Annotated in this window: 197 protein-coding genes, 1 other RNA gene and 4 pseudogenes (1 of these 202 cut by a window edge); 103 read left to right on the top strand and 99 right to left on the bottom strand. The window is 58.9% G+C overall.

From position 1 onward, the window contains the following. Positions 1-183: the 5' end (the start) of a diguanylate cyclase domain-containing protein gene (locus tag ACM6IR_RS25020; protein ID WP_414910155.1), read on the bottom strand. It extends 924 nt beyond the left edge of the window; 183 of the gene's 1,107 nt are visible here — the first part of the coding sequence; its start codon is at positions 181-183; its stop codon lies beyond the left edge, outside the window. A 525-nt stretch (positions 184-708) separates the two neighbouring features. Here ACM6IR_RS25020 and ACM6IR_RS25015 point away from each other — a divergent pair. The 4 genes from ACM6IR_RS25015 (at position 709) to ACM6IR_RS25000 (ending at position 7,177) form a co-directional block, all read left to right on the top strand. Then, a complete protein-coding gene (locus ACM6IR_RS25015) occupies positions 709-2,232 on the top strand; it encodes a fumarate hydratase (RefSeq protein WP_057960547.1) in 1,524 nt (507 codons plus the stop codon). A gap of 252 nt (positions 2,233-2,484) precedes the next feature. Further along, the gene (locus ACM6IR_RS25010; protein WP_414910154.1) at positions 2,485-4,251 is read left to right on the top strand and encodes a sensor histidine kinase; all 1,767 of its coding nucleotides are present in this window, start codon (positions 2,485-2,487) and stop codon (positions 4,249-4,251) included. Then, positions 4,245-5,570 carry a sigma-54-dependent transcriptional regulator gene (locus tag ACM6IR_RS25005; protein ID WP_414910153.1) on the top strand — a complete coding sequence of 442 codons (1,326 nt, stop codon included), beginning with the start codon at positions 4,245-4,247 and terminating at the stop codon, positions 5,568-5,570. The genes ACM6IR_RS25010 and ACM6IR_RS25005 overlap by 7 nt, the downstream gene beginning before the upstream one ends. A 287-nt stretch (positions 5,571-5,857) precedes the next feature. Beyond that, complete coding sequence (locus tag ACM6IR_RS25000; RefSeq protein WP_414910152.1) at positions 5,858-7,177, top strand: MFS transporter; 1,320 nt, start codon at positions 5,858-5,860, stop codon at positions 7,175-7,177. Between the two features lie 111 nt (positions 7,178-7,288). Here the strand turns inward: ACM6IR_RS25000 and ACM6IR_RS24995 are convergent, their stop codons facing one another. Continuing rightward, positions 7,289-8,044 carry a hypothetical protein gene (locus ACM6IR_RS24995; RefSeq protein WP_414910151.1) on the bottom strand — a complete coding sequence of 252 codons (756 nt, stop codon included), beginning with the start codon at positions 8,042-8,044 and terminating at the stop codon, positions 7,289-7,291. 210 nt (positions 8,045-8,254) lie between these two features. Here ACM6IR_RS24995 and ACM6IR_RS24990 point away from each other — a divergent pair, with 210 nt between their 5' ends. After that, a complete protein-coding gene (locus tag ACM6IR_RS24990; protein ID WP_414910150.1) occupies positions 8,255-8,884 on the top strand; it encodes a flavin reductase family protein in 630 nt (209 codons plus the stop codon). A 1-nt stretch (position 8,885) separates the two neighbouring features. On the opposite strand, the gene ACM6IR_RS24985 is transcribed toward ACM6IR_RS24990, so the two are convergent. After that, entirely contained in the window at positions 8,886-9,116 is a 231-nt protein-coding gene (locus ACM6IR_RS24985) for a hypothetical protein (RefSeq protein ID WP_414910149.1), read from the bottom strand. Between the two features lie 41 nt (positions 9,117-9,157). Beyond that, positions 9,158-9,511, bottom strand: coding sequence for a putative quinol monooxygenase (locus ACM6IR_RS24980; RefSeq protein WP_414910148.1), 354 nt, complete (start codon positions 9,509-9,511; stop codon positions 9,158-9,160). 333 nt (positions 9,512-9,844) lie between these two features. Here ACM6IR_RS24980 and ACM6IR_RS24975 point away from each other — a divergent pair, with 333 nt between their 5' ends. Beyond that, positions 9,845-10,774, top strand: a complete 930-nt coding sequence (locus ACM6IR_RS24975) for an AraC family transcriptional regulator (protein ID WP_414910147.1) — start codon at positions 9,845-9,847, stop codon at positions 10,772-10,774. A gap of 137 nt (positions 10,775-10,911) precedes the next feature. Here the strand turns inward: ACM6IR_RS24975 and ACM6IR_RS24970 are convergent, their stop codons facing one another. The 6 genes from ACM6IR_RS24970 to ACM6IR_RS24945 all read right to left on the bottom strand — a co-directional run bounded on the left by ACM6IR_RS24970 (position 10,912) and on the right by ACM6IR_RS24945 (position 18,475). After that, positions 10,912-11,967, bottom strand: a complete 1,056-nt coding sequence (locus tag ACM6IR_RS24970) for an ABC transporter ATP-binding protein (protein WP_414910146.1) — start codon at positions 11,965-11,967, stop codon at positions 10,912-10,914. Positions 11,968-12,122: 155 nt separating this feature from the next. After that, positions 12,123-12,971 carry an ABC transporter permease gene (locus tag ACM6IR_RS24965; RefSeq protein WP_414910145.1) on the bottom strand — a complete coding sequence of 283 codons (849 nt, stop codon included), beginning with the start codon at positions 12,969-12,971 and terminating at the stop codon, positions 12,123-12,125. Further along, on the bottom strand, positions 12,968-13,876 hold the full coding sequence (locus ACM6IR_RS24960) for an ABC transporter permease (RefSeq protein WP_414910144.1): 909 nt from the start codon (positions 13,874-13,876) through the stop codon (positions 12,968-12,970). The genes ACM6IR_RS24965 and ACM6IR_RS24960 overlap by 4 nt, the downstream gene beginning before the upstream one ends. A 194-nt stretch (positions 13,877-14,070) precedes the next feature. Next, positions 14,071-15,174 (bottom strand): extracellular solute-binding protein, encoded by a 1,104-nt coding sequence (locus tag ACM6IR_RS24955; RefSeq protein WP_414910143.1) that lies wholly within the window; start codon positions 15,172-15,174, stop codon positions 14,071-14,073. 218 nt (positions 15,175-15,392) lie between these two features. Beyond that, positions 15,393-16,841 (bottom strand): aldehyde dehydrogenase family protein, encoded by a 1,449-nt coding sequence (locus ACM6IR_RS24950; protein WP_414910142.1) that lies wholly within the window; start codon positions 16,839-16,841, stop codon positions 15,393-15,395. Further along, on the bottom strand, positions 16,838-18,475 hold the full coding sequence (locus ACM6IR_RS24945) for a 5-guanidino-2-oxopentanoate decarboxylase (RefSeq protein WP_414910141.1): 1,638 nt from the start codon (positions 18,473-18,475) through the stop codon (positions 16,838-16,840). Before ACM6IR_RS24945 ends, ACM6IR_RS24950 begins: the two co-directional genes overlap by 4 nt. Before the next feature lie 158 nt (positions 18,476-18,633). Here ACM6IR_RS24945 and ACM6IR_RS24940 point away from each other — a divergent pair, with 158 nt between their 5' ends. Further along, positions 18,634-19,515, top strand: coding sequence for a LysR substrate-binding domain-containing protein (locus ACM6IR_RS24940; RefSeq protein ID WP_414910140.1), 882 nt, complete (start codon positions 18,634-18,636; stop codon positions 19,513-19,515). A gap of 60 nt (positions 19,516-19,575) precedes the next feature. Here the strand turns inward: ACM6IR_RS24940 and ACM6IR_RS24935 are convergent, their stop codons facing one another. Both ACM6IR_RS24935 and ACM6IR_RS24930 read right to left on the bottom strand, forming a co-directional pair. Beyond that, complete coding sequence (locus ACM6IR_RS24935) at positions 19,576-20,190, bottom strand: NAD(P)-dependent oxidoreductase (RefSeq protein WP_414910139.1); 615 nt, start codon at positions 20,188-20,190, stop codon at positions 19,576-19,578. A gap of 55 nt (positions 20,191-20,245) precedes the next feature. Beyond that, complete coding sequence (locus tag ACM6IR_RS24930; protein WP_414910138.1) at positions 20,246-21,127, bottom strand: MBL fold metallo-hydrolase; 882 nt, start codon at positions 21,125-21,127, stop codon at positions 20,246-20,248. Between the two features lie 211 nt (positions 21,128-21,338). Here ACM6IR_RS24930 and ACM6IR_RS24925 point away from each other — a divergent pair, with 211 nt between their 5' ends. Then, positions 21,339-22,244: a LysR family transcriptional regulator gene (locus tag ACM6IR_RS24925; protein WP_414910137.1), complete on the top strand. Its 906-nt coding sequence runs from the start codon at positions 21,339-21,341 to the stop codon at positions 22,242-22,244. 188 nt (positions 22,245-22,432) lie between these two features. After that, positions 22,433-22,609: a hypothetical protein gene (locus ACM6IR_RS24920; RefSeq protein ID WP_191635231.1), complete on the top strand. Its 177-nt coding sequence runs from the start codon at positions 22,433-22,435 to the stop codon at positions 22,607-22,609. Positions 22,610-22,624: 15 nt separating this feature from the next. Here ACM6IR_RS24920 and ACM6IR_RS24915 read toward each other — a convergent pair whose 3' ends face one another. Then, positions 22,625-23,521 carry a helix-turn-helix domain-containing protein gene (locus tag ACM6IR_RS24915; RefSeq protein ID WP_414910136.1) on the bottom strand — a complete coding sequence of 299 codons (897 nt, stop codon included), beginning with the start codon at positions 23,519-23,521 and terminating at the stop codon, positions 22,625-22,627. 189 nt (positions 23,522-23,710) lie between these two features. Here ACM6IR_RS24915 and pobA point away from each other — a divergent pair, with 189 nt between their 5' ends. Further along, the gene (gene pobA, locus ACM6IR_RS24910; protein WP_414910176.1) at positions 23,711-24,895 is read left to right on the top strand and encodes a 4-hydroxybenzoate 3-monooxygenase; all 1,185 of its coding nucleotides are present in this window, start codon (positions 23,711-23,713) and stop codon (positions 24,893-24,895) included. Between the two features lie 80 nt (positions 24,896-24,975). Beyond that, entirely contained in the window at positions 24,976-26,493 is a 1,518-nt protein-coding gene (locus ACM6IR_RS24905) for an MDR family MFS transporter (RefSeq protein WP_414910135.1), read from the top strand. A gap of 185 nt (positions 26,494-26,678) precedes the next feature. On the opposite strand, the gene ACM6IR_RS24900 is transcribed toward ACM6IR_RS24905, so the two are convergent. From ACM6IR_RS24900 to ACM6IR_RS24890, 3 genes are all read right to left on the bottom strand, one after another. Continuing rightward, positions 26,679-27,551 carry an ATPase gene (locus ACM6IR_RS24900; protein WP_414910134.1) on the bottom strand — a complete coding sequence of 291 codons (873 nt, stop codon included), beginning with the start codon at positions 27,549-27,551 and terminating at the stop codon, positions 26,679-26,681. Between the two features lie 121 nt (positions 27,552-27,672). Next, positions 27,673-28,665 (bottom strand): NAD-dependent epimerase/dehydratase family protein, encoded by a 993-nt coding sequence (locus tag ACM6IR_RS24895; protein ID WP_414910133.1) that lies wholly within the window; start codon positions 28,663-28,665, stop codon positions 27,673-27,675. 102 nt (positions 28,666-28,767) lie between these two features. Continuing rightward, positions 28,768-29,667: a LysR family transcriptional regulator ArgP gene (locus ACM6IR_RS24890; protein WP_414910132.1), complete on the bottom strand. Its 900-nt coding sequence runs from the start codon at positions 29,665-29,667 to the stop codon at positions 28,768-28,770. A gap of 96 nt (positions 29,668-29,763) precedes the next feature. Here ACM6IR_RS24890 and ACM6IR_RS24885 point away from each other — a divergent pair, with 96 nt between their 5' ends. The 3 genes from ACM6IR_RS24885 (at position 29,764) to ACM6IR_RS24875 (ending at position 31,548) form a co-directional block, all read left to right on the top strand. After that, a complete protein-coding gene (locus ACM6IR_RS24885; protein WP_414910131.1) occupies positions 29,764-30,165 on the top strand; it encodes an ACT domain-containing protein in 402 nt (133 codons plus the stop codon). A 7-nt stretch (positions 30,166-30,172) separates the two neighbouring features. Beyond that, positions 30,173-30,775: a LysE/ArgO family amino acid transporter gene (locus tag ACM6IR_RS24880; RefSeq protein ID WP_414910130.1), complete on the top strand. Its 603-nt coding sequence runs from the start codon at positions 30,173-30,175 to the stop codon at positions 30,773-30,775. A gap of 176 nt (positions 30,776-30,951) precedes the next feature. After that, a complete protein-coding gene (locus ACM6IR_RS24875) occupies positions 30,952-31,548 on the top strand; it encodes a superoxide dismutase (protein ID WP_414910129.1) in 597 nt (198 codons plus the stop codon). A 261-nt stretch (positions 31,549-31,809) separates the two neighbouring features. Here the strand turns inward: ACM6IR_RS24875 and ACM6IR_RS24870 are convergent, their stop codons facing one another. Both ACM6IR_RS24870 and purL read right to left on the bottom strand, forming a co-directional pair. Then, positions 31,810-32,121, bottom strand: a complete 312-nt coding sequence (locus tag ACM6IR_RS24870; protein ID WP_414910128.1) for an NGG1p interacting factor NIF3 — start codon at positions 32,119-32,121, stop codon at positions 31,810-31,812. A 20-nt stretch (positions 32,122-32,141) separates the two neighbouring features. Further along, positions 32,142-36,038 (bottom strand): phosphoribosylformylglycinamidine synthase, encoded by a 3,897-nt coding sequence (gene purL, locus ACM6IR_RS24865; RefSeq protein ID WP_414910127.1) that lies wholly within the window; start codon positions 36,036-36,038, stop codon positions 32,142-32,144. A 274-nt stretch (positions 36,039-36,312) separates the two neighbouring features. Between purL and mltF the strand changes: the two genes are divergently transcribed. Next, positions 36,313-37,773 (top strand): membrane-bound lytic murein transglycosylase MltF, encoded by a 1,461-nt coding sequence (gene mltF / locus ACM6IR_RS24860; protein ID WP_414910126.1) that lies wholly within the window; start codon positions 36,313-36,315, stop codon positions 37,771-37,773. A gap of 128 nt (positions 37,774-37,901) precedes the next feature. On the opposite strand, the gene pdxJ is transcribed toward mltF, so the two are convergent. The 8 genes from pdxJ to lptF all read right to left on the bottom strand — a co-directional run bounded on the left by pdxJ (position 37,902) and on the right by lptF (position 46,341). Then, a complete protein-coding gene (gene pdxJ, locus ACM6IR_RS24855; protein WP_414910125.1) occupies positions 37,902-38,648 on the bottom strand; it encodes a pyridoxine 5'-phosphate synthase in 747 nt (248 codons plus the stop codon). 66 nt (positions 38,649-38,714) lie between these two features. Further along, on the bottom strand, positions 38,715-39,401 hold the full coding sequence (recO, locus tag ACM6IR_RS24850; protein ID WP_414910124.1) for a DNA repair protein RecO: 687 nt from the start codon (positions 39,399-39,401) through the stop codon (positions 38,715-38,717). Positions 39,402-39,568: 167 nt separating this feature from the next. Next, positions 39,569-40,471, bottom strand: a complete 903-nt coding sequence (era, locus tag ACM6IR_RS24845) for a GTPase Era (RefSeq protein ID WP_008151577.1) — start codon at positions 40,469-40,471, stop codon at positions 39,569-39,571. Next, the gene (gene rnc / locus ACM6IR_RS24840; protein WP_033053426.1) at positions 40,464-41,153 is read right to left on the bottom strand and encodes a ribonuclease III; all 690 of its coding nucleotides are present in this window, start codon (positions 41,151-41,153) and stop codon (positions 40,464-40,466) included. Before rnc ends, era begins: the two co-directional genes overlap by 8 nt. Before the next feature lie 184 nt (positions 41,154-41,337). Continuing rightward, positions 41,338-42,192 (bottom strand): signal peptidase I, encoded by an 855-nt coding sequence (gene lepB, locus ACM6IR_RS24835; protein WP_414910123.1) that lies wholly within the window; start codon positions 42,190-42,192, stop codon positions 41,338-41,340. 5 nt (positions 42,193-42,197) lie between these two features. After that, positions 42,198-43,997 carry a translation elongation factor 4 gene (gene lepA, locus ACM6IR_RS24830; protein ID WP_414910122.1) on the bottom strand — a complete coding sequence of 600 codons (1,800 nt, stop codon included), beginning with the start codon at positions 43,995-43,997 and terminating at the stop codon, positions 42,198-42,200. A gap of 171 nt (positions 43,998-44,168) precedes the next feature. Continuing rightward, a complete protein-coding gene (gene lptG, locus ACM6IR_RS24825; protein WP_414910121.1) occupies positions 44,169-45,230 on the bottom strand; it encodes an LPS export ABC transporter permease LptG in 1,062 nt (353 codons plus the stop codon). Next, the gene (gene lptF, locus ACM6IR_RS24820) at positions 45,223-46,341 is read right to left on the bottom strand and encodes an LPS export ABC transporter permease LptF (RefSeq protein WP_414910120.1); all 1,119 of its coding nucleotides are present in this window, start codon (positions 46,339-46,341) and stop codon (positions 45,223-45,225) included. Before lptF ends, lptG begins: the two co-directional genes overlap by 8 nt. A gap of 392 nt (positions 46,342-46,733) precedes the next feature. On the opposite strand from lptF, the gene ACM6IR_RS24815 reads away from it, so the two are divergent. The 5 genes from ACM6IR_RS24815 (at position 46,734) to rlmF (ending at position 53,436) form a co-directional block, all read left to right on the top strand. Then, a complete protein-coding gene (locus ACM6IR_RS24815) occupies positions 46,734-48,224 on the top strand; it encodes a leucyl aminopeptidase (RefSeq protein WP_414910119.1) in 1,491 nt (496 codons plus the stop codon). 59 nt (positions 48,225-48,283) lie between these two features. Continuing rightward, the gene (locus tag ACM6IR_RS24810; RefSeq protein ID WP_414910118.1) at positions 48,284-48,712 is read left to right on the top strand and encodes a DNA polymerase III subunit chi; all 429 of its coding nucleotides are present in this window, start codon (positions 48,284-48,286) and stop codon (positions 48,710-48,712) included. Positions 48,713-48,720: 8 nt separating this feature from the next. Further along, a complete protein-coding gene (locus tag ACM6IR_RS24805; RefSeq protein ID WP_414910117.1) occupies positions 48,721-49,101 on the top strand; it encodes a DNA polymerase III subunit chi in 381 nt (126 codons plus the stop codon). A gap of 217 nt (positions 49,102-49,318) precedes the next feature. After that, the gene (locus tag ACM6IR_RS24800; RefSeq protein ID WP_414910116.1) at positions 49,319-52,165 is read left to right on the top strand and encodes a valine--tRNA ligase; all 2,847 of its coding nucleotides are present in this window, start codon (positions 49,319-49,321) and stop codon (positions 52,163-52,165) included. 248 nt (positions 52,166-52,413) lie between these two features. Beyond that, positions 52,414-53,436 (top strand): 23S rRNA (adenine(1618)-N(6))-methyltransferase RlmF, encoded by a 1,023-nt coding sequence (rlmF, locus tag ACM6IR_RS24795; protein ID WP_033056419.1) that lies wholly within the window; start codon positions 52,414-52,416, stop codon positions 53,434-53,436. A gap of 146 nt (positions 53,437-53,582) precedes the next feature. Here rlmF and ACM6IR_RS24790 read toward each other — a convergent pair whose 3' ends face one another. Then, complete coding sequence (locus ACM6IR_RS24790; RefSeq protein ID WP_007905514.1) at positions 53,583-53,864, bottom strand: HU family DNA-binding protein; 282 nt, start codon at positions 53,862-53,864, stop codon at positions 53,583-53,585. 394 nt (positions 53,865-54,258) lie between these two features. Between ACM6IR_RS24790 and yejK the strand changes: the two genes are divergently transcribed. Both yejK and ACM6IR_RS24780 read left to right on the top strand, forming a co-directional pair. Continuing rightward, positions 54,259-55,263, top strand: a complete 1,005-nt coding sequence (gene yejK / locus ACM6IR_RS24785) for a nucleoid-associated protein YejK (RefSeq protein WP_414910115.1) — start codon at positions 54,259-54,261, stop codon at positions 55,261-55,263. Then, positions 55,263-55,613 carry a glutaredoxin family protein gene (locus tag ACM6IR_RS24780; RefSeq protein ID WP_414910114.1) on the top strand — a complete coding sequence of 117 codons (351 nt, stop codon included), beginning with the start codon at positions 55,263-55,265 and terminating at the stop codon, positions 55,611-55,613. Before yejK ends, ACM6IR_RS24780 begins: the two co-directional genes overlap by 1 nt. Before the next feature lie 117 nt (positions 55,614-55,730). Here the strand turns inward: ACM6IR_RS24780 and ACM6IR_RS24775 are convergent, their stop codons facing one another. From ACM6IR_RS24775 to ACM6IR_RS24740, 8 genes are all read right to left on the bottom strand, one after another. After that, positions 55,731-56,666: a glutathione S-transferase family protein gene (locus ACM6IR_RS24775; RefSeq protein ID WP_414910113.1), complete on the bottom strand. Its 936-nt coding sequence runs from the start codon at positions 56,664-56,666 to the stop codon at positions 55,731-55,733. A 196-nt stretch (positions 56,667-56,862) separates the two neighbouring features. Next, positions 56,863-57,171, bottom strand: coding sequence for a GIY-YIG nuclease family protein (locus ACM6IR_RS24770; protein WP_414910112.1), 309 nt, complete (start codon positions 57,169-57,171; stop codon positions 56,863-56,865). 40 nt (positions 57,172-57,211) lie between these two features. Then, positions 57,212-57,682 carry a nuclear transport factor 2 family protein gene (locus ACM6IR_RS24765; RefSeq protein WP_414910111.1) on the bottom strand — a complete coding sequence of 157 codons (471 nt, stop codon included), beginning with the start codon at positions 57,680-57,682 and terminating at the stop codon, positions 57,212-57,214. A gap of 113 nt (positions 57,683-57,795) precedes the next feature. Then, positions 57,796-59,109 carry a CynX/NimT family MFS transporter gene (locus ACM6IR_RS24760; RefSeq protein ID WP_414910110.1) on the bottom strand — a complete coding sequence of 438 codons (1,314 nt, stop codon included), beginning with the start codon at positions 59,107-59,109 and terminating at the stop codon, positions 57,796-57,798. Then, positions 59,099-59,758, bottom strand: coding sequence for a FadR/GntR family transcriptional regulator (locus tag ACM6IR_RS24755; RefSeq protein ID WP_414910109.1), 660 nt, complete (start codon positions 59,756-59,758; stop codon positions 59,099-59,101). Before ACM6IR_RS24755 ends, ACM6IR_RS24760 begins: the two co-directional genes overlap by 11 nt. A gap of 263 nt (positions 59,759-60,021) precedes the next feature. Further along, positions 60,022-60,363, bottom strand: a complete 342-nt coding sequence (gene grxD / locus ACM6IR_RS24750) for a Grx4 family monothiol glutaredoxin (RefSeq protein ID WP_201120411.1) — start codon at positions 60,361-60,363, stop codon at positions 60,022-60,024. 97 nt (positions 60,364-60,460) lie between these two features. Beyond that, positions 60,461-62,566 (bottom strand): molybdopterin oxidoreductase family protein, encoded by a 2,106-nt coding sequence (locus ACM6IR_RS24745; protein ID WP_414910108.1) that lies wholly within the window; start codon positions 62,564-62,566, stop codon positions 60,461-60,463. Positions 62,567-62,692: 126 nt separating this feature from the next. Next, positions 62,693-62,836 (bottom strand): hypothetical protein, encoded by a 144-nt coding sequence (locus ACM6IR_RS24740; RefSeq protein ID WP_414910177.1) that lies wholly within the window; start codon positions 62,834-62,836, stop codon positions 62,693-62,695. A gap of 403 nt (positions 62,837-63,239) precedes the next feature. Here ACM6IR_RS24740 and argF point away from each other — a divergent pair, with 403 nt between their 5' ends. Beyond that, positions 63,240-64,160 carry an ornithine carbamoyltransferase gene (gene argF, locus ACM6IR_RS24735; protein WP_414910107.1) on the top strand — a complete coding sequence of 307 codons (921 nt, stop codon included), beginning with the start codon at positions 63,240-63,242 and terminating at the stop codon, positions 64,158-64,160. Beyond that, positions 64,157-65,266, top strand: a complete 1,110-nt coding sequence (locus tag ACM6IR_RS24730) for an ABC transporter ATP-binding protein (protein WP_414910106.1) — start codon at positions 64,157-64,159, stop codon at positions 65,264-65,266. Before argF ends, ACM6IR_RS24730 begins: the two co-directional genes overlap by 4 nt. 112 nt (positions 65,267-65,378) lie before the next feature. On the opposite strand, the gene ACM6IR_RS24725 is transcribed toward ACM6IR_RS24730, so the two are convergent. Continuing rightward, positions 65,379-66,161, bottom strand: a complete 783-nt coding sequence (locus ACM6IR_RS24725; protein WP_414910105.1) for a PhzF family phenazine biosynthesis protein — start codon at positions 66,159-66,161, stop codon at positions 65,379-65,381. A 106-nt stretch (positions 66,162-66,267) separates the two neighbouring features. Further along, positions 66,268-66,738, bottom strand: a complete 471-nt coding sequence (gene ybaK / locus ACM6IR_RS24720; protein WP_414910104.1) for a Cys-tRNA(Pro) deacylase — start codon at positions 66,736-66,738, stop codon at positions 66,268-66,270. Between the two features lie 370 nt (positions 66,739-67,108). Here ybaK and ACM6IR_RS24715 point away from each other — a divergent pair, with 370 nt between their 5' ends. The 13 genes from ACM6IR_RS24715 to ACM6IR_RS24655 all read left to right on the top strand — a co-directional run bounded on the left by ACM6IR_RS24715 (position 67,109) and on the right by ACM6IR_RS24655 (position 80,720). Next, positions 67,109-67,960 (top strand): MIP/aquaporin family protein, encoded by an 852-nt coding sequence (locus ACM6IR_RS24715; protein ID WP_414910103.1) that lies wholly within the window; start codon positions 67,109-67,111, stop codon positions 67,958-67,960. A gap of 75 nt (positions 67,961-68,035) precedes the next feature. Beyond that, complete coding sequence (gene glpK / locus ACM6IR_RS24710) at positions 68,036-69,541, top strand: glycerol kinase GlpK (protein WP_414910102.1); 1,506 nt, start codon at positions 68,036-68,038, stop codon at positions 69,539-69,541. A gap of 95 nt (positions 69,542-69,636) precedes the next feature. After that, the gene (locus ACM6IR_RS24705) at positions 69,637-70,392 is read left to right on the top strand and encodes a DeoR/GlpR family transcriptional regulator (RefSeq protein ID WP_414910101.1); all 756 of its coding nucleotides are present in this window, start codon (positions 69,637-69,639) and stop codon (positions 70,390-70,392) included. A gap of 293 nt (positions 70,393-70,685) precedes the next feature. Next, on the top strand, positions 70,686-72,224 hold the full coding sequence (glpD, locus tag ACM6IR_RS24700; protein ID WP_414910100.1) for a glycerol-3-phosphate dehydrogenase: 1,539 nt from the start codon (positions 70,686-70,688) through the stop codon (positions 72,222-72,224). Between the two features lie 452 nt (positions 72,225-72,676). Further along, positions 72,677-73,591, top strand: a complete 915-nt coding sequence (locus ACM6IR_RS24695) for a glutamate/aspartate ABC transporter substrate-binding protein (RefSeq protein WP_414910099.1) — start codon at positions 72,677-72,679, stop codon at positions 73,589-73,591. Between the two features lie 191 nt (positions 73,592-73,782). Continuing rightward, positions 73,783-74,529, top strand: a complete 747-nt coding sequence (locus ACM6IR_RS24690) for an amino acid ABC transporter permease (protein ID WP_201120422.1) — start codon at positions 73,783-73,785, stop codon at positions 74,527-74,529. After that, a complete protein-coding gene (locus ACM6IR_RS24685; RefSeq protein WP_414910175.1) occupies positions 74,529-75,200 on the top strand; it encodes an amino acid ABC transporter permease in 672 nt (223 codons plus the stop codon). Before ACM6IR_RS24690 ends, ACM6IR_RS24685 begins: the two co-directional genes overlap by 1 nt. After that, positions 75,197-75,931: an amino acid ABC transporter ATP-binding protein gene (locus tag ACM6IR_RS24680; RefSeq protein WP_414910098.1), complete on the top strand. Its 735-nt coding sequence runs from the start codon at positions 75,197-75,199 to the stop codon at positions 75,929-75,931. Before ACM6IR_RS24685 ends, ACM6IR_RS24680 begins: the two co-directional genes overlap by 4 nt. A 164-nt stretch (positions 75,932-76,095) precedes the next feature. Next, positions 76,096-77,997, top strand: a complete 1,902-nt coding sequence (locus ACM6IR_RS24675; RefSeq protein WP_414910097.1) for a sensor histidine kinase — start codon at positions 76,096-76,098, stop codon at positions 77,995-77,997. Then, on the top strand, positions 77,994-79,322 hold the full coding sequence (locus ACM6IR_RS24670) for a sigma-54-dependent transcriptional regulator (protein ID WP_414910096.1): 1,329 nt from the start codon (positions 77,994-77,996) through the stop codon (positions 79,320-79,322). The genes ACM6IR_RS24675 and ACM6IR_RS24670 overlap by 4 nt, the downstream gene beginning before the upstream one ends. A gap of 8 nt (positions 79,323-79,330) precedes the next feature. Next, a complete protein-coding gene (locus ACM6IR_RS24665; protein WP_414910174.1) occupies positions 79,331-79,660 on the top strand; it encodes a GlpM family protein in 330 nt (109 codons plus the stop codon). A gap of 276 nt (positions 79,661-79,936) precedes the next feature. After that, the gene (locus tag ACM6IR_RS24660; protein WP_414910095.1) at positions 79,937-80,311 is read left to right on the top strand and encodes an EamA family transporter; all 375 of its coding nucleotides are present in this window, start codon (positions 79,937-79,939) and stop codon (positions 80,309-80,311) included. A gap of 10 nt (positions 80,312-80,321) precedes the next feature. After that, complete coding sequence (locus tag ACM6IR_RS24655) at positions 80,322-80,720, top strand: transporter (RefSeq protein ID WP_414910094.1); 399 nt, start codon at positions 80,322-80,324, stop codon at positions 80,718-80,720. A gap of 133 nt (positions 80,721-80,853) precedes the next feature. Here the strand turns inward: ACM6IR_RS24655 and ACM6IR_RS24650 are convergent, their stop codons facing one another. Beyond that, complete coding sequence (locus ACM6IR_RS24650; protein WP_414910093.1) at positions 80,854-81,615, bottom strand: MipA/OmpV family protein; 762 nt, start codon at positions 81,613-81,615, stop codon at positions 80,854-80,856. 219 nt (positions 81,616-81,834) lie between these two features. On the opposite strand from ACM6IR_RS24650, the gene ACM6IR_RS24645 reads away from it, so the two are divergent. The 11 genes from ACM6IR_RS24645 to ACM6IR_RS24595 all read left to right on the top strand — a co-directional run bounded on the left by ACM6IR_RS24645 (position 81,835) and on the right by ACM6IR_RS24595 (position 96,074). Then, the gene (locus ACM6IR_RS24645; protein WP_414910092.1) at positions 81,835-82,533 is read left to right on the top strand and encodes an HAD-IB family phosphatase; all 699 of its coding nucleotides are present in this window, start codon (positions 81,835-81,837) and stop codon (positions 82,531-82,533) included. Then, entirely contained in the window at positions 82,526-83,920 is a 1,395-nt protein-coding gene (locus ACM6IR_RS24640; RefSeq protein ID WP_414910091.1) for an aspartate aminotransferase family protein, read from the top strand. The genes ACM6IR_RS24645 and ACM6IR_RS24640 overlap by 8 nt, the downstream gene beginning before the upstream one ends. Continuing rightward, positions 83,917-84,795 (top strand): alpha/beta hydrolase, encoded by an 879-nt coding sequence (locus ACM6IR_RS24635; protein ID WP_414910090.1) that lies wholly within the window; start codon positions 83,917-83,919, stop codon positions 84,793-84,795. Before ACM6IR_RS24640 ends, ACM6IR_RS24635 begins: the two co-directional genes overlap by 4 nt. Before the next feature lie 93 nt (positions 84,796-84,888). Further along, entirely contained in the window at positions 84,889-86,013 is a 1,125-nt protein-coding gene (locus ACM6IR_RS24630) for a GNAT family N-acetyltransferase (RefSeq protein WP_414910089.1), read from the top strand. Next, complete coding sequence (locus tag ACM6IR_RS24625) at positions 86,013-87,785, top strand: ATP-binding protein (protein WP_414910173.1); 1,773 nt, start codon at positions 86,013-86,015, stop codon at positions 87,783-87,785. The genes ACM6IR_RS24630 and ACM6IR_RS24625 overlap by 1 nt, the downstream gene beginning before the upstream one ends. Continuing rightward, the gene (locus tag ACM6IR_RS24620; protein ID WP_414910088.1) at positions 87,775-89,163 is read left to right on the top strand and encodes a sigma-54-dependent transcriptional regulator; all 1,389 of its coding nucleotides are present in this window, start codon (positions 87,775-87,777) and stop codon (positions 89,161-89,163) included. The genes ACM6IR_RS24625 and ACM6IR_RS24620 overlap by 11 nt, the downstream gene beginning before the upstream one ends. Before the next feature lie 479 nt (positions 89,164-89,642). After that, on the top strand, positions 89,643-90,008 hold the full coding sequence (locus ACM6IR_RS24615; RefSeq protein ID WP_414910087.1) for a DUF6124 family protein: 366 nt from the start codon (positions 89,643-89,645) through the stop codon (positions 90,006-90,008). Positions 90,009-90,190: 182 nt separating this feature from the next. Beyond that, positions 90,191-92,257, top strand: coding sequence for a type VI secretion system tip protein VgrG (locus ACM6IR_RS24610; RefSeq protein WP_414910086.1), 2,067 nt, complete (start codon positions 90,191-90,193; stop codon positions 92,255-92,257). After that, complete coding sequence (locus ACM6IR_RS24605; RefSeq protein ID WP_414910085.1) at positions 92,254-93,108, top strand: DUF4123 domain-containing protein; 855 nt, start codon at positions 92,254-92,256, stop codon at positions 93,106-93,108. The genes ACM6IR_RS24610 and ACM6IR_RS24605 overlap by 4 nt, the downstream gene beginning before the upstream one ends. Then, on the top strand, positions 93,105-93,878 hold the full coding sequence (locus ACM6IR_RS24600) for a hypothetical protein (RefSeq protein ID WP_414910084.1): 774 nt from the start codon (positions 93,105-93,107) through the stop codon (positions 93,876-93,878). Before ACM6IR_RS24605 ends, ACM6IR_RS24600 begins: the two co-directional genes overlap by 4 nt. A 12-nt stretch (positions 93,879-93,890) precedes the next feature. Continuing rightward, positions 93,891-96,074 (top strand): lipase family protein, encoded by a 2,184-nt coding sequence (locus tag ACM6IR_RS24595; protein WP_414910083.1) that lies wholly within the window; start codon positions 93,891-93,893, stop codon positions 96,072-96,074. Positions 96,075-96,213: 139 nt separating this feature from the next. Here ACM6IR_RS24595 and ACM6IR_RS24590 read toward each other — a convergent pair whose 3' ends face one another. The 3 genes and pseudogenes from ACM6IR_RS24590 to ACM6IR_RS24580 form a co-directional block, all read right to left on the bottom strand. After that, positions 96,214-96,879 (bottom strand): DsbA family oxidoreductase, encoded by a 666-nt coding sequence (locus ACM6IR_RS24590; RefSeq protein WP_414910082.1) that lies wholly within the window; start codon positions 96,877-96,879, stop codon positions 96,214-96,216. Positions 96,880-97,061: 182 nt separating this feature from the next. Continuing rightward, the gene (locus tag ACM6IR_RS24585) at positions 97,062-98,096 is read right to left on the bottom strand and encodes an alpha/beta fold hydrolase (RefSeq protein ID WP_414910081.1); all 1,035 of its coding nucleotides are present in this window, start codon (positions 98,094-98,096) and stop codon (positions 97,062-97,064) included. Positions 98,097-98,267: 171 nt separating this feature from the next. Then, positions 98,268-98,951 (bottom strand): annotated as a pseudogene (locus ACM6IR_RS24580) (5-methyltetrahydropteroyltriglutamate--homocysteine S-methyltransferase); the annotation flags it as partial. Between the two features lie 173 nt (positions 98,952-99,124). Here ACM6IR_RS24580 and metR point away from each other — a divergent pair. Next, a complete protein-coding gene (gene metR, locus ACM6IR_RS24575) occupies positions 99,125-100,042 on the top strand; it encodes a transcriptional regulator MetR (RefSeq protein ID WP_414910080.1) in 918 nt (305 codons plus the stop codon). 67 nt (positions 100,043-100,109) lie between these two features. Here the strand turns inward: metR and ACM6IR_RS24570 are convergent, their stop codons facing one another. From ACM6IR_RS24570 to ACM6IR_RS24555, 4 genes are all read right to left on the bottom strand, one after another. Next, entirely contained in the window at positions 100,110-100,613 is a 504-nt protein-coding gene (locus tag ACM6IR_RS24570) for a GNAT family N-acetyltransferase (RefSeq protein WP_414910079.1), read from the bottom strand. Between the two features lie 2 nt (positions 100,614-100,615). Further along, positions 100,616-101,254, bottom strand: a complete 639-nt coding sequence (locus tag ACM6IR_RS24565) for a LysE family translocator (RefSeq protein WP_414910078.1) — start codon at positions 101,252-101,254, stop codon at positions 100,616-100,618. A 25-nt stretch (positions 101,255-101,279) separates the two neighbouring features. Then, on the bottom strand, positions 101,280-101,714 hold the full coding sequence (locus ACM6IR_RS24560; protein WP_414910077.1) for an NUDIX hydrolase: 435 nt from the start codon (positions 101,712-101,714) through the stop codon (positions 101,280-101,282). A 209-nt stretch (positions 101,715-101,923) separates the two neighbouring features. Beyond that, positions 101,924-103,282: an HD domain-containing phosphohydrolase gene (locus ACM6IR_RS24555; protein ID WP_414910076.1), complete on the bottom strand. Its 1,359-nt coding sequence runs from the start codon at positions 103,280-103,282 to the stop codon at positions 101,924-101,926. A gap of 254 nt (positions 103,283-103,536) precedes the next feature. Between ACM6IR_RS24555 and ACM6IR_RS24550 the strand changes: the two genes are divergently transcribed. From ACM6IR_RS24550 to ACM6IR_RS24530, 5 genes are read left to right on the top strand one after another with little or no spacing between them, the layout of a single operon-like run. Further along, positions 103,537-105,843, top strand: coding sequence for an EAL domain-containing protein (locus ACM6IR_RS24550; RefSeq protein WP_414910075.1), 2,307 nt, complete (start codon positions 103,537-103,539; stop codon positions 105,841-105,843). Then, positions 105,840-107,714, top strand: coding sequence for a putative bifunctional diguanylate cyclase/phosphodiesterase (locus ACM6IR_RS24545; RefSeq protein WP_414910074.1), 1,875 nt, complete (start codon positions 105,840-105,842; stop codon positions 107,712-107,714). Before ACM6IR_RS24550 ends, ACM6IR_RS24545 begins: the two co-directional genes overlap by 4 nt. Before the next feature lie 44 nt (positions 107,715-107,758). After that, positions 107,759-108,718, top strand: coding sequence for a cytochrome-c peroxidase (locus tag ACM6IR_RS24540; RefSeq protein ID WP_414910073.1), 960 nt, complete (start codon positions 107,759-107,761; stop codon positions 108,716-108,718). Further along, a complete protein-coding gene (locus tag ACM6IR_RS24535; protein WP_414910072.1) occupies positions 108,715-110,526 on the top strand; it encodes a DAHL domain-containing protein in 1,812 nt (603 codons plus the stop codon). The genes ACM6IR_RS24540 and ACM6IR_RS24535 overlap by 4 nt, the downstream gene beginning before the upstream one ends. After that, complete coding sequence (locus tag ACM6IR_RS24530) at positions 110,523-111,929, top strand: ATP-binding protein (protein ID WP_414910071.1); 1,407 nt, start codon at positions 110,523-110,525, stop codon at positions 111,927-111,929. Before ACM6IR_RS24535 ends, ACM6IR_RS24530 begins: the two co-directional genes overlap by 4 nt. Before the next feature lie 201 nt (positions 111,930-112,130). Here ACM6IR_RS24530 and ACM6IR_RS24525 read toward each other — a convergent pair whose 3' ends face one another. Continuing rightward, positions 112,131-112,952: a carbon-nitrogen hydrolase family protein gene (locus ACM6IR_RS24525; RefSeq protein ID WP_414910070.1), complete on the bottom strand. Its 822-nt coding sequence runs from the start codon at positions 112,950-112,952 to the stop codon at positions 112,131-112,133. Positions 112,953-113,076: 124 nt separating this feature from the next. Here ACM6IR_RS24525 and ACM6IR_RS24520 point away from each other — a divergent pair, with 124 nt between their 5' ends. Together ACM6IR_RS24520 and ACM6IR_RS24515 are read left to right on the top strand one after the other, a co-directional pair. After that, positions 113,077-113,877 (top strand): response regulator transcription factor, encoded by an 801-nt coding sequence (locus ACM6IR_RS24520; protein ID WP_414910069.1) that lies wholly within the window; start codon positions 113,077-113,079, stop codon positions 113,875-113,877. A 152-nt stretch (positions 113,878-114,029) separates the two neighbouring features. Then, the gene (locus ACM6IR_RS24515) at positions 114,030-115,649 is read left to right on the top strand and encodes an FMN-binding glutamate synthase family protein (RefSeq protein ID WP_414910068.1); all 1,620 of its coding nucleotides are present in this window, start codon (positions 114,030-114,032) and stop codon (positions 115,647-115,649) included. A 25-nt stretch (positions 115,650-115,674) separates the two neighbouring features. Here ACM6IR_RS24515 and ACM6IR_RS24510 read toward each other — a convergent pair whose 3' ends face one another. From ACM6IR_RS24510 to ACM6IR_RS24500, 3 genes are read right to left on the bottom strand one after another with little or no spacing between them, the layout of a single operon-like run. Beyond that, on the bottom strand, positions 115,675-117,183 hold the full coding sequence (locus tag ACM6IR_RS24510; RefSeq protein WP_414910067.1) for a glucosyltransferase domain-containing protein: 1,509 nt from the start codon (positions 117,181-117,183) through the stop codon (positions 115,675-115,677). Position 117,184: 1 nt separating this feature from the next. Beyond that, complete coding sequence (locus ACM6IR_RS24505; RefSeq protein WP_414910066.1) at positions 117,185-118,126, bottom strand: glycosyltransferase family 2 protein; 942 nt, start codon at positions 118,124-118,126, stop codon at positions 117,185-117,187. Continuing rightward, entirely contained in the window at positions 118,123-118,497 is a 375-nt protein-coding gene (locus tag ACM6IR_RS24500; protein ID WP_414910065.1) for a GtrA family protein, read from the bottom strand. The genes ACM6IR_RS24505 and ACM6IR_RS24500 overlap by 4 nt, the downstream gene beginning before the upstream one ends. Positions 118,498-118,751: 254 nt before the next feature. Between ACM6IR_RS24500 and ACM6IR_RS24495 the strand changes: the two genes are divergently transcribed. Then, positions 118,752-119,876 (top strand): OpgC family protein, encoded by a 1,125-nt coding sequence (locus ACM6IR_RS24495; RefSeq protein ID WP_414910064.1) that lies wholly within the window; start codon positions 118,752-118,754, stop codon positions 119,874-119,876. Positions 119,877-119,945: 69 nt separating this feature from the next. Here ACM6IR_RS24495 and ACM6IR_RS24490 read toward each other — a convergent pair whose 3' ends face one another. Beyond that, the gene (locus ACM6IR_RS24490) at positions 119,946-121,367 is read right to left on the bottom strand and encodes an amino acid permease (protein ID WP_414910063.1); all 1,422 of its coding nucleotides are present in this window, start codon (positions 121,365-121,367) and stop codon (positions 119,946-119,948) included. Between the two features lie 589 nt (positions 121,368-121,956). Here ACM6IR_RS24490 and ACM6IR_RS24485 point away from each other — a divergent pair. Both ACM6IR_RS24485 and ACM6IR_RS24480 read left to right on the top strand, forming a co-directional pair. Next, positions 121,957-125,076 carry a transglycosylase domain-containing protein gene (locus ACM6IR_RS24485; protein ID WP_414910062.1) on the top strand — a complete coding sequence of 1,040 codons (3,120 nt, stop codon included), beginning with the start codon at positions 121,957-121,959 and terminating at the stop codon, positions 125,074-125,076. Between the two features lie 150 nt (positions 125,077-125,226). After that, on the top strand, positions 125,227-130,266 hold the full coding sequence (locus tag ACM6IR_RS24480) for an NEL-type E3 ubiquitin ligase domain-containing protein (RefSeq protein ID WP_414910061.1): 5,040 nt from the start codon (positions 125,227-125,229) through the stop codon (positions 130,264-130,266). A 242-nt stretch (positions 130,267-130,508) separates the two neighbouring features. Here the strand turns inward: ACM6IR_RS24480 and ACM6IR_RS24475 are convergent, their stop codons facing one another. The 6 genes from ACM6IR_RS24475 to ACM6IR_RS24450 form a co-directional block, all read right to left on the bottom strand. Then, positions 130,509-131,774: a hypothetical protein gene (locus ACM6IR_RS24475; RefSeq protein WP_414910060.1), complete on the bottom strand. Its 1,266-nt coding sequence runs from the start codon at positions 131,772-131,774 to the stop codon at positions 130,509-130,511. Between the two features lie 41 nt (positions 131,775-131,815). Continuing rightward, positions 131,816-133,063 carry a hypothetical protein gene (locus ACM6IR_RS24470; protein WP_414910059.1) on the bottom strand — a complete coding sequence of 416 codons (1,248 nt, stop codon included), beginning with the start codon at positions 133,061-133,063 and terminating at the stop codon, positions 131,816-131,818. Between the two features lie 24 nt (positions 133,064-133,087). Next, entirely contained in the window at positions 133,088-133,588 is a 501-nt protein-coding gene (locus ACM6IR_RS24465) for a CS1 type fimbrial major subunit (protein WP_414910172.1), read from the bottom strand. Positions 133,589-133,603: 15 nt separating this feature from the next. Next, positions 133,604-134,344 carry a molecular chaperone gene (locus tag ACM6IR_RS24460; RefSeq protein WP_414910058.1) on the bottom strand — a complete coding sequence of 247 codons (741 nt, stop codon included), beginning with the start codon at positions 134,342-134,344 and terminating at the stop codon, positions 133,604-133,606. 40 nt (positions 134,345-134,384) lie between these two features. Beyond that, positions 134,385-136,907, bottom strand: a complete 2,523-nt coding sequence (locus ACM6IR_RS24455; RefSeq protein WP_414910057.1) for a CS1-pili formation C-terminal domain-containing protein — start codon at positions 136,905-136,907, stop codon at positions 134,385-134,387. Positions 136,908-137,016: 109 nt separating this feature from the next. Further along, positions 137,017-137,514 carry a CS1 type fimbrial major subunit gene (locus ACM6IR_RS24450; RefSeq protein WP_414910056.1) on the bottom strand — a complete coding sequence of 166 codons (498 nt, stop codon included), beginning with the start codon at positions 137,512-137,514 and terminating at the stop codon, positions 137,017-137,019. A 491-nt stretch (positions 137,515-138,005) separates the two neighbouring features. Between ACM6IR_RS24450 and ACM6IR_RS24445 the strand changes: the two genes are divergently transcribed. Together ACM6IR_RS24445 and ACM6IR_RS24440 are read left to right on the top strand one after the other, a co-directional pair. Then, positions 138,006-138,581: a PadR family transcriptional regulator gene (locus tag ACM6IR_RS24445; RefSeq protein ID WP_414910055.1), complete on the top strand. Its 576-nt coding sequence runs from the start codon at positions 138,006-138,008 to the stop codon at positions 138,579-138,581. Beyond that, entirely contained in the window at positions 138,578-139,363 is a 786-nt protein-coding gene (locus tag ACM6IR_RS24440; protein WP_414910054.1) for a siderophore-interacting protein, read from the top strand. The genes ACM6IR_RS24445 and ACM6IR_RS24440 overlap by 4 nt, the downstream gene beginning before the upstream one ends. A 117-nt stretch (positions 139,364-139,480) precedes the next feature. Here the strand turns inward: ACM6IR_RS24440 and ACM6IR_RS24435 are convergent, their stop codons facing one another. Beyond that, positions 139,481-140,152, bottom strand: a complete 672-nt coding sequence (locus tag ACM6IR_RS24435) for a Pr6Pr family membrane protein (RefSeq protein ID WP_414910053.1) — start codon at positions 140,150-140,152, stop codon at positions 139,481-139,483. A gap of 2 nt (positions 140,153-140,154) precedes the next feature. Continuing rightward, positions 140,155-140,385, bottom strand: a complete 231-nt coding sequence (locus ACM6IR_RS24430; RefSeq protein WP_059406114.1) for a VF530 family DNA-binding protein — start codon at positions 140,383-140,385, stop codon at positions 140,155-140,157. Between the two features lie 374 nt (positions 140,386-140,759). On the opposite strand from ACM6IR_RS24430, the gene ACM6IR_RS24425 reads away from it, so the two are divergent. From ACM6IR_RS24425 to ACM6IR_RS24385, 9 genes are all read left to right on the top strand, one after another. Then, the gene (locus ACM6IR_RS24425; RefSeq protein ID WP_414910052.1) at positions 140,760-142,142 is read left to right on the top strand and encodes a carbohydrate porin; all 1,383 of its coding nucleotides are present in this window, start codon (positions 140,760-140,762) and stop codon (positions 142,140-142,142) included. 243 nt (positions 142,143-142,385) lie between these two features. Then, the gene (locus ACM6IR_RS24420) at positions 142,386-144,794 is read left to right on the top strand and encodes a glucose/quinate/shikimate family membrane-bound PQQ-dependent dehydrogenase (protein WP_414910051.1); all 2,409 of its coding nucleotides are present in this window, start codon (positions 142,386-142,388) and stop codon (positions 144,792-144,794) included. Between the two features lie 385 nt (positions 144,795-145,179). After that, on the top strand, positions 145,180-147,231 hold the full coding sequence (locus tag ACM6IR_RS24415; protein ID WP_414910050.1) for a putative bifunctional diguanylate cyclase/phosphodiesterase: 2,052 nt from the start codon (positions 145,180-145,182) through the stop codon (positions 147,229-147,231). Positions 147,232-147,493: 262 nt separating this feature from the next. Continuing rightward, on the top strand, positions 147,494-148,840 hold the full coding sequence (locus ACM6IR_RS24410; RefSeq protein WP_414910049.1) for an imelysin family protein: 1,347 nt from the start codon (positions 147,494-147,496) through the stop codon (positions 148,838-148,840). 412 nt (positions 148,841-149,252) lie between these two features. Then, positions 149,253-150,680, top strand: coding sequence for a di-heme oxidoredictase family protein (locus ACM6IR_RS24405; protein WP_414910048.1), 1,428 nt, complete (start codon positions 149,253-149,255; stop codon positions 150,678-150,680). Between the two features lie 24 nt (positions 150,681-150,704). Further along, positions 150,705-151,769: an imelysin family protein gene (locus ACM6IR_RS24400; RefSeq protein ID WP_414910047.1), complete on the top strand. Its 1,065-nt coding sequence runs from the start codon at positions 150,705-150,707 to the stop codon at positions 151,767-151,769. Positions 151,770-151,783: 14 nt separating this feature from the next. Beyond that, entirely contained in the window at positions 151,784-152,881 is a 1,098-nt protein-coding gene (locus tag ACM6IR_RS24395; protein ID WP_414910046.1) for a DUF1513 domain-containing protein, read from the top strand. A gap of 203 nt (positions 152,882-153,084) precedes the next feature. Continuing rightward, a complete protein-coding gene (locus ACM6IR_RS24390) occupies positions 153,085-154,233 on the top strand; it encodes an efflux RND transporter periplasmic adaptor subunit (protein ID WP_414910045.1) in 1,149 nt (382 codons plus the stop codon). A gap of 13 nt (positions 154,234-154,246) precedes the next feature. Next, positions 154,247-157,285: a multidrug efflux RND transporter permease subunit gene (locus ACM6IR_RS24385; protein WP_414910044.1), complete on the top strand. Its 3,039-nt coding sequence runs from the start codon at positions 154,247-154,249 to the stop codon at positions 157,283-157,285. 162 nt (positions 157,286-157,447) lie between these two features. On the opposite strand, the gene ACM6IR_RS24380 is transcribed toward ACM6IR_RS24385, so the two are convergent. The 5 genes and pseudogenes from ACM6IR_RS24380 to colR all read right to left on the bottom strand — a co-directional run bounded on the left by ACM6IR_RS24380 (position 157,448) and on the right by colR (position 160,595). After that, positions 157,448-157,675: a hypothetical protein gene (locus ACM6IR_RS24380; RefSeq protein WP_414910043.1), complete on the bottom strand. Its 228-nt coding sequence runs from the start codon at positions 157,673-157,675 to the stop codon at positions 157,448-157,450. A gap of 2 nt (positions 157,676-157,677) precedes the next feature. Then, a pseudogene (locus ACM6IR_RS24375) lies at positions 157,678-157,809 on the bottom strand (InaA protein); the annotation flags it as partial. A gap of 24 nt (positions 157,810-157,833) precedes the next feature. Beyond that, the gene (locus ACM6IR_RS24370) at positions 157,834-158,502 is read right to left on the bottom strand and encodes a class I SAM-dependent methyltransferase (protein ID WP_414910171.1); all 669 of its coding nucleotides are present in this window, start codon (positions 158,500-158,502) and stop codon (positions 157,834-157,836) included. A 130-nt stretch (positions 158,503-158,632) separates the two neighbouring features. After that, positions 158,633-159,922, bottom strand: coding sequence for a sensor histidine kinase (locus ACM6IR_RS24365; protein ID WP_414910042.1), 1,290 nt, complete (start codon positions 159,920-159,922; stop codon positions 158,633-158,635). Then, positions 159,912-160,595, bottom strand: coding sequence for a two-component system response regulator ColR (gene colR / locus ACM6IR_RS24360; RefSeq protein ID WP_414910041.1), 684 nt, complete (start codon positions 160,593-160,595; stop codon positions 159,912-159,914). The genes ACM6IR_RS24365 and colR overlap by 11 nt, the downstream gene beginning before the upstream one ends. 107 nt (positions 160,596-160,702) lie before the next feature. On the opposite strand from colR, the pseudogene ACM6IR_RS24355 reads away from it, so the two are divergent. Both ACM6IR_RS24355 and ACM6IR_RS24350 read left to right on the top strand, forming a co-directional pair. Beyond that, a pseudogene (locus tag ACM6IR_RS24355) lies at positions 160,703-160,915 on the top strand (sulfatase-like hydrolase/transferase); the annotation flags it as partial. Positions 160,916-160,942: 27 nt separating this feature from the next. Beyond that, positions 160,943-161,686 carry a phosphatase PAP2 family protein gene (locus ACM6IR_RS24350; protein WP_414910170.1) on the top strand — a complete coding sequence of 248 codons (744 nt, stop codon included), beginning with the start codon at positions 160,943-160,945 and terminating at the stop codon, positions 161,684-161,686. A 214-nt stretch (positions 161,687-161,900) separates the two neighbouring features. Here ACM6IR_RS24350 and groL read toward each other — a convergent pair whose 3' ends face one another. The 4 genes from groL to ACM6IR_RS24330 all read right to left on the bottom strand — a co-directional run bounded on the left by groL (position 161,901) and on the right by ACM6IR_RS24330 (position 165,408). Next, entirely contained in the window at positions 161,901-163,544 is a 1,644-nt protein-coding gene (groL, locus tag ACM6IR_RS24345) for a chaperonin GroEL (protein WP_414910040.1), read from the bottom strand. A gap of 48 nt (positions 163,545-163,592) precedes the next feature. Beyond that, positions 163,593-163,886, bottom strand: coding sequence for a co-chaperone GroES (locus ACM6IR_RS24340; RefSeq protein ID WP_414910039.1), 294 nt, complete (start codon positions 163,884-163,886; stop codon positions 163,593-163,595). 247 nt (positions 163,887-164,133) lie between these two features. Then, positions 164,134-164,610 (bottom strand): FxsA family protein, encoded by a 477-nt coding sequence (locus tag ACM6IR_RS24335; protein ID WP_414910038.1) that lies wholly within the window; start codon positions 164,608-164,610, stop codon positions 164,134-164,136. Between the two features lie 66 nt (positions 164,611-164,676). Further along, entirely contained in the window at positions 164,677-165,408 is a 732-nt protein-coding gene (locus ACM6IR_RS24330; protein ID WP_414910037.1) for a HugZ family protein, read from the bottom strand. Between the two features lie 164 nt (positions 165,409-165,572). Here ACM6IR_RS24330 and ACM6IR_RS24325 point away from each other — a divergent pair, with 164 nt between their 5' ends. Beyond that, positions 165,573-166,331, top strand: a complete 759-nt coding sequence (locus tag ACM6IR_RS24325) for an SDR family oxidoreductase (protein WP_414910036.1) — start codon at positions 165,573-165,575, stop codon at positions 166,329-166,331. A gap of 116 nt (positions 166,332-166,447) precedes the next feature. Here ACM6IR_RS24325 and apbC read toward each other — a convergent pair whose 3' ends face one another. After that, entirely contained in the window at positions 166,448-167,542 is a 1,095-nt protein-coding gene (gene apbC / locus ACM6IR_RS24320; RefSeq protein WP_414910035.1) for an iron-sulfur cluster carrier protein ApbC, read from the bottom strand. A gap of 330 nt (positions 167,543-167,872) precedes the next feature. Here apbC and metG point away from each other — a divergent pair, with 330 nt between their 5' ends. From metG to ACM6IR_RS24280, 8 genes are all read left to right on the top strand, one after another. Next, complete coding sequence (metG, locus tag ACM6IR_RS24315; protein ID WP_414910034.1) at positions 167,873-169,924, top strand: methionine--tRNA ligase; 2,052 nt, start codon at positions 167,873-167,875, stop codon at positions 169,922-169,924. 132 nt (positions 169,925-170,056) lie between these two features. Next, positions 170,057-170,626 (top strand): electron transport complex protein RnfA, encoded by a 570-nt coding sequence (locus ACM6IR_RS24310; protein WP_414910033.1) that lies wholly within the window; start codon positions 170,057-170,059, stop codon positions 170,624-170,626. Further along, positions 170,623-171,636, top strand: a complete 1,014-nt coding sequence (gene rsxB / locus ACM6IR_RS24305; RefSeq protein ID WP_414910032.1) for an electron transport complex subunit RsxB — start codon at positions 170,623-170,625, stop codon at positions 171,634-171,636. Before ACM6IR_RS24310 ends, rsxB begins: the two co-directional genes overlap by 4 nt. Then, positions 171,623-172,615 (top strand): RnfABCDGE type electron transport complex subunit D, encoded by a 993-nt coding sequence (locus ACM6IR_RS24300; protein WP_414910031.1) that lies wholly within the window; start codon positions 171,623-171,625, stop codon positions 172,613-172,615. Before rsxB ends, ACM6IR_RS24300 begins: the two co-directional genes overlap by 14 nt. Continuing rightward, positions 172,612-173,223 carry an RnfABCDGE type electron transport complex subunit G gene (locus tag ACM6IR_RS24295; protein WP_414910030.1) on the top strand — a complete coding sequence of 204 codons (612 nt, stop codon included), beginning with the start codon at positions 172,612-172,614 and terminating at the stop codon, positions 173,221-173,223. The genes ACM6IR_RS24300 and ACM6IR_RS24295 overlap by 4 nt, the downstream gene beginning before the upstream one ends. Then, a complete protein-coding gene (locus ACM6IR_RS24290; protein ID WP_414910029.1) occupies positions 173,216-173,725 on the top strand; it encodes an Rnf-Nqr domain containing protein in 510 nt (169 codons plus the stop codon). The genes ACM6IR_RS24295 and ACM6IR_RS24290 overlap by 8 nt, the downstream gene beginning before the upstream one ends. 25 nt (positions 173,726-173,750) lie before the next feature. After that, a complete protein-coding gene (gene nth, locus ACM6IR_RS24285) occupies positions 173,751-174,389 on the top strand; it encodes an endonuclease III (protein WP_414910028.1) in 639 nt (212 codons plus the stop codon). 106 nt (positions 174,390-174,495) lie between these two features. After that, the gene (locus ACM6IR_RS24280; RefSeq protein WP_414910027.1) at positions 174,496-174,675 is read left to right on the top strand and encodes a PA3496 family putative envelope integrity protein; all 180 of its coding nucleotides are present in this window, start codon (positions 174,496-174,498) and stop codon (positions 174,673-174,675) included. 56 nt (positions 174,676-174,731) lie between these two features. On the opposite strand, the gene ACM6IR_RS24275 is transcribed toward ACM6IR_RS24280, so the two are convergent. Continuing rightward, on the bottom strand, positions 174,732-175,358 hold the full coding sequence (locus ACM6IR_RS24275) for a response regulator transcription factor (RefSeq protein WP_201120491.1): 627 nt from the start codon (positions 175,356-175,358) through the stop codon (positions 174,732-174,734). A 548-nt stretch (positions 175,359-175,906) separates the two neighbouring features. Here ACM6IR_RS24275 and ACM6IR_RS24270 point away from each other — a divergent pair. Next, positions 175,907-176,179, top strand: a pseudogene (locus ACM6IR_RS24270) (hypothetical protein); the annotation flags it as partial. A gap of 219 nt (positions 176,180-176,398) precedes the next feature. Here ACM6IR_RS24270 and ACM6IR_RS24265 read toward each other — a convergent pair. Both ACM6IR_RS24265 and ACM6IR_RS24260 read right to left on the bottom strand, forming a co-directional pair. Further along, positions 176,399-177,616, bottom strand: coding sequence for an argininosuccinate synthase (locus ACM6IR_RS24265; RefSeq protein WP_059406294.1), 1,218 nt, complete (start codon positions 177,614-177,616; stop codon positions 176,399-176,401). A 129-nt stretch (positions 177,617-177,745) separates the two neighbouring features. After that, positions 177,746-178,654 carry a flagellar protein MotY gene (locus tag ACM6IR_RS24260; RefSeq protein WP_414910026.1) on the bottom strand — a complete coding sequence of 303 codons (909 nt, stop codon included), beginning with the start codon at positions 178,652-178,654 and terminating at the stop codon, positions 177,746-177,748. Positions 178,655-178,813: 159 nt separating this feature from the next. Between ACM6IR_RS24260 and pyrC the strand changes: the two genes are divergently transcribed. Continuing rightward, on the top strand, positions 178,814-179,860 hold the full coding sequence (gene pyrC / locus ACM6IR_RS24255; protein WP_414910025.1) for a dihydroorotase: 1,047 nt from the start codon (positions 178,814-178,816) through the stop codon (positions 179,858-179,860). Next, a complete protein-coding gene (gene rnt, locus ACM6IR_RS24250) occupies positions 179,857-180,534 on the top strand; it encodes a ribonuclease T (RefSeq protein ID WP_201120607.1) in 678 nt (225 codons plus the stop codon). Before pyrC ends, rnt begins: the two co-directional genes overlap by 4 nt. A 177-nt stretch (positions 180,535-180,711) precedes the next feature. Here the strand turns inward: rnt and ACM6IR_RS24245 are convergent, their stop codons facing one another. Further along, positions 180,712-181,314 (bottom strand): peroxiredoxin, encoded by a 603-nt coding sequence (locus ACM6IR_RS24245; RefSeq protein ID WP_414910024.1) that lies wholly within the window; start codon positions 181,312-181,314, stop codon positions 180,712-180,714. Between the two features lie 291 nt (positions 181,315-181,605). Between ACM6IR_RS24245 and ACM6IR_RS24240 the strand changes: the two genes are divergently transcribed. From ACM6IR_RS24240 to ACM6IR_RS24225, 4 genes are all read left to right on the top strand, one after another. Next, on the top strand, positions 181,606-181,824 hold the full coding sequence (locus tag ACM6IR_RS24240; RefSeq protein ID WP_414910023.1) for a bacterioferritin-associated ferredoxin: 219 nt from the start codon (positions 181,606-181,608) through the stop codon (positions 181,822-181,824). Positions 181,825-182,023: 199 nt separating this feature from the next. Beyond that, positions 182,024-182,497 (top strand): bacterioferritin, encoded by a 474-nt coding sequence (gene bfr, locus ACM6IR_RS24235; RefSeq protein ID WP_414910022.1) that lies wholly within the window; start codon positions 182,024-182,026, stop codon positions 182,495-182,497. A 185-nt stretch (positions 182,498-182,682) separates the two neighbouring features. After that, positions 182,683-183,585 (top strand): chemotaxis protein CheV, encoded by a 903-nt coding sequence (locus ACM6IR_RS24230; RefSeq protein ID WP_414910021.1) that lies wholly within the window; start codon positions 182,683-182,685, stop codon positions 183,583-183,585. A 27-nt stretch (positions 183,586-183,612) separates the two neighbouring features. Next, positions 183,613-184,071, top strand: coding sequence for a GNAT family N-acetyltransferase (locus tag ACM6IR_RS24225; RefSeq protein ID WP_414910169.1), 459 nt, complete (start codon positions 183,613-183,615; stop codon positions 184,069-184,071). Positions 184,072-184,259: 188 nt separating this feature from the next. Here the strand turns inward: ACM6IR_RS24225 and ACM6IR_RS24220 are convergent, their stop codons facing one another. Beyond that, positions 184,260-184,586: a type 1 fimbrial protein gene (locus ACM6IR_RS24220; protein WP_414910020.1), complete on the bottom strand. Its 327-nt coding sequence runs from the start codon at positions 184,584-184,586 to the stop codon at positions 184,260-184,262. 266 nt (positions 184,587-184,852) lie between these two features. Between ACM6IR_RS24220 and ACM6IR_RS24215 the strand changes: the two genes are divergently transcribed. From ACM6IR_RS24215 to ACM6IR_RS24195, 5 genes are all read left to right on the top strand, one after another. Then, entirely contained in the window at positions 184,853-186,013 is a 1,161-nt protein-coding gene (locus ACM6IR_RS24215) for an efflux RND transporter periplasmic adaptor subunit (RefSeq protein WP_414910019.1), read from the top strand. After that, the gene (locus ACM6IR_RS24210; protein ID WP_414910018.1) at positions 186,010-189,111 is read left to right on the top strand and encodes a multidrug efflux RND transporter permease subunit; all 3,102 of its coding nucleotides are present in this window, start codon (positions 186,010-186,012) and stop codon (positions 189,109-189,111) included. Before ACM6IR_RS24215 ends, ACM6IR_RS24210 begins: the two co-directional genes overlap by 4 nt. A gap of 9 nt (positions 189,112-189,120) precedes the next feature. Beyond that, positions 189,121-189,798 (top strand): heavy metal response regulator transcription factor, encoded by a 678-nt coding sequence (locus ACM6IR_RS24205; protein WP_414910017.1) that lies wholly within the window; start codon positions 189,121-189,123, stop codon positions 189,796-189,798. Then, the gene (locus ACM6IR_RS24200; RefSeq protein ID WP_414910016.1) at positions 189,788-191,152 is read left to right on the top strand and encodes a heavy metal sensor histidine kinase; all 1,365 of its coding nucleotides are present in this window, start codon (positions 189,788-189,790) and stop codon (positions 191,150-191,152) included. The genes ACM6IR_RS24205 and ACM6IR_RS24200 overlap by 11 nt, the downstream gene beginning before the upstream one ends. Positions 191,153-191,659: 507 nt before the next feature. Continuing rightward, entirely contained in the window at positions 191,660-193,162 is a 1,503-nt protein-coding gene (locus ACM6IR_RS24195) for a sensor domain-containing diguanylate cyclase (RefSeq protein ID WP_414910015.1), read from the top strand. Positions 193,163-193,332: 170 nt separating this feature from the next. On the opposite strand, the gene lpxC is transcribed toward ACM6IR_RS24195, so the two are convergent. From lpxC to rsmI, 18 genes are all read right to left on the bottom strand, one after another. Further along, the gene (gene lpxC / locus ACM6IR_RS24190; protein ID WP_414910014.1) at positions 193,333-194,244 is read right to left on the bottom strand and encodes a UDP-3-O-acyl-N-acetylglucosamine deacetylase; all 912 of its coding nucleotides are present in this window, start codon (positions 194,242-194,244) and stop codon (positions 193,333-193,335) included. A gap of 112 nt (positions 194,245-194,356) precedes the next feature. Continuing rightward, on the bottom strand, positions 194,357-195,550 hold the full coding sequence (gene ftsZ / locus ACM6IR_RS24185; RefSeq protein ID WP_414910013.1) for a cell division protein FtsZ: 1,194 nt from the start codon (positions 195,548-195,550) through the stop codon (positions 194,357-194,359). 70 nt (positions 195,551-195,620) lie between these two features. After that, complete coding sequence (gene ftsA, locus ACM6IR_RS24180) at positions 195,621-196,880, bottom strand: cell division protein FtsA (protein WP_414910012.1); 1,260 nt, start codon at positions 196,878-196,880, stop codon at positions 195,621-195,623. Positions 196,881-196,895: 15 nt separating this feature from the next. After that, a complete protein-coding gene (locus ACM6IR_RS24175; protein ID WP_414910011.1) occupies positions 196,896-197,765 on the bottom strand; it encodes a cell division protein FtsQ/DivIB in 870 nt (289 codons plus the stop codon). 4 nt (positions 197,766-197,769) lie between these two features. Next, the gene (locus tag ACM6IR_RS24170) at positions 197,770-198,738 is read right to left on the bottom strand and encodes a D-alanine--D-alanine ligase (RefSeq protein WP_414910010.1); all 969 of its coding nucleotides are present in this window, start codon (positions 198,736-198,738) and stop codon (positions 197,770-197,772) included. Next, positions 198,735-200,195: a UDP-N-acetylmuramate--L-alanine ligase gene (gene murC, locus ACM6IR_RS24165; protein ID WP_414910009.1), complete on the bottom strand. Its 1,461-nt coding sequence runs from the start codon at positions 200,193-200,195 to the stop codon at positions 198,735-198,737. The genes ACM6IR_RS24170 and murC overlap by 4 nt, the downstream gene beginning before the upstream one ends. Then, complete coding sequence (gene murG, locus ACM6IR_RS24160) at positions 200,188-201,258, bottom strand: undecaprenyldiphospho-muramoylpentapeptide beta-N-acetylglucosaminyltransferase (RefSeq protein ID WP_414910008.1); 1,071 nt, start codon at positions 201,256-201,258, stop codon at positions 200,188-200,190. Before murG ends, murC begins: the two co-directional genes overlap by 8 nt. Further along, positions 201,248-202,465 (bottom strand): putative lipid II flippase FtsW, encoded by a 1,218-nt coding sequence (gene ftsW, locus ACM6IR_RS24155; RefSeq protein WP_414910007.1) that lies wholly within the window; start codon positions 202,463-202,465, stop codon positions 201,248-201,250. The genes murG and ftsW overlap by 11 nt, the downstream gene beginning before the upstream one ends. Next, on the bottom strand, positions 202,462-203,808 hold the full coding sequence (murD, locus tag ACM6IR_RS24150) for a UDP-N-acetylmuramoyl-L-alanine--D-glutamate ligase (RefSeq protein WP_414910006.1): 1,347 nt from the start codon (positions 203,806-203,808) through the stop codon (positions 202,462-202,464). Before murD ends, ftsW begins: the two co-directional genes overlap by 4 nt. Before the next feature lie 5 nt (positions 203,809-203,813). Further along, positions 203,814-204,896 (bottom strand): phospho-N-acetylmuramoyl-pentapeptide-transferase, encoded by a 1,083-nt coding sequence (gene mraY, locus ACM6IR_RS24145; RefSeq protein ID WP_007939841.1) that lies wholly within the window; start codon positions 204,894-204,896, stop codon positions 203,814-203,816. Further along, complete coding sequence (locus ACM6IR_RS24140) at positions 204,896-206,263, bottom strand: UDP-N-acetylmuramoyl-tripeptide--D-alanyl-D-alanine ligase (protein ID WP_414910005.1); 1,368 nt, start codon at positions 206,261-206,263, stop codon at positions 204,896-204,898. The genes mraY and ACM6IR_RS24140 overlap by 1 nt, the downstream gene beginning before the upstream one ends. Then, complete coding sequence (locus ACM6IR_RS24135; protein ID WP_414910004.1) at positions 206,256-207,719, bottom strand: UDP-N-acetylmuramoyl-L-alanyl-D-glutamate--2,6-diaminopimelate ligase; 1,464 nt, start codon at positions 207,717-207,719, stop codon at positions 206,256-206,258. The genes ACM6IR_RS24140 and ACM6IR_RS24135 overlap by 8 nt, the downstream gene beginning before the upstream one ends. After that, the gene (locus ACM6IR_RS24130; protein ID WP_414910168.1) at positions 207,719-209,458 is read right to left on the bottom strand and encodes a peptidoglycan D,D-transpeptidase FtsI family protein; all 1,740 of its coding nucleotides are present in this window, start codon (positions 209,456-209,458) and stop codon (positions 207,719-207,721) included. The genes ACM6IR_RS24135 and ACM6IR_RS24130 overlap by 1 nt, the downstream gene beginning before the upstream one ends. Continuing rightward, positions 209,458-209,751: a cell division protein FtsL gene (ftsL, locus tag ACM6IR_RS24125; protein ID WP_123410156.1), complete on the bottom strand. Its 294-nt coding sequence runs from the start codon at positions 209,749-209,751 to the stop codon at positions 209,458-209,460. The genes ACM6IR_RS24130 and ftsL overlap by 1 nt, the downstream gene beginning before the upstream one ends. Further along, the gene (gene rsmH / locus ACM6IR_RS24120) at positions 209,748-210,695 is read right to left on the bottom strand and encodes a 16S rRNA (cytosine(1402)-N(4))-methyltransferase RsmH (RefSeq protein WP_414910003.1); all 948 of its coding nucleotides are present in this window, start codon (positions 210,693-210,695) and stop codon (positions 209,748-209,750) included. Before rsmH ends, ftsL begins: the two co-directional genes overlap by 4 nt. Further along, positions 210,692-211,147, bottom strand: a complete 456-nt coding sequence (gene mraZ / locus ACM6IR_RS24115) for a division/cell wall cluster transcriptional repressor MraZ (protein WP_008147486.1) — start codon at positions 211,145-211,147, stop codon at positions 210,692-210,694. Before mraZ ends, rsmH begins: the two co-directional genes overlap by 4 nt. A gap of 355 nt (positions 211,148-211,502) precedes the next feature. Then, positions 211,503-211,856, bottom strand: an RNA gene (gene rnpB, locus ACM6IR_RS24110) — RNase P RNA component class A. Between the two features lie 75 nt (positions 211,857-211,931). Beyond that, on the bottom strand, positions 211,932-212,837 hold the full coding sequence (gene rsmI / locus ACM6IR_RS24105; protein ID WP_414910002.1) for a 16S rRNA (cytidine(1402)-2'-O)-methyltransferase: 906 nt from the start codon (positions 212,835-212,837) through the stop codon (positions 211,932-211,934). A 177-nt stretch (positions 212,838-213,014) separates the two neighbouring features. On the opposite strand from rsmI, the gene ACM6IR_RS24100 reads away from it, so the two are divergent. From ACM6IR_RS24100 to ACM6IR_RS24085, 4 genes are all read left to right on the top strand, one after another. Continuing rightward, entirely contained in the window at positions 213,015-214,826 is a 1,812-nt protein-coding gene (locus ACM6IR_RS24100; RefSeq protein ID WP_414910001.1) for a penicillin-binding protein activator, read from the top strand. Next, positions 214,826-215,188, top strand: coding sequence for a YraN family protein (locus ACM6IR_RS24095; protein ID WP_414910000.1), 363 nt, complete (start codon positions 214,826-214,828; stop codon positions 215,186-215,188). Before ACM6IR_RS24100 ends, ACM6IR_RS24095 begins: the two co-directional genes overlap by 1 nt. 104 nt (positions 215,189-215,292) lie before the next feature. Then, on the top strand, positions 215,293-215,886 hold the full coding sequence (locus ACM6IR_RS24090; RefSeq protein ID WP_201120583.1) for a phosphoheptose isomerase: 594 nt from the start codon (positions 215,293-215,295) through the stop codon (positions 215,884-215,886). After that, positions 215,883-216,461, top strand: coding sequence for a BON domain-containing protein (locus ACM6IR_RS24085; RefSeq protein ID WP_414909999.1), 579 nt, complete (start codon positions 215,883-215,885; stop codon positions 216,459-216,461). The genes ACM6IR_RS24090 and ACM6IR_RS24085 overlap by 4 nt, the downstream gene beginning before the upstream one ends. A gap of 116 nt (positions 216,462-216,577) precedes the next feature. Here ACM6IR_RS24085 and ACM6IR_RS24080 read toward each other — a convergent pair whose 3' ends face one another. From ACM6IR_RS24080 to rplM, 7 genes are all read right to left on the bottom strand, one after another. After that, positions 216,578-216,991: a ClpXP protease specificity-enhancing factor gene (locus tag ACM6IR_RS24080; protein WP_008037283.1), complete on the bottom strand. Its 414-nt coding sequence runs from the start codon at positions 216,989-216,991 to the stop codon at positions 216,578-216,580. 16 nt (positions 216,992-217,007) lie between these two features. Continuing rightward, on the bottom strand, positions 217,008-217,625 hold the full coding sequence (locus tag ACM6IR_RS24075) for a glutathione S-transferase N-terminal domain-containing protein (RefSeq protein WP_007905304.1): 618 nt from the start codon (positions 217,623-217,625) through the stop codon (positions 217,008-217,010). A gap of 150 nt (positions 217,626-217,775) precedes the next feature. Beyond that, positions 217,776-218,558 carry a cytochrome c1 gene (locus ACM6IR_RS24070; RefSeq protein ID WP_414909998.1) on the bottom strand — a complete coding sequence of 261 codons (783 nt, stop codon included), beginning with the start codon at positions 218,556-218,558 and terminating at the stop codon, positions 217,776-217,778. Further along, complete coding sequence (locus tag ACM6IR_RS24065) at positions 218,558-219,769, bottom strand: cytochrome b (protein ID WP_157714550.1); 1,212 nt, start codon at positions 219,767-219,769, stop codon at positions 218,558-218,560. The genes ACM6IR_RS24070 and ACM6IR_RS24065 overlap by 1 nt, the downstream gene beginning before the upstream one ends. After that, the gene (gene petA, locus ACM6IR_RS24060) at positions 219,769-220,362 is read right to left on the bottom strand and encodes a ubiquinol-cytochrome c reductase iron-sulfur subunit (RefSeq protein ID WP_201120578.1); all 594 of its coding nucleotides are present in this window, start codon (positions 220,360-220,362) and stop codon (positions 219,769-219,771) included. The genes ACM6IR_RS24065 and petA overlap by 1 nt, the downstream gene beginning before the upstream one ends. Positions 220,363-220,629: 267 nt before the next feature. Then, positions 220,630-221,022, bottom strand: a complete 393-nt coding sequence (gene rpsI / locus ACM6IR_RS24055) for a 30S ribosomal protein S9 (RefSeq protein WP_002555064.1) — start codon at positions 221,020-221,022, stop codon at positions 220,630-220,632. A 14-nt stretch (positions 221,023-221,036) separates the two neighbouring features. Next, on the bottom strand, positions 221,037-221,465 hold the full coding sequence (gene rplM / locus ACM6IR_RS24050; protein WP_007905295.1) for a 50S ribosomal protein L13: 429 nt from the start codon (positions 221,463-221,465) through the stop codon (positions 221,037-221,039). Between the two features lie 245 nt (positions 221,466-221,710). On the opposite strand from rplM, the gene ACM6IR_RS24045 reads away from it, so the two are divergent. Continuing rightward, positions 221,711-222,751 carry an NADP(H)-dependent aldo-keto reductase gene (locus ACM6IR_RS24045; protein ID WP_414909997.1) on the top strand — a complete coding sequence of 347 codons (1,041 nt, stop codon included), beginning with the start codon at positions 221,711-221,713 and terminating at the stop codon, positions 222,749-222,751. Between the two features lie 103 nt (positions 222,752-222,854). On the opposite strand, the gene ACM6IR_RS24040 is transcribed toward ACM6IR_RS24045, so the two are convergent. Continuing rightward, positions 222,855-223,991 carry an acyl-CoA dehydrogenase family protein gene (locus tag ACM6IR_RS24040; protein WP_414909996.1) on the bottom strand — a complete coding sequence of 379 codons (1,137 nt, stop codon included), beginning with the start codon at positions 223,989-223,991 and terminating at the stop codon, positions 222,855-222,857. A 241-nt stretch (positions 223,992-224,232) separates the two neighbouring features. Here ACM6IR_RS24040 and ACM6IR_RS24035 point away from each other — a divergent pair, with 241 nt between their 5' ends. The 5 genes from ACM6IR_RS24035 to ACM6IR_RS24015 all read left to right on the top strand — a co-directional run bounded on the left by ACM6IR_RS24035 (position 224,233) and on the right by ACM6IR_RS24015 (position 230,630). Continuing rightward, entirely contained in the window at positions 224,233-225,129 is an 897-nt protein-coding gene (locus ACM6IR_RS24035) for a GlxA family transcriptional regulator (protein WP_201120614.1), read from the top strand. Positions 225,130-225,298: 169 nt separating this feature from the next. Further along, positions 225,299-227,245, top strand: a complete 1,947-nt coding sequence (locus tag ACM6IR_RS24030; RefSeq protein WP_414909995.1) for a flavin monoamine oxidase family protein — start codon at positions 225,299-225,301, stop codon at positions 227,243-227,245. Between the two features lie 207 nt (positions 227,246-227,452). Continuing rightward, positions 227,453-228,340, top strand: a complete 888-nt coding sequence (locus tag ACM6IR_RS24025; RefSeq protein ID WP_414910167.1) for a nitrilase family protein — start codon at positions 227,453-227,455, stop codon at positions 228,338-228,340. A gap of 18 nt (positions 228,341-228,358) precedes the next feature. Beyond that, positions 228,359-229,579 carry a hypothetical protein gene (locus ACM6IR_RS24020; protein ID WP_414909994.1) on the top strand — a complete coding sequence of 407 codons (1,221 nt, stop codon included), beginning with the start codon at positions 228,359-228,361 and terminating at the stop codon, positions 229,577-229,579. A gap of 67 nt (positions 229,580-229,646) precedes the next feature. Next, complete coding sequence (locus ACM6IR_RS24015; RefSeq protein ID WP_414909993.1) at positions 229,647-230,630, top strand: asparaginase; 984 nt, start codon at positions 229,647-229,649, stop codon at positions 230,628-230,630. Positions 230,631-230,686: the final 56 nt, after the last annotated feature.

Genomic DNA, 230,686 nt, shown 5'->3' with positions numbered 1-230,686 from the left:
CACCGCGAAAAGCGCCGCCTGGCTGATGACGACAAGCGCACTGCCGACGGCCACGCTGGCTAACGGCTCATCGTAGTGGCCAGTGAAGAATGCCAGCCACAGCAAGACCAGAGCCAGGGCGTAAGTGCCGGCTGCGAGGGCAAAGCGTTTGAGCAAAAGGCGCTGGAGGGCGTTATGGGTCAATCGTGACTCACCGTGCAAAAGGAGGCTGCTGGAGTTTCTACTCTACAGGCCGAATGCCACTTTAGTGGCGTGTCTGATAAATGACCATTCAAATTTAGGGGAGAAAAAACTGGCGTCAAAGCCATGGCCCGAATTCCTGATACTTTGCCGTATCCCCTGTAGCAGCTGGCGAAGCCTGCGTTCGGCTGCGAAGCAGTCGTACAACCATGCACCTCGGTGTGTCAGTCAGACCTCAAACGCAAGATTTGCGACTGCTTCGCAGCCGAACGCAGGCTTCGCCAGCGGCTGCAGGATTGTATTGAGCGATAAAGTCGTGTTTCAGGTCGGTTCGCAACGGGGCAATGTATACGACCAATGTTTGACCGTCGGCGCGTGTGCCCACTCGCGAGGCGCGGTATACTGCCGCGCCTTTTTAGCGTCGCGCCAGCACCCCGGCGTGCCTTGTAAAGGTGCTTGCAACCGACCGATGCACCCAAGCTGCAAGCACCTTATTGAATGTTCCCGTCTTTTAGAGGAGCGCGACTCATGACCGTGATCAAGCAAGACGACCTGATTCAGAGCGTTGCCGACGCCCTGCAATTCATTTCCTATTACCACCCCGTTGACTTCATCCAGGCGATGCACGAGGCCTACCTGCGTGAAGAATCGCCGGCAGCGCGCGATTCGATGGCGCAAATCCTGATCAACTCGCGTATGTGCGCCACCGGCCACCGCCCGATTTGCCAGGACACCGGCATCGTCACCGTCTTCGTCCGCGTAGGTATGGACGTACGTTGGGATGGCGCCACCATGGGCCTGGACGACATGATCAACGAAGGCGTGCGCCGGGCTTACAACCTGCCGGAAAACGTCCTGCGTGCCTCGATCCTCGCCGACCCGGCGGGCGCTCGTAAAAACACCAAGGACAATACCCCGGCCGTTATCCACTACTCCATCGTTCCGGGTAACACCGTGGAAGTGGACGTGGCGGCCAAGGGCGGCGGTTCCGAGAACAAGTCGAAAATGGCCATGCTCAACCCGTCCGACTCGATCGTCGACTGGGTACTGAAGACCGTTCCGACCATGGGCGCCGGCTGGTGCCCACCGGGCATGCTGGGCATCGGCATCGGCGGCACCGCCGAGAAAGCCGCGGTGATGGCCAAGGAAGTGTTGATGGAATCCATCGACATTCACGAGCTGAAAAAGCGCGGTCCGTCCAACCGTATCGAAGAAATGCGTCTGGAGCTGTTCGAGAAGGTCAACCAACTGGGCATCGGCGCCCAGGGCCTGGGTGGCCTGACCACCGTGCTCGACGTGAAGATCATGGACTACCCGACTCACGCCGCTTCGTTGCCGGTGTGCATGATCCCCAACTGCGCCGCCACCCGTCACGCCCACTTCGTGCTCGACGGTTCCGGCCCTGCTTCCCTGGAAGCACCACCGCTGGACGCCTACCCGGAAATCGTCTGGGAAGCCGGTCCGTCGGCCCGTCGCGTCAACCTCGACACCCTGACCCCGGAAGACGTGCAGAGCTGGAAGCCGGGCGAAACCGTCCTGCTCAACGGCAAGATGCTCACCGGTCGCGACGCGGCGCACAAGCGCATGGTCGAGATGCTGAACAAGGGGGAAACCTTGCCGGTGGACCTCAAAGGTCGCTTCATCTATTACGTCGGCCCGGTCGATCCGGTGCGCGAAGAAGTAGTAGGCCCTGCCGGTCCGACCACCGCAACGCGGATGGACAAGTTCACCCGTCAGATCCTCGAGCAAACCGGCCTGCTGGGCATGATCGGCAAATCCGAGCGCGGCCCGACCGCAATCGAAGCGATCAAGGACCACAAAGCCGTATACCTGATGGCAGTTGGCGGCGCGGCTTACCTGGTGGCGCAAGCCATCAAGAAATCCCGCGTGGTGGCATTCGCCGAACTGGGCATGGAAGCGATCTACGAGTTCGACGTCAAAGACATGCCAGTGACCGTCGCCGTCGACAGCAAGGGTGAGTCGGTACACATCACCGGTCCTGCCATCTGGCAGAAAAAGATCAGTGAGAGCCTGGCGGTAGAAGTGCAGTAAGCGCTTCGACTGACACAGCAAAGGCGACAGGGGGTTCCTCCTGTCGCTTTTTTTATTGCCCACAGTTTTTCTTGTAGGAGCGAGCTCGCTCGCGAAGGACTGAGAGCAACGCGTTTATTCAGGAAGAGCGCGTTATCGTTAACGTCCATCGTCGGAACGCCGCCCGGAGCAAGCTCGCTCCTACACAGTGGGATGACAGGGCAAGCCCATGGTATGGTGCGGCCCCTCCTGAATACGTGTGTAATGCCCCGCATGTCCGAGTTTTCGCGCCCTCTGCGCCTGACGTTGTACACCGTTGCGATCCTCGCCGGCGCCGCCCTCGCAGCCACCCTGGCCATGCGTCACGCCGAGCGCCAGGCCCTGGTGGAAGACGCTGCCCGCGCCAATCAGCAGCTGGCGCTGTACGCCACGTCCCTGCACACCCTGATCGAACGTTACCGCGCCCTGCCCGCCGTGCTGGCACTGGACCCGCAATTGCGTTCGGCGCTCAAGGGTGCAGTGAGCCCCGAGCAACAGGACACGCTGAACCGCAAGCTGGAAAAGATCAACGGGGCTGCCGAGTCCTCGACCCTCGAACTGCTCGATCACACCGGCCTGGCCGTGGCGGCGAGCAACTGGCGCTTGCCCAGCAGTTACGTCGGCCACAACTACGGCTTTCGCCCCTACTTCAGCCAGACCCGCACCCAGGGCACCGGGCGTTTTTATGCGGTGGGCGTGACCAGCGGGATTCCGGGTTACTTCCTGTCCAGTGCCGTCACTGATGACGACGGCGAGTTTCTCGGCGCGATGGTGGTGAAACTCGAATTTCCGGAACTGGAGCGCGAATGGAGCCAGGGCAGCGACACGCTATTGGTCAGCGATGCACGCGGGATCATTTTCATCGCCAACCAGCCGGGCTGGCGCTATCGCTTGTTAAAACCGTTGAATGACAGTGATCACGCCGAACTCAAGGCCACCCGCCAATATGACAAGCAGCCGCTGACGCTGCTTGACGCTCAATCGCTGCGGCGCTTCGACGTCAACAGTGAACTGGCGCGGGTCGATGGCCCCGACGGTCAAAAGGACTACCTGTGGGAATCCCTGCCGCTGGCCACAGAAGGCTGGACCCTGCACCTGTTGCGTCGCCCGCAAGTCGCCTTCGAAGACAGTCGCAACGCCGCGCTCGCCGCGGCCGGGTTGTGGCTAACGCTGGTGTTCCTGCTGCTGTTTCTCAACCAGCGCTGGCGCCTGGCGAAAATGCGTCAGCGCAGTCGCGAAGAGCTCGAACAACTGGTGGAAGAACGCACCCGCGACTTGCGCACTGCGCAGGATGGGCTGGTGCAATCAGCCAAACTCGCCGCTCTCGGCCAGATGTCGGCCGCGCTGGCCCATGAGATCAACCAGCCGCTGACCGCACAGCGCATGCAACTCGCGACACTGCGCCTGCTGCTCGATCACGGCCGGGTCGACGATGCCTACAAGGCGCTCAAGCCGGTGGACGACATGCTGACGCGCATGGCCGCCCTCACCGGCCACCTGAAAACCTTCGCCCGCAAAAGTCCCAGCGGCTTGCGCGAACGTCTTGATCTTGCCGCCGTGGTCGACCAATCGTTGCACCTGCTCGACACCAGGTTGCGCGACGAACAGGTCAGCACGGTCTTGCACCTGACGCGCCCGGCCTGGGTACGCGGTGATGCGATTCGTCTGGAACAGGTGTTGATCAATCTGCTGCGCAACGCCCTGGATGCGATGCAGGATAAACCCTGCAAGCGCCTGGAAATCCGCCTCGAAGCCAACGAACAACTCTGGCGCCTGACCGTGGCCGACAACGGTGGCGGCATCGCCGAAGAACATCTGCCGAAAGTATTCGATCCGTTTTTCACCACCAAAGCGGTGGGCGATGGCCTGGGCATTGGCTTGGCGGTATCGTTCGCCATCGTTCACGAATCGGGCGGCCGCCTGAGTGCGGGCAATCAGGGCAACGGGGCCGTGTTCACCCTGACGCTGCCAATCGATCTGGAGGTGCCTGGCACATGCTGAATTCAGTGATGGTGGTCGACGATGAAAGCAGCATCCGCAGTGCCGTCGAGCAGTGGCTGAGCCTGTCGGGGTTCGAGGTGCAGCTGTTCAGCCGCGCCGATGAATGCCTGGCGCAGTTGCCCGAGCACTTCCCCGGCGTGATCCTCAGCGACGTGCGCATGCCCGGCATGACCGGTCTGCAATTGCTGGCCGAAGTGCAGCGCCGTGATGCCGACTTGCCGGTGATTCTGCTGACCGGCCACGGCGATGTGCCGATGGCCGTCGATGCGATGCGCGATGGCGCCTACGACTTTCTGGAAAAACCCTTCAGCCCCGAAACCCTGCTCGGCAGCTTGCGCCGCGCGCTGGACAAGCGCCGGCTGGTGCTGGAAAACCGCGCCTTGCACCAGCAAGCGGACAACCGCGCAAAACTCGATGCAACCTTGCTCGGGGTATCCCGTGGCTTGCAGACCTTGCGTCGGCAGGTGCTGGACTTGGCGGCATTGCCGGTCAACGTGTTGATCCGCGGAGAAACCGGCAGCGGCAAGGAATTGGTTGCCCGCTGCCTGCATGACTTCGGTCCGCGTGCCAGCCAGCCATTTGTGGCCCTCAATTGTGCGGCGATTCCGGAGCAGTTGTTCGAAGCCGAGCTGTTCGGGCACGAGAGCGGCGCCTTCACCGGCGCCCAGGGCAAACGCATCGGCAAGCTCGAATACGCCGATGGCGGCACGCTGTTTCTCGATGAAATCGAAAGCATGCCGCTGGCCCAGCAAGTGAAATTGCTGCGGGTATTGCAGGAGCAAAAGCTGGAGCGCTTGGGGTCGAACCAGAGCATTCGCGTGGACTTGCGGATCATTGCCGCGACCAAACCCGACCTGTTGGATGAGGCGCGCGCCGGACGCTTTCGCGAAGATCTGGCCTATCGATTGAACGTGGCCGAGTTGCGTCTGCCGCCGTTGCGCGAACGTCGGGAAGACATTCCGTTGCTGTTCGAATCGTTTGCGCAACATGCCGCCGAGCGCTTGGGCCGCAGCTTTGCACCGTTGACCGGTCCGCAGTTGAGCCATCTGCTGAGCCACGACTGGCCGGGCAATGTGCGCGAACTGGCGAACGTCGCCGAACGCCAGGTGTTGGGGCTCGGCGAGCCTACGCCTGCGAGCATCGATCCGGGGCAATCGCTGGCAGCGCAGCAGGAAGCGTTCGAAGCGCATTGCTTGCGGGCGGCGTTGACCCGGCATAAGGGGGATGTGAAAGCGGTGCTTGAAGAGCTGCAACTGCCGCGCCGCACCTTCAATGAAAAGATGCAGCGGCATGGGTTGAGCAGAGAGATGTTCATCTAACCGATCACATAAAACCTGTAGGAGCGAGGCTTGCCCGCGAAGCAGTCACCGCGATGCATCTGACAAGCCGCGTTATCGTTCTTCGCGGGCAAGCCTCGCGCCTACAGGAACGTGGACATGCGCAAAAATCCGCTTATCGCCCTCCGACCTCTAAGCGGATTTCCGCTCACAAAATCCGCTTACCCCCTCTAAACCGGCCCTCTTTGAGATGGCACATCTCCTGCTATAGCTCTCGCAGGCTGCGTTTAATCGCGCTCCACAAAAACAATTAAATGAAGGATCCTTCAATGGATAACTCCAACGCCCTGCCCCTTGGGTCGGCTGCCGTGCCCGCCAAAGAACGAACCACGTCCAGCCGCATCAAATCGATCTTCAGCGGCTCGGTCGGCAACATGGTCGAGTGGTACGACTGGTACGTCTACGCCGCCTTCTCCCTGTACTTCGCCAAAGCCTTTTTCCCCAAAGGCGACACCACCGCACAACTGCTGAACACCGCCGCGATTTTCGCCGTGGGCTTCCTCATGCGCCCGATCGGTGGCTGGCTCATGGGCCTTTACGCAGACAAGGTCGGTCGTAAAGCCGCGCTGATGGCCTCGGTCTATCTGATGTGCTTCGGTTCCCTGCTGATCGCCCTGAGCCCGGGTTACGAAACCATCGGCATTGGCGCGCCGATCCTGCTGGTGTTCGCACGCTTGCTGCAAGGCCTGTCGGTCGGTGGCGAGTACGGCACCTCGGCGACTTACCTCAGCGAGATGGCGACCAAGGAACGTCGCGGCTTCTACTCCAGCTTCCAGTACGTGACCCTGATCTCCGGTCAGCTCATCGCCCTGGCGGTGTTGATCGTGCTGCAACAGACCCTGACCACCGAGCAACTGTACGATTGGGGCTGGCGCATCCCGTTCGCCATCGGCGCGCTGTGTGCCGTGGTCGCGCTCTACCTGCGTCGTGGCATGGAAGAAACCGAGTCGTTCACCAAGAAAGAGAAGGCCAAGGAAAGCGCGATGCGCACCTTGCTGCGCCATCCGAAGGAATTGATGACCGTGGTCGGCCTGACCATGGGCGGCACCCTGGCGTTCTACACCTACACCACGTACATGCAGAAATACCTGGTGAACACGGTTGGCATGAGCATCTCAGACTCCACTACGATTTCGGCGGCCACGCTGTTCCTGTTCATGTGTTTGCAACCGCTGGTGGGCGGATTGTCGGATAAGGTCGGTCGCCGGCCGATCCTGATTGCCTTCGGCATTCTGGGCACGCTGTTCACCGTGCCGATCCTGACCACGCTGCACACCGTGCAGTCCTGGTGGGGCGCGTTCTTCCTGATCATGGCTGCACTGATCATCGTCAGCGGCTACACCTCGATCAACGCAGTGGTCAAAGCCGAACTGTTCCCGACCGAGATTCGTGCGCTGGGCGTTGGTTTGCCCTACGCGCTGACCGTGTCGATCTTCGGCGGCACCGCTGAATACATCGCACTGTGGTTCAAGAGCATTGGTATGGAAACCGGTTACTACTGGTATGTGACGGCGTGCATTGCGGTGTCGTTGCTGGTCTACGTGACCATGAAAGACACCCGCAAGCATTCGCGGATCGAGACGGACTAATCCAGATCGTCTGTGCCGGCCTCTTCGCGAGCAGGCTCGCTCCCACAGGGTTTGGAGTGTATCCAGATCCAGTGTGGGAGCGAGCCTGCTCGCGATGGGGACGACTCGGTATCAGGTCAACTCGGCAACCGCCCGCTTCCCATACACGTTCTGCGCATACGAAGCCCCCGCAATCATCACCACCAGAATCCCCGCCAATACCAGCGACGAACCAATAGTGCCGAAATCCAGACCACCCTTTTCATGCGGCTTGGTCAGGAAATCACCCAACGTTGCGCCGAAGGGTCGGGTCAATACAAACGCCACCCAGAACAGCAGCACCGACGAAATCCGGGTGAAGTACTTCAACAGCACCACCACCGCAATGGTCGAGCCGATCAACAACGCACCGCCGGCAAAGCCCAGACCCGAATCGTCGGCCAGGTAATCGCCGAGCGCCGTGCCCAGGGTGTTGGAAAACAGAATCGCCATCCAATAGAACATCTCGCCGCGAAAGGTCTGGACCTTGGTCACGTTCAGCGAATCACCGCTCAGGCGCCACGCCGCAAAAATGCCCATCAGAATTGCAATCAGGATCATTGAACCGGTGGCATAGCCCAGTTCGAGGGTGCGGTCCATGAAATCGGACATCGTGGTGCCGGCCGTGCTGGTCGACAAAATCACGATCCAGTACAGCACCGGCTTGTAGGTTTTTGCCATCAACTGCGTGATGAGCGTCAGCACAAATACACTGATCAAAATCAGCGAGCTGACGGCGTAACCGACGTTAAGGGTCATCGACAGCAAATCCCCCGCGGTTTCCCCCAGGGTCGTCGCGCAGATTTTCATCACCCAGAACGCCAAGGTGATTTGAGGCAGTTTGTTCATCAAGGGTAAAGCTCCAATAGTCAGGGCAGCCGATTTCTCAGGCTTTGGACGTCGCGCAGACTGAAGGTGAGGCCGTGAAAATTAGGTAGGTGCTTTATGAAAAAAAAGTCACACGAGCCAATGCGCCGCAATGGCCACACTGGAAATTGCCCGCCGCCGCTTGCACTATGGCCCCCCTTCGCTACGAACCAAATTCAGGAAACCCGTGCAATGGCTGACGACATCCACTTCTACGAACCGGCCAACGGCCACGGCCTGCCCCACGATCCGTTCAATTCCATTGTCGGCCCGCGTCCCATCGGCTGGATTTCCTCTCAGGACGCCAACGGCCGCCTGAACCTGGCGCCCTACAGCTTCTTCAATGCCTTCAACTACATTCCACCGATCATTGGTTTTTCCAGCGTCGGGCGCAAAGACAGCCTGAACAACATCGAACAGACCGGCGAATTCGCCTGGAACCTGGCGACCCGGCCACTGGCCGAGCAGATGAACCAGAGCAGCGCCATGGTCGGGCCTGAGGTCGATGAGTTCGAACTGTCGGGGCTGACGCCCGCCGCGTCGAAAATCATTCAGGTGCCACGGGTTGCTGAAAGTCCGGTGTCCTTCGAGTGCAAGGTCACACAGATCATTCAGTTGCAGCGCGCCGATGGAAACGTGGTGCCGAGCTGGCTGATTCTGGGTGAAGTGGTCGCCGTGCATATCGCCAAGTGGCTGTTGAAAAATGGGGTGTACGACACCGCCGCGGCAGAACCGATTCTGCGCGGCGGCGGGCCAGCGGATTATTTCCAGCCAGGGCCAGAGGCACTGTTCAGGATGTATCGCCCGGGGGCGAAAAGGTAAATTACCAAAGCAGGTCGGTTTCTTCTTTGACGTCTTTGAGGCGGGTCAGCTCTTTGGCGGCAGCTTCATCGGCATCGTGCGCGGTCTTGAATACCTCTCCTTCGAGGACTTTGTGAAAGCGCGGCGCGCCTGCTCCCCCCAGGGCTTTGACGGCGATCGCGGCGTGGTAACCGCCCTCGCACGGTATTACGGCGGAAACGGCTTCGAAGTGTTCAAAGGCTTTGCGTGCCATGTCGCGGATCCTGGCTAATTGAAAGTGGAGCCATTAAACCCTCAACCCGCCATTTTGTGTACCCACGACCGGGACTGACCGAGCGCCTGGACGGCCGACACGTCCTTGAAGGTATGAAAATCCAGGCTATTGACCACCAGCTCCTGCACCAGCTCGGCAAAAATCTCCATGGCCGGTGTATTGAAGTACGCGGTCATGGCCTGTTGATGGGTCCAGAAGCCGGACACCAGCCACAACTGCGGATCACATTGCGAGTGTTGCAAGGTAAAGCTCAGGCAGCCCGGTGCGCTGCGGGACGGTTCGATCAGGGCACTGAGGCGCGCACCGAGTTCGGCTGAACGCCCGGTGCGGGCGCGGACAAAGGCCATATGACTGACGGGAATCTGCGTAGACATGTTCAACCCTCCCAGGTACTCGAGTGGCAGCCGTGGGACGGGCTGCGACAGGATCAAAGGTTAAACGCCCGCACGCCGCCCCGTTAGTCGATTCCTGCCGGCTTGTTGCACAATCCTGCGAGGCTGAATGCCGCCGTTGTAAAAACTGTAAATCCTGTCACGGGACTGAAACACGACTTTCAAGCAAGTTTTGCCCGCCACGGGCTGTCATGGCAGCGCCGTCCTCCAACCCCGTGCAGAATCAGGCAAGCTTTTGGCAGGATGTGTCTATCGCTGTTCCTTGCACAAACTTAAGCTCGGCTCATTACCCACGTCTCACCGAGGATGCCTTGCATGTCGTCGCTCGATCATTTCCAAGCCCCGCTGGATGCCGACATGGAGAAACAGCGCGCGGAACTGGCCGCCATCATCCGCAGCAACACGGCGGAGGATGGCACTTATGCCACGGCCGTCGGCTCGCTGTTCATGTCGCGTCACAGCCAGTCCCACGAGTTCGCCCCGGTGTTGGCGCAACCCGCGCTGTGCATCATGGCCCAGGGTCGCAAGGAAGTTCGCCTCGCCGACGAGCTATTCAATTACGACCCATTGAATTACCTGGTGGTCTCGGTCTCGATGCCCTTGAGCGGACGGGTGGTCAATGTTTCGCCGCAGGAACCGATCCTGGCCCTGCGACTGGACATCGACCCGGCAGAAATTACCGCGCTGATTGCTGACGCCGGCCCCCTCGGTGTGCCCGCACGGCCAACCGGGCGCGGCCTGTACGTCGAACGGATCGACACCGCCATGCTCGACGCGGTACTGCGCCTGGCCCGCTTGCTGCAGACGCCGAAAGACATCGCCATGCTGGCGCCGCTGATTCGCCGGGAGATTCTCTATCGACTGTTGCGCAGCCAGCAAGGCCATCGGCTGTACGAAATTGCCATCGCCAACAGCCAAAGCCACCGCATCAGCCAGGCCATCAAATGGCTCAACGGCAACTATGAGCAGCCGCTGCGTATCGATGATCTGGCGAAGGAAGTGAACCTGAGCGTGTCGACACTGCATCACCGGTTCAAGGCGATGACGGCCATGAGTCCGTTGCAATATCAGAAGCAGCTGCGTTTGCAGGAAGCACGGCGGTTGATGCTGGCGGAGGGGCTGGAAGCTTCGGCGGCGGGGTATCGCGTGGGGTATGAAAGTCCCTCGCAGTTCAGCCGGGAGTACAGCCGATTGTTCGGGGCGCCCCCGTTGCGGGATTTGGCGCGGTTGCGGTTGTCGGTTTAGTTCTTCGCGGGCAAGGGTGTACACCAGACCCTGTAGGAGCGAGGCTTGCCCGCGAAGAACTCACCGCGGTCTATCTGAATGACCGCGTTATCGTTCTTCGCGGGCGAGCCTCGCTCCTACGGGGACGGTGGTGTTTTTCAGGCACTGAGTACGCGGCACGCTTCTGCCGGTAACGTCACCGACACCGGATTGCCAATGCTCAACCCAAACCCCTGGCACGGCGTACTCAACGCCGTAAACGAAACACCGGAGCATTCCACCGTGGTTTCAATCGTCGCGCCGATATCGCGCACGAACGTCACTTTGCCCAGCAACCGGTTCCCCGCCGTGGCCTGCGGATGCGACAGTTGCAGGTCCTCAGGGCGAATCAGCATCTTCACTTTCTCGCCGACCACAATGCTGCTGCAGATCGGCACTTCCAGTGCATCGCCACCCGGCAAACCGACCTTGCCGTTACCCAGCGCCGTGGCCGGGAAAATGTTGCCCGAACCGATAAAGTCCGCGACGAACTCATTGGCCGGGTGCCGGTAAATTTCGATCGGCGTGCCCACCTGTTGCACCCGATGCTCACCCAGCACCACGACGATGTCAGCCATGGTCATGGCTTCACGCTGATCGTGGGTCACCATGATGGTGGTGATGTTCAAGCGCTGTTGCAGCTGACGGATTTCCACCTGCATCGACTCACGCAGCTTGGCATCCAGCGCCGACAAGGGTTCGTCGAGCAGGAGGATTTTCGGGCGCGAGGCAATTGCCCGGGCAATCGCCACACGCTGACGCTGCCCGCCGGAGAGTTTCGCCACCGGGCGATCAATCATTTCCTGCAGCTGAATCAGTTCCAGCAACTCCACCACACGCGCCTGCTGATCAGCCTTGCTGACCCCACGCAGTTTCAGCGGATACGCAATGTTCTCCCCCACCGTCATGTGCGGGAACAGTGCCAGGGATTGAAACACCATGCCGAAATTGCGCTCGTGCGCCGGGGTGTGGCCAATGTCTGCACCGTCCAGGCGAATCTCGCCGCCGGACAGGGTTTCGAGCCCTGCGATCATTCGCAGCAAGGTGGTTTTACCGCAGCCAGAAGGGCCGAGGAAACACACCAGTTTGCCTTCCGGCAAATGCAGGTTTACATCTTTTACCGCGCAGGCCGAGCCGTAGCGTTTCTCGACGTTTTCAAGAATAAGACCAGTCATGTTGCACCTCAAAAATAAGGTTCGGGCTGGAGGTCGCCGAGCGAAGATCAGGCAAGGCAAAAGTCTGCGAAGAAGCGGAGTTGACTTTAGTCAATGAGCATTCTGAGTGGACTTTTAACGCAGCATGATCGAGTGCAGGCACCTCCAGGCAGAAGCTAGAACGAAACGCCACCTTCACCGACTAGCTTCTCCAACGCCCAGATCAGGACGAAGTCGATCAGCACGATCAGCACGGCAAACGAGAAAACGGTTGGGTCGAGCGAAGACACGGTGCGGCTGTACATCCAGATCGGCACAGTCATGACGTCGATGGTGTAGAGGAAGTAGGTCACGGTGAATTCGTTGAAGGAAACGATGAACGCCAGCAGCATGCCCGCCAGGATCCCCGACTTCATCAGCGGCACCACCACATCGACAATCGCCCGCGTCGGCGAAGCGCCGAGCATTTGCGCGGCCTCTTCGACTTCGCTACCGATGGAGAGCATCGCTGCGGTGCAGTTCTTCACCACGAAGGGCAGCGCCAGAATCACGTGGGCAATCACCAGGCGCGAGGTGGTCATCTGGAACGGCAGGCTGTCGAACACCAGCAGCAACGCCAGCCCCAGTACCACCATCGGAAACACCAACGGCAGCGACATCAGTTGCAGCGCCACGGCTTTGCCGCGGAACTCGCAACGGGTCAGCGCATAGGCCGCCGGCACCGCGATGATCGTGGCGAAGACCATGGTCAGGCACGCCACCATCAGGCTGGTGATCATGGCTTTGCCGAGGCTCAGCACATCGCTGGAATCCGGCGACGCGAAGGTGTGCCAGGCGGCCTTGTACCATTGCAGGCTGTAGCTGCTCGGCGGGAAGTCGAGGTTCGACGAACCACTGAACGACATCACGATCATGGTCAGGATCGGCAACACCGCCAACAGCAGGATGAAGCCCGACAACACACCGGCGAAATTGCCGGTTTCGCCCGGCAGCAGCGAGTGACGCTTTTTGATCAGGGTGCTCATTGGGAAGCCTCCAGCATGCGCCGACGACGGCCAGTGATGTATTCGGACAAAGTCATGATCGCAAGGGTGGTGACAATCAGCACCACACCGGCAGCGGACGCGGCGGGCCAGTTCATCAGCGGCGCGATCTGGTCATGGACCATCACCGCCAGCATCGGCACGCGACGGCCACCGAGCAGCAAAGGCACCACGAAGCTGCTGGCGTTGTAAGCGAATACCAACGTCGCACCGGTGATGATCCCCGGAAAACTCATCGGCAGAACCACCTGGCGGAACACTTGAAAGCGACTGGCGCCCAGGGTGGCAGCGGCTTCTTCGTAGGTACGGGCGACGCCGCGCATAGCGCTGGCAATCGGCAACACGGCCAACGGAAACGCGGTTTGCACCAGGCCCATCAAGACGCCGTTCTGGTTGTACAGCAGCATGATCGGTCGCTTGATCAGGCCCAGGCCCATCAGCGCCTGATTGAGCATCCCGCCCGGGCCGAGAATCACCAGCCAGCCGTAGCTTTGCAGCAACAGGTTGACCAATAACGGCAACAGCACCGCCGCGAGGAAGATCCGTCGCACAAACGGCGAGGTCAGCCGCGACATGGTGTAGGCCACCGGGATCGCCAACACAACGGCGATCACTGCGCTGATCAAGGCCAGGCGCAGGGTCAGCAGCAAGGATTTGAGGTAATACGGTTCCAGCAGTTGCGCGTAACTGGCCAGGCTGAAGCCGGTCCATTCCGCACCTTTGGTGCCGACGCTCATGCGCAGTACCAGAAGGCTGGCGGCAATCAGCACGCCGAGAAACAACATCGACGGCGAGAGGAAAAGCCAGGCGCGCGCCGTTGGCGAAACACCCCGGTTGGCGCGCGCGGGTACGGCGGCGACGGCGTGAATCAGAGGTTGGTGTTCCATAGCAAGGGTCTCGTCAATGGAAAGCAGCTGTCAAACACAAGACTTGAAACCACATCGGCCCCTTGTGGGAGCGAGCCTGCTCGCGAAAGCGATCTGTCAGTCGACATCAATGCTGAATGTCAGTCCGCAATCGCGAGCAGGCTCGCTCCCACAGGGGATCTTCAGTGGATGAAGATCCTGTGTCCGTCACTCAATCAGGAAGAAAAGATTTCCGTGTAGCGACGAATCCATTGGTCATGCACGGTAGCCAGGAAGGCGTTGTCGTGCATGATCGCCTTCTCGGCAATCTGCTCAGGCGTGAGGATGTACGGGCTCTTGCGTGCTTCGGCAGAGATGATCGCCTTGGCATTGACCGGACCGTTGTAGATATCCTCAGCCATCTTGCCCTGAACCACCGGGTCCAGAGAGTGGTTGATGAAGGCGTACGCCATGTCGGTGTCGCCCGGACGGTTCTTCGGCATTACCGATTGCATCAAGTCGGTGTAGAAACCTTCCTTCATGCCAAAGGTTGCACTCAGACCGTAGGCCGGATCGCGGATCTGTTTCGGGAAGAACGCAGGTGCGTACAGGCCGCCCATGTCCAGGGAACCGGTGCGGAACAGTTCGGCGATCTGGTTCGGGTTTTCACCCAGGGTCACCACACGACTTTTCAGCTCGGCGAGTTTCTTGAAGCCAGGCTCAATGTTGTGTTCGTCACCACCGGCCAGTTTGGCGGCGATGATGATCAGGTCCATGGCCTCGGTCCAGTTCGGCGGCGGCAGGAAGATGTTTGGCGCCGCGTCAGCGTCCCACAGCGAGGCGTAACTGGCCGGGGCTTCTTTTTGGGTGCGAGTGCTGTAGACGAGGCTGTTGCACCAAAGCAGATAGCCGATACCGTGGCCATTGGCGCCAGTGCGGTATTTCTCCGGTACATCCACCAGGTTGGGGATGCGGTTGAGGTCGGGCTTTTCCAGCAGCCCGGCGGCGGCCAGACCTTCAGCGCCAACACCGGCCAGGGTAATGACGTCGTACTGCGGACGATCACCGCCAGCCTTGAGTTTGGCGACCATTTCCGAAGTACTGCCGGTGCGGTCAGCGATGACCTTGCAGCCGTACTTCTCTTCGAAGGTGGCCGCGATGTTGCGCAGCGCTGCCAGGCCAGTGTCATCGGACCAGGTCAGCAAACGCAGGGTCTTGCCCGCAAAACGTGTGTCGCTTGCATTGGCTTTCATGAACGGCATGCTCATGGCCGCTGCTGCCACCGAGGCTACGCCCACGGTTTTGATAAATTGACGTCTGTTCAGATCATGATCGCCCATGAAGGACTCCCTTTGTTTTTGTAAGTATGAGGTTGGTCGCAACCATTGCATCCGCGCGGCCGTTTCGGCTTCAAACCCCCGGTTTCAAAGGGTAAGAACAACGCCTACGGGTTCATCCTGAGGTTGTGTAAAACACCTGACTATCGATAAAAACTCATTGAAGCCATGACCTCAGTGCATGCCTCGTTTCGAGGCATGCACTGACCTTTTTCGGGCCTTCAGACGGCACGAATCACATGTTTGATTTCCTGGAAAGCCTGCAAGCCCCACGGCCCCAATTCACGGCCGATGCTGCTCTGTTTGTAGCCACCCCAAGCGGTCTGCGGGAAGATCACTTGCGGCGCATTGATCCACACAAGCCCCGCCTGCAAAGCGTTGGCGACCCGGTCGGCCGCTTCGGCGTCACGCGTGACCACGCTGGCCACCAGGCCGAACTGACTGTCGTTGGCCAGGGCAATCGCCTCGGCTTCAGAGGCAAAACTGCGCACGCAGATCACCGGGCCGAAAATCTCTTCACACCACAACGCACTGTCCAGGGGCACGTCGGTGAAAATCGTCGGCTGCAAAAAATAGCCGCGCGGCAGGTCCGCCGGACGATTACCGCCGCAAACCAGCTTGGCACCGGCACTCAACCCGCGATCGATGTGGCCCAGCACGCGCTGGAATTGCGCCTGATTGACCAGCGCGCCCATTTCCACGTTCGGGTCGAACGGGTCAGCCACACGAATGGCTTCGGCGCGGGCCTTCAAACGCAGGAGGAATTCATCGGCCAGTTCATTGGCGACCAGCACGCGGCTGGTGGCAGAACACATCTGCCCGGCGTTAAAGAAACCACCGCCGCAGGCCACTTCCACCGCCAGCTCGATGTCGGCATCCGCCAGCACCAGCAGCGAGGATTTGCCGCCCAACTCCAGGCTCACCCCTTTGACGGTTTCAGCGGCGCGCTGCATGACCTGCACGCCCACTGCGTTGCTGCCGGTGAAGGAAATCTTGGCGATACGCGGGTCAGCCGACATCGGCGCGCCGACCGCCAGGCCGGTGCCGCAGACCAGGTTGAACACACCCTTGGGCAGACCGGCGTCGGCGATGATCGCCGCCAGCTCCAGCTCCGGCAATGGCGTGACTTCCGAAGGTTTGAGCACTACGCAGCAACCGGCGGCCAGGGCCGGGGCCAGTTTCCAGGCCGTGGTGACCATCGGGAAGTTCCACGGCACGATCAGGCCGACCACGCCGCACGGCTCACGGCGCACGCGGGCGCTGAAGTCATCGGTTGGCAGCTCGACGTTGCTGTCCTGTTTCGCGTCCAGGCCTTCGGCCAGACCGGCGTAGTACTCGAACGTGGCGATGACGTCATCGACATCGATGGCCGCTTCGAACAACGGTTTGCCGTTGTTGCTCGACTGCACGTGCATCAACTGCTCGCGACGGGCCTGCACGCCGGCGGCGATGTTGCGCAGGATCGCACCGCGCTCGGCGCCGGTGGTTTGCGACCAGCCCTTGAAGGCTTCGGTCGCTGCATTCGCGGCTTGATCGACGGCGTGTGCATCGCCGCCGTTAACGGTGGTCAACAAGGCTTCGGTCGCCGGGTTGATCACGCGCAAGTGTTCGTTGCCCGCCGACCATTGGCCGTCGATATACAGGCCGTCCAGTGTGGTTGGGAAACTCATTTGGATACCGCCTTCATCCACTGGGTCTGATCGATTTCAATCAGGGTCGGGCCTTGACGATCGGCAGCGGCACGCAGGGCGATGCGCAATTGCTCGACACCGTTGACGGCCTCGGCTTCGCAGCCCAGAGCCTTGGCGACGCCGATGAAGTCCGGGGTGTAGATGTCCACGCCGACCGGCTCGATAGCGCGGTTGACCATGTACTTTTTGATCTCTTCGTAGCCCTGGTTATTCCACAGCAGGACGATAACGGGGGTGCGCGCTTCAACGGCGCTGGCCAGTTCCGGCAGGGTGAATTGCAGGCCGCCGTCGCCGATCAGGCATACCACGGGTGGGCGTGCCCCCTCTTCGACGCTGCCGCCGAGCCAGGCGCCGATTGCCGCCGGCAACGCGTAGCCGAGGGTGCCGTAACCGGTCGACGAGTTGAACCAGCGACGCGGGCGTTCCGGGTTGAACGTCAGGTTGCCGGTGTACACCGGTTGAGTCGAATCGCCGACGAACACGGCGTCCGGCAATTCGTGCAGAACGGTTTCAAGGAAACAGGTCTGGGCCAGCGTCGGAGCGTCCCAAGTGGCGGCCAGCTCTTCGCGCAAACGTGCGGCGCGGACCTGACCCCAATCGCTGCCGCGCTTGGCCAGCGAGTGAAGGGACAACTCGTTCAGCAACGCTTGAGCGGCGTTGCGCGAGTCAGCCACCAGCGCGACCTTCGGCGGGTAGTTGCGCACGGTCTGGTCTGGATCGATGTCCACACGCAGCAGCACGCCGGGAATCTCGAAACCACCGGCGAAGGTGATGTCGTAGTCGGTCTCGGCCAGTTCGGTACCGATGGCCAACACCACGTCAGCCTCGGCCACCAGGGCGCGGGTAGCGACCAGGCTCTGCGTCGAGCCGATCAGCAATGGGTGGGCGGATCCCAGCATGCCTTTGGCATTGATGGTCAGGGCCACCGGCGCGTCCAGCAACTCGGCCAGCTCAGTCAGTTGCGCCGCCGCATCAATGGCGCCGCCACCGGCAAGAATCAGCGGGCGCTTGGCACCGGCCAGCAACTCGGACATGCGGCTGATCGCGCTCGGCGATGCACCGGCGCGGTCGATGGTGACCGGCAGGCTGGCGAGCAGGTCATCGGCTTCTTCCACCAGCACATCCAGCGGAATTTCGATGTGCACCGGACGTGGACGGCCTGCCTGGAACAGCGCGAAAGCACGGGCCAAAACGCCTGGCAATTCAGACGCCGACATCAAGGTGTGGGAGAACGCCGCCACGCCGCCGACCAATGCGCTCTGGTTCGGCAGCTCGTGGAGCTTGCCGCGACCACCGCCCAACTGGCTGCGGGTCTGTACGCTGGAGATCACCAGCATCGGGATCGAATCGGCATACGCCTGACCCATCGCGGTGGTGATGTTGGTCATGCCAGGGCCGGTGATGATGAAGCAGACACCCGGCTTGCCGCTGGTGCGAGCATAACCGTCGGCCATGAAACCGGCGCCTTGTTCGTGACGCGGAGTGACGTGGTTGATGCTCGAACGGGCCAGCCCGCGGTACAGCTCCACGGTGTGAACCCCAGGGATGCCGAACACCTGCTCAACCCCGTAATCTTCGAGTAACTTGACCAATACTTCGCCACATGTCGCCATTTCATTGCCCTTCTTGTTCGTTTGAGACGCCGGCCTGCACAGTGTTTATGATGGATTGGCAGGTCCAGGGATGGCCTCATTGGAACGGGCGACAGGTAGCCGCAACAATGGATAAAAAGTCATACTAGCCATGTCCTTACGTCATACCTTGGATCCCAATGAAACGATTGCCTCCCCTGCCGACACTGCACACCTTTCTGATTACCGCGCAGTGCTGCAACTTCACCCGAGCAGCCGAGCAACTGCATATCACCCAGGGCGCGGTGAGTCGGCAGATTGCCGGGCTGGAAGATCATCTGGGTTATGAGTTGTTTGTTCGTCAGGCCCGAGGCCTTGACCTGACCGCCGAAGGACGGGAATGGCTGCCACGGATTCAGCAGATTTTCGAGCTGATCGACGATGCTGTAGATCAGATCGGCGCAAAGCGCGAAACCCTGCAACTCAAGGCTCCGACCTGTGTCATGCGCTGGCTGTTGCCGCGCCTGTTGCAGTGGCAAAGGGAGCGCCCGGACGTGCCGGTGGAGTTGACCACCACGGTCAAGCACGGCGTGGATTTTCATCGTGAACAATTCGATGCGGCGGTGATGTACAGTGCGCCACCGGACCGTTCATTGGAGTCTCAACATCTGTTCGATGAACAACTGACCCCAGTCTGTTCCCAACCTCTGCTCGAAGGACCGGCGCCGCTGTTGACGCCAAAGGACCTGGAGCAGCACATGCTGCTGCACCCGACCCGGGATGAACGGGACTGGAAGACATGGCTGGCTTCAGCGGGTGTTCGTTTGTGCAATGTCAGCAAAGGTCAGCATTTCGAAACACTGGACCTGGCGATGTCGATGGCCTCACAAGGGACAGGCGTGGCGATTGGGGATTGGTCGCTGATTGGCGATGACCTGAGCGCCGGGCGGCTGGTGATGCCGTTTGAATTGAAGGTAAAAACAGGAAAGGGGTATTACCTGGTTTTGCCGCAGAAGTCAGCACCTTCGCCGAAGTTGAATGAGTTGTTGGGGTGGTTGGTGCAGCAGGCTCAATCGCGCTGAACCGAAAAACCTGTAGCAGCTGGCGAAGCCTGCTGCTACAGGTTTGTGGTGTTGCCGGGATCAGTACCCGACTGTGAACCGTTGCCGTGAATGCCTCGGTGCTTCCACTTCGTCGATCATTGCTATCGCATAATCAGCGAACGTCATCCAGCTCCGCCCTGCACTGCTCACCAGCAAATCGTCTTTGCCGATCCGGAACTTGCCGGTGCGTTCGCCTTCGACAAACTCCGCCGACGGCGACAGGAAGGACCAGTCCAGATCCTTTTCCTGACGCAGGCTTTCAAGAAATACAGCGCCAGCACCCGCCTCAGCCTTGTACGCCTCAGGGAAATCCTTGCTGTCAATAACGCGGGTTCCGTCCGGCAGCAGCAACGAGCCGGCGCCGCCCACCACCAGCAGACGTTTGACCCCCGCCGCTTTCACGGGCCCGATCACGGCGCTGGCCGCAAGCGTCGAAAAATGCGCCGCGCTGATCACCACATCATTGCCCGCGATTGCCGCTTGCAACGCGCCAGCGTCGAGGGCGTCGATATTCTTGCAGACCACACCCGCACGTTCGCCGATTTTCGACGTGTCGCGGGCAATGGCAGTGACGCTGTGACCACGACGCAGGGCCTCTTCCAATAGTTGGCTACCAGCGCGACCGGTGGCACCGATGATTGCGATTTTGCTCATGACATTCTCCAGTTGGCTTAGGTAAATCAGCAAATTTGGGTGGTGGCAGGGCGAGTTACCACTTCATCTCGCCCTTGGCGACTTTGGCGCTCAGGGCCAGCGAGCTCTCTTCGCCCAGTGTCGGGTAACGTTTCTGCATCGCAGCGATCAGCGCGGCAGAGTCCTTGGCCTTGGCAGTTTCTTCGTCGAAGGCCTTGATGTAATCGGCGGTGAACTGCACAGCGGCCAGCGAGCGGGCACTGTCACTGAGGTAATGACCCGGCACGATGGTTTTCGGTTTCAAGGTCTCGATTGAGTGCAGCGTAGCCAACCAGTCGGTGTGGGACTGCGCCGTTTGGGTGTCGGCCATCCAGACGTGGATGTTTTCAGCGACGACTACGCCACCGACCACGGCCTTGATCGACGGAATCCATACGAACGTGCGATCCGGCTGCTTGCCTTCAAGTCCCACCACCTGCAATTTCTGCCCTTCGAGGATCAGGCTGTCGCCTTTAAGGACATCCGGGACGATGGTTTTGGCCGGCACGTCAGCCCCCATTTTCGGCCCCCAGAACGCCAGTTTGCCGTCGACGGTTTGTTTGATGTGATCAACCGTCGGCTGCGAGGCCAGCACCTTGGCTTGCGGGAATGCGCGGGTCAGGGTGTCCAGGCCGAAGTAGTAATCCGGGTCGCCGTGGCTGATGTAAATGGTGGTCAGTTGCTTGCCACTGCCACGGATCTTCTCCACCAGTTGCTCGGCCTGGGATTTGCCGAATTGCGCGTCGACCAGGATCGCGTCCTTCTCGCCGCTGACCAATACCGAAGTCACGGGAAAGATCGCTTTCTCGCCCGGGTTGTACACGTCCAGCGTCAGCGTCGATGCCGCCGCTGCGTGGGCCGCGAAGCCGAGGGTGACGGTGGCCAGCAACAGGCGCTTGAGAGAGGTGAAGCCGATCATGTATTGCTCCGTAGGTTGGTGAGTGCCCTTTGTAGGAGCGAGCTTGCTCGCGATGGTCGCAAGAGCACCGCATTTACCCGGCTAAGCACGCGTAATCGTTAACGACCATCGCGAGCAAGCTCGCTCCTACAAGGGAACAGAGCTTAGTTGCCTGACTCAGTACAAAAAATGCGAAGCTGCAACATAGTTTGTTTCTAAAAGTGGGCAAATCATGGATCGTCTACAAGCAATGCGCGTGTTCGTCACGGTCGTTGACCTCGGCAGCCAGTCGGCCGCCGCCGATCATCTGGACCTGTCACGCCCGGTGGTGTCCCGGTATCTGGCGGAGCTGGAGGACTGGATCGGCGCACGCCTGATGCACCGCACCACCCGCAAATTGAGCCTGACCGCCGCCGGCAACGAAATCCTGCCCCGTTGCCGACAGATGCTCGACTTATCCACAGACATGCAAGCCGCCGTCAGTGAACCGGATGATGCCCCACGTGGCTTGCTGCGCGTCAGCGTCAGCACTTCGTTCGGCCAGGCGCAACTGGCGGACGCCATCGCGGCTTACGTCAAGCGCTACCCTGGCGTCAGCATCGACATGCAGATGCTCGACCGCACGGTGAACCTGGTGGATGAGCGTATCGACCTGGCGATTCGCACCAGCAACGACCTCGACCCGAACCTGATCGCCCGGCGACTGACGGTCTGCCGCTCGGTGATCTGCGCCTCCCCCGCTTACCTGCACGAACACCCGGCACCGCAACGGGTCGAGGATTTGAGCCTGCACAATTGCCTGACCCACTCCTACTTCGGCAAAAGCCTCTGGCATTTCGAGCAAGACGGCGAACCGGTCTCGGTGCCGGTGCAGGGCAACATCAGCGCCAACGAGGCCAGCACCCTGCTGCGCGCGGCAATGGCCGGTGCCGGCGTGGCCATGCTCCCCAGTTATCAGGCCGGCGTGCATATCCACAGCGGCGAACTGATCCGCCTGCTGCCCCTGGCCGAACCGCGACAGATGAACGTGTACGCCGTGTACGCCTCACGCAAACACATGCCGGCGGCACTGCGCAGCCTGCTGGATTTTCTGGTGTTGAGGTTCCCGGAAGAACCCGCGTGGGATGTCGGTCTGTAATCGAAACCCTTGTGGGAGCGAGCCTGCTCGCGAATGCGGTGGGTCAGCCAACTTCATTGTTGAATGATCGACTGCATTCGCGAGCAGGCTCGCTCCCACAAATGCGAAAACCAGCCTCACTGGCAACTAACAGGCGCTGACCTATGCTGAAAGTAATACCCAAGGGTATTCGTTCAGAGGTTAGCGCCATGAACATCAAAACCAGAAGATACCTCGCGATTTTTGTCACCTGCGCGGTCACGCTCGGGCTGTATGGCGCTGCTGCCTGGCGCGTCGAACAGCTACGCAACTTGCCCCGTGACTACGCGAGCTGCAACTTTGAACGCTGCATCCCCCACAACGCGACCCTCAACGCCCTCCGATAACGCAGGGGATCAGGGTCAGGCCTCGTGGTCCTGATCGGCCTTCAAACGGTCGCGAAAAGCCTTGGGCGAGATCCCTACCCGGCGTCGGAAAAGACGCGTGAAGTTGGTCGGATCAGAGAACCCCAACACGTCGGACATTTCGTAAATGGTCATGCTGGTGTAGGTCAGTAAACGCTTGGCCTCCAGCAATTGACGTTCGTGCATGATCTGCAACGCCGGTTGTCCCGCCAATTCACGGCACGTGCCGTTGAGGTGAGACACGGAAATCCCCAATCGATGGGCCAGGTCCTCGACCTTGACGTGCTGGCGATAAGTCTCTTCCACCAATTGAATAAAACCGTTGAGGTATTCCCGGGCACGCTGCGGACGCTGAGTGGCCGAGCGGCGCTGAAGCACCTGGCGACTGACCCACACCATGATCACGCTGACCAGCGAATGCATGAGCATTTCCCGTGCGGGTTGATGGCCGGTGTATTCGCTTTGCAGCGCCGAAAACAGACTATTCAGGTAGTCGCTGTCCTTGCCTGCCGGATAACTTTCGGCCTGGGCCAGGGCATTCACCGAGTGCCCCAGTTGCGCTTGAAGATGTGCAATCAGCGGCGCCGCCAGGGTAACGACAAACCCTTCGACATCTTCGGAAAAACGATAGCCATGCACCGATAACGGCGGCAAAACCAGGATCGCCGGTTCGCTCAGTTGCGTGCGTTCGCCTTCGATTTCAAGCTCTGCCTGACCTTTGAAAACGAAGAGCAGTTGACATAAATCGGCGTGGCGATGGGGTTTGATTTCCCATTGATGTTCACGGCTGCGTTTGGAAATGGTTTCACAGTGCAGCAAGTCCGGGGTCGGCCAGTCCAGGCTTTCACCATAGAGCTTGAACACCGGAATCGAAGGCAGGGCAGGCTTGTTCATCACTTCAATCCAGGCCTCGGGGATGTGACGGGCGATAATCGCACCGATTGGCAGAATGTCCAGGTATCGGCTCAGTTTTCACCTTCAATTGACAGACTCGCAAGTGAAAAATGCAAGCACTCGATCCATAAAAATCATTCACCGGCCTTGGTCGCGTGGAACTTGCGAGTCATAAAAACAATGAAAGCCCTGAAAACCCAAGTTGCCATTATCGGTGCTGGCCCCTCCGGCTTGTTGCTCGGCCAATTGCTGCACAACGCCGGTATCGACACCCTCATCCTCGAACGCCAAACACCGGATTATGTGCTCGGTCGAATCCGTGCCGGTGTTCTCGAACAAGGCATGGTAGAGCTGCTGCGTCAGGCTGGTGTGGGACAGCGCATGGACGCCGAAGGGCTGGTCCATGGCGGGTTCGAACTGGCCCTCGACGGGCGTCTGGTGCACATCGATCTGCATGCCCTGACCGGTGGCAAAACGGTGATGATCTACGGCCAGACCGAAGTCACTCGCGACCTGATGGCCGCTCGTCAGATCGCTGGTGCAACGACGATCTACGAGGCGCACAACGTCGTGCCTCACGGTATGAAAACCGCTGAAGCGTTCGTTACCTTCGAAAAGGACGGTGAGACGTTTCGGCTCGATTGTGACTATATCGCCGGTTGCGACGGCTTCCATGGTGTGGCTCGGCAGTCGATTCCCGCCGAGAGCCTGAAGGTCTTCGAGCGGGTCTACCCGTTTGGCTGGCTCGGGATTCTCGCCGACACCCCGCCGGTGCATGACGAGTTGGTCTACGCCAGCCACAAACGCGGCTTTGCCCTGTGCAGCATGCGTTCGGCAACGCGCACGCGCTATTACCTGCAGGTGCCGGCCGATGAGCAGGTGCAGAACTGGTCCGATCAGCGCTTCTGGGATGAACTCAAATCCCGTCTGCCTGGCGCGTTGGCCGAGTCGTTGGTGACCGGGCCGTCCATCGAAAAAAGCATCGCGCCGCTGCGCAGTTTTGTGGTCGAGCCCATGCAATACGGGCGAATGTTCCTGGTCGGTGACGCCGCACACATCGTCCCGCCGACCGGTGCCAAGGGCCTTAACCTGGCAGCCAGCGACGTCAGTACGCTGTTCAATATCCTGCTGAAGGTTTACCGCGAAGGCCGAGTCGATTTGCTCGAGAAATACTCTGAGGTATGCCTGCGCCGGGTGTGGAAAGCCGAGCGCTTTTCGTGGTGGATGACCTCGATGCTGCATCGCTTCGACGATCACGACGGCTTCAGTCAGCGGATTGCCGAGTCGGAGCTGGCGTATTTTGTCGACTCCGAGGCGGGTCGAAAGACCATTGCAGAGAATTATGTCGGGCTTCCATATGAGGCTATCGAATAGCCTGCTACCGACTTACACTGGCGAGCATCCCCGCTCGCCTTGCTCCTTGCGGGACAATCACTGCCCGCAGGTTTTAACCCGTGACCAATCTCCACCAGCCTCAAACGCCCAAACCGGCCATTCGCAGTGTATTAATCGCGCTGATGCTGGCGATCTTTCTCGCCGCGCTGGACCAGACCATCGTCGCCGTGTCGATGCCGGCCATTTCCGCGCAATTCAAGGACGTCAATCTGCTGGCCTGGGTGATTTCCGGCTACATGGTGGCGATGACGGTGGCCGTGCCGATCTACGGCAAACTCGGCGATCTGTACGGCCGGCGCAAGTTGATGCTGTTTGGCATGGGCGTGTTCACGCTCGCGTCGTTGTTCTGTGGCATGGCCCAGAGCATGGAGCAACTGGTGCTGGCGCGGATTATCCAGGGCATTGGCGCCGGCGGGATGGTTTCGGTGAGTCAGGCGATCATCGGCGACATCGTGCCGCCTCGGGAACGCGGCCGCTATCAAGGTTACTTCAGCAGCATGTACGCCGTCGCCAGTGTGGCCGGCCCGGTGCTGGGCGGTTACATGACCGAATACCTGTCCTGGCGCTGGGTGTTCCTGATCAATCTGCCGCTGGGCCTGGGGGCCTGGCTGGTAGCTAATCGCACGTTGGTGGGACTGCCGATACCGCAACGCAAACCGGTCATCGATTACCTCGGCACCCTGCTGATGATCATCGGTTTGACGGCCTTGTTGCTCGGCATCACCCAGTTCGGTCAGGGCCATTCGTGGCGCAGTGCCGAAGTATTGGGCTTGCTGGTCTGCGCCCTGGTCGGGCTGGCGTCGTTCGTCTGGTACGAACGCCGGGCACAGGAGCCGTTGCTGCCGATGCACCTGTTCGCCAATCGCAATGCGGTCCTGTGCTGGTGCACGATTTTCTTCACCAGTTTCCAGGCAATCTCGTTAATAGTACTGATGCCGCTACGCTTCCAGAGCGTCACTGGCGCCGGGGCGGACAGCGCCGCCCTGCACCTGCTGCCGCTGGCCATGGGGCTGCCCATTGGCGCGTACTTCGCCGGTCGTCGAACCTCGGTGACCGGGCGCTACAAACCGATGATCCTGACCGGCGCCCTGCTCATGCCGCTCTCGATTCTCGGCATGGCGTTCAGCCCGCCCCAAGCGGTGCTGCTCAGCAGCGTGTTCATGCTGCTGAGCGGGATTGCCTCGGGCATGCAGTTCCCGACTTCATTGGTCGGCACGCAGAATTCGGTGGCACAGCGAGACATCGGTGTCGCCACCAGCACCACCAACCTGTTTCGCTCGCTGGGCGGCGCAGTGGGCGTGGCGTTGATGTCGGCGCTGCTGTTGGCGTTGTTGCAGGACTCGAGCTTCGCCCACCTGGCCGGTTCGTCGATGATGGCCGAGGGCGGTTCGGGGAGTGTCTTGCTGGACGGCTTGAACGCCGCGCCAGGGGATGCGCAGAACGCCTTGCGCGCCGAGTTGCTGCTGACCTTCCGGCATTTGCTGATGGTCAGCGCAGCGGTTTCGTTGTTGGGATTGGCAGCGGCGATTGCCATGCCGGACATGTTGTTGCGTGGGCGTGAGGACAAGGCTCGATAGGAAGACCGCGTTGCGGCCTTCGCGAGCAGGCTCGCTCTCACAGTGATTGGTGTCGTACACAAAATGTGTGGCCGCTGGAGATCCAATGTGGGAGCGAGCTTGCTCGCGATGGAGTGTCAGTCGAAATCGATGTCGCTGACACACCATCGCGAGCAAGCTCGCTCCTACAGGAGGGGGCGGTCCAGTTATTGTGGCCGGGCGCGGAGTTGTTGCTGCAGGTTCTGGATCTGCGCTTGAAGGGTGTTGATGGTGCGGGTGACCTGAGCGCGGAAAGAGTCGAACTCGGCAATGTTCGTCGCGCCTTGAGGGCGATTGTCCTGCTGGCTTTTCAACACAATCATTTCTTGTTCCAGACGCTCGATGGCTGCGCTCGAGTTCCCTTGCTTCCTCAGTGCGGCGATGTCGGCGTTGAGACTTTTAAGTTCCGCATCGACTTTGCCGGTATCCGCCGGGGCGCTTTTCAACGCGGCCAGGTCACTGCTCAAGGCTTTGACCTGCGCCTGCAATTGCGTGTTGGCGGTCTGGAACTCTGTGTTCTGAGCGGTTGCCTGCGCCAGGCGCTTATCCAGATCAGTGGTTTGCGCCGTCATTTGCGCCAGACGCTTGTCCAGCTCCGAGGTCTGGCCGGCAACGCCTTGCTGCTGCTGACTCTGATCCAGGAGTTTGCTTTCCAGTTGTTTGATTTGCAGTTTCAGCGCTTCGCTGTCGCTGGTGACGTTGCTCTGGCTGGCCACCACCTTGCCGGAAATGTCCTGCAAGCGCCCCGCCGCATCCTCACTGATGCGCGCGAAACTTTCCTGGGTCGCCACTAACTGCTGCTCCATCAGCGAGAGCTGCTGAAAGCTCCACCAGGCAAGGCCGGCGAACGCAATGAACAAGGCGCCGACCAGTGCCCACAACGGCCCGGTGCTCGGCCCTTTGACCTTGACTACCGGTGCGGGCCGCGAGTGTACGGAGGTGCGAGCACTGGGGACAAAATCATCGTCGTCGTCGAGGCTGTCGGCGCGCAGGCTGGGTACATTGTCAAAATCGTCGTTGGCATCGTTACGCATGGACATTGAGTCAACCTTTGTGGAACGCGGTGATGGCTTGATGCGGCGCAGTATAACCCCCACTGCCGCATCGATTGACCCTCAACCCCGAACTCGGTTCAGTGTCAGGAGGCGGGTTGGCGCAAACTCAGTGAATGTCCTGGGCCTTCCACCAGCCACAGAATTCATCCAGGGCCGTCCAGAGACTGACCTTCGGATCGTAATCCAGATAATGCCGGGCGCGGCTGATGTCCAGGGTGAAATTTTTGTTCATGACTTGCATGCCCAGTCGCGACATCGTCGGCTCGGGACGACCGGGCCACAGCTTGCACACGCCCTCATTGAGCGCCGCGACGGTGTAGGCCAAACCGTAGGAACGATAGCGGGTTACTTGTGGGACTTCCATTTTGCGCATGACGTAATTGACCACATCCCATAACGGAATCGGCGTTCCGTTGCTGATGTTGTACGCCTTGCCCAATGCCGAGCCGCTGGCCAGCAAACTGCTGAGCAACGCTTCATTGAGGTTTTGCACGCTGGTGAAGTCGACCTTGTTCAGGCCATTGCCGACAATCGCCAGGCGCCCCTTGCGCTGCATCTTCAGCAGCCGCGGAAAGATGCTCATGTCACCGGCGCCGGTCACGAAGCGCGGGCGCAGGGCCAGGGTTTCGAGCCCGAACTCCTGGGCACCGAAGACTTTTTGCTCGGCCAGGTACTTGGTGGCGGCGTAGGGATGCTTGAAGCGCTTGGGGACTTGTTCTTCAGTCAACCCAAGATGATCGCGACCATCGAAATAGATCGAGGGCGACGACAAGTGCACCAGGCGTCGCACCCGCTGTTTCAGGCAGGCCTCGACCACGTTTTCGGTGACTTGCACGTTGCCTAGATGGAAGTCCTGATAACGCCCCCACACGCCCACCGCGCCGGCGCAATGCACCACGGCTTCGACGTCTGAGCACAGCTCACGCGCCAGTTCCGGATCGCTCAAGTCGCCCTGAATGAACTCGGCGCCACGGCGCACCAGGTGTTCGACGCTTTCGGCCCGGCGACCATTGACCCGCACATCCAGGCCCTGCTCCAGGGCAAAACGCGCAAAGCGCCCGCCGATGAAGCCGCTTGCGCCGGTAACCAGAATTTTCATGTAGAGCTCCATAGGGGCAGCAGCGAGCGTCAAGCTTCAAGCTTCAAGCTGCAAGTTAAAAACGATCCGCAAGCGCTTCACTTGCAGCTTGCAGCTTGACGCTTACAGCTGCTCCCAAGGCACCAGCCATTGCTTCGACGAGCGCACCAATTGGTCGGTCAGCAATCCCAATAACTGACCGCCATTGCGCCAATGATGCCAGTACAACGGCACATCGATGGGCTTATCTGGCAAAAGCTCCACCAACAGGCCCCGTTCCAGTTGGTCGCGCACCTGTAATTCAGGCACCAGCCCCCAGCCAAGCCCCGCTTCTGTGAGACGAATAAAACCTTCGGACGACGGGCATAAATGGTGTTCGAAACCGCCATCCACGCCGAGGGACGCAAGGTAGCGATGCTGCAGGAAGTCGTCGGGACCGAAGACCAGCGCCGGGGTTTTCGACAACTGATCGGCGCGCACACCTTGCGGAAAATGCCGGGCTATAAAGGCGGGACTGGCCAGCGCTCGATAGCGCATCGCACCCAGCAACACGCTGCGCGCGCCGGCCACCGGACGTTCGCTGGCACAGACGCAAGCCGCCACTTCGCCGGCGCGCATGCGTTTGAGGCCGACGGTCTGATCCTCCACCACCAGATCGAGCAACAGGTGTTGCTCCGCGCAAAAGCCCCCCACCGCCTCCGCCCACCAGGTGGCGAGGCTGTCGGCGTTCAGGGCGATACGCAGACGTTCCGGCAGCCCTTCTTCGTCGAGCGCCGGCACCAGCGTTTGCAAATCGCGCTCGAGCAAACGCACCTGCTGCACATGGTTGAGCAGCCGACGGCCAATGTCCGTCGGGGCGGGCGGTGTGACCCGCACCAGCACCGGTTGACCGACCCGCGCCTCAAGCAATTTGATGCGCTGGGAGATTGCCGATTGTGACAAGCCGAGCACCTGCGCGGCACGTTCGAAACCGGCCTGCTCGACGACGGCAGCCAAGGCAGACAGCAATTTATAGTCGAACATCAGTTTTCCTAATGAGCGATCAGCAAGATTGGTTTTTCTTATACAGGTTAGCAGCGGAGAATGCCCGACAAGAACTTTTGAACAAGGAATACCGACATGGCTGGCGAAACGTCATTGGCCACTCTTTTGCGCAGCATGAGCCCGCAACTCAACGCTGGCGATTACGTATTCTGCACCCTGCGCGAGGGCACGCTGCCGGCGGACCTTGAAATCCTCGGCAGCTTTCGCGAACAGGAAGGTCTGACGGTGATTCTCGAACGCTCCCACGCCGAAAAGGCCGGTTTCAGTTTCGATTACATCGCCGCGTGGATCACCTTGAACGTGCATTCGGCCCTCGAAGCCGTCGGCCTGACCGCCGCCTTCGCGACAGCACTGGGCAACGCCGGCATCAGCTGCAATGTGATCGCCGGTTACTACCACGACCACCTGTTCGTCGGTCAATCCCACGCCCAACGCGCGATGCAAGTGTTGCGCGATCTGGCAGCCAACGCGGAGTAAACAGCTTATGTGGCAAAGTTATGTAAATGGCCTGTTAGTGGCCGCCGGGCTGATCATGGCGATCGGTACTCAAAACGCATTTGTGCTCGCTCAAAGCCTTCGGCGCGAACATCACCTGCCGGTGGCAGCGCTCTGTGTGACGTGCGATGCGTTATTGGTCGCCGCCGGCGTATTTGGCCTGGCGACGGTGCTGGCGCAAAACCCGACCTTGTTGGCCGTTGCCCGTTGGGGGGGCGCCGTCTTTCTGATTTGGTATGGCAGTCAGGCGCTGCGTCGGGCCTGTTCGAAGCAAAGTTTGCAGCAGGGTGAGAACCAGACTGTACGCTCACTGCGAGCGGTGATGCTCAGCGCCCTGGCCGTGACACTGCTCAACCCGCACGTCTATCTGGACACGGTGCTGCTGATCGGCTCCCTCGGCGCCCAACAGACTGAGCCCGGCGCCTATGTCGTCGGCGCGGCCAGCGCATCGTTGCTGTGGTTTTTCACCCTGGCGCTGGGCGCTGCCTGGTTGGCGCCATGGCTGGCGCGGCCGAGTACCTGGCGAATCCTCGATTTGCTGGTGGCAGTAATGATGTTCACCGTGGCCTTTCAATTAATCACCACGCCCTGATTATTCCAAAAGGCTCTGGAACCTCTATTCCACACAGTTGTTGCGTGGTTATGCCGCCACCCCGGTGCTATGATCCGGTTCGATGCGCCGCAAAGAGTACAAACTCCCCGGCGCTTGTCTGGCCGCCCGTGATCGGCCTTGCGCTCACCGCAACTGACCTGATTAGGAGAATCATCATGGCTTTCGAATTGCCGCCGCTGCCTTACGCACACGATGCCCTGCAGCCGCACATTTCCAGGGAAACTCTGGAATACCACCACGACAAGCACCACAACACCTACGTCGTGAACCTGAACAACCTGGTGCCAGGCACCGAGTTCGAAGGCAAGACCCTGGAACAAATCGTCAAGACTTCCTCGGGTGGCATCTTCAACAACGCCGCTCAAGTCTGGAACCACACGTTCTACTGGAACTGCCTGGCGCCAAACGCCGGCGGTCAACCAACCGGCGCGCTTGGCGACGCCATCAACGCAACGTTCGGTTCGTTCGACAAGTTCAAGGAAGAGTTCAGCAAGACGTCCATCGGCACCTTCGGTTCCGGTTGGGGCTGGCTGGTGAAAAAGGCTGACGGTTCCCTGGCCCTGGCCAGCACCATCGGCGCCGGCAACCCGCTGACCAACGGCGACACCCCGCTGCTGACCTGCGACGTATGGGAACACGCTTACTACATCGACTACCGTAACCTTCGTCCAAAGTATGTCGAAGCGTTCTGGAACCTGGTCAACTGGAAATTCGTGGCTGAGCAGTTCGAAGGCAAAACCTTCACCGCTTAAGATCGACGCCACACAAAAAACCCGGCTTTTGCCGTGATGTCGAATTGTAGGAGCGAGCTTGCTCGCGATGGTCGTTAACGATAACGCGTGTTTACTGGCTAAACGCAGCGTTCTTGAGTCCATCGCGAGCAAGCTCGCTCCCACATAGAGCATCACAGCTTTAGCCGGGTTTTTTATCGCGTCGAGAAAGTGCCTGTGCATTTCAGCAGCCAATAAAAAACCCGCTGACGAATCAGCGGGTTTTTCATGACAGCAGCAGGATCAGAAATCCTCCAACCGCCACACCTCGTAAGCCGGTGTCTCGTAGGGATGACTCGCTTTCAGAACCATCACCACCGAACGAATCAACTCATCCGCCACCACCAGCTCAACTTTCCATTCCTCAACCTGCTCGACCTGCCCCGCTTCGCCAATGAACGGCTGACTGCCGTCCAATGGCCGAAACTGGCCTTGGCCAAGCACCTGCCATGCGCAGTGATCATAAGCCCCGATTCGCCCACCACCGGCAGCGAACACGGCACTTTTGACCACCTCTACATGACTGTCCGGAACAAAAAAGGAAAGCTTATACATGGTCCTCAGTTCACCCCCTCTTAATTAACCCAGAGGCGAGCATTACGGAACATACGCATCCAAGGTGCGTCTTCGTTCCAGTCTTCCGAACGCCACGAGTTCTGTACCGCGCGGAACACACGCTCCGGGTGCGGCATCATGATGGTCACGCGACCGTCACGACTGGTCAGCCCGGTGATCCCGCGTGGCGAGCCGTTCGGGTTGGCCGGGTATTGCTCGGTGACCTTGCCATGGTTGTCGACGAAACGCATTGCCACGCAACCCGACAGGTCGGCTTCCAGCAACGCTTCTTCGCTGGCGAACTCGGCATGACCTTCGCCGTGAGCGATGGCGATCGGCATGCGCGAACCGGCCATGCCCTGCAGGAAGATCGAGTTCGACTCCTGGACCTGAACCATCGCCACGCGCGCTTCGAACTGTTCGGAACGGTTACGCACAAAGTGTGGCCAGAGTTCGCTGCCCGGGATCAGCTCGTGCAGGTTGGACATCATCTGGCAACCGTTGCACACACCGAGGGTGAAGCTGTCGTTACGTTCAAAGAAGCCCTGGAACGCATCGCGAGCGCGGCTGTTGAACAGCGCGGACTTGGCCCAGCCTTCACCGGCACCCAAGACGTCGCCGTAGGAGAAACCGCCGCATGCCACCAGGCCTTTGAACTCGTTCAGGTCGACACGGCCGGCCAGAATGTCGCTCATGTGCACGTCGATCGCGTTGAAACCGGCACGGTCGAACGCGGCTGCCATTTCCACCTGACCGTTGACGCCCTGCTCACGCAGCACGGCAACTTGTGGGCGGATGCCTTTCTTGATGTAAGGCGCGGCGACGTCCTGGTTGACGTCGAAGCTCAGCTTGACGCTCAAGCCCGGGTTGTCTTCTTCCAGCAGCACGTCGAACTCTTGCTCGGCGCAGTCGGCGTTATCACGCAGACGCTGGATCTGGTAGCTGGTCTCGGCCCACTGGCGTTGCAGCAGACGGCGCTGACCTTCGAACACGGTTTCGCCGTTGAAGGTGATGTTGATCTGGCCATTGTTCATCGGTTGACCGATCACCGACACACAGTCGCCCAGACCGGCGGCGCTGAACTGCGCGAGGATGTCGGGTGTGGAGTCCTGACGAACCTGAATCACCGCACCCAGTTCTTCGTTGAACAGGATTGCAGCGATGTCGGCGGATGTTTCCGCCAGACCGTCGAGGTTCAGGCTCAGACCGCAGTGGCCGGCGAACGCCATTTCCACCACGCTGGTCAGCAGACCGCCGTCGGAACGGTCGTGGTAAGCCAGCAGGTGACCATCGGCGTTGAGGCCCTGGATCACCGCGAAGAAGGCTTTCAGGTCTTCGGCATCATCGACGTCCGGCGCTTGCGAACCCAGCTTGCCGTGAACCTGAGCGAGAATCGAGGCGCCCATGCGGTTCTGGCCACGGCCCAGATCGATCAGGATCAGGTCAGTGGTGCCTTTGTTCATGCGCAGTTCTGGCGTCAGGGTCTGACGGATGTCAGCCACGGGTGCAAAACCGGTCACGATCAGGGACATCGGCGACGTCACGGTCTTGTCGACGCCTTCGTCATTCCAGCGCGTGGCCATGGACATCGAGTCCTTGCCCACTGGAATGGTGATGCCCAGGTCAGGACACAGCTCCATGCCGACCGCTTTCACGGTGTCGTACAAACGCGCGTCTTCACCCGGGTGGCCGGCAGCGGACATCCAGTTGGCCGACAGTTTGATGTCGGAGATCTTGTTGATACGCGAAGCGGCGATGTTGGTCAGGGTTTCGCCGATGGCCATGCGGCCCGACGCCGGAGCGTCCAGCAGTGCCAGCGGAGTCCGCTCGCCCATGGCCATGGCTTCACCGGTGTAAACGTCGAAGCTGGTGGCGGTAACGGCAACGTCAGCCACCGGAACCTGCCACGGGCCGACCATTTGGTCACGGGCCACGAGGCCGGTGATGGTGCGGTCGCCGATGGTGATCAGGAAGCTTTTGCTGGCCACGGCCGGGTGATGCAGGACGCGCTCGACGCAGTCGGCAATGTCCAGCGTGCTCGGATCGAAGTCATCGCCCAGTTCGTTTTCACGAACGGCCGAACGGTGCATGCGTGGCGCTTTGCCCAGCAGCACTTCGAGTGGCATGTCCACCGGGCTGTTGCCGAAGTGGCTGTCGGTGACGGTCAGCTGCGGCTCGGCAGTGGCTTCACCGACGACAGCAAACGGGCAACGCTCACGTTCGCAGATCGCCTGGAAGCGGTCGAAGTCGGCCGGACCCACTGCCAGAACGTAACGTTCCTGGGATTCGTTACTCCAGATTTCGTGCGGGGCCATGCCCGGCTCGTCGTTTGGAATGTTGCGCAGCTCGAAGCGACCGCCACGGTTGCCGTCGTTGACCAGCTCAGGGAAGGCGTTGGACAGACCGCCCGCGCCCACGTCGTGGATGAAGCTGATCGGGTTGTGTTCACCCAACTGCCAGCAACGGTCGATGACTTCCTGGCAGCGACGCTCCATCTCAGGGTTTTCGCGCTGTACCGATGCGAAGTCCAGGTCCGCCGAGCTGGTGCCGGTGGCCATGGAGGAAGCCGCGCCGCCACCCAGACCGATCAGCATTGCCGGGCCGCCGAGTACGATCAGCTTGGAGCCAACGGTGATCTCGCCTTTCTGTACGTGTTCGGCACGGATGTTACCCATGCCGCCGGCCAGCATGATCGGCTTGTGGTAACCGCGAACTTCGTCGCCACGCGGGGTGGTGATCGACTGTTCGAAGGTACGGAAATAACCGGTCAGGGCCGGACGACCAAATTCATTGTTGAACGCGGCGCCACCCAGTGGGCCTTCGATCATGATGTCCAGCGCGGTGACGATGCGCTCCGGCTTGCCGTACGGCACTTCCCACGGCTGTTCGAAGCCCGGGATTTGCAGGTTGGACACGGTGAAACCGGTCAGGCCAGCCTTCGGCTTGGCGCCACGGCCGGTAGCGCCTTCGTCGCGAATTTCGCCACCGGAACCGGTGGATGCACCCGGGAACGGGGCAATCGCGGTCGGGTGGTTGTGCGTTTCGACTTTCATCAGGATGTGCACCGGTTCCTGCACCGCGCCGTACTGGCGGGTTTCAGGGTCCGGGAAGAAACGACCGGCAACGTTGCCGACGATCACCGAGGCGTTGTCCTTGTAAGCCGACAGAACGCCCTCGCTGTGCATCACGTAGGTGTTCTTGATCATGCCGAACAGGCTTTTTTCCTGGCTCTGGCCATCAATATCCCAACTGGCGTTGAAGATCTTGTGACGGCAGTGCTCGGAGTTCGCCTGGGCGAACATCATCAGTTCGATGTCATGCGGGTTGCGTTTCAAGCCGACGAAGGCATTGACCAGATAGTCGATTTCGTCTTCGGCCAGGGCCAGGCCCAGTTCGGTATTGGCTTTTTCCAGTGCGGCGCGGCCGCCACCCAGCACGTCGATCGCGGTCAGCGGCTTGGGTTCGGCGTGGCTGAACAGGCCGGCAGCCTGTTCAAGGTTGCCGAGGACGATCTGGGTCATGCGGTCGTGCAAGGCGTCCGCGATCAACTGCGCTTGAGCGTCGCTGAACTGGCCGGCAACGTAGAACGCGATACCGCGCTCCAGGCGCAGGATTTTCGCCAGGCCGCAATTGCGAGCGATGTCGCTGGCCTTGCTCGACCATGGCGAGATGGTGCCAAAACGTGGCAACACCAGGAACAGACGACCGGTCGGCTCTTGAACTGGAACACTTGGGCCGTACTTCAGAAGGCGCGCAAGCACCTGCTGTTCGTCGCCGGTCAGGACGCCGGTAACTTCGGCGAAGTGAGCGAATTCAGCATACAAGCCGCTGACAGCCGGGACCTTCTGGCTCAGTTGCTCAAGGAGTTTGCTGTGGCGAAAGGCAGAAAGGGCAGGAGCGCCGCGCAGGATCAACATCTTCGGGACAGCCTCGGGAAGGGGTGTGCTTTGAGGCCGTGCATTCTAGCCTAAACCGCCCGCGACAGCACCCGAAACGGTAAGCGCGACTATCCCCGAACGTCGGGCCGGGGTTTTGGGCGCCAATCAACGGTTCTCCGGGGGTTATTTTTACGCTCATGAATTGCCGTTCGAGCCCATTCCTGTGGGCTCCAAGCGTGTTTTGCGCTCTCTAGCAGACAACCCCTTCGCTGTCGAGATATGGCGCTCGTGGTCCTTTGCGTATACTGCGCAGATGTTTTCCCCAACGGCTTTGCGTCCACGGTTCGCCAAATGGCTGATCGCAACCGGACTCTTCCTGATGCTCAGTGGCTGTGTTGATAAACCCAACACGCTGGAGCGCGTAAAGGAGGATGGCGTGCTGCGGGTGGTTACCCGTAACAGCCCCGCCACCTACTTTCAGGATCGTAACGGTGAAACCGGCTTCGAATACGAGCTGGTGAAGCGCTTCGCCGAAGATCTGGGGGTCGAACTCAAAATCGAAACCGCCGACAACCTCGACGACCTGTTCAGCCAGGTAGGCAAACCCAACGGCCCGGTACTGGCGGCCGCCGGCCTGGTCAGCAGCGAAGAACGCAAAAAACAGGTACGGTTTTCCCACTCCTACCTGGAAGTCACCCCGCAGATCATCTACCGCAACGGCCAGTCACGGCCCACCGACGCGGGTGATCTGGTTGGCAAAAAGATCATGGTTCTCAAGGGCAGCACCCACGCCGAGCAACTGGCGCAGCTGAAAAAGAAATACCCTGGCATTGAATACGAAGAGTCCGACGCGGTGGAAGTCGTCGACCTGCTGCGCATGGTCGATGAAGGCCAGATCGATCTGACGCTGGTCGACTCCAACGAAGTCGCGATGAACCAGGTCTACTTCACCAACATACGGGTTGCCTTTGACCTCGGTGACGCCAGCAATCAGAGCTGGGCCGTGGCAGCCGGTGATGACAACAGCCTGCTCAACGAGATCAACGCCTACCTCGACAAGGTGAAGAGCAACGGCACCCTGCAACGCTTGAAGGACCGCTATTACGGCCACGTCGATGTGCTCGGTTACATGGGTGCAACCACCTTCGCCCAGCACTTGCAGCAACGGCTGCCCAAGTACGAACAGCACTTCAAGGCCTACGCCAAGATAGAACAGGTCGACTGGCGACTGCTGGCGGCGATCGGTTATCAGGAATCACTGTGGCAGCCGGCCGTCACGTCGAAGACCGGCGTGCGCGGCTTGATGATGCTGACCCAGAACACCGCGCAGGCCATGGGCGTATCCAATCGACTCGACCCGAAGCAAAGCATTATGGGTGGCGCCAAGTACCTGGTTTATATGAAGGATCAGCTCGATGAGTCGATCCAGGAGCCGGATCGCACCTGGTTTGCACTGGCGGCCTACAACGTCGGCAGCGGTCACCTGGATGACGCGCGCAAACTGGCGGCGAAGGAAGGGCTGAACCCGGACAAGTGGCTGGACGTGAAGAAAATCCTGCCACGCTTGTCCGAGAAAAAGTGGTACAGCAAGACGCGCTATGGCTACGCCCGAGGCGGCGAGCCGGTGCATTTTGTGGCGAACATCCGTCGCTACTACGACATCCTGACGTGGGTGACGCAGCCACAGCTTGAAGGCAATCAGGTGGCTGAAGGCAACCTGCATGTGCCCGGGATCGACAAGTCCAAGCCGGCTCAGGAAACCCCGCCGCTTTAAGCCTTCGCCGCCTTCAAAGACGCCTTCGCGGGCAAGCCTCGCTCCTACAGATTTGTATCGAACACACCATTGCGTATCGACACGGACCTGTAGGAGCGAGGCTTGCCCGCGAAGGTAGCGCCGCCGATCTAGCCTTTCAACGCAGCTGCCAGAATCAGCGCTTTCATCTCCGACACCGCCGACTTGAAGCCCACGAACAACGCATGGGCCACCAACGCATGGCCGATGTTCAATTCGTTGATACCCTTGATTGCGGCGACCGCTTCGACGTTGTGGTAATGCAAACCGTGACCGGCGTTGACGATCAAGCCTTGGGCCAAACCAAACGCCACGCCATCGGCCACACGTTTCAACTCTTCTGCCACTTCTGTCGGTGTCTCGGCATCGGCGTAACGACCGGTGTGCAGCTCGATGGCGGGTGCACCAACGCGCTTGGAGGCTGCAATCTGCCGTTCGTCGGCATCGATGAACAGCGACACTTCACAGCCGATTTTCGCCAGCCGGTCCACCGCCGCTTTGATCCGCGCTTCCTGTCCCGCGACATCCAGGCCGCCTTCGGTGGTCAGTTCTTGACGGGTTTCCGGGACCAGACAAATGTGTGCCGGGCGGATACGCTCGGCGAACGCCATCATTTCTTCGGTGACGCCCATTTCGAAGTTCATGCGGGTTTGCAGCACGTCCTTGAGCAGCAACACGTCGCGCTCCTGGATATGCCGACGGTCTTCGCGCAGATGCACGGTGATGCCGTCAGCGCCCGCCTCTTCCGCGTCCAGTGCTGCCTTGACCGGATCCGGATAGCGAGTGCCCCGGGCCTGACGCAGGGTGGCGACGTGGTCGATGTTCACGCCAAGAAGAATGCGATTGCTGGTGCTCACGGAAGCGCTCCTGAAGAGGGGAAAGTTCGGTGCACAGCATACACAAGGAGATAGGGTCTGTTGATCCTATGGCTTTCGAAACAACTCTCGGGAAACCAGCGGACGACCGCCCAAATGAACGGCCAGTGCCTGACGCATCAAGCGCTTGGCGGCGGACAGCGCACCAGGGGCGGACCAGTCGGCCTCGGCCATGGCCAGCAGTTCGGTGCCGTTGAACAGACCGGGTTGCAGCAGATAGACCCGCTCCAGACCCGCGTCCACTTGCAAACGATAAAGACCGTCCGGCGCGATCGGCTCGCCGTGGATGTCGGCGTTCAGCGCGAAGCCGTACCCGAGATCATCCAGCAGGCGCCATTCGAACGAGCGCAGCAACGGCTCAAGCGCACGACCCTCGGCCAGGGCGAGCAAGGTCGCGGCGTAGTGATCGAATACACCCGGATGAGGGTCTTCGGAGGGCAGCAGGCGAATCAACAGTTCATTGAGGTAGAGGCCGCTGAACAGTGCCTCACCGATGAGCCAGGTCGAAACGCCGGCGCTTTCCATGCGCCCGACGTTCTTCAACTCTCCCCGCCCGCGGAACTCGACTTCCAGCGGCACGAATGGCCGCGCCAGCGTCCCGGCCTTGCCCCGCGCACTGCGCAACACCGCCCGCAGCCGACCTTGTGGCGTGAGGAAATCCACCAGCGCGCTGTTTTCGCGGTAGGCGCGGGAGTGCAGGACATAGGCGGGTTGGCCGAGGGGGGCTTGAGACATGGAAGTCAGGGTTCTCAATGACGGAGCGTAGTTTTACAAACACCCCAAAAACAATGTGGGAGCGAGCCTGCTCGCGAAAGCGGTGTGACAGTCAACATCAATGCTGAATGTTACATCCTCTTCGCGAGCAGGCTCGCTCCCACAATGGATCTATGTGCTGCCAGACTTTACAGGTCGCCGTAACCCAACGAACGCAGGGCGCGTTCGTCGTCAGACCAGCCGCCCTTAACCTTGACCCACAGGTTAAGCATGATCTTGGAGTCGAACAGCAACTCCATATCCTTGCGCGCCTCGGTGCCGATGCGCTTGATGCGCTCGCCCTTGTCACCAATGATGATTTTCTTCTGGCCGTCACGTTCGACGAGGATCAAGGCATGGATATGCAGGGTTTTGCCCTGCTGCTTGAACTCTTCGATTTCCACGGTGATCTGGTACGGTAGCTCAGCCCCCATCTGACGCATGATTTTCTCACGCACCAGCTCAGCGGCGAGGAAGCGGCTGCTGCGGTCGGTGATCTGGTCTTCGGGGAAGAAGTGATCGTTTTCCGGCAGGTAACCGGCAATCACGCGCTCCAGCGTTTCGAGGTTGTGCCCGTGCTGGGCCGAGATCGGCATGATCTGCGCGTTCGGCAGCTGTTCCTGCAACCACGTCAGGTGCGGCATCAATTCGGCTTTGTCTTCGATGCGGTCAGTCTTGTTCAACGCCACGATCAACGGGCCGGTCACGTATTGAACGCGCTCGAGGACCATCTGGTCTTCGTCGGTCCACTTGGTGCGGTCAACCACGAAGATCACCACGTCGACGTCTTTCAACGCTGCCGAAGCGGTCTTGTTCATGTAGCGGTTCAACGCCTTTTCGCCGCCCTTGTGCATGCCCGGGGTGTCGACGTAGATCGCCTGCACGGCGCCTTCGGTCTTGATACCCAGCATATTGTGGCGAGTGGTCTGAGGCTTGCGCGAGGTGATCGCGAGCTTCTGACCGAGGATGTGGTTCAGCAGCGTGGACTTGCCCACGTTTGGACGGCCGACGATGGCGACATAGCCACAGCGAGTTGCAGTTGAATCAGTCATGGCCATTCTCCACGCCCAGGGCAATCAGTGCTGCGGCGGCCGCTACCTGTTCGGCAATACGACGACTCACACCCTGACCTCGGCTTTTTTCATTCAGTAAGGTGATTTCACATTCGACGAAGAACGTCCGGCAATGCGGCTCACCCTGGATATCCACCACTTCGTAACGCGGCAGCTCGCAACCCCGGGACTGCAGGAATTCCTGCAGGCGGGTTTTTGGATCTTTGTTGGTGTCGACCAGCGTCAGCCCTTCGAACTCACCGGCCAGCCAGGCCAGCACACGTTCGCGCGCCATGTCCATGCCGGCGTCCAGGTAGATCGCACCAATCAGTGCTTCCAGGGCATCGGCCAGAATTGACTCGCGACGGAAACCGCCGCTTTTCAATTCGCCGGAACCCAGGCGCAGGTATTCGCCCAGATCGAAACCCCGGGCCAGTACGGCCAGGGTCTCGCCTTTTACCAGACGTGCGCGCAAACGCGACAGCTGCCCTTCGCGCGCCAGCGGGAAGCGGTCGAAAAGCGCCTCGCCAGCGACGAAGTTGAGGATGGCGTCGCCGAGGAATTCCAGGCGTTCGTTGTTGCGCCCGGCAAAACTGCGGTGCGTCAGGGCCAGGACCATCAGCTCCTGATCCTTGAAGGTGTAGCCGAGCTGACGCTCTAGACGGCTTAAGGAGACGCTCACGGTTTACCCACGCTGAGTTCGTGGCTGGATTCCACCGCCATCGCCGTGATGCGGCGCAGGCTTGGGACAATTAACGCTGTGTTCAAAAATAACGTCCTGAATATCATTGGCTTCATGCTTTGGGTGCCGAATGTGTCGACTCCAGAAAAGCATTCGGCGCTGTGTTCAACAGCGCCGTGGGTGATTACTTGATCAGGCCAACCCGCGAGAAATTCGGCAGGTGACTGAGTTTAGGTTCCGGCCAGCTCATCCAGACTGCGAAGGCCTTGCCGACGATATTCTTGTCGGGAACCATGCCCAGCAGATCCTTGGGAATACTCGGATCATCCCAATAGCGACTGTCGTTCGAGTTGTCGCGGTTGTCGCCCATCATGAAGTAGTGCCCGGCGGGCACGGTCCACGAATGATCCGGTGTCGCGCGATAGCGGCTCATTTCCTTGCGGATAAGATGCTCGGCGGCACCGAGTTTTTCCTTGTAGAGCTCAGCGCTGCCCAACGTGCCCGGCTCGGAGCCGATCATTTGTTCGGCAATCGATTCACCGTTGACGAACAGACGCTTGTCGGCGGTGTAACGAATCTGGTCACCCGGCAGGCCCACCACACGCTTGATGTAGTTGACGTTCGGATCGCTCGGGTAGCGGAACACCATCACATCGCCGCGCTGTGGCTCACCGACTCCGATGACTTTCTTGTCGATCACCGGCAAGCGAATCCCGTAGGAAAACTTGCTCACCAAAATGAAGTCGCCGACTTCCAGGGTCGGTTTCATCGAGCCGGATGGAATCTGGAACGGTTCCACCAGGAACGAACGCAGTACCAGCACGATGAACAGCACCGGAAAGAACGACTTGCCGTATTCGACCAGTAGCGGCTCTTTGTTCAGTTTCTCGACCACCACCACATCAGGCTGGCTGACGCTGCCTTGATAGGAGGTAATGGCCGCACGCCGACGCGGCGCCAGGAAAAGCAGATCGAGCAACGCCAACAGGCCGCAGACGAACACGGCGATGACCAGCAACAGCGGGAAATTTAGTGACATAGGACCTAACTATCCAACCTGAGCACTGCAAGGAAGGCTTCTTGTGGAATTTCCACGTTACCGACTTGCTTCATGCGTTTTTTACCGGCCTTTTGCTTTTCCAACAGCTTGCGCTTACGGCTAACGTCACCGCCGTAGCATTTGGCCAATACGTTCTTTCTGAGTGCCTTGACGGAAGTCCGCGCAATGATCTGCCCGCCAATGGCGGCCTGGATCGCAACGTCGAACATCTGCCGTGGAATCAGTTCTTTCATCTTCTCGGTCAACTGGCGACCTTTGTAGTGCGCGTTGTCACGATGCACGATCAACGCCAAGGCGTCGACTTTGTCACCGTTGATCAGTACATCCAGTTTCACCAGATTAGCCGATTGATAACGGTCGAAATGGTAATCCAGCGAAGCATAGCCACGGCTGGTGGATTTCAGACGGTCGAAGAAGTCCAAAACCACTTCGTTCATCGGCAAATCATAGGTCACCTGGACCTGAGTGCCGAGGAACAGCATGTCGTGCTGCACGCCACGCTTTTCGATACACAGGGTAATGACGTTACCCAGGTGCTCTTGCGGCACAAGAATATTGGCCCGCACGATCGGTTCGCGCATGTCTTCGATCGAAGACAGGTCTGGAAGCTTCGACGGGTTGTCGACGTAAATCGTTTCACCGGTTTTCAGCAACAGCTCGAAAATAACGGTCGGCGCCGTGGTAATCAGGTCCAGGTCGTACTCGCGCTCCAGGCGCTCCTGGATGATTTCCATGTGCAGCATGCCGAGGAACCCGCAACGGAAGCCGAAGCCCAGGGCGTCAGAACTTTCCGGGGTGTACTGCAGGGACGAGTCGTTGAGCGTGAGCTTTTGCAGCGCTTCACGGAAATCTTCGAAGTCATCGGAGCTGACCGGGAACAGACCAGCGTAAACCTGTGGCTGAATGCGTTTGAAGCCTGGCAGTACGTCAACGTCCGGCGTGGAGCTCAAGGTCAGGGTGTCACCCACCGGCGCACCGTGAATGTCCTTGATGCCGGCGATGATGAAGCCCACCTCGCCCGCCTTCAGGTCAACGGTAGCGGTGTGTTTCGGGTTGAATACACCGACGCTGTCCACCAGGTGGATCTTGCCGGTGGATTTGACCAGGATCTTGTCGCCCTTCTTCACACAACCGTGGCGCACGCGTACCAGGGAAACAACGCCCAGGTAGTTGTCGAACCAGGAGTCGATGATCAACGCTTGCAGCGGATCTTCGATGTTGCCGGTCGGTGCAGGAATGGTGGTAACCAGACGCTCGAGCACTTCGTCGACGCCCAGACCGGTCTTGGCACTGCACTCGACCGCATCGGTGGCATCGATACCGATGATTTTTTCGATTTCTTCTTTAACGCGCTCTGGATCGGCCTGTGGCAAGTCGATCTTGTTCAGGACCGGCATGACTTCCAGGCCCTGCTCGATGGCGGTGTAGCAGTTGGCAACCGACTGCGCTTCAACGCCCTGGCCGGCATCGACCACCAGCAACGCACCTTCACAGGCCGCCAGCGACCGGCTGACTTCATAGGTGAAGTCGACGTGGCCCGGGGTGTCAATGAAGTTCAGTTGGTACTTGATGCCATCGCGAGCGGTGTAATACAGGGTGACGCTGTGGGCCTTGATGGTGATCCCGCGTTCACGCTCCAGGTCCATGGAGTCCAGAACCTGGGCTTCCATTTCGCGCTCGGCAAGGCCGCCGCACATCTGGATGAAGCGATCGGCCAGCGTCGACTTGCCATGGTCAATGTGGGCGATGATGGAGAAATTGCGGATATGACTCAAATCACTCACGGATCAACACTCAAAAAGGCTGCAGGCATAGCCCGCCGAAAAATAGCCGGGAATTGTACCTGATCCACGGCGCAAGCGTCACGTTCGCAGGTCAGACGGCACGTACAAAAACGCCCCGGTCTCTCGACAGGGGCGTTTTTCATGACCAGCCAGGTCGGGAATTACCCGCGATCAACCGGCTCGGCGTAACAACCAAACCCCGACCACGGCGCAAACACCCGCCGGAACCAGCACCGCAAATAGCGGCGAGAAACCGAACACCAGGCTTGAAGGCCCCAGCAGATCCTGAACGATGCGGAAGGTGAAACCCACCAGCACGCCGGTGAACACCCGCTGCCCCAGGGTCACCGAGCGCAGCGGTCCGAAGATGAAGGAAATAGCCATCAGCACCAGGGCGGCCGTGACCAATGGTTGCAACACCTTGACCCAAAATGCCAGCCAGTAGCGACCATTGTTCAGCCCCTGATCAGCCAGGTAGTGGATGTAACCCCACAGACCGGTGATCGACAACGCGTCGGGGGTCATCACCACCGTGTCCAGGAGTTCCGGGCTCAGCGATACGTTCCAGCGCTCGACCGGCGCAGTGACCACTTCAGTGCTCTTGTCATGGAACAGCGTGGTGGTCACGTCGCTCAACTGCCAGTGATCCTTATCGTAGTCCGCTCGCTTGGCAAAGCTGGAAGTCAGCATATGGCGCTGATCGTCGAAACTGTAACGGGTTACGCCATACAGCACGCCATTAGGCTGCACGGCGTTGATGTGAATGAACTCGCCTCCCTGCCGATGCCATACACCATGCTTGGAACTTTGCGCTTCACCACTGCCCTGAGCCAGCGATCGGTTGGCCTGAGCGGTGCTTTCGGCCGCTGGCGCCACGTACTCGCCAATCAACACACCCACGGCCATCAGGATCAGCATTGGCTTCATGACCGCCCAGACAATTCGACCGACCGACACGCCCGCAGCGCGCATGATGGTCAGCTCGCTGTGACTGGCCAGGCCGCCGAGGCCGATCAGGCAACCGATCAGCGCAGCCATCGGCAACATGTCGTAAAGACGACGCGGCGCCGTCAGGAGCACGAAACTCAGGACGTCTACCATGGTGTAGGTATCGCTGACCTCACCCATTTCGTCGATAAAGGCAAACAGCGTAGCCAGACCGAGAATGATCCCCAGTACCGCCAGGATCGCAATGAACACACTGCTACCGATGTATCGGTCGAGTTTAACCACGAGCCACCTCCAGCGCGCTGCGGCGACTCGCCCGCTTCAACTGCAGGGGTTCCCAATAGAGCAGGCCCAGACCGATGGCCAGGAATATCGCATGCACCCACCACAAGCCCAGCACGGGCGGAATCTTGCCCTTATCAAGGGCGCCACGAGCGGCAATCAGGATAGCCAGGTAAGCCATATAAAGAAGAATCGCCGGTAAAAGCTTCAGGAAACGACCCTGGCGCGGATTGACCCGCGACAGCGGCACTGCCATCAAGGTCACGATGAAGACCAACAGCGGCAAGGACAGACGCCATTCCAGCTCGGCGCGCAAACGCAAGTCGTCGCTGCCAAGCAATGCACCGGTGCTCATTGCATCGCGGTCGGTGACTTCGTCGCTGACATCCGGTTTTGGCAACAAGACGCCGTACTCGTCGTACTTGATCGCACGGTAGTCGGCCTGCCCCGGATTGCCGTCGTAGCGATAGCCATTGTCGAGAATCAGGTAGCGATTACCGTCAGGGCGAATTTCCTGACGGCCTTTTTCGGCCACCAACACCGAAATGCCGCGATCTTTATTCTCGGACGAGACGTTCTTCTGCGAAATAAATACACCGCCAAGGTTGACGCGGTTATCCGACAGCGTTTCGGTGTAAGTCACACGGGTGCCGTCACGCAGGGCCTGGAAGCGACCCGGCTCCAGGGTATCGAACTCGGTCAGCGCATCCTGCTTGTTCAGCAACAGCTGGAACTGATTGGCCCCTTGTGGCGCCAGACCCAGGCTCAGCCAGGCCACGACCAGCGCAACCAGAGTGGCCGGAAACAGGGTGATGACAAACAGGCGCTGCTGACTCATGCCGGTGGCCGACAGCACGGTCATCTCGCTTTCCAGGTACAGACGACCGTAGGCCAGCAGGATGCCGAGAAACAGCCCCAGCGGCAGGATCAGTTGCAGAAAACCCGGCAGGCGAAAGCCCATGATCAGAAACAGGGAGCCTGGATCCAGAAGGCCGGCAGCCGCCTGGGCGAGGTACTTGATGAAGCGTCCGCTCATGATGATGACCAGCAGCACGGCGCTGACGGCGCTCAAGGTCAACAGGACTTCGCGGGATAGATAACGGAAGACAATCAAACCAGACACTCCAGGGTTGTCAGGCTAAGGCGGCCAAACAAGCAAACGTATCGGGCAGCCCACAGGGCAGAGCCGCCGAAAAAGATGGCGCATTATCCTGTGATTGGGTGTGCCTGTCACTGCGCAATGCATTGGCGTGTGCAGGAGCGAGCTTGCTCGCGAAGGTCGTCAACGATAAAGCGGGTAGTCTGACACCCCGCGCCGGTCTCGGTTTTTTTCGCGAGCAAGCTCGCTCCTACATTCGTATAACCGAGGGTTGTCAGCGTCGGGGCACGAGGTTCAAACTGCGGCCTTTGTCGCAGGCCGTGACTTGCGTCTTTCTATATATAAGCAAGCGACACACGCCCAGTGTCGAGCGCTTGCGCGTTGACCATTAATTCAGGGACCCGGACATGGAACTGGTTGTAAAGAGCGTTAGCCCAGAAACGTTGAAAACCGCCACTCTGGTGGTCGCCGTCGGCGAAGGCCGCAAGCTCGGCGCCGTCGCCAAACAACTCGACGAACTGAGCGGTGGCGCTATCAGCGCTGTGCTCAAGCGCGGCGACCTGGCCGGAAAAGTCGGTCAGAGCCTGCTGCTGCACAGCCTGCCGAACCTCAAGGCCGAACGCGTTTTACTGGTCGGTGTGGGCAAGGATGAAGAGCTGGGCGATCGCCCGTTCCGTAAAATCATCGCCGGCATCCTCAATACCCTGAAAGGCCTGGGCGGCAGCGATGCCGTACTGGCCCTGGATGAAGTGGTCGTCAAAGGCCGCGACAGCTACGGCAAAACCCGCCTGCTGGCTGAAACCCTGGTGGACGGCGAATACCAGTTCGAAGAGTTCAAAAGCCAGAAAGCCGAGCCTCGTGCACTGAAGAAAGTCACTCTGGTGACCATCAAGGCTGCACACGCTGAAGTCGAGCGCGCCGTGGCCCACGCCACTGCGATCGCCAACGGCATGGCGTTTACCCGCAACCTGGGCAACCTGCCACCGAACATCTGCCACCCGACGTTCCTCGGCGAACAAGCCAAGAACCTGGGTAAAGAATTCAAAAGCCTGAAAGTCGAAGTCCTTGACGAGAAGAAGATCAGGGACCTGGGCATGGGCTCGTTCTACGCCGTCGGCCAGGGCAGCGCCCAGCCACCGCGCCTGATCGTCATGCAATACAACGGCGGCAAGAAATCCGAGAAGCCGTACGCACTGGTCGGTAAAGGCATCACCTTCGACACCGGCGGCATCAGCCTGAAGCCAGGTGCCGGCATGGACGAAATGAAGTACGACATGGGCGGTGCTGCCAGCGTGTTCGGCACATTGCGCGCCGTGCTCGAATTGAAGCTGCCGATCAACCTGGTGTGCATCCTGGCCTGCGCCGAGAACATGCCGAGCGGCAACGCTTCACGCCCGGGTGACATCGTTACCACCATGAGCGGCCAGACCGTGGAAATCCTCAACACTGACGCCGAAGGCCGCCTGGTGCTGTGCGACGCCCTCACCTACTCCGAGCGTTTCAAGCCGCAAGCCGTCATCGACATCGCGACCCTGACCGGTGCTTGCGTCGTCGCGCTGGGCTCCCACACCTCGGGCCTGCTAGGCAACAACGACGAACTGATCGGCCAACTGCTGAGCGCCGGCCAGGCCGCCGACGACCGCGCCTGGCAATTGCCGCTGTTCGATGAGTATCAAGAGCAGCTGGACAGCCCGTTCGCCGACATCGCCAACATTGGCGGCCCCAAAGCCGGCACCATCACCGCCGCCTGCTTCCTGTCGCGCTTCACCAAGAACCTCAACTGGGCGCACCTGGACATCGCCGGTACCGCCTGGACCAGCGGCGGCAAGGACAAGGGCGCCACTGGCCGCCCAGTTCCCCTGTTGACCCAATACCTGCTGGACCGCGCCAAAGCCTGAAACCGATGAACAGGGCGGCGCTGCTTTCCGGCAGCGCCGCTCATGGTCAAGGAACCGCAATGACCAAAGTCGACTTCTATATCCTGCCCAGCGCCGATCCTTCGGCGCGACTGGATTTCGCCTGCAAGCTCACCGAAAAAGCCTGGCGCATGGGCCACCGCATCTACCTGCATTGCAGCGATGCTGCCCAGCGCGATGATCTCGATGCGCGTTTGTGGGCGTTCAAGGGCGAAAGCTTCGTGCCCCACGGCCCCGCCGAAAGCGAGCCGGAGGGTTTGATTGTCCTGGGGATTGGCGATGACTGCGGTCAGCATCAAGACTTGCTGGTCAATCTCGACCTGAAAGTCCCGGCCTTTGCCCCCCGCTTCGCCCGCGTGGCGGAAGTGGTGGTGGAAGAAACGACGATTCGCACCGCTGCGCGGGAGAGTTTCCGTTTCTACCGCGAACAGGGCTATCCTCTGCAAGATCACCGTTTACAGCGACTCTGAGCACTCCGATGGACACTCCAAAACCGCTGCAAAAGTCCGCGCACTTGCTGGACGACCTTGAGTCGATCCGCCAACTGCTCGGCGATGACAACCTGCAACCGCCGCTGCTGACCGATACGGTCAATGATGATGACGATGACCAGGAACAAATTCCGATGCTGTTCGAGGCCGTCGACAACCCGTCGCCCGCCACCGAACCGAGCCCTGCCCCGGTAGCACCCACCGCCGAAAAAGGCCCTGATGCCTTGCTGCATCTGGATGGCGAACTGCGTGCTGCCGCCATGTTGATCATGCAAGACGTGATCGATGACTTCGCTCCGCACATCGAAACCGAAATCAAACGCCGCCTCGCTGCCCGGATGGAACGGCTCCTCAGCCAATACGAATAACCCCAATCCCTGTGGGAGCGAGCCTGCTCGCGAAAGCTATCTAACAGTCAATATTGATGTGACTGAATAAATCGCTTTCGCGAGCAGGCGCGCTCTCTCATTGGGATTTGCAGCAATCCTGACACTGCGCGCTGTCTGCACTCACTCGCCCTTCGCCCCATGCCCCGCTATACTCGTCGGCTTTTCCTGAATTAATGCCAATAGGGTCCCGCCGCGCATGGATAAGACCTACCAGCCGCACGCCATTGAAACTTCCTGGTACAACACCTGGGAGTCAGAGAATTACTTCGCCCCGCAAGGCGCGGGCGAGTCCTACACCATCATGATCCCGCCGCCGAACGTCACCGGCAGCCTGCACATGGGTCACGGCTTCAACAACGCGATCATGGACGCCCTGATCCGTTTCCGCCGCATGCAGGGTCGCAACACCCTGTGGCAGCCGGGCACCGACCACGCCGGTATCGCCACGCAAATGCTGGTGGAACGTCAACTAGAAGCCCAAGGCCAGAATCGCCACGACCTCGGTCGTGAGAAATTCCTCGAGAAAGTCTGGGAATGGAAGGATCAGTCCGGCGGCAACATCAGCCGTCAGATCCGCCGCCTCGGCTCGTCCGTGGACTGGGGCCGTGAGCGCTTCACCATGGATGACGGCCTCTCGGAAGCGGTTAAAGAAGCGTTCGTTCGCTTGCATGAAGACGGGCTGATCTACCGCGGCAAGCGCCTGGTCAACTGGGACACCAAGCTGCACACGGCGATTTCCGACCTCGAAGTGGAAAACCACGACGAGAAAGGTTTCCTGTGGAACCTGAAGTACCCGCTGGCCGACGGCGCCAAGACCGCTGAAGGCGATGATTTCCTGATCGTCGCGACCACTCGCCCGGAAACCATGCTCGGCGACGCCGCCGTTGCCGTGAACCCGAACGATGAACGCTACAAAGCCCTGATCGGCAAATTTGTCGAGCTGCCGCTGGTTGGCCGCCGCATTCCGATCATCGCCGACGATTACTGCGACCCTGAATTCGGCACCGGCTGCGTAAAAATCACCCCCGCCCACGATTTCAACGACTACGAAGTCGGCAAACGCCACAACTTGCCACTGCTGAACATCTTCGACAAGAACGCCGCCGTACTGCCGGCCTGTCAGGTGTTCAACCTCGACGGCACGTTGAACGAAAGCATCGATGGCAAGATCCCGGCCGAATACGTCGGTCTCGACCGCTTCGAAGCGCGCAAGCAAATCGTTGCGGCATTCGATGCCGCTGGCCTGCTGGTCAGCGTCAACGATCACGCACTGAAAGTGCCGAAAGGCGACCGTTCAGGGACCATCATCGAGCCGTGGCTGACCGACCAGTGGTACGTGTCGACCAAGCCACTGGCCGAGCCTGCGATTGCTGCCGTTGAAGACGGCCGTATCCAGTTCGTACCCAAACAATACGAAAACATGTACTTCTCGTGGATGCGCGACATCCAGGATTGGTGCATCAGCCGTCAGCTGTGGTGGGGCCACCGGATTCCGGCCTGGTACGACGAGTCGGGCAAGGTCTATGTCGGTCGCGACGAAGCCGAAGTACGTGCCAAGCACAACCTCGGCCCGGACGTTGCGCTGCAACAGGACAATGACGTTCTCGACACCTGGTTCAGCTCGGGCCTGTGGACATTCTCCACCCTCGGCTGGCCTGAACAGACCGAATTCCTGAAGAAATTCCACTCCACCGACGTGCTGGTAACCGGCTTCGACATCATTTTCTTCTGGGTTGCCCGGATGATCATGCTCACCATGCACTTGGTGAAGAACGAAGACGGCACGCCGCAGGTTCCGTTCAAGACCGTTTACGTGCATGGCCTGGTGCGAGATGGCCAGGGCCAGAAGATGTCCAAGTCCAAGGGCAACGTTCTTGACCCGCTGGACATCATCGACGGCATCGAACTGGAAGAGCTTGTTCAAAAGCGCACCTCCGGCATGATGCAGCCGAAACTGGCGAAGAAGATCGAGAAGCAGACCCGCGACGAATTCGCCGACGGCATTGCCAGCTACGGCACCGACGCCTTGCGTTTCACCTTCTGCTCGCTGGCGTCCACCGGTCGCGACATCAAGTTCGACATGGGCCGCGTCGAAGGCTATCGCAACTTCTGCAACAAGATCTGGAACGCCGCACGTTATGTTCTGGACAAGGGCGAAGACTGCGGCCAGAACGGCGAAGCTTTCGAGCTGTCACTGGCGGATCGCTGGATCATCTCGCAGCTACAGCGCACTGAAGCCGAAGTGACCCGTCAACTCGACCAGTTCCGCTTCGACCTGGCCGCACAAGCCTTGTACGAGTTCATCTGGAACCAGTATTGCGACTGGTACCTGGAACTCTCCAAGCCTGTGCTGTGGGACGAAAACGCGCCGGTCGAACGTCAGCGCGGTACCCGTCGCACGCTGGTTCGCGTGCTGGAAGTCGCGCTGCGCCTGGCGCACCCGTTCATGCCGTTCATCACCGAAGAAATCTGGCAGCGCATCGCGCCGCTGGCCGGTATCGAGGGCAAGACGATCATGCTGCAACCTTGGCCAGTGGCCAATGAGGAGCGCATCGATCAAGGCGCCGAAGACGACATCGAATGGCTCAAGGGCCTGATGCTGGGCACACGTAACATTCGTGGCGAAATGAACATTGGCCCGGGCAAGCCGCTGAACCTGTTCCTGAAAAACGTCAGTGCCGAAGATCAGCGACGTCTCACCGAGAACGAAGCCCTGCTGAAGAAACTGGCGCGTCTGGAATCGATCACCGTATTGGCTGCCGGCGAAGAAGCACCGCTGTCCGCCACCGCGCTGGTCGGTGAGATGGAAGTGCTGGTGCCGATGGCGGGCCTGATCGACAAGAACGCCGAACTGGCGCGCCTGGACAAGGAAATCCTGCGTTTGCAGGGCGAAGTCCAGCGCGTGGGCGGCAAACTGTCCAACGCAGGCTTCGTCGACAAGGCCCCTAGCGACGTCATCGACAAGGAGCGCGCCAAACTGGCTGAAGCCGAACAGGCTCTGGGCAAACTGGCCGAGCAGCATGCGCGGATTGCCAGCCTGTAACGGCACATCGCAATAAGAAGGGAGGCCCGCGTGGTCTCCCTTTTTTATGCCGGCTGCTTTCCCCCAAACACCAAAACTCTCTTTCTGTAGGAGCGAGGCTTGCCCGCGAAGAACGATAACGCGGTGCAACAGATACATCGCGTTATCGCTCTTCGCGGGCAAGCCTCGCTCCTACGGGATCCACCGCGCTGCCATTGTCTGTGGGACAATACCCGCCACTTTCAGCCATACCCGAATCGACCACGCCCATGAACGCCCCCCGCACACCTAGACCTGCGCGCAAGAAGCCTGACTCCGCCACCCCGGCCAAAGCCGTGGAACCGCGTGAAAAGGCCAGCCTGCACCCGCGCAACCGCCATCAGGGTCGCTACGACTTCCCGGCGCTGATCAAGACCACGCCGGAACTGGCAAAGTTCGTGATCATTAACCCGTACGGCAAGGAAAGCATCGACTTCGCCAGCCCCGACGCGGTGCGGGTGTTCAACCGGGCGCTGCTCAAGTCGTTCTACGGTGTGGCCCACTGGGACATCCCGGCCGACTACCTGTGCCCGCCGGTTCCGGGCCGTGCCGATTACGTGCATTTCCTGGCCGACCTGTTGGCCAGCGTCAACGATGGCGAAATCCCTCGCGGCGCACCGGTCAAGGTGCTCGATATCGGCATGGGCGCCAACTGCGTCTATCCGCTGATCGGCTACAGCGACTACCGCTGGCACTTTCTCGGTTCGGAAATCGACCCGACAGCCGTGGCCGCCGCCAAAGCCATTGTGCAGTCGAACGGGTTGAACAAAGCCATCCAGTTGCGCCAGCAAAGCAATCCCAAGCACATCCTGCTGGGCCTGCTCGAGCCCGGCGAACGCTTTGACCTGACCATGTGCAACCCACCGTTCCACGCCTCGATGGACGAAGCGACCAAGGGCAGCGAGCGCAAATGGCGCGCACTGGGCCGTGCCGACCCGAAACGTAAACTGCCGGTGCTGAACTTTGGCGGTCAGTCGGCAGAACTATGGTGTGAAGGTGGCGAAGCACGTTTTGTGACGCAACTGATCGCCGAGAGTGCGCACTTCCAACACAAAGTGCTCTGGTTCAGCACCCTGGTCTCGAAAGCCTCCAACCTGCCTGCGATCCAGACGGCGCTGAAAAAGGCCGGCGTATTGGAAAGCCAGGTCGTGGAAATGTCCCAGGGGCAGAAGCAAAGCCGCTTCGTCGCCTGGACCTTCCAGACCAAGTCCGAGCAGCAGGTCTGGCGTGAACGCTGGGTTAAAAAAAGCTGAGTAACTGACCGACGCAGATCAACTGTGGGAGCGAGCCTGCTCGCTCCCACAGGGGGCTAGTGGTTTTTTCGGGGCGATCGCTGAATCGCAGACACAAAAAAGCCGTGCCCGGATCACTCCGGAGCACGGCTTTTTTTTACTGCGTCTTACTTGTTAACAGCGTCGGTCAGGCCTTTGGCCACAACCAGCTTGATAACTTTCTTGGCAGCGATTTCGATGGCAGCGCCAGTCGAAGGGTTGCGGCCGGTACGGGCAGGACGCTCAGTCACTTTCAGTTTGCCGATACCTGGCAGAGTGATTTCGCCGCCGTTTTCCAGCTGATCGGCAACGATTTGGCCCAGTTGGTCCAGAGCGTTACGCGCGGTGGTTTTTGGCGCGTCGATAGCTTCAGCGATGTCGGCGATCAGTTGGTCTTTAGTAAGAGCCATGTAGTGTTCCTTCCCTATCAAATTCATATGGTTTGCAGTGTGCAGTGTCAGCCATCGAGCCCGATCGTCTGGATCCGGCACCCTCGGCCAATAACAACGGGATCGGGGTTATAGATACCGAAATCCGGGTTTGGTTCGACCTGACAAATGCTGAATGCACGCTTAACGCAGTGACTTCGCGTAAGACGGGGCAAAACTAGCACAGAGACGGGGAAATATCCGCCTCTAGCTACCCATTTGGTCAGCTTTATTGCTCTAAACCGGGAAAAAACTGCATAAGCACCGGTGGTCGGGGGCGAATTGCCCTTCACACCGCGCCAAAACCAATGATTGCGGTACACTTGGCACTTTTTGAGGGAGCACGCCCTCCTCTCTTCAATCAGCCGAGAAGCCCATGCCGATCCGCCATTGCATCGTCCACCTGATCGACAAAAAACCCGACGGCACGCCCGCAGTTCTACACGCCCGCGAATCCGAATTGGCCGAGTCGAGCGCCATCGAGAACATGCTTGCCGACCTCAACGAAAGTTATAACGCCAAACAAGGCAAGGCCTGGGGTTTCTTCCATGCCGAGTCCGGCGCGCACCCGTTCAGCGGCTGGCTGAAGGAATATTTCGACGGCGGCAAGGATTTCACCGCATTTAGCCGAGTGGCGGTGGAACATCTGCAAAAGCTGATGGAAGAGTCGAACCTCTCGGTGGGCGGCCACGTGCTGTTCGCGCATTATCAGCAAGGCATGACCGATTACCTGGCAATCGCCCTGCTGCACCACAGCGAAGGCGTTGCCGTGACCGATCAACTGGACGTGACGCCGTCCCGGCACCTGGACCTGGGCCAATTGCACCTGGCCGCGCGGATCAACGTTTCAGAGTGGCAGAACAACAAACAATCCAAGCAGTACATTTCGTTCATCAAAGGCAAGAACGGGAAAAAGGTTTCAGAGTATTTCCGCGACTTCATCGGCTGCCAGGAAGGCGTCGACGGTCCCGGCGAAACCCGCACCTTGCTCAAGGCCTTCAGCGACTTCGTCGAAAGCGAAGACCTGCCGGAAGAGTCCGCCCGCGAGAAAACCAAAACCCTGGTGGATTACGCCAGCAGCCAGGCAAAAATGGGCGAACCCATGGGCCTGGAAGAACTCTCGGAGCTGATCGACGAAGAACGCCCGAAAGCGTTCTACGACCATATCCGAAACAAGGATTACGGCCTGTCGCCAGAGATCCCGGCGGATAAACGCACCTTGAACCAGTTCCGCCGCTTCACCGGCCGCGCCGAAGGCCTGTCCATCAGTTTCGAGGCGCACCTGCTGGGCTCGAAGATCGAATACGACGAAGAAGCCGGCACGTTGATCATCAAAGGCCTGCCGACCCAGCTGACCGACCAGCTCAAGCGACGCAACTGATGCTGGGCGGCGTACTGAAGAAATTCCTGCTGATCCTGCTGGTGGTCGTGGTTTACCAGAACTGGGGCAAGATCGAGCGGGTGTTCAATCCCGCGCAGGTGGTTTCCGAGCAGACCCAGGCCAAGGCCAATGTCGTGCTCTATGCCACCGACTGGTGCGGCTACTGCAAACTCACCCGACGCTTTCTCGATCAGAAAGGTATTCCGTACAAGGAATTCGACATTGAAAAAGATGCCGAAGCGCGCAAGGCCTATGAGGCATTGGGTGGTAGCGGGATTCCAATCATCGATGTGAATGGCACGTTGATTCGCGGGTATGACCCGGATGGGATTCTTACGGCGCTGAAATAACCGCTGGGAATCATACAATCCTGTGGCGAGGGAGCTTGCTCCCGCTGGGCTGCGAAGCGGCCCCAAAAGAGGGACTGCTACGCAGTCCAGCGGGAGCAAGCGCCACAGGTGTATGTATCAGCAAGCCTCGATGCGGAATCCCAACCGCGGAAAGTGCACATGCACCACGCCGCCACGTTCGTCTTCACGACGCAGAATCAACTCTTCACGGCCCGCAAACAGCAACTCACCCACTACCGGATCGACGCCATAGTCAGTGGCCGCGATGAATACCTGTTGGCCCAGCTCAAACCCGTTCGGTTCGTCAAACTGCTCATCCGGCAAGGCCGCCGGCGTGGTATTGCGCGCCACCTCCAGCGCCTCTTCGGAGGTCATCTCGCTGGACGCGCCATGACCGAAGCCCATCACCCGAGCGAACCATGCCGACACTGCCGGATAGGCATCGACCAGCGGTGAAGTCACAGGTGTCGCTTTGAGGAACCACATGGGATGGGCCAGGGCAAAGTCGGCAATCGACGGCTCGCCAAGCAGGAAATCACCTTGCTCGCGTTCAAGCTGCTGCTCCAGACGCGCCATGATGGTTGGCCATTGATGCCGAGCCTGCTCAGCCGATAACCGTGTGGCGCTGCCACCGCTGAACAATCCCGCGCGATCGGCAACAAACGCCTTGATCGCTTCCGGCGATAAATGGCCGAAGCGCACCGCAATCGATTCCGGTTGAAACACCAGGCTGACCGCGTGCTGGAACACCACCGAATCTGCCCAGGCGGCGAAGGTCGCGGCGATCATTTCCTGACCTTCCGGGAAGAACGCCGGCAAGGCTTTTTCTTGCTCCAGGCGACGGGCGATCAGCGAAGTGTCGCAATAAATATCCGCGCCAACCTGCAACACCGGTGTCTTGCGGTACCCGCCCGTCAATGCGGTCAGATCGGGTTTTGGCATCACTGGCGAAATCTTTACCGAGCGCCAGGACAACCCTTTGAAACCCAGGAGCAAGCGGGCCTTTTCAGCGAAAGGGGACGTCGGGTAATGATGAAGAATCAACTCTGACATGCTCGGCTCCGCCGCACGAATAGGAGCTTTCAGCTTAACGCGCAATCCATGGGCAGCCTACCCATCTGCCTGATGGGCACTTATCAGTCAGATTGATGACCTGTAGGAGCTGGCTTGCCAACGAAAAACGTTAACGATGACGGGTTCATGCTGGATTGACGCAGAGTTCTTGAGTCCATCGCTGGCAAGCCAGCTCCTACAGCGGTATGCGTGGAGCACTTGCCACCAAACATTCCTTGGCGCTTTTCTTGAGTTTTTTGATCAGTCGCTCCTGACGTAGCGCTTCGCTTTTGTCGCGGCACGCTTCGGTGTAAACCAGGGCAACTGCCGGGCTGGACAGAAAGAAGCGTGCGCCCTTGCCGCTCTGGTGAGTGGCGAAGCGGCGCACGGGATCGTCGCTGATCCCGCAGTAGAGCGAGCCGTTGGCCGCACGAACGAGGTAGACGAACCAGGGTTTGATGACGGGCGCGTCGGCGCTGACAGGCATTTCGCTGAGGGTGCTCATGTAACGATCAAGGCTTGAAAGAAAACATGCCGCGATCTTATCAGCGACTGGCTTGAAATGCCTTCAGCCCCTTCAAGGCTTGAGCGCGGACGGCCTTTCTCACCAGAGGCGTCCAGCCCAACAGCAGTCCTTTGAAACCCAGCGCCTGTCGCGACCACGCCCACAAATCGAAGCTGTCGTGATGCTCGCAAATCTTGCCATCGCGAAACACGAAGCGTGCCTGAATGTCGTTGACCACGGTGTTGCCGGTCTGGCTGAACAGATACGTTGCCACCCAATGGGCGCCGCCCGTGCGTTCATCGCTGCGCACGTTGTCGAACGTCAGGGAAAAATCCTTGGCCCGGGTGGTGAGCATGCGCCACATGTCGCCAGCCGCTTGACCGCGCAGTTCGCCGAACGCTGGATCACTGAACACCACGTCATCGGTGTAACAGGCACTCATGGCCTCGGCATCCAGCCGCTGGAAGGCTTGATAGAACTGGGTGATCAAGGCGCTGTGGGCATCGCTCATGGGCAGGCTCCCCGGGTTGGAAAATGGGCTTCGAAAGATTGCCTGCACGATAGTCAACAAATGCGCAGAGCACTATCGGCATTCGTGAGCCGAATACCGACAGTACGCTGTTATCAGACCTTCTCGCTTTCTACCTGCACGTACAACGAACGTCCGGCACCGAGGCCGGCGAGGATCGCGCCGAGACCGATAACGCCGAAAATCCAGCCCAGCGCTGTCCAGCCGCCGGTCCAGTCATGCACGATACCGACCGCGAACGGGCCCATGGACGCCAGGGTGTAGCCGAAACCCTGGGCCATGCTCGACAGGTTGGCGGCAACATGCGAATCCCGCGAGCGCAGCACGATCAAGGTCAACGCCAGACTGAACGCAGCGCCCTGCCCCAGCCCCAGCAGGATTGCCCAGCCCCACAAGCCTTCGATCGGTGCATACAGGCAGCCGAACAAACCGCCCAGGGTCAGCGCCATGACAATCACGATTGCCAGGCGTTGATCCTTGCCGCGAGTGGCCAGCCACGGCGCAGCCAGCGAGCTGGCCAGTTGAATGATCACCGAGCCCGAGAGCACCAGACCGGCCTGGGTCGGGGTCAGGCCGCGACCAATCAGGATCGACGGCAACCAGCCAAATACGATGTACGCCAGGGACGATTGCAGACCCATGTACAAGGTCACTTGCCAGGCCAGCGGGTCACGCAGCAATCCTCGGACGCGGTATGCAACGTGATGTGCACCGTGTTTCTGCCCGACTTGTGGCAACCAGAAAATCGCCGCCACCAATGCCGGAACAACCCAGATGCCCAGGCCCAGGGCCCAGCTCTTGTCGAAGTGTTCGCTCAACGGCACGGTCGCGCCCGCGGCCATCGCCGCGCCCATGCACAGAGCCATGGTGTAGACGCCGGTCATGGTGCCGGCCTGTTTCGGGAAGTCGCGCTTGACGATGCCCGGCAGTAATACGCCGATCACACCGATGCTGGCACCCGCCAGCACGCTACCGGCAAACAGGCCGATCTCGCCGAAAGAACTGCGCAGGATGATCCCGCCAGCCAGCATCAGCAGGATTCCCAGTACCACCCGCTCGGCACCGAAACGTCGTGCCAGGATCGGCGCCAACGGGGCAAACAAGCCGAGGCAAAGCACCGGCAAGGTCGTCAGTAAACCTGCCTGAGCCGCCGACAAGCCGAGGGTTTTCGAGACTTCGCTGAGCATCGGCGCCATGCTCGACAAGGCAGGACGCAGGTTCAGCGCCACCAGAATCAGGCCGAGCAACAACAACCACGGCCGCCGCAGGATCGGATGACTGTGCTGCACCGCCTCGTCATCGGCTTCGGCGTCGATCAACAGCTCTTCGAGCTCTGCCGTGCGCTTGGCGTGGGGGGTGCCGCTGTTGGCCTGTTGGCTGGACATGGGGGGATCGGTCTCAAGGTTCATTGATCAACTGCCTCGACAGGGCTTTGGCCCGTTCCGGGTCGCGTTGCTCGACGGCATCAAGCAGTTCGATGTGAAGGTCGAACACTGCTTGACGTCGGGGTGAGATGTTCAGGGTCTGGCGCAGGTGCGCGCCGACGATGCTGGAGAAATAGCGATACAACTCGCTGAGTGCCGGGTTGTGCGCAGCGTCCACCAGGCGGCGGTGGAACACCAGGTCGCAGGCGATGTAGCTGTCGAGATCGCCGTGGTAGTGACTGCCGCTGACGTCGAGTGCTTCACGCAACGCCGCCAGGTCTTCATCGGTACGGCGCAATGCTGCGAGACCAATGGCTTCGACTTCCAGAATGTGCCGAGTCTCCCGGGCCTGCTCGTGGGAGCAGCGAGACAACGCCTTCATCGTATCCAGCGGATCGACCACCGCCCGCAGGTAACTGCCGTCGCCCTGACGGATTTCAATCAATCCGGAAAACGCCAACACGCGCATGGCTTCACGCACCGTGTTGCGGCTGATGCCGAGTTCTGCAGACAGCTCGGGCTCGGTGGGCAGGCGCTGACCGATGGACCAGATTCCTTGGGTAATGCGCAGACGCAATTGCTCCAGGGCCTGATCGACCAGGGAACGCTTAATCAATGGAGAAATTTCTGACATGGGATTCGCCCTTTCATCCAATCATAGGATGAATTTTCTGACATGTTAGTCAGCTTCGGCCGAGAGGACAACCTGCTCGGGCCGGGCAGTCAAAACTGTAGGAGCGAGCTTGCTCGCGATGGTCGTTAACGAAATCGAATTTTAACCAGGTAAACGTGGCGCTCTGTAGTCCATCGCGAGCAAGCTCGCTCCTACAGTTCACAGGCGAAAAAAAAGGCCCTTCACGGAATACCGTGAAGGGCCTTTTCTTTGATGCCCGGGTATCAGGCTTCGGTCTTGGCTGCTGCAGCTTTTTCAGCAGCGGCTTTGATCGTGGCCTGCAACGAACCGTCAGCGGCCATTTCAGTCATGATGTCGCTACCGCCGATCAACTCACCACCGACCCACAATTGCGGGAAGGTTGGCCAGTTGGCGTACTTTGGCAGGTTGGCGCGGATTTCCGGGTTCTGCAGGATGTCCACGTACGCAAACTTTTCACCACACGCCATCACGGCCTGCGCGGCTTTCGCGGAAAAGCCACACTGCGGGGCGTTCGGTGAGCCTTTCATGTAAAGCAGAATGGTGTTGTTAGCAATCTGCTCTTTAATCGTTTCGATGATATCCATGGAGCACCTCGGCTGAACTTTCCGACTCAGAGGTCGGCACGGTGGCGCATTGTAACGGAAACCCGAGCGCCATGCTCGGTCTCCCCGACAGACTCGATCAAGCCGCCGCCACGGTCACCGGCACGCCGTTCAACGCCGCATTTCCGGACAACTCATCGAGCTGACACTCGTCAGTCAAGTCGTTGGCGCTGGCGCCTGGCTGGCCACTGGCAATCGTCATCTGCACACCCGGCCGCGCATGCCCCCAGCCGTGAGGAAGACTGACCACCCCTTTCATTATGTCCAGACTGCCCAGCACTTCAACCTCGATCATGCCGACCCGCGAACTGACTCGTACTCGCTGCCCATCGATGAGCCCCCGGCTCGCCAGGTCAGCGGGGTGCATCAACAATTGATGGCGCGGCTTGCCCTTCACCAGACGGTGGTAATTGTGCATCCACGAGTTATTGCTGCGCACATGGCGACGGCCAATCAACAACAACTCATCGGCAACCGGCGCTTGCAACGCCGCAAAACGAATCAGGTCAGCGAGGATCGGTGCAGGCGCTGCCTGAACTCGTTGATTGACGGTTTTCAGCCGTGGCGCAAGGTTGGATTTCAACGGCCCGAGGTCAACGCCATGCGGGTGTTCGAACAACGTTGCCACAGACAACCGGTGTTCCGAGGCATCGCCATACAACCCCATTCGCAGGCCACGGTCGATCATCTGCGCGGGTGCAACAGTCGGTTTCAATTCCTTGCCGGTCTTCGCCGCAAAAGCCTTGGCCAGCCCCACGAAGATCTCCCAGTCATGCAGAGCCCCTTCGGGTCTGGCCAGGATCGTGCGATTGAACCGGCTGACGTTACGCACCGCAAACATATTGAACGTGGTGTCGTAATGATCGTTTTCCAGGGCCGAGGTGGACGGCAGGATCAGGTCGGCATACCGCGTGGTTTCATTGATGTACAGGTCGATGCTGACCATGAATTCCAGACCGTCCAGAGCCTGCTCCAGTTGCCGGCCATTGGGCGTGGACAGCACCGGATTGCCCGCCACGGTGATTAATGCGCGAACTTGCCCCTCCCCTTCGGTGAGCATCTCTTCGGCCAGCACCGACACCGGCAGCTCGCCGCTGTATTCAGGACGCCCGGACACCCGGCTTTGCCACAGATTGAAATGCCCACCCGAGGTCGACGCGACCAAATCCACCGCGGGTTCGGTGCACAGCGCACCGCCCACACGGTCGAGATTGCCGGTGACCAGATTGATCAGCTGTACCACCCAATGACACAAGGTACCGAATGCCTGGGTCGAAACGCCCATGCGACCGTAGCAGACGGCGGTCGGTGCCGCCGCGAAGTCCCGCGCCAGTTGGCGGATCTGTTCGGCCGACACCGCGCACAGCGGGCTCATCGCTTCGGCGGTGAAACTCGCGACCGCCTCACGCACCTGATCCAGACCGTCCACCGGTAAATGACTGTCGCGGGTCAGGCCTTCAGCGAACAAGGTATTGAGTAGCCCGAACAACAATGCCGCATCGCCTCCCGGGCGCACGAACAGATGCTGATCGGCAATCGCCGCCGTTTCGCTACGGCGCGGATCGACCACCACCACTTTGCCGCCCCGGGCCTGAATGGCCTTCAGGCGTTTTTCCACATCCGGCACGGTCATGATGCTGCCGTTGGAGGCCAGCGGGTTGGCGCCCAGAATCAGCATGAAGTCGGTGTGATCGATGTCCGGTATCGGCAACAGCAAACCGTGGCCGTACATCAAATGGCTGGTCAGGTGATGCGGTAGCTGGTCGACCGATGTTGCGGAAAACCGGTTGCGGGTTTTCAGCAGGCCAAGAAAGTAATTGCTGTGGGTCATCAGCCCGTAGTTATGCACGCTGGGGTTGCCTTGATAGACCGCCACCGCATTGTGCCCATGCCGCTCCTGAATCGCTGCCAGACGTTCGGCGACAAGGTTGAACGCGTCTTCCCACTCGATGGGTTGCCATTCGCTGCCGACACGCTGCATCGGCTGGTGCAGGCGATCCGGATCATTCTGAATGTCTTGCAGGGCAACAGCCTTGGGGCAGATGTGCCCGCGGCTGAAGGTATCCTGAGGGTCACCCTTGATCGACGTGATCTGTACGCCGCCGTCGACCTCGGTGGTTTCGATGGTCAGGCCGCAGATGGCTTCACACAGGTGGCAGGCACGGTGATGGAGAGTCTTGGTCATGGCCATCTCAGTCTTGTTCTGGGCGGGCGATGTCGGCCGCGGAAACAAAACTATGGCGCGTGCCCCGCCACTGCGCCAGCGACGTTCATCTTGTGAATCGGCAGCCATCAGGCCAGCCGATGGCTGTCAGGGATCGGTTCGATGCAACCGGCGCGGCGCCTGCGCCCGGATCTCCTTGAGGGTTTCGATCTGCTCGTGGGCGACGTGCACACCCGTGAGTTCGCCGACCAGTCGCCAGTGTTCGTCGAGCCCGGTACTGATGGTTGCCATGCGGTTGATCATGCGTCGGCCGGCTTGGTTATAACCCAGCACTTTGCTTTAGCAAATGTTTCAGACCCGACATCTTTTGCGCAAAAACCTGGAATACCGGGTCAGAAACCGACCGTTGCTATGCTGTACCCGCCCCGTTTGATTGCAAAGCCCCGCGAGCCCAGTGTACAAATGGCTGGCGGTTGTCAGGAAACAGGCTTCAAAAGCGCTACCGCGGTCACCCCGTAGCCTCTCTGAAATCCCCTAAAAACCGTAGCCCTATTGGTAAGACGCGACATTTAATTATAAGATCGCGCCTTCCCCTATTTCGTCGCCCCGTGCGGCTTACGCCGCAGGTCTCGCCCGTTGTTCCGTTAAACAAGGCTTTGAGCATCTGCGGTTTGTAGCAAAAAGGTAGTCAATGATGAGCGCAAGGCACTTTCTCTCCCTGATGGATTGCACGCCCGAAGAGCTGGTCAGCGTGATCCGTCGAGGCGTTGAGCTCAAAGACCTGCGTAACCGCGGCGTACTGTTCGAGCCTCTGAAAAACCGCGTGCTCGGGATGATTTTCGAGAAGTCCTCGACTCGCACCCGTATTTCGTTCGAAGCCGGCATGATCCAGCTCGGCGGCCAGGCCATATTCCTGTCGCCGCGCGATACTCAACTGGGCCGTGGCGAGCCGATCGGCGATGGCGCAATCGTGATGTCGAGCATGCTCGATGCCGTGATGATCCGTACCTTTGCCCACAGCACCCTGACCGAATTCGCCGCCAACTCCCGCGTGCCCGTGATCAACGGCCTGTCCGATGACTTGCACCCGTGCCAGTTGCTGGCCGACATGCAGACATTCCTCGAACACCGCGGCTCGATTCAAGGCAAAACCGTGGCCTGGATCGGTGACGGCAACAACATGTGCAACAGCTATATAGAAGCGGCGATCCAGTTCGACTTCCAGTTGCGCATTGCCTGCCCGGAAGGTTACGAGCCTAACCCGGAGTTCGTGGCCAAGGCCGGCGATCGGGTGACCATCGTTCGCGATCCTAAAGATGCGGTTCGCGGCGCCCACCTGGTGAGTACCGACGTCTGGACCTCCATGGGCCAGGAAGAGGAAACCGCCAAGCGCCTGAAGCTGTTCGCACCGTACCAAGTCAACCGTGCGCTGCTGGATCTGGCCGTAGACGATGTGTTGTTCATGCATTGCCTGCCGGCCCACCGTGGCGAAGAGATCAGCGTCGACCTGCTTGACGACAAGCGCTCGGTCGCCTGGGATCAAGCCGAAAACCGCCTTCACGCACAAAAGGCCCTGCTCGAGTTTCTGGTCGAACCGGCGTACCACCACGCATGAGCCAGCCGTTACTGCTGAATCTGCGCAACCTCGCCTGCGGTTACCAGGACCAACGGGTCGTGCAGAACCTCAACCTGCATTTGAACGCGGGCGATATTGGTTGCCTATTGGGTTCTTCGGGCTGCGGCAAGACCACCACCCTGCGGGCCATCGCCGGATTTGAACCGGTGCACGAAGGTGAGATCACCTTGGCTGGCGAGACAATCTCCAGTGCCGGTTTCACCCTCGCGCCGGAGAAGCGCCGGATCGGCATGGTGTTTCAGGACTACGCGCTGTTTCCGCATTTGAGCGTCGCCGAAAACATCGCCTTCGGGATCCGCAAGCATCCGCAAAAGGAGCGCGTCACCGAAGAACTGCTCGAACTGGTCAACCTGAAAAACCTCGGCAAGCGCTTTGCGCATGAACTGTCCGGTGGTCAGCAGCAACGGGTTGCACTGGCCCGCGCCCTGGCGCCGGAACCGCAACTGTTGCTGCTCGACGAACCCTTCTCCAACCTCGACGGCGAACTGCGACGCAAGCTCAGCCATGAGGTACGCGACATTCTCAAGGCCCGCGGCACCAGTGCGATTCTGGTGACCCACGACCAGGAAGAAGCCTTCGCCGTGAGCGATCATATTGGCGTTTTCAAGGAAGGTCGGCTGGAACAGTGGGACACGCCCTACAACCTGTATCACGAACCGCTGACGCCGTTTGTGGCCAGTTTCATTGGCCAGGGTTACTTCATTCGCGGCCAGCTGAACACTCCGGAATCGGTGCAGACCGAGCTCGGTGAATTGCGCGGCAATCGTGCTTACACCTGGCCGATCGGTGGCGCCGTGGACGTGTTGCTGCGACCGGACGATATCGTTTACGCACCGGACAGCACGCTCAAAGCGCGGATTGTTGGCAAGAGCTTCCAAGGGGCGTCCACCTTGTATCGCTTGCAGCTACCGACAGGCGCACAGCTTGAGTCGATATTTCCAAGTCATGCTGATCATCAGGTGGAATCGGTAGTAGGCATTCGTGTCGCGGCTGAACATCTGGTGTTGTTCCAGGCATCCGGTAGCACGGCGGCGCATATTCCGCTTGTGGAATCAGCTGTCCGCCGCTACGGCACCGCCAACTAACACCGAAACATGTAGGAGCGAGGCTTGCCCGCGAAGGCGTCAGTTCAATCAATGATTATGTCGGCTGACACGACGCTTTCGCGGGCAAGCCTCGCTCCTACAAAAATCAGCATCAACCCAGCAATAGTGTTCCACTCGCGACCAGCGTCGCAGCGCCGCCAATTTTTACCCGATCACCTTCCAGCCGGCAGAACAATTCCCCGCCTCGCGCCGAGCACTGATACGCGGTCAAACTCGACTTGCCCAAACGTTCCGACCAGTACGGGATCAGGCTGCAATGGGTGGACCCGGTCACCGGGTCTTCGTTGATGCCAATCGCCGGGGCAAAGTAACGAGAAACAAAATCGTGCTTGCTGCCCTGCGCCGTCACGATGGCGCCCAGCCACGGCAGTTTCGCCAGGGCAATCATGTCCGGCTGACAGTCGAGCACCGCTTGCTCGGACTCCAGCACCACGAACAACTCATTCGAGCCCAGCACATCGACCGCTTTAACACCCAGCGCGCGCTCGACATCCAGGGTCACGTCCACTTCCGATGGCTTGATTGCCGGAAAGTCCAGCCACAAGCGATCGCCCTCTCGACTCACGCTTAATGGGCCGGACTTGCAGACAAAATCCAGCCGCTCGACGGGCTCTTTGTAGATTTCGAATAGCACGTAGGCACTGGCCAGCGTCGCATGACCACACAACGGGACTTCGGTAGCCGGCGTAAACCAGCGGATACGCCAACCCTGCCCTTCGCGCACCACGAAGGCGGTTTCGGCGAGATTGTGTTCGGCGGCAATCTTCTGCATCAACTCATCGCTGAGCCAGGCGTCGAGCCGATACACCATTGCCGGGTTGCCACTGAACGGGCGATCACTGAACGCATCGACCTGATGAAATTCAAGCTGCATAACCTTCTCCTTAAGTCCGGTTAGCGAGCATGAATGCGCGATCAATCACATACCAGTGACAGAGCAGGATAATTTTTGCCATACAGCACCAGCCGGCGTTCGCGAATCAGGCGCGACCGATATCGGCAAATTTCGCCTGGGTGTGCTCGGCCAGCACGGCCGGTGCCAGCTCCACTTCCAGCCCGCGGCGACCGGCACTGACAAAAATGCTGGCGAAGGGTTGGGCAGAGCTGTCGATGAAGGTGCGCAAGCGCTTCTTCTGCCCCAGCGGGCTGATCCCGCCTAACAGGTAACCGGTGGATCGTTGAGCCGCGGCGGGGTCGGCCATTTCGACCTTTTTCACACCGGCAGCGTGAGCCAGAGCCTTCAGGTCCAGACTTCCGACGACCGGTACCACCGCTACCAGCAATTCACCTTTCTCACTGGCCGCCAGCAAGGTCTTGAACACCTGCGCCGGGGCCAACCCCAGTTTTTCCGCGGCTTCCAACCCATAGGACGCTGCCTTGGGATCATGTTCGTAACTGTGCACGCGATGTTCGGCACGAACTTTTTTCAACAAATCCAATGCGGGGGTCATGACAGCTCCAGACTCGGCGGCAGTAGAAAGAATCCTGCGCTGGATTCTAGGTCATTGATCGATAAAAGGCTCTATTGCGGCGTTAATTCAGAGGTTTGACGAGACTTGCTGCCGCTCGTCCATGGCCAGCGTGCCGGGTGACCGAAGCGATCATCCATGTGGCTAATAGTTAAAATGTGACTGATGGTTCACTTTCGACCTTTGACATCAGCGTTTCTTGTCTATATTTTTTCGAATCTGAATATTGCACGAAACGCCTTACCGCAGCACCCGGCAGTAAACCGAGGCCAGTTGGGGATCCAGACTCGGTAAAAATTACGCTTTGTCCTGGGAGGACAAGCGTCAAACAACAACAAAAATCGAGGTTTCAATGACAAACGCCTTACAACAACCATCGCTCTCGAGCCAATGCATGGCCGAGTTCCTGGGTACTGCGCTGCTCATTTTTTTTGGTACAGGTTGTGTTGCCGCGCTCAAGGTCGCGGGTGCCAGCTTCGGCTTGTGGGAAATCAGCATCATCTGGGGCGTTGGTGTAAGCATGGCGATCTACCTGACCGCCGGGATTTCCGGGGCTCACCTCAATCCTGCCGTCAGCATCGCCCTGAGTATTTTTGCTGACTTCGAAAAACGCAAACTACCGTTCTATATTCTTGCTCAAGTGGCGGGGGCCTTTTGCGGGGCCTTGTTGGTTTACACGCTATACAGCAATTTATTCTTCGATTTCGAACAAACTCACCATATGGTCCGTGGCACCCAGGTCAGCCTCGAATTGGCTTCGGTGTTCTCCACCTTCCCGAACCCGGCCTTGTCCACGGCCCAGGCCTTCCTGGTTGAAGTGATCATTACCGCCATCCTGATGGGCGTGATCATGTCCCTGACCGACGACAATAATGGTCTGCCAAAAGGCCCGTTGGCCCCGCTGCTGATCGGTCTGCTGATTGCGGTGATTGGCAGCTCGATGGGCCCGCTGACCGGTTTTGCAATGAATCCGGCGCGCGACTTCGGCCCCAAGCTGATGACTTTCTTCGCCGGCTGGGGTGGAATTTCCTTCACGGGCGGGCGTGATATCCCGTATTTCCTGATTCCGATCTTTGCACCGATTGTCGGTGCCTGCCTCGGTGCCGCGGCTTATCGCGGGCTGATTGCCCGCCATCTGCCCATTGCCATAGCGGCTACAAAGGACGCAGCACCCGCCATTGACGGCAAACCAAGAACTTCTTGATACCGTAGGCGCGTTGTCCTGCCCATTTGATCGCGCGCCGACCTCACTCCCTTTATTTCGTCCAAGGCAATCGACATGACCGACACTCAGAATAAGAACTACATCATTGCCCTCGATCAGGGTACGACCAGCTCTCGCGCGATCATTTTCGACCGTGACGCGAACGTGGTCTGCACCGCCCAGCGCGAATTCGCCCAGCACTACCCGCAAGCCGGTTGGGTTGAACACGACCCGATGGAAATCTTTGCCACCCAAAGCGCCGTGATGGTCGAAGCCCTGGCTCAAGCCGGCCTGCATCACGACCAGGTCGCGGCCATCGGCATCACCAACCAGCGCGAAACCACCGTGGTCTGGGACAAGACCACTGGCCGCCCGATCTACAACGCGATTGTGTGGCAGTGCCGCCGCAGCACCGAGATCTGCCAGCAACTCAAGCGTGACGGTCACGAGCAATACATCAGCGACACCACAGGCCTGGTCACCGACCCGTACTTCTCCGGCACCAAGCTCAAGTGGATACTCGACAACGTCGAAGGCAGCCGCGAGCGTGCGCGCAACGGCGAACTGCTGTTCGGCACCGTCGACAGCTGGCTGATCTGGAAATTTACCGGCGGCAAGGTGCACGTCACCGACTACACCAACGCCTCGCGCACCATGCTTTTCAACATCCACACGCTCGAGTGGGACGCGAAAATGCTGCAGGTGCTGGATATCCCGCGCGAAATGCTCCCCGAGGTTAAATCTTCGTCCGAAATCTACGGCCACACCAAAAGCGGCATTGCCATCGGCGGTATCGCCGGCGACCAGCAGGCGGCCCTGTTCGGCCAGATGTGCGTCGAACCAGGCCAGGCAAAAAACACCTACGGCACCGGCTGTTTCCTGTTGATGAACACCGGCGACAAAGCCGTGAAGTCCAAGCACGGCATGCTCACCACCATCGCCTGTGGCCCGCGTGGCGAAGTGGCCTACGCCCTGGAAGGCGCAGTATTCAATGGCGGCTCCACAGTTCAGTGGCTGCGTGACGAACTGAAAATCATCAACGACGCCCACGACACCGAATACTTCGCCAACAAGGTCAAGGACAGCAACGGCGTGTACCTGGTCCCGGCCTTCACCGGCCTGGGCGCTCCGTACTGGGACCCGTATGCCCGTGGCGCGTTGTTCGGCCTGACCCGCGGCGTACGCGTGGATCACATCATTCGGGCAGCGCTTGAATCGATTGCCTACCAGACCCGCGACGTACTCGACGCGATGCAACAGGACTCCGGCGAACGCCTCAAGTCCCTGCGCGTGGACGGCGGCGCGGTGGCCAACAATTTCCTGATGCAGTTCCAGGCCGACATCCTTGGCACTCAGGTCGAGCGTCCGCAAATGCGCGAAACCACGGCGCTGGGTGCGGCGTATCTGGCCGGCCTGGCGTGCGGTTTCTGGGGCAGCCTGGATGAGTTGCGCGGCAAGGCGGTCATCGAGCGCGAATTCGAACCGAACCTGGACGAAACCGCGAAGGAAAAACTCTACGCTGGCTGGAAAAAAGCCGTTAGCCGCACCCGTGACTGGGAGCCGCATGAAGGCGCTGAATAAGCCAGGCTGAGTACTCGTATCAGTATGTAACTGGCAGGGAGTGGATTCGTGCGGCATCATGGGCAAATTTTGCACGGCAGCCCAAAGGAAGCCCCATGAATCTGCCTCCCCGTCAGCAGCAAATCCTCGAGCTGGTCCGCGAACGCGGTTATGTCAGCATCGAGGAAATGGCTCAGCTGTTCGTCGTCACACCGCAAACCATCCGCCGCGATATCAATCAACTGGCGGAAGCCAATTTATTGCGTCGCTACCATGGCGGCGCAGCCTACGACTCCAGTGTCGAAAACACCGCCTATGCCATGCGCGCCGATCAGATGCGCGACGAAAAACAGCGTATCGGCGAAGCCATTGCGGCACAGATTCCCGATCACGCCTCGCTGTTCATCAACATCGGTACCACCACCGAATCGATTGCCCGGGCGCTGCTCAACCATAGCCATCTGAAGATCATCACCAACAACCTGCATGTAGCCTCAATGCTCAGTGCCAAGGACGACTTCGACGTGCTGCTGACCGGGGGCAATGTGCGGCGTGATGGCGGCGTGGTCGGCCAGGCCAGCGTCGACTTCATTAATCAGTTCAAGGTCGACTTCGCGCTGGTCGGCATTAGCGGCATCGATGAAGACGGCAGCCTGCTGGACTTCGATTATCAGGAAGTTCGGGTGTCGCAGGCGATCATCGCCAACGCGCGACAGGTGATTCTGGCGGCGGACTCCAGCAAATTCGGGCGCAACGCCATGATTCGTTTGGGGCCGATCAGCCTGATCGATTGCCTGGTGACGGATCAGCAGCCGGTGCCGGCACTGGCGCAGTTGTTGAGTCAGCACAAGATTCGGCTGGAAGTGGTTTAACCACCCCATCCTCGTCGCCTGTATCGACGCTTTCGCGAGCAGGCTCGCTCCCACTAAGGTCAGCGCAACTCTTGTGGGAGCGAGCCTGCTCGCGAATACGGGCACGTATACACCACACCTTCCGCGGCTTACCGCGCATCTGAATGTTCGAATTTTTTCCTTTTGCCGCCCCTCGATCAGTTTTTTCAATCGAAACTGACTGGCCGCGCGCGTCTTTATGGGCTACCATTTTCGTAAATGAACATTAATGTTCGAAATCAAATACAGAAATCAAAAAAGCCCGAGGCCAGCCGATGCCCACTTCTACCTTGCCTACGCCCCCTATCGCTGAGGTTTATGACATCGCCGTCATCGGTGGCGGGATCAATGGCGTGGGGATCGCAGCGGATGCCGCCGGTCGCGGCCTCTCGGTGTTCCTTTGCGAAAAGGATGACCTGGCCAGCCACACCTCGTCGGCCAGCAGCAAGTTGATCCACGGCGGCCTGCGCTACCTCGAACATTACGAATTCCGCCTCGTGCGAGAAGCGCTCGCCGAGCGTGAGGTGTTGCTGGCCAAGGCGCCGCACATCGTCAAGCAAATGCGCTTCGTGCTGCCGCACCGTCCGCACCTGCGTCCGGCGTGGATGATCCGCGCCGGTCTGTTCCTGTATGACAACCTCGGTAAGCGGGAAAAGCTCGAAGGGTCAAAAAGCCTGAAGTTCGGCCCGGACAGCCCGCTCAAAAGCGAAATCACCAAAGGCTTCGAATACTCTGATTGCTGGGTCGACGATGCGCGCCTGGTGGTGCTGAATGCCATAGCCGCCCGCGAACAAGGCGCCCATGTTCATACCCAGACTCGTTGCGTCAACGCTCGTCGCATCAAAGGGTTGTGGCACCTGCACCTGGAACGAGCCGATGGCAGCCTGTTTTCAATCCGCGCCAAAGCGCTGGTCAACGCGGCAGGGCCATGGGTGGCCAAGTTCATTCGTGACGACTTGAAGATGGAATCGCCCTATGGCATTCGCCTGATCCAGGGCAGTCATCTGATCGTGCCAAGACTGTACGAAGGCGAGCACGCGCACATTCTGCAAAACGAAGATCAGCGCATCGTGTTCACCATCCCGTACCTGAACCACTTCACCCTGATCGGCACCACCGACCGCGAATATACCGGTGACCCGGCTGCAGTTGCGATCACCGAAGGTGAGACCGATTACCTGCTGAAGGTCGTCAACGCCCACTTCAAAAAGCAGATCAGCCGCGACGATATCCTGCACAGCTATTCCGGCGTTCGACCGCTGTGCAACGACGAGTCCGACAACCCGTCGGCCGTCACCCGCGACTACACCCTGGCGCTGTCGGGCAATGGCGAAGAAGCGCCGCTGCTGTCGGTATTCGGTGGCAAGCTGACCACTTACCGCAAGCTGGCCGAGTCGGCCCTGGCGCAACTGGCGCCGTACTTCAAGCACATCAGGCCAAGCTGGACGGCCAGCGCTACGCTGCCGGGCGGCGAAGACATGACCACCCCGCCGGCGCTGAGTGCTTTGATCCGCGACCAATTCGACTGGCTGCCGACTGAAATCTCGCGTCGCTGGGCTACCACGTACGGCAGCCGCACCTGGCGCATGCTTGAGGGCGTACAAAGCCTGAGCGACTTGGGCGAACACATCGGCGGCGGACTCTACACCCGCGAAGTCGATTACCTGTGCCGCGAAGAGTGGGCGACCACGGCGCACGACATTTTGTGGCGGCGCACCAAGCTCGGCTTGTTCACGACCGCAGCGGAACAGCAGAAACTGGCGGATTACCTGGGCAAGCTCGAGCAGAATCGCAGCAAGATCGAAGCGGCCTGATCGGAAATCCGGTTAACGAAAAGCCCCTGAATTTCACGATTCAGGGGCTTTTTACATCCCGCCAGACACTACACGCCCTTGCAGGAGCAGCCGGTCGACGCTCGATTGCTCGCGATGGTGCGTCAGCCGACATCAACTTATCTGACACACCATCGCGAGCAAGCTTCGCTCCTACAAAGAGGGGTGATCCATAGATTGCATTCGGTTTTCCGAACGCGACCTGTCAGTCGATTCGGTTAACCGGATTATTGAAAGCAAAAAATCGCCTCTAAAATATTTAATATCCTTATAAATCAATATCTTGACCCATACCGCCTGGCCTGGCACGAGTCATGCTCTACACTCTTGACGAATACCTGCCGTCCGGCCCTTTCAGGGACCCGCCAGGCATTTGAAGCACAAAAGGGCCGATGAACTGGCTCCATAAAAAAAACAATGTCGAGGAAAATTTGATGCGCATCGTTCCCCACATCCTGGGCGCAGCCATTGCTGCCGCTCTGATCACCACGCCAGTTTTCGCCGCCGAACTCACCGGCACCCTGAAAAAGATCAAAGAGTCCGGCGTAATCACCCTCGGGCATCGTGACGCCTCTATTCCGTTTTCCTATATCGCGGACGCTTCCGGCAAACCGGTCGGCTATTCCCACGATATCCAGTTGAAAATCGTTGAAGCCATCAAAAAAGACCTGGACATGCCGAACCTCCAGGTCAAATACAACCTGGTCACTTCGCAAACCCGTATCCCGCTGGTGCAGAACGGCACCGTGGACGTCGAGTGCGGCTCCACCACCAACAACGTCGAACGTCAGCAGCAAGTTGACTTCTCCGTTGGCATCTTCGAAATCGGCACCCGCCTGCTGTCCAAGAAAGGTTCCGCGTACAAGGATTTCGACGACCTCAAGGGCAAGAACGTCGTGACCACCGCGGGCACCACGTCCGAGCGCATCCTCAAGTCGATGAACGCCGACAAGCAAATGGGCATGAACGTCATCTCCGCCAAAGACCACGGCGAATCCTTCCAGATGCTGGAATCGGGTCGTGCCGTTGCCTTCATGATGGACGACGCCTTGCTGGCCGGTGAAGCGGCCAAGGCCAAGAAGGCCGATGACTGGGTTGTTACCGGCACCCCACAGTCCTACGAAATCTACGGCTGCATGGTCCGCAAGGGTGACGAGCCGTTCAAGAAAGCTGTAGACGACGCCATCGTGGCGACCTACAAGTCGGGCGAGATCAACAAGATCTACGAAAAATGGTTCATGCAGCCAATCCCGCCGAAAGGCCTGAACCTGAACTTCCCGATGAGCGATGAGCTCAAGAAATTGATCGCCAATCCGACCGATAAAGCGGCTGACGACAAGAAATCCTGATTTCTGACTAACCTTATCTCCTGACAGGGCCACGGCCCTTTCAGGAGGTTGTCACTCCCTGCTGGCATTTTTGGAAACACTCGAACCGGTGGCTGTCGAGCCGTACGTGTGTGTCTGATCGTCATGATCGGGCGGGAAAGGAACTCCCCAGGCGGGCATTTGTACATCGATCGATCTGAGGGGAGACCCTAATGAATTACAACTGGGACTGGGGCGTGTTCTTCAGGTCCACCGGCATTGGCAGCGAGACGTATCTCGACTGGTACATCGCCGGCTTGGGCTGGACCATCGCTATCGCCGTCGTGGCATGGATCATCGCCCTGCTGCTGGGCTCGATTCTGGGCGTCATGCGCACCGTACCGAACCGCATCGTATCGGGCATCGCGACCTGCTACGTCGAACTCTTCCGTAACGTGCCGCTGCTGGTTCAGCTGTTCATCTGGTACTTCCTGGTGCCCGACCTGCTGCCGCAAAACCTTCAGGACTGGTACAAACAGGATCTGAACCCGACCACCTCGGCTTATCTCAGCGTGGTCGTTTGCCTGGGTCTGTTTACGGCCGCCCGCGTTTGCGAACAAGTGCGCACCGGCATCCAGGCGCTACCTCGCGGCCAGGAAGCCGCCGCTCGCGCCATGGGCTTCAAGCTACCGCAAATCTACTGGAACGTGCTGCTGCCCCAGGCCTACCGGATCATCATTCCGCCGCTGACCTCGGAATTCCTGAACGTGTTCAAGAACTCCTCCGTCGCCTCGCTGATCGGCCTGATGGAGCTGCTCGCGCAGACCAAACAGACTGCCGAGTTCTCCGCCAACCTGTTCGAAGCCTTTACCTTGGCGACGCTGATTTACTTCACCCTGAACATGAGCCTGATGCTGCTGATGCGCGCGGTCGAGAAGAAAGTCGCTGTACCGGGCCTGATCTCCGTAGGGGGTAAATGATGGAATTCGACTTCTCGGGCATCATCCCGTCCCTGCCGGGTATGTGGAACGGCATGGTCATGACCCTCAAACTGATGGCCATGGGCGTCGTCGGCGGGATCATCCTCGGCACGATCCTGGCCCTGATGCGCCTGTCCCACAACAAGCTGCTGTCGAACCTTGCCGGCGCCTACGTTAACTACTTCCGCTCGATCCCGCTGCTGCTGGTCATCACCTGGTTTTACCTGGCGGTGCCGTTTGTGCTGCGCTGGATCACCGGCGAAGACACCCCGATCGGCGCGTTCACCTCGTGCATCGTGGCCTTCATGATGTTCGAGGCCGCGTATTTCTGCGAAATCGTCCGCGCCGGCGTGCAGTCGATTCCCAAGGGCCAGATGGGCGCAGCGCAGGCCTTGGGCATGACGTATGGCCAGATGATGCGGTTGATCATCCTGCCGCAAGCGTTCCGCAAGATGACGCCACTGTTGCTGCAACAAAGCATCATTTTGTTCCAGGACACCTCGCTGGTTTACGCGGTCGGCCTGGTTGATTTCCTCAATGCCTCGCGTGCCAGTGGCGACATCATTGGCCGCTCCAATGAGTTCCTGATCATCGCAGGGCTCACGTACTTCATCATCAGCTTTGCCGCCTCGCAGCTGGTCAAGCGTCTGCAAAAAAGGTTTGCCGTATGATCTCTATCAAGAACGTCAACAAGTGGTATGGGGACTTCCAGGTACTGACTGATTGCAGCACCGAGGTCAAAAAAGGCGAAGTGATTGTGGTGTGCGGGCCGTCAGGTTCAGGCAAGTCCACGCTGATCAAATGCGTCAACGCCCTGGAACCGTTCCAGAAAGGCGACGTGGTGGTCGATGGCACGTCCATCGCCGACCCGAAGACCGACCTGCCGAAACTGCGCTCGCGCGTTGGCATGGTGTTCCAGCATTTCGAATTGTTCCCGCACCTGACCATCACCGAAAACCTGACCATTGCGCAGATCAAGGTGTTGGGCCGCAGCAAGGAAGAAGCCACCAGGAAAGGCCTGCAACTGCTTGAGCGCGTCGGCCTCTCTGCCCACGCCCACAAGCACCCGGGCCAGCTCTCCGGTGGTCAGCAGCAGCGTGTGGCCATTGCCCGCGCGCTGGCGATGGACCCGATCGTCATGTTGTTCGACGAACCGACCTCGGCGCTCGATCCGGAAATGGTCAACGAAGTGCTCGACGTAATGGTGCAACTGGCCCACGAAGGCATGACCATGATGTGCGTGACCCACGAAATGGGCTTCGCCCGTAAAGTGGCGGACCGGGTGATTTTCATGGACCAGGGCAAGATCATCGAAGACTGCCAGAAAGAAGAGTTCTTCGGCGACATCAACGCCCGCGCCGAGCGCACACAGCACTTCCTCGCCAAGATTTTGCAGCACTAAGAAAGACACCGCTCCCCCCCCTGTAGGAGCGAGCCTGCTCGCGAAGACGGATTAACAGTCAACATCGACATTGACTGACCCACCGCTTTCGCGAGCAGGCTCGCTCCCACAAGGGCCGGCGGCGACTCACAAGCAAGTGTTGTGGTTGACCCAAGGCATCTGTGATGAAATGCGACCCCACTCTCTATCGCGCCGCGCCGCCATCACTCGCCGTGAAACCCCGTCTGATTCGCCATTTGTTCCTGCCACCGCTGATCATCGCCCTGATGATCGGACTGGGTTACATCGGCTTCTGGGTCAGTGAGCATTACGGGATTAGCAGCCTCAGCGAAAATGGCAAGCGTCAGCTGGAACTCCATGCCCGCGCCGTCGAGAGCGAGATCAGCAAGTACACCTACCTGCCCAGCCTGCTGGAACTCGAATCCAGCGTTCCGACGCTGTTGGCCGACCCGACGCCGGAACACCGGCAAACGGTCAATGATTACCTTGAAGGCCTGAACCGGCGCAGCCGCAGTCGGGCCATCTATGTGATGGACACCACCGGTCGCGTCATGGCCACCAGTAACTGGCGCGATGTCGACAGCTATCTGGGTGAAGACCTGTCCTTTCGCGCGTATTTCCAGAGCGCCGTGCGCGGTCAGCCAGGGCGCTTCTACGGTATTGGCAGCACCAATGGCGAACCGGGTTACTACCTGGCCCATGGCCTGGAAGAACACGGCAAGATCATTGGCGTTGCCGTGGTCAAAGTCCGCCTCGAAGCCATGGAGGAACGCTGGCAGCGGGCGCGCCTGGAAGCCTTTGTCAGCGACGAGAACGGCATCATCATTCTCTCCAGCGACCCGGCGCGACGACTTAAATCAGTAGTGCCGTTGAGCGACGAGACCAAGGAAAAACTCGCCCGCAGCCTTCAGTACTACTGGTTCCCACTGAACGAACTGCAACCGCTGGCCCGGGAAAAACTGGCCGAAGGCGAAGAAAAACTCACGTTTCCGGCCAACAGCGAAGTCGAGTCCGATGACGAGGACATCAGCTACCTCTCGCAAACTCGCCCGCTGAGTGACACGCCGTGGAATTTCACCCTGCTCACGCCCTTGCAGGATTTGCGGCGCGAAGCGATCAATCAGGGGATTCTGGTGGCGGTGGCATTTGCCCTGTTGGCGTTCCTGTTGATCGCCTGGAACGAGCGACGCAAGGTCATCGCCACCCGCCTCGCCGCCCGGGAAGCCTTGCAGGCGGCCAACAATCAATTGGAGCGTCGGATTACCGAACGCACCACCGACCTGCGCGCCAGCAATGAACGGCTCAAGGGCCAGATCCGAGAACGTCGTCAGGCCGAAGAAACGTTGCGCCGGGCCCAGGATGAACTGGTGCAGGCCGGTAAACTCGCGGCTATCGGCCAGATGTCCACCAGCATCGCCCACGAGCTGAACCAGCCGTTGGCCGCCTTGCGGACCTTGTCCGGCAATACCATTCGTTTTCTGGAGCGCGGTCAATTGGACGTGGCCACCACCAACCTCAAGACCATCAACGAATTGATCGACCGCATGGGCCGGATCACCGCCAGCCTGCGATCGTTCGCCCGTCGCGGCGATGACAAAGGTCAGGCCGGCCTCGGTAAAGCGGTGGATGCCGCGTTACAACTGCTCGGCGGTCGCGTGGAAAGTGTTCATCTGCAACTGCATCGTGACTTCGCGGATGTGCAGGTGCAGATCGATCAGACCCGTCTGGAGCAGATCCTGGTCAATTTGATCGGTAACGCCCTCGACGCCATGCAGGCGCAACCGCTGCCGGAGTTGTGGCTCGAAGGTGAAGCGTTCGACGGCAAGTATCGCCTGCGCGTGCGCGACAACGGCCACGGCATAGACGCCGACGCGCGCAAACATTTGTTCGAACCGTTCTTTACCACCAAACCCGGCGAGCAGGGCCTGGGCCTCGGCCTGACCCTGTCGGCCAGTCTGGCGGCTGCCACTGGCGGACATTTGGGTGTCGAACACCCCGTCAGCGGTGGTACCACCTTCGTCCTCAGTTTACCGTTGGTAAGCCCCACTCCCGCCGAGCCAATATGAACAACGACCTTAGTGTGCTGATTGTCGAAGACGATCCCCATGTGCTGCTCGGGTGCCAACAGGCGCTGACCCTGGAAGACATTCCCTGCATAGGTGTCGGCAGCGCCGAAGAAGCGCTGGAGCGCGTGGATGACAACTTCGCGGGGATCGTGATCAGCGACATTCGCCTGCCCGGCATCGACGGGCTGGAACTGCTGACCCGGCTCAAGGCCCGCGACCGCAGCCTGCCGGTGGTGCTGATTACCGGCCACGGCGACATCTCCATGGCCGTCGGCGCGATGCAAAAAGGCGCCTACGACTTCATGGAAAAACCGTTCTCCCCAGAACGGCTGGTGGACGTGGCGCGCCGCGCGCTGGAGCAGCGCAGCCTGGCTCGGGAAGTCTCGTCCTTGCGCCGACAACTGGCGGAACGGGACTCTCTTGAAGGCCGGATCATCGGCCGCTCGCCGGCCATGCAGAACCTGCGGGAACTGATCGCCAACGTGGCCGACACCTCGGCCAACGTGCTGATCGAAGGCGAAACCGGCACCGGTAAAGAACTGGTTGCGCGCTGCCTGCACGACTTCAGTCGCCGGCACACCAAACAATTCGTGGCCCTGAACTGCGGGGGGCTGCCGGAGAACCTGTTCGAAAGCGAAATCTTCGGCCATGAAGCCAACGCCTTCACCGGCGCCGGCAAACGGCGGATCGGCAAGATTGAACACGCCGACGGCGGCACACTGTTCCTCGACGAAGTGGAAAGCATGCCGCTGCCCTTGCAAATCAAACTGCTGCGGGTGTTGCAGGAACGCACCCTCGAACGACTCGGTTCGAACCAGAGCGTGGCCGTGGATTGCCGAGTGATCGCAGCAACGAAGTCCGATCTGGCCGAGTCAAGCAAGGCGGGGCAATTTCGCAGCGACCTGTATTACCGCCTCAACGTGGTGACCCTGGAACTGCCCCCCCTGCGCGAACGACGTGAAGACATCCTGCAACTGTTCGAACACTTCCTGCAGCAATCTTCCCTGCGCTTTGACCGCGCGGTGCCGGAACTGGACAACCAGACCCTGTCGAACCTGATGAGCCACGACTGGCCGGGTAACGTGCGTGAGCTGCGCAACGTGGCCGAGCGTTTTGCCCTCGGTCTGCCCGCCTTCAAAAAATCCGGTGCCAGTGGCAGCAACCAGGGCCTGGCCTTCGCCGAAGCGGTTGAAGCCTTCGAACGCAACTTGCTCAGTGATGCCTTGCAACGCAGTGGCGGCAACCTGACCCAGGCCAGCCTCGAACTGGGCATGGCCAAGACCACGCTGTTCGACAAAGTGAAGAAGTACGGATTGAGCCACTGATGGACCTGATTATCAAAGCGACGCTGGGCGCGACCGTGGTACTGATCCTCGCCGCCTTGGCCAAGACTAAAAACTATTACATCGCCGGGCTGGTGCCACTGTTCCCGACCTTTGCGCTGATTGCTCATTACATCGTCGGCAAAGGGCGCTCGCTAGAGGACTTGAAGACCACCATCGTGTTTGGGATGTGGTCGATCATTCCGTACTTCATCTATCTGGCGACCTTGTATGTCATGGTCGACCGGATGCGCCTGGAAGCGTCCCTGGCGGTGGCGGCGGTGGCGTGGTTGATGGCGGCGACGCTGCTGGTCACCGTTTGGGTTCGCTTCCACGCCTGAGTCTTCTCCCGCAGGAGCGAGGCTTGCCCGCGAAGAACGATCACTCGGTGTGTCAGATATTTCGTGGAGGGCCATTCGCGGGCAAGCCTCGCTCCTACGGGGCGCTGGCCCGTCCCTTGCATTTACCCCAAAAAGTCCTCTCGGCTGGCCTTCATGATGGATGAAGCCGGTATCTGGGAGGGTCTGCCAAGGGTGAATCCTGACCTTGAACATTTTAGATTTCGATCACAGCCTGACGACCCAGGCCCTCAGCGAATGGTTCGAGGGATTGATTCCATGACCTTCACCGTGATTGTGCTGGTGGCGTTTTCGATTGTGCTGGACGTCATCGGCCAGCTCTGTTTCAAGCTCGGCCTGGACCGCTTGCCGGAACTCGAAGGCGGGTTTCGGCTGAACGCGTTTTGGGGCCAGGTATTCAATGCCCCGCTGCTGTGGTGCGGAATCGGCGCCTACGCCATCGAATTTTTCGTCTGGCTCGAAGCCCTGTCCCGGGCGCCGCTGAGCCTGCTGTTTCCGGCGGCGGCACTGGCATATTGCGGCGTGGTGCTAGCCGGAAAACTGGTCCTCGGCGAGAACGTCAGTCGTCGGCGCTGGCTCGGTACGTTAGTGATTACGGCGGGCGTCATGCTCGTGTGTGTGCCCTATGCATGAGGCTCGATCGATGCTCAGAAGTAACACGCACTGGCTGCATGAACGCCTTGGCACTGTCGTGCTGTGGGCGCTGTTGATCGGTTTCGAAAGTGCCGGTCAGATCGCCAGCAAAGTCGGTGGCGATCAATTGGGGCAGATGAATTTCAACCTGCAGTGGCTGTCGTCCGTGGCGGGAAATCCGGGTGTGTGGCTGGCGATTGCTTGCTACATCGGCGCGTTTTTTGTGTGGATGCTGATCCTGCGGCGCAGCAGTTTGTCTCTGGCGTTTCCGCTGAGCTCACTGGTGTTTGTCGGGGTTTTGCTCGGGTCCTGGTTGGGGCTCGGGGAGCAGATCAGCGTGCTTCACTGGGTGGGTGTGGCGGTGATCATGGGTGGGATTGCGTTGCTAGCGGAGGGTGAAGAAAGTTAAATCTCTGCTGAGCTCAAGGACGCCTTCGCGAGCAAGCTCGCTCCCACAGTTGACCCCGTTCCTCCAGTAGAAATGTGATCGAAAGTGGGAGCGAGCTTGCTCGCGAAGGCGTCAGCCCGGCCAATGAACTTATCTAGTCGAATTTGTAGGCGATCGCCGCCTGCACTTCAGCCTGATTGGTCTGCCCAACGGCTTTGACAATACTGCTGTCTGCCGCCGCGCCCGTCAGGTGAATCCAGCTCGCACTGGTCACCAGCGACCAATGCGGCGCCAACGAAAACTCGAAGCTCTGGGTCAGCGCCACGTTCTGCAAACCGCCTCCCGCGTTGTACGGGCGAATCCCGGAAGCTTGAGACTCTTGGGCACTGACGCCGAAGAACGTCTGATTCTGCCGGGCATCGGCGAAGTGCGCGGTCAGATTGCTGCTGCCAATCACCCCGCCACCCAGTGGATAACCCACCTCCGCGCCCACCCGTCCCAGCACTCCGCCCTGCCCGCCACCACCGCCCACAGCCTGGCCAACCTGGGCAAACACCCGCCAGAAATCAGCCGGAGCGTACTGCACAAACCCGCCCACCACGCCCATGTCCGGCACATCCCGCAAACCCTGCAGTTCGCCATTGGAAGTCCGCCCAGGCAGGTAATTCACAAACGGGCCCGCGCTGAAACCGTTGGTCTTGAACGCACTCCAGGTCAAGCCGTCGTCAGTGCTGAGGCTGACATCGCCCCAGTCCAGGTCGAGGTACGGCACTGGCCGGGTTTCATAACGGCTGCCGGTCGGATCGTGTGGTTGATAGCTGATACCGGCGCCAGCCTCACCCGTAATGCTGCCCGCAAAAACGTTGGTCGAAGCGCACGTCAACGCGGCGAGTAAAGCAACGGTAATCCTCGACATAAGTCGGTTCCTTGATCTGGACATGCGCGCATCAATCCTCTGTTCAGGCGCCCTGCGCAAGCACTCATGTTGTTTGTAGCGAGCTACAAAAATTGTAGCTTCGCCGACATCAAACCCTGCCTAACTCCCGGTTCCGCTGGGCCTGACACGATTGGCACAGTCCCTGCTGTACCCGTTTCGCAAGCGCAAACAGCGCGTCCGGCCAAATAGGTACAACAGATGATTGACTGGCATATCGTGTGTGATTTCGACGGGACCATCACCCGCACCGACGTGATCGACAGCATCCTCCAACAGTTCGCCGACCCGAGCTGGGAAGCGATCGAAAACGAATGGCTGGCAGGCGACATCGGTTCCCGTGAATGCCTCAGCCGCCAGCTCGCACTGGTCAAAGCCACGCCGGCCGAGCTGCTCGCTTTCTTCGACAACATCGAGATCGACCCCGACTTCCCCGACTTCGTCGACCACGTTATTAGCCTCGGCGCTTCATTGGAAGTGGTCAGCGACGGCATCGAGCAAGGCATCGCACGAATCCTGGCGCGCAACTACGTGAGCCTGCTGCCGATCCTCGCCAACCGCTTGCGCCAACTCGGCCACGAGAGCTGGCGCATCGACTTTCCGTATTCCAGCGACGCCTGCCGCGCCGCATCCGGCAACTGCAAATGCAAGTCCACGCCCAAGAACAAACGGGTGCTGGTGATTGGCGATGGCCAGTCCGACATGTGCGTGGCTTCCACCGCCGATTTCGTGTTCGCCAAGGATCGCCTGGCCGAGCACTGCGAACGCAACGGCATCGCCTATGCGCGCTTCGACAGCTTCGCCGAACTCCCGGCCATGCTCGCCCTGCTACCAAACGCCCGCGCCGCCAACGCCACCTCATTTAATGTAGAAACACAGGAACTCTTCAATCATGTCTGATATTCGAATCGCGACCGCGGAAGACCAGATTCTTCTGGAAAAAGAAGCCAAGTATTGCTCCTATGGCGACACCGTTCACTACATCGAACCGCCGCGTATCTTCAGCCGCTGCGAGGGTTCCTACGTCTGGGACACCAGCGACCAGGCCTACCTCGACCTGCAAATGTGGTACTCGGCAGTCAACTTCGGTTACGCCAACCCGCGCCTGAACAATGCATTGAAACAGCAGATCGACACCCTGCCGCAGATCGCCAGCCAGTACCTGCACAAAGGCAAGATCGAGCTCTCGGAAATGATCGCGGTCGATGCGAAGAACAAGTTTGGCCTCGACGGCCGTGTGCACTTCAACGTCGGCGGCTCGCAGTCCATCGAGGACTCGCTGAAAGTCGTGCGCAACGCCACCAATGGTAAAAGCCTGATGTTCGCCTTCGAGGGCGGCTATCACGGGCGCACCCTCGGCGCCTCGTCGATTACTTCCAGCTACCGCTATCGCCGCCGCTACGGCCACTTCGGCGAGCGTGCCAACTTCATCCCGTTCCCCTACCACTTCCGTGGCCCGAAAGGCATGACCAAGGAAGAGTACGGCAGCCATTGCGTGCAGCAATTCGCCCGGTTGTTCGAGACGGAATACAACGGCGTCTGGGACCCGAAAGTCGGCCAGAGCGAATACGCCGCCTTCTACGTCGAGCCGATTCAGGGCACCGGCGGCTACGTGATCCCGCCGATGAACTTCTACAGCGAACTCAAGCATGTGCTGGATCAGCACGGCATTTTGATGGTGGTCGACGAAATCCAGATGGGCTTCTGGCGCACCGGCAAGCTGTGGTCGATCGAACACTTCGACGTCAAGCCGGACGTGATCGTCTTCGGTAAAGCGCTGACCAACGGCCTCAACCCGCTGGGCGGCATCTGGGCTAAAGAAGAGCTGATCAACCCGAAAATCTTCCCGCCAGGTTCGACCCACTCCACCTTTGCGTCCAACCCGCTGGGCACGGCGGTGGGTCTGGAAATGTTCAAGATGACCAGCGAAGTCGACTACGGCGCGATGGTCATGAACAAGGGCAAGTACTTCCTCGAAGGCCTGAAAGACTTGCAGAAACGCTACCCGATCATCGGCGACGTCGACGGCCTGGGCCTGGCCCTGCGCTGCGAAATCTGCGGCCCGGACGGTTTCACACCGGACAAGGCGACCCTGGACTTCATGGTCGAAGAAGGCATGAAGGGCGACATCGAAATCGACGGCAAACGCCTCGGCCTGATTCTCGACGTGGGCGGTTACTACAAGAACGTCATCACCCTGGCGCCGTCGCTGGAAATCAGCTACCCGGAAATCGACTTGGGCATCGCCCTGCTCGACCGTCTGCTTGATCGAGCCATGAAACGATGAATGCCGAAGAGATCGATATGGGCGAAGGCAGCGCCGGTTTCGTTCTCGGCAGTGGGGAGGTCGCGGTGTTGTTGATCCACGGCCTCACCGGCACCCCGACCGAGTTGCGTCGGGTCGCCATGGGCCTGGCCAAGGCGGGTTGCACGGTCTACGTGCCGACCCTGGCCGGCCACTGTGGCAACAACGCCGACCTGCAAGCCACCGGCTGGCGCGATTGGTACGAAAGCGCGCGCAATACCTTCGTCGGTGTCCGGCGTAAGCACCCGCACGTGTTCGTCGGCGGTTTGTCGATGGGCGCGGTGCTGTCGATGTACCTGGCCGCCGAACATCCGGGACAGATAGAAGGCCTGTTGCTGTATTCGACAACTCTGCGTTATGACGGCTGGAACATGCCGTGGGTGGCGAAGTTGAGCAGCCTGGTGATGTCGATTCCGTTTGGCGTGCACCTGTGCCGCTTCAACGAAAAATCCCCGTTCGGCATCAAGGACGAACGCTTGCGAGCAATCGTCGAGCGACAGATGAAGGCCGGCGAAAGCAGCAACGCCGGGCTGCTGACCATGTCCGGGGTCAGTGTTCGGGAGCTGCATCGGTTGGTGGCGGCAGTGAAGAAACGCATGCCGCAGATCAATACCCAGGCACTGGTCCTGCACTCACGTGAAGACGACATCACCAGCCCCTGGAACGCCGACTATGTGGAACGCAAACTCGGCGGGCCGGTGGTGAAAATCTTGCTCGACAATTGCTATCACATGATCACCGTCGACCTGCAATACCGCCGTGTCGTGGAGCTGAGCGCGGATTTTATCCAGCAGCGCTTCAAACAGCAGCCCTGTGCCCCGCACCCCCTGCGCCAGGACAATCGGAAGCTGGCCTGACGTCGCCGAAACCCACGACCCCTGTAGCAGCTGGCGAAGCCTGCGTTCGGCTCGGGTAATGGCAGTCATTGTGAGAGATTCTAAGGAAACGATGTGATCACTGCTCTCGCCTTTTCGACGATCGAAGCCATCGACCGCAGTGCCTGGAATGACTGTTTCCCTGACGAACTGGAGGACTGGGATTACTATCGGGCCGTTGAACGGGCCGGCATTACCGATTTTCAGTGGCGCTATCTGGCGCTGTATGAAGACGATGTATTGATCGCGGCGGCAGTGGCGTTCACCACCGTCTATTCGCTGGGTGCCACGATTCAGGGGCTGAGCAAATGCATCTGCGAACGGTTGCGTCGATGGTGGCCAGGTTTGCTGGACGTGCGCCTTTATGCCCTCGGATCACCGATGGCCGAGCAATGCCATGTCGGCACGTCTCACTCGATCGATAGGGCGCGGCGTCCGTTGCTGCTTCAGCAAATACTCGATTTGGCCCGCGCCGACGCCAACCAGGCCGGAATCGGTCTGTTGGCGGTCAAAGATGCCTCCCACCGTGATCCGCAATGGCTGCAGGTTTGCCAGGATAACAAACTGCAAAGCATGCCCGGCCTGCCTCGCGCAGAACTGCCGATCCGCTTCGGCACCGTGGACGCGTACCTCGGCACACTGGGCAAATCGACCCGCAAAGACTTGCGTCGCACCTTGCGTGGTCAGGGTCCACGAATCGAATGGCGACGTTCGGTGGACGATGTGTTGCCCACCATGATGCAGCTCTACGAAGCCACGCGGGTGCGCAGCGACCTAGCCCTGCACTGTCTGCCCGCCGACTACTTCCGCCAGGTGCTGGAACACCTTGATCAACGTGCCGCGTGCGTGCTGTATTGGGTGAGTGAAGAACTGGTGGCCTTCAACCTCGTGCTGCGGGACGAACAACGCCTGGTAGACAAGCTGTTTGCCCACGACCGGAGCCAAACCCGCGAGCACAACCTGTTCGTGCGCAGCTGGCTGGCCAATGTCGACTACTGTATTGAGCACGGCCTCAGCCTCTACGCGTGCGGTCAGGCGGGTAATGCCCGTAAGCTGCAGCTGGGTTGCTCGTTTATCGGCAACACCGTGTTTTTCCGCCATCGCAACCGGGTGCTGGACAGCCTGTTGCGCGTGACGAAACTGTTTATCCGACCGGACCGTTCCGACCCTGCCATGGCTGCTGCGATAAGCGAAGCATGATGACCAAAGACTCACGCGCCAACGCCCGACCTTTCGCCCTCTCCAGCTGGAGCCTGCAACGCAAACTGGTGCTGGCGTTCTGGCTGGTCAGCGTGATCCCGACGATGATCGCCGCCGAACTGGCCGCGACCACGCTTTCGCAGATTTTCGACAGCAACGTGCGGATCTGGCTGCAAGAATCGACCAAGATTGTCGAGGACGAGATCAGTGAAATCCTTCGCGAAAATGCCCGGGTCGCCCAGTTGTTCCTGCGCTACACCCGCCCGGCCACAGATCGGCTGTCGGTCGAACACGACAAACTGATCGCCGACATCGCCGACTCCATGGGCATCGACGTGGTGGCACTGGTGCGCAACAGCGATCACAAAGTGATGTTCAGCACCGCCGCCGACGACATCGTCCGCCAGATCAGCATCGCACCCAAAGCGGTGTTGCAGACCCTGCAAGTCGGCGGCGTGGCGACCGGTACGGTGGTCTCGACTTTCGAGAACGAGCAGGACGGCGTCGACTACAAACTGGTGGTTGCCACCTACCTCGACAGCAGCTTCCTCACCAGCGTGGCCGACGTGCATTCCCTCGACCTGCGGCTGTACCTGGCCAAAGGCGATAACTTCCAGGAGATCTTTTCCAGCCAGCGTTTCGAAGATCACCCGCCAGCCGTCCCGGAGAATATCGAACAGATCCTGCGTAGCACCAAACAGCCGACCGAACAGTTCACCAATCGTTACAGCGGCATCTACCGGCCGATCCTCAACGAAAATGGCGAGCTTCAGGGCGTGATCTTCAGCGGCCTGCTGCGCCACTCCACTCTGTTGGGCCTGGTGAATCAGAGCAACCTGTTCATCCTGATCTTCCTGCTCAGCTCGGCGGCGTCCCTGACGGTCGGCTGGCTGGTCTCACAACGCCTGACCCAACCGTTGCGCGGGCTGTCCAATGGCGTTCAGGCGGTGATCGCCGGGGATTACCGCCAGCGCTTGCCAGTCACTGGCAGCGACGAATTGGCAGAATTGAGCAGCACCTTCAACCACATGAGCGAGCGCCTGGGCGAGTTGCAGCACCTGGAATCGCAACTGCGCCGCCGCGACCGCTTGCATGCGCTGGGCGAAGTCGCGATGGGCCTGGCCCATGAAATCCGCAACCCGCTGGGCATCATCAAGACCGCCACGCAATTGCTGCACCGGCGTGCCGACTTGCCCGAAACCGACAAGCGGCATCTGGAGTACGTGGTCAGCGAAGTCAGCCGGATCAACGACCTGATCACTGACTTTCTCGACTTCGCCAAACCCAGCGCACCGATCCGTTCGACGCAACTGGCGCGCCCCCTGGTGGATGAACTGGTCGGTTTCTGCGCCCCGGAACTGGTCAGCCATAACATTGATGTGCGCATCGACGACCAGGCCCCCGCTGCAACCCTTTATGCCGATGCGCGGCAACTCAAACAGGCGGGGCTGAATCTGATCGTCAACGCCATCGATGCCATGCCCGATGGCGGCCGACTGACCCTTGGCATCACCAGTGACCAGCACTACACCGTGATCAGCATTTCCGACACCGGGCAAGGCATCGAACCGGACATGCTCGAACGGATCTTCACACCGTTCGTCACCACCAAGGCTTCAGGCACCGGCCTGGGCCTGGCCAAGGTGTTCTCGATTATGGAGAGTCATGACGGACGCATTGAATGCGTCAGTGAAAAAGATGCCGGGGCCACCTTCACCCTGTACATTCCGGCCAATGGTGAAGACTTCGACGAGGGCAGAGATGACACATAACGTATTGGTGGTCGACGATGAACCCAAACTCTGCGACCTGCTGGCGTCGGCGTTAAGTCAGAATGGCATTGCGGTGTTCACCGCGGGCAATGGCGTGCATGCGCTCAAGGTGCTGGAGGCCGAAGACATCGACCTGGTGATCAGCGACTGGCGCATGCCCGGCATGGACGGCCCGCAGCTGCTGGCGGAAATCAAATCGCGCTTTCCGCAGTTGCCGGTGATCGTCATGACCGCCTACAGCACGGTGAAAAACGCCGTGCAATCGATGCGCAACGGCGCCTTCGACTACATCGCCAAGCCCTTCGATATCGACGAGCTGGACATCACCGTCAGCAAGGCCCTGCAATTTCGCGACATCCTCAAAGACAACCAGCGCATGCGCGCCGAGCTCGACGAACACCGGCAGATCGACAGCCTGATCGGCGACAGCCCAAGCTTTCGTCGGGTGCTGCACGCCATCGACTCGGTGCGTGAAAGCAATGCGACCATCCTGCTCACCGGCGAAAGCGGCACCGGCAAGGAAATGGTCGCCCGGGCGATCCACAATCACGGCAATCGCGCCGACAAACCTTTTGTCGCGGTGAACTGCGCGGCGATCCCCGAAGGGCTGCTGGAAAGCGAAATGTTCGGCCACCGCAAAGGCGCGTTTACCGGCGCCGTTGCCGATCGGGTCGGGCGCTTCATGCAGGCCGACGAAGGCACGCTGTTTCTCGATGAAATCGGCGAAATGCCGTTGGCCTTGCAGGCAAAAATCCTGCGAGCGTTGCAGGAGCGAGTGATCGAACCGGTGGGCGATCCGCGCGAGCGCAAGGTCGATGTACGGGTGATCGCAGCGACCAACAAGAACCTGCTGGACGCGGTGGCCAACAAGGAATTTCGCGAAGACCTTTATTACCGTCTCAATGTGTTTCCCATTCCGCTGCCTGCCTTGCGCGAACGCATCGAGGACATTGCCCCGCTGGCTCGGCATTTCGCCCATACCCTCGGCGCCATGGCGGGCAAACGTATTACGGGCTTCAGCCCCGAGGCGTTGCAGACGATGGCGAATTATTCGTGGCCGGGGAACATTCGCGAACTGCAGAACTGTGTCGAACGGGCGACCATCGTTGCGTCGGGCGCGGTGATTGAAGAGGAGGATCTGCCGGCTTACCTGTTCGCCTCAAATCCCGTCGCCAGCGGCACGCTGATCACAGAAGGCAGCGTGCCGCCAGACCTAGAAGCGGCTTTGGCCGATGTCGAGAAGGCTTACATTCTGGCGGCCCTGCAACAAAGCAACGGCGTGCAGGCAGCGGCGGCGCAGTTGATCGGGATCTCCGAGCGCAGCTTCTGGTATCGCCTGAAGAAACTCGGAATTCACGTGGACAAAATCGTCCGCTAAGGACCGCCCCCATCCGCCCCTGTAGGAGCGAGCTTGATCGCGATGGACGTAAACGATGACGCGCACTCTCTGGAAAATGCGCCGCCGTCGAATTCATCGCGAGCAAGCTCGCTCCTACACGGGTGCCCAGATATTGTTTAACGGCGCTCCAGGTTACTTCATGAAAGCTACAGCACCTTGCGTCGTTGCCTACGCTTACGCCAGAATCCGCCGGCTTGTGCGCCTTGGGCCTGGGCTCTATCGTTTCCTGGTCGCTGAAAAACAGCGATCGGGTTTGGTAGCCCGTCCATATACAAGGCGCACAGCGTCACCTTTTGCAGGTGCTCTTTAGGACACTTGTTTTAATGGTGGCCATGCGCAGGGCGCCCTCGGGTGCGCCGGTTTTGCCTTGTGGCCGGTCTACCAACCTTCGTATGGCCACCACCCATCGTTTGGTAGCGAGGGTGATGGCTCCTTCAAACTTACGAGGAGTTCCATCTATGTCCAAGGTCACACCCAATCCGCCGGAAACCGATCCGGCATCATCGGCAGAATACCCCGATTCAAATCAATCGCACGATGAAGCCGTCAACCTCGACGCCAATGACCACCCGCCCTCACCTGCCGACATCAACGCCACCCCGCGCACACTGTGCAGCATGTTCATCGTCAACCCGGAACTCACGCCTGAAACCCTGCTGGCCCACGCCTGCGAGTCGCTGGCCTCGGCTAATGTCATGACCATGGACCTGGCGGACCATATGGAGGGGCCGAGTCGCAATTCTTTGCTGGGTATCGCGCAAGTCATCATGCTCGGTGAACTGGCGGTGAACCGGGCACTGGATCAACTCGATCCGCTCGAGTAGCGCGACTTGCGTAATTAACTGCACTTTGGGAAGCGTCTGACATCAATTCGTTTGCGCCCTTGTTAGCGTGGCACTGAACCCGGCTTCAGGACGTCTTGTTGTGATCTGGCCATGGACGGTCTTTCGCACAGTTGCATCAACGTCCCGAAGCCTGTGCCACGTCACAGGACAAGGAGTCATGGATGTTCGACGCTAACCCCCAATCCCGTTTCCGCCTGACGATCGACGATTTCAAGTACGACCTTCAGGTGCTCTCATTCACCGGCAAGGAATTCATCAGCCAGCCTTACGCCTTTGATCTCGAATTGGTCAGCGAAAGACGGGACCTCACCGCGAAAATCCTGCAGCACAAACGCGCCTTTCTGGCCTTCAACGACCGCGGTGCTGGCATTCACGGGCAGGTGTACGATTTTGTCCGAAGCAGCCCGGGCAAACGCCTGACCCGCTACCGCATGACCTTGGTGCCACAGCTGGCCTATCTGGCGCATCGCACCAACCAGCGGATTTTTCAACAGCTGACGGTCCCGCAGATCATCCAGCGGCTACTGGCGGAACACGGGATCCTTGAAGGCGCCTGCCTGTTCCACCTCGGCGCGACCTATCCGCCGCGTGAGTTCTGCGCGCAGTACAACGAGTCCGACCTGTTTTTCATACAGCGTCTGTGCGAGGAAGAAGGGCTGCATTACCACTTCCAACATCGCCACGATCAGCATGTGCTGGTATTTGGTGACGACCAGACCGTGTTTCCCCTGCCCGATGGCCCAACGCCTTACCAGCAGGCCAGCGGTATGGTCGCGCAAGCGCCGGTGATCAATCACTTTGATGTGTGGGAGCACACCCGCCCCAGCCGAAGCGCCCGCCGCGCCTACAACTTTGAGAACGCCAGCCTGGTGCTTGAGTCCCGCTATAGACCTCTCCTCAACAATGCCCAGCCCGATCTGGAGATTTACGATTACCCAGGCCGCTTTACCCAAGGTGAACGGGGCAAGCTTTTGAATCAACGGGCGCTGGAACGCCATCGAGCTGATAGCGACACAGCGCAGGGAAAAAGCGATCAGGCGTCGCTGGTCGCCGGGCACTTTTTGCAACTGACCGAACATCCTTATGAGGAATGGAACCAGCTGTGGTTGCTGACCGAGGTACATCATGAAGGCCGGATGCCTCAAGTCCTCGAAGAGAGCGCGGTGAGCAGCGTCGTCGATGGCGAGGAAAGCTTTCAAGGCTACCGCAACCAATTCGTCGCCACGCCCTGGGATGTGTTCTACCGCCCGCCACTGACCCACAACAAACCGAGAATGTTCGGCAATCAAACTGCCGTGGTCACCGGTCCCAAAGGTGAGGAGATCTACTGCGACCAATACGGTCGGGTAAAGGTGCAGTTTTTCTGGGACCGCGAAGGGTGTCGCGACGACAAAAGCAGTTTTTGGGTGCGGGTGGCCACCGGTTGGGCCGGCAATGCGCATGGCAGTAGCACCATCCCGCGAGTGGGCATGGAAGTGCTGGTCAGTTTTCTCGAAGGCGACCCGGATCATCCGGTGATCAGCGGGTGTTTCGCCAACAGCGTCAACCCGGTGCCCTATGAACTGCCCAAGCACAAAACCCGCAGCGTGTTCCGCTCACGCAGTTCGCCAGACAGTACGGGATTCAACGAACTGCACCTGGAAGACCGTACCGGCCGAGAGTTGATTTACCTGCGCGCCCAGCGGGACATGGAGCAGAAGATTGAAAACGATAGCCGTCTGGAGATCGGCAACGAACGTCGGGAAACCATCAAGGGTGACAGCTTTTCGGTGCTGGAAGCCAAAGAGCACCGGACCACCACCAATGACCGCACAATCCGCGTTGAAGCCAACGACTACCTGCACGCCACCAACCGCCACACCCGAGTGGATCAAACGCTGGTCGTTGAAGCCGGTCAGTACATTCACATCAAGGCGGGCGCACACATTGTTCTGGATGCTCCGAACATCAGCATCAATGGCGGGAGTGAACACATCGTGCTGGGCCACGGTGGAATTTTCAGCAGCAGCGAAATCCAGATTGGAGGTACTCCCGTGCCGGGCTCGGCCTCATCGCTATTAATGCCTGGAGCAATTGATGGCTTGTCTGCGCCACCAGAACTGCCCCCAATAATCGCGCCCTCCCAGAGTGCGTTAATGGCGACCAGCAACGTGCTGGGGGCGGATTTTTGTCCAATCTGCGAAGCCTGCCGAGAAGGCCTATGCCTGACGGAAGGAGCCGCCGCATGATCGACTCACTGCCCCATCGATGGATAACCGAACAGCGGCGCTTTGGTCATGAAATTTGTCTGGTGCTGAACTCAGAGAATGAGCGTGATACCCGGCAGTTATTGTTGAACTCCTGCCAGTTAGAACAGTATTTGGGCGTCTACAGTGCAACCAACATCGCTGCCCTGGCTGACGCTGGTCCGTTCATCTTCACCCTGGATCAGCCCGGCGACAGGCGCATTGACGAACTGCTCGACCACCCGCAGCGAAACTGGGGCTGGCTGACCAGCGTGCCAAAAGGCGACTTGCGCAAACTGGTGAGTCACTGGCATGAACGGCTGATCATCGGTACGCGTCCCCAACAAGCGCTGTACCGCTTTCACGACAATCGAGTCTTGGCTCGCGCGCTTGAGCATTTGCCTGTCGAGGCTTATCCGGCGTACCTCGGGCCGGCAATCAGTGTCTGCTTCTGGAACGGTACAGACTGGAAAACCGCCCTCAGCCCAGCCCCAGGCACTTACCCGGTGCCTGACGATCCACTCTGGTTACGCACACCGATCCCGCATCCGCAGGCTACGGAGATTCGCCGGCTCAACGCCCATCGATACTTGTTGGCAGAGCATTTGAGGGCCTACGTCAAACTCGCCGATCTGCATGACCCCGACACCTGGTTGTGCGACCGACTGGCCCTGGCGGATGCATGGGGCTGGTTGGAGCCGGCGCAATTGGAGTTTCTACTGATCCAGAGCTTGCAGGCACCCGCTTTTACGCTGGCGCCGCACTGGCAAGTGCGCCCCGATGAAAGCCCGACTGAACACTTTGAACGGGTGCATCGGGAAACGGAGTTCTGGCAAAGGGACGACCGGATATGAAATGTGCATTACGCACTGCACGTCTGGGTTGTTGCCTCGTATTGACGGCAGGCTGCGCCGCCGAGCCGCCAAACACATTCACCTTCACCGCCGATTTACCTGCCGATTTTGCCTATAAGGCCATCGTAAAATATGAGCCAGCCAAGGGTGAAACCTGCACTGTGCCGGGCGAGAGAAACACCGCAATCGTATACAACCTGAAATGGCGTGAAAATTACAAATCGAGTGCTGAAATCACCCTGCACAGAACGGTCAGCGGCTGTCCCTTGGTGATCAGACGCATCAAGCTGGAAATCAATTCCAGCTACGGCAAAGCCCGGGGGGACTTTGGAGGGGACAGCGCCATGGTCGTCATTCGCGATGAGCTCGAAGATCAGTACAAGAGTGCTTTCAACGAAACGGGCGAAAGTACCTTTTACGGTCAATGCCAGTGGTTGTTCCGCACTTCAGGCAAGCCGCGCATCCTCAGAAAAATCCTCGATTGCAAAGCTGCCGGTGCACAGGGCGAACCGGAGCGTGGTCGCCCGTTCTCGGCCTACACCCTCGATCAACTGCCGGGTAAAACCGTGAAGATGAAGATCATGTTGGCGGAGGAAGAAAGGCCTGGCTGGGGAGACACTTGGGTCGAAGTGCCCAACGGCTGGAAGCGCTGCATGGGCAAAGGTTTTGAAGATGAACGTGCTTACTGCAATGGCAATTACACGGATTTCAGCACCTTCAAAATGGTGGATGGGCGCATCTGCACCATTTACCCCGGCTGCACTGAATAAGGAGAGTTTGACATGACGTCATTGGAAAAAGAGTTGGAATCACGGTTGAGCAGCCGTGTGCTCGCCTGTCCCATACAAGGTAAATGGACCAGTTTTCAGTTGGTCGATGAGTACGGCTCTGGAGAACCTTATGCTGGATTGGTCTATACCGCGGTAGATTCGGAAGGCCAGAAATATAGTGGCTATCTGGATATCACTGGTACAGCTAAAATTACGAATCACTTTGCGGGGCCCATTGCGCTCACCGTTGATCAAAAGTACCAAGGCGATGAGCAACCCTATAAAGACCTTATAACAAGACCACATTACCCCCTCAAAATCACCGAACTCCAAGTCCGCGCCGAACAAACCCGCTATCTGAACAACCACTCAACACGCCCCAGGGAAAATCCCGCACAAGCCTGCGCTGGCGAGTTCTTCGAGGTGGAAGTGCGGCATCTGGTCCAGCATGTCTCGCATTTGCCTCCTGAGGTTTATCTCCCTTACCCGCATAACACGGGAAGGACAAAGCTCATGGGCAAACATGGCGCGTTTGGCGTGGCCCTGTTGCCACAACAACACACCGTGCTGGAAGTGCGGCCACTGCGGGCCTTGCGTCCGATGCTCTCCACCGGTCCCGAGTTCTGTGCGCTCAACCTGTATCAACTCGCTTTGATGGCCACCTTGAGCTACTGCCCCTTTGGCCAGAGACCTGCAAAACCGCCCATAGAAAAAGCCCCTGTGAACTTCCCACTTCAACCGAGTGTAGGGAACTGGTTCGGTGATGCATTGGCCAAGTTCGATGAACTGTGGCAGGTCGATTCGACTCAAACAAAACCTTACTACCCGCTGTACGAGGATGTGCCGTATTCCAAACGTTTGGAAATCGTGCCATTCGATCCGGGCCTCTACACAGTCAACAACCCTGAGCTGAAGGGCGATCAGGAACACCCCGCCAACATTCACTTTCTCGACGATACTGATGAGAAAGGAACTACCGATACCCAAGCCTTCATCACGCACCACGACGAACTGATACTGATCGCAATACGTGGCACCTACGAACTTATGGCGGATGGCCTTCGCGACGCCGATGCATTCCAAGTGCCATTTGAAGACACCGACAGCAAAGTGCATCGTGGTTTCTACGAAGCCGCGCAGAAAGCCTACGAATTCGTCGTTAATTACCTCGACAAATTTTATGCAGGACAAAAGCTCCTGATCTGCGGCCACAGCCTGGGTGGCGCCGTAGCATTGCTACTCTCGGAAATGCTGCGTCGCAGGCCGGAAGGCTACAACATACAGCTCTACACCTACGGCTCCCCCCGCGCCGGTGACGCCAACTTCGCCAAAGGTGCCGCGGCCTTGGTGCATTACCGCATGGTCAACCACAACGACCCGGTGCCGAGCGTGCCCGGTACCTGGATGAACACCAAGGCCGGCGTCTTCGGGGCCGGGGCGGCGCTGACCTTCGTCAACGTACCCGCCGGCCTGTCGGTGTTCGTGGCAGGTATCACCAACTGGACGGACGAGCCTTACGAACATCACGGCAAGTTGTATCACGCCATGCCGGTGGAGTTTGGTCGTCAGAAAATGTCCTCAATCCTGTGGGAACCGGGCTGCGACACCATCACCCAGCATGCGGCCTGCACGGTCGCGCTCCAGCAAACAAACGGACTGCCGGAGCGGCCGTCGTTGCTGACTCAACTCTTCAATGCGGGTCATCACTCGATGGTGGGCGGGTACGTTCCAGCATGCTGGGCGGCTCTGCGGCGTTGGCAAGAAGCGCACGAGTCGAAACGTTCGCGGGTCACCGAGGAAGAGTTTAGATGGGTAGGGCTTGCGCTGGAACGAGTTACCGAGCAGTTGCGCAGTAAACGAAATGACCTGCCGGCGCGCTCGGACGCCTATGTGCGCACCCAAGAAAAGACGCTCGATGCAATCAATCGTGAGATCTACAAGATACATACAACACGCACTCGATTGGCGACACTTCGGAGCCTGAGTGTGGCCAAACAAGATGTTTACGGAACGCTTGCAGAGCAACCCGAACAATTGGCGGAAAACCTGTCGCGCTGGCAGGCACATCCAGAAAACCAGGTCGCTGAGCAGTTGGCCATGGCACCGAAGAGTACGGATGACGACGCGTTGTTGGCTTCGATCTGCGGCCGTGCCATTGGGGAGCCCTATACACTGGATATCGATTCGATTATTTGAATGAAAGAAACCATTGCTCCCTCTGGGCTGTGTAGCGGCCCCAAAAATGGGACTGCTGCGCACTCCAGCGGGGCGGGGCGGCGTTCCGACAAGCTCCCTCGCCACAAAAAAACCATCACTTTTTACCGACTGAAATCCGTCAGCTGACCGTTCCGCCCTTCACCTCACTGATGATTTGCCGAATCGCCCCGACAAACGCTTCCACCGGTTGCCCGCCACTGACCGCGTATTGTCCATTGAAGACCACGGTCGGTACCGAACTCACGCCACGGGACAGCCACAACTGCTCTTCCTCACGCACTTCTTTGGCGAACTCGTCCGACGCCAGAATCGCCTCGGCTCGCTGGCGGTCCAGGCCAACACTTTGCGCAATCTGCGCCAGCTGAGCGGGGTCGGACGGATTGCCGCCCTCGGTGAAGTACGCCTTGAACAAGGCTTCCTTGAGATTGAACTGCAACCCTTCCAGCCCCGCCCAGTACAACAAACGATGAGCATCGAAGGTGTTGTAGATACGGCTGTTGCCGTCGGTGCGAAAAGCAAACCCGACCTCGGCGCCACGCGCGCGGATCATCTCGCGGTTTTTCTGCGACTGCTCGGGCGTCGAGCCGTACTTCTCAGTGATGTGCTCGGTTATGTTCTGGCCTTCAGGGCCCATTTTCGGATTCAGTTCGAAGGGCTGAAAACGAATCTCTGCCTGCACTTCGTCACCCAGTTGATCCAGGGCCCCGGTCAGGCCATACAAGCCGACGACGCACCAGGGGCAGGACACGTCGCTGACGAAATCGATTTTCAAGGGGGTACTCATCACACACCTCGCAGGCTCAACACGGGCCGCAAAACTCGAACGATACACCGGAGCAGATCCCTTGTGGGAGCGAGCCTGCTCCGGGCGGCGTTCCGACGAATACGGTTTCACATTCAGCATTGATGCTGGCTGATACGCCGCCTTCGCGAGCAGGCTCGCTCCCACATTGGACTTTTGGGGGGTTAAAGAAGGTTGTGTTCGGCAACTGGATCAATCTGCGCCCAATGGGACGTGTCTTCGCGATGAGCCTGCAAATAAGGCAACACCGCCGCCAGCAAAGGCGCCTTGAACGCCTCCTGGAAACGATGGGCCAACCCCGGAATCAGCTTCAACTGACTGCCACGGATATGCGCCGCCAGGTGTACGCCGTGCATCACGGGCAGTAGCGGATCGGCCGTGCCGTGGACCACCAGGGTCGGCACGCGCAGCTTATTGAGCAGCGCCACCCGGCTCGGCTCGGCGAGGATCGCCATGATCTGGCGCTTCACGCCTTCGGGGTTGAATGCCCGGTCATAGGACAGCGCCGCCTGTTGCAGCAGCGCCTGCCGATCATCGCTGACCGTCGGACTGCCCAGCGCCGCAAGCAAGTCGGCTTGTTGTTCCAGGGCCACTTCGCGACTCGGCGCTCCCCGGCGCGCAAGCAACTGCAACAACGCCGCACTCGGCGCCGGCAGCCCTTCGGCCCCGGAACTGGTCATGATCAAGGTCAGGCTTTCCACACGCTGCGGGGCCATGGCCGCCATGTGCTGGGCGATCATCCCCCCCATGCTGGCGCCCAGCACATGGAATTGCTCGACGTGCAAGGCATCCATCAATCCGAACGCATCGTCCGCCATGTCGGTGAGGGTGTACGGCGCTGACACCGGCAAACCCAACTTGTAGCGCAGCACTTCGAAGGTCAGGTTGGCCTCGACGGGGGCTTGCCGCCAGGTCGAGAGGCCCACATCGCGATTGTCATAACGAATTACCCGAAAACCCTGCTGACACAGGGCTACGACGACTTCGTCCGGCCAGTGGATCAACTGCCCGCCCAAGCCCATCACCAGCAACAATGCAGGGTCCGACGCACGACCGATGCTCTGATACGCGAGGCTCACCTGCGCCAGGTCAGCCCGCTCGGTCGGAACATTGACATCACAACGAGACGCCGCCAACGACGGCAGGCTAAACAACAATGCGGCCAGAAAAACAGCCCTTGATAAAAAAGACGTACGCATGAAAAACACCGAAACGCAGAACCCCAGTAGAGCGCGAGTCTGATGAAGTTTGTTCAAGCGCGCTGCCACAGTTGCGTGACAGTTTGATGAATGTCGCTGAGTGGTCGATGCGTTAACCAGGTCGTGCCTCAGGCTTGGAGGTGATGCGCCGCAGACACTGCGGCTTCAAGCCAGGGCATCGGGCAGCACGGCGGTTTCGCCACACTGTTGCACGGCAAAGGCGAGCCAGCTTTTCAGTTCCGGGTCGAGTTTGTCTTCGCAATCCAGGTCCACTGGGCTGTGCAGCAGCGAACTGGAGCGGCTGACCCACAGGTTGTCGCCAAAGCGCTCCCGGGCAAATGGCAGTTGCGCCAGCACGGGCTGCAGTTCGCAGCGCCAGTCGTCACGAGCGTTGACCAACCCCACCGAGAGAATCTTGTAGATCGGCAGACGGTCCAGCACCTGGACCAGCTGGTCCGGTGCGCGCACCGCGTCGATGTGCAAGCCCTGCACCGGCAAACCGACGACCAGCCCGAGGTTGGCTTCCAGGCCACTGAAGCAGGTCGCCACCAGTTTTTTCAGCGGTGAGTATTGAAGGATGTGGTAAGCGCGCTCGAAGGCGTTTTTCCAGGCTTGTGGCAGGTCCAGGGACAGGATCGGCTCGTCGATCTGCACCCATTCCACGCCTTGCGCCGCGAGGCGACCGAGCATTTCGTTGTACACCGGTAGCAGACGCTCCAGCAGGTCGAGCTTGTCGAAGTCGTCGCCTTTGGCCTTGCCCTGCCACAGGTAAGTCAGCGGACCGAGGATCACCGGTTTGACGGTATGGCCCGGGGCCTTGGCTTCTTCGACGTTGTCGAACAGCGGCCCCCAGCTCGGTTCGCGGTCTGCGCCGATGCGTGGGAAACCAAATGTGTGGGCCTGGGCCATGGTGAATGCTCTCTATCAAAGATGGTGTAAAACATGGCGCCATTGTCGACAGCCTCCCCCCCATGAGACAAACTCAACCTTTTCGTGTTGATCACAAGTTTTCCTCATGGAGCCATCCGGTGCTTGAAATACGTCACCTGAAGACCCTGCACGCCTTGCGCGAAGCCGATAGCCTGGTCGATGCCGCCGACCGGCTGCACCTGACGCAGTCCGCCCTGTCCCACCAGTTCAAGGAGCTGGAGGAGCGCATGGGCATGCCGCTGTTCGTGCGCAAGACCAAACCGGTGCGTTTCACCAGCGCCGGTTTGCGCCTGCTGCAACTGGCCGACGCTACCCTGCCGCTGCTACGTGGCGCCGAGCGCGATATTGCGCGGCTGGCCGGAGGCACCGCCGGGCGCTTGCACATGGCGATCGAGTGCCACAGTTGCTTTCAATGGCTGATGCCGACCATCGACCAGTTCCGCGATGCCTGGCCGGAAGTCGAGCTGGACCTGGCCTCGGGCTTTTCCTTCGCCCCACTGCCGGCGCTGGCTCGTGGTGATCTGGACCTGGTGGTGACGTCCGACCCGCTGGAACTGGCGGGGATCACTTATGTACCGTTGTTCACCTACGAAGCAATGCTCGCAGTGGCCAACCAGCACCGTTTGGCGAGCAAGGCCTACATCGTCCCGGAAGACCTGCTCACGGAAACGCTGATCACTTACCCGGTAGAACGTGACCGACTGGATATTTTTACCCGCTTCCTTGAACCTGCAGACATTGAACCGGCTCAAGTCCGCACGTCGGAACTGTCGGTGATGATGATGCAACTGGTGGCCAGCGGTCGCGGCGTGTGCGGCATGCCCCATTGGGCGTTGCATGAATACAGCTCACGGGGTTACGTGAAAGCCAAGCGACTGGGTGAGAAAGGATTGTTTGCGACGCTGTATGCGGGGATTCGCGCCGACATGCTGGATGCACCGTACATGCGCGACTTTTTGCTGACAGCCAAGGACACCTCGTTCTCGACACTGGACGGTGTCAGCGCCGTGCGCTGATCACTTCGCCCACACGATTTGTAGCAGCCTTCGGCAGCTGCTACACCGAGTGGGCGTTCGTCGTAAGTCAGGCGGTGAGTTCGCGCCACATGTGAATTTTATCGAAGTAGTCTTCGCCCACGCGCACGGCCAGCGGTTCGAGGCCGAACTGGATGAAGCCGCAGCGCTGGTAGAGGTTTAACGCGGCTTCGTTGCCGGCCGTGACAGTCAGCTGGATCAGCTTCAGGCCTGGATGGGTCTGTGCTTGCTTCAGAGCCGCTTGCACCAGTTGATAACCGAGCCCACGCTGTCGAACCTTGCCGGACACGTACATGCCAAACAGGGTCACTTTGTGCCGGGCCTTTTCCCGAGACTCAAAGGCCAGCCCGACAATGCCCGCCAGCTTGCCCTCTTCAAACGCCCCGAGTACCACATCCAGCTTGCCGGTCAGGCGCGATTCCCACCAGCTCAGCGGCATCACGGCGCGCTCGCGTACGCTGGAGGTAAACGCCTGGGGATGCAGGTCATAGGCTTCGAGCATCAGCGCCCGATAGTCCAGGGCATGGCTGGCGTCCAGCTGTTCGATCCACATGTTCAAGCCATCCTTCGTTGCTCAAGCATCAGGCGCACCGCCAGCGCAGACAGGACAAAGCCCATGAAGTAACGCTGCAACGCCAGCCAGGTCGGGTTGTTGACGAACCAGGAGGCGATGCTCGCCGCAAACAGCGCAATCAGCAGGTTGACGCAGAAACTGACGCTGATCTGTGTCAGGCCGAGGGTGACGCTTTGGGTAAACACCGAACCGTGCTCAGGCGTGATGAACTGGGGAAACACCGACAGATAAAACACCGCGATCTTCGGGTTCAGCGCGCTGGTCAGAAAACCCATGGTGATCAGCTTGCGCGACGAATCCGGCGCTAACTGCTGCGCTTCGAACGGTGAGCGCGCACCCGGCTTGACCGCTTGCCAGGCCAGCCATATCAGGTACAGCGCACCGGCCCACTTCAACACTTCGTACGCTATCGGCACTGCCATGAACACGGCGGTCAAACCGGCGGCGGCCGCGAACAGATGCACGAAAAAACCCGCGACCACACCGAGCAACGAGGTCACTCCGGCCTTGCGCCCCTGGCAGATCGAACGGGAGATCAGGTAAATCATGTTCGGCCCCGGCGTCAGCACCATCAACAATGCGGCAGCGGCGAAAATCAGCACGTCTTGAAGCGGGATCATGGGCAGTCCTTTAGTCCAGAGATGATCAAGCGGTCGCGGTTAACGAGGCTCGATAAAACGGCAGGATCAGGTCCCGTGTCAATGGCGCCAGCGTGATATCACCGTCGGTGGCCGGGTCAATCCAGCGCACCTCTTCGATCTCCGCCGCAGGTGATACGTGCGAATCGATCGTCAGCTGAAAAAGTTCGGCCTGGACGACAAAACCCGGCTCGTTGGCGGCCGGTGCCGAGAATTGCCCGAGATAGGTGGCGTGTGCCGGATCGATGATCAGGCCCAACTCTTCTTCCAGTTCACGGGCCAGCGCGTGAACCGGTTGCTCATGGGCTTCGATCTTGCCGCCGGGTTGCATGAAGGCTTCGGTGCCGCGCTTGCGGACCAACAACGTGCGACCGTCCGGGCCGATCAACAGGGCGGCGGCGATGCGGATGAGGCGGGGCGAAGCAGCGGATGAAAGGGTCATGGATCAGGGTTGGCCTTGGGGGAAAGGCGCAAGGATCACATGAGAGTTGGCGCCTCGTCACGCCGAAAAAATCTTACAGAGCAGTGCCCAACCCTTGTGGGAGCGAGCTTGCTCGCGATGGCGGAGTGTCAGTCAATATAGATGTTGAATGTTGAACCGCTATCGCGAGCAAGCTCGCTCCCACAGGGGAGGCGCAGCGACTGGAAAAACTAACCCGCCTCGAGAATCGCGCCGCTTACTTCTTCCGGCACCTTCACAAAAATGCTGTATTTCGCACCTTCCATGGCTTCGAAGGCGATCAACTTCTCCACCAGCGGCCCATTCAACACCTTGCCGGCATTGAGCAGCAGCATGCCGTTGTCGGCATTGAGGTTGCGCGCCAGGATCATGCCCGCCGTCACTTCCCGTGTGGTCAGCACCTTGACCGACGGATCGGCCAACGAGACATCGCTCAGGTACGCGGCACAGACCTTGATGAAATCCTCCACCAGCTCGGGATCGTAGAGTCGCCCGGCATAGCTGCGGATGTAGACCAGCGCTTCATCGCTGTTCATCAGCCGCTCAAGGATCAGCCCGCGCTGCAACTCGATGAAATCCACCGCCAGTTTCAGCAGGCGTGAACCGAACGGAATCGCCTCGCCCTTGAGCCGGTCGGGAAAGCCGCTGCCATCCCAGCGCTCCTGGTGATGAAGAATCAAATGGGCGGCATCTTTCATCGGGTCGAGCGTCATCAATAGCGATTCGCTCTGCTTGGGATAACCGCGATAGTGCTCCCGATCGTTGTAGTGCAGCAGGTCCGCGGGGGTGGTCATCATGCTGTCGGTCCAGCTCAGCTTGCCAATGTTGTAGAGCGCGGCGGCCATGGCCAGGTCGCGACTGGTGCCCTCGTCCAGGCCATGAACTTTGCAGTAGACCCGCACCAGTTCGATGATCTGGCGGTTGGTCTGTTTGGCTGGTGGCAAGCGCAGGTTGGCCAGCAGCGAGAACACCTCGGTGCCGGTGACATAGCTGTGCTTGAGCTCTTCGTAGGCCAGGTCGAGCATGTCGGCGGTCTGCTGGAGTTCGCAGGTGCGGGCGGCGACGTGTTTTTCCAGGGTGAAGTTGAGCGACTTCAACTGGTCATTCTGCAGCCGGGTCAATTTCTCCAGGCGCTGGCGTTCGCGCTCGGAATGTTGATGAGCCAGGGCCTGGCGCAAGGTCAGGAGCATTTCCTCGTCGTTCCAGGGTTTGCTGATGTAACGGTGAATCTGCCCTTCGTTGATGGCTTTGATGATCGTCGGCATGTCCGCGTAGCCCGTGAGCAGAATGCGGGTGGTCGTCGGGTAAAGCCGATGGATGTGGGCCAGCAGCGTGGCGCCGTCCATGTTGGGCATGCGTGCGTCGGTCATCACCAGGTCGATGGACTGTTGCGCCATGATCTCCAGCGCCTGGGCACCGCTGGTGGCCAGCAGCACCTCGTAGGGCTGGCCGCGTAACAGGCGACGCAGGCTGTTGAGGATTGACTCCTCGTCATCGACCAGCAGCACTTTGGGTTTATCGTTCAAAGTCGTAGGGAGTTGCTCTTCCATGGCGTCACCTCAAGTGAAACGGGCACATCGTTATGGCTGGCCCCGACAAACATCCCCTATTGTCGGAGCCTGACCTACAGGCTAGAGGATTTTTAGCACGCCAGCGGAAATGATTCAGCTCATTCAGTTGCACGAAGTGCCGGACAGAGGGCTATGCTCAGCTAACTCGGATCCATAATCTGTAAGTTCAGCCAGATCAGGGAAAGGAAGCCCTCTATGAGAACACCGCACCACACTGCTGCCGGTACCGGCGTATGTCGATAAATGCGCTGCTGGCGCGGACCAACCGGCGGATTCTTATCGTCGATGACACGGCTTCGATTCATGCGGACTTCGCCAAGATCCTCAGTCCGCCATCGATCGATGACGACAGTCTGATCAGCGCCGAAAACGCCCTGTTCGGCACCCCTGCGGCGCTGTCGCTGCAAGGTTTCATACTCGACTCGGCGCTTCAGGGACTCGAAGCCCTGGACAAGGTCGAGACGGCGCTGGCCAACGATATGCCCTACGCAATGGCCTTCATCGACATGCGCATGCCGCCGGGCTGGGACGGGCTGGAAACCATCGCACGGCTGTGGCAGGTCGATCCCAAGCTGCAAGTGGCACTTTGCACTGCTTATTCCGACTATTCCTGGGAAGACATCGACGAACGCCTGGAACTGGGCGATCGCCTGCTGATTCTCAAAAAGCCCTTCGATGCCATCGAAATCCGCCAGATGGCCAGTGCACTGACCGCCAAGTGGCAAATGACCGAAGACGCAGCGCTGAAAATGTCGCTGCTGGAACAAGCGGTCGAGGAGCGCACCCGCGAACTGTCCGATGCCAACATCATTGTGCAGAACAGCCCGACCATTCTGTATCGGCTGCGGGGCGAGCCATCGTTTCCGCTGATGTACATCTCGCACAACATCACCAAATACGGTCACATCGCAGCGAACCTCGTGGCCTCGGCCAACTGGGCCCAGGAACTGATCCATCCCGATGATCAAACGAAGGTCGACACCGCCATGGCCCGGGTGCTGGACCGTCATGCGGCAGGCGCCTCCATCGAGTTTCGGATGCGCACGGGCGAAGGGGCCTGGCGCTGGGTCGAAAACCGCTACATCCCGGTGCGCGACGATGAAGGCCGCTTGCTGGAAGTCGAAGGCATCATCATTGACATCACCGAACGCAAACTGGCCGAGGAAAAAATCGCCTTGCTGGCCCGCACCGACGGGCTCACCGGACTGACCAATCGTGCGACGCTGATCGAACGGTTGCACCAGGCTTTCGCCGCCGCTCGTCGGGGGGCGGCACCGTTCGCCATGTTTTACCTGGACCTGGATCACTTCAAACGCATCAACGATACCCTCGGCCATACGGTGGGCGACCTGTTGCTGCAAGAGGTTGCGCGCCGGATCAAGGCCTGTGTCCGCGAAAACGATGTGGTGGCCCGCCTCGGCGGTGACGAGTTCGCGATCTTGCAGCTGGACGTCGGTGACCCGACCCAATCCGCCGCCCTGGCCGCCAAGATCCGCGATACGCTGGTGCTGCCCTACTCCCTGGCCGGCAATAATGTACGTGTCTCGGTGAGTATCGGCATCAGCAGCTGCACCCCGGAAAGCACCAGCGCCGACGGCCTGCTGACTCAGGCTGACATGGCGCTGTATCGCTCCAAGGAAAAGGGTCGCAACCAGTACCACTTCCACTCCGAGGAGATCAATCGGGAGGTGGTCGAACGCATGACCATCGCCAGCGAATTGAGAGCGGCCATCGAACGCGAAGAACTCGAACTGCATTACTGGCCGGAAGTGGACCTTAGCAGCGGCAAAATCCTCGGTATGGAAGCTCAGGTCAGCTGGAACCACCCTGAGCGCGGTTTACTGGAAGCCCCTGCGTTCCTGCCTGCTGCGGAAAAGACCGGCACCATCGTCGCCCTCGGTCACTGGGTGCTGGATCGCGCCTGTCAGCAAATGCGCCAATGGCGTGACGAAGGCATGGCGCCGCCGGTGATTGCGATCAAGGTGTCCCTGGCCCAACTCAAGAGTGGCACGGAACTGATCTATGACGTGCTGCGCACCACCGCGCGCTGGGAGCTCTGCCCCTGGGACCTGCGCTTCGACGTCACCGAAGCGACGCTGGCCCAGACCAAATGGACCCACAACGATGTGCTGCCGCGCCTGCGTGAGCTGGGGGTGAAGATCGCCATCGACGACTTCGGCACCGAGTATTCCTCGTTCGACTACCTCAAGACCTACCAGGTCAATCACCTGAAACTTGCTCAGGCCTTCATCCACACCGCCGCCCGTGATCCGGCCAGCGCCAACACCCTGCGCGCCATCATCAACTTCGCCCGTGACGTCGGAATTGGCATCATTGCCGAGGGCGTCGAAACCCAGGAGCAGCGCAGCTCGCTGATGGCCACCGGTTCACCGATGAACGCCCAGGGTTACTTCTTCAGCAAAGCGGTCAGCAGCCAGCAGGCCGCCGAGCTGCTGAAGGCCGGCAGCATCGTGCCCCCGAATCAAGACTTCGGGCCGACCCTGAACAATCCGGTGCGCTCCACGGAGGGTAAAGGATGAGAATGCCTTTCGTGCAGACCAACCGGCGCATCCTGATCATCGACGACACGCCCTCGATTCATCAGGATTTTCGCAAGATTCTCGGTGCTGAAACTCAGGGTGAACAAACCCTGGCCGGCGCGGAAGAAGCCCTGTTCGGCACCGTGCAGATTGATCGGCTGACGTTCCAGCTCGACTCGGCCTATCAGGGGCAGGAAGCCCTCGAACTGGTCAAGCGCGCACTGGCCGAAGGTCGCCCCTATGCCATGGCGTTCACCGACATGCGCATGCCACCGGGCTGGGACGGCCTGGACACCATCGAACAATTGTGGAAGGCCGACCCTCACCTGCAAATCGCGCTGTGCACGGCCCATTCCGATTACACCTGGGAAGACATGGCCGAAAGGCTGGAGTTCGGCGACCAGTTGCTGGTGCTGAAAAAGCCCTTCGACAGCCTGGAAATCCGCCAGATGGCCAGTGCCCTGACCTGGAAATGGCAGATGGCGCAGGACGCGGCGATGAAGGTCCTGAGCCTGGAGCAAACCATTGAGGCGCGGGTCCACGAGCTGCTCAAGGTATCGCACCTGTTACAGTACGACGTACTGACCGAGCTGCCCAACAGCACGTTGCTCGGTGACCGGTTGAACCAGTCCCTGGCCCTGTCCCGGCGTCATGACAAACAACTGGCCGTGATGTTTCTGGGCCTCGATCGCTTCAAGCGCATCAACAATGCCCTGGGCCATCCGGCCGGTGACGAAATGCTTAAACAGGTCGGGCGCAACCTGGTGGCAACGGTGCGCGAGTCCGATTCTGTGTTCCGCTACGGCTCCGATGAATTCGTGGTGATCCTCGCCGACGTCCACCACCCCCAGCAAACCAAGGGCATCGCCGAAAAGCTCTTGAACGCCATCCGCGTCCCCCAGCACATTGCCGGCCACGACCTGAGCGTGACCGCCAGCCTGGGCATCAGCATTTACCCGGACGACGGCTTCGATGCCATCGCGCTGATCAAGAAAGCCGAAACCGCGATGCGCAACGTCAAGGAAAGCGGCCCGAACGAATTCCGTTTTTTCATTGACGAGATGAACCAGCGCGCCCGGGATCAGCAAAGCATCGAGAGCGGCATTCGCCTGGCGCTGGAGCGCAACGAATTTGTCCTGCATTACCAGCCAAAACTGGACCTGGGCAGTGGCCAGGTGGTCGGTGCCGAGGCGCTGATTCGCTGGCAAAAACCGGGGCATGGCCTGGTCTACCCATCGGATTTCATCAGTGTCGCCGAAGACAGCGGTTTGATCGTGCCATTGAGTAAATGGGTGCTGGCCGAGGCGTGCCGACAAGCCTGCGCCTGGCAGGCCGCGGGGCTACCGAAGATCTGTATGTCGGTGAATATGTCGGCCATCGATTTCCGTCAGCAGGACTTTGTCGACGGCATCGAACGGATACTCAAAGAAACCGGTCTGGAGCCGGCCTTGCTGGAACTGGAAATCACCGAAGGCGTGTTAATGCAGAACATCGATACCACAGTGAACGCGCTGACCCGGCTCAAAGTCATGGGCGTTCGACTGGCCATCGATGACTTCGGGACCGGTTATTCCAGCCTGAGTTACTTGCGGCGTTTTCCTGTCGACGTGCTGAAAATCGACCAGTCGTTCATTCGCGGTTTAAGCAGCGACAGCAACGACGCTGCCCTGGTCAGCGCCATCATCAGTTTGGGCCGGAGCCTCAAGTTGACCATCATTGCCGAAGGGGTGGAAACCCTCGAACAACTGGATTTCCTCAAGGCTCATCAATGCGAGGAAGGCCAGGGTTACTACTTCAGCAAAGCGGTGGAGCCGGACGCCTTCGTCCGGTATCTGGGATCGGTGAAGTCCTCTTCATCCACAGCCACGTGAACGATACGCAACGACACACAGGCCCTTTGCCAAGGAATCATCGGATGTCGCCCTCCTTTCACCGTCTGCTGCTGGCGCCGTTGTTCGGGCTCTGCCTGAGCGCTGGCGCCGCACCGCTGGATGAACCGCTCAAACCGCTGCCGACAGTGCCCCGGCAAAATCCACTGCGGGTCGAACTCGGCCGCCAGTTGTTCAACGAGACACGCTTGTCAGTCAATGGCAGTCTGTCTTGCGCCAGTTGCCATCGACTGGAAAACGGCGGTGCCGACAACAAGACGTTTTCCATCGGCTTCGCCGGCCTTCCGGTGACGATCAACACCCCCAGCGTGTTCAACGCCAGTCTGAACTTCCGGCAATTCTGGAACGGCCGCGCCGATACCCTGGAAACCCAAGTCCACGCCGTGGTGCAGAGCCCCAGTGAAATGGGCAGTAACTGGGAGCACGTGGTGCAGATGCTGACCGCCGATACGGCGTATCAAACCTCGTTTGCCAACGCCTACCCGGACGGCGTGACCATGAACAATGTGCAGAATGCCCTGGCCACCTATGAACGCACGCTGATCAGCGCCAACTCGCGCTTTGACCAATACCTGCAAGGCAATACCGACATCCTCACCCTCGACGAGAAATACGGCTACCAACGCTTCAAGGACTACGGCTGCATCGCCTGCCATCAGGGCGTCAACATCGGCGGCAACATGTTCCAGAAGTTCGGGGTCATGGGCGACTACTTCGAGGCCCGGGGTAACCCCACCGAAGCCGACCTGGGCCGCTATCTGGTCACCAAGGACGAAGAGGACCGCAACGTGTTCAAGGTCCCGAGCCTGCGCAACGTCGCCGTGACCGCGCCGTATTTTCACGATGGTTCGGCCGCAACCCTCGAGGACGCGGTGGACGTAATGTTCAAGTTCCAGCTCGGCCGTATTCCCTCTGCCGACGACAAGACGCTGATCATCAAATTCCTCAAGACCCTGACCGGTGAATGGGGAGGCAAGCCCTTATGAAAACGACTAACCGCCGCAACCTGGCGTTGCTAGGCGTCGTGGCCCTGATACTGGCTTCGGTGCTGCTGTTCCTGTACCTCAAATCCAGCTCGAACCAGACGACGACCTACACCGAATCCCGGGACTTGATCGGCCGGATCAAGCAGCTGAACGCACAATGGGAAACCGAGATCCTCAAGGCCAGGATCGCCATCAGTCACAACTACGATCCGTTGGTCTCACCACTGACCGAGATAACGGGCCTTTGGGAGCGGTTCGACACGATCGAGTCGAACCATGGCCGCAACGACTCGCCTATCTGGCGCGACAGCCATGATGCGTACCTGACCGCCATTCAGGAAAAGACCCGCCTGGTGGAGCAGTTCAAGTCTCACAACGCCGTGCTGCGCAACTCGCTGGCGTTCCTGCCCACCGCCGAGGACGACATTCAGCAACAGCTGACCCGGTTGATGGATGGCGACAAACTGCAACTTCAGAACATCGCCACCGACACGTATGACTTGCTGCTCAGCGGCCTGGAGTTCGCTCAGGTCACCTCCGACGACAAAGCCGCCGACATCCTGCTCGGGCTGAACAAACTGGGGGTGAACGAACAGCGTCTGCCTGAACAGTTCCATATACCGATCGAAATTCTGAGCAATCACATTTCACTGATCCTGCGTGAGCAGCCAGTCGTCAACCGGTTACTGGAAAACATCGAAGCCGTTCCCGTGGCCGAACGCCTGGACGACATTACCAACCTGCTGAACACCGACCAGCAGCAGGCCGACACGGTCTATCAGCGTTATCACTTCTACATGCTGGTGTTTTCCGTACTGTTGGTGCTGTTGCTGGTGTACCTGGCGATTCACCTGATGCGCAGTTTCACCGTGATCAATCGCGTCAACAAAGCCCTGCAAACCGCCAATGAAGACCTGGAGCTACGGGTTGAAGAGCGCACCCGCGAACTCAAGGACACCCAGAGCGAACTGCTCGACACCGCACGCCAGGCCGGCATGGCCGAGATCGCGACCAATGTGTTGCACAACGTCGGCAACGTCCTCAACAGTGTGAACATTTCGGCCGAGCTGGTGACCCGCAAACTGCGCGGCAGCAAGGCACAAGGCCTGGGCAAGGCCATGCAACTGATCAACGACCATCAAGGTGACCTCGGGACCTTTCTGACCGAGGACGCGAAAGGCAAGTTGCTACCGGGTTACCTGAATCAACTGGTGGAGGCGATTGCCCTGGAGCAACAAAGCATGACCGACGAACTGGCCCAGCTGACAAAAAGTGTGGACCACATCAAGGACATCGTCTCCACCCAGCAGTCCTACGCGGGCGCCAACAGTCTGATGGAACCGCTGCATATCTGCGATTTGCTGGAGGACGCCCTGCGCATGAACTCCGGCGCACTGACCCGGCACCACGTCACGGTGATCAAAGAGTACAGCGATGTGCCGCAAGTCATGGGCGACAAGCACCGGCTGTTGCTGATCCTGATCAACCTGATCAGCAACGCCAAATACGCCATGTCCGACCTCAGCAACCGTCCGCGGCAAATGACTCTGGGGGTCCAGATCGTCGACGACACAACCCTGCAAGTCAGCGTCAAGGACGACGGCGAAGGCATCGCCGAGGAAAACATGACGCGGATCTTTGCCCACGGGTTTACCACCCGCAAGGAAGGCCACGGCTTCGGCCTGCACAGCTGCGCCCTGGCCGCCATCGAAATGAGCGGTCACCTCACCGCCCATAGCGACGGACCGGGTAAGGGCGCGCTGTTCACGTTGCAGATCCCGCTGCAAACCGTACCGGAGGAAGCATGAGCGAGCTTTCGAACCGACGCATTCTATTGATCGACGACACGCCGTCCATTCACGTGGACTTCCGCAAGATTCTCACGCCCCTGCCGGAGCAGACCGTTGAACTGGACGAGATGGAGGCCACGCTGTTCGGCAGCGAAGCGAAGGCCGCCAGCGTTCTGTTCGAACTGGATTCGGCGTACGGCGGGCAGGAGGGACTGGGCAAACTCAAGTGGGCCTTACAGGAAAACTGCCCCTACGCCCTGGCCTTCGTCGACATGCGCATGCCCGAGGGCTGGGACGGTGCGCAAACCATCGAACATTTGTGGCAGGCCGACCCGCGCCTGCAAGTGGTGGTGTGCACCGCCTATTCCGACTATTCCTGGGATGAACTGCTGGACCGCTTGAAAGCGCATGACCGGCTGCTGATTCTGAAAAAACCGTTCGACAACATTGAAGTCCAGCAGATGGCCAACACCCTGTTGACCAAATGGGACATGACCGAACGGGCCAGCGTGCAGATGGACCATTTAGGGCAGATGGTCGAACGCCGAACCCGCCAGCTCACAGACGCCAGCATTGAGTTGCAGCGGGAAATCGACGAGCGCAAACAGCTTGAAAGTCAGTTGGTTCAATCGGAGAAACTCGCCTCATTGGGGCAACTCGCGGCTGGCGTCGCCCATGAAATCAACAACCCCATCGGCTTCATTTCCTCCAACCTCGGCACCCTGGATGGCTACTTTAAACAACTGCAGGAAATGCTCGACGCCTATCGCGATGCGGAAGAAGCGATCGGCTCCCGCGAGCTCATCGAGCGTTTGAACCAACTGCGCGAACGGGTCGAGTTGGAATTTCTTCGCGAGGACATCCCGCTGCTGATCAAGGAATCCAAGGACGGCATCAACCGGGTCGGGCAGATCGTCAAGGATCTGAAGGACTTCTCCCGGGCGGACTCCAATCAGGAATGGCAGTGGGCCAATCTGCAACAGGGCATCGAATCGACCTTGAACATTGTCGCCAACGAACTCAAATACAAGGCCGATGTGCTCAAGGAATTTCAAGACCTGCCCGACATCGAATGCCTGCCTTCGCAAATCAATCAGGTGATCATGAACCTGATCGTCAACGCCTCTCAGGCCATCGGCCCGGAACGCGGCACCCTTACCCTGCGCACCGGGCTTGAAGCTGAAACGGTGTGGATCGAGGTCGCAGACACCGGCTCCGGCATTGCACCGGACAGCCTGCTGAAAATCTTCGACCCGTTCTTCACCACCAAACCGGTGGGCCAGGGGACAGGGCTGGGGTTGTCCCTGTCCTATGGCATCGTAAAAAAACATCGTGGGGATATTACGGTGCGCAGTGAAGTGGGCGTGGGGACCACCTTCAGGGTTGAGCTACCGGTGCACCAAACAAAATCAGCGACCTGAACACAATTCAAAATGTGTGCGAGCCTGCTCGCGAAGGGGCCATGTCCGTCAACATTGATAGTGACTGACACACCGCCTTCGCGAGCAGGCTCGCTCCCACATTTGATTGCTGTCGTTCACACATTTTGTGTCCGCTGAAGATCCCCCTGTGGGAGCGAGCTTGCTCGCGATGAGGTCATTCAGAGCAATGCGAAATCCGGATCAGTACGAAGGAATCAGCAGCTCACGCAATCCTGATGCATGCTCGACAATCTCCCCCGGCAACTTCAGCCGCTGATCATCCAGATACCGATAGTCCTTGCGTGCCGCCGCCAACTGGCTGAAGTCCAGCTCAACCGCAAACTGCCCTTCATCCCGGCAGGCTTCGAACAGCAGCGTACCCAACGGATCCACCAGCGCACTGCCGCCCGCAAACATCACCCCGTCATCGCCCGCTTCCACCCGATTGACCATCAACGCGAACGCCTGATTTTCTTGTGCCCTGGCCATGATCGCGGTGCGGTGTGTCGGGCCGTAAGGGTCCATGTTGCCGTTGGTGACAATCAGCCATTCGGCGCCCAGTTGCGCCAGGGCGCGGGCGGTTTCCGGAAATTCGATGTCGTAGCAGATCAACAGGCCGATCCGCACACCGTTCCACTCACACGTGGAGTAACGGTCGCCGGCCTCGAACACGCCGCGATCCGATGCCCATAGGTGCGTCTTGCGGTATTTCAGCGCGATCCCTTCGGGAGTCATCAGCAGCGTGGTGTTGTAAAAGCGGCCGTTGTCGTTCTCGGCCATACCGATCACCACGGCGATGTTGCGTTCACGGACAGCCGCCAGCACCGCGCTGACGGTGGGCCCGTCCAGCGGTTCGGCGGTCCGGGCCACGGTTTCAGCGGTGGGAAAGCCCATCAGGTGGGTTTCCGGGAAGACGATCAGTTGCGTGTCGGTGGCGCAGGCCGCAATCGCCGCCAGAGCGCGTTCGAGGTTGTACGCAGTGCCGTTGTCACGGCCCGCCAACTGGGCTAGTTCGACTTTCATGGGTATTCCTTGTTATGGGACGGGCGGTAGAAAGATTGCCCGGTTGTTGTCTGTGCGCCAGTATGCGCAGCAAGCAACCGGCCGGGGAATCACGCCGCTGGGGTAACACGATAGGGGTAGATGCATGACACTCTCGTTGGACGACATCGCCTGGCACCGCTCGGTCGGGCAACTGATCGACGCCCTGGACAAGCCCAATTTCTGGACGCAGCTGGTGCGATTGCTGGATCAGTACGTGACCTTCGACAGCTGGGTGGCGCTGCTTTTCAGCGCCGATCAACGCCCGCAAGTGTTCGCCGAATGCCCGGGCGAGGACGGCAGCCCCGATCAGTTATTTCAGGATTACCTGCGCGGCTTGTACCTGCTCGACCCGTTCTACATCGCCTGCCGCGAGCAGTCGCGCACCGGGCTCTATCGTTTGTCGGAAGTGGCCCCGGAGCACTTCGAATTGACGGAGTATTACCAGCGCTACTTTCGTCTGAATGTGGTGGCCGATGAAATCCAGTTCAATTGCCTGCTCGAAGGGGACCGCACGTTGTGCCTGTCATTGGGTAGCAAGCAGCGCTTCAGTGGTCAGCAAATTGCCTTGCTGTCACTGATCCAGCCCTGGGTGCTGGGCCTGTTGCGCCAGCGCCAGCCTTATGAAATCAACGAAGTGGTGGCCCTCGCGCCCGCACCACCACTGCCCGACTGGCGGGTGCAACTGGAAGCCTCGGTGCAGCAACTCAAAGGCGCGCAATTGACCGCCCGGGAGCTGGACGTCGGGCGCTTGATGCTCAGCGGTTGCTCCGGTAAGGAAATCGCCCGCAAGCTGGAAATCGCTGTCGAAACCGTGAAAGTCCATAAGAAACACATGTACAGCAAACTGGGGATCAAATCCCAGTCCGAGCTGTTTTCGATTTTTCTCCAGGCACAAAATGCCTGAGCCAACACGTTCCTGTAGGAGCGAAGCTTGCTCGCGAAGAGGCCATTACATTCAACATTGATGTTGGCTGACACACCGCTTTCGCGAGCAAGCTTCGCTCCTACAGAGATAGGTGTTCCGAACACAACCGAGTCCGAACCCAAGGAAACCGTATGAGCCTGTCACTCCTGAGCCGCTACGCCTTCTTTGCCGTCTGTGTGATTTTCACCCTCGCCAGCCTGCCCTTCCTGGAAAACGACTGGCTCTGGCCGATCACCGCCGTGACCGGCGTTTTGAGTCTGATCGGTCTTTTCGATCTGCTGCAGATCCCCCACGCGGTGCGCCGCAACTACCCGATCCTGGGCAATATCCGTTATCTGGTGGAGGGTATTCGCCCGGAAATCCGCCAATACCTGCTCGAGTCCGACAGCGACGCCCTGCCCTTTTCCCGGGCCCAGCGTTCGCTGGTTTACTCCCGAGCCAAAAATGAAAGCGCCGACAAACCGTTCGGTACGCTCATCGACGTGTATCAGTCGGGTTTCGAATTCATCGGCCATTCCATGCGCCCGGCACCGTTAAGTGATCCCGACAGTTTTCGGGTGATCGTCGGCGGCCCGCAATGCACGCAGCCGTACTCGGCGTCGGTGTTCAACATCTCGGCCATGAGCTTCGGCTCCCTCAGCGCCAACGCGATTCGCGCGTTGAACCAGGGCGCCAAACTCGGCAACTTCGCCCATGACACCGGTGAAGGCAGCATCAGTGAATATCACCGGGAAAACGGCGGCGACCTGACCTGGGAACTGGGCAGTGGCTATTTCGGCTGCCGCACGGCTGACGGCCGATTTGACCCGCAACGCTTCGCCGCACAAGCGCAGACACCCCAAGTGCGGATGATCGAAATCAAGATGAGCCAAGGCGCCAAACCGGGCCACGGCGGCATTCTGCCCAAGCACAAAGTCACCCGGGAAATCGCTGAAACCCGCGGCATCCTGATGGGCGAAGACTGCATCTCGCCGTCTCGGCACAGTGCCTTTTCCACGCCGATCGAACTGATGCAGTTCATCCAGCAATTGCGTGAACTGTCTGGCGGCAAACCGGTGGGCTTCAAGTTCTGCCTTGGCCACCCGTGGGAATTCATGGGCATCGCCAAGGCCATGCTGGAAACCGGCATCCTCCCGGACTTCATCGTCGTCGACGGCAAGGAAGGCGGCACCGGTGCCGCACCCGTGGAATTCACCGACCACATCGGCGTGCCGATGCGCGAAGGCCTGCTGTTCGTGCACAACACGCTGGTGGGCCTGAACCTGCGAGACAAGATCAAACTCGGCGCCAGCGGCAAAATCGTCAGCGCCTTCGACATCGCCAGCGTCCTGGCCATTGGCGCCGACTGGGCCAATTCGGCGCGCGGCTTCATGTTCGCCATCGGCTGCATCCAGTCACAAAGCTGCCACACCAACAAATGCCCGACCGGCGTTGCCACACAGGACACCCTGCGCCAACGCGCGCTGGTGGTACCGGACAAAGCCCAGCGCGTGTTCAACTTCCACCGCAACACGCTGAAGGCTTTGGCCGAAATGCTGGCTGCCGCGGGGCTTGATCATCCGTCCCAGTTGTCTGCCAAGCATTTGGTTCGGCGCATGTCAGCCACCGAGATCAAACTGTTCTCGCAGTTGCATGTGTTCCTGAAACCGGGGGAATTACTGACCGGTGAAGTGAATGGCGAGTTTTACTCGCGGATGTGGCAAATGGCACGAGCGGACAGTTTTGAACCTAATGAGGTCGCAGCGGCCTGACCCCGACGGCCCCAGTCATCGCGCTTTACCAGTGAAGCGACTTGATCGGGGCCGGTTCCTTAAAGACGATAAAACCGTAATCACCCAGCACATAAATCCGGTAGTACGGGGTCTCTAACAGCGGTGGATAACTCAGATAACCGACCCGGGTCGCGTTACGTCGCTCCTTCTCCGCCACCACGTTGGTGATGCCCACTTTCGGCAGGTCCTCGGCCAGCAGGTAAAAGTCGATGTTCAGCAAGTAGTGCAATACCGGCATCTGCTTGAATGAACCCGCCGCCCCCACCAGCCAGTGATCGGAATACGTCACCGACATATAAATACGTCTGGCTTCACGCAGTTCTCGGTGGGACGCAATGTCGTACTCAAGACTCAGTAGCGCGCTGGTGGCGAAGGTTTTCTGCATCGTCAGCACTCGGCCATAGGCGTACGACAACGAAAGCATCGCCAGCAAAGGCACCACCAATAACAGTGGCAGCCGCGTGTGGAGGCGGGCCAGCGCCAGATGGCTCAAATAGAACAACAGCACCAACAGGACCCCGAAGCCCATCAGTGTCCTGGCGCCTTCATTGAAATCCTGGAAAAACAGCGCGACACCCGACACCAGCACCACCACGGCGGGCAATGTCAGCAAACACCCCAACGCGATCAGCCCTTTCCTCACCCCTGTGTCCTGACGCTGCAGCACATTCAGGCCAAAGCGCACAGCGCCGGCCAGAGCACACAGCAACAGCACGGCGAACACCCAGGCAAATCCGCCATGAAACAGCAGCACGACTTTTTCCAGCACTCGCTCGATGTTGATTTGAAGTTGCAGCAAAGGTGCCGCCGTCCAATTCAACAACGCCGTGCGATTATGCCTCATGTACGGGTAAGCACTGGCCGAGTAGATCAGCCAGGCGAGCACGATCTGGGCGACTTTCCAGCCGATCAAGTCGCGCCATTGCGCCCAGGCCAACCGATCATTGGCGGCCCTGAGCAGCTCCAGGCAACACAAGCCCAGAAACACATTGAGGCTGATTTGATAGAGCCCCAGCGCCAGCGCCACCAGGAAAGAAGGCACCAGCCACTGTAGGATGCGTGAGGGATGACGATACGTAATCGCGTAGATCACCGCGACCAGGCTCAAGGCCATGACGGGGCCATCGTATTGATACGTCAGGTTTTGCAGGAAAAACGGGTTGTACCACAGCGGCAACACCACCAGACAATGGGAAATCGTCGGCTGCGGGTCGTAATGAAACGTCAGGCTGGTCAATGCCGAGGCCATGGCCAGCGTGGCGATCAACAGCGGTAATGGGTAGATGTTCGGGGCGGCATTGCTGAACGTAAGCAGCTTGTAAAACAGCTCGGCAAACAGTCGGCCCTCCTGGGCCCAAGCCATTCCGGCCGACAGGGAACGCCAGTTGTCATCGATATAGGCAAAGTCCGCGAGCATCAGCGGTACGACATACACAAGGGTCGCGAGCAGAAAAAACAGGAAGACCTGGCGGCGTCCGAGTTCTTTGACGAGAAAATCGCTGAACCTGCCCATGCTAAAGCCCTAGCCGGTCTTTGCCACCGACGACGTCTTTCACCACATAGCGCGGCCGATGCTTGGCTTCGATGTAGATCCGACCGACGTACTCACCGAGTATCCCGATGCCGATCAGCTGTACGCCGCCGAGAAACAGAATGGCCGTCATCAACGAGGGGTAACCGGGCACGCTGTTACCGAAGAAAATCTTGTCCAGCACCATGTACACCGCGTAGAGCACCGCAAAGAGCGAAATACTGCCGCCGACGTATGTCCATAAACGCAACGGCACGGTGCTGAACGACGTCACGCCTTCCAGCGCCAGGTTCCAGAGCTTCCAGCCGTTGAATTTGCTGGTGCCCGCTACACGCTCCGCTCGCTCATATTCCACCACCACGGTGTTGAACCCCGCCCATGACAGCACGCCCTTCATGAATAACTGATGCTCGGGCAGTGCGCGAATCACGTTGACCACCTTGCGGTCCATGAGCCGGAAGTCGCCGACGTTTTCTTCGATCCGGGTGTAAGCGATTCGATTCAGCACATGGTAGAACAGCGCGGCACTTTGGCGTTTGAGGTACCCGTCGGTGGTGCGATCGCGGCGCTTGGCGAGCACCACATCGGCGCCTTTTTGCCATTTTTCAATCAGCAACGGGATGACACTGATCGGGTCCTGCAGGTCCACGTCCATAGGGATCACCGCATCGCCGGTGGCATATTCCAGGCCGGCGAACAGCGCCGGTTCCTTGCCGAAGTTTCGCGAGAAGTTAATCAGCATCACCTGGTCATCGGCTTGCGCCAGCGCTTTGACCTGCTCCGCCGTGCGGTCAGAACTGCCATCGTTGATGAACACGATTTCGACCTCGGCGCGCTCAAGTTTCAACTCTTGGCGCACCGCCAGGTAAAACAGGCTGATCGCCTGCTCTTCATTGAATACCGGAACAATCAACGAGACTTTCATTCGTCACGCTCGCGAAACACCACGTACTTTGAAAACAGAAAACCAAACACGAGGCTCAGTGCCGAAAATATAGCCACTGTCAGCAAGCCGTGTAGTTTCCATACGTCTCCCAGATGGCCAATACCCAGACTCAGCGCTCCCATGGCCCCCAAAAACAGCAGATACCCGCGGGGCGTTGCCTTGGCGTCGAAGGTATAAAGCGCGTTCATGCAGTAAGAGAATGAGGCGGCAACACAGAAGGCGGACAGGTTGCTCACTGCCTGACTGAGGTCAGCCGCCACACTCAGCAGGAAAAAGATTTGCCAGTGAATCAGGGTGTTGGCGACCCCGATCACCGTGTACCTGGAAAACCCTTTCCACAAGAGCCTCATGGTGATTCTCCTGTCTGAAAGCGCGGCACGAACCCGTCATAAAACTTTGAACCTGTCTACTGTCAGAAATCACAGGCCTGACAACGTTTCAGACCAGTGGTTGCGCACCCGGCCATTCCAAGAGACATCCCGTAATATCCCGACTTTGCAATTGCCCACGAATCACGCCACCCTGCGCGCCGCCAATGTACGGCACGCCTCCATTAGCGCCTTCGGTTATTCCTTTTTAAACACCCGTTCACGAGCCCGCCGTCATGACACTTGAACGCGATCACCGGATCGACTTTTTTCGAGGACTCGCGCTGATCTTCATTTTCTGGGATCACGTGCCTCACAACCCGCTCGGCCAAATCACCCTGCGTAACATCGGCTTCAGTGATGCGGCGGAAATTTTCGTGTTTCTGGCCGGGTACGCAGCGGTGCTGGCCTACGGCAAAGTCCTCCAGCGCGACGGTTACCTGATTGCCTGCGTGAAGATTCTGCGCCGCGCCTGGGTGCTCTACGTGGTGCATATATTCCTGCTGGCGATGCTGATGGGCATCGTGTTTTTCGCCAACAGCCACGTGCAAACCCGGGACCTGGTGGAAGAAATGGGCCTGCACCATTTCATCAGCAATCCCCAGCAAGCCTTGGTGGATGAATTGCTGTTGCGCTTCAAACCGAACCTGATGGACCCGCTGCCGTTGTACATCGTGCTGCTGGCGGGTTTGCCCTTGGTGCTGCCGATGCTGGTGCGCAAGGCCGGGGCGGTGGTGGCGGTGTCGACGACGGTGTACCTGCTCGCCCCATGGTTTGGCTGGAACCTGGCCGCCATCAAGGACGGCGTGTGGTACTTCAACCCCGTTACCTGGCAATTGCTGTTTGTGCTCGGCGGCGCCGCAGCGATTCATGGGCAGCGGCCACGCGTGCCTGACACTCGACCGCTGGCGCGCCAGCCCTGGTTTGTCGGCGCAGCGGTGTACGTGGTGGTGGCCGGGGTGATTACCGTTTCGTGGCGGTGGCCGCAAATACACGATGCCCTGATGCCGGCCCGCCTGAGCGACTGGTTGTACCCGATCAGCAAAACCGATCTGTCGCCGGTACGGCTGTTGCACTTCCTGGCGTTGACCTATGTCACCGCCCGGCTGTTGCCCGGAAACGGTTGGACGCAAAACTGGCCGGCACAGCAATGCTGTCGGATGGGGCGTTATTCGCTGGAAGTCTTTTGTCTGGGTGTGCTCCTGGCGCCGCTGGCGGACATGCTCAATGCCCTGACCGACGATGCGTTTGCCATGCAAGTGTTTACTGCGTTGGTGGGGGCTGGGTTGATGGCGTTGTTGGCGGTATGGCTGGATTTCAACAAACGGCTGACCCGACCGCTGACCGTGGCAGCCACTTAAGTCCACAACGAAAAAGCCCCGATCATTGCGACCTAATGACCGGGGCTTTTTCATTTCAAACGTTACGCCTTACAAAGCCGAACGCACTGCACCTTGCGACACATTGGTCGGTTGCAACTTGAACACATAGAACAACACCGTCAGCAGCACCAGGAACGCCGGGCCTACATAAAGCGCCACGCGGGTGTCCGGGAAGTACGCCATCAGACCGACCACCAGCACCAGGAACGCCAGCGCCAGATACGAACTGACGGGATACAGCCACATCTTGTATTTCAGACCGGCACGTTCGCTGGCACTCAGGCCTTTGCGGAACTTGAGCTGGGCCAGCAGGATCATCACCCAGGTCCAGATCGCGCCGAAGGTCGCAATCGCGGTCACCCAGACGAAGACTTTCTCGGGTACCAGGTAGTTGAGCAGCACACCCAGCAGCAACGCGCCGATCGACAGCAACAGTGCGCGACGGGGCACACCGTTGCTCGAGGTCTTGGCGAAACCGGCCGGGGCCTGGCCATTCTGCGCCAGGCTGTAGAGCATGCGCCCGGTGCTGAAGATGCCGCCGTTGCAGGACGATAACGCGGCGGTGATCACCACGAAGTTGATGATGCCGGCGGCGGTCTTGATGCCCAGACGCTCGAAGGTCATCACGAACGGGCTGCCCTGAGTGCCGATTTCGTTCCATGGGTAGATCGACAGGATGACGAACAGCGCGCCGACGTAGAACAGCAGAATCCGCCAGAACACCGAGCCGATCGCGCTCGGAATCGTCTTCTGCGGGTTCTTCGCTTCACCGGCGGTCAGGCCGATCATCTCGACACCGAGGTAGGCGAACATCACCATTTGCAGGGACATCAACACGCCTTGCATACCGTTGGGCATGAAGCCGCCGTGCGCCCAGAGATTGGAAATCCCCAGCGCCACACCGTCATTGCCGAAGCCGAAAGCTATTACGCCGACACCGCCGATCACCATCGCAATGATGGTGACGATCTTGATCAGGGCGAACCAGAACTCGAACTCACCGAAGGCTTTGACCGCGATCAGGTTGATGGTGCCCATGCTGATCAGGGCCGACAGTGCCCAGATCCAGCGCGGCACATCGGGGAACCAGACGCCCATGTACACCGCCACCGCGGTGATTTCCGCAACGCAGGTCACCAGCCACAGGAACCAATAGTTCCAGCCAGTCAGGAAGCCGGCCAAGGGGCCGAGATAGTCTTGCGCGTAGCGACTGAAAGAACCGGCGACCGGGTTGTGCACGGCCATTTCGCCGAGGGCGCGCATGATCACCAGGATCGCCAGGCCGCCAATAATGTAGGACAGCATGATTGCCGGGCCGGCCATTTCGATGGCCTTGGCCGAACCGAGGAACAGACCGACGCCGATACAGGCACCGAGCGCCATCAAGCGAATATGCCGTTCGCCGAGTTCGCGTTTAAGCGGGCCGCCCTGAGCGGTCCCGCCGTGGGGCAGGTGATTGCCAACTGGCATAGGGGTACATCCTCGTCTTGTTATTGGAGATGACCACCGAGTATCGAAGCCCTGACCGATAAGCCATTGCTTCTGCGAAACCGGGCCTGCTTCATGGGCAGAACCGTCCTGCAGGGCAAATCCTGCAGAATCAGCGGGGCGTGCAGTATAAAAAGCTTCCTATAGGGCTTTTCACTCTAAAAACCACAACATTCAGCGAGAACTCTCGGCAAAAGCCCGGTTTACGGAGGGGCATTACCTGGCTTTTGTAGGATTATTCGCTGCTAAAACGGCGCGGAATATTGCACAGCACTGGTGCATCGTCATTTCCCTTATTTACGCAGTGATGGCTCTAGCGCAGCGCTTTCAGACATTCCGTACCTGTGGCGAGGGAGCTCGCTCCCGCTCGACTGCGCAGCAGTCGCAACTGCGCACGCGGGGTTTATCCGACACACCGCAATTGCATTGAGCGGGGCCGCTTCGCAGCCCAGCGGGAGCAAGCTCCCTCGCCACAAGTGAAATTTGTGTGTTCACAATTTTTTCACCGATGCCAACCACCGTCTAAGCTTCAGACAAGTCCGATCAATCTGCGTGAATGGATCAGTCGACTATGGGCGCATTATGGCAAACCGATTCGAGTAAAACTGTGGTCCCGACTGAACGTGTGGATGAAGCACCTTTACCCGAAAAACCCCGTCGCAGTCGCATCAAGCACGGGTGGAAGGCGTTTTGGCTGCTGTTGCTGATTATCCTGATCGTTCTGGGCCTGGCCGCCGCCAAGGAAATGCGCACTTCGAAGTTTCAGGCCCAGGAAGTCAGCAAATTTGCCGCATCCCTGAGTTACGACCTGAAACCCGGCCCCAGCGATGCTATTCGCTATCCCGGGGCAGGCCCGTTCGACCTGCGTCTGGGCTACAGTTCTCTGGATGAATTCCTGCCCCGCCTGATCAAACGCGACTACGTCATCGCCTCACAAACCCGTTTTTCCCAAAAACTGATGGACTACACCGACCGGGGCTTTTTCGTGCCCTACCCGGAGAAGATCCAGGCCGGACTGTCGATTACCGACTGCCGTGCGGCGCCGCTGTACCAGTTCAAATATCCTCAACAGCTGTATTCGAGTTTTGCCGCCATCCCGCCGGTAGTGGTCAACAGCTTGCTGTTCATCGAAAACCGCTTCTTGCTCGATCCCCGGCAGCCCCAGGCCAACCCCGCCGTGGACTGGCCGCGGTTCGGCATGGCGGCATGGTCCCAAGTCGCCAAACTGATGCACATGCCTGGCCAATCTGCCGGTGGCAGTACCCTGGCAACGCAACTTGAGAAGTACCGGCACTCACCCGATGGCTTGACGGTGTCGGGCGGGGAAAAAATCCGTCAGATGATATCCGCCAGTGTGCGGGCGTATCAGGCCGGCCCGGAGACGCTGGCGGCTCGGCAGAACGTGGTTCGCGACTACCTTAACAGCGTGCCCCTGTCCGCCGTACCGGGCCACGGTGAAGTGCATGGCATGGCCGAAGGTTTACGCGTCTGGTATGGCGCCGACTTCAACCAGGCTAACGAATCGCTGGCCAGCACCGCGACGGATCCAAAAACCATGTCGGAAAAAGGCCTGGCCCTGCGTGAGATGTTGTCATTGATGATTGCCCAGCGTCGTCCTTCCCATTACTTGACCAAGGGTCGCGAAGAACTGGTCGACCTCACCGACAGCCACATTCGCCTGCTCGCCCAGAACGGTGTGATCGATGAATCGCTGTCTGCGGCGGCCTTGGCCAGCAAGGTGACTTACCGTGACTGGCAGACTCAACCGACTATCCAGCCCATCGAAACCAACAAGGGCATCAGCGTCGCGCGCAGTCGTCTGGGCGGTTTGCTCAATCGTCCGCTGTATGACCTCGACCGCCTCGACCTCTCGGCCACCAGCACCCTGCAAGGTGAGCTGCAAACCAAAGCCACCGAATACCTCAAGCATCTGGCCGACCCGGCGTTTGCCGCGCAGATCGGTTTGATGGGCGAACACTTGCTCACCCCGACCAGCACCTCCCAAGTGCGCTACAGCTTCACGCTGTTTGAACTGACACCGGACGGCTCGCGCGTGCGGGTACAGACCGACAGCACCGACCAGCCGTTCGACATCAACGAAGGCAGCAAGCTGGAACTGGGTTCAACCGCAAAAATGCGCGTGCTCACCACTTACTTGCAGATCATCTCGGAGCTGCACGATAAATACGCCGGGATGACCGTCCCGGAACTGAAGAAAGTCAACGTGCCGGAACAGGACCATATCAGCCGCTGGGCCGTCGATTACCTGATCCAGAATAAGGATCGCAACCTGCCGGCCATGCTGAGCGCTGCGCTGGACCGCAAATACTCCGCCAGCCCCGGCGAAGCCTTTTTTACCGGTGGCGGGTTGCATGTATTCCATAACTTTCGCAAGGAAGACAATGGCCGCATTCCGACACTGCGCGATGCAATACGTGAGTCGATCAACCTGCCGTTCATTCGGCTGATGCGCGACCTGGTGCATTACGCCACCTACTCCGGCCCCAACAACAGCGCCGAGTTGCTGGTAGACGACCGTGATCCGCGTCGTCAGGAATACCTCGCCTCGTTCGCCGACCGTGAAGGCACATCGTTCCTGCTGAAGTTCTGGAAAAAGTACAAGAACAAAGACACCCAGGCGCGGCTCGAAACCTTCCTCGACAGCATGCACCCGACGCCCATTCGCATGGCCGCGGTACACCGGTATCTGTTGCCAGAGGCCAGTCAGGAAAGCTTCAACACCTTCGTGCGTTCGCACCTCAAAGGCGCCAAGCTCACCGAAAAACTCACCGATGAACGCCTCCAACGGCTCTACGAAAGTTACGGCCCTGGCGCCTATGACCTTCCGGACCAGGGCTTCATCGCCAAGGTCCACCCGCTGGACCTGTGGCTGATGGGTTACCTGCTGAACAACCCGGATGCCAAGTGGAGCCAGATCGTCAAGGCCAGCCAGTTCGAACGCCAGGAAGTCTACAGCTGGCTGTTTAAAAGCCGTCACAAGGGCGCCCGCGACAGCCGCATCCGCACCATGCTGGAGATCGAAGCGTTCCTCGACATTCACCAGCGCTGGCAGAAAGTCGGCTACCCGTTCGATCACCTGGTGCCGTCACTGGCCACCGCCATCGGCAGTTCCGGCGACCGCCCGGCGGCGCTGGCGGAGCTGATCGGTACCATCCTCAACGACGGTATTCGCATGCCAACGTTGCGCATTGATACCCTGCACTTCGCCGCGGATACGCCGTATGAAACCAAACTGATCAATAACCCGAATGTCGGCAAACGGGTGATGCCTTCCGAGGTTGCCACGGCCATGCGCGAAGCCTTGTCGCAAGTGGTGGACGCCGGTACCGCCAAACGAGTTTCCGGCAGTTTCATCACTCCCGATGGCAAACCATTGGCCATGGGCGGCAAGACCGGGACAGGCGATAACCGCATTGAAGCCTTCGGTTCGGGCGGACGGGTTCTCAGTTCCAAATCCATCAACCGCACCGCGACCTTTGTGTTCTACATCGGCAAAAATCACTTCGGGACGTTGACCGCGTTCGTTCCCGGCCAGTCTGCCGAAGCCTTCAAGTTCACCTCGGCGTTGCCGGTGCAAGTGCTCAAAGGCATGGCGCCGATTCTCACGCCGTATCTGCAACCAGGGAGTCATACGCAGTGCCTGCCTGTCGAGGTGGCACGGAGTGAATGAACGAAGGTAGTAATTAATTGTTTTCGGCATTGATAATTCCGGTGCTTCGTATTGACGAACACCGGTTTAACCACAGAAATTCAGACTATTACTTTGGGCGATGGAAGTTAGGCTGGTGACTTCCATAATCACTCAAGGCTTGTTACCACGATGTCTGATTTACAAGGACGTACACCCGACAATAAAGGCCGCCATTACGACTTCATCAACAGTCGTATTCCTCACACATTCAAAAAAGCCTCAGTGCAGAGAATCCAGGAACTCAGTGCCGCTCGAAAAGGCCCCACGCAATGGGTAGTGACGGCCTCAAACTTCAATCACAACCTGTTACAAGACGCCAACCTGAAACTCTGGGCAGCCCAAAACAACGTCGATCAGATGCTTGATGAGTTACAGGATATTTATACATTCGCCGAACCGTTGCTGAGCGCCGCACTGAAAGAACACTACGGCGTTGACGACAATGTCAGAACAACTTACTTACGACTTTACTTACCCAAAGAACGCCCCTGGTACGCAATCAACATCTCCCAGGGTGTGGTAACCCGCACGGTTTCACTGCTTGACGCTGCGCTGCATAACTTCGCCCGATCCGAAACCGGTGAAGCGGAGTCCGACTTCGTCAGTCAGCCCGACGAGCGAGGGCTGTTCGATATCAAGCCGATCAAGCGCAAAATGTCCATCGCTCAGTTCCAGACCCTGTGTCGCGAACTGGACATTGGCGCGCGTTATGCCGAATACCTTGAAAGCTTTTTGCTGCCTGACGACGCCGTTGCGAAGACCTGGTTGAAATACAACGTGGTTGAAAGTCAGAAGGCCGCGTTCAAAGCAGCGACCCATCTGGCGCAAATGACCGGCAACATCACGCAGGACACCCGCGACCTGGTGCTGGCCATGCTGGATGGCCAGCGCAACCTCAGGTACAAAGGCAAGCTCGTGCAATTTGGCGAGATGTCCCTCCTGGACACGCCGCTGACCGGCATCGTGCTGATTACACCTAATCTGGACCGAACCAACACGGCTGCCCAGGTGATCGCCTACATTCCCCAGGACCCCGAGCATCCGCTGAAAGAATATCCCACAGTCGACGCCTTCATGAATGAGCTGACTCGCCAATTGCGCGACAACGACTTCATTGAGTCGGCCCAAATGACCTATCGCCAGTACTTCAGCCAGTTCGTCGCCCAGCCACAGCGAGGTCACTTTTTCGCCGAACTCCAGCAACGCCTGTTTGAGGTCACGCAGCATGAAAAAGAAGCGTTGGACCAACGCCCGGTGTGGCGGGAGGAACCCGTGGTCAATCCCAAGGTGCGATTTGACTTTAGCCTGATCACGGGCGATTTCTGGACCCATCTCTACCAGCAAAAACTGAACAAGATTCTCAATGATGCCAAACACATTGCAGTGTCCACCGCCGATACGGACAGCAATGCCCGCTGGGCCTGGTGGGACAATTTCAAGAAAATCGTCTCGGACATCTTCAACGTCGCCCTGATGATCGTCACCCCGTTCGTACCCGGCCTGGGCGAAATGATGATGGTGTACACCGCGTATCAGATCACCAACGACGTCATCACCTCTATCGTCGACCTTGCCGAGGGGCAGTGGGCCGAAGCCGCCGAGCATGTCGTGGGGGTGGTCACCGACATCATCCAGTTGGCGGCCTTCGCCGCGGGCGCAGAGATCGGCAAACTCGCTCGCTTGAAACTCTCCCCCTTGATCGAAGGCATGAAACCGGTGCAACTGCCCGATGGACAGCAGCGCCTGTGGCACCCCGACCTCAAACCCTACGAACAGCCGAAGCTCCAGTTACCGGTCGATTCCCTTCCCGACGAACACGGTCTGCACCGCCACGAAGGCCAGGAGATTCTGCCGCTGGAGAACCGACATTACGCCGTGCAACAGGACCCGATCACGGGCAACTACCACATCAAGCATCCACGTCGCTCCGACGCCTATCGACCGGAGCTGAAGCACAATGGCTCGGGTGCCTGGACCCACGAAGCCGAGAACCCGCGCGATTGGGAAGGTCCGACCTTGATGCGGCGTCTGGGGCACAGCGTGGCGGACGTCAGCGACGTCGATCTCGAACAGGTCCGTACAGTCAGCGGTACCGAGGACAATGCCCTGCGCAAGATGCACATGGACAATGCGTCGCCACCGCCGCTGCTGACTGACAGTCTCAATCGTTTCAAAATCCAGAAGGAGGTCGCACAGGCCGGCGAGCGAATCCGCACCGGGCAGCCGCTTGCCCCGTCCTCCTACTGGTTCGTAAACCTCCCGACCTCGCTCGAGGGCTGGCCTGCCGACAAGGCGCTGAAGGTGTACGCCGATCCCAGCCAGACCGGAAGCTTTCGCCAGTATGGAAACCCCGACGCGAGCACCGATCAGACGCTGTCCACCGATCTCTCCCACGTCATGAGCGGCAAATTGCCTGAGAGCCTTGTGGTCTTTCTTGATGAGGAAGAACTCAAGCATCTGTTCGGCCGGCAAGTCCCCAAAGGTGAACAGCTGCAAGCGCTGCGCAATCTGCTGGCTGATGAAGCAGAAACCCAGAAAATGGATATTTTCAATTATCAGTACCAAGCCAGTGAACGGTCAGATAACCCACAGCTTCAACAGCTCGTACAGAGCGCTCCCACACTCCCCCGCAGTGCAGCGCAAAAGCTCTTGGCCAATGCCAGCCGCGCGGATCTGGAGCGCATGAACCAGGAACAGCGCGTGCCATTGGACTTGAAACTCCAGGCCCGTGAGGCGGCATTCGAGGCGCGCGCCAACCACGCCTATGAAGGGTTATATGACGATGCCCTCCTGACGCCTGACACCGAAAATCTGGTGCTGAACGCCCTTAGAGTCCACTCCGACACGTTCAACGATCTGCGCATCGAAGTGCGTGACGGCACCTTTGACGGGCCGTTGCGTTGCAGCGTTGGCAGTGACGAGGCAACGACCGTCCGACTGTTGATCAGAAATGAACATGCAAAATACGAGGTGCGCGATGGCACTGACCATCACATGCATGAAGGCGACGATTTCTACGACTCAGTCCTCTACGCCTTGCCGACACAAAAACGCATTCAACTGGGCTATCGGACGGGCCAGGGCCGGCAGTTCAAACAATGGGTGATGGCAAAGACCGAGGCGCCCGCCGAGCGCCGCACAGCATTGCTTGAACCGCCGATTCGCCCGGTGGCAGACCCACAAACAGTCAGCCTGCTTCGTGGGCCCGTGATCTCCAAGACGCCGGCGACCCTGGAAGACAGTGTGCGAGATCTGTATCCCCATTTATCCGAACGGGAAATCAATACGTTTGTCCGGTCTCTGGGTGGCTCGCACGACGAGGCGCTTCAGAAGATCCGCAAGCTTGACCGCGATTTGTACACCCTGAAGGAGACGCTCAATAAATGGCGCTATCAGCAACCTGAAGGCTGGGGGCCCGGCGCCAATTCGTACCTGGACAATGGCGGAGAGCACATTGCCAAGCGCCTGATCGAGTGCTTCGAAAGAAAACCGACCGTGTTCGGTGAGCGAGCTGCCTCCGTTGAAGCGGGTTATGCATTGGACTTATCGACAGAGTTCAACCGTTACGATCTGGAGCGCTGGTGGAAAAAACTGCCCGACATCAAGTACTACCTCGACCAGGTGACCACCCTGAACCTGGACCGTACGAGCTTTTCCGCTGACGCCGACGGTCTGTTGAAAGATTTTCCTCATATTTCTCAACTGAGTGCGAGGGACTGTCAACTTACACAGCTACCGGGAGGGATTGGCAGGATGCATGCACTCCAAACGCTGCGTTTGATGAACAATCGGATCAAACTGACACCTGAGGCGGTGGAGCAGCTGCGAAATCTGACCCACATGGAAACGCTCAGACTCGATGACAACCCACAGCTAGGAATGCTGCCGAACGTCGAGCGCATGCCTAAACTGAAAATCCTCAGTCTGAGCACCACCGGCGCCACCACCTGGCCTGAGGGCCTTTTCAAGAAACGCCGGCCACGGGGCTTTTTTCTGGATTTGATGGAAAACCCTCTTGAGCACATACCAAAAGTGACGCCGGGCTCTGATGATGCCCGCATCATTGCACGCACGCGGATTGACGAAAGGGGCCTTTCGGACTCAGTCCGTATCGCCTATGAAGGCTACCGAAGATCGGTGGGGCTGAGTACCACCCAACCCTATTCCGCTGCGGCCGAGCGTGCGATGGATCAATGGCCGATGTCTGACGATACGGAATGGTGGAGCAGCGCGAACGGACTGGGTACCTTTCGGGATGAGGCCTGGCATGACTTGATGGCCGAACCCGGTAGTGAAGGGTTCTTCCGGCTGATTCAAAAACAGACGCTCTCGGCCGACTACCTGGCAGGGGGCGAGGCGCGCAAACAGTTGTCGGCACGGGTGTGGCGCATGATCGAGGCCATCGACCTGGACAGCGAGCTGCGCAAAGAGTTGTTCGAGATGGCGAGAGCACCAACTACTTGCGCCGATGCCGGCGCACAGGTCTTCAACAACATGGGGATCAAGGTACTCGCCTCTGAAGCCCATGCTTTTTCAACGTCGGGCGAGGACCTTGAAATCCGCTTGGTGACGCTGGCAAAAGGTGCCGCCCGCCTGACACGCGTGGATGACATCGCCCGTGCCGATTTCGGCGGCAGACCGGGGACGCCCGATGAAGTCGAAGTTTACCTGGCCTATGAAACCGGCCTGACTCAACGTCTCGGTTTACCTTGGCAATCCGAAACGATGCTGTTCCGACGCATCGCTGGGGTGAGCCCCGCCACGCTCGATCTGGCCTATGACACGGTCGTTTCCATGGAGGCCGGCGACGGACTGGTCAACGACATGCTCGAGCAGTCCTTCTGGGAGAACTACTTGCGCGACACTTACCCGACGGAGTTTCGGCGCAACGCTCGACAGTATGAGCACAAGACCCAACTGCTCGACGAACTGCGGGACGCTCGGCTTGCCTGGGCCGACTCCAAGGGATCGCCGTTGGTGCAACGACGGGCGCTCAAACAACGACTGCAATACCTCGGCAGGCAACTTGGCGTTCCGGAGAGCATTGCGCTCGCCGATGAACCAATAACCGACGCGGTCTATGACAGTTTGCTCAACGACATCGGTTACGAGGAAAAGCAATTGAGCAGAAGGCTGACCCGGGAGGCGCTGCAAAAAGCCGGGCAGTAAATAGTCGAGAACCGCCCCTTGAAGGTGATGCAAAAGACACCTTCAAGGGTAATCCCAGTCAATTGTCGCAACACACTATGTAGCAGCTGGCGAAGCCTGCGTTCGGCTGCGAAGCAGTCGTGAAACCAGTGCACGCGTTCTACCCGATAGACCTCTGCGTCTGAATTCACGACTGCTTCGCAGCCGAACGCAGGCTTCGCCAGCTGCTACTGATCGGCGTTATCCTTCGAGGACGTTTTTCTTCAGCCCACTTCTGAATCCCAAATCACTGTCACTCTTCCTGAGTACTGCCGCTGCTGTCCGGGCTGAATCATCTCGGCGACTTCACTCGCAGGGATTTCGAAATGCAGCGTTCCTGGCTTGCCATCCACATAGAGCCCCGGCAAAAACATCTGCACGACACCGCCGTTACGCAGTAATGGTTGGCGATTGACGGGTTGTCCTGCGATGTTCGTCAAGCCGGGAGGCAGGCTCACGCCGACATTCAGTGGCGCGACATGACCGGTCAGTGGTTCTCTCACCGCGCAGGTCTGACCGTCCAGACTGTATTCACACTCCAGCTGCATCTTGAAACGCGAACTGGCGGAAATAGTGAAGGTTTGGTCGCGGAACAGCCGTGTCGGTTTTCGCCCTTGAGTCAGCCATGATTGCCAGCCGCCCTGGGGCACCAGTTCCACGCGATTGCCGCCCGGTGGTACATCGACTTTGAGGGTGTGCAGCACGTCCAACTCGAAATTTAATGTCAGGGAATTACTGCTGGGCAGCATGATGTCGCCCATGTCGAAATCTGCCCCAGGGCCGAGGGTGTAGTTCATCGTTCCAATGTACTTTCCCGAGGACATGCCCAATGGGTTGGGTGTTACCAGCTCATAGGCAAAATCCAGGTACTGGTAGCGCAGCCAAGGCACATTGAACCTGGCCTGTTTTACGCAAGCACCCTCTGCAGGGGTTTTCCAGAAAAAAGCATACCAAGTCGGATTGTAATAACCCACGCCGCTGTAACTGCAGGGAGCGGGCGCGTAGACCCAACTACTACCCCACAGTTGAGAATGAGCGACCCGATAGTCATCGCCCCCACCCACCAGACTGATCACGTCATCAGATTCGGTGGTGGAGCCAATGCCGGCGATACGGACTTGTACGTTCTCCTGTTCACCCGTGGCCTCGTGAACAACGGTTAACGTTCTCCACTGCGCCGGGACCTTTATGAATGCCCCCTTACGGGGATCCTGGTGATTGGCAGTAATCGGCCCAATGGAGTCGAACGTGATCGGCACTCTCAGACTGAACATTTCGTTGTCGATGCATTGCTGAGGAAAACTGGCGCAATAACCACTCGGCGGCGTATCGTTTTTGAATTTATTGCGCTGCGGGTTTGCCGAGTCCGGCTTGAACGAGGCCTGAATCGACACCTCTTCAGCCCCTGCCGATGTCAGCCACATCGAGAAAAAAAACATCGCACCTGCACAGCAGTATGCACATCGTCGAAACGCCTGAAACCGCTTCATCCCTTTAACCTCATTCCTTATTAGCGCTTCTACGAAAACCACTAAACCTCCGAATCCCAGATGACGGTCACGCTTCCCGAATACTGCCGCTGCTGTCCGGGCTTGATCATCTCTGCAACTTCACTCGCAGGAATTTCGAAATGCAGGGTTCCCGGTTTGCGATCCACATAAACCCCCGGCTGGAACAACTGTGTACCGCTGCCATCAAGTCGTAGCGGCCGGCGATCGACCGATTGGCCGCCTGCGTCCGTTAATCCGGCGGGCAGGCTCACGCTGATGTTCAGTGGCACAAAGTGACCTAGCTGCGGTTCATTCAGCGAGCAGGTATTGCCTTGGACGTACTGGCACTCCAGCAGCATCTTGAAACGCGAACTGGCGGAAATGTTAAAGGTCTGGTCACGGAACAGCCGTGTCGGTTTTCGCCCTTGTGTGAGCCAGGATTGCCAGCCGCCCTGGGGCACCAGTTCCACGCGATTGCCACCGGGTGGTACATCGACTTTGAGGGTGTGCAGCACGTCCAACTCGAAATTCAATGTCAGGGAATTACTGCTGGGCAGCATGATGTCGCCCATGTCGAAATCTGCCCCAGGGCCGAGGGTGTAGGTCAGCTGTCCAAGGTATTTTCCCGAGGACATGCCCAACGGGTTGGGCGTTACCAGCTCATAGGCAAAATCCAGGTACTGGTAGCGCAGCCAAGGCACATTGAACCTGGCCTGTTTTACGCAAGAACCTTCTGTCGGGGTTTTCCAGAAAAAGCTATACCAAGTCTGACCGTAATAACCCACGCCGCTGTAACTGCAGGGAGCGGGTGCGTTGACCCAACTGCTGCCCCACAGTTGATTGTAAGCAAGCCGATAGTCATCGCCCCCACCCACCAGCCTGATCACGTCATCAGATTCGGTGGTGGAGCCAATACCGGCGACACGGACTTGTACGCTCTCCTGTTCACCCGTGGCCTCGTGAATAACGGTTAACGTTCTCCACTGCGCCGGGACCTTTATGAATGCTCCCTGACGTGGATCCCCATGGTTGGCCATGATCGGCCTGCTGGAATTGAATTGAATCGGGACCTGCAAGCTAAACATTTCATTTTGTTGACATTGCTCTGGGTGGCTGCCGCAGTAACCACTTGGCGGCGTATCGTTTTTGAATTTATTGCGCTGCGGGTTCGCCGAGTCCGGCTTGAACGAGGCCTGAATCGACACCTCTTCAGCACCTGCCGAAGACAGCCACACCGAAAACAAAATAGTCACGCCCGCATATCGCAGGAACACCCGAAAACAGTTCATCCCTTTAGCCTCATAGAATCGGGTTCAAGCCCCTGGCATGACCGCGTTGAAGATCATGTTGACGTTGCCAAAATAGCTGCCGGGCTTGTAAACCCCATCGGCCGGCGGCATCGGAACGATTTCCAGCAACACGCGTTTGCCGGGGGCAGCGTCGGTCAGGGAAACCACTTCGCTGCTTTCCTGCTCGCTCAACAGCTTGCCGTTGAACAGCACCCGCAAATTAATGTCATGGGCTGCAGTGCCGTTGGACAGGTACGGTCGGCCTTCAAGCCGCGCTTCGATCGATCCGGCTTCGTTCTTCACATCGAAATACTTGCGCAAGCCGCCCAGGGTCGAGGCCGTCAGATTCCACGGCAATTGCTGCTCGCGGTGGATCCAGTCGGGGTCTGTCGGAATCACATAGAACGCCAAGGTCGGAATCGTCACGAACACATCGAAACGATGCTCTTCCCTGGCGGCAAACGCCTGCGTGCACGCCCACACGGCGATGACCGAGACGAGCACGAGGGTCATTTTTTTGAACATAGTCATCACCCGGGATCAACCTTTCACGACCAGTTTTTTGTTGCTTTCACCTTCAACCAGGGTGAAGCGGTACTCGCGACCGGCCTGCTTTTCGAACTGAAAGGTCCGCCCCCCCAGGATGTGATGTTTGGTTGTGGGCTGGCAGTCCTGCTCGTTTTTAACCGAACAGTCCTGGAACTCATCGATGACCACGACGGTGTTGCCGTTGTTGCGAATCCGGTAGCTGCCCGCAACGTCTTCGATCGCGCTATCAAAACGTGCCTGCTTGGGCCGCACGAAAAATACGGCACCATAACCGGCCAGTACGTTGACGCCGGCGGAGAGGGTTTTCTTGTAGTCCTCACGCTCTTCGCTGGAGACGGCGAACTCGTCTTCCTTCACGGGCACTACCGGGACGAAACGCACGCGAAAATAACGTTCTTTGTCGCGCTCGCCCATGAACAGCAATCGCGTGCCCTGCATACCGTTCGCCGGCACGATCAGCCGGGCCGGGCTGGCCATCAAGCCATCGCGGGCGCTGCCATCGGCCTGCGTCTTGAGCGGCACTTCCTGTGACTTTCCGTCGGCGTCATAGATAATCTCGAGAATGGTGACCTTCACAAATGCGGTACTGTCGCCGCCATTGAATACCCGTTTCAGGTAGGTACTTTTGTCCCCGTCCAGATAGTCGTACACCGTGCCGATATTGATGCTGGGTGTGGCGTGTGCCGTCTGGGTGAACAAACAAAAACCAAATAATGCCAACAGGCGTTTCATCGTCCTTTACCTCGTTGATTAATCACGTTCTGCCGGGCCATCAACCCGCTGTCCGATCCGCAAAACTCGCGTCCGCCAAGGTGTCCGGCGTGCAGCGCAAATCGCCGATCATCAGCACATTGTTTTCAGTGCGCCCACTGCTCGGGTCGAGGCGGAACTGGCACAGCAACTGGTTGTCGTGACGCACTTCCAGGGTCGGTGAGCCGGCGTTCATTTCCATCGAGAAGAAACCGTCCACTTCACTCACGCCGCGACTGGCGTGGTTGATGATGTGGTGGCCTTTAAGCGGGTTGCCCTGAGGGTCGATCAGGCGACCGAGCACGGTGACGGTTCTCATCACTTTCACCTGGCGATACTCCACGCCACCCTTGTTCAGGTGATAGCTGGAACGGGCCGGCTGGATGGTCGCGGCGGGCACATGATTGCCCTCGAAGTCGAAACTGACGGAGCTGCTTTTGTAGGCGGTAATCGGCACAAAATTGCGCCCCGGCCGCAGTAACGCGCTGCCACCGCTCAAGTCGTCGGCGCGCAGGGCGATGCCCTCGATGTCCGACTCCACATCGATGATCATGCCGGCACCGTTGCGGTGGTACTGGCTGGTCATGACCATCTTTTGCCCACCGACGGCGACGGTGCTTTCCAGGTTCAGGCCACCGGTGAAGTCGTTGTTGAAAGATGAGCGCTGGATAAATCCATCGCCATTGACCAGCTCCGATTGCATCGTCGCCATCGCATTCAACCCGATACCGTAGGTGTCGGTGATTGCCGTGGCCGAGACGCTTTGCAAGACGTGATCCTGAAGGTCTTTGCGGTAGGAGATCGACGCGTTGTTGTCACGCCCGCCTTCACGGGCGGTGCGCGTTCCAATGCTGCCGGAGATCTGTTCACCCGGGCCGCCCAGAGCAATGTTGACACTCAAGTCGATGCCTCGATTTCGGTCGTCTCCCGAACTGATGCTTCCCGGTCTGTCGAACAGCGACAGCCGCCAGTTGGCATCGCTGCCAAACAGCTGGGTGCGCTGGGTCCACCCCAGATCCACGCCGACGCCTTGGGTATTGCCCTCACTGTGGGACACCCGGGCATTGACCGAACTTTTGCTGGTGAGTCGCTGATTCACCGACAACGACGAGTTGCTGGTCTGGCCGACAAACACGTTGGGCTGTCGAACCCGCGTGCCATCCGGCAGGGTGTCGTAGAGTCGGGTCGTGTCGAGCCAGCTGCGATTGTGGCTGGCGACAATGCTGCCACTGCCATAGGAATAAAGGCCCTGCACATCCAGGCCGGTGCCATAGTCCTCGGTCTGGTAGACGGCGGCGTAGAGGCTGGCATTGTTGACGATTGTCCAGTCGACCGAGGTGCCGTACTGCATGGCGTCGCGAACCTGTCGCCCGGTCAGGCCGAGGATCACTCGCGGGTGCAGGAGGAAGTTGAGCGCGGCGCCGGCGGTCATGTCGCCATCGACCTGATCATCCCAGTTACTCAACACTTTGGACTCACGGCCGGCGAACAGGTTGTAGCGCCAGCGCTCGTCATGGTTGTGCCAGTTGCTCGGTTTGTAGACCAGTTCCTGAGTGCTGGAAGTAATCTGGCCGTCTTCGATCAGGCGCACTTCCACTTCATAGATACCGCCCGGCAACGGACGCGTATCAAGGGTCTGCAGCCCTGCGGGGACAGCCTGGGTGTTGATCATCAAGCCGTCGCGGTAAATCTCCACCGAGCCCTGGCGATTGGCGGTGACGTAGATCGGATAAACCGCCGGCTTCGGATTATTCATGGCCAGACTGTCGGAGCTGCCGTACATCACACCCACCGCCGTGTCGGGGCCAGTGCCAAAGGTGCGCGCTTGCCGGGTCAGCCCTTCCGACGACGGTGTGAATAAGCCCAGGCGCAAAAAATTGCCTTCCAGTTCGCGCTGGCTATAAAGCTCATTGACGGCGTGAAAGAGCTTGTCATCCATGCCGCCGAGCCGGGACAGCTGCAGATTCATCGCTTGGGTCCAGTTACCCAGGCTGCTGCTGGCTTCCAGGCCATAACGCCCGCCGAGGTCCTGGTTTTGGCCACCGTTGAGGTTCAGCTGGTTACGCACGATCAACCCGGTGCTGCCGCCTTCGGGAAGTGAGTAATAACGCGGTGCCTCATCGTCGCGTTCGGCGTTTTCAGTAAGGACCGACACCAGCGAATTTTCGAGGCTGTAATGCACCGCCAGCAGTTGCTCCGGGCATTTGGCCTGGCAGCTGCCGAGCGCCACACCTTGCTTGAGATAACTCGCCCAGGTGTCGCGTTCGCTGGGCTTGATCGTACTGTCGCTGACATCAGTGAAGTCAACTAAGGTGATGCGATCGTCGCGGGTTAAAACGACCATCGCCTCACCGAGAAACTGTTGGTCAAGTTCCACGCGCACCGCCAGCGGCACATCAAAGAAGTGCTCTTCGAACTCGCTCGGCAAGCCTTTGGCCTGCGCTAACAAACCTCGCGGTGTAGTGCCGTTATCCATAGGCGCGGCCAGGGTGGTTGCACAGAAAAAAAGGGCAAGCGCCGTCGCGATGGGAGTCATCGGGAACATGAACGGGATACTCTGAAGATAAGTGCGTTAAAACCCGATCGACAGGCAGTGATGACCCATCGACCGGTAGGCGTAGAAGAATAAGGACAAGCCTTAATTCATAACCGTATTACTGGACGCGCGGAATGGCATCGAAGACCACGACTGGATTGGCAGTGTAAAGACCCGTCTGAGTGCCGATCGGTCGTTTGGTAGCGGCAATCACCAGTTCTGCCCGCATGCCCCCGTTGGATTCGGCATCGCCGACCACTTCTTGAGATGCACCGGTCAAGGTTACGCCGTTGAAGGTGTAGGCCAGCGCGATATTTTTGCTGAAGTCACCGTTGAACAGGGGTTGCGGACCACCTTCCACATAAGCATTGACCGAACCGTTAGTGTGCAGAACATCGTAAATCGCACGCAGCTCGCTCATGTAGCCAGTCTGCACGTTCCAGACCATTTTTTCATCTTTACCGAAGTCAGGATTCACCGGCTGGGCGTGGAATACCAAAGTTGGGATATTAGCGCTGATGTTGATGGACGTGCGCGCTTGTTCCGCAGCGAACGCCACCGAAGAACTCAGTGCCAGGAGGGTCATCGGAACAGCGATTGCAAACTTCTTGAACATTATTGAGTACCTGTCTTTTTCGATGGATTGGTTCGTGAAAAGTCTTTTAGACCGCGACAACCACCAGAGTGATAGCGTTTTGGCTCAACTTTCGACGCCGGGGCATAATCGACCAATTCATTAAAAAAGTAAGTACGAAGATTCCGAAGAGCATGTAGCTTAAACAGCCCACGAGCATTAAGAAAAAAACCAATAAAACATCAAGTCAAGCGTTCTGCCGTCAGAGCGGTACTACATACAGTATTAGCAAAAAAACCACACAGATAGATACAACTATAACTTCTGTCAGACTGATACTACTTATATCCAGTTAATGATTACAACTAAGCTTTAGAGGGATATTAGTACAATAACTCTAAACAACAGACTCAGTATCCTTTTCGCCCTGCCCCATCGGGGGGGGACGCCTGGCTGACCACTGGTCAAAGAAATTTGCGCCACGCATAAGATATATCTTAAGTTATGTCTAAACACGACAGAGAGAAGGAACAATGAGAGACCATCATTCCCCCCACCGCGAGCACGGCGATGGCCGTGACGGCTTCGAAAAGCGCCCGGGCCGCGAACGTGGAGGTCGCGGGCCAAGGGTATTCGCCCCCGGCGACCTGAAATTGCTGCTGCTGGCCCTGATCGCCGAACAGCCCTGCCATGGCTACGACTTGATCCGCCAGATCGAAGGCATGTTCGATGGCGCCTACAGCCCAAGCCCCGGCGTGATCTATCCAACGCTGACCTTTCTGGAAGAAAGCGAAATGATCCAGGGCGACGCCGAAGGTGGCAAAAAGCGCTACAGCGTGACCGATGCCGGCCGTCTGTCCTTGAGCGAGCAAGCGATTGCCCTCGACGGCGTGCGGGTGCGCATCGATGTCAGCAAGCGTTCATTGCGTGGCCACGATCGTCCGCCTGAAGTCCATGAGGCTGTGCATAACTTGCGTCACGCACTGCAACTGCATCACGGTCGCTGGAGTCCGGAAGAAATCCTGCGCGTCGCGACCCTGCTCAATGACACCGCCAAAGCCATCGTCGACGGCCCTGCCGTCCAGGCTGCACAGGAGAACGCCGAATGATTGCAGTCGATACCCAAACCATTCACCGCGTCCTGCATGAGATCAAACGCCGTCGACTGGAAGTGTTGCGCGTGGTCGACCTGACCCCGCGGATGCGCCGGATTACGTTGGGCGGCCCGGAGTTGGCAGGCTTCACCAGCCTTGGAACGGACGATCACGTGAAGCTGCTATTCCCGCAGAACGCTGCAGAACACGCGGCACTGGAAACGCTGGTGCTCGGGAGTAGCAAGGACAATGGCCCGATGCCGGCCATGCGCGATTACACACCGCGCCGTTACGATCAGGACACGCTGGAACTGGACATCGACTTCGTGCTGCATGGCGACGGCCCTGCCGCGACATGGGCCGAACAGGCCAAGCCAGGGCAGTTCCTGCACATCGCCGGGCCACGCGGTTCGATGATCGTGCCGGACATCTTCGACAGCTACTTGCTGATCGGCGATGAAACCGCCCTGCCCGCCATCGCCCGACGCCTGGAAGGCCTGGCGGCCAACCGGCGTGCACTGGTGATTGTGGAAGTGGAGAACGGCGCCGAGCAGCAGCGTCTGGAAAGCGCCGCGCAGATCAATGTGATTTGGGTACTGCGCGAAGGGGGCAAGAACAACCTGCTGACCACCGTCAAACAACTGCAAGTGCCGAGCGGCAATCTGTATGCATGGGTGGCGACCGAAACCAAAGTGTCGCGTCAGATCCGTCGCGTGCTGCTCGATGAGCACGGGCTGAACGAGCAGTTTGTCAAAACCGTCGGCTACTGGCGGCTGGATCAAAGCGACGAGGAGTAATTACCTCACAGGCCTCTTCGTCGGAACGCCGCCCGGAGCAGGCTCGCTCCCACAGGGGCCGGTGTATGCCGATCCAATGTGGGAGCGAGCCTGCTCGCGAAGACGACATTTCACACACTACACATCCACACTGCGGCCACAACGCCCAAGCCACCGATCCAGCCCAATCACCACCAGCGCAAGCAGCACAAAACCCGCCAATAATCCCCCGGCATTGATAAACACCTGTGGATAACCCAGCTTCTCGACATCAACGAACGGGTAGGGATAAACCGCCAATAGATGCCCGCGCAGCAGCGAGTAAGCGAAATACACCAGCGGATAGATCACCCACAACAGGATGTGTCGCAGGCGCAACGTGCCCTTCGGCACACCCACCCACCAGTAAGCCAGAAACAGCAGCGGCATGACGTCATGCATCAGCTCATCGGCTATCCACTGCCAGCCCTCGGGATGCCACAGATGGCGCAGCAACACGTTGTAAGTCAGGCCGACCACGGCGATGCTCACCGCAATGCCACTGCTCACTGACGGTCGTAAAAACCAGCGCCGCGCCGACGACTCGCGGAACGTCCACTCACAGGTCAACACGGTGGCCACAAGCGTGTTCGTCAGCACCGTGAAATAACTGAAAAAGCTCACCAGCCCACCGAGCAAACTGGCTTCAAGGCTCCAGCGCGAATAGAAAACCAGGTACATCTGAATAGTCAGCCCCGCCCAACCCAGCACCGCGCCCATGACAACTAAACGACGCCGCGCGACAGACCCTGGTGCCGCTTGGGTGACCATGTTCAGAGCGGTCGCTTGGTGCGCATCAGCTTCACGTACAAGCGTTCGACCTTCTCCCGCGCCCATGGGGTTTTGCGCAGAAAGGTCAGGCTCGACTTGATGCTCGGGTCACTCTTGAAGCAGCGGATATCAATGCGCTCGGCCAGCCCCGACCATTCATAGTGTTCAACCAGGACGTTGAGGATTTGCTCCAGCGTCACACCGTGCAGCGGGTTGTTGTTCTGTTCGGTCATGCCGGGCCTTCGAGCGTTGAAAGGATGGGAAGGCGCGCACCTTAGCCGAGGGGAAGATCCGGTGGAAGGGCTCTGTGCGCTATCGGGTAAATGTAGGTGAATCCTGAAAACTACACCGTTCAACTGTAGGAGCGAGCTTGCTCGCGATGGTGGATCAGCTGGATGCGTGTTGACTGACACACCATCGCGAGCAAGCTTCGCTCCTACAAGGGACTATTACCAAATCCGAAAGAATTCATGTCAGTAAAAGCGCTTTCTCTATTTGTATCAGAACATTATCCTTGCGCCCGTCCAAGCTGAAACGTTTCTTCTGCCTGCTTCAAATCTGCTGCATTCAGTTTATCCCCCAGAAAAAGACCCAGAATTTCCTCTCTATGCCTTACTTTCAATCCTCACGAGACAGCGCTGTCTTCACCTCGATTGCCAGCCGCAAAGCCCTGAACCTGATCGGCGGATTTACCGCGTTTGGCCTCGCCACCTGCACCCAGGCGGCCCCGGCCTTTGACAGTGAATCACCGTGGATGCTCGGCGACTGGAACGGTACCCGCAGCGAACTTTCGGACAAAGGCTACGACTTCAAAGTCGATTACACCGGTGAAATGGGCAGCAATCTGCACGGCGGCTACGACCATGACCGCACCGCGCGTTACAGCGATCAGTTCGGCCTTGGCACGCACCTGGACTTGCAGAAAATCCTCGGCTGGGACGGCGCTGAATTTCAGCTGACCATCACCGAGCGCAACGGCAACAACATCAGCAACGACCGGATCAACGACCCGCGCGTTGGCGGTTTCACCTCGGCTCAGGAAGTCTGGGGCCGCGGCCAGACCTGGCGCCTGACGCAGATGTGGTATCAGCAGACATTCGTCGATCAGACTCTCGACATCAAAGTCGGCCGATTCGGCGAAGGCGAAGACTTCAACAGTTTCCCCTGCGACTTCCAGAACCTGGCGTTCTGCGGCTCTCAGGTCGGTAATTGGGCGGGGGATATCTGGTACAACTGGCCGGTCAGCCAGTGGGCGATGAGGGTCAAATATCACCTGACGCCGCAGCTGTATGCACAGGTCGGCGCCTATGAGCAAAACCCGTCCAACCTGGATCGCGGCAACGGCTTCAAGCTCAGCGGCAGCGGCACTCAGGGCGCGGTCCTGCCGGTGGAGCTGGTGTGGTCGCCCAAGCTCAATGGCCTGCCGGGCGAGTACCGCGCCGGTTATTACTACAGCAGCGCCAATGCCACTGATGTCTACAAGGACAGCAATGGCCAGCCCGCCGCCCTGACCGGCGAGGCTTACCGCAGCGCGTCGAGCAAGCACGGCGTGTGGCTTGGTATTCAACAGCAGATCACTAGCCGTTCCAGCGACAACGCTCGCGGCTTGAGTGTGTTCGCCAACGGCACGATGCACGACAAAAAGACCAACGCCATCGACAACTACGTCCAGGCAGGCGTCGTCTACAAAGGCCTGTTCGATGCCCGCGCCAAAGACGACATCGGTTTTGCCCTCGCCCGGGTCCACGTCAACCCGGCCTATCGTAAAAATGCCGAGGCGACCAACCAGGCCCACGCCGTTTTCGACTACGACGATCCGTCGTTCCTGCCACCCCAAGACACCGAATACAGCGGCGAACTCTATTACGGCGTGCACGTCACGAACTGGCTGACCGTGCGCCCCAACCTGCAATACATCCGCCACCCCGGTGGCGTGAACGAGGTCGATGACGCACTGATTGGAGGGATCAAAATCCAGTCGTCCTTCTAACTAACGACACCCCCTGTAGGAGCGAGCTCGCTCACGAAAATCGTCAACGATAACGCTGTGAGTCTGACACCCCCGAGGCGCTCTCAGGTTTTTCGCGAGCGAGCTCGCTCCTACAGGATTGCATTGCCCATTGAGCGGGATTGCATCAACCGCTCATTTTTTAACCTGAACCATGCCTGCGCCGGTTCGTCATCTACAGTGAACTTGCGCGGGACTACCTGAAACGTCACGGAGAACCACACTATGAGCACTGATGGTGCTTTGGGTCGAAGCCGTCTATTGCCGACCCTGCTCGGCATTCTGCTTCTGCTAATGGGCCTGGCCATGCTGGCCGGGGGGATCAAGCTGAGCATGCTCGGCGGCTCGCTGTATTACCTGCTGGCCGGTATCGGTCTGGCGCTGACCGGCGTGCTACTGATGGTTGCCCGCCGCGCCGCCCTGGGCCTCTACGCGCTGGTGCTGTTTGCCAGCACCGTGTGGGCCTTGTGGGAAGTCGGCCTCGATTGGTGGCAACTGGTGCCGCGTCTGGCGCTGTTGTTTGCGCTGGGCATCGTCATGTTGCTGCCGTGGTTGCGCCGTCCGCTGCTGCGCGAAGGCGCTGCACCGATGGGCACCGCCGCTCTGAGCGTCGCCGTGGTACTGGCGGGCGCTGCGGCACTCGCCAGCCAGTTCACCAACCCCGGTGAAATCAAAGGCCAACTGGACCGCGACAGCGTGCCGGGCATGACCAACACCGCACCGGCCATGCCCGACGGTGACTGGAACTCCTATGGCCGCAGTGCCCACGGCGATCGTTACTCGCCACTGGCGCAGATCACCCCGCAGAACGTGAACAAACTCGTTCCGGCGTGGACCTATCGCACCGGCGACCTGCCCGGGCCGAACGACCCAGGCGAAACCACGGCCGAAAACACCCCGCTGAAAGTCAACGGCATGCTTTACGTGTGCACGCCGCACAGCAAGGTGATCGCACTGGACCCGGACACCGGCAAGGAACTCTGGCGTTTCGATCCGAAGCTCTCCACGCAAAACGCGGCGAACTTCAAGGGTTGGGCGCACATGACCTGCCGTGGCGTGGCGTATCACGATGATGCTGCTTACGCGTCCGCACAGAGCCCGACCGGCAGCGCCAGCGCGCCCGTCGCCAGCGCCTGCCCGCGCCGGATCCTCCTGCCGACCGCCGACACCCGTCTGATTGCCCTGAACGCCGACACCGGCAAAATGTGCGAAGACTTTGGCGACAAAGGTCAGATCGACCTGAGCGCCAACATCGGCGGCTTCAATGCCGGCGGTTACTATTCCACTTCGCCACCGGCCGTGACTAAAGACCTGGTAGTGATTGGCGGCCACGTCACCGACAACGTCTCCACCGACGAGCCTAGCGGCGTTATCCGCGCGTTCGACGTGCACACCGGCAAACTGGTGTGGAACTGGGACAGCGGCAAGCCGGACGATACGACGCCTATTGCCGATGGCAAGGTCTACACCCGCAACTCGCCGAACATGTGGTCCATGTTCGCGGTCGACGAAAAACTCGGCATGCTCTACCTGCCGATGGGCAACCAGACCCCGGACCAGTTCGGTGGCGCGCGTACCCCTGAGTCGGAACTGTACTCCGCCGGCCTGACCGCGCTGGACATCGCCACCGGTAAAGTGCGCTGGCACTACCAGTTCACCCACCACGACCTGTGGGACATGGACGTCGGCGGCCAGCCAACCCTGATGGACCTGAAAACTGCGGAGGGTGTGAAACCGGCGGTACTGGCGTCCACCAAGCAGGGCAGCATTTACGTCCTGGACCGCAGCACCGGCAAGGCCATCGTGCCGATCAACGAAGTGCCGGTGCCGCAAGGCGCTGTCGCCGGTGATCACACCTCGCCCACCCAACCGAAATCCGACCTGAACCTGATGCCGCCGCCGCTGCAAGAGCGCGATATGTGGGGCGTGACCCCGTTCGACCAACTGATCTGCCGGATCGATTTCAAATCCATGCGCTACGACGGTCCGTTCACACCGCCGTCGCTGCAAGGTTCGATTGTTTATCCAGGTAACTTCGGTGTGTTTGACTGGGGTGGTATCTCGGTTGACCCGGTGCGCCAGATTGCTTTCATGAACCCGAGCTACATGGCGTTCAAATCGAAACTGATCCCCGCGGCGGAAATCGCCGCCCAAGGCCCGCGTAAAAGCGAAACCCAAGGCGTGCAGCCCAATAAAGGCGCGCCGTATGGCGTGGTCCTCGAAGCACTGCTGTCGCCAATGGGCCTGCCTTGCCAGGCGCCAGCATGGGGTTACGTGGCGGCGGTCGACCTGACCACCGCCAAAACCCTCTGGAAACACAAAAACGGCACCGTGCGCGACAGCTCGCCGGTTCCGATCCCACTGAGCATGGGCGTGCCCAGCCTGGGCGGCACCTTCACCACCGCCGGTGGCGTGGGCTTCCTGAGTGGCACCCTTGACCAGTACCTGCGCGCCTATGACGTGAAAAACGGCAAGCAGTTATGGGAAGGCCGCCTGCCGGCGGGCGCGCAAACCACGCCGATGACCTACACCGGCAAGGACGGCAAGCAATACGTGCTCGTCGTCGCCGGCGGTCACGGTTCGCTGGGCACCAAACAAGGTGACTATGTGATTGCGTACAAACTGTCGGAGTAAGCGATAGTCGCTGTTAAACCAAAGGCGACCCTTGTGAGGGGGTCGTCTTTTTTTGTGGGTGAGCGGAAAAATACGCTTGCCCCCGTGAAATGGCGCACATCTGCAAAAACGGGGCAATTTCCCACATTGAAACCCGCATTCAGCACCTTGCCCCGCCGCCACAGCCGTCTAACATCAAACGAAAGGAAAACAGGCTCACATTCCTCTCAAGTTGAAGGACTCGACAACCGACACAGTGCTAATAGGTCACTGTCTCCAAACAGCAGCATATCGGCCAAGCCATAGTCAAAATCCCCTGTGAATGAATGTCCCTTTGACTGCCATCACGGGATTGCCAATACTCATGGCAACTTGATGCTACCCGCACGGAACAAGGAATGACTCTTTGAAGCTGGAACTCAAGAACAGCTTGTCGGTGAAGTTGCTCCGGGTCGTGCTCCTGTCGGCATTGATCGTCGGCGTGGTATTGAGCTGCGCGCAGATTGTTTTCGATGCCTATAAAACACATCAGGCCGTTGCCACCGATGCCCAGCGCATCCTCGACATGTTCCGCGACCCCTCGACCCAGGCCGTCTACAGCCTGGACCGGGAGATGGGCATGCAGGTCATCGAAGGCCTGTTTCAGGACGATGCCGTGCGCCAGGCCTCCATCGGCCATCCCAACGAAGCCATGCTTGCGCAAAAATCTCGTGAGTTGCAGCACTCCCACAGTCGCTGGCTGACCGACCTGATCCTCGGCAAGGAACGCACCTTCACCACCCAACTGGTGGGTCGCGGCCCTTACAGCGAGTATTACGGCGACCTGAGCATTACCCTCGACACCGCCACCTACGGCCAGAGTTTTATCGTCAGTTCGGTGATCATCTTTATTTCCGGCGTTTTGCGCGCACTGGCCATGGGCCTGGTGCTGTATCTGGTTTATCACTGGCTGCTGACCAAACCGCTGTCGCGGATCATCGAACACCTGACCGAAATCAACCCGGACCGCCCCAGCGCACACAAAATTCCGCAGCTCAAAGGGCACGAGAAAAACGAGTTGGGGATCTGGATTAACACCGCCAACCAGTTACTCGAGTCCATCGAGCGCAACACCCATTTACGCCATGAAGCGGAAAACAGCCTGTTGCGCATGGCCCAGTACGACTTCCTGACCGGCCTGCCGAACCGCCAGCAATTGCAGCAGCAGCTGGACAAAATCCTTGTCGACGCAGGCAAATTGCAGCGTCGGGTCGCAGTGCTGTGTGTCGGCCTCGATGACTTCAAGGGCATCAACGAACAGTTCAGCTACCAGACCGGCGACCAACTGTTGCTGGCCTTGGCCGATCGCTTGCGAGCCCACAGTGGTCGCCTTGGCGCCCTTGCTCGCCTCGGCGGCGACCAGTTCGCCCTGGTTCAGGCTGATATCGAACAACCCTACGAAGCAGCCGAACTGGCCCAAAGCATTCTCGATGACCTGGAAGCGGCGTTTGCCCTCGATCATCAAGAGATTCGCCTGCGCGCCACCATCGGCATCACGCTGTTCCCCGAGGACGGTAACAGCACCGAAAAGTTGCTGCAAAAAGCCGAACAAACCATGACGCTGGCCAAGACGCGCTCGCGCAACCGATACCAGTTTTATATTGCCAGCGTCGACACCGAAATGCGCCGCCGTCGCGAGCTGGAAAAAGACCTGCGCGACGCCTTGGCCCGCGATCAGTTCTACCTCGTCTATCAACCGCAGATCAGCTATCGCGATCACCGCGTGGTGGGCGTCGAGGCGTTGATTCGCTGGCAACATCCTGAACACGGGCTGGTGCCGCCGGACCTGTTTATCCCCCTCGCCGAACAGAACGGCACCATCATCGCCATTGGTGAATGGGTACTGGACCAGGCGTGCAAGCAATTGCGCGACTGGCATGACCAGGGTTTCGGCGACCTGCGCATGGCGGTGAACCTGTCCACAGTGCAACTGCACCATGCCGAGCTGCCGCGAGTGGTCAATAACCTGCTTCAGATCTATCGCCTGCCACCGCGCAGCCTGGAACTGGAAGTGACCGAAACCGGCCTGATGGAAGACATCAGCACCGCCGCCCAGCACCTTCTGAGCCTGCGTCGTTCCGGCGCGCTGATCGCCATTGACGACTTCGGCACCGGGTATTCGTCATTGAGCTATCTGAAAAGCCTGCCGCTGGACAAGATCAAGATCGACAAGAGCTTCGTTCAGGACCTGCTCGATGACGACGACGATGCGACCATCGTTCGGGCCATTATCCAGTTGGGCAAAAGCCTGGGCATGCAGGTGATTGCCGAAGGCGTGGAAACCGCCGAGCAAGAGGCCTACATCATCTCTGAAGGCTGTCACGAAGGTCAGGGCTATTTCTACAGCAAACCGCTGCCGGCACGGGAGCTGGGTGCCTACCTGAAACAGGCCCAGCGCACTAATGCGGCTATTCTGTAAAAAAATCGTACTCTGTGTAGGAGCGAGCTTGCTCGCGAAGAATTTGAAGGCCGCGCATTTTTTCAGAGAACACCCGTCATCGTTCACGTCCATCGCGAGCAAGCTCGCTCCTACAGAGTGAAACGAGGCTGCGATCGTTTAAGCTGAATAAGAAATATTTCCAGCTACAACGCTTTACACATAATGCGAAAGATTTGCATTATGTCGCAGCTTTGCGCGCGTGCAGCGCCATTCCACCCTTTTTCGAAGCAGGATGTTCGCCATGATTCGTATGCCTCTGGCCACCGCCAGTCTGTTGGCCATCGCTATTTCCCTCGCTGGTTGTGGCGAAGGCAAAGACAAGGCCGTCGCGGCGCAAGCGCCTACACCAGTCGCCGCCACGACCGCTCCAGCCAAGGCTCCCGCCGCTGCCAGCAAAGTCGATGAAGCTGCCGCCAAAGCCGTTGTTGCGCATTACGCCGACATGGTCTTCGCCGTTTACAGTGATGCCGAATCCACCGCGAAAAACCTGCAAGCTGCCGTCGATGCCTTCCTTGCGAAGCCGAACGCCGACACACTCAAAGCCGCCAGAGAGGCCTGGATTGCTGCTCGCGTTCCTTACCTGCAGAGTGAAGTGTTCCGCTTCGGCAACACCATCATTGATGACTGGGAAGGTCAGGTTAACTCCTGGCCTCTGGATGAAGGCCTGATCGACTACGTCGACAAATCCTACGAACACGCACTCGGTAACCCGGGGGCTACGGCCAATATCATCGCCAACACCGAAATTCAGATCGGCGAAGACAAGGTCGACGTACAAGACCTCACCCCGGCAAAACTCGCCAGCCTGAACGAGTTGGGCGGTTCCGAGGCCAACGTCGCTACTGGCTACCACGCCATCGAATTCCTGCTCTGGGGCCAGGACCTTAACGGCACTGGCCCTGGTGCCGGTAACCGCCCTGCTTCCGACTACCTGGAAGGCGCCGGCGCTACTGGCGGTCACAATGATCGCCGTCGCGCTTACCTGAAATCCGTGACCCAACTGCTGGTCAGCGACCTGGAAGAAATGGTCGGTAACTGGAAGCCGAACGTGGCCGACAACTACCGCGCCAAGCTGGAAGCGGAACCAACTGAAACCGGCCTGCGCAAAATGTTGTTCGGCATGGGCAGTCTGTCCCTGGGCGAGCTGGCGGGCGAGCGCATGAAGGTTTCCCTGGAAGCCAACTCCCCTGAAGACGAACAGGATTGCTTCAGCGACAACACCCACAATTCACACTTCTACGATGCCAAAGGCATTCGTAACGTGTATTTGGGCGAATACACCCGCGTCGACGGCACCAAAATGACCGGCGCCAGCCTGTCGTCCCTGGTGGCCGCCGTTGATCCGGCTGCCGACACTGCCCTGAAAGCTGATCTGGCCACGACCGAAGCCAAGATCCAGGTCATGGTTGATCACGCCAACAAGGGTGAGCATTACGACCAACTGATCGCTGCCGGAAACACCGCTGGCAATCAGATCGTCCGCGACGCTATTGCTTCCCTGGTCAAACAGACCGGTTCGATCGAAACCGCCGCTGCCAAACTGGGCATCACCGACCTGAACCCGGACAACGCTGATCACGAATTTTGATCAACGCTGACTGAACAAAGAGGCGACCTTCGGGCTAATGCCAGTCAGTTAAGCCGTAACGCGATCTGTAGCAGCTGGCGAAGCCTGCGTTCGGCTGCGCAGCAGTCGTAAAACCTGAGCGCAAGGTCTTCCTGAAACACCGCGCCGCCTGATTTTACGACTGCTGCGCAGCCGAACGCAGGCTTCGCCAGCTGCTACCAAGAGCGTGTTTCGCCTGAGATTTTCTTAACTGACTGGCATTAGACCTTCGGGTCGCCTTTTTCATGCCCACGAACACAGCTCGCTCCTACAGGGGATCGTGGTTTCCGGATAAACCCTGCTCCACATCAACCAAACGATAATTCCTCTTATTCAAACTCCCCTGCCCTGTTAGACTTTGCGCCCTTGTTTTGCTCGTTTTGCAGGATGCCTGATGTCCCCGCTGCTGCTTCGCTTGTCCGCTCTGTTTCTGGCCCTGGGCCTGAGTGCCTGCGATGACGCCCCGCGCTTTACCAAGGCCGAACCCGGTGAAGCCCGGTCCGGTGGCAGCGCCACTGTGCGCAAGACCGATCAGAACTCATTCTCCCTGCCTTCCGCTAACTTGCCGCCGTCACGGCGGGTGGACTTCAGCGTCGGCAACAGTTTCTTCCGAAGCCCGTGGGTGATCGCGCCGTCGACCACCACCGCCCGGGACGGCCTCGGCCCGCTGTTCAACACCAACGCCTGTCAGGGTTGCCACATCAAGGACGGCCGTGGCCATCCGCCAACCCCGGATTCGCCGAATGCCGTGTCCATGCTGGTGCGCCTGTCGATTCCCGATGCGCCGGCCTATGCCAACGTGATCGAACGGCTCGGCGTCGTTCCGGAGCCGGTCTACGGCGGGCAATTGCAGGACATGGCCGTGCCTGGCGTCGCCCCGGAAGGCAAGGTGCGCGTCGATTACACGCCGGTTGCCGTGCGCTTCAAGGACGGCACCGACGTCGAGTTGCGCAAGCCGAGCCTGAACATCACCCGGCTCGGCTATGGCCCGATGCACCCCGACACCCGTTTCTCGGCCAGGGTCGCGCCGCCGATGATTGGCCTGGGCTTGCTCGAAGCGATTCCCGAGGAAGCGATCCTGGCCAATGCTGCCGCACAAGCCGCCGACAAAAACGGCATCGCCGGACGCCCGAACCGGGTCTGGGATGACGCGCAGCAAAAAACCGTTCTCGGCCGATTTGGCTGGAAAGCCGGGCAACCCAACCTCAACCAGCAAAATGCTCATGCGTTTTCTGGTGACATGGGGCTCACGACCAGTCTGAAAACCGTTGATGACTGCACCGACGCACAAACGGCCTGCAAACAGGCACCGAATGGCAGCGGCCCCGATGGCGAACCAGAAGTCAGCGACAACATCCTGCGCCTGGTGCTGTTTTACAGCCGTAACCTTGCGGTTCCCGCCCGTCGCCATGTCAGCGCGCCCGACGTGCTGGCCGGCAAAACGTTGTTTTTCCAGGCCGGTTGTCAGTCCTGTCACACCCCCAAATACACCACCGCCGCCAACGCCGCCGAACCTGAACTGGCCAATCAAGTGATTCGCCCCTACAGCGATCTGCTGCTGCATGACATGGGCGACGGCCTGGCCGACAACCGCAGCGAATTCCAGGCCAGTGGCCGCGATTGGCGCACGCCGCCGTTGTGGGGCATCGGTTTGACGCAAGCGGTCAGTGGCCACACTCAGTTTTTGCATGACGGCCGCGCCCGCAATCTGCTTGAAGCCGTGCTCTGGCACGGCGGCGAAGCCAAAGGCGCGCAGCAACAGGTTTTGTCTTTCAATGCCGAGCAGCGCGCAGCGTTGCTGGCGTTTTTGAATTCCCTTTAATACGTGTCCATAGCGGGAGCCCGAATGTTCCGTCCCAAATTGTTGTTCACCAGCCTTGCAGCACTGGCCCTGGGCGCCTGTTCGCCTCAGGACCCGCAGGCCGTCACTTCGGCGGCAATCGCCAAATCAGTGATCCTGCCGACCTACACCCGTTGGGTTGAAGCCGACCGCCAATTGGCTGTCAGCGCACTGGCCTACTGCGAAGGCAAGGAAAACCTCGACACCGCCCGCGCCGATTTCCTGCATGCGCAAAAGGCCTGGGCCGAGTTGCAACCGCTGCTGATCGGGCCGCTGGCCGAGGGCAATCGCGCCTGGCAGGTGCAATTCTGGCCGGATAAGAAAAACCTCGTCGGCCGTCAGGTCGAGCAACTGGTCACTGCGCAACCGCAAATCGATGCCGCCGCCCTGGCCAAGTCCAGCGTCGTGGTACAAGGCCTCTCGGCCTACGAATACATTCTGTTCGACAGCAAACCGGACGTGGCCAACGATGCGCAAAAGGCCAAGTATTGCCCACTGCTCAAGGCCATTGGCGAACGTCAGAAACAGCTGGCGCAAGAGATTCTGAACAGCTGGAACAGCACTGACGGCATGCTCGCGCAGATGAGCAAATTCCCGAACCAGCGTTACGCCGATTCCCACGAAGCCATCGCTGACCTGCTGCGCGTGCAAGTCACCGCACTCGACACCCTGAAGAAAAAACTCGGCACGCCGATGGGCCGCCAGACTAAAGGCGTGCCGCAACCGTTCCAGGCCGATGCCTGGCGCAGCCAATCGTCCCTGACCGGCATGGAAGCCAGTCTCGCTGCCGCCAAAACGGTGTGGGAAGGTGTCGACAACAAAGGCCTGCGCGGTCTGTTGCCGAGTGAGCACAAAGCGCTGGCCGACAAGATCGACGCCGCCTACGCCGCCTCCCTGAAACTGTTCGCCAGCAACCAGCGCTCGCTGACCGAAATGCTCAACGACGATGCGGGTCGCCAGCAACTCAATGACCTCTACGACAGCCTCAACGTCGTCCATCGCCTGCACGAAGGCGAATTGGCCAAGGCGCTGGGCATTCAACTGGGCTTCAACGCCAACGACGGTGACTGATGAGGGTGAGTGCCATGCTGCGACGCCAGGCTCTGACGTTAGGTAGTTTACTGCTGGGAGCAGTGACACTGGGCGGCTGGACGCTGTTCAGGCATAAGGACAAAAGCCCGCTGCTGCTCTCGGCGCGGGACGATAACGACGGCAAGCATTATGCCGTCGGCTATCGGCTGGACGGCACCCGGGTGTTTGCGACCCAGGTCGGCCAGCGTTGCCATGACATCATCAACCATCCGACGCTGCCGATTGCGCTATTCGTCGCCCGCAGGCCGGGCACCGAGAGTTACCTGATCGACCTGCGCGATGGCGCGCTGCTGCAAACCGTGGTCTCGCAACCGAACCGGCACTTCTACGGTCATGCGGTAATTCACAAGAGCGGCGACTGGCTGTACGCCACCGAGAACGACACCTCAGATCCAGGTCGCGGCGTGCTGGGTGTGTATAAGTTTGAAGAGGGGCAACTTATCCACAGCGGCGAGATTCCTACCCACGGCGTCGGCCCGCATCAAGTGTCGTGGATGCCGGACGGCGAAACCCTGGTAGTGGCCAACGGCGGGATTCGCACCGAGGCCGAAAGCCGGGTCGAGATGAACCTCAATGCCATGGAACCGAGCCTGGTGCTGATGCAACGCGACGGCACCCTGTTGAGCAAGGAAACCCTCGCCCAACAGATGAACAGCGTGCGGCATTTGGGCATTGCCGGCGACGGCACCATCGTCGCGGGCCAACAGTTCATGGGCGATGCTCACGAGCTGTCGCAGTTGTTGGCCATCAAACGTCCCGGCCAACCGTTCGTGGCCTTCCCGGTCCCCGAGCATCAACTGCAAGCCATGGGGCATTACACCGCCAGCGTCGCGGTGCACAGCGAACTTCGTCTGGTCGCGTTGACCGCGCCTCGGGGCAACCGCTTTTTCATCTGGGACCTGGACAGCGCTGAAGTGCGCCTGGACGCGCCGCTTGCCGATTGCGCCGGGGTCGGGGCCGTGGCCGACGGTTTTGTCGTGACCTCCGGTCAAGGACGCTGCCGGTACTACGATTGCCGTCAGACCGATCTAGTTGCAAAACCGCTTGAGCTCCCTGCCGGCCTTTGGGACAACCACCTGCACCTCATCTGAACATCTGACCTGTAGGAGCGAAGCTTGCTCGCGAAGAACGATAACGCGGGGTGTCAGAACTGACGCCTTCGCAGGCAAGCCTCGCTCCTACAGTAGCCGAACGCAGGGGGTAGCCATTTCGAAAGGTGTCAGTTGGAATCAGCCGCGCACTCGGAGTAATGTTCCCGACTGTCTCACCTGATTTTCTCCAAGGAAATGGAACTATGCTGCGTCGCCGCATGCTGATCATGTTGGGTGTTGTTCTGCTGGTCGTGCTGGTGCTCGCCGGTTACAAAGCCTTCTCCATCTACACGATGGTTCAAGGCTTCTCCGCGCCGAAACCGCCGATAAGTGTCGCTGTGGCCACTGCCACCGAGCGCCCGTGGCAAGTCCGTTTGCCCACCGTCGGTACGTTGAAGGCATTGCAAGGGGTGGACCTTAGCCTGGAGACCGACGGCACCGTCACGGATGTGCAGTTCCAGTCAGGTCAGAGGGTCAAGGCCGGCCAGCCGATCGTTACGCTCGACAGCGCCGTAGAAAGCGCCCTGCTGGAAACCGCGCTTGCCGACCTCGGGCTGGCGCAGCTGGATTACAACCGTGGCAGTCAACTGGTCGGTAGCCAGGCCATTTCCAAAGGCGAGTTCGACCGACTCTCGGCGGTCCTGAAAAAGAGCAAGGCCACGGTCAACCAGCTCAAGGCTGCGCTCGGTAAAAAAAGCATCCTGGCGCCGTTCAGCGGCACCATCGGCATTCGCCAGGTCGACGTCGGCGACTATGTGGCCACCGGCACCATGATCGCCACCCTGCAAGACCTCAGCAGTCTCTACGTCGACTTTTTCATCCCCGAGCAATCGGTACCGAAGATCGCCATTAACCAGCCGGTAGAAGTCATTGTCGCGGCCTATCCGTCCCAGACCTTTCCCGGCACCATCAGTGCAATCAACCCGAAACTCGAGAACAGCACGCGCAACGTTCAGGTCCGCGCCACCCTGGCCAACCCTGACGGCAAACTGCTGCCGGGCATGTTTGCCAGCCTGCAGGTCCTGTTGCCAGACCCGCAGCCGCGCATTGTGGTGCCCGAAAGCGCGATCACCTACACGCTGTACGGCAACTCGCTCTATGTTGTCGCGCAGAAAAAGGCCGAAGACGGCACCGTCGAAAAGGACGACAAGGGCCAGCCGATCCTGATCGCCGAGCGCCGCTTCATCGAAACAGGCGAGCGCCGCGATGGGCAGGTGATGATTACCAAGGGCGTGCAGAACGGCGAAAAAGTGGTCACTGCCGGCCAGATCAAACTGGACAACGGCGCGCACATTGCCATCAGCGACGACAAGACCCTCGCCGAAAAGAGCAGTCAGCCGCGCGCGGACTGATCAAGGAATCCCCATGGCTTTTACCGACCCGTTCATCCGTCGCCCGGTGCTCGCCACCGTGATCAGCCTGCTGATTGTGCTGCTGGGCTTCCAGGCCTGGAGCAAATTGCCGCTGCGCCAGTACCCGCAAATGGAAAACGCCCTGATCACGGTGACCACCGCCTACCCTGGGGCCAACGCCGAAACCATCCAGGGTTACATCACCCAACCGCTGCAGCAGAGCCTGGCCAGCGCCGAGGGTATTGATTACATGACCTCGGTCAGCCGCCAGAACTTCTCGGTGATTTCGATCTACGCCCGCGTCGGCTCCAACAGTGATCGCTTGTTTACCGAACTGCTGGCCAAGGCCAACGAGGTGAAAAACAAGCTGCCCCAGGACGCTGAAGACCCGGTACTGAGCAAGGAAGCCGCCGATGCCTCGGCGCTGATGTACATCAGTTTCTTCAGCAAGGAACTGAGCAACCCGCAGATTACCGACTACTTGTCCCGGGTCATCCAGCCGAAACTCGCGACCCTGCCGGGGATGGCCGAAGCCGAGATTCTCGGTAATCAGGTATTCGCCATGCGCCTGTGGCTGGACCCGGTAAAACTGGCCGGTTTCGGCTTGAGCGCCAGCGACGTCACCAACGCGGTGCGCCAGTACAACTTCCTCTCGGCTGCCGGCGAAGTGAAAGGCGAGTACGTGGTCACCAGTATCAATGCCAACACCGAGCTCAAATCCGCCGAAGCCTTTGCCGCGATTCCGCTCAAGGTCGAAGGCGACAGTCGCGTGCTGCTCAGCGATGTGGCGCGGGTTGAAATGGGCGCGGAAAACTACGACACCATCAGCTCCTTTGGTGGCACACCCTCGGTGTATATCGGCATCAAGGCCACGCCCGGCGCCAACCCGCTGGACGTGATCAAGGAAGTGCGCAAGATCATGCCGGACCTGGAGGCCCAGCTGCCGCCGAACCTCAAAGGTGAAATCGCCTACGACGCCACGCTGTTCATCCAGGCCTCAATCAACGAGGTGATCAAAACCCTGTTTGAAGCGGTGCTGATCGTTATCGTGGTGGTGTTCCTGTTCCTCGGGGCGCTGCGCTCAGTGGTGATCCCGGTCGTCACTATCCCGCTGTCGATGATTGGCGTGATGTTTTTCATGCAGATGATGGGTTACTCGATCAACCTGCTGACCTTGCTGGCAATGGTCCTGGCCATCGGGCTGGTGGTCGACGACGCCATTGTGGTGGTGGAAAACATCCATCGGCACATCGAAGAGGGCAAGACGCCGCTGGAGGCAGCCATCGAGGGCGCCCGGGAAATCGCCATGCCAGTGATCTCGATGACCATCACACTGGCGGCAGTCTATGCCCCGATCGGTTTCCTGACGGGGCTGACCGGAGCGCTGTTCAAGGAGTTCGCCCTGACCCTGGCCGGGGCCGTGGTGATCTCTGGCATTGTCGCGCTGACTCTATCGCCGATGATGTGCGCCCTGCTCCTGCGTCACGATGAAAACCCCAGCGGCCTGGCTCATCGCCTCGACCTGATTTTCGAAGGTCTCAAGCGCCGTTACCGGAGCCTGCTCCATGGCACGCTCAACACCCGGCCGGTGGTGCTGGTGTTCGCGGTGATCGTGCTGTGCCTGATTCCGGTGCTGCTCAAGTTCACCAAATCGGAACTGGCACCGGACGAGGACCAAGGCATCATTTTCATGCTGGCCAACGCCCCGCAACCGACCAACCTGGACTACGTGAGCACCTACACGGACGAGTTCGTCACGATCTTCAAGGCGTTTCCCGAGTACTACTCTTCGTTCCAGATCAATGGATTCAATGGTGTGCAATCGGGGGTCGGCGGTTTCCTGCTCAAACCGTGGAACGAGCGCCACCGGACCCAGATGCAGATCCTTCCGCAGGTCCAGGCCAAGCTGGCAAGCATCCCCGGGTTACAGATTTTCGGCTTCAACCTGCCTTCCCTGCCGGGCACTGGCCAGGGCTTGCCCTTTCAGTTTGTCATCAACTCCGCCAACGATTACGAGTCGCTGCTGGAAGTGACTGACCGGGTGAAAAAGCGGGCGCTGGCAACCGGCAAGTTTGCCTTCGCCGACGTCGACCTGGCATTCGACAAACCGGAAGTGGTGGTGGACATTGATCGTGCCAAGGCGGCGCAGATGGGCGTATCGATGCAGGAGCTGGGCGGCACACTGGCGACGTTGCTGGGTGAAGCGGAGATCAATCGTTTCACCATTGAAGGCCGCAGCTACAAAGTCATTGCTCAGGTTGAACGACCCTTCCGCAGTACCCCGGACTGGCTGAACAACTATTACGTCAAGAACACCCAAGGCGAACTGCTGGCCCTGTCGACCCTGATCACCGTGACCGACCGGGCGCGACCGCGGCAGTTGAACCAGTTCCAGCAGCTCAACTCGGCCATCCTTTCCGGCGTCCCGCTGGTGAGTATGGGGGAAGCCATCGACACCGTGCGCCAGATCGCCCGCGAAGAGGCCCCGGCAGGTTATGCCTTCGACTATGCCGGCGCATCGCGCCAATACGTCCAGGAAGGCAGCGCGCTGTGGGTCACCTTTGGCCTGGCACTGGCGATTATTTTCCTGGTACTGGCCGCCCAGTTCGAAAGCTTCCGCGATCCGCTGGTGATTCTGGTGACGGTCCCCCTGTCTATTTGCGGCGCATTGATCCCACTGTTCCTGGGCTGGTCGAGCATGAACATCTACACCCAGGTGGGATTGGTGACGTTGATCGGTCTGATCAGCAAGCACGGGATCCTGATTGTCCAGTTCGCCAACCAGCTGCGCAAAGACAAAGGCCTGACGCCCCGCGAGGCGGTGGAGGAAGCGGCGGCGATACGTCTGCGTCCGGTGTTGATGACGACCGCCGCGATGGTGTTTGGCATGGTGCCATTGATCATCGCCACGGGCGCGGGCGCCGTCAGTCGATTCGACATCGGCACAGTGATCGCCACGGGGATGTCCATCGGAACACTGTTTACCTTGTTCGTGTTGCCTTGCGTGTACACGCTGTTGGCAAAACCCGATAAGCCTAAGGAACATACATAATCCCCTGTGGGAGCGAGCCTGCTCGCGAAGGTGTGTCAGCTGCATCGGTGTCGAATGACACACCTTCGCGAGCAGGCTCGCTCCTACAGGGGGGGTGCAAGATTGAAGGGCGCAAAAAAAAAGGCCTCGCATTGGAGGCCTTTTATTTTGGCTTTAATCTGTTCAACTTTGCGGCCTCAATCCTTGAGAAAGTCCGAACATGAACAGCAACAAATCATGATCGGGGCGAGTTGCCACGGAGGCCTTGGCTACGCGTGGCATAGAACATTGAGCGTCAGCGCTCATTGAACTGAGGACTTGCGTGCGGGGCTGCTCCCAGGCCGCCACCGCCAGTGAAGCCACTGCCAAGGCTCCCGTCAAAAATATACCTCGTGCAATTTCGAGTTTCATTGCTATAAACCCTTGATAGCGCTGCCAAACGCCGTCTTATAAAAGTAGTCGAATTTTTCCCGGTCCGTCGTCCTGAACGACGAGCGGCGACGCAGTTGCTGCATGTCATGGGCAGCGGCACGACGGGCGGTCAAGAGATCGATCGGAGCGCCAGCCGGTCACCTCTTGCGTAATACGTACACTCGCCGCATTGCATAGAGTGGCAAAAAGTCCAGTTGTTCCTGGATACGAAAACCCGCCTGTTCGAATTCCTTTTCTACAGTGGCAGCCGATAACACAAATCGGTTTTGGTAACCGACCTGCCCACGGCTTTTCTCTGCACGCTTGCGTTGCCACGCTTTGAAATTGCCGTCCACCCACAACGAAAGGATCACACTGTCACGGGTGACACGCTCCAGCTCACGTAAAATCGCCAGTCGATGCTCGGCTTCACCGATGTGATGGAACAAGCGCATGCAGAAAATGCTGTCGACGGCGTTATCAGGCAAGGCGATGTCAAATACCGAGATGAGCATGGGTTGCACCCTTTTCACCACATCGGCGGGTTGCGTCTGCATGGCGATCTTCAGCATTGACTCGGAGTTGTCGGCACCGATGATTGCGCGATTGCTTTTCTCTGCGAGCAATGGCCAGAAACGCCCTTCGCCACACGGCAAATCAAGGACCAGCCCCGGCTCATCGACCAGTGCCAGCGCCTTACGGGCCAGTTGTTCATCACGCCAGTGGGACAGGCGCCGGCCTAACCCGTCCTTATACTTGCGCAGGTAGTGTTGAGCGTGCTGATCGTCGTATTTTTCGGAAAAATCCAGTTTGATCGGGCCGTCCATCATCAAGGTCTCCTAACGACTGATAAGCACTAACTTAGGTACATTGGTGTCAGTGTCAGGTTACGCACCTGTGAAAATTTAGTGATGTACGACCGCGATGGCTCGGGGCGAGTCGCCTTGAATAAATCGATCAGGCCGCCTTCGAGGGATGCAACTCCACGTGAAAGCGGCAGCCATTGGGTTTCATGGTCGTCAGGCTGACGCTCCAACCCTGGTTTTCGCAAATCCGCTGCACCAGCGAGAGCCCCAGCCCCAGGCCCTCACCGCGTTTTTCAGAGCCACGAACGAAAGGCTCGAACATCGCCTCGCGCTTTTCCTCGGGAATGCCCACCCCACTGTCCTCGACCACGAAACCCGTGGGCGTCAGAGTCAGACGGATGAACCCGGTCTCGGTGTAATGCAGTGCGTTACGCAGCAAGTTACCCATGACGGCGTGCAGGAGCGTTGCGTTGTAAGGACTCTCCGTACCGTGCGGATTGCACGGTTCGAAGATCAGCTTCAGCCCTTTGGCCTCGATCGGCTCGCGCCATAGCGTAAGCAGTCCATTGGCTACCTGGCTCACAGACTGCTGTGGTGACATGCTGGCGTCTTCACGTTGTGCGCGGGCCAACATCAGGAAGGTTTGCACCAGCTCACGCATCTCCTCACAGGCACGGGCGATTCGCTCGACCTGAGCACGGCCGCGTTGATCAATGCCGGGGTTTTCCAGCAGCAGCTCACACGAGCTGGCCAGCACCATCAAGGGGGTGCGAAGTTCGTGGCTGACATCACTGGTGAACAGTCGCTCCCGGCTCAACGCCTGGCGCAAGCGCCCCAGTGTCGTGTCGAAGGCCACAGCCAGTTCGCCCACTTCATCGGCCGCGTAATCCGGTGCCAGTGGCGGTGCCAGCCCCAACAATTGATCACGGTGGCGAACCTGACGGGCCAGCCGCACCACGGGCGCCATCACCTTGCGCGCCAGCACCCAGCCGAGAAACACTGCCAATGCCAGGCTCAGTACAAAGCCCACCAGCACCACGGCAAACAGCACGCGCTCACGCTCTTCGAAATCGCTTTGATCCTGCAACAGCACGTAACGCCGACCGTCGACGATTTCGACCATGGCATGGTACGACAGGTTTTCACGAAACACTTCGTGAAAACCTGGCTCAAGGTGGCGCAAATCCTTAGGCAACTGGAAGTCGCCCGGCCCGCCGCTGAAATAGAACAGTTGGTCCGGTTCGGGGCGATGTCTCCAGTCCGTGACACTGTCCATCAGCAACAGTCGCTGAAGATCGCCACCCAGGCCGCCCGATATCAGTTTTTCTTCCATCAGGTGCACAGTCGCCATGATGCCCATGGCGAAGGCTCCCGCTACAAGGGCGCTCATGAGCGCAAAGGCGATGATGATCCGTTGAGCGAGGCTCTGCTTAAACTCCATTACGCCCCTCGGCCAAGCGATAACCCACGCCGTGCACGGTTTGCAGCAATGGCTTGGCGAACGGTTTGTCGATCACCTGACGCAATTGGTGCACGTGACTGCGCAAGCTGTCGCTGTCCGGGCAGTCATCGCCCCAAAGAGCCTCTTCGAGAATTTCGCGACGCAGGACGTGAGGGCTTTTCTGCATCAGCACGGCCAGTAGCTTCAAGCCGACCGGGTTGAGTTTCAGCAGGCGACCTTCGCGGGTCACCTCAAGGGTATCGAGGTCGTAGTTCAGATCGGCGACCTGCAAAGTGCGGCGACCTCCACCCTGGGTACGGCGCATGACGGCTTCGATGCGCGCGGCCAGTTCGGATAGGGCGAAGGGTTTGATCAGGTAGTCGTCGGCGCCGGATTTGAAGCCTTGAAGGCGGTCGTCCAGTTGATCGCGAGCGGTGAGCATGATCACCGGTGTGTCGCGCCGGGCGTCTTCACGCAGACGCTTGCACAGGGTGTAGCCGTCAATACCAGGCAACATGATGTCGAGCACGATCAAGTCGTAATGCTCGGTGGCCGCCAGGTGCAAGCCTGACAAACCGTCCTGCGCGCAATCCACGGTATAGCCTTTGAGCCCCAGGTAATCGGCCAGATTGGCCAGGATATCGCGGTTGTCTTCAACCAATAAAATTCGCATGGGCATCTACTCCGTACACAGTAACGGCCGTCTTGGCCCGCGCAGCTTAAGGCCAACGGTGGCTCAGAGCTAGGGTTGGGGATCGTGCCAATCGATTCACCCGCTAAATGTGGGGATTAACAAGTTTATTACTATCAAATCGCAACATGGCTAAAGTGGCCCGCGACGGTGCAGTGAAGTACACCGACTATGCCATTGGTCAGTTTCTCGATCAGGCGCGCAAAAAGCCGTGGTTCGATAATACAATCTTCGCCTTCGTCGCCGGCCACACGGCTGGCAGCGCAGGTAAAGAAGACTTGCCGATCAACAACGATCAGATTCCGCTTTTCTATTGTTCAGGATCCATCATGTCGTCAACTGCTGTCCGTCCCGCCTCTCGCCCTCTCAATTTCTGGGTGTGCCTGGGAATTCCCGCCATTGCGGCAATCACTCTACTGCTGCTCGAACTGACGTCCCTGGACATGTCCCTTGCCAAGCTGTTCTATGACCCGGTCGCGGGTGAGTTCATCGGGCGGCACAATCGCTTTCTGGAAGACATCGTGCACGACCGGGCCAAACAAGTGGTCATCGCCTTTTCGGTGCTTGCGATCTTCGGTTTCATTGCCTCCTTTTTCGTCGACAAGCTCAAGCCGTTCAAACGGGAGTTGGGCTGTCTGGTGCTGTCGCTGGCACTGGCGACAGCCTTTGTCACTCCGGTCAAAGCGGTGACGGCGGTGCAATGCCCCTGGAGCCTGGAGCAGTTCGGCGGTCACGAAACCTACAGCGAACTGCTCAGCCCGCGCCCGCCTACCGACAAACCTGGCCGTTGCTGGCCCGGTGGTCATGCGGCTACCGGTTTCTCGCTGTTTGCGTTGTTCTTTGTACTGCGTGATCGTCGCCCGCGCCTGGCCCGTAAAGCGTTTGTTTTCGCCTTCGCCCTGGGCACGGTGTTTTCCGTGAGCCGGATGATGCAGGGTGCGCACTTCTTCTCGCACAACGTGTGGACAGCGATTTTCTGCTGGCTGATCTGTTTTGGGGCCTATTACTGCATTTTGTATAAACCGGCCTCGAAGACCGAAAGAGAGTCCGAAGCACAACCGGTCAACACCTGAAACACCGCAAATCCCCTGTGGGAGCCGGCTCCGGGCGGCGTTCCGACGAAAGCGGTTTGTCATTCAACATTGATGTTGAATGACACGGCCTCTTTCGCCGGCAAGCCGGTCTCGCTCCCACAATAGTCCGATGTGAATCTCAGAATCCGGGTAATAAAAAAAAACCCCGCCTGCTTAGCGCAGGCGGGGTTTTTTCGTAGGGGGTAAGGCTGGCTTACATCATGCCGCCCATGCCGCCCATACCGCCCATGTCTGGCATGCCGCCGCCAGCTGGACCGTCTTCCTTGATCTCAGCGATCATGGCTTCGGTGGTGATCATCAGGCTGGCAATCGACGAAGCCGCTTGCAGAGCCGAACGAGTCACTTTAGCCGGGTCCAGGATACCCATTTCGATCATGTCGCCGTATTCGCCGGTAGCAGCGTTGTAACCGTAGTTACCCGAACCCTGCTTGACCTTGTCGACTACTACGCTTGGCTCGTCGCCGGAGTTGGCAACGATCTGGCGCAGTGGCGCTTCAACAGCGCGACGCAGCAACTGGATGCCAACGTTCTGGTCATCGTTGTCGCCTTTCAGCTCGGAGATAGCCTGCAGTGCGCGAACCAGTGCCACGCCGCCGCCAGGTACCACGCCTTCTTCAACGGCTGCACGGGTAGCGTGCAGGGCGTCTTCAACGCGGGCTTTCTTCTCTTTCATTTCAACTTCGGAACCGGCGCCAACCTTGATCACTGCAACGCCGCCGGACAGTTTGGCCAGACGCTCTTGCAGTTTTTCACGGTCGTAGTCGGACGAAGTGTCGGCCACTTGCTGACGGATCTGCAGTACGCGAGCCTGGATGTCAGCCTCAACGCCCGAACCGTCGATCACGGTGGTGTTTTCTTTGGACAGGATCACGCGCTTGGCATTACCCAGGTGTTCCAGGGTAGTGCTTTCCAGGCTCAGACCGATCTCTTCGGAGATAACGGTACCGCCCGTCAGAACAGCGATGTCCTGCAGCATGGCCTTGCGACGGTCGCCGAAGCCTGGAGCCTTGACGGCTGCGACTTTAACGATGCCACGCATGTTGTTCACAACCAGAGTCGCCAGGGCTTCGCCTTCAACGTCTTCGGCCACGATCAGCAGTGGACGGCCGGCTTTGGCAACGGCTTCCAGTACTGGCAGCATTTCGCGGATGTTCGAGATCTTTTTGTCGACCAGCAGGATCAGCGGACCGTCCAGCTCGGCAGTCATGGTCTCTGGCTTGTTGACGAAGTACGGGGACAGGTAGCCACGGTCGAACTGCATGCCTTCAACAACCGACAGTTCGTTTTCCAGGCCCGAGCCTTCTTCGACAGTGATCACGCCTTCTTTACCGACTTTTTCCATGGCTTCGGCAATGATGTCGCCGATGGAGCTGTCGGAGTTGGCCGAGATGGTGCCGACCTGAGCGATTGCGCGGGTGTCAGCGCAAGGCTTGGACAGGGCTTTCAGCTCTTTGACGATAGCGATGGTCGCTTTGTCGATACCGCGCTTCAGGTCCATCGGGTTCATGCCGGCAGCGACGGCTTTCAGGCCTTCGTTGACGATCGATTGAGCCAGAACGGTAGCGGTGGTGGTGCCGTCGCCTGCGTCATCGTTGGCACGGGAGGCAACGTCTTTGACCAGCTGCGCGCCCATGTTTTCGAAGCGATCTTTCAGCTCGATTTCTTTGGCTACGGAAACGCCGTCCTTGGTGATGGTCGGAGCGCCGAAGCTCTTCTCGATAATCACGTTACGGCCTTTAGGGCCCAGGGTCGCTTTTACTGCGTCAGCCAGGACGTTTACACCGGCGAGCATTTTCTTGCGGGCGGAGTCGCCGAATTTAACTTCTTTAGCAGCCATGATCGATATTCCTTAAATACTTTGTAGTAGCGGGAAAATGAGCGGGGATCAGTCTTCGATAACAGCGAGAATCTCGTTCTCAGCCATTACCAGCAGGTCTTCGCCGTCAACTTTCACGGTGTTGCTGCCGGAGTACGGGCCGAACACAACCTTGTCACCCACTTTCACGGCCAGTGCACGCACTTCACCGTTGTCCAGCACGCGGCCGGTGCCGACAGCGAGGATTACACCGCTGTTGGCTTTTTCAGCAGCCGAACCTGGCAGGACGATACCGCCAGCGGTTTTCTTTTCTTCTTCGCTGCGACGGATGACGACGCGGTCATGCAGAGGACGAAGCTTCATTGTCGATCTCTCCTAATTGTGGTTTTCATCGGCCGGTGTATTCCCGGCGGGTTTAACAAATCCGGCGGCGCCGGGTGCGCCTCGACTAGCGAGACGCGGAAGTCTGTCTGGCATGATTGCCAGAAACCTTGCGGTGACCGTTACATAAGGGCGCATAAGCTTATTACAAGGGCGAGGATCGAAATTTTTTACGTCGCTGCCCCGAAAACGAACACGGCACCCGAAGGTGCCGTGCAGGTGAAACGATTTACTTGGAATCGCGGTGTTCGAACTCGCCTTCGATCACATTCGGCTCCCGGCCCAGAGGCTCGCGTGGGGCAGGACCGCCACGTGGCTGCAGGTCGTCGGCGAATGCACGCTGACGGATGGCTTGTGCTTCGGCACGCCGGCGCATTGTGTTGGCCAGCAACCGACGAGTGATCGGCAGCAACAAGATCAGGCCCAGCACATCGCTGACGAAGCCCGGCAGGATCAACAAACCGCCGGCCAGGGCCAACATCAGGCCTTCGAGCATGGTCTGGGCCGGCAGTTCACCGCGATTCAGGCTTTCACGAGCGCGCAGCGCAGTGGCCAGACCGGCGATACGCAGCACAAACACGCCGAGCATCGAGCCGAGAATGACCAGCAGCAGTGCCGGGAAAAACCCGATCGCGCTGCTGACCTTGACGAATACGAACAGCTCCATCACTGGAAACAGTACAAAGAGCAATAAAAAAGGGCGCATCAAATGGTTCCTCAACGCAAGAATGCCTTGCCAGTCTTCCCTAGATGACGTCGCCGATTCGTGAATTCAAGCATCGGCCACTTCATTTTTCGGCCAATGTTCGGCGTGAGCCAGGAAAACCAAGGCTTCCCGGACTTGTGTCGGCGTATTACAAGGCGCTTGAAACGGCAGCCAATACAGCACCTGACCAATGCGCAAGTGCATGCCTTCGGTGTCGATACCGGCCAATTGTGCCGGTTCTGCCTTCGGCAAACCTGCCAGCTCTACGTAATGCGCGATGGCTTTGGCATGGTCGGCATTCATGTGCTCGACCATGCCCGCTTCGGTTTTGCCGGCAAACGGATTGGCCAGCGTCAGCTGATCAACCCAGTGGATCGCGCCAAAGCCGCCGATGTAACGGTGGCGCACGGGTTTGAGCACCCAGAAATCAAAATCGTGGGCCTTGTGGTAGCTCCGCGAATCCGGGAAATAGCGGTAGTAGCGCTCGGCCGCTGCTTCGATGGCGGCCTCGTCCTCGAGCTTTTCCGCTTCGGCCAGGCAGGTCAGGCGACCAACGGCTTGCACGTCTTCAGCCCCACGCTCGCCGACAAACAGTGAGCATTTCGGGTCTTTCTGCAGGTTATGCGTGTGCTGGGCGATACGGCTGATCAGGATCAGCGGCCGGCCCTGCTCATCCAGGCAGTAAGGGACCACGGAGCCAAACGGGAAACCGGGCATGGCCTTGGAGTGGGTCGACAACACGCCTCGGTATTCCTTGAGAAGCAATTTTCGGGCATTCTTGGCCGCTTCAACGCTCAATTTATGACTCCTTCTATAGAATCCGTCGAAAAAACGGACAGGTAACTGGGATATGTTTCCAGTACGCCATCAGGGCAGTTCTCATGTGCAGCCAAGCCACAGCAGGTGCAGATCGAGAGGCCCTCTTAAAGGAAACCACTCTGACCTCCTATTGGGGCATGCGAATGCAACTCACTGACAAAGTAATCATTATCACTGGCGGTTGCCAGGGTTTAGGCCGTTCCATGGCCGAGTATTTCGCAGGCAAAGGCGCGAAGCTGGCGCTGGTGGACTTGAACCAGGAAAAGCTCGACGAGGCCGTCGCCGCATGCAAAGCCAGGGGCGTTGAGGCTCGCGCCTATCTGTGTAACGTCGCCAACGAAGAACAAGTGACGCACATGGTCGCTCAGGTTGCCGAAGATTTCGGCGCGATCCATGGCCTGATCAACAATGCCGGGATCCTGCGTGATGGCCTGCTGTTGAAGGTCAAGGACGGCGAGATGACCAAGATGAGCCTGGCCCAATGGCAAGCGGTGATCGACGTCAACCTGACCGGCGTGTTCCTGTGTACCCGTGAAGTCGCGGCGAAAATGGTCGAGCTGAAAAACAGTGGCGCGATCATCAATATTTCCTCGATCTCCCGCGCCGGCAACGTTGGCCAGACCAACTACTCCGCCGCCAAGGCCGGTGTCGCTGCCGCGACCGTGACCTGGGCCAAGGAACTGGCGCGCTATGGTATTCGCGTGGCGGGCATTGCACCGGGCTTTATCGAAACCGAAATGACGTTGGGCATGAAGCCCGAAGCGCTGGAGAAGATGACGTCCGGGATTCCGCTCAAGCGTATGGGCAAGCCGCAAGAGATTGCTCATTCGGCGGCGTACATTTTCGAGAACGACTACTACACCGGTCGGATTCTGGAAATGGATGGCGGGTTGCGGATCTAAAGCAAGATCAAAAGATCGCAGCCTCGCTTCGCTCGACAGCTCCTACAGGTGTAAGCCAATCCATGTAGGAGCTGTCGAGCGAAGCGAGGCTGCGATCTTTTAACAGGCGACGCAGATCAATCGTCGCTGATGGTTATGTTCGGCATCGCCGGTGTCGCCGCTTCCTGCAACATGATCCTCGCGCCAACGTGGCGGGCGAGTTCCTGGTACACCATCGCAATCTGGCTGTCGGGCTCGGCGATCACCGTTGGCTTGCCGCCATCGGCCTGCTCGCGGATGACCATCGACAGCGGCAATGAAGCCAGCAATTCGACGCCGTACTGGTTGGCCAGCTTCACACCACCGCCCTCACCGAACAGATGCTCGGCATGTCCGCAGTTGGAGCAGATGTGCACGGCCATGTTTTCCACCACGCCCAGCACCGGGATGTTGACCTTGCGGAACATCTCCACGCCCTTGCGAGCGTCCAGCAAAGCCAGATCCTGAGGGGTGGTCACGATCACCGCGCCGGCTACCGGGACTTTCTGCGCCAGGGTCAGCTGGATATCACCGGTGCCTGGTGGCATGTCGATGACCAGGTAATCCAGGTCGCCCCATGCGGTTTGCGTCACCAGTTGCAACAATGCCCCGGAGACCATCGGCCCGCGCCAGACCATCGGCGTGTTGTCGTCGGTCAGGAATGCCATGGACATGACTTCTACGCCATGGGACTCGATCGGCACGAACCACTTCTGATCCTTGACCTTTGGTCGGGTGCCTTCAGGGATGCCAAACATGATGCCCTGGCTCGGACCATAGATGTCCGCGTCGAGAATCCCGACCTTGGCGCCTTCGCGCGCTAACGCCAGCGCCAGGTTGGCGGCGGTGGTGGATTTGCCCACGCCCCCCTTGCCGGATGCCACGGCGACAATGTTTTTAACGTTCGTCAGGCCTGGAATCTGCGCCTGTGCCTTGTGCGCGGCGATCACGCTGGTGATCTCGACACGAGCGATTGTCACACCGTCCAGCCCTTCGATGGCCATTTGCAGCATCTGCGACCAGCCACTCTTGAACAGGCCGGCAGCGTAGCCCAACTCCAGCTGGACGCTGACGCGATCGCCCTGGATGTCGATATTGCGCACGCACCCGGCGCTGACCGGGTCCTGGTTCAGATAAGGGTCGGTGTATTGGCGAAGGACGGCTTCCACCGCTGCGCGATTGACGGCGCTCATGGGCAACTCCGATAACAAGACTGGAAAATCAGGCGGGTATCGTACCTGTTCTCTCGCCTGGACGGCATGCTTTCAGGATGTGACAAATAACCCATGGCTGAATGCTACCTGTAGCAGCTGGCGAAGCCTGCGTTCGGCGGCGAAGCCGTCGTAAACCGGACATCGCGGTGTTTCAGGTAATCCGGGGTGTCCGGATTGGCGACGGCTTCGCCGCCGAACGCAGCCTTCGGCAGCTGCTACAAAGGACCGTGGATGCCGGTCGCGGGGGTGAAAAATATGCGCCGGCGCTTTATAGTGGCCGACCTCCGTTTCATCAAGTAGCCGAGCCCCATGTCCGAGCCACGCAAGATCCTCGTCACCAGCGCCCTGCCCTATGCCAATGGTTCGATCCACCTCGGCCATATGCTGGAATATATCCAGACCGACATGTGGGTGCGCTTTCAGAAGCACCGCGGCAATCAATGCATTTATGTCTGCGCCGACGACGCCCACGGTTCGGCCATCATGCTGCGCGCGGAAAAGGAAGGCATCACCCCGGAACAGCTGATCGCCAACGTCCAGGCTGAACACAGCGCCGACTTTGCCGAGTTCCTGGTGGACTTCGATAACTTCCACTCCACTCACGCCGAAGAAAACCGTGAGCTGTCGAGCCAGATCTACCTGAAGCTGCGCGACGCCGGGCACATCGCCCAGCGCTCGATCACTCAGTACTTCGACCCGGAAAAGAAAATGTTTCTGGCCGACCGCTTCATCAAGGGCACCTGCCCGAAATGCGGCACCGAAGACCAGTACGGCGACAACTGCGAAAAATGCGGTGCGACCTACGCACCGACCGACCTGAAGGATCCGAAGTCGGCGATCTCTGGCGCCACGCCGGTGCTCAAGGATTCCCAGCACTTCTTCTTCAAGCTGCCGGACTTCCAGGAAATGCTGCAGGCCTGGACCCGCAGCGGCACCCTGCAAGACGCGGTCGCCAACAAGATCGCCGAATGGCTGGACGCCGGCCTGCAGCAGTGGGACATATCCCGCGATGCGCCGTACTTCGGTTTCGAGATCCCTGACGAGCCGGGCAAGTACTTCTACGTCTGGCTGGATGCGCCAATCGGCTACATGGCGAGCTTCAAAAACCTCTGCGACCGTCGTCCGGACCTGGATTTCGACGCGTTCTGGGGCAAGGATTCCACCGCCGAGCTGTACCATTTCATCGGCAAGGACATTGTCAATTTCCACGCGCTGTTCTGGCCAGCGATGCTCGAAGGCGCCGGTTTCCGCAAACCGACCGGCATCAACGTACACGGCTACCTGACCGTCAACGGTCAGAAAATGTCCAAGTCCCGCGGCACCTTCGTCAAGGCGCGGACCTACCTGGACCACCTGTCGCCGGAATACCTGCGCTACTACTACGCGGCCAAGCTGGGCCGTGGCGTCGACGACCTGGACCTGAACCTCGAAGACTTCGTGCAGAAGGTCAACTCCGACCTGGTAGGCAAAGTCGTCAACATCGCCAGCCGTTGCGCCGGTTTCATCCAGAAAGGCAACGCCGGTGTGCTGGTGGCGGGTAACGCCGCACCAGAGCTGACCGACGCGTTCCTCGCCGCTGCGCCAGGCATTTGCGACGCCTACGAGGCTCGCGACTTCGCCCGTGCGATGCGCGAAATCATGGGCCTGGCCGACCGTGCCAACGCCTGGATCGCCGACAAGGCGCCGTGGTCGCTGAACAAACAGGAAGGCAAGCAAGACGAAGTCCAGGCCATCTGCGCCTTGGGCATCAACCTGTTCCGCCAACTGGTGATCTTCCTCAAGCCGGTGTTGCCACTGCTGGCCGCCGATGCCGAGGCGTTCCTGAACGTCGCGCCGCTGACCTGGAACGATCACGCAACGCTGCTCAGCAACCATCAGCTGAACGAGTTCAAACCGTTGATGACCCGTATCGACCCGGTGAAAGTGCAAGCCATGACCGATGCTTCGAAAGAAGACCTGACCGCCAGCGCAACCGACACCGGCGATGCGGCGCCTGCCGGCAACGGTGAACTGGCCAAGGATCCGCTGTCGCCGGAGATCGAGTTCGATGCCTTTGCGGCAGTCGATCTGCGCGTCGCTCTGATTCTTAAGGCCGAACATGTGGAAGGTGCCGACAAACTGTTGCGCCTGACCCTGGACATCGGTGACGAGCAACGTAACGTGTTCTCCGGGATCAAGAGCGCTTATCCGGATCCGTCCAAGCTCAATGGTCGTCTGACCATGATGATCGCCAACCTCAAGCCACGGAAAATGAAGTTCGGCATTTCCGAAGGCATGGTGATGGCGGCGGGCCCTGGCGGTGAGGAAATCTACCTGCTCAGCCCCGACAGCGGCGCCAAGCCAGGTCAGCGGATCAAGTAAGCTTCTGCGCTAAATCGAATCCCACCGTCGTGCCCGGCGCGACGGTGGGATTTTCATGTCTGGCCCACCCTCCTTCCTTGCCGGATAATGCCTAACCTTCAGGTAGACAGGCCTTTTCTTGCCGGCACGATCATGACCGAGATGCTTCTTACGCTTATCAGCGCTGCCCTGATCAACAACGTCGTGTTGCACTGGCCGCTGGGCGTCGATCCGCTACTGAGCAGTGAGCGCGGCCAAGTTCATGCACTGGGCATTGCGACGACGTGTCTGATGCTGATCGTCGGCATGCTCGGCTATGCGCTCTACCACTGGCTGCTGGTGCCACTGGAGCTGGCGTCACTGCGTCTGTTCGTTTTTCTGCCGCTGAGCGTGTCGTTGATCGCGCCGCTGCTGAAGCTACTGTCGAAGGTAGTGTCGACGCTTTCATTCGAAGGGCTCTGGCCGCTGCTTCTCGGCAATGCCGGCGTGCTCGGGCTGGCGCTGATCAATGTCCAGGACGACAACGGTTTTTTCCACACTACGGCCCTCAGCCTCGGCGCCGGGCTGGGTTTCTGGCTGGTGCTGAGTCTGTTCAGCGACTTGCGCCAGCGCACCGTCGATAACGATATCCCCCTGCCCTTTCGCGGCCTGCCGATCGACCTGATCGGCGCCGGTCTGATCGCAGTGGCCTTTCTCGGATTCAGCGGACTGATCAAAACATGAGTCTGATTCAACGCATCGACGCCCTCCTGCCGCAGACCCAATGCGGCAAGTGCGGCCACCCCGGGTGCAAACCCTACGCCGAAGGCATCGCCAACGGCGAGCCAATCAACAAGTGCCCACCGGGCGGCAGCGAAACCATTTCGGCCCTGGCCGATTTGCTGAAAGTGCCGGTGCTGGAACTGGATGTAAGTCGCGGTTCGGCCCCGGCGCAGATTGCCTATATCCGTGAAGCGGAGTGTATTGGTTGTACCAAATGCATTCAGGCCTGCCCGGTGGACGCCATCGTCGGCGCAGCTAAATTGATGCACACGGTCATCGTCGATGAATGCACCGGTTGCGACCTCTGCGTGGCGCCCTGCCCGGTGGATTGCATCGAGATGCGTCCGTTGCCACTGGCCACGGTGCTACCGATTGTCGGCGGTTTGGCCTTCAGCCTTGAGGAACAGCGAGCCCGCGCGGCCAAACGCAATCACGCGCGCCACCGTTTCGAGCAACGCAACGCCCGGCTGCAGCGTGAGGAAGAACAGAAACTCGCGGAACGTCAGGCTCGTGCGCAGCGCACCGTGCCGCAGCCCAGTGAAGCGCCCTCCCTCGACCCGGTTCAAGCTGCACTTGAACGGGTGCGTGCTCAGAAAGCAGCCACTGCCGATGCGGCGTTGAAAAAAGCCAAGATCGATCTGGCCATGAGCCGGGCGCAACTGAACAAGTCGCTCAAGGCCTTCGGGCACCCGCCGACGTTTGAACAGCAGGCGCAACTCATCGTCCTGCAACAGCAGTTCGAGGCTGCCGAGCAAGCGTTGGTGACTTTGGAAAACAGTGCACCGCCCACCTCGACGCCCGTTGCTCCGGCAAAAAATGCGGAGCTGAATCGGGCAAAAATTCAATTGGCGATGCGCCGCGCAGCGCTTAAAAAAGCTCAAGCCAGCGAAGCGTCGGCTGAACAAATCGAAGTATTGGAGGGAGCAGTGAGCGAAGCCGAACGTCAGGTGGATGCTTATGGCGCCCCTTGAATCGGTCGACGAACGCCTTCAGCAGACCATGAAGCTGGTGTTGCTGGCCACTGTGCCGGGGATGCTGGTGTTGTTCGGGTTGTATGGTTGGGGGGTATTGATCAACCTGATCCTGGCGGGTGCGACCGCACTGGCTGTTGAGGCGGCCGTGTTGCAGTTGCGCAAGCGAGCGCTCAAACCCACCTTGAGCGACGGTAGCGCCCTGGTCAGTGCGACGCTACTGGCGCTGGCCCTTCCGCCTTATTGCCCGTGGTGGCTGACCGTCAGTGCGGCGGCGTTCGCCATGATATTGGGCAAGCACCTGTATGGCGGCGTCGGCAAAAACCCTTTCAACCCGGCAATGCTCGGCTTCGCCCTGGTGCTGGTGACGTTTCCTCAACAAATGACCCATTGGCCATCATCCCACGGCATGGACCTGCTGGGTGGTTTGCAACAGGTGTTCGGTTTCAGCCTCAGTGAGCCCCCGGATGCCTGGGCCCAGGCCACGGCGCTGGACAGCCTGCGGATCAACAAAAGCCTGACCATGGACGAGCTCTTCGCCGGCAACCCGGCGTTCGGCCACGTCGGCGGCCGTGGTGTGGAATGGGTCAACCTGGCGTTTCTGGCCGGAGGCGCATTTCTCCTGCAACGGCGAATATTCACGTGGCATGCGCCGGTCGGCATGCTCGCCAGCCTGTTCATCATCAGCCTGCTGTGCTGGAACGGCTCGGGTTCCGACTCTCATGGCTCGCCGCTGTTTCACCTGTTCACCGGCGCGAGCATGCTCGGTGCATTCTTCATCGTGACGGAACCGGTGTCTGGCGCAAGAGCCCCCGGGGCCCGGTTGTTGTTCGGGGCGGGAGTGGGGCTGCTGACCTATTTGATTCGCACCTGGGGCGGTTACCCGGACGGCGTGGCATTTGCGGTGTTACTGATGAACCTCTGTGTGCCGGCGCTGGACCGGTTTGTCGCCGCCAGGCAAGAGCGGAGTGCGCCATGAACCGAACGTCGAGCATTGTCACGCTGGTGTTGCTGGCAAGCGTGGGGGTTAGCGCGACCTACCTCGTACAACACGCCATCGCGCCGCACATCGCCGCCGAACAACGCCTGATCGACAGTCGCAACCTGCTGGACCTGCTGCCCTCGGACAGTTACGACAATCAGCCGCTGGAACAGCCGCTCAATCTCGACAGCAGCGCATTGGCCAACAGCACACTGCTCATCGGCTACCGCGCAACCAAGGCCGGCCAACCCAGCGCCGTGTTGTTGCGCAGCCAGACTCTGGGCTATGCAGGCTCCATCGACTTGCTGATCGCCATCGACATCAACGGCAGGCTGCTGGGCGTCAAACCCCTTAAGCAATCTGAAACGCCTGGGTTGGGCGGTAAAATCGCCGACTGGCCCAACAGCTGGCTTCAGGTTTTTTCCGGCAAGTCCCGAACTGAACCTGGCGACAGTGGCTGGGCCTTGAAAAAGGATCAGGGTCAATTTGATCAGATCGCGGGCGCAACCATTACTTCGAGAGCAGCGATCAACGCCATTCATGATGCGTTACGCTACTTCGATGAGCACCGGCAACAGCTGATCGGGAGCAGTCTCCATGAATAAGTCATCGACTCTGCAAAATTCGCTGATGCTGCCGCCGCTGATCGGTGCCACCGACTCGTGGGTGACCGCGCTGGGCCTGTGGCTGATGTCTATCGTGGTGATCAGTGCCTTTGGCGTGAGCATGGGCGCCTTGCGATCGCGAATGGTCCCGGCCACACATCTGCTGGCCAGTGTGCTGCTGGCGGCAGCACTGACCAGCTGCGCGGAACTCGCCGCGCAAGCCTGGTCGCTGCAAGGTCTGCAGCACTTGGGGATCTATGCGGGATTGATCGCACTGCAATGTGTCGTACTGGAACATACCGGGTTTTTCCAGAGCGCATGGCGTGACCGCCTGCGCTTGTGTGGCGTGTTCGGCGCATTGATGGTGGGCATGGGCCTGCTGCGCGAACTCTTCGGCAACGGTAGCTTCCACCTGGTCACCCTGGCCCCTGGCGGATTCATTTTGCTGGGCCTGCTCATCGCCGCCTGGCAGGCCTGGACCCGCCCTACCACTCCACACTGAACGCTTTCGAGGAAATGCACTGCCCATGAATGCCGCAAAACGTCTGGAAATTTTCCGCAGGTTTCACGAAGACAACCCGGAGCCAAAGACCGAACTGGCCTATTCCTCGCCGTTCGAATTGCTGATCGCCGTGATTCTCTCGGCGCAGTCGACCGACGTCGGCGTCAACAAAGCCACTGCCAAACTCTTTCCGGTGGCCAATACGCCGGCGGCGATTTATGCGCTGGGCGTCGAAGGGCTGTCGGAGTACATAAAGACCATCGGCCTGTTCAACAGCAAAGCGAAAAACGTGATCGAGACGTGCCGCTTGTTGGTGGAGCGTCACGCAGGAGAAGTGCCACAGACCCGCGAAGAGCTGGAGGCACTGCCCGGCGTCGGCCGCAAGACCGCCAACGTGGTGCTCAATACCGCCTTCCGTCAGCTGACCATGGCCGTCGACACGCATATCTTCCGGGTCAGCAACCGTACCGGCATTGCGCCAGGCAAGAATGTGGTCGAGGTTGAGAAAAACCTGATGAAATTCGTACCCAAGCAATACCTGCTCGATTCACATCACTGGTTGATCCTTCACGGACGCTATGTTTGCCTGGCCCGCAAGCCTCGCTGCGGCAGTTGCCGGATCGAAGACTTGTGCGAATACAAGCAAAAGACCTCCGACGATTGAGGCACTATTAGGTTTTTTGATAAACCGATTGAAAAAATCTTTTTTACCCGCGATGAGATTGTCGATATAAGGAGCGCCAAAGGCAGTCTTAGCCTGGAGTTAACCTATGAGCACTGGCAAAGAGCAATTGGACGTAGAAGACGACTTCACCCCCGTTGAGGCCGATGACGCTGAACCGGCGGTTGAGGTGGCGAAGACCAACCTGAGCAAACGCCGTACCATCGACAATCTGCTGGAGGAGCGCCGACTGCAAAAGCAATTGGCCGATTACGATTTTGATCTATGACACCTGAAAGCCTCCCGAAACGGAGGCTTTTTACTAAGTGCCAAATGCTGACGCAATCACACCAGACCATTGCGCTGAGCCAACTCGATCAGGTCGACCAAGGAACGAGCATTGAGTTTCAACAACAGCCGAGTCTTGTAAGTACTGACGGTTTTATTGCTGAGGAACATTCCATCGGCAATCTCTTTGTTCGTCTTGCCTCGCGCCAACTGTTGCAAGACCATCATTTCCCGCCCTGATAGACGATCCACCATATCGGCTTCACTGGCATTCCCCAGACTGGAGCGCACGGTATGCAAGGCTTGGTTCGGAAAGTAACTGTAGCCTGACAGTACTGCCTTTATTGCACTTAGTAATTCAGTAAGGTCCTGCTGTTTGCAGACATATCCCGCAGCACCCGACTGCATGCAACGCATGGAAAAATGCCCCGGTGCCTGGGAAGTCAATATCAGCACTTTCATTGGCATCGCTGCCGATGTCAGACGCGCAATGACTTCCAGCCCATCCAGTTTCGGTATCCCAATATCGAGAATGACAATATCCGGCATATATTCACGCGCCAGTTGCAATGCATCCACGCCATTATCTGTTTCTGCAATGACCTCGTAGCCATGACGCTCCATTAGCATACGTACCGCAAGACGAATGACGGGGTGATCATCCACGATCAGCACTTTATTCATGGGCAAGTCCAATTTCGCTGTTCGAATTTTTAGAGCCCGCACAATAGCCTAGTCGTTTCCCCCCTGGCATGCCGCGCCCCCCGCGCCCCCACACCGAGAGACATTCCCTACAAACAATACGGATCTTTCCTACAAAAAATCTTCGAAAACGCGGCGCCGAAAACTTTTTCAGACTGACGGCATTTCTCTACTGACCAGTTTTTTGTATCAACTTATAACCCTAAAACGAAGTAGCACCCGCTTGATCAGGGTGATTCGACAGGCACAAATTATAGAACAGGCCTTAAAAGTAACCGATATTTACCAATTCAACATTTATACCAGAAATATCACACACCCATTATCCACTTACTCTTACAGCAAAAAAACAAAACCCGAACATTATAAAAAACCAAACCGAGCGAGCACCCACACTCTTCGGAATTTTTATTACCTTAAAAAAGACAAGACAGAACAACTCAATACAAACCTACTATATTAATAATTCCGCCCCACAACAATCACCCATTAACCATTCGAGAAAAGACAAAATTACATGAGTATAAAATATGAAAAGATTCAACCAAACAATTACCAACCCCATGACCGTCATCGCGATATTCGCAACACTGTCTGAAACATCGGCGGCTCTCTCACTGCCTTTCCTGGACGATGACGAAAGAGACATCTACATCTGGTTCCTGATCAGCTTTCCTTATTATTTGATTTTACTTTTCTTCGCCACGCTCAACTTCAACTACCGATCGCTTTACGCACCCTCTGATTTTGAAAAGGGAAAGCATTTCATAAAAGTCATGGACAGGGCTGAGCGTCCGGACAATGACGCCATACCGGAGGAGAAACTGAAGGAGAGCACATTGAAAAATTCAAAAACCCCTAAGAAACGCAACAATCAATAGCGTTTGAGGGATTGTCAGGAGGACTTGAAAGAAACCGGAAAAACGCTAAATCGCAGGACAGGTAGAACATCTCCCTTTTCAAATGTGTGGCCACGTCGACGACGGGCCACACATTCTATTCGCTCTACAGTCTCAAAGGTCTCAGAACAGCTTCCGGCCTTTGTTCGCCGCGATACGCATGCGCAAGGCGTTGAGCTTGATGAAGCCCGCCGCGTCGGCCTGGTTGTAGGCGCCGCCATCTTCTTCGAAGGTTGCGATGTTGGCGTCGAACAACGACTCGTCAGACTTGCGACCCGTGACGATCACGTTGCCCTTGTACAGCTTCAGGCGCACAACGCCGTTCACGTGTGCCTGGGACGCATCGATCATCTGTTGCAGCATCAGACGCTCAGGGCTCCACCAGTAACCGGTGTAGATCAGGCTGGCGTATTTCGGCATCAGCTCATCTTTGAGGTGAGCGACTTCGCGGTCCAGCGTGATCGATTCGATCGCACGGTGAGCGCGCAACATGATGGTGCCGCCTGGGGTTTCGTAGCAGCCACGGGACTTCATGCCCACGTAACGGTTCTCAACGATGTCGAGACGGCCGATGCCGTGTTCGCCGCCGATACGGTTCAGGGTCGCCAGCACGGTGGCCGGGGACATTTCGACGCCGTCCAGTGCGACGATGTCGCCGTTGCGGTAGGTCAGTTCCAGGTACTGCGCTTTGTCAGGAGCCTTCTCCGGGGAGACGGTCCATTTCCACATGTCTTCTTCGTGCTCGGTCCAGGTGTCTTCCAGCACACCGCCTTCATAGGAGATGTGCAGCAGGTTGGCATCCATGGAGTACGGGGATTTTTTCTTGCCGTGACGCTCGATAGGGATGTTGTGCTTTTCAGCGTAATCCATCAGCTTTTCACGGGAGAGCAAGTCCCATTCACGCCACGGAGCGATCACTTTCACACCCGGCTTCAAGGCGTAGGCGCCCAGTTCGAAACGAACCTGGTCGTTGCCTTTGCCGGTGGCGCCATGAGAAATGGCGTCAGCGCCGGTTTCGTTGGCAATTTCGATCAGGCGTTTGGCGATCAACGGACGAGCGATGGAAGTACCCAGCAGGTACTCGCCTTCGTAAACGGTGTTGGCGCGGAACATCGGGAAAACGAAATCGCGTACGAATTCTTCGCGCAAGTCGTCGATGTAGATCTCTTTGACGCCCATGGCCTGAGCCTTGGCGCGTGCAGGTTCGACCTCTTCGCCCTGACCCAGGTCAGCGGTGAAGGTCACGACTTCACAGTTATAAGTATCCTGCAGCCACTTGAGGATCACCGAAGTGTCCAGGCCGCCGGAATACGCCAGAACGACCTTGTTTACGTCCGCCATGCCATCACTCCACGGGGTTCTACGGAAAGCCGTCGAGTTTACCGGGCATGCAGAATAATTTACAGAGGCGCGACAGCTTATGACGACGAAGCGACAGATTATGTCGAGTGAGCGACGATTACAGCGGGTTCAGGAGGTCGCCGGGGTGCTGCCCGGTGCCGTGGCTTGAGGCGCGACTTTCTCGGTCGGCGCCACCCGCTCCAGGCGCACGGCGACCCGGCGATTCTTCGCCCGGTTGGCCGCATTGGTGTTCGGCGCCAACGGGTATCGCTCACCGTGGAAGCGCAGGGTGATCTGCGACTCCTGAATGCCATTGGCCTTGAAATAGTCCATCACCGCCAATGCCCGGCGGCGTGACAATTCACGGTTGGTCAGGCGGTTGCCGCTGTTGTCGGAGTGGCCATCGAGTTCGATATGGTTGACCGTTGGATCAGCCTTCATGAACTCCAGCATAACCTGCAACTGCGCCTTGGCCTGCGGGTTCAACTCTATGCTTTCACCCGGAAAACCTATCTCGGACTGTTTGACCTGTTCGAAATTCTTCGGCAGCAGTTTCGCCACACAACTTTGGTAATCATTGAAGGCCTTGCTGAATTTGACGGGTAACAGGCGTACTTCAGACACCCGCCCGTCGCCGGAGGAGTGTCGAATCAGTGGACTGCGACCGTCCATCAGGCCACTGATCAAGCGCCCGGCCTGAACTTGCGAACTGTTGAACAATACATTGCCGCTGCCGATTTGCACGGAGCCCAAGTTGATGTCGCCACGCCCTGGCTGCCAAGGTGCGGCGGCCGCCAGCAAGGTCGCCGAACCACCGCCAATCATCGCGTTGTAGGCCTTCAGACGAAATATCGCCTGCTCGCCGGCGCGACGCACGAACTCCCCCGAACCGAAATCGGTGATCGGCTGCGTCAAGCGGCACTCGAACTTGTCACCTTCGACCGTCCACTCGATGCTCTCCAGACGGGTCTGGAAAGTGAGCGCCATCGCAGGAAGGCTGGCAAACACACTGAGCAAGGCTAAATAACGCTGGCGCACGGGAGGCTCCACTGGCTTCTACAACAAAAAGACCGACACACACATGTTTACGGCATACCTGTTGGATATCGGAAGCTTCCTGCAAAACTTGATAGCGAGTGCCTGCAAGAGTCTTTTCCGGTAGCATTCCCCTGAGTTTGACCCGCCTGGAATCCCCTCATGTCCGACCGCCTGACCCTGCTGCGTCCCGACGACTGGCACATTCATCTTCGCGATGGTGCCGTGTTGACCAATACCGTTGCGGATGTTGCGCGCACCTTTGGTCGCGCCATCATCATGCCCAACCTGGTACCTCCGGTGCGTAACGCCGCTGAAGCCGACGGCTATCGCCAGCGGATTCTCGCTGCGCGCCCGGCCGGCAGTCGCTTCGAACCGTTGATGGTGCTGTACCTGACCGACCGCACACAGCCCGAAGAAATTCGCGAGGCCAAGGCCAGCGGTTTCATTCACGCCGCCAAGCTGTACCCGGCCGGCGCGACCACCAACTCGGACTCCGGTGTCACCAGCATCGACAAGATTTTCCCTGCACTTGAGGCCATGGCCGAAGTCGGGATGCCCTTGTTGGTTCACGGAGAGGTCACCCGCGGCGATGTCGACGTGTTCGACCGCGAAAAAATCTTCATCGATGAGCACATGCGTCGGGTGGTCGAGCGCTTCCCGACACTCAAAGTCGTGTTCGAACACATCACCACCGCGGATGCCGTGCAGTTCGTCAACGAGGCTGCGGCCAACGTCGGCGCAACCATCACCGCTCATCACCTGCTGTACAACCGCAACCACATGCTGGTGGGCGGGATTCGGCCGCACTTCTATTGCCTGCCGATTCTCAAGCGCAATACGCATCAGGAAGCCCTGCTCGACGCCGCCACCAGCGGTAGCGAGAAATTCTTCCTGGGCACCGACTCGGCCCCACACGCCCAGCACGCCAAAGAAGCGGCTTGTGGTTGCGCCGGTTGCTACACCGCTTACGCGGCGATCGAGATGTATGCCGAGGCCTTCGAACAGCGCAACGCGCTGGACAAGCTCGAAGCCTTCGCCAGCCTGAACGGTCCGCGCTTCTACGGCCTGCCGGTGAACACCGATCGAATTACCCTGGTCCGCGAAGAGTGGACCACCCCTACCAGCCTGCCATTTGGCGAGCTGACCGTAATCCCGCTGCGCGCCGGTGAAAAACTGCGCTGGCGCCTGCTGGAGGAACACGCGTGAGTGAAGACCATTTCGACGACGAACAGGACGGTCAAGGCGGCGGAGGTGGCTCGCGTCACCCGATGGCAGCTCGCTTCCGTGGATACCTGCCCGTTGTTGTCGATGTTGAAACCGGCGGTTTCAACTCTGCCACTGACGCCTTGCTGGAAATCGCTGCGACCACCATCGCCATGGACGAAAAAGGGTTCGTGTATCCCGATCACACCTACTTCTTCCGTGTAGAACCCTTTGAAGGCGCGAACATCGAAGCAGCCGCGCTGGAATTCACCGGAATCAAACTGGATCACCCGTTGCGCATGGCGGTGAGCGAAGAAGCCGCACTGACCGATATTTTCCGTGGCATTCGCAAGGCGTTGAAATCGAACGGCTGCAAACGGGCGATTCTGGTCGGGCATAACAGCAGCTTCGATCTGGGTTTCCTTAATGCCGCCGTCGCGCGCCTGGACATGAAACGCAACCCGTTTCATCCATTCTCCAGTTTCGATACCGCGACATTGGCGGGGCTGGCTTACGGTCAAACCGTACTGGCCAAGGCCTGTCAGGCCGCCGATATCGACTTCGACGGTCGCGAGGCTCACTCGGCTCGCTACGACACAGAGAAGACGGCCGAGTTGTTCTGCGGCATCGTCAATCGCTGGAAACAAATGGGCGGCTGGGAAGACTTCAACGACTGAGTTGTGTGTGTAGGAGCGAGCTTGCTCGCGATGAATTTAAGGGCGGCGCATTTTCCCAGACAGTACGCGTCATCGTTCACGTCCATCGCGAGCAAGCTCGCTCCTACAGGGATTGCAGTATCCCGCCCATAAAAAAACCGGCCTCAACGGCCGGTTTTTTTATGCCTGACGCTTGGCTTACAGCTTGCCAGCGTTCTCGGTCAGGTAAGCTGCAACACCTTCTGGCGAAGCAGTCATGCCCTTGTCGCCTTTTTTCCAGTTGGCAGGGCAAACTTCGCCGTGCTCTTCGTGGAATTGCAGAGCATCGACCAGACGGATCAGCTCTTCCATGTTACGGCCCAGTGGCAGGTCGTTGACGATCTGCGAGCGAACGACACCTTTGTCGTCGATCAGGAACGCGCCACGGAAGGCCACGCCGTCTGCGGACTCAACGTCGTAGGCCTTGGCGATTTCGTGCTTCATGTCGGCAGCCATGACGTACTGAACCTGACCGATGCCACCGGCATTGATCGGGGTGTTGCGCCAGGCGTTGTGGGTGAAGTGAGAGTCGATCGAAACAGCGATCACTTCAACGTTGCGTGCCTTGAAGTCTTCCATGCGGTGGTCCAGAGCGATCAGCTCGGACGGGCAAACGAAAGTGAAGTCCAGTGGGTAGAAGAACACCAGGCCGTATTTGCCTTTGATGGCCGAGGACAGGGTGTAGCTGTCTACGATCTCGCCATTGCCGAGTACGGCCGGGACGGTGAAGTCTGGGGCTTGTTTGCCTACGAGTACGCTCATTGGATATCTCCTGGTGTAAAGACGTGAAGAACCGGGCTCGCCTCAGCCTGCCACCCTCAGGCGACAGCCCTGTGACACGAACCGGTTTTGCAAAGACCGGTCATCATACACTGCGTGTTTGACCTGTCCAAAAAAGCATCCGTTACGGGTCGACGCGGATCACCTGCAGGAAAACCGTTCGTCAGTCACACGCCTATATGCCGTAAAGGTCCTGGAAACCACTTTGACAATCATTCTCGTTAACATTAAGATCCATCGCAATTGAGTCACAACCAGCGACGGTTTTCACTTATGTATGTTTGTCTCTGCACTGGCGTCACCGACGGTCAAATCCGCGATGCAATCTATGAAGGTTGCTGCAGCTATAAGGAAGTCCGTCAGGCCACTGGCGTTGCGAGTCAATGCGGCAAATGTGCCTGCCTCGCCAAGGACGTTGTCCGCGAGACCCTGACCAAATTGCAATCGGCCCAGGCGGCGATACCTTTTCCAGTTGAATTTACAGCCGCATAAATACCCTGATTTCAAAGAACCGGACTCATGTCCGGTTTTTTTATGCCTGAAAATCAATTGCTTATAGGCAAGACGCGGAACACAAACATTCTTATTCCGATTAATTTTCACTTAAGTTTCAATAACTTAGGTTTGACACCCAAAATTTGGCAGCTCAAACTCAGCCTTATTGACAGCTAATACAGGGCAGGACCCCATCATGAAAGGCGACATTACAGTCATCCAGCATCTCAACAAGATCCTTGCCAATGAGCTGGTCGCGATCAATCAATACTTCCTGCATGCGCGCATGTACGAAGATTGGGGCCTGAACAAGCTGGGCAAGCACGAGTACCACGAATCCATCGACGAGATGAAGCACGCAGACAAGCTGATCAAGCGCATCCTGTTCCTTGAAGGCCTGCCCAATGTCCAGGACCTGGGCAAGCTGCAGATCGGCGAACACACCCAGGAAATGCTTGAATGCGACCTGCGCATCGAGCGTACCGGCCACGCCGATCTCAAAGTAGCCATCGCTCACTGCGAAACAGTGGGCGACTACGGTAGCCGCGAACTGCTGGAGGATATTCTGGAGTCCGAAGAGGAACACATCGACTGGCTGGAAACCCAACTGGGCCTGATCGATAAAGTCGGTCTTGAGAACTATCTGCAATCGCAGATGGGCGAAGAGTAAGTTAGCGACAGCTAAACTCGAGATAATAAAAAGCCCCGCGCTCTTTTGAAGAGGCGGGGCTTTTTCAATCCTGTGGACATCAGGGGAATATTCCTAAAGCCTGCCCCCAACAAGTCGATAACCTGGCATCGATAGCTGTTGGCGATCCCCTTATTCGCCCATCACCTTTTCCAGAGAAGGTTTTTATGTCTTCCAACAAAGCCCGCGCAGACTCACTTTCGCTTCTGCTGTTTACCTTGCGCAGCGGCAAACTGATGGCAATCAACCTGCTGAAAGTCAGTGAAATCATCCCCTGCCCGCCGCTGACCAAGCTCCCCGAGTCGCACCCTCACGTCAAAGGCATCGCCACCCTGCGCGGCGCCTCGTTGTCAGTCATCGACCTGAGTCGTGCCATCGGCGAACGCCCCCTGGAAGATCCGAACGGTGGCTGCCTGATCGTCACGGACATCAGCCGCTCCAAACAAGGCTTACACGTTCAAGCGGTGAGCAAGATCGTCCATTGCCTGACCACCGACATCCGTCCGCCGCCCTTTGGCTCTGGCGGCGTGCGTTCGTATATCACCGGCGTGACCTCCGTGGACGGCACGTTGGTGCAAGTGCTGGACATCGAAAAAGTGATCCACGGCATCGCTCCGGTACAGATCGAAATGGCCCCGACCGAACTCAGCATGGAAGACGCCGAGGTGTTGGGTCACGCACGGATTCTGGTGGTCGATGACAGTCAGACAGCGCTGCAACAATCGGTACACACCTTGCGCAACCTCGGGCTGCAATGTCACACCGCCCGCAGCGCCAAGGAAGCCATCGATTGCTTGCTGGACCTCCAAGGCACGGCGCAGCAGATCAATCTGATCGTGTCGGACATCGAAATGTCCGAGATGGACGGCTATGCCTTCACCCGCACATTGCGTGAAACCCCGGATTTCGCGCACCTCTATGTGTTGCTCCATACCTCGCTGGATAGCGCGATGAACAGCGAAAAGGCCCGTCTTGCCGGTGCGAACGGAGTGCTGACCAAGTTCTCCTCCCCTGAACTGACCAAGTGCCTGATTGAAGCGGCCAAGGCAGTCGCCGAACAAGGTCATTGAGTGTTGGTCGAAAAATTCTGCTTTCTGATGCGGCGCAGCCTCGCTGAAACTGTGCCCGCGATCACCTGGCCCCAAGGGATCGTCCTGACCCAATACCGTCCCGAACTGGCAGAAGACGTTCATCGCTTGATGGAACTGGGCTATCTGCAAGGAGGGGGTCGCGTACCGGCTCTGGACGTGTGGCAACGGCGATTTGAAACCGATCCCGAATACGATCCGACCCTGTGTTTCATCGCGCTGGATGCCCAAGGCATCGTTGGCGTGTGCCAGTGCTGGACCAGCGCCTACATCAAGAGTCTGGTGGTGCATCCGCGGGCTCAGGAACGAGGTTTGGGGCGAGCGTTGCTGCTGAATGCATTCAATGTGTTTCAGCTGAGACGCGAAGGCTTTGTGGATTTGAAAGTGCTGGAAGACAATCTTCGGGCGCAGCGGTTGTATGAAAACGCCGGCATGCGGGTAGTCCGCCGGGAACCGGTTCCCACCTGACACCGCCATCGTCGGAATGCCGCCCTCGCCAGGCGGCCTGATCCAGGCGATGAGTTGTCTTTGATGGCCGCATCGCGAGCAGGCTCGCTCCCACCGCTGATCTCCATAGCACACGCACACAGATTCGTGTTCGACGCAGATCCTACTGTGGGAGCGAGCCTGCTCGCGATGGCGGCAGCGGCACGGCCTTACAAGTAGGTGACGGTGACGACACCTTTTTCAGGTGTCGAATCAACACTGGCCTCATCTGCCTTCAACGACTCGAAAGCCGTCGAAAAAGGTATCGGACCGTGGCTGCAGACATTGCGATAGGCATCCACGTCCAGATCCAAACCGGATGCCACCTGGATACGTTGCGACTCGGCAAACTGCGCCGGCCCCGTATGACTCACCGCACATCCCGAATTGACGATCTGCCCGACAAAATGCACACCGCCCGACACCGTTTGCGGCGCAGCGGATACCGCCAGAGGTATGAACAACAGCACACTCGAAATTACGTTTTTCCGCTTCATTTCAAGAGCACTCCAGCATCGCTCATGGATCACCCCCTCTGTATTAGGCCATAGGAAAATATCTTTGATCAGCTTAGTCGCCCTGGCCAGCAAGCCAGCTCCTGCGGGGGACTGTGGTGTACGCAAATGTTTCGCAAAAATAATCAGGCTTCCAAACTGACAGCGCCGTCAGTTAGCAGTCACCTTCCTGACCGTCGAACAGGTTTATAAGGGAAGGTATAAACCTGCCCCAACTCCCGACCACCCAGCCCCGGCGCCCCACTCGCATGCGAACTCAGAAAAAAAAAGTCCTTCTCGCAGCCTTTCTGATCGTGTTGGTTGCGCTGGGCGGGTGGTATCTCGCTAAACCCACCACGGCCAAACTCGCCGCGCCGACGGCCATCCCGGTGCGCGTGGTCAACGTTGTCAAAAAAGACGTCCCCCGCTACGTCAGCGGCATCGGTTCAGTGCTGTCCCTGCACAGCGTCGTGGTCCGACCGCAAATCGACGGCATCCTGACCAAAATCCTGGTCAAAGAAGGCCAACTGGTGAACAAAGGCGATTTGTTGGCCACCATCGACGACCGTTCGATCCGCGCCAGCCTCGACCAGACCCGGGCCCAATTGGGTGAAAGCCTGGCGCAACTGCAAGTGGCCCAGGTCAATCTCCGGCGCTACAAACTACTGAGCGTGGACGACGGCGTTTCCAAGCAGACCTACGACCAGCAACAAGCCCTGGTCAACCAGCTCAAAGCCACTGCCCAAGGCAATCAGGCCTCAATCGACGCCGCTCAGGTGCAGCTTTCCTACACTCAGATTCACTCTCCGGTCACCGGTCGCGTCGGTATTCGTACCGTGGACGAAGGTAACTTTCTGCGCATGACCGACGCTCAAGGGCTGTTCACGGTGACCCAGATCGACCCGATCGCCGTGGAGTTCTCCCTGCCACAGCAAATGCTACCGATCCTGCAAGGCCTGATCAGCGATCCGCAACACGCCCAGGTCAAGGCCTACATTGGTGCCGACACTGACGGTGAAACCGGCAACCTGTTGGGTGAAGGCCACCTGACATTGATCGACAACCAGATCAACGCCAATACCGGGACCATCCGGGCCAAGGCTGAATTCAACAATCCCGGGCAGAAACTCTGGCCAGGGCTGCTGGTGACGGTAAAGATTCAGACAGCGCTGGATAAAGATGCGCTGGTCGTACCGCCCACCGTCGTACAGCGCGGGCTCGATCAACATTTCGTCTACCGCGTCAAAGGCGACAAGGTCGAAACCGTCCCTGTGCAAATGGTCTATCAGGACAGCGGCCTGAACATCATTAAAGGCGTGCAGGCCGGCGACCAACTGGTCAGTGACGGCCAGTCGCGGCTCAAACCAGGCTCGACCGTCCAGGTGCTGAGCGATCCGCCGCAGGTTGTCCAGTCGGAGATGGAGCAATGAAGGGCCATGGCTCGATCTCCGCCTGGTGTATCGACCACCCGGTGGCCACTGTCCTGCTGACCTTTGCCCTGGTACTGCTCGGCGTCATCGCCTTCCCGCGCCTGCCGATTGCGCCGCTGCCGGAAGCCGAGTTCCCGACCATACAGGTCACCGCGCAACTGCCCGGTGCCAGCCCGGATACCATGGCGTCATCGGTGGCCACGCCGCTTGAAGTGCAATTCAGTGCCATTCCCGGCATGACCCAGATGACCTCAAGCAGCGCCCTCGGCTCGACCATCCTGACGCTGCAATTCACCCTCGATAAAAGCATTGATACCGCCGCCCAGGAAGTCCAGGCCGCGATCAACACCGCCGCCGGCAAACTGCCCAAGGACATGCCGACCCTGCCGACCTGGAGGAAGGTCAACCCGGCCGACAGCCCGGTGTTGATCCTCAGCGTCAGCTCGACCCAGATGCCCGGCACCGAACTCAGTGACCTGGTGGAAACCTTACTGTCGCGTCAGATCAGCCAGATCGACGGCGTAGGCCAAATCAACATCACCGGTCAGCAACGTCCGGCGATTCGCGTTCAGGCGTCAGCCGATAAACTGGCGGCCATTGGCCTGACGCTGGCGGACATTCGCCTGGCGATCCAGCAGACGAGTCTCAATCTGGCCAAAGGTGCGCTGTATGGCGAATCGAGCATCTCGACCCTGTCCACCAACGACCAGTTGTTCCACCCCGACGAATACAGTCAGCTGATCGTTTCCTACAAGAACGGTGCACCGGTTCATCTCAAGGATGTGGCCAACGTCGTCGACGGCTCGGAAAATGCTTACGTTCAGGCCTGGGCCGGCGATCAACCGGGGGTCAACCTGGTGATTTCCCGGCAACCGGGGGCCAATATTGTCGAGACCGTGGATCGTATTCAGGCGGCCCTGCCCGCGCTGGAAGCCATGCTGCCAGCCTCGGTGCAAGTCAAAGTGCTGATCGACCGCACGCAAACCATTCGTGCGTCCCTGCATGAAGTGGAAATCACCCTGCTGATCGCGATCATGCTGGTGGTGGCGGTGATGGCGCTGTTCCTGCGCCAATGGTCGGCGACGATGATCGTGTCGGCGGTGCTCGGCGTTTCGCTGACCGCCAGTTTCGCCCTGATGTACATCATGGGTTTCAGCCTGAACAACCTGACCCTGGTGGCGATTGTCGTCGCCGTCGGGTTTGTGGTGGACGACGCGATTGTGGTGGTGGAGAACATTCACCGCCACCTGGAGGCCGGCGACGGCATGCGCGAGGCGGCGATCAAAGGCGCCGGCGAGATCGGCTTCACCGTGGTTTCGATCAGTTTCTCGTTGGTGGCGGCGTTCATTCCGCTGCTGTTCATGGGCGGTGTGGTCGGGCGGCTGTTCAAGGAATTCGCACTGACCGCCACCTCGACCATCTTGATTTCGGTGGTGGTGTCGTTAACGTTGGCGCCGACCCTGGCCGCGCTATTTATGCGTGCACCCGTGCATCATGCTCACAGCAAACCAACGTTCGGTGAACGCTTGCTGGGCGGCTATGAAAAACTTTTGCGTCGCGCCCTTAACCATCAGAAATTGATGATCGGCGTGTTTGGCCTGTCACTCGGTTTGGCCATTGCCGGTTACATCTTCATTCCGAAAGGCTTCTTCCCGGTGCAGGACACCGGCTTCATCCTCGGCACCACCGAAGCGGCTGCCGATATTTCCTACGGCGACATGGTGAAAAAACACCTGGCGATGGCTGAAATCGTCGCCGCGGATCCGGCGGTACAGGCGTTTTCCCACTCGGTCGGCGTCTCGGGCAGCAACCAGACCATTGCCAACGGTCGATTCTGGATCACGTTGAAAAGCCGCGGTGACCGTGACGTTTCGGCCAGCCAGTTCATCGACCGGATTCGCCCGCAACTGATGAAAGTCCCCGGTATCGTGCTCTACCTGCGCGCTGGCCAGGACATCAACCTCAGCTCCGGCCCGAGCCGCGCGCAATACCAATACGTGCTCAAGAGTAACGATGGTCCGACCCTCAGCACCTGGACCCAACGCCTGACGGAAAAACTGCGCAGCAACCCGGCGTTCCGGGATATTTCCAATGACTTGCAACTGGGCGGCAGCATCACCCACATCAGCATCGACCGCAGTGCCGCCGCACGTTTCGGCCTGACCGCCAGCGATGTCGACGAAGCGCTGTACGATGCATTTGGCCAGCGGCAAATCAACGAATTCCAGACCCAGATCAACCAGTACAACGTGATCCTCGAGCTCGATACCAAGCAGCGCGGCAAGGCTGAAAGCCTCAACTATTTCTACCTGCGCTCCCCCCTGAGCGGCGAAATGGTGCCGCTGTCGGCCTTGGCCAAATTAGATGCGCCGACCATTGGCCCATTGTCCATCGCCCATGACGGGATGTTCCCGGCCGCCAACCTGTCCTTCAATCTGGCGCCCGGCGTCGCGCTGGGCGATGCCGTGATCATGCTCAACCAGGCCAAGATTGACATCGGCATGCCGGCTGCCATCAGCGGCAACTTCCAGGGCGCGGCCCAGGCGTTCCAGAGTTCTCTGGCCAGCCAGCCATGGCTGATTCTGGCGGCGCTGGTGGCGGTGTACATCATTCTTGGCGTGCTCTATGAGAGCTTCGTCCACCCGTTGACCATCATCTCGACCCTGCCGTCGGCGGGGCTCGGGGCAGTGATCATGTTGTGGATCTGTGGCCAGGACTTCTCGATCATGGCGCTGATCGGATTGGTGTTGCTGATCGGCATCGTGAAGAAAAACGGCATCCTGATGATCGACTTCGCCCTCGACGCACAACGCAAGGGAGGCTTGTCGCCGGAAGAGGCGATTTTCCAGGCGTGTATCACGCGGTTCCGGCCAATCATCATGACCACCCTCGCCGCCCTGCTCGGCGCCTTGCCGCTGATGCTCGGCTATGGCACCGGCGCCGAACTGCGCCAACCCTTGGGGATCGCGGTCGTCGGTGGCTTGCTGGTCAGCCAGGCGCTGACGCTGTTCACCACTCCGGTCATATACTTGTGGCTCGAGCGGCTTTTCCATCGGCCAAAACCAGCTCCGATACCGGCGCTGGCGAACACAGACTGAGGCGGGGTCATGCGCGTTCTGATTATCGAAGACGAGGAAAAAACCGCGGACTATTTGCACCGCGGCCTGACGGAACAGGGTTACACCGTGGACCTGGCCCGGGACGGCATTGAAGGGTTGCACCTGGCATTGGAAAGCGACTACGCGGTGATCGTCCTCGACGTCATGCTGCCAGGCCTCGACGGCTTCGGCGTACTGCGCGCCTTGCGTGCGCGCAAGCAAACCCCGGTGATCATGCTCACCGCCCGAGAGCGTGTGGAGGACCGCATCAAAGGCTTGCGCGACGGCGCCGACGATTACCTCGGCAAGCCGTTTTCCTTCCTCGAACTGGTGGCGCGCCTGCAGGCGTTGACCCGGCGCAGCGGCGGCCACGAACCGGTGCAAGTGACCATCGCCGACCTGTGGATAGATTTGATCAGCCGTAAAGCCACCCGGGCCGGTACGCGCCTGGACCTGACCGCCAAGGAGTTCTCGCTGCTCAGTGTCCTGGCACGTCGGCAAGGTGAAATCCTTTCGAAAACCGCCATCGCCGAAATGGTCTGGGACATCAATTTTGACAGCGACGCCAACGTCGTCGAAGTGGCGATAAAACGCCTGCGCGCCAAGCTCGACGGGCCGTTCGACGAAAAACTGCTGCACACGATTCGTGGCATGGGTTATGTGCTGGAGAGCCGCTGTGTCCAGTAATTCCATTGCCCTGCGTCTCAGTGGAATGTTCACGCTGGTGGCGCTGCTGGTGTTCCTGTTGATCGGCTGGGCGCTGTATCAACAGGTCGATAAAGGCTTGGGTTTGCTGCCCGAGGCGGAGCTGGATGCGCGCTACAGCGTGCTCGAATCCACCGTCGGCCGTTTTGGCACACCCGAGCATTGGGTGAAGATCAACAACAAGCTCAAGTTGCTCGGCGAAGAAGACCGGCGCATCAGTTTCTGGATCATCAGCGGCGATCCCAACTACGAGTACGGTAACCTGACGCCGCAGATTCGCACCTTTGCGCAAGGGCCGCTGGGCATGCGTGACCTGAAGCTGCCGGATCACCCTTACCCCTTGAAGGTGCTGGTCAGCCAGTTCCCGGCCAAGGACCAGCGACCACCGCTGCGATTCATGATCGGCATCGACACCGAGACGTTTTTGCAGACTCAACACCACTTACTGATTGCCCTGATCAGCCTGGCGATCATCGGCGTACTGCTGGCCTCGGCCCTGGGGTATTGGGTGGCGCGGATTGGCCTCAAGCCGCTGATCAAACTGTCCCAGGAAGCCCAGCGACTGGCCCCTCCATTGCGCTCCGGACGCTTGCGGTTGTCTTCACTGCCGCCGGAACTCAATCAGTTCGTCAACTCGTTCAACTCCACGCTGGAGCGGGTCGAACAGGCTTATTCGCGTCTTGAATCGTTCAACGCGGACGTCGCCCACGAACTGCGTTCGCCACTGACCAATCTGATTGGCCAGACCCAAGTCGCGCTGACTCGCGGGCGCTCGGCGGAACATTATTTCGAAGTACTGCAATCGAACCTTGAGGAGCTTGAGCGACTGCGTTCAATCATCAACGACATGCTGTTCCTCGCCAGCGCCGACCAGGGCAGCAAGGCCACCAAACTGACGTCCACCTCGCTGGCGGATGAAGTGGCAACGACGCTGGAGTATCTGGATTTCATTCTTGAAGACGCCCAGGTTCAGGTGCAGGTCAGCGGTGATGCGCAGGTGCGGATCGAAATCGCTCATCTGCGCCGCGCGTTGATCAATCTGCTCAGCAACGCGGTGCAGCACACCGAGCCAGGTCAGGTGATTGAGGTACGAATTGAGGTTGAGGCGCATCAGGTCAGCATTGGTGTCGCGAACCCGGGTTTACCGATAGCCAGCGAACATCTGTCGCGCCTGTTCGAGCGTTTTTATCGGGTTGATGCATCGCGCAGCAACAGCGGCAATAACCACGGCCTGGGGTTGGCGATCGTCAAGGCGATTGCGCTGATGCATGGCGGGGACGTGTTTGTGCGCAGTGATCACGGGATGAATACGTTCGGGATTCATCTGCCCGTCTGACGCCTTACTCGACACCAGAACTGCACCCGATCCCGTAGCAGCTGGCGAAGCCTGCGTTCGGCTGCGCAGCAGTCGCAAACCCTGCACACCCGATTTATCTGATAGACCGCATCGCCTGATTTCACGACTGCTACGCAGCCGAACGCAGGCTTCGCCAGCTGCTACAGGTGCGGCGTTATGCGACTTACTGTTGCTCTAGCCGCAACAGTCCTTTCATGGATCCGCTCTTTTTCCCTTCTCCAAACCCTCTTATCTTTGCCCGAACCAAACAGCACTTGCCAAGCCAGAAGGTCTTAAAGATGTCCAACTGAAAAAGACAGCTGATCTGACGACCACTCCGTTTTCTCGACACGGTCCAGGGGCTCTTCCCCTTGTACCATTGTCTTCAAAGCCGCTGCTATCAGCGGCTTTTTTTCGTTATGCGAGCATTCGTCGACTACCCGTTCAATGTCTTCTAAGCTTCAACCTGCAAAAGGCCCCTCCGAGCCTTAGGAAGGCATCAGTCCCATGACCGCAAGCCGTCCCCGCTACGTTTCAGCCAGAACCGGGCGACCTGAGGTTATGGTGATCCTTGGCAGTTCGCTGACCGTCATCGCCATTCTCGGCATCGTGGCTTTCCTATTGATCCGCGAACACGCCAACGCCGAACAGGAAGCCACGCGCAGCGCAACCACCATCGCCCAGCTGATCGATGCCGATGTCCTGCGCACCGTTGAACTTTACGACTTGACCCTGCAAGGCCTGATTGCTGCCGCGCAACGAGATGATCTGAAACAGGTTTCACCGCAAATCCGCCATTTGGTGCTGTTCGACCGCTCCACCACCGCACGCTTCAAGGGCGACGTTCTGTTGCTGGGCAAGCACGGCGAGGTGCTGGCTGACTCGTCGTCGATAGAGCCCAAACCAGGCAATTTCGCTGATCGAGACGACTTCCTCGCTCATGCCTCCAATCGCGACACAGGTATGTTCATCAGTCGACCGTTCAAGCCCCAGTGCGACTGCGAAGACAGCAACGAATGGCAGATCAGTTTCAGCCGGCGCATCTCCTCGCCCACCGGTGAGTTTCTGGGAGTGGCGGTGGCCTCCATGCGCCTGAGTTATTTCGACCAGTTGTTCAACAGCCTGAACATTGGCACTGGCAGCACGCTGAACATCATCAATGACGACGGTATTTTGCTCGCGAGAAAGCCATTCCTGGAAAACGACGCAATCGGCAAAAAATTCGTCAACAGCCCCAACGTCATGCGTGTCCTGCGTGAGGGCAACGGCAGCTTCAGCAGCCTATCGAGCGTTGACCATAAGCAACGCCTATACACCTTTTCCAGGGTCGGCAACCTGCCCCTGACGGTGATTGTCGCCCTGTCCAGCGATGAAGTGCTCGCCACCTGGGAGCGCACGGCGATCGTGATCAGCGGTGCCACCGGCGTGTTGTGCATGGGTCTGCTATGGCTGAGCCTGTTGCTCTGTCGGGAGCTGAGTCTGCGCTACAACGCCGAACAGGAATTGGAGCAGTTGGCGGCCACTGATGCCTTGACCGGTGTAGCCAATCGCCGGACGCTGGACCAAACCCTGCGCCATGAATGGTTTCGCGCCCAACGCTCCGGCAAACCACTGTCGCTGCTGATGATCGATGCCGACCATTTCAAGGCCTTTAACGATCAGCATGGCCATCAGGCCGGTGACGATGCCTTGCGCGCCTTGGCCCAGGTGATCTCCGAGAACGTGCGGCGACCGGCGGATCTGGTCGCCCGTTACGGGGGTGAGGAATTTTCGGTGATCCTGGCGGAAACGGACAGCGCGGGTGCGCAGCAGATTGCAGAACACATCCGCGTTGCGGTGGAACAATTGCCGTTCGTGGCAGGCATTGAATCGCCGATTACTGTCAGTATTGGTATCAGCACCTGGACCACGAGCACCGATACCAGCCTCGAGCAGTTGCTGTTTGCAGCGGACAAGGCGCTGTATCTGGCGAAGGAAAGCGGGCGCAATCGGGTGATTGCCACTGATTGAAAAGTGGTGGTGCCCTCTATGGCCCCTTCGCGAGCAGGCTCGCTCCCACAGGTGGACTCGGTTTACTGTAGGAGCGAGCCTGCTCGCGAAGGGGCCAGTGAGCCACCAAAACCGGGACATAAAAAAAGGCCACCCAAAGGCAGCCCTTAAAAACTAGAGAGGTTTTTTGCTTACACGGCCGCAACAGGGCGCATGTAAGAGATCGGTGCAGTGCTGGCGTCTTCGAAAGTCACGACTTCCCAAGCATCTGTCTGCTCAATCAACTTGCGCAGCAGCTGGTTGTTCAATGCATGCCCGGACTTGAAGCCCTTGAACTCACCAATCAGGCTATTGCCCAGCAGGTAGAGGTCACCAATTGCGTCGAGGATCTTGTGCTTCACGAATTCGTCTTCATAGCGAAGGCCGTCTTCGTTCAGTACACCATCCGCGTCGACCACAATAGCGTTTTCAACGCTGCCGCCGAGTGCGAGGTTGTGCTTGCGCAGGTACTCGATATCACTCATGAAACCAAAGGTACGGGCGCGGCTGACTTCTTTTACGAACGAAGTACTGGAAAAATCCACGCTTGCACTTTGTATGCGGTCACGGAAAACCGGGTGATCGAAATCGATCTCGAAGCTCACTTTGAAGCCTTCGAAAGGGACGAAAGTGGCGCGCTTGTCGCCGTCTTCCACTGTCACTTCCCGCAGGATCCGGATGAACTTCTTGGCGGCGTCCTGTTCTTCCAGGCCGGCCGATTGAATCAGGAATACGAACGGTCCAGCGCTACCATCCATGATCGGAACTTCGGACGCGGAGAGCTCGACGTAGGCGTTATCGATGCCCAGGCCAGCCATGGCCGAGAGCAAGTGCTCCACCGTATCCACTTTGGTGTCACCACTGACCAATGTGGTCGACATCGTGGTTTCACCAACGTTTTCCGCGCGGGCAGGAATTTGCACCACAGGGTCGAGGTCGGCACGACAAAACACAATGCCGGTGTCGATAGGTGCAGGCTTGAGGGTCAGGTATACCTTCTCCCCGGAATGCAGGCCTACACCTGTGGCACGGATAATATTTTTCAGTGTGCGTTGTTTAATCATGGCTTGGGCCGCTTCAGCGCAAATTGCGAACTGGTATCAACAAAGGCTGGCGATGATAGCAGACCAGACCTTTGCTGAACACCAATCACCTTCATAGCCCTGATACATTCCATTAATCGGCCTGACGACGCAGGAAAGCCGGGATATCCAGGTAATCCAGGTCATCCTGTGGATTCATCTTCGCGGCAGTCGCAGCACCGGCCTGAGCCTGGTTGCGCATGACGGTCGGACGGTCCAGGTCACGGTAGTTAACCGCTGGTGCTTCCTGGCGAGAAGGTGCCGATTGCTGCGGCTGGGAGGCCATGGAGGTGTGAACGGTGTTGTCGATAACCTTCATAGGCTTCTCGATTTTCGCGCCCAGACCGGTGGCAACCACAGTCACGTGCAGTTCGTCGCGCATGTCCGGATCGATAACGGTACCGACCTTGACCATGGCGTGCTCGGAAGCGAAGGCTTCGATGATGCTACCCACGTCGGAGTACTCACCCAGGGACAGGTCAGGACCGGCGGTGATGTTCACCAGGATGCCGCGTGCACCTTGCAGGTTCACGTCTTCCAGCAGCGGGTTGCGAATGGCCGCTTCGGTAGCCTCACGTGCACGGTTCGGACCGCTGGCGCAGCCAGTGCCCATCATCGCCATGCCCATTTCGCTCATCACGGTACGCACGTCGGCAAAGTCGACGTTGATCATGCCCGGACGCTTGATGATGTCGGAGATACCGCGAACGGCACCGGCCAATACATCGTCGGCCTTGGCGAAAGCCGACAGCAGGCTGGCGTCCTTACCGAGGATGGTCAGCAGCTTCTCGTTGGGAATGGTGATCAACGAGTCGACGCTTTCAGACAGCAGACGGATACCCTCGTCAGCGATCTGCATACGCTTGCGGCCTTCGAACGGGAACGGACGAGTCACCACCGCAACGGTGAGGATCCCCATTTCCTTGGCCACTTCAGCAATGATTGGCGCAGCACCGGTACCGGTACCACCGCCCATGCCGGTGGTGATGAACACCATATTGGTGCCCTGCAGGACTTCGGCAATGCGCTCACGATCTTCGAGAGCAGCCTGACGACCTACTTCAGGGTTGGCGCCAGCGCCCAGACCTTTGGTCACGCCGGTGCCCAGTTGCAGGATGGTCCGCGCGCCAATGCTTTTCAGCGCCTGGGCATCAGTGTTGGCGCAGATGAATTCAACGCCTTCAATGTTGCTCTTGACCATGTGGTTGACAGCGTTGCCGCCGCCTCCGCCAACACCGATAACTTTAATAACCGGGCTTGCGGGGATGTTGTCTACGAGTTCGAACATTTTCCCTCTCCTTTGATTCTCTAGTTTTTTCGCCTACTGCCTGTCTCTACAACGGTGCTGCGATAAATCTTTAGAAGTTGCCTTGTACCCAGCTCTTGATGCGATCGAGCAAGGCGGCTTTCGGTTCGTCGTTGCTGTAGCTGTCGCGACTGCTGATGCCCGAGAACGAAACCCCGTCGGACTGCTTCTGCAGGCCATACATCAACAAGCCGACACCCGTGGAATAAATCGGGTTGCGGACCACGTCGTCCAGGCCCTTGACGCCATGCGGCACGCCCAGGCGAACCGGCATGTGGAAGATTTCCTCGGCCAGTTCGGTGGCGCCTTCCATCTTCGACGTACCACCGGTGAGCACGATGCCGGCCGGGATCAGGTCTTCGTAGCCACTGCGACGCAGCTCGGCCTGGATCAGCGTGAACAGTTCGTCGTAACGCGGCTCGACCACTTCGGCCAGGGCCTGACGGGACAGCTCGCGCGGTGGACGATCGCCAACGCTCGGGACTTTGATGGTTTCGCCGGCACCGGCCAGTTTGGCCAGGGCACAGGCGTAGCGAATCTTGATTTCTTCGGCGTACTGGGTCGGCGTGCGCAACGCCATGGCGATGTCGTTGGTCACCTGATCGCCCGCAATCGGGATCACCGCGGTGTGGCGAATCGCGCCTTCAGTGAAGATCGCGATGTCGGTGGTGCCGCCGCCGATATCAACCAGGCACACGCCCAGCTCTTTCTCGTCGTCGGTCAGCACCGAGTACGCGGAAGCCAGTTGCTCGAGGATGATGTCGTCGATTTCCAGACCGCAACGGCGCACGCATTTTTCAATGTTCTGTGCGGCGTTGACGGCGCAGGTGACCACGTGGACCTTGGCTTCCAGACGTACGCCGGACATGCCCAGTGGTTCACGAACGCCTTCCTGGTTATCGATCACGTAATCCTGCGGCAGGGTGTGCAGCACGCGCTGGTCAGCCGGGATCGCCACGGCCTGGGCGGCATCCAGTACGCGCTCAAGGTCAGCTGTACTGACTTCGCGATCACGAATCGCCACGATGCCGTGGGAGTTCAGACTGCGGATGTGATTGCCCGCCACGCCAACGAACGCCGAGTGGATCCGGCAGCCGGCCATCAGCTGTGCTTCTTCGATCGCGCGCTGGATCGACTGCACGGTGGACTCAATGTTCACCACCACGCCTTTCTTCAGGCCACGGGACGGATGCGTACCGATCCCGACGATTTCCAGCGTGCCGTCGTCCGACACCTCACCTACCAGCGCCACCACTTTGGAGGTGCCGATATCGAGACCGACGATCATTTTGCCGCTTTGCACGTTTGCCATGGGTCCTGCCTCTTCTTAATTCTTCGCGACAGCGGGTTGGGCTGTCGTGGGCGCTACAGGTTCCCGCCAGCCAACGGCGAGGCCGTTGGCGTAGCGCAGATCGATGCGCGCAATGTTCGTAATCTGTTCTTTAAGCGTCTTGTCGTAGATGGCAATGAAACGGCGCATCTTTTCCACCAGGTTGCCGCGACCCAGCAGCAGTTCGATCCCCGGGCCCGCACTGCCGGCACCGGTGGTCAGGAACCAGCTGCCTCGTTCACGCAACTCCAGGCGTGCAATCGAGAAGCCCAACGGCCTGAGCATCTGGCTCAACACCTGGTATTGCTGCATCACTTGCTGCTGAGCCCGCTGTGGGCCGAACAGCTGCGGCAAGTGTTCGTAGTTCGCCAGCTCTCGCGGGGTGAACGCCTGGCCCTGGTTGTTCAACAGCGATTCGTCGCCCCAACGGGCCACCGGCAGTTGTTCTTCCAGGCGGATCACTACTTGATCCGGCCACACCCTGCGCACTTCGGCGTGGGCAATCCATGGCATCTGTTCCAGCTCGGTGCGCATGCTCGCCAGGTCGATGGTGAAGAAGCTCGACGCCACGTACGGGGCGATCCGCTGCTGCACCGCTTGCTGGCTGATGTAACTCAAATCACCCTGCACGTTGATCTTGGTGATCGGCCGGTCGGCGTACGGCAACAAACGCTGCGCGCCTTCATAAGTGCCAAACCCCAGCGCCACCAGCAATACGGGCCAGAACAAGCTTTTCAGAAAGCCAAAATTGGCTTTCGGCAGGCGCACAGACATCGGCTCTTTGGCCACCATTCGGCTGGCTCCCCGAGGTACCGGCTTGCGGCCGGGTGCTGGGGGTGCCTGATGTCTTAGCTGAGCGCCTTGCATGGTCTTAACCTCGCGGCTCGTTGTTGCCGGCAATGCTGGCGGCCAAAATCGCCAGAACCAGTTGCTGGAAATCCAGACCGGCAGCACGGGCCGCCATCGGCACCAGACTGTGATCGGTCATGCCCGGTGCGGTGTTGACTTCCAGGAACCAGAACTGCCCGTCGGCGTCCTGCATCACGTCTGCCCTGCCCCAACCGGCGATACCCAGCGCCTCACAGGCTTTCGCCGTCAGGTCCATGAGTTCCTTTTCTTTGTCGCTGTCCAGGCCACACGGGATCCGGTACTGGGTATCGGAGGCCACATACTTGGCGTCGTAGTCGTAGAAGCTGTGCGTCGTGCCCAGGGCAATTGGTGGCAACACCTGGTCACGCAGGGTGGCGATGGTGAACTCCGGACCTTGAATCCATTGCTCGACCAACACTTGCGAATCGTAGGTACTGGCCGCTTTCCAGGCGTCAATCAATTCAGACGCGGAAGTCACTTTGGCCATCCCGATACTTGAACCTTCATGCGCCGGTTTGACGATCAAAGGGAAGCCCAGTTCCGTGGCCGCCGAAATACAATCGGCCTCGCTGCTCAAAGCAGCGTGACGTGGCGTCGGGATACCCAGGCTGTGCCAGACCTGTTTGGTCCGCAGCTTGTCCATCGCCAGCGCCGAGGCAAGAATGCCGCTGCCGGTGTAGGGAATTCCCAGGCATTCGAGCAGGCCCTGCATGCTGCCGTCTTCACCGCCACGACCGTGGAGAATGATGAAGGCGCGGTCGATCTTTTCGTTCAACAGACGCTGCAGAAGGTCATCGCCCACGTCGAGACCGAACGCGTCCACACCAGCGCTTTGCAGCGCCTGGAGAACTGCGTTACCCGACTTCAGGGAAACCTCACGCTCGGCACTCTTGCCGCCGAACAGCACGGCGACGCGGCCGAAGTCTTTCGGCGCGAGGGTGGAGACGAGGTTGGCGTAAGCAGCAGTCATTTCAACTTCCCCACAGTTGGCGCAGCAACGGCGCCAGCGAACAACGGACTCTTCAACAGTTTTGGTGCGAGACCACCGATATCACCAGCGCCCTGGCACAGCAGGATGTCGCCGGCACGCAGCAGCGGCTTGACCACCGGCGCGAGGTCGACACCACGATCGATGTAGATCGGATCGAGCTGACCGCGCTGGCGGATGCTATTGCACAGTTTGCGACTGTCAGCGCCCGGAATCGGCTCTTCACCGGCCGGATACACTTCCATCAACAGCAGCACGTTGGCGTCGGCCAGTACATTGACGAAATCGTCGTACAGGTCACGGGTGCGGCTGTAACGGTGCGGCTGATACACCATCACCAGACGGCGCTCCGGCCAGCCACCGCGTACGGCTTTGATCACGGCGGCGACTTCGGTCGGGTGGTGACCGTAATCGTCGACCAGCATCACGTTGCCACCCTCTACCGGCAATTCGCCGTAGACCTGGAAACGTCGACCGACACCCTGGAACCCGGACAGGCCCTGGACGATGGCTTCATCACTGACGCCTTCGTCGGAGGCGATGCAAATGGTGGCCAGTGCGTTCAACACGTTGTGGTTACCCGGCATGTTCACCGAGACATCCAGCGGCTCACAATCAGGACGCAGCACGGTAAAGAAGGTCTGCATGCCTTGCTGGCGCACATTGATGGCGCGCACGTCACAGTCATCGCCGAAGCCATAAGTGACCGTCGGACGTTTCACCAGCGGCAGGATTTCACGCACCACCGGATCGTCCAGGCACACTACCGCCAGCCCATAGAAAGGCAGGTTGTGGAGGAACTCGACGAAGGTTTTTTTCAGTTTGTTGAAGTCACCGTCGTAGGTCGCCATGTGGTCGGCGTCGATGTTGGTGACGACGGCCACCAGCGGCTGCAAGTGCAGGAAGCTGGCATCGCTTTCGTCGGCTTCGGCGATCAGGTAGCGACTGGTGCCGAGCTGGGCATTGGTGCCCGCCGCATTCAGGCGGCCACCGATGACGAACGTCGGGTCCAGGCCACCGGCCGCGAACACCGAGGCGATCAGGCTGGTGGTGGTGGTTTTGCCGTGGGTACCAGCGACGGCGATGCCGTGACGGTAACGCATCAGCTCAGCCAGCATTTCAGCACGCGGCACCACCGGAATCCGGCGCTCCAGCGCGGTGGCGACTTCCGGGTTGGAAGTGTTCACCGCACTCGACACCACCAGCACGTCCGCGGCGGCAGCGTTCTCGGCACGGTGACCGATGAAAATCTTCGCGCCAAACGATTCCAGGCGTTCGGTCACTGGCGAGGCTTTCAGGTCGGAACCGGACACTTTATAGCCCAGGTTCAACAACACTTCGGCAATCCCGCACATGCCCACGCCGCCGATACCGACGAAGTGGATGCGACGGATGCGGCGCATTTCCGGTTGCGGCATGGCTTTCTGATTCTCAACCATGGGCCACCTCCAGGCAGGTATCGACCACGTTACGGGTGGCATCGGGTTTGGCCAGGCGGCGGGCCGCGGAGGCCATGTCGGTGAGTCGTTGTGGTTGCATCAGGACCTCGGTCAGGCGCGCGGCAAGATCCGCTGCGCCAGTCGTTCTTTGCGGCATCACGAAGGCAGCGCCTTCACGGGCCAAATAATCGGCATTGCGGGTCTGGTGATCGTCGATCGCATGGGGCAAAGGCACCAGCATCGAGGGCAGACCGGCGGCAGCCAGTTCACTGATGGTCAGCGCGCCTGCGCGGCATACCACCAGGTCGGCCCAGCCATAGGCTTGGGCCATGTCTTTGATGAAAGGCTGCACTTGCGCCTCGACGCCAGCCGCGCGATAGCGCTCTGCAGTCACTTCATCGTGGTTTTTGCCGGCCTGATGAAACACTTCCGGGCGCAGGTCGGAGGCGACTTGCGACAGGGCTTCAGGCAGCAATTTGTTCAACGGTTCTGCGCCCAGGCTTCCGCCCAGAATCAGTAAACGCGCCTTGCGACCGGCCAGGGCAGGTCGCGGTGTATCGAGGAACAGCTCGGTGCGCACCGGGTTACCGGTGGTCCGACGGCTGTCCGACAGGGTAAAGGTGTCGGGGAACGCTTCACAGACTCGGGCGGCCAACGGCACCAGCAACCGATTGGCGGTACCGGCTATGGCGTTCTGCTCGTGAACGATCACCGGCACGCCGACCAGTTTGGCCGCGACGCCGCCAGGACCGGTCACAAAACCACCGAAACCGACCACACACACCGGCCGCAGCTGGCGAATGATCGCGCGCGCCTGCCAGATGGACTTGAGCAACATGAACGGTGCCTTGAGCAGGGACAATTTGCCCTTGCCGCGCAGTCCGCTGGCGTTGATCCGGTGCAGCTCGATGCCGGCCATCGGCACCAGGTCGTTTTCGATGCCACGCGGTGTCCCGAGCCAGTGCACGGTATAACCGCGGGCCTGAAATTCGCGAGCGCAAGCCAACGCGGGGAACACGTGGCCCCCGGTACCGCCCGCCATGATCAAAACGTTAGCGCCCATGGTTCGGCTCCTCGTCGAAGTCGCTCTCATGGAACTCCATTTCTTCACTGCCGAGGTGGGTTCGACTCTCCCACTCGATGCGTAGCAACAAACCGAGGCAGGCGCAGCAAATCACCAACGAACTACCGCCATAACTGAGGAACGGCAGCGTCAGACCTTTGGTTGGCAGCAGACCCACGTTCACTCCGATGTTGATCAGGAACTGACCAATCCACAGGAACGACAAGCCGTATGCGATGTAGGCGGCGAAGAATTGCTTGGCCTTCTCGGCCCAAAAACCGATGTACATGCCACGAATACAGACAAAGACGAACAGCGCTACGGTGCACAAAGAACCTACGGCACCCAGTTCTTCGGCCAGGACCGAAAACACGAAGTCGGTGTGGGCTTCCGGCAGGTAGAACTGCTTCTGCACGCTGTTGCCCAGGCCAACGCCCAGCCATTCACCGCGACCAAAGGCGATCAATGCCTGGGACAACTGATAGCCGGCACCGAACTGGTCGGCCCACGGATCGGCAAAGTTGGTCAGGCGCGCCATTCGATACGGCTGCACTTGAATCAACAACACCACCGCCGCAACCGCCAGGACAACCATCAAGGAAAACCGGAACAGCCCGACCCCGCCGAGGAACAGCATCGCCGCAGCAGCCCCCATCATCACGACGGTGGCACCGAAGTCCGGCTCCATCAGCAACAGACCTGCCATTGGCAGCAGAACGATGAAAGGCTTGAAGAAGCCCATCCAGCTTTCACGCACTTCTTTCTGGCGCCGCACCAGATAGCCGGCGAGGTAGATCACCACGAACACCTTGGCGATCTCGGAAGGCTGAACGTTGAAGAAGCTGAAACCGATCCAGCGCATCGAACCGTTCACTTCACGGCCGATCCCCGGGACGATCACCATCACCAGCAAACCGAATGCACCCAGCAGCATCAGCCAGCCCAGGCGTTGCCAGGTGGCAATCGGGATCATCATGGTGACGATGCAGGCACCGAGGCCGAGCACGATGTAAATAAGGTGGCGAATCATGTAATACAGCGCACTGCCCGACTGCACCGCCGCCACTTCGGTGGAGGCCGATGCAATCATGACCAGACCCAGACCGAGCAGGGCCAGGCAGCCGGCGAGCATCGGAAAATCGAGGTCGATGCCGCGCCCGGTAATGATCGGCGACGGATACGGCTTGATGATATTTCTCAGGCTCATGCCAGATCCTCCACAGCGCGGATGAACTGGTGACCACGGTCTTCGTAATTCTTGAACATGTCGAAACTGGCGCAGGCCGGCGACAGCAGCACCGCATCGCCCGGTTCGGCAAGGGCGCGGCATTGCGCGACTGCTTCGTCCAGCGAGCTGACGCGAACCAATGGCACGGCATCGCCAATGGCCTGGCCGATCAAATCGGAGTCACGGCCCATCAGCACCACGGCGCGGCAGTTGGCCGCCACCGGGTCACGCAGGTCCTTGAACTCGGCCCCCTTGCCGTCGCCACCGGCGATCAGTACGAGTTTGCCCTCGATGTCCGCGCCCAACCCTTCGATAGCCGCCAGCGCGGCGCCTACGTTGGTGGCTTTGGAATCGTTGTAGTAGCTCACGCCATTCAGATCGCGAACCCACTGGCAGCGATGCTCAAGCCCGGCAAACGTACGCAGGCTCGAGAGCATGGCGTCGAACGGCAGGCCGACCGCGTGGCCCAGGGCCAATGCTGCCAATGCGTTGGACTGGTTGTGGGCGCCGCGAATTTTCAACTCGCGCACCGGCATCAGGTTCTGGAACTCGAAGGCCAGGTATTTCTCGCCGTCTTCTTCGCGGATACCGAACGCCTTGAAATCGGGTTTGCTCAAACCGAAGGTCCAGCAGGGCTGACCTTCACCCATCAACGGACGGCTCAGGGCATCCTGACGGTTGACCACAAACTGCTTCGCGCCACGGAAGATCCGGTGCTTGGCCAGATGATAGGCCGGCAGGCCGCTGTAGCGGTCCATGTGGTCTTCGCTGACGTTGAGCACCGTCGCCACTTCAGCGCCGAGGTTGTCGGTGGTTTCCAGCTGGAAGCTCGACAGCTCCATCACGTACAGCTCGACGTCATCGCTGAGCAGGTCCAGCGCCGGTGTGCCGAGGTTGCCGCCGACGGCGACACGCTTGCCGGCGGCTGCCGCCATCTCGCCGACCAGGGTGGTGACGGTGCTTTTTGCGTTGGAGCCGCTGATGGCGACAATCGGCGCTTTTGCGTTACGCGCGAACAGTTCGATGTCGCCGGACAATTTCACGCCACGGGCGGCGGCAGCCTGCAGGGCCGGCGTTGCCAGCGCCAGACCAGGGCTGACGTAGAGTTCATCGGCGCGGCACAAGAACTCAACGTCCAGTTCGCCACAACGCACCTCCACGTGCGGATAGTCACGCTTGAGCGTGGCCAGTTCCGGTGGATTTTCCCGCGTATCGGCGACAGCGAACGACGTGCCCCGGTTCGCCAGGAAGCGAACCAGGGACATGCCGCTCTTGCCGAGGCCGACAACGATGCGGAAGTGGTCAGAAGCGATCAGAGACACTCGTTCTACCTCAGCTTCAGGGTGGCAAGGCCAATCAGCACGAGAATCACGGTGATGATCCAGAAACGGACGATCACGCGCGGCTCGGGCCAGCCCTTGAGTTCAAAGTGGTGGTGAATCGGCGCCATGCGGAATACACGGCGACCGGTCAGTTTAAAAGAGGCGACCTGAATGACCACGGAGAGGGTTTCCATCACGAACACACCGCCCATGATGAACAGGACGATTTCCTGACGGACGATCACCGCGATGGTGCCCAAGGCGGCGCCCAGCGCCAATGCGCCGACATCGCCCATGAAAACCTGTGCCGGATAAGTATTGAACCAGAGGAATCCGAGGCCGGCACCGATCAACGCGCCGCAGAACACAATCAGCTCGCCCGCGCCCGGCACATAAGGAATCAGCAGGTATTCAGCAAACTTCACGTTACCCGACAGGTAGCAGAAAATGCCCAGCCCGCCGCCTACCATCACGGTCGGCATGATCGCCAGACCATCGAGGCCGTCGGTCAGGTTGACTGCGTTGCTGGAGCCGACGATCACGAAATAAGTCAGGACGATGAAGCCGGCGCCCAGCGGAATGCTGTAGTCCTTGAGCATCGGCAGGATCAGGGTGGTTTCCACCGGCGTCGCTGCGGTCATATAAAGGAAGATCGCCGCGCCCAGGCCAAACACTGACTGCCAGAAGTACTTCCAGCGGCTTGGCAAGCCACGGGAATTCTTCTCGATCACTTTGCGATAGTCGTCGACCCAGCCAATGGCGCCGAACAGCAGGGTCACCAGCAACACGACCCACACGTAACGGTTCGCCAGGTCAGCCCAGAGCAAGGTGCTGACACCGATGGACGACAAAATCAGCGCGCCGCCCATGGTCGGGGTGCCTGACTTGGAGAGGTGCGATTGTGGACCGTCGTTGCGAACGGATTGACCGATCTGACGGTTCTGCAAAGTGCGGATCATCCACGGGCCATAGCACAGCGACAAAACCAGCGCGGTCAGCACACCGAGAATCCCGCGCAGGGTCAGGTACTGAAAGACCGCGAAGCCTTTGTAGAACTGTTGCAGATACTCCGCTAGCAGCAGCAGCATTAATGTTTCTCCAGGCTGGTCCCGCACAAAGCGGCGACGATGTTTTCCATCGCGGCGCTACGCGAACCCTTGATCAAAATGGTGGTGTTTGTGTCTTGCTCGGCGCCGAGTGCCTTGATCAGTTCAGCCTGAGTGCTGAAGTGATAGGCCTGTTCGCCGAAAGCGTTGACGGCGTGAGCCATCATTGGCCCGACTGCGTAAAGCGCGGAAACCTTGCCACGGGCGTATTCGCCCACGTCGCGGTGACCCTGCTCCGCCCAATCGCCCAACTCGCCGATATCCCCGAGCACCAAAACGGTGCGACCGGAAAAACCGGCGAGTATATCAACGGCGGCGCACATCGAGGTGGGGTTCGCGTTGTAAGTGTCATCAATCACGCGCATGCCATTAGTGGCCAGTTGCGCGACAGTACGGCCCTTCACAGGTTGTACCGCGCCGAGGCCGGTGGCGATGCCGAACAGCGACACGCCCAAGGCATGAGCGGCAGCGGCGGCGGCCATGGCATTGGCGACGTTATGGGTGCCGAGCAGGTTCAGTTGAACGCGCTCCACACCGTCAGGACTGTGCAGGTTGAAGGCCGGGCAACCGCGAGCGTCGCGGTCCAGATCGCTGGCGTAGAAATCGGCGCTGACGTTGCTCAGGGCGAAGGTCAGGATTTTGCGACCGGCAGCGCGGGTCTTCCAGATCTCGAATGCCTTGTCGTCCAGATTGAGAACGGCGACGCCATCGGCATCCAGCCCTTCAATAATCTCGCCTTTGGCTTCAACGATTTTTTCCGGCCCGCCGAACTCGCCGACATGGGCGGTCCCGGCGTTGTTGAGGATGGCCACGTGCGGCTTGGTCATGCCGACGGTGTAGGCAATTTCGCCTAGCCGCGAAGCACCGAGCTCGATGACGGCGGCGGTGTGTTCCGGCGCGAGTTCGAGCAGGGTCAACGGAACACCGAGGTCGTTGTTCAGGTTGCCACGGGTCGCCAACACCGGACCACGGGTGCGCAGGATGCTCGCGAGCATTTCCTTGACCGTGGTCTTGCCGCTGGAACCGGTGATCACCGCGACCGGTTGGGTGAAAGCGGCACGGTTGATTGCGCCCAATTGGCCCAATGCCTGGCGGGTGTCTTTGACCTGCAATTGCGGCAGCGCGCTGTCGGCCACCTCGTGCTCGACCAGGGCAGCCACGGCGCCTTTGTCAGCCACGTCATTCAAATAGTCATGGCCATCGAAACGCGGACCGGTCAGCGCAATAAAGAGTTGGCCAGGCTTGATCGCGCGGCTGTCGATGCTGACACCATCGAACGTGGCATCGGCCCCGATCAACTGTCCCTTCAATGCGCCGGTCAGCTCGCTCAGTTTCAAATGTTTAAGCATGGGCCACCTCCCACGCAGTCAAGGCGTGATCGGCTTCGACCAGATCGGAGAAAGCGTGACGTTCACCGTTGATTTCCTGATAGTCCTCGTGACCTTTGCCGGCCAGGACAATCACGTCATCGGCCGACGCGCTGGCGATCAACTGCGCTATCGCCTGGCCGCGGCCAGCGACGAAGGTCACTTTATCCACCGCCGTGAAACCGGCACGGATGTCATCAAAAATCACTGCAGGGTCTTCAGTGCGCGGGTTGTCGTCGGTGACCAGCACGCCATCGGCCAGACGCTCGACCACTTCAGCCATCAGCGGACGCTTGCCGCGATCGCGATCGCCGCCGCAACCGAACAGGCACAGCAAACGACCTTTGGCGTGGGGACGCAGGGCCGTCAGCACTTTTTCCAACGCATCCGGGGTGTGGGCGTAATCAACCACCACCAGCGGTTGAGTACCGCCGCCAAGACGCTGCATCCGACCGGCCGGGCCTTCGAGTTTCGGCAGGACGTTGAGTATTTCGTCCAAGGCGTAGTCCAGACCGAGCAAAGCACCGACGGCTGCCAGCACGTTGCTCAAGTTGAAGCGACCGAGCAAGGTGCTGCGCAAATGGTGCTCGCCTTGCGGGGTGACCAATGTGGCGCGTACCCCCTCGTCGTCGAACTGCGCCTCACGGCAATACAGGTAGGCGCTGCTGTCGAGCAAGCTGTAGGTGATCAGTCGCGATTCGAGTTTTTCGGCGGCCAGCTGCCGGCCAAAATCGTCGTCGAGGTTAACCACCCGGCACTTCAACTCGCTCCAGTCAAACAGCTTGGCCTTGGTATCGGCGTAGGCCTGCATGGTGCCGTGGTAATCCAGATGATCGCGGGACAGGTTGGTCATCACCGCGACATTGAACGCCAGCGCGGTCACTCGGCCCTGATCCAGGCCATGGGAAGAGACTTCCATGGCCACGGCTTTGGCGCCGGCCTTTTTCAGGTCGGCAAGGGTCGCTTGCACGGCAATCGCATTCGGCGTGGTGTGCAAGCCACTTTCCAGCGCGCCGTAGAAACCGGTGCCCAGCGTACCGACGATGCCACAATGTTGGCCGAGCAGGTCAAGGGCCTGGGCAACCAATTGGGTCACACTGGTTTTGCCGTTGGTGCCGGTCACGCCGACCAGGTTCAGGTGACGACTGGGGTCACCGTAAAAACGTCCGGCAATGTCCGACAGCTGCGCTGCCAGGCCTTTGACCGGAATCAATGGCACATCGGTAATGGGCAGCACGGTGGCACCCTCGACTTCATACGCCACGGCAGCCGCGCCGCGTTGCAAGGCGTCAGCGATGTGCGCGCGGCCGTCGAACTTGCCGCCAGGGACGGCGAGAAACAGATCGCCAGCTCGCACATTGCGACTGTCCAGCGCCAGTTCGCGGATCAACAGATCACGGCCGGCATGGGCGAAAATCTTGTTCAGACTCAGAGACATCAGCCGCGCCCTCCATTGGCTTTCAGCGGAACGACGGGGGTTGCGTTGGCTGTTTGAGTAGGCGGCAGGTTATCCGGGGTGATGTTCATCAGGCGCAAGGTCCCGGACATCACTTTGCTGAACACCGGCGCCGAAACCAGACCACCGAAGTAACCGGCCTTGGTTGGCTCGTCGATCACCACCACGATTGCGTAACGCGGGTCGCTCATCGGCCCGAAACCGGCGAACAGCGAGCGATACGAGTTTTCGGCGTAGCCTTTGGAGCCCACCGACGTCTTGCGCGCAGTACCCGATTTGCCTGCCACGTGATACGCCGGCACCTGCGCACGGAATACACCGCGCGGGGCTTCGATCACTTGGGTCAGCATGCCTTGCATGGTTTTCGCGACGGCTTCCGGCATCACTTGCGTGGTTTGCGGCGCCTTGTCGGTTTTGATCAGGGTCAGCGGCGCGAGGCGACCGTTGTTGGCCAGGGCCGAGAAGGCGTGGACCAACTGGATCGCGGTCACCGAAATACCGTAGCCGTAGGACAGCGTGGCCGTTTCAGCCTTGCGCCACTCGCGATAGTTCGGCAGGTTGCCGACCCGCTCGCCCGGGAAGCCGAGGCCGGTATCCTGGCCGAGACCGACTTTCTGCGCCAGACGGAAAATCGTTTCGCCGCCGATGTCGAACGCAACCTTACTCATACCGACGTTACTGGAGTTGATCAGAATGCCGGTCAGGTCGAGTACCGGACCTTCAGTCTTCGATACGTCCTTGATGGTGTACTTACCAATCTGCAAGCTGCCCGGGTACACCTCGACGGTATCGCTCGGCTTCCAGCGCCCGGTTTCAATCGCGGCACTCATGGAGATCGCTTTCATGGTCGAACCCGGCTCGAACACGTCGATCATCGCGCGGTTGCGCATCATCGCCGGTTGCAGGTTGCGACGGTTGTTCGGGTTATAGGTCGGCTGGTTGACCATGGCGAGGATTTCGCCGGTCTTCACGTCCATGATCACCAGGCTGCCAGCCTTGGCGCCGTTTTCGATGATCGCGTTGCGCAGCTCGCGGTTGGCCAGGTATTGCAGGCGCAGGTCAATGGACAACGCCAAGGGCTTTCCGGCCTTGGCGTTTTTGGTGACCTGGACATCTTTGATAAGCCTGCCGCGCCGGTCCTTGATGACCTGACGCTTGCCGGCGACCCCAGCCAGCCATTCATCGTAGGCCAGCTCCACACCTTCACGACCATGGTCGTCGATGTCGGTAAAGCCGACCATGTGCGCAGTCACTTCACCGGCGGGGTAGAAGCGCCGGAATTCTTCGATGCCGTAGACGCCCGGGACTTTCAGGTCGAGCACGGACTGGCCTTGCTCAGGCGTGAGCCCGCGCACCAGATAGATAAATTCTTTGTTGGCCTGAGCTTCGAGGCGTTCGGCCAGGGCTTTAGGGTCTTGGCCCAGTGCCGCCGCCAGAGCAGGCCATTTTTCTTTGGCCAGCTGCATTTCCTTGGCGTTGGCCCACAGCGTGGTCACCGGGGTGCTGACGGCCAAAGGCTCGCCGTTACGGTCGGTGATCAGACCACGGTGAGCCGGAATCGGAATATGTCGAACGCTGCGCGCGTCGCCCTGGCCTTTCAGGAAGGCACGGTCAACCACTTGCAGATCGATGATGCGCCAGGAAATCGCCGCGACCATGATCCCGAGCAAGCCCAGCACCACACGGAACCGCCATGGGTAAAGTGCGCCTTCGAGTTTCATCATGGAGCCACCATCCGCACTTCAGCTGCGCCAGGAATGCGCATCTTCAGTTGCTCGGTTGCCAATACTTCGATTCGGCTATGGGCAGTCCAGGTGCTCTGCTCGAGAATCAACCGTCCCCACTCCGCCTGCGCCTTGTCGCGCACGCTCAGCTCGTTGTAAAGCGAGTTCAGTAGTTGTCGGTTCCAGTGGGCGCTGTAGGACACGCCGATGGCCGACACCAGCACGCCAACAAACAGCAGCAGCATGAAAAAGCTTCCGCCGGGAAGTGGCTTGGCGAAAAGCTTGCTCACCGCAGCTTCTCCGCGACACGCATGACAGCGCTACGGGAACGTGGGTTGGCTTTGAGTTCGGCCTCGGAGGCGGACTGCGCTTTGCCATGGATTTTGATGATCGGTTCGAAAGCGACGTGACGTACCGGCAGGTTGCGCGGCAGGTTGTCGGCTTCGCCTTTAACCAGCTTGCGCATGAACAATTTGACGATGCGGTCTTCGAGCGAGTGGAAGCTGATGACCACCAGGCGGCCGCCCACTTCCAGGCATTCCAGCGCGGCTTCGAGGCCGGCTTCCAGATCGCCCAGTTCGTTGTTGACGTGAATACGCAAGCCCTGGAAGGCACGGGTCGCCGGGTTCTTGCCCTTTTCCCATGCCGGGTTGGCGACTTTCAAGACTTCAGCCAGGTCGGCGGTACGCTCGAACGGCTTGATGTCGCGACGCTCGGCCACGGCACGGGCCATGCGACCGGAAAAACGCTCTTCGCCGTATTGCTTGAACACGCGAGCGATTTCTTCCACCGGCGCGGTGTTGACGAATTCGGCGGCGCTGATCCCGCGGGACGGGTCCATGCGCATGTCCAGCGGACCATCATTGAGGAAACTGAAACCGCGCTCAGGGTCATCGAGCTGTGGCGACGACACGCCAAGGTCGAGCAAAATGCCGCTGACCTTGCCGTCCAGACCGCGCTCGGCAACTTCCGAACCGAGCTCGGCAAAGCTGCGCTGCACAACGACAAAGCGGCCGTCTTCGGCCGCTAGCGCTTGCCCGGTGGCAATCGCTTGAGGGTCTTTGTCGAACCCGAGCAACCGACCATCGGGCCCGAGCTGGCTGAGGATCAACCGGCTGTGCCCGCCGCGTCCGAACGTGCCGTCCAGATAGCAGCCATCAGGACGTACGGCGAGAGCCTCCACGGCTTCGTCAAGCAGTACGGTGATGTGGTTAAAGCCGCTATCAATAGTCACAGGATCAAATCACGCAGTTCATCAGGCATGGCGCCCGGTTGTTGAATAGCAGCCAGGTCAGCGGCAGAAACCGCATCCCAGGCATCCTCGTCCCACAATTGGAACTTGTTCAGTTGGCCTACCAACATCGCGCGCTTATCCAACTTGGCATATTCACGAAGACGCGGCGGAACCAGAAAACGACCACTGCCATCGAGCTCGAGGTCGACGGCATTACCAATCAGCAAACGTTGCAGGCGGCGGTTCTCTTCGCGAAGCGAAGGCAGTGCGCGCAGTTTGGTTTCAATAATTTCCCACTCATCGAGGGGGTAAACACACAAACACGGATCAACGGCATCAATTGTGACGATAAGCTGACCGGAACTACGCGAAACGAGCTCGTCACGGTACCGGCTCGGCATGGCGAGACGGCCCTTTGCATCGAGACTGATAGCGTTAGCTCCGCGAAACACGTCAGCGTTTCTCCAAATATTAGCGTTTTGAGCTCAAAAAACCCACTTCATGCCACTTTCCGCCACTTGCGCACACTATAGGAATGCGGCCACCGCACCGTCAAGGCGCGGATTAAAGGAAAACCCTTACAGAACTGAGATTTAGGAGCATATAAGGAGGGGCAACGAAAATCTGACGCGCCAATCAGCTCAATAACTTGAATCAGCTCTGAGGGCTGCATTCGAAAGTTAAAGTAGTTTGTTAAGAGTAAGATTTTTTTGGTATTACGAAAGTGCTTCAGCTGATGATTCTGGAACGAGGGAAATTACGACTGCCAGCACCCTGTTCAATGCTTCAAACAGGGAGAGAAAAAAGGTGGAGAGTCGATCTGTAAGCCGGGTTCTGTCTTGAACAGTCATTCGTCTACGATGGCCATCACTGGACATCTTTAGCAACCTACCCGGTCCCAGCGCGGGCCACGCCTTGGGACCCTATTTGGTCTTGCTCCAAGTGGGGTTTACCTAGCCACGAACTGTTGCCAGACGTGCGGTGCGCTCTTACCGCACCTTTTCACCCTTACCGGCGCCGAAGCGCTTAGGCGGTTATTTTCTGTGGCACTTTCCGTAGGCTCACGCCTCCCAGGCATTACCTGGCACTTCGCCCTATGGAGCCCGGACTTTCCTCCCCCCCCTAATTTTCATAGAGGGCAGCGACTGTCCGATCGACTCTCCGCCGCGAAGGTTAACGGCAGATTGGCCGAAGAACAAGCGCTAAACGCCTTTAGACCTGCCTGCGCGTCGGGTTTTACTCGCCTTTTTGTTTATCCAGCGCGACCTGGTAGAGAACATTCTTACGCTCGCCGGTAATTTGTGCCGCCAATGCTGCGGCACGCTTGAGCGGCATCTCTTCGAGCAACAGATTGAGGATGCGCATGGCTTCACCACTGACGGCATCTTCAGTCTCGGGGGCCGACCAGCCCGCGACCAACACCACGCACTCGCCACGCTGTTGATTGCTGTCCGACTCGACGAACTCACGCAGTTCGGCCAGCGGCAAGCCTTTAAGGGTTTCGAAAGTCTTGGTCAGTTCACGCGCCAGCAATGCCTGACGTTCGGGACCAAATACCAGCTCCATGTCTTGCAGACATTCAAGGATCCGATGCGGGGCTTCGTAGAAAATCAGCGTGCGCGGCTCTTCCTTTACCAACTCGAGACGAGCTCGCCGCCCGACCGCCTTGGCCGGCAAGAAGCCTTCAAAGATGAAACGGTCGGATGGCAAACCCGCCGCCGACAATGCCGCGATCAGCGCACAAGCACCCGGCACAGGCACGACATTGATTCCGGCAGCCCGGGCCTGCCGCACCAGGTGATAGCCCGGATCGGAAATCAACGGCGTGCCGGCGTCAGAGATCAACGCCACATCGTCACCGGCGAGCAGACGGGTAATAAAACGGCTACCTTCATCCCGCTCATTGTGTTCATGGCACGCCGCCAGCGGCGTGGGAATACCGAAATGTTGCATCAGCCGCTGAGAGTGACGGGTGTCTTCGGCAGCAATCAGGGCGACGTCACGCAGGATTTTCAGCGCGCGCGCACTGATGTCGTCCAGGTTGCCGATGGGCGTCGCCACCACATAAAGCGAGCCAGCAGCGGAATTCAAAGCACCTGGAGCAGTCAAAGCGCACACCTCATGATCGGTAAAAGCGGCCATTGTAGCGCGTAGCGACGCTTTCGATATGCGCAAGCTACCCTCGTCTTTTCAGCCTTTTGTGCAGTACTGCAACATTTGCACGAGCTAAATTGATCGATTCACGCCAGTAACATCGCGCCCCGGCCAGTGCTTGGGTACAATTCCACGCTAATTTGATCGAGTATCAGGAACATTTACATGATCGCTTGCCTGCGGCTGTTTACTGCCCTCTGCCTCGCTGCCTTGCTGGCGGCTTGCGCCAGCTCACCCTCCTCCAGCCTTGGCGAACTTCCACGGACCCCGGATGCCAGTATCGAGCAACTGCTCGACCAGGCCGCCCAAAGCAAGGATCCGGAAAAAGCCTCGCTGTTGCGCCTGAGCGCAGCAGATCTGGCCTATCACCAGGGTAATGCCGGCCAGTCCGCGCAAATCCTGCAACTAGTGCCCATCGAACAGCTCAAACCTGGCCCGCAGGTTTTTGCCAGCACCCTGGCGGCCGAACTGGCCATGACCCGCAATCAACCGAAAGCGGCGCTGACTGCGTTGAGCCACCCGAGCCTGCAACGCCTGAGCGAACTGCCTGTCGAGCAACAGGTTCGTACCGGCACCGTGCATGCCCGCGCGCTCGAAGCCGATGGCCAGACCCTGGCAGCTGCACGGGAACGCATTTTAATCGCCCCGATGCTCAGCGGCGAAGCGGCCCGCAAGAACCACGAAGCAATCTGGACCCTGATCGCTTCGCTGCCCACCGACCAATTGCAGCCGACCACTACCGACGACCTCGGCGGCTGGATGGGCCTGGCGCTGGCAGTGAAATCCGCCGGTTCTCCGGAACAGCAGCAAGCCGCGATCGATAAATGGCGCGCCCAGAACCCCAAGCACCCGGCCGCTATTCAATTGCCGCTGCCACTGACCACGCTCAAGGAACTGGCCGGCCAGTCCCTGGGCAAGATCGCCCTGCTCCTGCCGCAAGACGGCCCCCTGGCCTCGGTCGGCAAAGCATTGCGCGAAGGCTTCATGGCCGCTCACTACCAGGCACAACAAGCCGGGCAGAAACCACCTGCCATCGAGTTCTATGACAGCTCTCACCTGACCTCCATGGATGAGTTCTACCGCAAGGCGCAGGCTGACGGCGTACAACTGGTCATCGGTCCGCTGGAGAAACCGCTGGTCAAACAGCTCAGCACTCGTCCGCAACTGCCGATCACCACCCTGGCACTGAACTACAGCGAAGGCGAACAAGGTCCGCCCCAGCTGTTCCAGTTCGGTCTCGCTGCCGAAGACGAAGCCCGCGAAGTAGCCCGCCGCGCTCGCGCCGACGGTCTGCACCGCGCCGCTATCATGGTGCCGAAAGGCGAATGGGGCGACCGTGTACTCAGGGCGTTCAGCCAGGACTGGCAAGCCAACGGCGGCAGCATTGTCGCGACCGAACGTGTCGATCAGCCGGTTCAACTGGCCCAGCAGATTGCTGACATGTTCCAGCTGCGTCAGAGCGAAGGCCGCGCCAAGAGCCTGCAAAGCACCGTCGGCTCGCAGATAGCTGCCCAGCCTTCGCGCCGCCAGGACATCGAGTTCATCTTCCTGGCTGCAACCCCGCAACAGGCTCAGCAGATCAAACCGACCCTGAACTTCCAGTACGCAGGTGACGTGCCGGTTTACGCCACGTCCCACGTATTCAGCGCCAGCGGCGACGTAAACCAATACAACGACATGAACGGCATTCGTTTCTGCGAAACCCCATGGTTGCTGGACGCCAATGACCCGCTGCGCAAACAAGTCACCGCACAATGGCCGCAAGCCGCTGGCAGCCTGGGCCGCCTGTATGCAATGGGCGTCGACGCCTATCGCCTGGCACCGCGCCTGGGTCAACTCAAGGCCCTGCCGGACAGCCGCATCGAAGGTCAGTCGGGCAGCCTGGGCATGACTCAAAACCAGCGCGTCGTACGTCAACTGCCCTGGGCGCAGTTCGTCAACGGTCAGGTTCAACGTCTGCCGGACACCCCGCGCTAATGCCCGACAGGTCACGCCAGCAAAGCGGCAAGGATGCCGAGCGCCATGCGCTCGAGCATCTTCAACAACAGGGACTGCGCCTGCTGGCGCAGAACTGGTTGTGTAAACGCGGCGAGCTTGATCTGGTCATGCTTGATGGCGATACAGTAGTATTCGTTGAAGTTCGCTACAGAAAAAACACTCAATGGGGTGGCGCGCTCGATAGCATCGATGGGCGCAAACAGCAGAAACTGATATTTGCCGCGCAGTATTTTCTTCAACGCGAGTCGCGCTGGGCCAATTCCCCTTGCCGTTTCGACGTGATTGCCATCGACAGCAACCTCGACCAGCTGAACTGGTTGCAGAATGCCTTCGACAGTTGATCGCGTGCGTCACGAACCGGACACTCTCACCCAACACTTTTGCTCTTTGCTTTGCGGGCTGCACATTCTTGTGCCGAGTAGCCGCGCTAATTAAGGTCACACAGATGGACATGCAATCCCGAATTCGCCAGCTTTTTCAGGCCAGTATCGACACCAAGCAACAGGCGATGGAAGTACTTGCACCGCACATCGAGCAAGCCAGCCAGGTCATGGTCAACGCCCTGCTCAACGAAGGCAAAATGCTCTCGTGCGGCAACGGCGGTTCCGCCGGTGATGCCCAGCATTTTTCGTCCGAGCTGCTAAACCGCTTCGAACGTGAACGCCCGAGCCTGCCAGCCATCGCGCTGACGACCGACAGCTCCACGATCACCTCAATCGCCAACGACTACAGCTACAACGAAATTTTCTCCAAACAGATCCGCGCCCTTGGCCAGCCAGGTGATGTATTGCTGGCAATTTCCACCAGCGGCAACTCGGCAAACATAATTCAGGCGATCCAGGCCGCACATGATCGCGAAATGGTTGTCGTAGCATTGACGGGACGCGATGGCGGCGGCATGGCATCACTGCTATTGCCCGAGGACGTCGAGATTCGCGTACCGGCCAACGTCACTGCACGTATTCAAGAAGTCCACCTGCTGGCGATCCATTGCCTTTGTGACTTGATCGACAGCCAACTGTTCGGGAGTGAAGAATGACCCCTAATCGCCTAGGCCTACTGGCCTTGACACTGTGCCTCGGCATCAGCGGTTGCACCTCGGTGGTTAATGCCAGCCGTGAAGCACCGATTGAAGATGACCGCGGCACGCGCACCTTAGGCAGCAAAATCGATGACTCCCTGATCGACACCAAGGTCGGTGTGAATATCGCCAAGGCTGATCCGGCCCTGGACAACGACTCCCACATCGTCGTCACCAGCTTCAACGGCGTCGTGCTGCTCGCCGGCCAAACCCCGCGCGAGGACCTCAAGGCCAAGGCCGAACAGGCTGCTGCCGCCGTTCAGCGCGTGAAGACGGTGCACAACGAACTGCAGGTTCTGCCACCTTCCAGTTTCCTTGCCCGCCAGAACGACACCTGGCTGACCTCCAAGATCAAGACGCAGATGCTCACCGACCCGAACATCCCGGGCTCGCGCATCAAGGTTGTTACCGAGAACGGCATCGTCTACCTGCTGGGCCTGCTGACCAAACAGGAAGCCGCTCAAGCCACTAACCTGGTGCAAGGCGTTTCCGGGGTGCAGAAGATCGTGAAGCTGTTCGAATACATCGACTGACACCCATCCTTGTAGGAGCCAGGCTTGCCGGCGAAGGCGTCAGTGGCATCGCCTTCGCCGGCAAGCCTGGCTCCTACAGTAATAAAAAAGGCGATCCTTTCGGATCGCCTTTTTTATTACTTCACCACTTTCAAACTGGGTCGACCGCTGGGACGCGGCGGCTCACTGTCGGGTGGCGGAAGATCATCATCCGGCTCGATCTCTTCTTCGTCTTCCATAGGCGATTCCAGATCGAACACCATGCCCTGACCGTTCTCCCGGGCGTAGATGCCCAGGATCGATGCGATAGGCACGTACAGGGTGTGCGGCACGCCACCGAAGCGCCCTTCGAAGCTGACCGCTTCATTGTCCATGTGCAAATGACGCACGGCTGCCGGTGATACGTTCAGGACAATCTGTCCATCACTGGCAAAACCCTGAGGCACCTGCACCGACGGATACTCGGAATTGACCAGCATGTGCGGGGTGCAATCGTTGTCCACAATCCACTCATAGAGCGCGCGGACCAGATAAGGTCGACTGGAGTTCATAGCGGCTCCTTAAGCCTTAGCGCATATCGCGTTCGACACCAGACAGACTCGCCTGGAAAGCCTCACGCGCAAACGAGCGCTCCATGTAATCAAGCAGCGGCTTGGCAGGCCGCGGCAGTTCTATGCCCAGAATCGGCAATCGCCAGAGTATTGGCAATAGGCAGCAGTCCACCAGACTTTGTTCCTCACTGAGGAAAAACGGCTTGTCGGCAAACAACGGCGACACGCCTGTCAGGCTTTCGCGCAGCTCTTTACGAGCCACGACACGGGCTGCCTCTTTGGTCCGCGAATCCAGGATCAGATCCACCAGACCACACCAGTCACGCTGAATACGATGTATCAGCAGACGACTGTTGGCACGCGCCACTGGATAAACCGGCAGTAAAGGCGGGTGCGGGTAACGCTCATCCAGATATTCCATCACCACGGTCGACTCCCACAACGCCAGGTCACGATCGACCAGGGTGGGCAAGCTGCCGTAAGGGTTCACTTCAATCAGTTTAGGCGGCTGGCGACCAGCTTCCACGTAAATGATCTCGGCGCTGACACCCTTCTCTGCAAGTACGATGCGTACTCGGTGGGAATAGTGGTCGGCGGGGTCGGAGTAACAGGCCAACCGATTGGTCACGCCCATGGCGGTCCTCCTCGCTTGTTGAAATTATCGGAAGCGGAAAAACGCGCGCGCCCAGAGAGCGCCTCCCGTAACGCCTGGAACACCAGGCTTGTTACACCTTCAGAGACGCCCTTGGGCGCGCGCGATCAACAGCAATTACTTACAGCTTTATCAATGGACGTCTTTCCAGTATTCACGCTTGAGCAAATAAGCGAATACGAAGAAGAACGCCAGGTACAGCAACACATAGGTACCGATGCGCTGATGCTGCAGCTTCACCGGGTTGGCCGAATAGGCCAGGAAGGTCACCAGATTCTTGACCTTCTCGTCGAACTGCTCTTGAGTCAGAGCGCCGGTTTTCGGCAACACGGTCAGCTGGTCGCACGCTTCATGAGTCAGAGGCGTACCCGTCAGCGGATCGAATTGCTTCTTGCCTTCGTCGACGATTTGAACTTGCTTACAGCCTACCACCTGACGACCCTGCAGGCCGACCAGAACGTTCGGCATCCCGACGTTCGGGAAGACTTTGTTGTTCACACCCCAAGGGCGCGCCGGGTCTTCATAGAACGAACGCAGGTAGCCATAGAGCCAGTCAGTGCCACGAACGCGAGCGACCAGAGTCAGGTCCGGCGGTGCCGCACCAAACCACGTCTTGGCGTCAGCCGGCTGCATGCCAATGCTCATGTGGTCGCCGATTTTGGCGCCGGTGAACACCAGCTTCGAGAGCATCAGGTCATGAGGGATGGCCAAATCATCGGCAACCCGCTCATAACGCTGGAACTTGGCGCTGTGGCAGCCCATGCAGTAGTTGGCGAATGTACGCGCGCCATCCTGCAGTGCAGCCTTGTCGGAAACGTCGATGTCGACCTTTTCCAGCTCAGGACCACCGTGTTCAGCCGCGAAGGACAGCACGGGCAAAGCAGCAAGAATCAATACAGCAAATAGCTTTTTCATCAGCCAGTCACCCTTTCCGGAACCGGTTTGGTCTTCTCGAGCCTGGTATAGAACGGCATCAGGATGAAGTACGCGAAGTACAGGAAGGTACAAACCTGCGACAGCAACGTACGCTCAGGGGTAGGCGCCATAACGCCCAACCAGCCAAGAATCACGAACGAGATGCAGAACACCCAGAGCCAGATCCTGCTTAGCCAACCTTTGTAGCGCATGGACTTGACCGGACTGCGATCAAGCCAGGGCAGAACGAACAGCAAGGCAATCGAGGCGCCCATGGCAACAACGCCCAGAAGCTTGTCCGGAACCGCCCGCAGAATCGCGTAGAACGGTGTGAAGTACCAGACCGGGGCAATGTGCTCCGGGGTCTTGAAGGCGTTCGCCACTTCAAAGTTCGGCTTTTCGAGGAAGTAGCCGCCCATTTCCGGGAAGAAGAACACGATCGAGCAGAAGATGAACAGGAACACCACCACGCCGACGATATCTTTCACGGTGTAGTACGGGTGGAAGGCAATGCCGTCCAGCGGTACGCCGTTTTCGTCTTTGTGTTTCTTGATGTCCACGCCGTCCGGGTTGTTCGAGCCGACTTCGTGCAACGCCAGAACGTGCAGCACCACCAGGCCAAGGATCACGATCGGCAAGGCCACGACGTGCAGGGCGAAGAAGCGGTTCAGGGTAATCCCGGAAATCAGGTAATCACCACGAATCCACTGAGTCAGGTCGTTACCGATCACCGGAATCGCACCGAACAGCGAGATGATCACCTGGGCGCCCCAGTAGGACATCTGGCCCCACGGCAGCAGATACCCCATGAAGGCTTCAGCCATCAGCGCCAGGTAAATCAGCATGCCGAACACCCACACCAGCTCACGAGGCTTCTGGTACGAACCGTAAAGCAGACCACGGAACATATGCAGGTAAACCACGATGAAGAACGCCGAAGCGCCGGTGGAGTGCAGCAGACGCAGGATCGAGCCGTACTCGACATCGCGCATGATGTATTCGACGGAAGCAAACGCTTCTTCCGCCGAAGGGGTGTAGCTCATGGTCAGCCAGACACCGGTAACGATCTGATTGACCAGCACGAGCAGCGCCAGGGAGCCAAAGAAATAGAAGAAGTTGAAGTTCTTCGGGGCGTAGTACTTGCTGAGATGGTCTTCCCACATTTTGGTCGCGGGAAAGCGCGCATCAACCCAATCCATGAACTTGCTCATCACGCTTTCTCCGTATCGACGCCAATGACAATAATGTCATTGGTCTCATAGGAATGCGGGGGAACTGGCAGGTTCAAAGGCGCAGGTTGCGACTTGTAGACACGGCCAGCCAGATCGTAGTGGGAACCGTGGCAAGGGCAGAAATAACCACCCACCCAGTCTTTGCCCAGATCCGCGGGTGCCACTTCAGGGCGGAAAGTCGGCGAGCAACCCAGGTGCGTGCAGATACCGATCAGCAGCAGAACTTCTGGCTTGATCGAACGCGTTTCCGGGTCGACATAGGTCGGTTGTGTCGAGTTCTTGGAGGTAGGGTCAGACAACTGGCCCTCGATCTTTTTCAGATTCCCCAGGATTTCCGCGGTACGGCGGACAATGAACACCGGCTGGCCGCGCCACTCAGCAATCATTTGCTGACCTGGCTCGATTTTGCTGACATTCACTTTCACCGGTGCACCTGCGGCTTTCGCCTTGGCACTGGGAAACCATGACCCCACGAACGGGACCGCAGCCCCCACCGCTCCTGCAGCACCCACCACGGATGTGGCTGCTACCAAGAAGCGACGCCGGCCTGCATTCACGCCGTCATTGCTCATTCAGTCCTCTCCCATCAGCTTTGTGGCCTGTTAAATCAGGCATCTACTAAGTAAAAATCTGAACTTATAAAAATTTTGCCGAATGGTAATGAAAAGCCCCAATTCTGACAAGGTAATTACCGAAGGGCTCCACTGCCAAGCCTTGCAGTATAGGGGCTCTACGGCTGTGGCAAGTTGTCACAGCGCAATTCTTTGATAAATTGCGCCCATAAAAAAACGCCCAGCTCCGCGAGGAAACTGGGCGTTCTTTTTGAACGCGAAAGCGAATTAACGCTTCGAGTACTGCGGACGCTTACGCGCTTTACGCAGACCAACTTTCTTACGTTCAACTTCACGAGCATCGCGAGTAACGAAGCCAGCTTTGCGCAGAGCGCCACGCAGGGTTTCGTCGTACTGCATCAGTGCGCGAGTGATACCGTGGCGGATTGCGCCAGCTTGACCACTTACACCACCGCCGATCACGGTGACGTAGATGTCGAACTTCTCGACAGTCTCAGTCAATTCCAGCGGCTGACGAACTACCATGCGGGCAGTTTCGCGGCCGAAGAAATTATCCAGCGAACGGTTGTTGATGGAGATGTTACCAGTACCCGGACGCAGGAAAACGCGTGCGGTTGCGGTCTTGCGACGGCCAGTGCCGTAATTTTGAGTCGCCGACATAATGAACTATTCCGTTAAAACTTCAGTTCTTGGGGCTGCTGAGCAGTATGAGGGTGTACAGCGCCCGCATAGACTTTCAGCTTACGATACATGTCGCGACCCAGCGGGTTCTTAGGCAGCATGCCTTTGACCGCGGTCTCGATCACGCGCTCAGGGGCTTTAGCGATCAGCTTTTCGAAGTTGATCGACTTGATGCCGCCCGGGAAACCGGAGTGGGAGTAGTAGATTTTGTCGGTGGTTTTAGCACCGGTTACACGAATCTGCTCGGCATTGATAACGACGATGTAATCGCCGGTGTCAACGTGAGGAGTGTACTCAGCTTTATGCTTGCCACGCAGACGGCTCGCGATTTCGGTGGCCAGACGACCCAGGGTCTGACCTGCAGCGTCGACGACAAACCAGTCGCGCTGTACTGTTTCCGGTTTAGCAGTAAAAGTTTTCATTCTTTATAGCCTCAGGGGCCGCCCTGTAAATTAGACGGCGGATCTTACTGAATAGTGCGTACTTTGACAAGTCAAAGGCAGCCGGATACAGACGCTTTCGGGGGCTCGGGTCGGCGCGTCCGTTCAACGGCAAGATTCTTCGGCGGCGGCGCATCACTTCCACTGCAGAAAGAGGTGCGCAATTATGCAGATTGCGAAAAATAATTCAACCTGCTTTTATGATTGTTTTGCCCAAGGAGCATCCGATGGACTATCGCCAGCTAGGCCGAACCAATCTGAATGTGAGTGCCATCTGCCTCGGAACCATGACCTGGGGCGAGCAAAACAGCGAAGCTGAAGCCTTCGCCCAGATTGAACGGGCCAAAAGCGCCGGGATCAATTTTATCGACACCGCCGAAATGTACCCGGTGCCGCCCAAGGCAGAAACCTACGCCACCACCGAGCGCTACATTGGCAATTACTTTAAAAGTCGCGGTGATCGCGCCGACTGGATCCTGGCCAGCAAGATCGCCGGCCCCGGCAATACCATCGACTACATCCGCGACAAAAACCTGCGGCATAACCGCCAGCACATCACCGAAGCGGTGGATGCCAGCCTCAAGCGCCTGCAAACCGATTACATCGACTTGTATCAATTGCACTGGCCAGAGCGCAGCACCAATTTCTTCGGCCAGCTCGGCTACAAGCACAAAACTGAAGCCAACCTCACGCCGCTGGAGGACACCCTCGAAGCACTGGACGAACAGGTGAAAGCCGGCAAGATTCGCCACATCGGCCTGTCCAATGAAACGCCGTGGGGCACCATGCGCTTCCTCGCCCTGGCCGAAGCCCGTGGCTGGCCGCGCGCGGTATCGATCCAGAACCCGTACAACCTGCTCAACCGCAGCTTCGAAGTCGGCCTGGCGGAAATCGCGATCCGCGAACAATGCGGCCTGCTCGCCTATTCGCCGCTGGCGTTCGGTTTCCTGTCGGGCAAGTACGAAGGTGGCGCACGCCCACCAAAAGGCCGCCTGAGCCTCTACAGCCGCTTCAGTCGCTATTTCAATGCACAATCGGAAGCAGCCTGCAGCCGTTATGTGGCACTGGCGCGTGAACACGGCCTGGACCCGGCGCAGATGGCGCTGGCATTCGTGACGCAGCAACCGTTCGTCACCAGCAACATCATTGGCGCGACGACGATGGAGCAACTGGAGAGCAACATTGCCAGTTTTGATCTGAAGCTGTCGGATGAAGTGCTGGAGGGCATTGAGGCGATTCACAAGGATCACCCGAACCCGGCACCGTGATCGATCTTTAGATCCATTCGCGAGCAGGCTCGCTCCCACAGAAGATCACCTTGACCTGTGGGAGCGAGCCTGCTCGCGAAAGCGGTCTTACAGTCACCGTAAATTAAAGCGACCGCGCAATAATCTCCTTCATGATTTCATTGGTTCCGGCATAGATACGCTGCACCCGCGCATCCGCCCATGCCCGGGCAATCGGGTACTCCCACATAAACCCGTAACCGCCATGCAACTGCACGCATTCGTCGAGCACCTTGCATTGCAGGTCCGTGCCCCAGTACTTGGCCATCGCCGCTGTCGGCACATCCAGCTTGCCCTGCAGATGCAACTCCAGACAGCGATCGACGAAGACTCGACCAATCTGAATCTCGGTCGCCATCTCCGCCAGCTTGAACCGAGTGTTCTGGAAGTCAGCGATCGCCTTGCCGAACGCTTTGCGCTCGCGGGTGTATTCCAGCGTCCATTGGAGCCCGGCCTCAGCCGAAGCGACCCCGCCGATGGCGACGGTGAGACGCTCCTGCGGCAACTCCTGCATCAGGTAGGCAAACCCCATCCCGGCCTGGCCGAGCAGGTTTTCCTTGGGCACTCGCACGTCCTGAAAGAACAACTCCGACGTGTCCTGAGCTTTCATGCCGACTTTTTCCAGCCGTTTGCCCTTGGCGAATCCCGGGGTGTCGGCTTCCACCAGGAACAAGCTGGTGCCCTTGGCGCCGGCCTTCGGATCGGTCTTGGCGACGACAATCACCAGGTCTGCGAGATAGCCGTTGGTGATGAAGGTTTTCGAACCGTTGATCACGTACTCGTCGCCATCCAGTACCGCCGTTGTTTTCACCCCTTGCAGGTCGGAACCGGCGCCCGGTTCGGTCATCGCAATCGCGGTGACCATCTCGCCAGAGACCAGTTTTGGCAGGTATTTGTGCTTCAGCGCCTCACTGCCGTAATGCAGGATGTAAGGCGCAACGATGTCCGAATGCAGCGAAAAACCGATACCGGTCAAGCCGAGACGACCCACCTCTTCGATCACCACCGCACTGTAAAGAAAGTCCGCCCCCAACCCGCCATATTCTTCTGGCAGGTGCGAACACAACATCCCCGCCGCCCCCGCCTTGTTCCAGAGTTCACGATCGATATACCCCTGCTTTTCCCATTGCCCGTGAAACGGCACGGCCTCTTTTTCGAGGAACGTTCGCACGCTGTCACGAAAAAGTTCGTGCTCGGAACTGAACAAGGTTCTGGGGATCATGCGGCACCTGTCGTTATTGCTAGAGGGAATCCACCTCAGACTAAGCCTCGTATCCGATACAGGACACTGGACACATCAGACAAAAAATAAGACGATCCAGCCGTCTGGTGACCACTTTCCCCTATAAGAATAAAGTTGAATTATGTCTAACCAAGTCTCCACGCCCTTACGGCGCGTCAGCATCCTGGCTATCGACCGGGTTTTCGCATCCACCCTCATGCAAGCCAAGGATTTCTTTCATCTGGCCAGCCTGCGTTACGGCAAACAACTGGGCCACGGCCTGACTCCGGCGTTCGAAACCCGTCTGGTCAGTCCCGACGGAAAACCGGTGAACAGCTTCAGCGATGTGATGATGCCGGTGGACGGCGGCCTGGAAAACGCCGATATCATCATCCTTCCCGCGTTCTGGGACGATTTTGAAACCCTTTGCCAACGTTATCCACAGGTCCTGCCATGGCTGCGCCAGCAACATGCGCGCGGCGCAGTGCTCTGTGGCGAAGCGACCGGCGTGTTCTGGCTGGCCGAGGCCGGTTTGCTCGATGGCAAGGAAGCAACCACCTACTGGCGCTTCTTCAACGCATTTGCCGAGCGCTTCCCGAAGGTGCAACTCAATCAGGACAAGCACCTGACCGACGCCGACAACCTGTATTGCGCGGGTGGCACCACGTCGGCGTGTGACCTGTACATTTACCTGATCGAGCGCTTCTGCGGCGCCAACGTATCCCAAGCTGTTGCGCGAGATATTCTGTATGAAGTGCAACGCAGCTACACACCGGGAAGAATCGGTTTCGGTGGGCAGAAGCTGCACCAGGACGTGATCATCCTGCAGATCCAGCACTGGCTGGAAGAACACTTCGCCGACAAATTCCGCTTCGAAGACGTCGCGCGCGAACACGGCATGAGCATTCGCAATTTCATGCGTCGCTTCCAGACCGCCACCGGCGACAAACCCTTGCATTACCTGCAACGCCTGCGCATCGAAACCGCCAAGGGCTTGCTCTCCGGCAGCCGCAAGAGCATCAAGACCATCAGCTATGAAGTCGGCTACGACGATGCGAGCTTCTTTGCCCGGCTGTTCCGCCAACATACCGAGCTGTCACCGAACCAGTACCGGCAGCAGTTTCAGCAGGCGGCGTAACCCGAGAGCCTGCATGGGTGCTTTGTCGAATATGAAAGACCTGCCCTGCAGGTCTTTTCCCACGCAAAAAAACGAATCCTGAGTACCCGCGCCCCCTGTTTGACGCCTATACGCTGATCGCTTCGAACCTCAACATCTTCCCTGCAAACACCTTCAGGGAAGATCATCAATGACTATCGGAACAAGCTACAACTACCCTTCATACGTGACCAAGGACAGCACTCGAAAAAAGCGCTCGGCTAAAAGCAAATGGACCGCTCGTTTCCCCAACCCACCGGACTTGTGCTTTGACTATCGAGCACTGGTCGAGCAGGAAAACGGCATTGCCAGGGCAACTGACCCCACTCATAGAATTTGCATCATAGGTGCCGGCGTAACCGGACTGACTGCCGCCAGAGAACTCTATCGCTGCGGCTTCACCCAAATCACCCTCATAGAACAATCCCGGCGCATAGGCGGCAGGCATCTGACCGTTCCTGGAAGCCAACACTCCACGCAAAGTCATACACCCTTTGAAATGGGGGCCATGCGCATGCCCTTCTTCAATCGGGCAGACGAGCCACTGACAGAAGGCAGGTCGCTGATGGCCTACTACGCCAAGGTTTTTGACTTGTCGTTTTCAGACTTTGCCAATCCCGGAAGCCAATGGGTCAGCTCGACCGGCATCTATCTTCGTGAAGGCAGCATGGGCGGCGGATCGACGCCGCAGATGTTGATATGGAAGAACGTCGATGGCTTGACGCCACCTCCTGGCAAAGCACTGCAAAAGGTTTATGCCAAGTGGAAAGCGTTTGCCGATCGCATGACCCTGCACGTTGCAGAGGTGTATGGCAGCCAGGAATGGGAAGCCATGTGGGCCGCTATCGTCGAAAAATACGAGGCCGTTTCGTTCCGCGATCTGGTCAGCATGCCGGCACTGGATGCCTGGAATGAACGCTCGCCAGGGGACTTCGGTGGCATGGGAATGTCCGCCGAAGAGTCTGCGATTTTCTATGCGATTGGCATCGGTGACGGTAGCTGGGGAGCCTTTTACGACGTCTGCTGCCTTTATCCACTGCGCACTGCCATCTTTGGATTCAGCAGCCAGCTGCAATTGATCCATGGCCGGGTGGACACCCATGGCGATCCGCTGACCGCCCCCTACCTGAACAGCGAAGCTGTTTATGATTCGACGGGGTTGAGTTTCGACAGGCCCCGCTACATCGGGCTCGCCGCATTGGACGAATGCCTGTTGTTCATGAAAACAGACGAAACCGGAAAATCCGTCTACGAACACAGCCGCGAAAGAAATACCGGCCTCCTGACCGACTCTTGCGTCACGAAACTTAAAAAACTGACCAACCAGAAAATCCGCGTTTACTTCAACTGGAAATACAGCCAACCCGAACACACCCAGGAACACTTCGATGACTTTGACTCAGTCATCATGACCCTTCCTTCCTGGCTGATCGAAACACGAATCCAGCTTGAAAACTTCACGCAGGAAATGCTGCCTTTCGAAACAATCAATGCCTATAAAACCGCGCACTGGGAAACCAGCTGCAAGGTTTTTGCGCCGTTGAAAAAATCATTTCTTTCAAAGAACAGCACAATCCCCCAAGCCATCGTCACCGACAGTTTCATCCATGACGTCTACACCTATCGCTACAACGACAACTACAGCTATGACTGCATTCTCCTGAGTTACACCTGGGAGGATGATGCAACCAAACTGGCCTCATTCAGCGACCAGGAACTGGTGGCCAAGTGCGCCAAAGAACTGGATCGCATCCTCATGAATTCCACCAATATCCAGCAGAAAATCTCTCCCTACATCGGCCTTGATCAAGCCGTGGTCCAACGCTGGATAACCGATAAAAACGCCTTGGGTTGTGCAAAGTTATACCGACCCGGCACCTACTACGACGCGGTGAGCTTGATGAAGTACAACCGCGACTTCGCGCATGTGTCCGGCCTTTATTTTTCTGGTGAATCATTTTCCGTCGATGCGGGCTGGACAGAGCCCTGTTTTCGGGGTGCCGTCGATGCGGTCATTCATATTTGCGACAAAACCGCCGCGACATTCAATGGCGGTTTTTCCATGAGTGACTATCCGCAATACCAGCTCAAAGCCTGATCCCCTCCCCCAAGGAGCCATGCACGGCGTGCATCGGCTCTACCTCAGCGCCACCTTGGCCAGCCAAATCAACAGACTCGCCTCATGCATCTTCGGATAAGGACTACAACCTAAACGGAAGCCGCTGACTTACGTTCATCTGCCGTTTCAACTCTTATAAACACGTAGTTAAACAGCGTGAATAAAAATAAAAAGAGGTCACCCGAAATGAGCGAATCAACAAGTCCTGTTCGCGTAGCAGTTGTGCAATTCGACCCCCAGGTGGGCATAGCAAATCGCGAAGGCAATTTGCGTCACAGCCTGGAGTTAGCACTACAGGCAGTCAACGGAGGGGCAAACCTCATCGTGCTGCCTGAGCTTTCAAATACCGGCTATTTCTTCAACAACCGGCAAGATGCCTTCGATCACTGCGAAGCGGTTCCCGGTGGACCGAGCGTGCAAAGCTGGATGAATTTCGCCTGTGAACACAAGGTCTACCTCGTGGCTGGGTTGACTGAGCGCGATGGCATGCGGCTATTCAACACCGGTGTGCTTGTAGGGCCTGACGGCTTTATCGGCAAGTACCGCAAAGCCCATTTGTGGAACCTGGAGAAGCTGTGGTTCACACCAGGTGATCTGGGCTTCCCGGTGTTTGAAACGCCAATAGGCCGCATCGGCTTGTTGATCTGCTGGGATATCTGGTTCCCGGAGGTGCCGCGAATCCTGAGTCAGCAAGGTGCAGACATCATTTGCAGTTTGAATAACTGGGTCTGGACGCCTCCGCCACTGTTCGATGAGGCCGGTAAATGCATGGCTTCGTACCTGACCATGACGGCAGCCCACGTCAACAACGTGTTTATTGCCGCCGCCAGCCGAATCGGCGAAGAACGAGGAGCACGTTATCTGGGCTGCTCTCTGATTGCCGGCACCAATGGCTGGCCGATTGGCGCCGTGGCTTCAGCTGACAAGCAAGAGATTCTATTCGCCGATATAGACCTGACCAGTTCCCGTAGCGCGCCCATCTGGAACGATTTGAACGATCTGCACCGCGATCGTCGAGCCGATCTCTACGATCAAATGCTTGGTTATACCCAACATCCTCGTCTCCCGCGCTGATAAGGGGGGACATGACTCATGGGAACCAAAACCGAAGAACATCGGCTGAACCGACGCGCCAGCAGCACGCCGTTTGATACTGCGATTGTCTTGCTGATGATCGGCACGACACTGCTGATTACCTGGCTTTCATTGACCAACCGCTCTTCCTGGTCTGCACACTGGCCAGATTACAGTCATATGGTGACAAGCCTCCCCGACCCGAGTGCCTGGTTGCGCTGGGTACTGGGAGATATCAGCGAGGTGGCATTCTACAAACACGAGTTCGCCTCTATCGGGCTGCTGGCGGGCGCGTATTTGGCTTACTGGGCAAATCGAACCGGAAAATCCTGGCAAGGCTTTGCCATTTCATATGGCAGCGGCCTATGGCCGTGGTTGATCACCAGTTCGCTGCTTGGGCTGCTGCTGAGTAACTTGTTGTGGGGCTGGACGGTCACGGCCACCAGCTGGCAACCAACGTTTGCAGCCTTTGTTTCACTGCCCGCAGCGATGGTGCTGATGTTTGGTGGTGGCTGGAAGGTCACGATCAACGGTGCACTCATGGGCGCTGCGCTCGTTACCCCCATGTGTTTACTGATGGTCAATTACCTATGCAATCCTCTGGGTTTGCCGGCCGTGATCGGCAATGTCTGCGGCATGGCAATCGCCAGCGTCGCGGCCTTCCTGCTCTGCCGTCACGTGCCAGGCCTGATGAAGTCCGCCCCATCCACTGCCGCCGAGAAGCCATCCGACACCGCCGTTGCACCAACCGAAGCAAAGACCCCTGACTATGGGGTCATCTGGAGCCTGCGCCGGATTTTGGCAGACTTTTCGGAAGCGCCGTTTTTTGGCAACGAACTGGCCAGTCTCGGCCTGTTAATGGGTGCAATACTGGCTTACACCCTGAACCCCATGAGTCCGGTTTATGGCTCAGGTTTGTTACCGCAACTGATCGGTGCACAAGCGTTGACGTCAGCTTTAGGGGTGGTGATCTGGCGGCGACAATGGATGATGCTCGGTTGGTATCCAACCTACGTTCCACTGGTGTCCGTGGTACCCGCGGCGGTTCTGACCTATGGCGGCAGTTGGCAGGTAATCGTTTCAAGTGCACTGTTCGGGGCACTTCTAGCGCCGCCCTTGGCGCATGCAATTTCCCAACGATTACCGGCGGATATGCATCCCTACATCGGGAATGTACTGTCCATGGCCATCAGTACCTTGCTGATCATTCCGTTTATCGGGTTCCTGATAACCCACTGAAGCTCTCTTTCACCGGGCTGTATCTGCGGGTACAGCCACTTCTCATCAACATCAAGCGAGGTATGACATGGACCTGCCCAAACTGGCTATTGCGGCTCTCGGTGGCACGGTGAGCATGCAAGCCAGCCATGCCGGTGAAGGGGTTATTCCGACCGTCAGCGGCGAAACCCTGTTGGCCTCGGTACCGGAGCTGACGACCCTGGCCAGGGTAACCGTTGAAACACTCGGGCTATTGCCCAGTGCGTCACTGAATTTCGAATTCTTGCTGAGTGTTCTTTCCTGGGCGAGATACCAGGTTGAGCAAGGCGCTATTGGCGTTGTCATTACCCAAGGCACGGACACCCTCGAAGAAACCGCCACATTTTTTGATTATTTATGGGACCGCAACGAACCCTTGGTCCTGACCGGCGCCATGCGTTCGGCCGCCCAGGTGGGGGCCGATGGTCCGGTGAATCTGCTGGATGCTTGCCGAGTCGCACTGGCCGACACCAGCCAGCAGCGAGGTGTTCAGGTGGTCATGAACGGGCAGATTCATCAGGCAGGCCACGTACGTAAAACCGATTCACTGGCGTTGCAGGCGTTCTCCTCTCCGGTCTTTGGTCCCGCCGGCCTGCTCGTGGAAAACACCGTTCGCTATTTACGTGCACCGACCCCGCGGATGCTTTTACCCTTGCCGCAACAGACCACACAGAAAATTGCCCTGCTGGAAGCGTCGCTTTCTGCCGACACCCTGTTGCTGGAAAACATCCTCGAACTGGGCTACGACGGACTGGTGATCGCGGCTTTCGGTGCAGGACACGTTTCGGCACGCTGGGCGGCCGTTATCGAAAACATCGCCAAAAAAATCCCCGTCATCATTGCGACCCGCACCGGCTCTGGCGCTACTGCGCAATTCTCCTACGGTTTTGTTGGCGGCGAGATTGATTTGATCCGAAAAGGTGCATCGATGGCCGGGTTTCTCTGCCCGCGCAAAGCCCGAATTTTGCTGTGGCTGCTCGTTGGCTGTCAGCGGCAGGATGAACTGGCGAGTTATCTGTATCCCCCCCTGTAGGAGCGAGCTTGCTCGCTCCTACAGAAGATCTACGCACCAAAAGGGCCTGCAATGCA

The sequence above is a fragment of the Pseudomonas sp. IT-P253 genome (assembly GCF_949768125.1).
Lineage (GTDB): Bacteria > Pseudomonadota > Gammaproteobacteria > Pseudomonadales > Pseudomonadaceae > Aquipseudomonas.
Note: the sequence above shows the minus strand (reverse complement) of the source record. Positions and strands in the feature narration are given on the sequence as shown.

Bases quoted from the DNA above. Each gene is read 5' to 3' on its own strand.
- ACM6IR_RS25015 (WP_057960547.1), top strand. From the start codon at position 709: ATGACCGTGATCAAGCAAGACGACCTGATTCAGAGCGTTGCCGACGCC.
- ACM6IR_RS25010 (WP_414910154.1), top strand. From the start codon at position 2,485: ATGTCCGAGTTTTCGCGCCCTCTGCGCCTGACGTTGTACACCGTTGCG.
- ACM6IR_RS25005 (WP_414910153.1), top strand. From the start codon at position 4,245: ATGCTGAATTCAGTGATGGTGGTCGACGATGAAAGCAGCATCCGCAGT.
- ACM6IR_RS25000 (WP_414910152.1), top strand. From the start codon at position 5,858: ATGGATAACTCCAACGCCCTGCCCCTTGGGTCGGCTGCCGTGCCCGCC.
- ACM6IR_RS24995 (WP_414910151.1), bottom strand. From the start codon at position 8,044: ATGAACAAACTGCCTCAAATCACCTTGGCGTTCTGGGTGATGAAAATC.
- ACM6IR_RS24990 (WP_414910150.1), top strand. From the start codon at position 8,255: ATGGCTGACGACATCCACTTCTACGAACCGGCCAACGGCCACGGCCTG.
- ACM6IR_RS24985 (WP_414910149.1), bottom strand. From the start codon at position 9,116: ATGGCACGCAAAGCCTTTGAACACTTCGAAGCCGTTTCCGCCGTAATA.
- ACM6IR_RS24980 (WP_414910148.1), bottom strand. From the start codon at position 9,511: ATGTCTACGCAGATTCCCGTCAGTCATATGGCCTTTGTCCGCGCCCGC.
- ACM6IR_RS24975 (WP_414910147.1), top strand. From the start codon at position 9,845: ATGTCGTCGCTCGATCATTTCCAAGCCCCGCTGGATGCCGACATGGAG.
- ACM6IR_RS24970 (WP_414910146.1), bottom strand. From the start codon at position 11,967: ATGACTGGTCTTATTCTTGAAAACGTCGAGAAACGCTACGGCTCGGCC.
- ACM6IR_RS24965 (WP_414910145.1), bottom strand. From the start codon at position 12,971: ATGAGCACCCTGATCAAAAAGCGTCACTCGCTGCTGCCGGGCGAAACC.
- ACM6IR_RS24960 (WP_414910144.1), bottom strand. From the start codon at position 13,876: ATGGAACACCAACCTCTGATTCACGCCGTCGCCGCCGTACCCGCGCGC.
- ACM6IR_RS24955 (WP_414910143.1), bottom strand. From the start codon at position 15,174: ATGGGCGATCATGATCTGAACAGACGTCAATTTATCAAAACCGTGGGC.
- ACM6IR_RS24950 (WP_414910142.1), bottom strand. From the start codon at position 16,841: ATGAGTTTCCCAACCACACTGGACGGCCTGTATATCGACGGCCAATGG.
- ACM6IR_RS24945 (WP_414910141.1), bottom strand. From the start codon at position 18,475: ATGGCGACATGTGGCGAAGTATTGGTCAAGTTACTCGAAGATTACGGG.
- ACM6IR_RS24940 (WP_414910140.1), top strand. From the start codon at position 18,634: ATGAAACGATTGCCTCCCCTGCCGACACTGCACACCTTTCTGATTACC.
- ACM6IR_RS24935 (WP_414910139.1), bottom strand. From the start codon at position 20,190: ATGAGCAAAATCGCAATCATCGGTGCCACCGGTCGCGCTGGTAGCCAA.
- ACM6IR_RS24930 (WP_414910138.1), bottom strand. From the start codon at position 21,127: ATGATCGGCTTCACCTCTCTCAAGCGCCTGTTGCTGGCCACCGTCACC.
- ACM6IR_RS24925 (WP_414910137.1), top strand. From the start codon at position 21,339: ATGGATCGTCTACAAGCAATGCGCGTGTTCGTCACGGTCGTTGACCTC.
- ACM6IR_RS24920 (WP_191635231.1), top strand. From the start codon at position 22,433: ATGAACATCAAAACCAGAAGATACCTCGCGATTTTTGTCACCTGCGCG.
- ACM6IR_RS24915 (WP_414910136.1), bottom strand. From the start codon at position 23,521: ATGAACAAGCCTGCCCTGCCTTCGATTCCGGTGTTCAAGCTCTATGGT.
- ACM6IR_RS24900 (WP_414910134.1), bottom strand. From the start codon at position 27,551: ATGTCCATGCGTAACGATGCCAACGACGATTTTGACAATGTACCCAGC.
- ACM6IR_RS24895 (WP_414910133.1), bottom strand. From the start codon at position 28,665: ATGAAAATTCTGGTTACCGGCGCAAGCGGCTTCATCGGCGGGCGCTTT.
- ACM6IR_RS24890 (WP_414910132.1), bottom strand. From the start codon at position 29,667: ATGTTCGACTATAAATTGCTGTCTGCCTTGGCTGCCGTCGTCGAGCAG.
- ACM6IR_RS24885 (WP_414910131.1), top strand. From the start codon at position 29,764: ATGGCTGGCGAAACGTCATTGGCCACTCTTTTGCGCAGCATGAGCCCG.
- ACM6IR_RS24880 (WP_414910130.1), top strand. From the start codon at position 30,173: ATGTGGCAAAGTTATGTAAATGGCCTGTTAGTGGCCGCCGGGCTGATC.
- ACM6IR_RS24875 (WP_414910129.1), top strand. From the start codon at position 30,952: ATGGCTTTCGAATTGCCGCCGCTGCCTTACGCACACGATGCCCTGCAG.
- ACM6IR_RS24870 (WP_414910128.1), bottom strand. From the start codon at position 32,121: ATGTATAAGCTTTCCTTTTTTGTTCCGGACAGTCATGTAGAGGTGGTC.
- purL (WP_414910127.1), bottom strand. From the start codon at position 36,038: ATGTTGATCCTGCGCGGCGCTCCTGCCCTTTCTGCCTTTCGCCACAGC.
- mltF (WP_414910126.1), top strand. From the start codon at position 36,313: ATGTTTTCCCCAACGGCTTTGCGTCCACGGTTCGCCAAATGGCTGATC.
- recO (WP_414910124.1), bottom strand. From the start codon at position 39,401: ATGTCTCAAGCCCCCCTCGGCCAACCCGCCTATGTCCTGCACTCCCGC.
- era (WP_008151577.1), bottom strand. From the start codon at position 40,471: ATGACTGATTCAACTGCAACTCGCTGTGGCTATGTCGCCATCGTCGGC.
- lepB (WP_414910123.1), bottom strand. From the start codon at position 42,192: ATGTCACTAAATTTCCCGCTGTTGCTGGTCATCGCCGTGTTCGTCTGC.
- ACM6IR_RS24815 (WP_414910119.1), top strand. From the start codon at position 46,734: ATGGAACTGGTTGTAAAGAGCGTTAGCCCAGAAACGTTGAAAACCGCC.
- ACM6IR_RS24810 (WP_414910118.1), top strand. From the start codon at position 48,284: ATGACCAAAGTCGACTTCTATATCCTGCCCAGCGCCGATCCTTCGGCG.
- ACM6IR_RS24805 (WP_414910117.1), top strand. From the start codon at position 48,721: ATGGACACTCCAAAACCGCTGCAAAAGTCCGCGCACTTGCTGGACGAC.
- ACM6IR_RS24800 (WP_414910116.1), top strand. From the start codon at position 49,319: ATGGATAAGACCTACCAGCCGCACGCCATTGAAACTTCCTGGTACAAC.
- rlmF (WP_033056419.1), top strand. From the start codon at position 52,414: ATGAACGCCCCCCGCACACCTAGACCTGCGCGCAAGAAGCCTGACTCC.
- ACM6IR_RS24790 (WP_007905514.1), bottom strand. From the start codon at position 53,864: ATGGCTCTTACTAAAGACCAACTGATCGCCGACATCGCTGAAGCTATC.
- yejK (WP_414910115.1), top strand. From the start codon at position 54,259: ATGCCGATCCGCCATTGCATCGTCCACCTGATCGACAAAAAACCCGAC.
- ACM6IR_RS24780 (WP_414910114.1), top strand. From the start codon at position 55,263: ATGCTGGGCGGCGTACTGAAGAAATTCCTGCTGATCCTGCTGGTGGTC.
- ACM6IR_RS24775 (WP_414910113.1), bottom strand. From the start codon at position 56,666: ATGTCAGAGTTGATTCTTCATCATTACCCGACGTCCCCTTTCGCTGAA.
- ACM6IR_RS24770 (WP_414910112.1), bottom strand. From the start codon at position 57,171: ATGAGCACCCTCAGCGAAATGCCTGTCAGCGCCGACGCGCCCGTCATC.
- ACM6IR_RS24765 (WP_414910111.1), bottom strand. From the start codon at position 57,682: ATGAGCGATGCCCACAGCGCCTTGATCACCCAGTTCTATCAAGCCTTC.
- ACM6IR_RS24760 (WP_414910110.1), bottom strand. From the start codon at position 59,109: ATGAACCTTGAGACCGATCCCCCCATGTCCAGCCAACAGGCCAACAGC.
- ACM6IR_RS24755 (WP_414910109.1), bottom strand. From the start codon at position 59,758: ATGTCAGAAATTTCTCCATTGATTAAGCGTTCCCTGGTCGATCAGGCC.
- grxD (WP_201120411.1), bottom strand. From the start codon at position 60,363: ATGGATATCATCGAAACGATTAAAGAGCAGATTGCTAACAACACCATT.
- ACM6IR_RS24745 (WP_414910108.1), bottom strand. From the start codon at position 62,566: ATGACCAAGACTCTCCATCACCGTGCCTGCCACCTGTGTGAAGCCATC.
- ACM6IR_RS24740 (WP_414910177.1), bottom strand. From the start codon at position 62,836: ATGGCAACCATCAGTACCGGGCTCGACGAACACTGGCGACTGGTCGGC.
- argF (WP_414910107.1), top strand. From the start codon at position 63,240: ATGAGCGCAAGGCACTTTCTCTCCCTGATGGATTGCACGCCCGAAGAG.
- ACM6IR_RS24730 (WP_414910106.1), top strand. From the start codon at position 64,157: ATGAGCCAGCCGTTACTGCTGAATCTGCGCAACCTCGCCTGCGGTTAC.
- ACM6IR_RS24725 (WP_414910105.1), bottom strand. From the start codon at position 66,161: ATGCAGCTTGAATTTCATCAGGTCGATGCGTTCAGTGATCGCCCGTTC.
- ybaK (WP_414910104.1), bottom strand. From the start codon at position 66,738: ATGACCCCCGCATTGGATTTGTTGAAAAAAGTTCGTGCCGAACATCGC.
- ACM6IR_RS24715 (WP_414910103.1), top strand. From the start codon at position 67,109: ATGACAAACGCCTTACAACAACCATCGCTCTCGAGCCAATGCATGGCC.
- glpK (WP_414910102.1), top strand. From the start codon at position 68,036: ATGACCGACACTCAGAATAAGAACTACATCATTGCCCTCGATCAGGGT.
- ACM6IR_RS24705 (WP_414910101.1), top strand. From the start codon at position 69,637: ATGAATCTGCCTCCCCGTCAGCAGCAAATCCTCGAGCTGGTCCGCGAA.
- glpD (WP_414910100.1), top strand. From the start codon at position 70,686: ATGCCCACTTCTACCTTGCCTACGCCCCCTATCGCTGAGGTTTATGAC.
- ACM6IR_RS24695 (WP_414910099.1), top strand. From the start codon at position 72,677: ATGCGCATCGTTCCCCACATCCTGGGCGCAGCCATTGCTGCCGCTCTG.
- ACM6IR_RS24690 (WP_201120422.1), top strand. From the start codon at position 73,783: ATGAATTACAACTGGGACTGGGGCGTGTTCTTCAGGTCCACCGGCATT.
- ACM6IR_RS24685 (WP_414910175.1), top strand. From the start codon at position 74,529: ATGGAATTCGACTTCTCGGGCATCATCCCGTCCCTGCCGGGTATGTGG.
- ACM6IR_RS24680 (WP_414910098.1), top strand. From the start codon at position 75,197: ATGATCTCTATCAAGAACGTCAACAAGTGGTATGGGGACTTCCAGGTA.
- ACM6IR_RS24675 (WP_414910097.1), top strand. From the start codon at position 76,096: ATGAAATGCGACCCCACTCTCTATCGCGCCGCGCCGCCATCACTCGCC.
- ACM6IR_RS24670 (WP_414910096.1), top strand. From the start codon at position 77,994: ATGAACAACGACCTTAGTGTGCTGATTGTCGAAGACGATCCCCATGTG.
- ACM6IR_RS24660 (WP_414910095.1), top strand. From the start codon at position 79,937: ATGACCTTCACCGTGATTGTGCTGGTGGCGTTTTCGATTGTGCTGGAC.
- ACM6IR_RS24655 (WP_414910094.1), top strand. From the start codon at position 80,322: ATGCTCAGAAGTAACACGCACTGGCTGCATGAACGCCTTGGCACTGTC.
- ACM6IR_RS24650 (WP_414910093.1), bottom strand. From the start codon at position 81,615: ATGTCGAGGATTACCGTTGCTTTACTCGCCGCGTTGACGTGCGCTTCG.
- ACM6IR_RS24645 (WP_414910092.1), top strand. From the start codon at position 81,835: ATGATTGACTGGCATATCGTGTGTGATTTCGACGGGACCATCACCCGC.
- ACM6IR_RS24640 (WP_414910091.1), top strand. From the start codon at position 82,526: ATGTCTGATATTCGAATCGCGACCGCGGAAGACCAGATTCTTCTGGAA.
- ACM6IR_RS24635 (WP_414910090.1), top strand. From the start codon at position 83,917: ATGAATGCCGAAGAGATCGATATGGGCGAAGGCAGCGCCGGTTTCGTT.
- ACM6IR_RS24625 (WP_414910173.1), top strand. From the start codon at position 86,013: ATGACCAAAGACTCACGCGCCAACGCCCGACCTTTCGCCCTCTCCAGC.
- ACM6IR_RS24620 (WP_414910088.1), top strand. From the start codon at position 87,775: ATGACACATAACGTATTGGTGGTCGACGATGAACCCAAACTCTGCGAC.
- ACM6IR_RS24615 (WP_414910087.1), top strand. From the start codon at position 89,643: ATGTCCAAGGTCACACCCAATCCGCCGGAAACCGATCCGGCATCATCG.
- ACM6IR_RS24610 (WP_414910086.1), top strand. From the start codon at position 90,191: ATGTTCGACGCTAACCCCCAATCCCGTTTCCGCCTGACGATCGACGAT.
- ACM6IR_RS24605 (WP_414910085.1), top strand. From the start codon at position 92,254: ATGATCGACTCACTGCCCCATCGATGGATAACCGAACAGCGGCGCTTT.
- ACM6IR_RS24600 (WP_414910084.1), top strand. From the start codon at position 93,105: ATGAAATGTGCATTACGCACTGCACGTCTGGGTTGTTGCCTCGTATTG.
- ACM6IR_RS24595 (WP_414910083.1), top strand. From the start codon at position 93,891: ATGACGTCATTGGAAAAAGAGTTGGAATCACGGTTGAGCAGCCGTGTG.
- ACM6IR_RS24590 (WP_414910082.1), bottom strand. From the start codon at position 96,879: ATGAGTACCCCCTTGAAAATCGATTTCGTCAGCGACGTGTCCTGCCCC.
- ACM6IR_RS24585 (WP_414910081.1), bottom strand. From the start codon at position 98,096: ATGCGTACGTCTTTTTTATCAAGGGCTGTTTTTCTGGCCGCATTGTTG.
- ACM6IR_RS24570 (WP_414910079.1), bottom strand. From the start codon at position 100,613: ATGTGGATCGAACAGCTGGACGCCAGCCATGCCCTGGACTATCGGGCG.
- ACM6IR_RS24565 (WP_414910078.1), bottom strand. From the start codon at position 101,254: ATGATCCCGCTTCAAGACGTGCTGATTTTCGCCGCTGCCGCATTGTTG.
- ACM6IR_RS24560 (WP_414910077.1), bottom strand. From the start codon at position 101,714: ATGACCCTTTCATCCGCTGCTTCGCCCCGCCTCATCCGCATCGCCGCC.
- ACM6IR_RS24555 (WP_414910076.1), bottom strand. From the start codon at position 103,282: ATGGAAGAGCAACTCCCTACGACTTTGAACGATAAACCCAAAGTGCTG.
- ACM6IR_RS24550 (WP_414910075.1), top strand. From the start codon at position 103,537: ATGTCGATAAATGCGCTGCTGGCGCGGACCAACCGGCGGATTCTTATC.
- ACM6IR_RS24545 (WP_414910074.1), top strand. From the start codon at position 105,840: ATGAGAATGCCTTTCGTGCAGACCAACCGGCGCATCCTGATCATCGAC.
- ACM6IR_RS24540 (WP_414910073.1), top strand. From the start codon at position 107,759: ATGTCGCCCTCCTTTCACCGTCTGCTGCTGGCGCCGTTGTTCGGGCTC.
- ACM6IR_RS24535 (WP_414910072.1), top strand. From the start codon at position 108,715: ATGAAAACGACTAACCGCCGCAACCTGGCGTTGCTAGGCGTCGTGGCC.
- ACM6IR_RS24530 (WP_414910071.1), top strand. From the start codon at position 110,523: ATGAGCGAGCTTTCGAACCGACGCATTCTATTGATCGACGACACGCCG.
- ACM6IR_RS24525 (WP_414910070.1), bottom strand. From the start codon at position 112,952: ATGAAAGTCGAACTAGCCCAGTTGGCGGGCCGTGACAACGGCACTGCG.
- ACM6IR_RS24520 (WP_414910069.1), top strand. From the start codon at position 113,077: ATGACACTCTCGTTGGACGACATCGCCTGGCACCGCTCGGTCGGGCAA.
- ACM6IR_RS24515 (WP_414910068.1), top strand. From the start codon at position 114,030: ATGAGCCTGTCACTCCTGAGCCGCTACGCCTTCTTTGCCGTCTGTGTG.
- ACM6IR_RS24510 (WP_414910067.1), bottom strand. From the start codon at position 117,183: ATGGGCAGGTTCAGCGATTTTCTCGTCAAAGAACTCGGACGCCGCCAG.
- ACM6IR_RS24505 (WP_414910066.1), bottom strand. From the start codon at position 118,126: ATGAAAGTCTCGTTGATTGTTCCGGTATTCAATGAAGAGCAGGCGATC.
- ACM6IR_RS24500 (WP_414910065.1), bottom strand. From the start codon at position 118,497: ATGAGGCTCTTGTGGAAAGGGTTTTCCAGGTACACGGTGATCGGGGTC.
- ACM6IR_RS24495 (WP_414910064.1), top strand. From the start codon at position 118,752: ATGACACTTGAACGCGATCACCGGATCGACTTTTTTCGAGGACTCGCG.
- ACM6IR_RS24490 (WP_414910063.1), bottom strand. From the start codon at position 121,367: ATGCCAGTTGGCAATCACCTGCCCCACGGCGGGACCGCTCAGGGCGGC.
- ACM6IR_RS24485 (WP_414910062.1), top strand. From the start codon at position 121,957: ATGGGCGCATTATGGCAAACCGATTCGAGTAAAACTGTGGTCCCGACT.
- ACM6IR_RS24480 (WP_414910061.1), top strand. From the start codon at position 125,227: ATGTCTGATTTACAAGGACGTACACCCGACAATAAAGGCCGCCATTAC.
- ACM6IR_RS24475 (WP_414910060.1), bottom strand. From the start codon at position 131,774: ATGAAGCGGTTTCAGGCGTTTCGACGATGTGCATACTGCTGTGCAGGT.
- ACM6IR_RS24470 (WP_414910059.1), bottom strand. From the start codon at position 133,063: ATGAACTGTTTTCGGGTGTTCCTGCGATATGCGGGCGTGACTATTTTG.
- ACM6IR_RS24465 (WP_414910172.1), bottom strand. From the start codon at position 133,588: ATGTTCAAAAAAATGACCCTCGTGCTCGTCTCGGTCATCGCCGTGTGG.
- ACM6IR_RS24460 (WP_414910058.1), bottom strand. From the start codon at position 134,344: ATGAAACGCCTGTTGGCATTATTTGGTTTTTGTTTGTTCACCCAGACG.
- ACM6IR_RS24455 (WP_414910057.1), bottom strand. From the start codon at position 136,907: ATGTTCCCGATGACTCCCATCGCGACGGCGCTTGCCCTTTTTTTCTGT.
- ACM6IR_RS24450 (WP_414910056.1), bottom strand. From the start codon at position 137,514: ATGTTCAAGAAGTTTGCAATCGCTGTTCCGATGACCCTCCTGGCACTG.
- ACM6IR_RS24445 (WP_414910055.1), top strand. From the start codon at position 138,006: ATGAGAGACCATCATTCCCCCCACCGCGAGCACGGCGATGGCCGTGAC.
- ACM6IR_RS24440 (WP_414910054.1), top strand. From the start codon at position 138,578: ATGATTGCAGTCGATACCCAAACCATTCACCGCGTCCTGCATGAGATC.
- ACM6IR_RS24435 (WP_414910053.1), bottom strand. From the start codon at position 140,152: ATGGTCACCCAAGCGGCACCAGGGTCTGTCGCGCGGCGTCGTTTAGTT.
- ACM6IR_RS24430 (WP_059406114.1), bottom strand. From the start codon at position 140,385: ATGACCGAACAGAACAACAACCCGCTGCACGGTGTGACGCTGGAGCAA.
- ACM6IR_RS24425 (WP_414910052.1), top strand. From the start codon at position 140,760: ATGCCTTACTTTCAATCCTCACGAGACAGCGCTGTCTTCACCTCGATT.
- ACM6IR_RS24420 (WP_414910051.1), top strand. From the start codon at position 142,386: ATGAGCACTGATGGTGCTTTGGGTCGAAGCCGTCTATTGCCGACCCTG.
- ACM6IR_RS24410 (WP_414910049.1), top strand. From the start codon at position 147,494: ATGATTCGTATGCCTCTGGCCACCGCCAGTCTGTTGGCCATCGCTATT.
- ACM6IR_RS24405 (WP_414910048.1), top strand. From the start codon at position 149,253: ATGTCCCCGCTGCTGCTTCGCTTGTCCGCTCTGTTTCTGGCCCTGGGC.
- ACM6IR_RS24400 (WP_414910047.1), top strand. From the start codon at position 150,705: ATGTTCCGTCCCAAATTGTTGTTCACCAGCCTTGCAGCACTGGCCCTG.
- ACM6IR_RS24395 (WP_414910046.1), top strand. From the start codon at position 151,784: ATGCTGCGACGCCAGGCTCTGACGTTAGGTAGTTTACTGCTGGGAGCA.
- ACM6IR_RS24390 (WP_414910045.1), top strand. From the start codon at position 153,085: ATGCTGCGTCGCCGCATGCTGATCATGTTGGGTGTTGTTCTGCTGGTC.
- ACM6IR_RS24385 (WP_414910044.1), top strand. From the start codon at position 154,247: ATGGCTTTTACCGACCCGTTCATCCGTCGCCCGGTGCTCGCCACCGTG.
- ACM6IR_RS24380 (WP_414910043.1), bottom strand. From the start codon at position 157,675: ATGAAACTCGAAATTGCACGAGGTATATTTTTGACGGGAGCCTTGGCA.
- ACM6IR_RS24370 (WP_414910171.1), bottom strand. From the start codon at position 158,502: ATGGACGGCCCGATCAAACTGGATTTTTCCGAAAAATACGACGATCAG.
- ACM6IR_RS24365 (WP_414910042.1), bottom strand. From the start codon at position 159,922: ATGGAGTTTAAGCAGAGCCTCGCTCAACGGATCATCATCGCCTTTGCG.
- colR (WP_414910041.1), bottom strand. From the start codon at position 160,595: ATGCGAATTTTATTGGTTGAAGACAACCGCGATATCCTGGCCAATCTG.
- ACM6IR_RS24350 (WP_414910170.1), top strand. From the start codon at position 160,943: ATGTCGTCAACTGCTGTCCGTCCCGCCTCTCGCCCTCTCAATTTCTGG.
- groL (WP_414910040.1), bottom strand. From the start codon at position 163,544: ATGGCTGCTAAAGAAGTTAAATTCGGCGACTCCGCCCGCAAGAAAATG.
- ACM6IR_RS24340 (WP_414910039.1), bottom strand. From the start codon at position 163,886: ATGAAGCTTCGTCCTCTGCATGACCGCGTCGTCATCCGTCGCAGCGAA.
- ACM6IR_RS24335 (WP_414910038.1), bottom strand. From the start codon at position 164,610: ATGCGCCCTTTTTTATTGCTCTTTGTACTGTTTCCAGTGATGGAGCTG.
- ACM6IR_RS24325 (WP_414910036.1), top strand. From the start codon at position 165,573: ATGCAACTCACTGACAAAGTAATCATTATCACTGGCGGTTGCCAGGGT.
- apbC (WP_414910035.1), bottom strand. From the start codon at position 167,542: ATGAGCGCCGTCAATCGCGCAGCGGTGGAAGCCGTCCTTCGCCAATAC.
- metG (WP_414910034.1), top strand. From the start codon at position 167,873: ATGTCCGAGCCACGCAAGATCCTCGTCACCAGCGCCCTGCCCTATGCC.
- ACM6IR_RS24310 (WP_414910033.1), top strand. From the start codon at position 170,057: ATGACCGAGATGCTTCTTACGCTTATCAGCGCTGCCCTGATCAACAAC.
- rsxB (WP_414910032.1), top strand. From the start codon at position 170,623: ATGAGTCTGATTCAACGCATCGACGCCCTCCTGCCGCAGACCCAATGC.
- ACM6IR_RS24300 (WP_414910031.1), top strand. From the start codon at position 171,623: ATGGCGCCCCTTGAATCGGTCGACGAACGCCTTCAGCAGACCATGAAG.
- ACM6IR_RS24295 (WP_414910030.1), top strand. From the start codon at position 172,612: ATGAACCGAACGTCGAGCATTGTCACGCTGGTGTTGCTGGCAAGCGTG.
- ACM6IR_RS24290 (WP_414910029.1), top strand. From the start codon at position 173,216: ATGAATAAGTCATCGACTCTGCAAAATTCGCTGATGCTGCCGCCGCTG.
- nth (WP_414910028.1), top strand. From the start codon at position 173,751: ATGAATGCCGCAAAACGTCTGGAAATTTTCCGCAGGTTTCACGAAGAC.
- ACM6IR_RS24280 (WP_414910027.1), top strand. From the start codon at position 174,496: ATGAGCACTGGCAAAGAGCAATTGGACGTAGAAGACGACTTCACCCCC.
- ACM6IR_RS24275 (WP_201120491.1), bottom strand. From the start codon at position 175,358: ATGAATAAAGTGCTGATCGTGGATGATCACCCCGTCATTCGTCTTGCG.
- ACM6IR_RS24265 (WP_059406294.1), bottom strand. From the start codon at position 177,616: ATGGCGGACGTAAACAAGGTCGTTCTGGCGTATTCCGGCGGCCTGGAC.
- pyrC (WP_414910025.1), top strand. From the start codon at position 178,814: ATGTCCGACCGCCTGACCCTGCTGCGTCCCGACGACTGGCACATTCAT.
- ACM6IR_RS24245 (WP_414910024.1), bottom strand. From the start codon at position 181,314: ATGAGCGTACTCGTAGGCAAACAAGCCCCAGACTTCACCGTCCCGGCC.
- ACM6IR_RS24240 (WP_414910023.1), top strand. From the start codon at position 181,606: ATGTATGTTTGTCTCTGCACTGGCGTCACCGACGGTCAAATCCGCGAT.
- bfr (WP_414910022.1), top strand. From the start codon at position 182,024: ATGAAAGGCGACATTACAGTCATCCAGCATCTCAACAAGATCCTTGCC.
- ACM6IR_RS24230 (WP_414910021.1), top strand. From the start codon at position 182,683: ATGTCTTCCAACAAAGCCCGCGCAGACTCACTTTCGCTTCTGCTGTTT.
- ACM6IR_RS24225 (WP_414910169.1), top strand. From the start codon at position 183,613: ATGCGGCGCAGCCTCGCTGAAACTGTGCCCGCGATCACCTGGCCCCAA.
- ACM6IR_RS24220 (WP_414910020.1), bottom strand. From the start codon at position 184,586: ATGAAGCGGAAAAACGTAATTTCGAGTGTGCTGTTGTTCATACCTCTG.
- ACM6IR_RS24215 (WP_414910019.1), top strand. From the start codon at position 184,853: ATGCGAACTCAGAAAAAAAAAGTCCTTCTCGCAGCCTTTCTGATCGTG.
- ACM6IR_RS24210 (WP_414910018.1), top strand. From the start codon at position 186,010: ATGAAGGGCCATGGCTCGATCTCCGCCTGGTGTATCGACCACCCGGTG.
- ACM6IR_RS24205 (WP_414910017.1), top strand. From the start codon at position 189,121: ATGCGCGTTCTGATTATCGAAGACGAGGAAAAAACCGCGGACTATTTG.
- ACM6IR_RS24195 (WP_414910015.1), top strand. From the start codon at position 191,660: ATGACCGCAAGCCGTCCCCGCTACGTTTCAGCCAGAACCGGGCGACCT.
- lpxC (WP_414910014.1), bottom strand. From the start codon at position 194,244: ATGATTAAACAACGCACACTGAAAAATATTATCCGTGCCACAGGTGTA.
- ftsZ (WP_414910013.1), bottom strand. From the start codon at position 195,550: ATGTTCGAACTCGTAGACAACATCCCCGCAAGCCCGGTTATTAAAGTT.
- ftsA (WP_414910012.1), bottom strand. From the start codon at position 196,880: ATGGCAAACGTGCAAAGCGGCAAAATGATCGTCGGTCTCGATATCGGC.
- ACM6IR_RS24175 (WP_414910011.1), bottom strand. From the start codon at position 197,765: ATGCAAGGCGCTCAGCTAAGACATCAGGCACCCCCAGCACCCGGCCGC.
- ACM6IR_RS24170 (WP_414910010.1), bottom strand. From the start codon at position 198,738: ATGACTGCTGCTTACGCCAACCTCGTCTCCACCCTCGCGCCGAAAGAC.
- murC (WP_414910009.1), bottom strand. From the start codon at position 200,195: ATGGTTGAGAATCAGAAAGCCATGCCGCAACCGGAAATGCGCCGCATC.
- murG (WP_414910008.1), bottom strand. From the start codon at position 201,258: ATGGGCGCTAACGTTTTGATCATGGCGGGCGGTACCGGGGGCCACGTG.
- ftsW (WP_414910007.1), bottom strand. From the start codon at position 202,465: ATGAGCCTGAGAAATATCATCAAGCCGTATCCGTCGCCGATCATTACC.
- mraY (WP_007939841.1), bottom strand. From the start codon at position 204,896: ATGCTGCTGCTGCTAGCGGAGTATCTGCAACAGTTCTACAAAGGCTTC.
- ACM6IR_RS24140 (WP_414910005.1), bottom strand. From the start codon at position 206,263: ATGCTTAAACATTTGAAACTGAGCGAGCTGACCGGCGCATTGAAGGGA.
- ACM6IR_RS24135 (WP_414910004.1), bottom strand. From the start codon at position 207,719: ATGTCTCTGAGTCTGAACAAGATTTTCGCCCATGCCGGCCGTGATCTG.
- ACM6IR_RS24130 (WP_414910168.1), bottom strand. From the start codon at position 209,458: ATGAAACTCGAAGGCGCACTTTACCCATGGCGGTTCCGTGTGGTGCTG.
- rsmI (WP_414910002.1), bottom strand. From the start codon at position 212,837: ATGGCCGCTTTTACCGATCATGAGGTGTGCGCTTTGACTGCTCCAGGT.
- ACM6IR_RS24100 (WP_414910001.1), top strand. From the start codon at position 213,015: ATGATCGCTTGCCTGCGGCTGTTTACTGCCCTCTGCCTCGCTGCCTTG.
- ACM6IR_RS24095 (WP_414910000.1), top strand. From the start codon at position 214,826: ATGCCCGACAGGTCACGCCAGCAAAGCGGCAAGGATGCCGAGCGCCAT.
- ACM6IR_RS24090 (WP_201120583.1), top strand. From the start codon at position 215,293: ATGGACATGCAATCCCGAATTCGCCAGCTTTTTCAGGCCAGTATCGAC.
- ACM6IR_RS24085 (WP_414909999.1), top strand. From the start codon at position 215,883: ATGACCCCTAATCGCCTAGGCCTACTGGCCTTGACACTGTGCCTCGGC.
- ACM6IR_RS24080 (WP_008037283.1), bottom strand. From the start codon at position 216,991: ATGAACTCCAGTCGACCTTATCTGGTCCGCGCGCTCTATGAGTGGATT.
- ACM6IR_RS24075 (WP_007905304.1), bottom strand. From the start codon at position 217,625: ATGGGCGTGACCAATCGGTTGGCCTGTTACTCCGACCCCGCCGACCAC.
- ACM6IR_RS24070 (WP_414909998.1), bottom strand. From the start codon at position 218,558: ATGAAAAAGCTATTTGCTGTATTGATTCTTGCTGCTTTGCCCGTGCTG.
- ACM6IR_RS24065 (WP_157714550.1), bottom strand. From the start codon at position 219,769: ATGAGCAAGTTCATGGATTGGGTTGATGCGCGCTTTCCCGCGACCAAA.
- petA (WP_201120578.1), bottom strand. From the start codon at position 220,362: ATGAGCAATGACGGCGTGAATGCAGGCCGGCGTCGCTTCTTGGTAGCA.
- rpsI (WP_002555064.1), bottom strand. From the start codon at position 221,022: ATGTCGGCGACTCAAAATTACGGCACTGGCCGTCGCAAGACCGCAACC.
- rplM (WP_007905295.1), bottom strand. From the start codon at position 221,465: ATGAAAACTTTTACTGCTAAACCGGAAACAGTACAGCGCGACTGGTTT.
- ACM6IR_RS24045 (WP_414909997.1), top strand. From the start codon at position 221,711: ATGGACTATCGCCAGCTAGGCCGAACCAATCTGAATGTGAGTGCCATC.
- ACM6IR_RS24040 (WP_414909996.1), bottom strand. From the start codon at position 223,991: ATGATCCCCAGAACCTTGTTCAGTTCCGAGCACGAACTTTTTCGTGAC.
- ACM6IR_RS24030 (WP_414909995.1), top strand. From the start codon at position 225,299: ATGACTATCGGAACAAGCTACAACTACCCTTCATACGTGACCAAGGAC.
- ACM6IR_RS24025 (WP_414910167.1), top strand. From the start codon at position 227,453: ATGAGCGAATCAACAAGTCCTGTTCGCGTAGCAGTTGTGCAATTCGAC.
- ACM6IR_RS24020 (WP_414909994.1), top strand. From the start codon at position 228,359: ATGGGAACCAAAACCGAAGAACATCGGCTGAACCGACGCGCCAGCAGC.
- ACM6IR_RS24015 (WP_414909993.1), top strand. From the start codon at position 229,647: ATGGACCTGCCCAAACTGGCTATTGCGGCTCTCGGTGGCACGGTGAGC.